At 65.6% G+C, this 225,253-nt stretch carries 218 protein-coding genes, 1 tRNA gene and 5 pseudogenes (2 of these 224 only partly in view); 110 read left to right on the plus strand and 114 right to left on the minus strand.

What is annotated here, in order from left to right:
* Positions 1-249, minus strand: the 5' portion of a protein-coding gene (locus IPG14_RS12630) for a phosphatase PAP2 family protein (RefSeq protein WP_343392060.1). Its footprint begins 537 nt before the window's first position; the window shows 249 of its 786 coding nt (coding positions 1-249); its start codon is at positions 247-249; the stop codon falls past the left edge of the window.
* Positions 250-359: 110 nt separating this feature from the next.
* Between IPG14_RS12630 and IPG14_RS12635 the strand changes: the two genes are divergently transcribed.
* The 5 genes from IPG14_RS12635 to IPG14_RS12655 all read left to right on the plus strand — a co-directional run bounded on the left by IPG14_RS12635 (position 360) and on the right by IPG14_RS12655 (position 6,789).
* On the plus strand, positions 360-1,856 hold the full coding sequence (locus IPG14_RS12635) for a leucyl aminopeptidase (protein ID WP_343392061.1): 1,497 nt from the start codon (positions 360-362) through the stop codon (positions 1,854-1,856).
* A gap of 137 nt (positions 1,857-1,993) precedes the next feature.
* Positions 1,994-3,931, plus strand: a complete 1,938-nt coding sequence (locus IPG14_RS12640) for a S9 family peptidase (RefSeq protein ID WP_343392062.1) — start codon at positions 1,994-1,996, stop codon at positions 3,929-3,931.
* Between the two features lie 100 nt (positions 3,932-4,031).
* Complete coding sequence (locus IPG14_RS12645; protein ID WP_343385907.1) at positions 4,032-4,574, plus strand: GNAT family N-acetyltransferase; 543 nt, start codon at positions 4,032-4,034, stop codon at positions 4,572-4,574.
* Between the two features lie 43 nt (positions 4,575-4,617).
* Complete coding sequence (locus IPG14_RS12650; RefSeq protein WP_343385908.1) at positions 4,618-5,517, plus strand: enoyl-CoA hydratase-related protein; 900 nt, start codon at positions 4,618-4,620, stop codon at positions 5,515-5,517.
* A 24-nt stretch (positions 5,518-5,541) separates the two neighbouring features.
* Positions 5,542-6,789 carry an amidohydrolase family protein gene (locus IPG14_RS12655; protein WP_343385909.1) on the plus strand — a complete coding sequence of 416 codons (1,248 nt, stop codon included), beginning with the start codon at positions 5,542-5,544 and terminating at the stop codon, positions 6,787-6,789.
* Here the strand turns inward: IPG14_RS12655 and IPG14_RS12660 are convergent.
* The 3 genes from IPG14_RS12660 to IPG14_RS12670 are packed head-to-tail and all read right to left on the minus strand — an operon-like array spanning position 6,786 to position 8,509.
* Positions 6,786-7,883, minus strand: coding sequence for a glycerate kinase (locus IPG14_RS12660; RefSeq protein WP_343392063.1), 1,098 nt, complete (start codon positions 7,881-7,883; stop codon positions 6,786-6,788). The genes IPG14_RS12655 and IPG14_RS12660 overlap by 4 nt on opposite strands.
* Positions 7,884-7,887: 4 nt before the next feature.
* Positions 7,888-8,058, minus strand: a complete 171-nt coding sequence (locus IPG14_RS12665; RefSeq protein WP_343385911.1) for a hypothetical protein — start codon at positions 8,056-8,058, stop codon at positions 7,888-7,890.
* Positions 8,059-8,110: 52 nt separating this feature from the next.
* Positions 8,111-8,509, minus strand: a complete 399-nt coding sequence (locus tag IPG14_RS12670) for a nuclear transport factor 2 family protein (protein ID WP_343385912.1) — start codon at positions 8,507-8,509, stop codon at positions 8,111-8,113.
* A 99-nt stretch (positions 8,510-8,608) separates the two neighbouring features.
* On the opposite strand from IPG14_RS12670, the gene IPG14_RS12675 reads away from it, so the two are divergent.
* Entirely contained in the window at positions 8,609-9,262 is a 654-nt protein-coding gene (locus IPG14_RS12675) for a hypothetical protein (RefSeq protein ID WP_343385913.1), read from the plus strand.
* Between the two features lie 37 nt (positions 9,263-9,299).
* Here IPG14_RS12675 and IPG14_RS12680 read toward each other — a convergent pair whose 3' ends face one another.
* Positions 9,300-9,746: a PaaI family thioesterase gene (locus IPG14_RS12680; protein WP_343392064.1), complete on the minus strand. Its 447-nt coding sequence runs from the start codon at positions 9,744-9,746 to the stop codon at positions 9,300-9,302.
* A gap of 102 nt (positions 9,747-9,848) precedes the next feature.
* Between IPG14_RS12680 and IPG14_RS12685 the strand changes: the two genes are divergently transcribed.
* Positions 9,849-10,736 (plus strand): acyl-CoA thioesterase domain-containing protein, encoded by an 888-nt coding sequence (locus tag IPG14_RS12685; protein WP_343385915.1) that lies wholly within the window; start codon positions 9,849-9,851, stop codon positions 10,734-10,736.
* A gap of 7 nt (positions 10,737-10,743) precedes the next feature.
* On the opposite strand, the gene IPG14_RS12690 is transcribed toward IPG14_RS12685, so the two are convergent.
* Complete coding sequence (locus tag IPG14_RS12690; RefSeq protein WP_343392065.1) at positions 10,744-11,130, minus strand: PaaI family thioesterase; 387 nt, start codon at positions 11,128-11,130, stop codon at positions 10,744-10,746.
* 77 nt (positions 11,131-11,207) lie between these two features.
* Between IPG14_RS12690 and IPG14_RS12695 the strand changes: the two genes are divergently transcribed.
* Positions 11,208-12,737, plus strand: a complete 1,530-nt coding sequence (locus IPG14_RS12695) for a sulfatase-like hydrolase/transferase (RefSeq protein ID WP_343392066.1) — start codon at positions 11,208-11,210, stop codon at positions 12,735-12,737.
* Positions 12,738-12,793: 56 nt separating this feature from the next.
* Here IPG14_RS12695 and IPG14_RS12700 read toward each other — a convergent pair whose 3' ends face one another.
* The gene (locus IPG14_RS12700; RefSeq protein WP_343385918.1) at positions 12,794-13,342 is read right to left on the minus strand and encodes a CvpA family protein; all 549 of its coding nucleotides are present in this window, start codon (positions 13,340-13,342) and stop codon (positions 12,794-12,796) included.
* A gap of 78 nt (positions 13,343-13,420) precedes the next feature.
* Between IPG14_RS12700 and IPG14_RS12705 the strand changes: the two genes are divergently transcribed.
* Positions 13,421-13,603 (plus strand): methytransferase partner Trm112, encoded by a 183-nt coding sequence (locus tag IPG14_RS12705; RefSeq protein ID WP_343385919.1) that lies wholly within the window; start codon positions 13,421-13,423, stop codon positions 13,601-13,603.
* Between the two features lie 51 nt (positions 13,604-13,654).
* Positions 13,655-13,954 carry a hypothetical protein gene (locus IPG14_RS12710; protein WP_343385920.1) on the plus strand — a complete coding sequence of 100 codons (300 nt, stop codon included), beginning with the start codon at positions 13,655-13,657 and terminating at the stop codon, positions 13,952-13,954.
* An 87-nt stretch (positions 13,955-14,041) separates the two neighbouring features.
* Here IPG14_RS12710 and IPG14_RS12715 read toward each other — a convergent pair whose 3' ends face one another.
* Positions 14,042-14,530 carry an Hsp20/alpha crystallin family protein gene (locus IPG14_RS12715; protein WP_343387561.1) on the minus strand — a complete coding sequence of 163 codons (489 nt, stop codon included), beginning with the start codon at positions 14,528-14,530 and terminating at the stop codon, positions 14,042-14,044.
* Positions 14,531-14,675: 145 nt separating this feature from the next.
* Between IPG14_RS12715 and IPG14_RS12720 the strand changes: the two genes are divergently transcribed.
* The 4 genes from IPG14_RS12720 to IPG14_RS12735 all read left to right on the plus strand — a co-directional run bounded on the left by IPG14_RS12720 (position 14,676) and on the right by IPG14_RS12735 (position 19,260).
* Entirely contained in the window at positions 14,676-15,662 is a 987-nt protein-coding gene (locus IPG14_RS12720; protein WP_343392067.1) for a J domain-containing protein, read from the plus strand.
* A 13-nt stretch (positions 15,663-15,675) separates the two neighbouring features.
* Positions 15,676-16,044: a helix-turn-helix transcriptional regulator gene (locus IPG14_RS12725; protein ID WP_343385923.1), complete on the plus strand. Its 369-nt coding sequence runs from the start codon at positions 15,676-15,678 to the stop codon at positions 16,042-16,044.
* A 126-nt stretch (positions 16,045-16,170) separates the two neighbouring features.
* Entirely contained in the window at positions 16,171-18,672 is a 2,502-nt protein-coding gene (locus tag IPG14_RS12730; RefSeq protein ID WP_343392068.1) for an AAA family ATPase, read from the plus strand.
* 192 nt (positions 18,673-18,864) lie between these two features.
* Positions 18,865-19,260: a hypothetical protein gene (locus IPG14_RS12735; RefSeq protein WP_343385925.1), complete on the plus strand. Its 396-nt coding sequence runs from the start codon at positions 18,865-18,867 to the stop codon at positions 19,258-19,260.
* Here IPG14_RS12735 and IPG14_RS12740 read toward each other — a convergent pair.
* From IPG14_RS12740 to IPG14_RS12750, 3 genes are read right to left on the minus strand one after another with little or no spacing between them, the layout of a single operon-like run.
* Complete coding sequence (locus IPG14_RS12740; RefSeq protein ID WP_343392069.1) at positions 19,250-20,146, minus strand: ABC transporter permease; 897 nt, start codon at positions 20,144-20,146, stop codon at positions 19,250-19,252. The genes IPG14_RS12735 and IPG14_RS12740 overlap by 11 nt on opposite strands.
* On the minus strand, positions 20,146-21,096 hold the full coding sequence (locus IPG14_RS12745; protein WP_343385927.1) for an ABC transporter permease: 951 nt from the start codon (positions 21,094-21,096) through the stop codon (positions 20,146-20,148). The genes IPG14_RS12740 and IPG14_RS12745 overlap by 1 nt, the downstream gene beginning before the upstream one ends.
* 8 nt (positions 21,097-21,104) lie before the next feature.
* Positions 21,105-22,805 (minus strand): ABC transporter substrate-binding protein, encoded by a 1,701-nt coding sequence (locus tag IPG14_RS12750; protein WP_343392070.1) that lies wholly within the window; start codon positions 22,803-22,805, stop codon positions 21,105-21,107.
* Between the two features lie 488 nt (positions 22,806-23,293).
* Here IPG14_RS12750 and IPG14_RS12755 point away from each other — a divergent pair, with 488 nt between their 5' ends.
* Both IPG14_RS12755 and IPG14_RS12760 read left to right on the plus strand, forming a co-directional pair.
* The gene (locus IPG14_RS12755) at positions 23,294-23,968 is read left to right on the plus strand and encodes a TetR/AcrR family transcriptional regulator (RefSeq protein WP_343385929.1); all 675 of its coding nucleotides are present in this window, start codon (positions 23,294-23,296) and stop codon (positions 23,966-23,968) included.
* A gap of 109 nt (positions 23,969-24,077) precedes the next feature.
* Positions 24,078-25,097 carry an LLM class flavin-dependent oxidoreductase gene (locus IPG14_RS12760; RefSeq protein WP_343392071.1) on the plus strand — a complete coding sequence of 340 codons (1,020 nt, stop codon included), beginning with the start codon at positions 24,078-24,080 and terminating at the stop codon, positions 25,095-25,097.
* Between the two features lie 119 nt (positions 25,098-25,216).
* Here the strand turns inward: IPG14_RS12760 and IPG14_RS12765 are convergent, their stop codons facing one another.
* The 5 genes from IPG14_RS12765 to IPG14_RS12785 form a co-directional block, all read right to left on the minus strand.
* Positions 25,217-26,143, minus strand: coding sequence for an ABC transporter permease (locus IPG14_RS12765; RefSeq protein ID WP_343392072.1), 927 nt, complete (start codon positions 26,141-26,143; stop codon positions 25,217-25,219).
* Between the two features lies 1 nt (position 26,144).
* Positions 26,145-27,104, minus strand: coding sequence for an ABC transporter permease (locus IPG14_RS12770; RefSeq protein ID WP_343387556.1), 960 nt, complete (start codon positions 27,102-27,104; stop codon positions 26,145-26,147).
* Positions 27,105-27,126: 22 nt separating this feature from the next.
* Positions 27,127-28,968, minus strand: a complete 1,842-nt coding sequence (locus IPG14_RS12775) for an ABC transporter substrate-binding protein (RefSeq protein ID WP_343392073.1) — start codon at positions 28,966-28,968, stop codon at positions 27,127-27,129.
* 135 nt (positions 28,969-29,103) lie between these two features.
* Entirely contained in the window at positions 29,104-29,892 is a 789-nt protein-coding gene (gene otsB / locus IPG14_RS12780; RefSeq protein ID WP_343385934.1) for a trehalose-phosphatase, read from the minus strand.
* Positions 29,886-31,352 (minus strand): trehalose-6-phosphate synthase, encoded by a 1,467-nt coding sequence (locus IPG14_RS12785; RefSeq protein WP_343392074.1) that lies wholly within the window; start codon positions 31,350-31,352, stop codon positions 29,886-29,888. Before IPG14_RS12785 ends, otsB begins: the two co-directional genes overlap by 7 nt.
* A gap of 125 nt (positions 31,353-31,477) precedes the next feature.
* Here IPG14_RS12785 and IPG14_RS12790 point away from each other — a divergent pair, with 125 nt between their 5' ends.
* The 3 genes from IPG14_RS12790 to IPG14_RS12800 all read left to right on the plus strand — a co-directional run bounded on the left by IPG14_RS12790 (position 31,478) and on the right by IPG14_RS12800 (position 34,361).
* Entirely contained in the window at positions 31,478-32,362 is an 885-nt protein-coding gene (locus tag IPG14_RS12790; RefSeq protein ID WP_343392075.1) for a crotonase/enoyl-CoA hydratase family protein, read from the plus strand.
* Between the two features lie 78 nt (positions 32,363-32,440).
* A complete protein-coding gene (locus tag IPG14_RS12795; protein ID WP_343392076.1) occupies positions 32,441-33,586 on the plus strand; it encodes an epoxide hydrolase family protein in 1,146 nt (381 codons plus the stop codon).
* A 247-nt stretch (positions 33,587-33,833) separates the two neighbouring features.
* Entirely contained in the window at positions 33,834-34,361 is a 528-nt protein-coding gene (locus IPG14_RS12800; RefSeq protein WP_343392077.1) for a hypothetical protein, read from the plus strand.
* Positions 34,362-34,475: 114 nt separating this feature from the next.
* Here the strand turns inward: IPG14_RS12800 and IPG14_RS12805 are convergent, their stop codons facing one another.
* The 4 genes from IPG14_RS12805 to IPG14_RS12820 all read right to left on the minus strand — a co-directional run bounded on the left by IPG14_RS12805 (position 34,476) and on the right by IPG14_RS12820 (position 38,523).
* Positions 34,476-35,048, minus strand: a complete 573-nt coding sequence (locus IPG14_RS12805) for a hypothetical protein (protein ID WP_343392078.1) — start codon at positions 35,046-35,048, stop codon at positions 34,476-34,478.
* A 63-nt stretch (positions 35,049-35,111) separates the two neighbouring features.
* Positions 35,112-35,279 carry a type II toxin-antitoxin system HicA family toxin gene (locus IPG14_RS12810; RefSeq protein ID WP_343387549.1) on the minus strand — a complete coding sequence of 56 codons (168 nt, stop codon included), beginning with the start codon at positions 35,277-35,279 and terminating at the stop codon, positions 35,112-35,114.
* Positions 35,280-37,982: a valine--tRNA ligase gene (locus IPG14_RS12815; protein WP_343392079.1), complete on the minus strand. Its 2,703-nt coding sequence runs from the start codon at positions 37,980-37,982 to the stop codon at positions 35,280-35,282.
* A gap of 130 nt (positions 37,983-38,112) precedes the next feature.
* Entirely contained in the window at positions 38,113-38,523 is a 411-nt protein-coding gene (locus tag IPG14_RS12820) for a DUF5655 domain-containing protein (protein ID WP_343392080.1), read from the minus strand.
* Positions 38,524-38,651: 128 nt separating this feature from the next.
* Between IPG14_RS12820 and IPG14_RS12825 the strand changes: the two genes are divergently transcribed.
* Positions 38,652-39,074: a protease inhibitor I42 family protein gene (locus tag IPG14_RS12825; protein WP_343392081.1), complete on the plus strand. Its 423-nt coding sequence runs from the start codon at positions 38,652-38,654 to the stop codon at positions 39,072-39,074.
* Positions 39,075-39,149: 75 nt separating this feature from the next.
* A complete protein-coding gene (locus IPG14_RS12830) occupies positions 39,150-39,899 on the plus strand; it encodes an SGNH/GDSL hydrolase family protein (protein WP_343392082.1) in 750 nt (249 codons plus the stop codon).
* Between the two features lie 15 nt (positions 39,900-39,914).
* Here the strand turns inward: IPG14_RS12830 and IPG14_RS12835 are convergent, their stop codons facing one another.
* The 5 genes from IPG14_RS12835 to IPG14_RS12855 all read right to left on the minus strand — a co-directional run bounded on the left by IPG14_RS12835 (position 39,915) and on the right by IPG14_RS12855 (position 44,691).
* Positions 39,915-40,835, minus strand: coding sequence for a hypothetical protein (locus IPG14_RS12835; RefSeq protein ID WP_343392083.1), 921 nt, complete (start codon positions 40,833-40,835; stop codon positions 39,915-39,917).
* A 165-nt stretch (positions 40,836-41,000) separates the two neighbouring features.
* Positions 41,001-41,738 (minus strand): hypothetical protein, encoded by a 738-nt coding sequence (locus IPG14_RS12840; protein ID WP_343385947.1) that lies wholly within the window; start codon positions 41,736-41,738, stop codon positions 41,001-41,003.
* Positions 41,739-41,952: 214 nt separating this feature from the next.
* The gene (locus tag IPG14_RS12845) at positions 41,953-42,477 is read right to left on the minus strand and encodes an FKBP-type peptidyl-prolyl cis-trans isomerase (RefSeq protein ID WP_343392084.1); all 525 of its coding nucleotides are present in this window, start codon (positions 42,475-42,477) and stop codon (positions 41,953-41,955) included.
* 60 nt (positions 42,478-42,537) lie between these two features.
* Complete coding sequence (locus IPG14_RS12850) at positions 42,538-43,695, minus strand: aminotransferase class I/II-fold pyridoxal phosphate-dependent enzyme (RefSeq protein WP_343385949.1); 1,158 nt, start codon at positions 43,693-43,695, stop codon at positions 42,538-42,540.
* Positions 43,696-43,731: 36 nt separating this feature from the next.
* Entirely contained in the window at positions 43,732-44,691 is a 960-nt protein-coding gene (locus IPG14_RS12855; RefSeq protein ID WP_343385950.1) for a PHB depolymerase family esterase, read from the minus strand.
* Between the two features lie 141 nt (positions 44,692-44,832).
* Between IPG14_RS12855 and IPG14_RS12860 the strand changes: the two genes are divergently transcribed.
* The 3 genes from IPG14_RS12860 (at position 44,833) to folE (ending at position 46,473) form a co-directional block, all read left to right on the plus strand.
* A complete protein-coding gene (locus IPG14_RS12860) occupies positions 44,833-45,426 on the plus strand; it encodes a helix-turn-helix domain-containing protein (RefSeq protein ID WP_343392085.1) in 594 nt (197 codons plus the stop codon).
* Between the two features lie 16 nt (positions 45,427-45,442).
* The gene (locus IPG14_RS12865; RefSeq protein WP_343392086.1) at positions 45,443-45,850 is read left to right on the plus strand and encodes a hypothetical protein; all 408 of its coding nucleotides are present in this window, start codon (positions 45,443-45,445) and stop codon (positions 45,848-45,850) included.
* 77 nt (positions 45,851-45,927) lie between these two features.
* Entirely contained in the window at positions 45,928-46,473 is a 546-nt protein-coding gene (folE, locus tag IPG14_RS12870) for a GTP cyclohydrolase I FolE (RefSeq protein ID WP_343386452.1), read from the plus strand.
* 46 nt (positions 46,474-46,519) lie between these two features.
* Here the strand turns inward: folE and IPG14_RS12875 are convergent, their stop codons facing one another.
* A complete protein-coding gene (locus IPG14_RS12875; RefSeq protein ID WP_343392087.1) occupies positions 46,520-47,593 on the minus strand; it encodes a phosphotransferase family protein in 1,074 nt (357 codons plus the stop codon).
* Positions 47,594-47,701: 108 nt separating this feature from the next.
* Here IPG14_RS12875 and cobA point away from each other — a divergent pair, with 108 nt between their 5' ends.
* Genes cobA through hemC form a run of 6 tightly spaced genes read left to right on the plus strand, consistent with a single transcriptional unit; the run spans position 47,702 to position 53,194 of the window.
* Positions 47,702-49,186 (plus strand): uroporphyrinogen-III C-methyltransferase, encoded by a 1,485-nt coding sequence (gene cobA, locus IPG14_RS12880; protein WP_343392088.1) that lies wholly within the window; start codon positions 47,702-47,704, stop codon positions 49,184-49,186.
* Positions 49,183-49,704, plus strand: a complete 522-nt coding sequence (locus IPG14_RS12885; protein ID WP_343385955.1) for a bifunctional precorrin-2 dehydrogenase/sirohydrochlorin ferrochelatase — start codon at positions 49,183-49,185, stop codon at positions 49,702-49,704. The genes cobA and IPG14_RS12885 overlap by 4 nt, the downstream gene beginning before the upstream one ends.
* Complete coding sequence (locus IPG14_RS12890; protein ID WP_343392089.1) at positions 49,701-50,429, plus strand: CbiX/SirB N-terminal domain-containing protein; 729 nt, start codon at positions 49,701-49,703, stop codon at positions 50,427-50,429. Before IPG14_RS12885 ends, IPG14_RS12890 begins: the two co-directional genes overlap by 4 nt.
* Positions 50,426-51,034 carry a DR2241 family protein gene (locus tag IPG14_RS12895; protein WP_343392090.1) on the plus strand — a complete coding sequence of 203 codons (609 nt, stop codon included), beginning with the start codon at positions 50,426-50,428 and terminating at the stop codon, positions 51,032-51,034. Before IPG14_RS12890 ends, IPG14_RS12895 begins: the two co-directional genes overlap by 4 nt.
* Positions 51,027-52,301 (plus strand): glutamate-1-semialdehyde 2,1-aminomutase, encoded by a 1,275-nt coding sequence (locus IPG14_RS12900; RefSeq protein WP_343392091.1) that lies wholly within the window; start codon positions 51,027-51,029, stop codon positions 52,299-52,301. The genes IPG14_RS12895 and IPG14_RS12900 overlap by 8 nt, the downstream gene beginning before the upstream one ends.
* Positions 52,298-53,194: a hydroxymethylbilane synthase gene (hemC, locus tag IPG14_RS12905; protein ID WP_343392092.1), complete on the plus strand. Its 897-nt coding sequence runs from the start codon at positions 52,298-52,300 to the stop codon at positions 53,192-53,194. The genes IPG14_RS12900 and hemC overlap by 4 nt, the downstream gene beginning before the upstream one ends.
* 12 nt (positions 53,195-53,206) lie before the next feature.
* On the opposite strand, the gene IPG14_RS12910 is transcribed toward hemC, so the two are convergent.
* From IPG14_RS12910 to IPG14_RS12935, 6 genes are read right to left on the minus strand one after another with little or no spacing between them, the layout of a single operon-like run.
* Entirely contained in the window at positions 53,207-53,647 is a 441-nt protein-coding gene (locus IPG14_RS12910; protein ID WP_343385960.1) for a phage holin family protein, read from the minus strand.
* Positions 53,648-53,700: 53 nt separating this feature from the next.
* On the minus strand, positions 53,701-54,510 hold the full coding sequence (locus IPG14_RS12915; protein ID WP_343387535.1) for a DUF4388 domain-containing protein: 810 nt from the start codon (positions 54,508-54,510) through the stop codon (positions 53,701-53,703).
* Between the two features lie 14 nt (positions 54,511-54,524).
* Complete coding sequence (locus IPG14_RS12920; RefSeq protein WP_343392093.1) at positions 54,525-54,986, minus strand: hypothetical protein; 462 nt, start codon at positions 54,984-54,986, stop codon at positions 54,525-54,527.
* 15 nt (positions 54,987-55,001) lie between these two features.
* On the minus strand, positions 55,002-56,024 hold the full coding sequence (locus IPG14_RS12925; protein ID WP_343392094.1) for a hypothetical protein: 1,023 nt from the start codon (positions 56,022-56,024) through the stop codon (positions 55,002-55,004).
* Entirely contained in the window at positions 56,021-56,437 is a 417-nt protein-coding gene (locus IPG14_RS12930; RefSeq protein WP_343385964.1) for a hypothetical protein, read from the minus strand. Before IPG14_RS12930 ends, IPG14_RS12925 begins: the two co-directional genes overlap by 4 nt.
* Before the next feature lie 30 nt (positions 56,438-56,467).
* A complete protein-coding gene (locus IPG14_RS12935) occupies positions 56,468-57,697 on the minus strand; it encodes a HAMP domain-containing protein (RefSeq protein WP_343385965.1) in 1,230 nt (409 codons plus the stop codon).
* A 314-nt stretch (positions 57,698-58,011) separates the two neighbouring features.
* Between IPG14_RS12935 and IPG14_RS12940 the strand changes: the two genes are divergently transcribed.
* From IPG14_RS12940 to IPG14_RS12950, 3 genes are all read left to right on the plus strand, one after another.
* Entirely contained in the window at positions 58,012-59,280 is a 1,269-nt protein-coding gene (locus IPG14_RS12940; protein ID WP_343392276.1) for a glutamate-5-semialdehyde dehydrogenase, read from the plus strand.
* Entirely contained in the window at positions 59,277-59,591 is a 315-nt protein-coding gene (locus tag IPG14_RS12945) for a hypothetical protein (protein WP_343385966.1), read from the plus strand. Before IPG14_RS12940 ends, IPG14_RS12945 begins: the two co-directional genes overlap by 4 nt.
* 70 nt (positions 59,592-59,661) lie before the next feature.
* Positions 59,662-59,749 (plus strand) — tRNA-Ser (locus IPG14_RS12950).
* Between the two features lie 84 nt (positions 59,750-59,833).
* Here the strand turns inward: IPG14_RS12950 and IPG14_RS12955 are convergent.
* The 4 genes from IPG14_RS12955 to IPG14_RS12970 form a co-directional block, all read right to left on the minus strand.
* Positions 59,834-60,034, minus strand: a complete 201-nt coding sequence (locus IPG14_RS12955) for a hypothetical protein (RefSeq protein ID WP_343387532.1) — start codon at positions 60,032-60,034, stop codon at positions 59,834-59,836.
* 160 nt (positions 60,035-60,194) lie between these two features.
* Entirely contained in the window at positions 60,195-60,419 is a 225-nt protein-coding gene (locus tag IPG14_RS12960; RefSeq protein ID WP_343392095.1) for a hypothetical protein, read from the minus strand.
* Between the two features lie 164 nt (positions 60,420-60,583).
* Positions 60,584-61,630 carry a metalloregulator ArsR/SmtB family transcription factor gene (locus IPG14_RS12965; protein ID WP_343392096.1) on the minus strand — a complete coding sequence of 349 codons (1,047 nt, stop codon included), beginning with the start codon at positions 61,628-61,630 and terminating at the stop codon, positions 60,584-60,586.
* Between the two features lie 76 nt (positions 61,631-61,706).
* On the minus strand, positions 61,707-63,023 hold the full coding sequence (locus IPG14_RS12970) for an NAD(P)/FAD-dependent oxidoreductase (RefSeq protein ID WP_343392097.1): 1,317 nt from the start codon (positions 63,021-63,023) through the stop codon (positions 61,707-61,709).
* Between the two features lie 181 nt (positions 63,024-63,204).
* Here IPG14_RS12970 and IPG14_RS12975 point away from each other — a divergent pair, with 181 nt between their 5' ends.
* Positions 63,205-63,528, plus strand: a complete 324-nt coding sequence (locus tag IPG14_RS12975) for a hypothetical protein (protein ID WP_343385971.1) — start codon at positions 63,205-63,207, stop codon at positions 63,526-63,528.
* 27 nt (positions 63,529-63,555) lie between these two features.
* Here the strand turns inward: IPG14_RS12975 and cysS are convergent, their stop codons facing one another.
* On the minus strand, positions 63,556-64,929 hold the full coding sequence (cysS, locus tag IPG14_RS12980) for a cysteine--tRNA ligase (protein ID WP_343385972.1): 1,374 nt from the start codon (positions 64,927-64,929) through the stop codon (positions 63,556-63,558).
* Between the two features lie 262 nt (positions 64,930-65,191).
* Here cysS and IPG14_RS12985 point away from each other — a divergent pair, with 262 nt between their 5' ends.
* The 5 genes from IPG14_RS12985 (at position 65,192) to IPG14_RS13005 (ending at position 69,607) form a co-directional block, all read left to right on the plus strand.
* A complete protein-coding gene (locus tag IPG14_RS12985; RefSeq protein ID WP_343392098.1) occupies positions 65,192-66,121 on the plus strand; it encodes a lytic transglycosylase domain-containing protein in 930 nt (309 codons plus the stop codon).
* A gap of 77 nt (positions 66,122-66,198) precedes the next feature.
* Positions 66,199-67,437 carry a mechanosensitive ion channel domain-containing protein gene (locus IPG14_RS12990; protein WP_343385974.1) on the plus strand — a complete coding sequence of 413 codons (1,239 nt, stop codon included), beginning with the start codon at positions 66,199-66,201 and terminating at the stop codon, positions 67,435-67,437.
* Between the two features lie 51 nt (positions 67,438-67,488).
* Positions 67,489-68,175 carry a hypothetical protein gene (locus tag IPG14_RS12995; RefSeq protein ID WP_343392099.1) on the plus strand — a complete coding sequence of 229 codons (687 nt, stop codon included), beginning with the start codon at positions 67,489-67,491 and terminating at the stop codon, positions 68,173-68,175.
* A 77-nt stretch (positions 68,176-68,252) separates the two neighbouring features.
* On the plus strand, positions 68,253-68,471 hold the full coding sequence (locus tag IPG14_RS13000) for a hypothetical protein (RefSeq protein ID WP_343392100.1): 219 nt from the start codon (positions 68,253-68,255) through the stop codon (positions 68,469-68,471).
* Positions 68,472-68,671: 200 nt separating this feature from the next.
* The gene (locus IPG14_RS13005) at positions 68,672-69,607 is read left to right on the plus strand and encodes an MBL fold metallo-hydrolase (protein ID WP_343385977.1); all 936 of its coding nucleotides are present in this window, start codon (positions 68,672-68,674) and stop codon (positions 69,605-69,607) included.
* A 12-nt stretch (positions 69,608-69,619) separates the two neighbouring features.
* Here the strand turns inward: IPG14_RS13005 and IPG14_RS13010 are convergent, their stop codons facing one another.
* The 6 genes from IPG14_RS13010 to IPG14_RS13035 form a co-directional block, all read right to left on the minus strand.
* Positions 69,620-69,943: an HIT family protein gene (locus tag IPG14_RS13010; RefSeq protein WP_343387524.1), complete on the minus strand. Its 324-nt coding sequence runs from the start codon at positions 69,941-69,943 to the stop codon at positions 69,620-69,622.
* On the minus strand, positions 69,940-71,208 hold the full coding sequence (locus IPG14_RS13015) for a pitrilysin family protein (protein WP_343385979.1): 1,269 nt from the start codon (positions 71,206-71,208) through the stop codon (positions 69,940-69,942). The genes IPG14_RS13010 and IPG14_RS13015 overlap by 4 nt, the downstream gene beginning before the upstream one ends.
* A 62-nt stretch (positions 71,209-71,270) precedes the next feature.
* Positions 71,271-72,494, minus strand: coding sequence for a bifunctional phosphopantothenoylcysteine decarboxylase/phosphopantothenate--cysteine ligase CoaBC (coaBC, locus tag IPG14_RS13020; RefSeq protein WP_343392101.1), 1,224 nt, complete (start codon positions 72,492-72,494; stop codon positions 71,271-71,273).
* Positions 72,495-72,498: 4 nt separating this feature from the next.
* Positions 72,499-73,266: a type III pantothenate kinase gene (locus tag IPG14_RS13025; RefSeq protein WP_343386454.1), complete on the minus strand. Its 768-nt coding sequence runs from the start codon at positions 73,264-73,266 to the stop codon at positions 72,499-72,501.
* A 186-nt stretch (positions 73,267-73,452) separates the two neighbouring features.
* The gene (locus IPG14_RS13030; RefSeq protein ID WP_343392102.1) at positions 73,453-75,474 is read right to left on the minus strand and encodes a hypothetical protein; all 2,022 of its coding nucleotides are present in this window, start codon (positions 75,472-75,474) and stop codon (positions 73,453-73,455) included.
* Between the two features lie 155 nt (positions 75,475-75,629).
* Positions 75,630-76,178: a YceI family protein gene (locus IPG14_RS13035; protein ID WP_343392103.1), complete on the minus strand. Its 549-nt coding sequence runs from the start codon at positions 76,176-76,178 to the stop codon at positions 75,630-75,632.
* 117 nt (positions 76,179-76,295) lie between these two features.
* Between IPG14_RS13035 and IPG14_RS13040 the strand changes: the two genes are divergently transcribed.
* The 3 genes from IPG14_RS13040 (at position 76,296) to IPG14_RS13050 (ending at position 77,954) form a co-directional block, all read left to right on the plus strand.
* A complete protein-coding gene (locus IPG14_RS13040) occupies positions 76,296-76,640 on the plus strand; it encodes a helix-turn-helix domain-containing protein (protein ID WP_343385983.1) in 345 nt (114 codons plus the stop codon).
* 87 nt (positions 76,641-76,727) lie between these two features.
* Positions 76,728-77,078 (plus strand): LysM peptidoglycan-binding domain-containing protein, encoded by a 351-nt coding sequence (locus tag IPG14_RS13045; RefSeq protein ID WP_343392104.1) that lies wholly within the window; start codon positions 76,728-76,730, stop codon positions 77,076-77,078.
* Positions 77,079-77,189: 111 nt separating this feature from the next.
* Positions 77,190-77,954 (plus strand): SDR family NAD(P)-dependent oxidoreductase, encoded by a 765-nt coding sequence (locus tag IPG14_RS13050; protein WP_343385985.1) that lies wholly within the window; start codon positions 77,190-77,192, stop codon positions 77,952-77,954.
* 11 nt (positions 77,955-77,965) lie between these two features.
* On the opposite strand, the gene IPG14_RS13055 is transcribed toward IPG14_RS13050, so the two are convergent.
* Both IPG14_RS13055 and IPG14_RS13060 read right to left on the minus strand, forming a co-directional pair.
* Complete coding sequence (locus IPG14_RS13055) at positions 77,966-78,823, minus strand: LLM class F420-dependent oxidoreductase (RefSeq protein ID WP_343392105.1); 858 nt, start codon at positions 78,821-78,823, stop codon at positions 77,966-77,968.
* 88 nt (positions 78,824-78,911) lie between these two features.
* Positions 78,912-79,313 (minus strand): VOC family protein, encoded by a 402-nt coding sequence (locus tag IPG14_RS13060; protein WP_343385987.1) that lies wholly within the window; start codon positions 79,311-79,313, stop codon positions 78,912-78,914.
* 104 nt (positions 79,314-79,417) lie between these two features.
* Between IPG14_RS13060 and IPG14_RS13065 the strand changes: the two genes are divergently transcribed.
* The 4 genes from IPG14_RS13065 (at position 79,418) to IPG14_RS13080 (ending at position 81,099) form a co-directional block, all read left to right on the plus strand.
* Positions 79,418-79,723 (plus strand): nucleotidyltransferase family protein, encoded by a 306-nt coding sequence (locus IPG14_RS13065; protein WP_343392106.1) that lies wholly within the window; start codon positions 79,418-79,420, stop codon positions 79,721-79,723.
* The gene (locus IPG14_RS13070) at positions 79,710-79,946 is read left to right on the plus strand and encodes a hypothetical protein (protein WP_343392107.1); all 237 of its coding nucleotides are present in this window, start codon (positions 79,710-79,712) and stop codon (positions 79,944-79,946) included. Before IPG14_RS13065 ends, IPG14_RS13070 begins: the two co-directional genes overlap by 14 nt.
* Positions 79,931-80,065, plus strand: coding sequence for a hypothetical protein (locus IPG14_RS13075; protein ID WP_343392108.1), 135 nt, complete (start codon positions 79,931-79,933; stop codon positions 80,063-80,065). Before IPG14_RS13070 ends, IPG14_RS13075 begins: the two co-directional genes overlap by 16 nt.
* A gap of 83 nt (positions 80,066-80,148) precedes the next feature.
* A complete protein-coding gene (locus tag IPG14_RS13080) occupies positions 80,149-81,099 on the plus strand; it encodes a prohibitin family protein (protein ID WP_343385990.1) in 951 nt (316 codons plus the stop codon).
* A gap of 79 nt (positions 81,100-81,178) precedes the next feature.
* Here IPG14_RS13080 and IPG14_RS13085 read toward each other — a convergent pair whose 3' ends face one another.
* Positions 81,179-81,838 (minus strand): DUF4389 domain-containing protein, encoded by a 660-nt coding sequence (locus tag IPG14_RS13085; protein WP_343392109.1) that lies wholly within the window; start codon positions 81,836-81,838, stop codon positions 81,179-81,181.
* A 75-nt stretch (positions 81,839-81,913) separates the two neighbouring features.
* Positions 81,914-82,921: an endonuclease/exonuclease/phosphatase family protein gene (locus IPG14_RS13090; protein WP_343392110.1), complete on the minus strand. Its 1,008-nt coding sequence runs from the start codon at positions 82,919-82,921 to the stop codon at positions 81,914-81,916.
* A gap of 426 nt (positions 82,922-83,347) precedes the next feature.
* Between IPG14_RS13090 and ileS the strand changes: the two genes are divergently transcribed.
* Positions 83,348-86,617 (plus strand): isoleucine--tRNA ligase, encoded by a 3,270-nt coding sequence (gene ileS, locus IPG14_RS13095; protein WP_343392111.1) that lies wholly within the window; start codon positions 83,348-83,350, stop codon positions 86,615-86,617.
* 23 nt (positions 86,618-86,640) lie between these two features.
* Here the strand turns inward: ileS and IPG14_RS13100 are convergent, their stop codons facing one another.
* Together IPG14_RS13100 and IPG14_RS13105 are read right to left on the minus strand one after the other, a co-directional pair.
* Positions 86,641-87,003 carry a hypothetical protein gene (locus tag IPG14_RS13100; RefSeq protein ID WP_343387513.1) on the minus strand — a complete coding sequence of 121 codons (363 nt, stop codon included), beginning with the start codon at positions 87,001-87,003 and terminating at the stop codon, positions 86,641-86,643.
* Between the two features lie 18 nt (positions 87,004-87,021).
* Positions 87,022-87,546, minus strand: coding sequence for a hypothetical protein (locus tag IPG14_RS13105; protein ID WP_343385995.1), 525 nt, complete (start codon positions 87,544-87,546; stop codon positions 87,022-87,024).
* A 98-nt stretch (positions 87,547-87,644) separates the two neighbouring features.
* Between IPG14_RS13105 and IPG14_RS13110 the strand changes: the two genes are divergently transcribed.
* Positions 87,645-88,103, plus strand: coding sequence for a GNAT family N-acetyltransferase (locus tag IPG14_RS13110; RefSeq protein WP_343392112.1), 459 nt, complete (start codon positions 87,645-87,647; stop codon positions 88,101-88,103).
* Here IPG14_RS13110 and IPG14_RS13115 read toward each other — a convergent pair.
* Positions 88,093-88,815 carry a gamma-glutamyl-gamma-aminobutyrate hydrolase family protein gene (locus tag IPG14_RS13115; protein WP_343387511.1) on the minus strand — a complete coding sequence of 241 codons (723 nt, stop codon included), beginning with the start codon at positions 88,813-88,815 and terminating at the stop codon, positions 88,093-88,095. The two genes, IPG14_RS13110 and IPG14_RS13115, sit on opposite strands and share 11 nt — an antisense overlap.
* Positions 88,812-89,249: a DUF3052 domain-containing protein gene (locus tag IPG14_RS13120; protein ID WP_343385998.1), complete on the minus strand. Its 438-nt coding sequence runs from the start codon at positions 89,247-89,249 to the stop codon at positions 88,812-88,814. Before IPG14_RS13120 ends, IPG14_RS13115 begins: the two co-directional genes overlap by 4 nt.
* An 83-nt stretch (positions 89,250-89,332) precedes the next feature.
* Between IPG14_RS13120 and IPG14_RS13125 the strand changes: the two genes are divergently transcribed.
* The 3 genes from IPG14_RS13125 to IPG14_RS13135 all read left to right on the plus strand — a co-directional run bounded on the left by IPG14_RS13125 (position 89,333) and on the right by IPG14_RS13135 (position 92,262).
* Entirely contained in the window at positions 89,333-89,869 is a 537-nt protein-coding gene (locus tag IPG14_RS13125) for a ferritin (RefSeq protein WP_343385999.1), read from the plus strand.
* A 124-nt stretch (positions 89,870-89,993) separates the two neighbouring features.
* Positions 89,994-91,034, plus strand: coding sequence for an acyl-CoA desaturase (locus IPG14_RS13130; protein WP_343392113.1), 1,041 nt, complete (start codon positions 89,994-89,996; stop codon positions 91,032-91,034).
* Between the two features lie 34 nt (positions 91,035-91,068).
* The gene (locus IPG14_RS13135; protein ID WP_343392114.1) at positions 91,069-92,262 is read left to right on the plus strand and encodes a cytochrome P450; all 1,194 of its coding nucleotides are present in this window, start codon (positions 91,069-91,071) and stop codon (positions 92,260-92,262) included.
* 39 nt (positions 92,263-92,301) lie between these two features.
* Here IPG14_RS13135 and IPG14_RS13140 read toward each other — a convergent pair whose 3' ends face one another.
* Complete coding sequence (locus IPG14_RS13140) at positions 92,302-92,706, minus strand: hypothetical protein (protein WP_343386002.1); 405 nt, start codon at positions 92,704-92,706, stop codon at positions 92,302-92,304.
* A gap of 107 nt (positions 92,707-92,813) precedes the next feature.
* Here IPG14_RS13140 and IPG14_RS13145 point away from each other — a divergent pair, with 107 nt between their 5' ends.
* Complete coding sequence (locus IPG14_RS13145; protein WP_343392115.1) at positions 92,814-93,380, plus strand: carboxymuconolactone decarboxylase family protein; 567 nt, start codon at positions 92,814-92,816, stop codon at positions 93,378-93,380.
* Here the strand turns inward: IPG14_RS13145 and IPG14_RS13150 are convergent.
* Positions 93,319-93,639: a TfoX/Sxy family protein gene (locus IPG14_RS13150; protein ID WP_343386455.1), complete on the minus strand. Its 321-nt coding sequence runs from the start codon at positions 93,637-93,639 to the stop codon at positions 93,319-93,321. The two genes, IPG14_RS13145 and IPG14_RS13150, sit on opposite strands and share 62 nt — an antisense overlap.
* Positions 93,640-93,710: 71 nt before the next feature.
* Complete coding sequence (locus tag IPG14_RS13155; RefSeq protein ID WP_343392116.1) at positions 93,711-94,217, minus strand: DinB family protein; 507 nt, start codon at positions 94,215-94,217, stop codon at positions 93,711-93,713.
* A gap of 95 nt (positions 94,218-94,312) precedes the next feature.
* Here IPG14_RS13155 and IPG14_RS13160 point away from each other — a divergent pair, with 95 nt between their 5' ends.
* Positions 94,313-94,996, plus strand: coding sequence for a helix-turn-helix domain-containing protein (locus tag IPG14_RS13160; RefSeq protein WP_343392117.1), 684 nt, complete (start codon positions 94,313-94,315; stop codon positions 94,994-94,996).
* On the opposite strand, the gene IPG14_RS13165 is transcribed toward IPG14_RS13160, so the two are convergent.
* The 4 genes from IPG14_RS13165 to IPG14_RS13180 form a co-directional block, all read right to left on the minus strand.
* A complete protein-coding gene (locus IPG14_RS13165) occupies positions 94,962-95,750 on the minus strand; it encodes an enoyl-CoA hydratase-related protein (protein ID WP_343392118.1) in 789 nt (262 codons plus the stop codon). The genes IPG14_RS13160 and IPG14_RS13165 overlap by 35 nt on opposite strands.
* 52 nt (positions 95,751-95,802) lie before the next feature.
* Positions 95,803-96,360 carry a YqgE/AlgH family protein gene (locus IPG14_RS13170; protein WP_343392119.1) on the minus strand — a complete coding sequence of 186 codons (558 nt, stop codon included), beginning with the start codon at positions 96,358-96,360 and terminating at the stop codon, positions 95,803-95,805.
* A 50-nt stretch (positions 96,361-96,410) separates the two neighbouring features.
* On the minus strand, positions 96,411-97,628 hold the full coding sequence (locus IPG14_RS13175; protein ID WP_343386008.1) for a CoA transferase: 1,218 nt from the start codon (positions 97,626-97,628) through the stop codon (positions 96,411-96,413).
* 96 nt (positions 97,629-97,724) lie between these two features.
* Positions 97,725-99,281: a carboxyl transferase domain-containing protein gene (locus IPG14_RS13180; RefSeq protein ID WP_343392120.1), complete on the minus strand. Its 1,557-nt coding sequence runs from the start codon at positions 99,279-99,281 to the stop codon at positions 97,725-97,727.
* Positions 99,282-99,379: 98 nt separating this feature from the next.
* Here IPG14_RS13180 and IPG14_RS13185 point away from each other — a divergent pair, with 98 nt between their 5' ends.
* The 4 genes from IPG14_RS13185 (at position 99,380) to IPG14_RS13200 (ending at position 104,998) form a co-directional block, all read left to right on the plus strand.
* Positions 99,380-101,839 carry an HAD-IC family P-type ATPase gene (locus IPG14_RS13185; protein WP_343386010.1) on the plus strand — a complete coding sequence of 820 codons (2,460 nt, stop codon included), beginning with the start codon at positions 99,380-99,382 and terminating at the stop codon, positions 101,837-101,839.
* A 49-nt stretch (positions 101,840-101,888) separates the two neighbouring features.
* Positions 101,889-102,590: a phosphoribosylformylglycinamidine synthase subunit PurQ gene (purQ, locus tag IPG14_RS13190; RefSeq protein ID WP_343386011.1), complete on the plus strand. Its 702-nt coding sequence runs from the start codon at positions 101,889-101,891 to the stop codon at positions 102,588-102,590.
* A 251-nt stretch (positions 102,591-102,841) separates the two neighbouring features.
* The gene (locus tag IPG14_RS13195; protein WP_343386012.1) at positions 102,842-103,417 is read left to right on the plus strand and encodes a DUF4389 domain-containing protein; all 576 of its coding nucleotides are present in this window, start codon (positions 102,842-102,844) and stop codon (positions 103,415-103,417) included.
* A gap of 57 nt (positions 103,418-103,474) precedes the next feature.
* The gene (locus IPG14_RS13200; protein ID WP_343392121.1) at positions 103,475-104,998 is read left to right on the plus strand and encodes a DUF4389 domain-containing protein; all 1,524 of its coding nucleotides are present in this window, start codon (positions 103,475-103,477) and stop codon (positions 104,996-104,998) included.
* 41 nt (positions 104,999-105,039) lie between these two features.
* Here IPG14_RS13200 and purL read toward each other — a convergent pair whose 3' ends face one another.
* The 3 genes from purL to IPG14_RS13215 form a co-directional block, all read right to left on the minus strand.
* Complete coding sequence (purL, locus tag IPG14_RS13205; protein WP_343392122.1) at positions 105,040-107,244, minus strand: phosphoribosylformylglycinamidine synthase subunit PurL; 2,205 nt, start codon at positions 107,242-107,244, stop codon at positions 105,040-105,042.
* Between the two features lie 91 nt (positions 107,245-107,335).
* Positions 107,336-108,493, minus strand: coding sequence for a site-2 protease family protein (locus IPG14_RS13210; protein WP_343386015.1), 1,158 nt, complete (start codon positions 108,491-108,493; stop codon positions 107,336-107,338).
* A gap of 71 nt (positions 108,494-108,564) precedes the next feature.
* The gene (locus IPG14_RS13215) at positions 108,565-109,746 is read right to left on the minus strand and encodes a hypothetical protein (RefSeq protein ID WP_343392123.1); all 1,182 of its coding nucleotides are present in this window, start codon (positions 109,744-109,746) and stop codon (positions 108,565-108,567) included.
* Here IPG14_RS13215 and IPG14_RS13220 point away from each other — a divergent pair.
* On the plus strand, positions 109,709-111,748 hold the full coding sequence (locus tag IPG14_RS13220) for a penicillin-binding transpeptidase domain-containing protein (RefSeq protein ID WP_343386017.1): 2,040 nt from the start codon (positions 109,709-109,711) through the stop codon (positions 111,746-111,748). The two genes, IPG14_RS13215 and IPG14_RS13220, sit on opposite strands and share 38 nt — an antisense overlap.
* 7 nt (positions 111,749-111,755) lie before the next feature.
* On the opposite strand, the gene IPG14_RS13225 is transcribed toward IPG14_RS13220, so the two are convergent.
* The 12 genes from IPG14_RS13225 to extP all read right to left on the minus strand — a co-directional run bounded on the left by IPG14_RS13225 (position 111,756) and on the right by extP (position 122,461).
* The gene (locus tag IPG14_RS13225) at positions 111,756-112,523 is read right to left on the minus strand and encodes an enoyl-CoA hydratase-related protein (RefSeq protein ID WP_343387497.1); all 768 of its coding nucleotides are present in this window, start codon (positions 112,521-112,523) and stop codon (positions 111,756-111,758) included.
* A 98-nt stretch (positions 112,524-112,621) separates the two neighbouring features.
* Entirely contained in the window at positions 112,622-114,781 is a 2,160-nt protein-coding gene (locus IPG14_RS13230) for an HDIG domain-containing metalloprotein (protein WP_343392124.1), read from the minus strand.
* A 52-nt stretch (positions 114,782-114,833) separates the two neighbouring features.
* Positions 114,834-115,547: an HAD family hydrolase gene (locus tag IPG14_RS13235; protein ID WP_343386020.1), complete on the minus strand. Its 714-nt coding sequence runs from the start codon at positions 115,545-115,547 to the stop codon at positions 114,834-114,836.
* Positions 115,548-116,048, minus strand: a complete 501-nt coding sequence (locus IPG14_RS13240) for a GatB/YqeY domain-containing protein (protein ID WP_343386021.1) — start codon at positions 116,046-116,048, stop codon at positions 115,548-115,550.
* Between the two features lie 77 nt (positions 116,049-116,125).
* Positions 116,126-116,341, minus strand: coding sequence for a 30S ribosomal protein S21 (rpsU, locus tag IPG14_RS13245; RefSeq protein WP_343386022.1), 216 nt, complete (start codon positions 116,339-116,341; stop codon positions 116,126-116,128).
* 103 nt (positions 116,342-116,444) lie between these two features.
* Positions 116,445-116,912: a DUF1992 domain-containing protein gene (locus IPG14_RS13250; protein ID WP_343387495.1), complete on the minus strand. Its 468-nt coding sequence runs from the start codon at positions 116,910-116,912 to the stop codon at positions 116,445-116,447.
* 82 nt (positions 116,913-116,994) lie between these two features.
* Positions 116,995-117,789: a thioesterase family protein gene (locus IPG14_RS13255; RefSeq protein WP_343392125.1), complete on the minus strand. Its 795-nt coding sequence runs from the start codon at positions 117,787-117,789 to the stop codon at positions 116,995-116,997.
* 77 nt (positions 117,790-117,866) lie between these two features.
* A complete protein-coding gene (locus tag IPG14_RS13260) occupies positions 117,867-118,169 on the minus strand; it encodes a hypothetical protein (RefSeq protein WP_343387493.1) in 303 nt (100 codons plus the stop codon).
* A gap of 131 nt (positions 118,170-118,300) precedes the next feature.
* Positions 118,301-120,142, minus strand: coding sequence for a LysM peptidoglycan-binding domain-containing protein (locus tag IPG14_RS13265; RefSeq protein ID WP_343386026.1), 1,842 nt, complete (start codon positions 120,140-120,142; stop codon positions 118,301-118,303).
* Between the two features lie 12 nt (positions 120,143-120,154).
* On the minus strand, positions 120,155-120,763 hold the full coding sequence (locus tag IPG14_RS13270; protein ID WP_343386027.1) for a Rieske 2Fe-2S domain-containing protein: 609 nt from the start codon (positions 120,761-120,763) through the stop codon (positions 120,155-120,157).
* On the minus strand, positions 120,764-121,657 hold the full coding sequence (locus IPG14_RS13275; RefSeq protein ID WP_343386028.1) for a hypothetical protein: 894 nt from the start codon (positions 121,655-121,657) through the stop codon (positions 120,764-120,766).
* Positions 121,658-121,708: 51 nt separating this feature from the next.
* Complete coding sequence (extP, locus tag IPG14_RS13280; RefSeq protein ID WP_343386029.1) at positions 121,709-122,461, minus strand: selenite/tellurite reduction operon b-type cytochrome ExtP; 753 nt, start codon at positions 122,459-122,461, stop codon at positions 121,709-121,711.
* Between the two features lie 403 nt (positions 122,462-122,864).
* Between extP and IPG14_RS13285 the strand changes: the two genes are divergently transcribed.
* Complete coding sequence (locus IPG14_RS13285) at positions 122,865-123,704, plus strand: alpha/beta hydrolase (protein WP_343392126.1); 840 nt, start codon at positions 122,865-122,867, stop codon at positions 123,702-123,704.
* A 64-nt stretch (positions 123,705-123,768) separates the two neighbouring features.
* On the plus strand, positions 123,769-124,371 hold the full coding sequence (locus tag IPG14_RS13290) for a TetR/AcrR family transcriptional regulator (RefSeq protein ID WP_343392127.1): 603 nt from the start codon (positions 123,769-123,771) through the stop codon (positions 124,369-124,371).
* A 36-nt stretch (positions 124,372-124,407) separates the two neighbouring features.
* Here IPG14_RS13290 and IPG14_RS13295 read toward each other — a convergent pair whose 3' ends face one another.
* Positions 124,408-125,154, minus strand: a complete 747-nt coding sequence (locus IPG14_RS13295) for a hypothetical protein (RefSeq protein ID WP_343392128.1) — start codon at positions 125,152-125,154, stop codon at positions 124,408-124,410.
* 175 nt (positions 125,155-125,329) lie between these two features.
* Here IPG14_RS13295 and IPG14_RS13300 point away from each other — a divergent pair, with 175 nt between their 5' ends.
* Positions 125,330-126,379, plus strand: coding sequence for an LLM class F420-dependent oxidoreductase (locus IPG14_RS13300; protein WP_343392129.1), 1,050 nt, complete (start codon positions 125,330-125,332; stop codon positions 126,377-126,379).
* A 163-nt stretch (positions 126,380-126,542) separates the two neighbouring features.
* Here IPG14_RS13300 and IPG14_RS13305 read toward each other — a convergent pair whose 3' ends face one another.
* Positions 126,543-128,372 (minus strand): hypothetical protein, encoded by a 1,830-nt coding sequence (locus tag IPG14_RS13305; protein ID WP_343392130.1) that lies wholly within the window; start codon positions 128,370-128,372, stop codon positions 126,543-126,545.
* Between the two features lie 94 nt (positions 128,373-128,466).
* The gene (locus IPG14_RS13310; protein WP_343392131.1) at positions 128,467-131,232 is read right to left on the minus strand and encodes a glycoside hydrolase family 38 C-terminal domain-containing protein; all 2,766 of its coding nucleotides are present in this window, start codon (positions 131,230-131,232) and stop codon (positions 128,467-128,469) included.
* A 49-nt stretch (positions 131,233-131,281) separates the two neighbouring features.
* Between IPG14_RS13310 and IPG14_RS13315 the strand changes: the two genes are divergently transcribed.
* Complete coding sequence (locus tag IPG14_RS13315) at positions 131,282-132,868, plus strand: GMC family oxidoreductase (protein WP_343392132.1); 1,587 nt, start codon at positions 131,282-131,284, stop codon at positions 132,866-132,868.
* A gap of 23 nt (positions 132,869-132,891) precedes the next feature.
* Here IPG14_RS13315 and IPG14_RS13320 read toward each other — a convergent pair whose 3' ends face one another.
* Positions 132,892-133,740, minus strand: a complete 849-nt coding sequence (locus IPG14_RS13320) for a phosphotransferase (RefSeq protein WP_343392133.1) — start codon at positions 133,738-133,740, stop codon at positions 132,892-132,894.
* A gap of 29 nt (positions 133,741-133,769) precedes the next feature.
* Between IPG14_RS13320 and IPG14_RS13325 the strand changes: the two genes are divergently transcribed.
* From IPG14_RS13325 to IPG14_RS13345, 5 genes are all read left to right on the plus strand, one after another.
* Positions 133,770-134,921: a glycosyltransferase family 1 protein gene (locus IPG14_RS13325; RefSeq protein WP_343392134.1), complete on the plus strand. Its 1,152-nt coding sequence runs from the start codon at positions 133,770-133,772 to the stop codon at positions 134,919-134,921.
* A 332-nt stretch (positions 134,922-135,253) separates the two neighbouring features.
* Positions 135,254-135,868: an MBL fold metallo-hydrolase gene (locus IPG14_RS13330; RefSeq protein WP_343386039.1), complete on the plus strand. Its 615-nt coding sequence runs from the start codon at positions 135,254-135,256 to the stop codon at positions 135,866-135,868.
* A 32-nt stretch (positions 135,869-135,900) separates the two neighbouring features.
* Positions 135,901-136,164, plus strand: coding sequence for an acetyl-CoA carboxylase biotin carboxyl carrier protein subunit (locus IPG14_RS13335; RefSeq protein WP_343392135.1), 264 nt, complete (start codon positions 135,901-135,903; stop codon positions 136,162-136,164).
* Positions 136,165-136,282: 118 nt separating this feature from the next.
* Entirely contained in the window at positions 136,283-137,095 is an 813-nt protein-coding gene (locus IPG14_RS13340) for a class I SAM-dependent methyltransferase (RefSeq protein WP_343392136.1), read from the plus strand.
* 57 nt (positions 137,096-137,152) lie between these two features.
* On the plus strand, positions 137,153-138,607 hold the full coding sequence (locus tag IPG14_RS13345; protein WP_343392137.1) for an SDR family oxidoreductase: 1,455 nt from the start codon (positions 137,153-137,155) through the stop codon (positions 138,605-138,607).
* A gap of 17 nt (positions 138,608-138,624) precedes the next feature.
* Here the strand turns inward: IPG14_RS13345 and IPG14_RS13350 are convergent, their stop codons facing one another.
* Both IPG14_RS13350 and IPG14_RS13355 read right to left on the minus strand, forming a co-directional pair.
* Entirely contained in the window at positions 138,625-139,092 is a 468-nt protein-coding gene (locus tag IPG14_RS13350; protein ID WP_343392138.1) for an AAA family ATPase, read from the minus strand.
* 125 nt (positions 139,093-139,217) lie between these two features.
* Positions 139,218-139,619 (minus strand): class F sortase, encoded by a 402-nt coding sequence (locus IPG14_RS13355; protein ID WP_343392139.1) that lies wholly within the window; start codon positions 139,617-139,619, stop codon positions 139,218-139,220.
* Between the two features lie 626 nt (positions 139,620-140,245).
* Between IPG14_RS13355 and IPG14_RS13360 the strand changes: the two genes are divergently transcribed.
* The 5 genes from IPG14_RS13360 (at position 140,246) to IPG14_RS13380 (ending at position 145,155) form a co-directional block, all read left to right on the plus strand.
* Entirely contained in the window at positions 140,246-141,616 is a 1,371-nt protein-coding gene (locus IPG14_RS13360) for an inositol-3-phosphate synthase (RefSeq protein ID WP_343392277.1), read from the plus strand.
* 247 nt (positions 141,617-141,863) lie between these two features.
* Positions 141,864-142,196 carry a metalloregulator ArsR/SmtB family transcription factor gene (locus tag IPG14_RS13365; protein WP_343392140.1) on the plus strand — a complete coding sequence of 111 codons (333 nt, stop codon included), beginning with the start codon at positions 141,864-141,866 and terminating at the stop codon, positions 142,194-142,196.
* A gap of 61 nt (positions 142,197-142,257) precedes the next feature.
* Positions 142,258-144,339, plus strand: coding sequence for an MMPL family transporter (locus IPG14_RS13370; RefSeq protein WP_343392141.1), 2,082 nt, complete (start codon positions 142,258-142,260; stop codon positions 144,337-144,339).
* 71 nt (positions 144,340-144,410) lie between these two features.
* Positions 144,411-144,671: a YgaP-like transmembrane domain gene (locus IPG14_RS13375; protein WP_343387472.1), complete on the plus strand. Its 261-nt coding sequence runs from the start codon at positions 144,411-144,413 to the stop codon at positions 144,669-144,671.
* Between the two features lie 85 nt (positions 144,672-144,756).
* The gene (locus IPG14_RS13380; protein ID WP_343392142.1) at positions 144,757-145,155 is read left to right on the plus strand and encodes a DUF302 domain-containing protein; all 399 of its coding nucleotides are present in this window, start codon (positions 144,757-144,759) and stop codon (positions 145,153-145,155) included.
* Here IPG14_RS13380 and IPG14_RS13385 read toward each other — a convergent pair.
* The 3 genes from IPG14_RS13385 to IPG14_RS13395 all read right to left on the minus strand — a co-directional run bounded on the left by IPG14_RS13385 (position 145,152) and on the right by IPG14_RS13395 (position 147,719).
* Positions 145,152-145,694 carry a hypothetical protein gene (locus IPG14_RS13385; RefSeq protein WP_343387470.1) on the minus strand — a complete coding sequence of 181 codons (543 nt, stop codon included), beginning with the start codon at positions 145,692-145,694 and terminating at the stop codon, positions 145,152-145,154. The two genes, IPG14_RS13380 and IPG14_RS13385, sit on opposite strands and share 4 nt — an antisense overlap.
* A 40-nt stretch (positions 145,695-145,734) precedes the next feature.
* Positions 145,735-146,511: a hypothetical protein gene (locus IPG14_RS13390; RefSeq protein ID WP_343387469.1), complete on the minus strand. Its 777-nt coding sequence runs from the start codon at positions 146,509-146,511 to the stop codon at positions 145,735-145,737.
* A gap of 422 nt (positions 146,512-146,933) precedes the next feature.
* Positions 146,934-147,719 (minus strand): phosphatase PAP2 family protein, encoded by a 786-nt coding sequence (locus IPG14_RS13395; protein ID WP_343386051.1) that lies wholly within the window; start codon positions 147,717-147,719, stop codon positions 146,934-146,936.
* A gap of 270 nt (positions 147,720-147,989) precedes the next feature.
* On the opposite strand from IPG14_RS13395, the gene IPG14_RS13400 reads away from it, so the two are divergent.
* A complete protein-coding gene (locus tag IPG14_RS13400) occupies positions 147,990-148,283 on the plus strand; it encodes a hypothetical protein (protein WP_343392143.1) in 294 nt (97 codons plus the stop codon).
* A 66-nt stretch (positions 148,284-148,349) separates the two neighbouring features.
* Here the strand turns inward: IPG14_RS13400 and IPG14_RS13405 are convergent, their stop codons facing one another.
* The 3 genes from IPG14_RS13405 to IPG14_RS13415 are packed head-to-tail and all read right to left on the minus strand — an operon-like array spanning position 148,350 to position 150,564.
* A complete protein-coding gene (locus IPG14_RS13405) occupies positions 148,350-148,601 on the minus strand; it encodes a hypothetical protein (protein WP_343392144.1) in 252 nt (83 codons plus the stop codon).
* 21 nt (positions 148,602-148,622) lie between these two features.
* Positions 148,623-149,582: a class I SAM-dependent methyltransferase gene (locus IPG14_RS13410; RefSeq protein ID WP_343392145.1), complete on the minus strand. Its 960-nt coding sequence runs from the start codon at positions 149,580-149,582 to the stop codon at positions 148,623-148,625.
* Positions 149,575-150,564, minus strand: a complete 990-nt coding sequence (locus IPG14_RS13415; RefSeq protein ID WP_343392146.1) for an NAD(P)H-quinone oxidoreductase — start codon at positions 150,562-150,564, stop codon at positions 149,575-149,577. Before IPG14_RS13415 ends, IPG14_RS13410 begins: the two co-directional genes overlap by 8 nt.
* 160 nt (positions 150,565-150,724) lie before the next feature.
* On the opposite strand from IPG14_RS13415, the gene IPG14_RS13420 reads away from it, so the two are divergent.
* Complete coding sequence (locus IPG14_RS13420) at positions 150,725-151,927, plus strand: sensor domain-containing protein (RefSeq protein ID WP_343392147.1); 1,203 nt, start codon at positions 150,725-150,727, stop codon at positions 151,925-151,927.
* Here the strand turns inward: IPG14_RS13420 and IPG14_RS13425 are convergent.
* On the minus strand, positions 151,915-153,180 hold the full coding sequence (locus IPG14_RS13425; RefSeq protein ID WP_343392148.1) for an FAD-dependent oxidoreductase: 1,266 nt from the start codon (positions 153,178-153,180) through the stop codon (positions 151,915-151,917). The two genes, IPG14_RS13420 and IPG14_RS13425, sit on opposite strands and share 13 nt — an antisense overlap.
* Before the next feature lie 80 nt (positions 153,181-153,260).
* Between IPG14_RS13425 and IPG14_RS13430 the strand changes: the two genes are divergently transcribed.
* From IPG14_RS13430 to IPG14_RS13440, 3 genes are all read left to right on the plus strand, one after another.
* Entirely contained in the window at positions 153,261-154,169 is a 909-nt protein-coding gene (locus IPG14_RS13430) for a cyclase family protein (protein WP_343386058.1), read from the plus strand.
* Between the two features lie 65 nt (positions 154,170-154,234).
* Positions 154,235-155,377, plus strand: coding sequence for a hypothetical protein (locus tag IPG14_RS13435; RefSeq protein ID WP_343392149.1), 1,143 nt, complete (start codon positions 154,235-154,237; stop codon positions 155,375-155,377).
* A gap of 50 nt (positions 155,378-155,427) precedes the next feature.
* On the plus strand, positions 155,428-156,639 hold the full coding sequence (locus IPG14_RS13440) for a PQQ-dependent sugar dehydrogenase (protein ID WP_343392150.1): 1,212 nt from the start codon (positions 155,428-155,430) through the stop codon (positions 156,637-156,639).
* An 18-nt stretch (positions 156,640-156,657) separates the two neighbouring features.
* On the opposite strand, the gene scpB is transcribed toward IPG14_RS13440, so the two are convergent.
* Genes scpB through IPG14_RS13455 form a run of 3 tightly spaced genes read right to left on the minus strand, consistent with a single transcriptional unit; the run spans position 156,658 to position 159,217 of the window.
* On the minus strand, positions 156,658-157,221 hold the full coding sequence (scpB, locus tag IPG14_RS13445) for an SMC-Scp complex subunit ScpB (protein ID WP_343386062.1): 564 nt from the start codon (positions 157,219-157,221) through the stop codon (positions 156,658-156,660).
* Complete coding sequence (amaP, locus tag IPG14_RS13450; protein ID WP_343386063.1) at positions 157,218-157,931, minus strand: alkaline shock response membrane anchor protein AmaP; 714 nt, start codon at positions 157,929-157,931, stop codon at positions 157,218-157,220. The genes scpB and amaP overlap by 4 nt, the downstream gene beginning before the upstream one ends.
* Positions 157,928-159,217, minus strand: coding sequence for a MiaB/RimO family radical SAM methylthiotransferase (locus tag IPG14_RS13455; protein WP_343392151.1), 1,290 nt, complete (start codon positions 159,215-159,217; stop codon positions 157,928-157,930). The genes amaP and IPG14_RS13455 overlap by 4 nt, the downstream gene beginning before the upstream one ends.
* 112 nt (positions 159,218-159,329) lie before the next feature.
* Here IPG14_RS13455 and infA point away from each other — a divergent pair, with 112 nt between their 5' ends.
* Complete coding sequence (gene infA, locus IPG14_RS13460) at positions 159,330-159,548, plus strand: translation initiation factor IF-1 (RefSeq protein WP_343386066.1); 219 nt, start codon at positions 159,330-159,332, stop codon at positions 159,546-159,548.
* A 43-nt stretch (positions 159,549-159,591) separates the two neighbouring features.
* Positions 159,592-160,011 carry a spore germination protein GerW family protein gene (locus IPG14_RS13465; protein WP_343392152.1) on the plus strand — a complete coding sequence of 140 codons (420 nt, stop codon included), beginning with the start codon at positions 159,592-159,594 and terminating at the stop codon, positions 160,009-160,011.
* 220 nt (positions 160,012-160,231) lie between these two features.
* Here the strand turns inward: IPG14_RS13465 and IPG14_RS13470 are convergent, their stop codons facing one another.
* From IPG14_RS13470 to IPG14_RS13480, 3 genes are read right to left on the minus strand one after another with little or no spacing between them, the layout of a single operon-like run.
* Positions 160,232-160,969: an ABC transporter permease gene (locus IPG14_RS13470; protein WP_343392153.1), complete on the minus strand. Its 738-nt coding sequence runs from the start codon at positions 160,967-160,969 to the stop codon at positions 160,232-160,234.
* A complete protein-coding gene (locus IPG14_RS13475; RefSeq protein ID WP_343386069.1) occupies positions 160,966-161,910 on the minus strand; it encodes an ABC transporter ATP-binding protein in 945 nt (314 codons plus the stop codon). The genes IPG14_RS13470 and IPG14_RS13475 overlap by 4 nt, the downstream gene beginning before the upstream one ends.
* Positions 161,911-161,914: 4 nt before the next feature.
* Positions 161,915-162,241: a hypothetical protein gene (locus IPG14_RS13480; RefSeq protein ID WP_343392154.1), complete on the minus strand. Its 327-nt coding sequence runs from the start codon at positions 162,239-162,241 to the stop codon at positions 161,915-161,917.
* A gap of 255 nt (positions 162,242-162,496) precedes the next feature.
* Here IPG14_RS13480 and IPG14_RS13485 point away from each other — a divergent pair.
* The 5 genes and pseudogenes from IPG14_RS13485 to IPG14_RS13505 all read left to right on the plus strand — a co-directional run.
* Positions 162,497-162,891, plus strand: a pseudogene (locus tag IPG14_RS13485) (chromate transporter); the annotation flags it as partial.
* Positions 162,892-162,960: 69 nt separating this feature from the next.
* Complete coding sequence (locus IPG14_RS13490) at positions 162,961-163,626, plus strand: chromate transporter (RefSeq protein ID WP_343392278.1); 666 nt, start codon at positions 162,961-162,963, stop codon at positions 163,624-163,626.
* A 70-nt stretch (positions 163,627-163,696) separates the two neighbouring features.
* Positions 163,697-164,182, plus strand: coding sequence for a hypothetical protein (locus tag IPG14_RS13495; RefSeq protein ID WP_343392155.1), 486 nt, complete (start codon positions 163,697-163,699; stop codon positions 164,180-164,182).
* A complete protein-coding gene (locus IPG14_RS13500; RefSeq protein ID WP_343392156.1) occupies positions 164,125-164,784 on the plus strand; it encodes a hypothetical protein in 660 nt (219 codons plus the stop codon). Before IPG14_RS13495 ends, IPG14_RS13500 begins: the two co-directional genes overlap by 58 nt.
* 127 nt (positions 164,785-164,911) lie before the next feature.
* Complete coding sequence (locus IPG14_RS13505) at positions 164,912-165,445, plus strand: DinB family protein (protein WP_343392157.1); 534 nt, start codon at positions 164,912-164,914, stop codon at positions 165,443-165,445.
* Between the two features lie 2 nt (positions 165,446-165,447).
* On the opposite strand, the gene IPG14_RS13510 is transcribed toward IPG14_RS13505, so the two are convergent.
* Together IPG14_RS13510 and IPG14_RS13515 are read right to left on the minus strand one after the other, a co-directional pair.
* A complete protein-coding gene (locus IPG14_RS13510) occupies positions 165,448-165,972 on the minus strand; it encodes a DUF1697 domain-containing protein (RefSeq protein WP_343387455.1) in 525 nt (174 codons plus the stop codon).
* 188 nt (positions 165,973-166,160) lie between these two features.
* Positions 166,161-166,598 carry a hypothetical protein gene (locus IPG14_RS13515; RefSeq protein ID WP_343386075.1) on the minus strand — a complete coding sequence of 146 codons (438 nt, stop codon included), beginning with the start codon at positions 166,596-166,598 and terminating at the stop codon, positions 166,161-166,163.
* A 169-nt stretch (positions 166,599-166,767) separates the two neighbouring features.
* Between IPG14_RS13515 and IPG14_RS13520 the strand changes: the two genes are divergently transcribed.
* The 4 genes and pseudogenes from IPG14_RS13520 (at position 166,768) to IPG14_RS13535 (ending at position 172,990) form a co-directional block, all read left to right on the plus strand.
* The gene (locus tag IPG14_RS13520; protein WP_343392158.1) at positions 166,768-170,799 is read left to right on the plus strand and encodes a LuxR C-terminal-related transcriptional regulator; all 4,032 of its coding nucleotides are present in this window, start codon (positions 166,768-166,770) and stop codon (positions 170,797-170,799) included.
* A gap of 152 nt (positions 170,800-170,951) precedes the next feature.
* Positions 170,952-171,722: a DNA polymerase III subunit beta gene (gene dnaN / locus IPG14_RS13525; protein WP_343392159.1), complete on the plus strand. Its 771-nt coding sequence runs from the start codon at positions 170,952-170,954 to the stop codon at positions 171,720-171,722.
* Positions 171,722-172,006 (plus strand): annotated as a pseudogene (locus tag IPG14_RS13530) (DNA polymerase III subunit beta); the annotation flags it as partial. The gene dnaN and the pseudogene IPG14_RS13530, both read left to right, overlap by 1 nt.
* Positions 172,007-172,498: 492 nt before the next feature.
* Complete coding sequence (locus tag IPG14_RS13535) at positions 172,499-172,990, plus strand: nitroreductase family deazaflavin-dependent oxidoreductase (protein WP_343392160.1); 492 nt, start codon at positions 172,499-172,501, stop codon at positions 172,988-172,990.
* A 128-nt stretch (positions 172,991-173,118) separates the two neighbouring features.
* Here IPG14_RS13535 and IPG14_RS13540 read toward each other — a convergent pair.
* From IPG14_RS13540 to IPG14_RS13555, 4 genes and pseudogenes are all read right to left on the minus strand, one after another.
* Positions 173,119-173,729 (minus strand): annotated as a pseudogene (locus tag IPG14_RS13540) (LysE family translocator).
* A gap of 110 nt (positions 173,730-173,839) precedes the next feature.
* Positions 173,840-174,847, minus strand: a complete 1,008-nt coding sequence (locus IPG14_RS13545) for an electron transfer flavoprotein subunit alpha/FixB family protein (protein WP_343392161.1) — start codon at positions 174,845-174,847, stop codon at positions 173,840-173,842.
* 19 nt (positions 174,848-174,866) lie between these two features.
* A complete protein-coding gene (locus IPG14_RS13550) occupies positions 174,867-175,655 on the minus strand; it encodes an electron transfer flavoprotein subunit beta/FixA family protein (protein WP_343392162.1) in 789 nt (262 codons plus the stop codon).
* 40 nt (positions 175,656-175,695) lie between these two features.
* Complete coding sequence (locus IPG14_RS13555) at positions 175,696-177,735, minus strand: FAD-dependent oxidoreductase (RefSeq protein WP_343392163.1); 2,040 nt, start codon at positions 177,733-177,735, stop codon at positions 175,696-175,698.
* A gap of 387 nt (positions 177,736-178,122) precedes the next feature.
* Between IPG14_RS13555 and IPG14_RS13560 the strand changes: the two genes are divergently transcribed.
* The 5 genes from IPG14_RS13560 to katG all read left to right on the plus strand — a co-directional run bounded on the left by IPG14_RS13560 (position 178,123) and on the right by katG (position 184,428).
* The gene (locus tag IPG14_RS13560) at positions 178,123-179,382 is read left to right on the plus strand and encodes an acyl-CoA dehydrogenase family protein (protein ID WP_343392164.1); all 1,260 of its coding nucleotides are present in this window, start codon (positions 178,123-178,125) and stop codon (positions 179,380-179,382) included.
* Complete coding sequence (locus tag IPG14_RS13565; protein ID WP_343386086.1) at positions 179,383-179,541, plus strand: hypothetical protein; 159 nt, start codon at positions 179,383-179,385, stop codon at positions 179,539-179,541.
* Positions 179,538-180,821, plus strand: a complete 1,284-nt coding sequence (locus IPG14_RS13570; protein WP_343392165.1) for a CoA transferase — start codon at positions 179,538-179,540, stop codon at positions 180,819-180,821. The genes IPG14_RS13565 and IPG14_RS13570 overlap by 4 nt, the downstream gene beginning before the upstream one ends.
* Before the next feature lie 29 nt (positions 180,822-180,850).
* Positions 180,851-182,068 (plus strand): CoA transferase, encoded by a 1,218-nt coding sequence (locus tag IPG14_RS13575; RefSeq protein ID WP_343392166.1) that lies wholly within the window; start codon positions 180,851-180,853, stop codon positions 182,066-182,068.
* Positions 182,069-182,292: 224 nt separating this feature from the next.
* A complete protein-coding gene (katG, locus tag IPG14_RS13580; protein ID WP_343392167.1) occupies positions 182,293-184,428 on the plus strand; it encodes a catalase/peroxidase HPI in 2,136 nt (711 codons plus the stop codon).
* A 90-nt stretch (positions 184,429-184,518) separates the two neighbouring features.
* Here katG and IPG14_RS13585 read toward each other — a convergent pair whose 3' ends face one another.
* The 4 genes from IPG14_RS13585 to IPG14_RS13600 form a co-directional block, all read right to left on the minus strand.
* The gene (locus IPG14_RS13585; RefSeq protein WP_343392168.1) at positions 184,519-184,917 is read right to left on the minus strand and encodes a hypothetical protein; all 399 of its coding nucleotides are present in this window, start codon (positions 184,915-184,917) and stop codon (positions 184,519-184,521) included.
* Between the two features lie 461 nt (positions 184,918-185,378).
* The gene (locus tag IPG14_RS13590; protein ID WP_343392169.1) at positions 185,379-186,632 is read right to left on the minus strand and encodes an MFS transporter; all 1,254 of its coding nucleotides are present in this window, start codon (positions 186,630-186,632) and stop codon (positions 185,379-185,381) included.
* Positions 186,633-186,754: 122 nt separating this feature from the next.
* Complete coding sequence (locus IPG14_RS13595; RefSeq protein WP_343392170.1) at positions 186,755-187,207, minus strand: hypothetical protein; 453 nt, start codon at positions 187,205-187,207, stop codon at positions 186,755-186,757.
* 2 nt (positions 187,208-187,209) lie between these two features.
* Positions 187,210-188,814, minus strand: a complete 1,605-nt coding sequence (locus tag IPG14_RS13600) for a GMC family oxidoreductase (RefSeq protein WP_343392171.1) — start codon at positions 188,812-188,814, stop codon at positions 187,210-187,212.
* A 94-nt stretch (positions 188,815-188,908) separates the two neighbouring features.
* Between IPG14_RS13600 and IPG14_RS13605 the strand changes: the two are divergent.
* The 7 genes and pseudogenes from IPG14_RS13605 to IPG14_RS13635 all read left to right on the plus strand — a co-directional run.
* Positions 188,909-189,829 (plus strand): annotated as a pseudogene (locus IPG14_RS13605) (lysylphosphatidylglycerol synthase transmembrane domain-containing protein); the annotation flags it as partial.
* Positions 189,830-190,097: 268 nt separating this feature from the next.
* On the plus strand, positions 190,098-190,916 hold the full coding sequence (gene fdhD, locus IPG14_RS13610) for a formate dehydrogenase accessory sulfurtransferase FdhD (RefSeq protein ID WP_343392279.1): 819 nt from the start codon (positions 190,098-190,100) through the stop codon (positions 190,914-190,916).
* A complete protein-coding gene (locus IPG14_RS13615; RefSeq protein WP_343392172.1) occupies positions 190,909-191,388 on the plus strand; it encodes an NAD(P)H-dependent oxidoreductase subunit E in 480 nt (159 codons plus the stop codon). The genes fdhD and IPG14_RS13615 overlap by 8 nt, the downstream gene beginning before the upstream one ends.
* On the plus strand, positions 191,385-192,941 hold the full coding sequence (locus tag IPG14_RS13620) for an NADH-ubiquinone oxidoreductase-F iron-sulfur binding region domain-containing protein (protein WP_343392173.1): 1,557 nt from the start codon (positions 191,385-191,387) through the stop codon (positions 192,939-192,941). The genes IPG14_RS13615 and IPG14_RS13620 overlap by 4 nt, the downstream gene beginning before the upstream one ends.
* Positions 192,938-195,787, plus strand: coding sequence for a formate dehydrogenase subunit alpha (gene fdhF / locus IPG14_RS13625; RefSeq protein WP_343392174.1), 2,850 nt, complete (start codon positions 192,938-192,940; stop codon positions 195,785-195,787). Before IPG14_RS13620 ends, fdhF begins: the two co-directional genes overlap by 4 nt.
* Complete coding sequence (locus IPG14_RS13630) at positions 195,788-196,012, plus strand: formate dehydrogenase subunit delta (protein ID WP_343387436.1); 225 nt, start codon at positions 195,788-195,790, stop codon at positions 196,010-196,012.
* Positions 196,013-196,031: 19 nt separating this feature from the next.
* A complete protein-coding gene (locus IPG14_RS13635; protein WP_343392175.1) occupies positions 196,032-198,167 on the plus strand; it encodes an acetate--CoA ligase family protein in 2,136 nt (711 codons plus the stop codon).
* A gap of 13 nt (positions 198,168-198,180) precedes the next feature.
* Here IPG14_RS13635 and IPG14_RS13640 read toward each other — a convergent pair whose 3' ends face one another.
* The 3 genes from IPG14_RS13640 to IPG14_RS13650 all read right to left on the minus strand — a co-directional run bounded on the left by IPG14_RS13640 (position 198,181) and on the right by IPG14_RS13650 (position 200,790).
* The gene (locus IPG14_RS13640; protein ID WP_343392176.1) at positions 198,181-198,984 is read right to left on the minus strand and encodes a PD-(D/E)XK nuclease family protein; all 804 of its coding nucleotides are present in this window, start codon (positions 198,982-198,984) and stop codon (positions 198,181-198,183) included.
* A 78-nt stretch (positions 198,985-199,062) separates the two neighbouring features.
* Positions 199,063-199,257: a hypothetical protein gene (locus IPG14_RS13645; protein WP_343392177.1), complete on the minus strand. Its 195-nt coding sequence runs from the start codon at positions 199,255-199,257 to the stop codon at positions 199,063-199,065.
* A gap of 174 nt (positions 199,258-199,431) precedes the next feature.
* Complete coding sequence (locus IPG14_RS13650) at positions 199,432-200,790, minus strand: hypothetical protein (protein ID WP_343392178.1); 1,359 nt, start codon at positions 200,788-200,790, stop codon at positions 199,432-199,434.
* Positions 200,791-200,859: 69 nt separating this feature from the next.
* Between IPG14_RS13650 and IPG14_RS13655 the strand changes: the two genes are divergently transcribed.
* Positions 200,860-202,062, plus strand: a complete 1,203-nt coding sequence (locus IPG14_RS13655; protein WP_343392179.1) for a CoA transferase — start codon at positions 200,860-200,862, stop codon at positions 202,060-202,062.
* A gap of 44 nt (positions 202,063-202,106) precedes the next feature.
* Here IPG14_RS13655 and IPG14_RS13660 read toward each other — a convergent pair whose 3' ends face one another.
* From IPG14_RS13660 to IPG14_RS13680, 5 genes are all read right to left on the minus strand, one after another.
* The gene (locus IPG14_RS13660; protein WP_343386102.1) at positions 202,107-202,697 is read right to left on the minus strand and encodes a hemerythrin domain-containing protein; all 591 of its coding nucleotides are present in this window, start codon (positions 202,695-202,697) and stop codon (positions 202,107-202,109) included.
* Between the two features lie 167 nt (positions 202,698-202,864).
* Complete coding sequence (locus tag IPG14_RS13665) at positions 202,865-205,150, minus strand: helicase HerA-like domain-containing protein (protein ID WP_343392180.1); 2,286 nt, start codon at positions 205,148-205,150, stop codon at positions 202,865-202,867.
* A gap of 73 nt (positions 205,151-205,223) precedes the next feature.
* Positions 205,224-206,372, minus strand: a complete 1,149-nt coding sequence (locus IPG14_RS13670) for a thiolase family protein (protein ID WP_343392181.1) — start codon at positions 206,370-206,372, stop codon at positions 205,224-205,226.
* The gene (locus IPG14_RS13675; RefSeq protein ID WP_343386105.1) at positions 206,369-206,755 is read right to left on the minus strand and encodes a hypothetical protein; all 387 of its coding nucleotides are present in this window, start codon (positions 206,753-206,755) and stop codon (positions 206,369-206,371) included. The genes IPG14_RS13670 and IPG14_RS13675 overlap by 4 nt, the downstream gene beginning before the upstream one ends.
* A gap of 26 nt (positions 206,756-206,781) precedes the next feature.
* Positions 206,782-207,957 (minus strand): acyl-CoA dehydrogenase family protein, encoded by a 1,176-nt coding sequence (locus IPG14_RS13680; RefSeq protein WP_343387430.1) that lies wholly within the window; start codon positions 207,955-207,957, stop codon positions 206,782-206,784.
* A gap of 368 nt (positions 207,958-208,325) precedes the next feature.
* Between IPG14_RS13680 and IPG14_RS13685 the strand changes: the two genes are divergently transcribed.
* The 4 genes and pseudogenes from IPG14_RS13685 to IPG14_RS13700 form a co-directional block, all read left to right on the plus strand.
* Positions 208,326-210,107: a carbohydrate-binding domain-containing protein gene (locus tag IPG14_RS13685; protein ID WP_343392182.1), complete on the plus strand. Its 1,782-nt coding sequence runs from the start codon at positions 208,326-208,328 to the stop codon at positions 210,105-210,107.
* Positions 210,108-210,245: 138 nt separating this feature from the next.
* Positions 210,246-210,722 carry a YbhB/YbcL family Raf kinase inhibitor-like protein gene (locus IPG14_RS13690; protein ID WP_343392183.1) on the plus strand — a complete coding sequence of 159 codons (477 nt, stop codon included), beginning with the start codon at positions 210,246-210,248 and terminating at the stop codon, positions 210,720-210,722.
* 162 nt (positions 210,723-210,884) lie between these two features.
* Positions 210,885-211,985: an ACR3 family arsenite efflux transporter gene (gene arsB, locus IPG14_RS13695; RefSeq protein ID WP_343392184.1), complete on the plus strand. Its 1,101-nt coding sequence runs from the start codon at positions 210,885-210,887 to the stop codon at positions 211,983-211,985.
* A gap of 253 nt (positions 211,986-212,238) precedes the next feature.
* Positions 212,239-212,655, plus strand: a pseudogene (locus IPG14_RS13700) (arsenate reductase ArsC); the annotation flags it as partial.
* Between the two features lie 74 nt (positions 212,656-212,729).
* On the opposite strand, the gene IPG14_RS13705 reads toward IPG14_RS13700, so the two are convergent.
* The 3 genes from IPG14_RS13705 to rho all read right to left on the minus strand — a co-directional run bounded on the left by IPG14_RS13705 (position 212,730) and on the right by rho (position 217,409).
* Complete coding sequence (locus IPG14_RS13705) at positions 212,730-214,373, minus strand: thiamine pyrophosphate-binding protein (protein ID WP_343386110.1); 1,644 nt, start codon at positions 214,371-214,373, stop codon at positions 212,730-212,732.
* Between the two features lie 386 nt (positions 214,374-214,759).
* Positions 214,760-215,998 (minus strand): peptidoglycan DD-metalloendopeptidase family protein, encoded by a 1,239-nt coding sequence (locus tag IPG14_RS13710; RefSeq protein WP_343386111.1) that lies wholly within the window; start codon positions 215,996-215,998, stop codon positions 214,760-214,762.
* A gap of 136 nt (positions 215,999-216,134) precedes the next feature.
* Complete coding sequence (gene rho, locus IPG14_RS13715; protein ID WP_343386458.1) at positions 216,135-217,409, minus strand: transcription termination factor Rho; 1,275 nt, start codon at positions 217,407-217,409, stop codon at positions 216,135-216,137.
* Positions 217,410-218,253: 844 nt separating this feature from the next.
* Between rho and IPG14_RS13720 the strand changes: the two genes are divergently transcribed.
* From IPG14_RS13720 to IPG14_RS13740, 5 genes are all read left to right on the plus strand, one after another.
* Complete coding sequence (locus IPG14_RS13720) at positions 218,254-218,820, plus strand: nitroreductase family protein (RefSeq protein ID WP_343386112.1); 567 nt, start codon at positions 218,254-218,256, stop codon at positions 218,818-218,820.
* A 135-nt stretch (positions 218,821-218,955) separates the two neighbouring features.
* Positions 218,956-221,373: a CoA transferase gene (locus IPG14_RS13725; RefSeq protein ID WP_343392185.1), complete on the plus strand. Its 2,418-nt coding sequence runs from the start codon at positions 218,956-218,958 to the stop codon at positions 221,371-221,373.
* Between the two features lie 25 nt (positions 221,374-221,398).
* Positions 221,399-222,166, plus strand: coding sequence for an enoyl-CoA hydratase/isomerase family protein (locus IPG14_RS13730; RefSeq protein WP_343386114.1), 768 nt, complete (start codon positions 221,399-221,401; stop codon positions 222,164-222,166).
* Positions 222,167-222,322: 156 nt separating this feature from the next.
* The gene (locus tag IPG14_RS13735; RefSeq protein ID WP_343392186.1) at positions 222,323-224,269 is read left to right on the plus strand and encodes an acyltransferase family protein; all 1,947 of its coding nucleotides are present in this window, start codon (positions 222,323-222,325) and stop codon (positions 224,267-224,269) included.
* 52 nt (positions 224,270-224,321) lie between these two features.
* Positions 224,322-224,573: a hypothetical protein gene (locus tag IPG14_RS13740; RefSeq protein WP_343386116.1), complete on the plus strand. Its 252-nt coding sequence runs from the start codon at positions 224,322-224,324 to the stop codon at positions 224,571-224,573.
* On the opposite strand, the gene IPG14_RS13745 is transcribed toward IPG14_RS13740, so the two are convergent.
* Positions 224,542-225,253 carry the 3' portion of a hypothetical protein gene (locus tag IPG14_RS13745; RefSeq protein ID WP_343392187.1) on the minus strand. 89 nt of this gene lie beyond the right edge of the window, so 712 of the gene's 801 nt are visible here — the last part of the coding sequence; its start codon lies beyond the right edge, outside the window; it ends in the stop codon at positions 224,542-224,544. The two genes, IPG14_RS13740 and IPG14_RS13745, sit on opposite strands and share 32 nt — an antisense overlap.

Consider the following 225,253-nt stretch of genomic DNA (forward strand, 5'->3'; position numbering starts at 1 on the left):
GAGCCAGAAGTGGTCCAGGATCCACGATTGCATTTCGAGCTCGTGGTAGAGGCTGAAGCGCTGTTCAAGCTCGATCAGGCGGATCCCGCGGACCATGGCTTCGCCGGCACGGTCCACGACGGCGCCGCGAATGGCGAAGTAGATAAGAAACGCCACGACCACGACAACGATTTCGTGCAGGCCGACGCGGCCAGTGAGGTCCCAGACCCTCCGAGCCCGGCCGGGTCGCGTGGTCGAGATAGCGGCCATCGCTTCAGCGTACCGCACTCATCGCGGGTGTTCTCTTTGCCCGCCGTTCCGTAAGCCGCCTACACTCTGCACGCTCTATCTACCAACGAAACCATTCCGGAGGGATCCGTTTGAACTTCGAAGTATCCAACGGCGACATCAGCAAGACGGCCGCCGACGCCATCGTTGTGAACCTGTTCGAGGGAGTGACTGCCCCGGGGGGCGCCACCGGCGCGGTCGACAAAGCGCTCGATGGTGCGATCTCGAAGCTCATCGCCCAGGGGGACATCCGCGGCAAGTCCGGCGAAATCACCACCATCCACACGTTCGGCAAGCTGAAATCCCCGCGCGTCGTGGTCGCCGGACTGGGGAAGCAAAAGGACTTCGATGTGGATGCCGTCCGGAACCTCTCGGCGAACCTGGTCCGTGCCCTGCGACGACCCGGGATAAAGACGGTGGCGACGATCGCCCACGGCGCCGGCATCGGTGGGCTGGAGCCGGAGGCCTGCGCCCAGGCCGTCGCAGAGGGCGCGATCCTCGGCAACTACCGTTTCCTGAAGCACAAGAAGGCCGAGGAAGACCGCGCCGAGATCACGACGGTCACCCTGGTCGAACATGATCCCGCCCAGGCAAAGGCGATGAGTACCGCGGCCGCGAAAGGCGTAACCATGGCCGAGGCGACGAACCTCGCCCGGGACCTGGCAAACGAACCATCGAACCACCTCACCCCCACCGGCATCGCCGCCATAGCCGCGGAGGTCGCGAGGAAGTACAAGCTCGAAATCGAAGTTCTTGAGCGGGATGAGATGGAGAAGAAGGGCATGGGGTCGTTCCTCTCCGTCGCGAAGGGAAGCGCCCAACCGCCGAAGATGATCAGGCTGGCGTACAAGGGCGGGAAGGGGAAGGGCTACGACCTCGCGCTGGTCGGCAAGGGCATCACTTTCGACACTGGCGGGATCAGCATCAAGCCGGCGGCGAACATGGAAGCAATGAAGGCCGATATGACGGGCGCGGCCTCCGTCATCGCTGCGATGGGGGCGATCGCCGGGCTCAAGCCGAAGCTCAATGTCGTGGCCATCGCTCCCTGCACCGAGAATATGCCGGGCGGCAATGCCACCAAGCCTGGCGACGTCGTGAGCGCCATGAATGGCCGCACGATCGAGGTGATCAACACGGACGCCGAAGGGCGGTTGGTCCTCGCCGACGGCCTCTGCTGGGCGAAGGAACTCGGCGCCGCCGCCATCGTCGATGTCGCGACACTGACCGGCGCCGTGACGACCGCACTCGGCGATGTCGCCTATGGCTTGATGACGAACAACGACGCTTTTTGTTCGAGGCTCGAAGCGGGGGCCGCAGCGGCCGGCGAGAAGACCTGGCGCCTCCCCATGTGGAAGGAGTACGACGAGTTCATCAAGAGCGACGTCGCCGACTGCAAGAACACCGGGACCCGCGGCGCGGGAACAATCGTCGGGGCGAAATTCCTGGAGCCGTTCGTTGGAGACACCCCCTGGGTCCACATGGACATTGCCGGCGTCGACATCATGTCGGGCGACAAGGGGTGGATAAGCAAGGGCGCGAGCGGCTACAGCGTCCGCGCGATGATCAACCTGGCACTCGCGATGGGGTAGGGCTGTCGGGGCCGCGGCTCTCCAGCGGCACTGCAAACGTGCGGCGCATCGATGCGGACAACCCGGGAAAGCCGGCCACTACTACCGGCGGTCGTGAATCTCCTCCACAATGCCGCATTCCCCAGCGGAGTGATGCCATGCGCCCAATGACCCCCGATGACCTCTACGCCATTCACTGGATGGGCGAAGCGGACATTTCGCCTGACGGCGAACGGGTCGCCTTCGTTGTCACGCGGATGGACCGTGAGACGGACGGCTACCGCTCAGCGATCTGGCTCGTCGACACCGGCGGCGGCGAGCCACGCCAGTTCACTGCGGGCGCAAGGCGCGATACCTCGCCCCGCTGGTCGCCCGATGGCTCGATGCTCGCGTTCGTCTCGGAGAGGGGCGAAGACAAGCCCCAACTCGCCGTCATGCCCGCGACGGGCGGCGAGTCCAGGCTGCTGGCGAAAATGCCGCTCGGCGCCGGTGTGCCGACGTGGTCGCCCGACGGCACACGGATCGCCCTGAGTGCGAAGACGGGCACACCGCCGGACCCGGACCCGAAGAAGGCGAAACCGTACCGGCGCATCGCCTCGATGAAGTACCGCCTGAACGGCCAGGGCTTCACCTACGATCAGCGCCGCCACATCTTCGTGGTGGAGGTAGCGACCGGCGCGGCGAGGCAGGTGACCGAAGGCGACTGGGACGACACCCAGCCGGCATGGTCGCCCGATGGACAGTCGCTTGCCTTCGTGTCTGCCCGGCACGCGGAGCGCGAGTTCGACAGTGCGAGCGACCTCTGGGTGGTCCCTGCAACCGGCGGGGAAGCGCGGCAGGTGACGACGACTTCCGGGGCGCGCGGTGCGCCTTCGTGGTCGCCCGATGGGGCAAAGATCGCGCACATCCACCACCCCGACTGGCCGGCGAACGGAACACTGAGGCTCATCGGGGTCGATGGGACCGGCGAGACGGACGCGTCCGGCGGGATCGATCGGGAGATGGGGGCCGGAGGACTCCCGGGGGCGGTCGCACAACCGAACTGGCTCAGAGGCGGCGCGATCCTCACCGTTGCCGCGGACCGGGGAGAGTCATCGCTCTGGTTGGCCGGGAGCGCCGCCGATGGGCGATGGGTGGCCAGGGAGCCGGCAATGACCGCCTGGTACTCGGTGGACCGGGCAGGCCTCCGGGCAGCCGTAGTCTCGAGCACGCAGCTCTCCCCGGCCGAACTCTCGGTCGTAAACCTGGAAACGGGCGCCAGGCGCCAGCTGACGCACTTCAACGCCGCGTGGCGCGACGAGGTCGGCCTCGCCTCAGCCGAGAAGTTCGTGGTCGGAACGGCGAGCGGGACCGAGGTCGACTGCTGGCTGATGAAGCCGCACGGATTCGAAAGCGGCAAGCAGTACCCGCTAATCCTGAATGTCCACGGCGGCCCGTTCGGCCAGTACGGGGAGACCTTCTTCGACGAGTTCCAGATCTACGCGGCGGCCGGCTACGGTGTCGTCTTTTGCAACCCGCGCGGAAGCTCCGGGCAGGACACCGGGTTCGCGCGCGCCCTGGTCGGCGACATGGGTGGCCCCGATTACCTGGACGTGATGGCGGCGTTCGATGCAGCCCTCGAACGGGCGTCGTGGGCCGACCGCGACCGGCTTGGTGTCATGGGCGGCTCCTACGGCGGGTTCATGACGACCTGGATCATCGGGCACACCACCCGCTTCAAAGCGGCGATCAGCGAACGCGCCGTCAACGATTGGTATTCGATGCAAGGCGCGAGCGACATCGGCGGGACGTTCAACCGGCAGTACCTGGGTCCGGACGCCACCATCCAGGACAACCTGGAGGCGGTGTTGCGCCAATCGCCGCTCACGTACGCGAAGCACATCGAGACGCCTGTCCTCATCCTCCACTCCGAGGTGGACCTGCGCTGCCCGATCTCCCAGGCGGAACAGCTCTTCGTCGTGCTCAAGCAACGGCGAAAGGATGTCGAATTCGTGCGCTTCCCGGATGAGGACCACGAACTGTCTCGCAACGGGCGCCCCAGCCACCGGGTCGACCGTTTCAACGTCATCCTCGACTACTGGAAGCGCAAGCTCTGAGCCTGCGGTGATAGGTGCGGCGGAGGCCGGGCATAGTTATCTGCAATTTGCAGATAGCCGTTCACGCCAAATGCGCGCGGCGTAACGGATACTGAGCGGGATGAGGGCCAAACCGCCCGGGGAGAAGATCGGGATGCTTCGCGATGGGCGCGAGGTGCGCATCCGGCCGATCGCTCCGGAAGACGCCGGTCACCTGATGGAGTTTCACTCGCGGCTCTCGGTGAACACCACCCGTTTGCGGTTCTTCACCCCGCTTCGCCGCCTCTCCCCGGAGTTCGCCCACCACCTGTGCACTGTGGACTTTAAGAAGCGTTGCGCGTTCGTCGTCTGCCTTCCGGGCGAAGACGAGATCCGCGGGGTTGGACGGTTCGAAGCCGAGTCCCGGCGCTCCGCCGAGGTGGCATTCGTTGTCGAAGACGCCATGCAAGGCCTGGGCATGGGCAAGCTGCTCCTCGACCGCCTCGTCGAACAGGCCCGCCGCTGTGGTTACGAACGGCTGACGGCGGTGGTGCTCTGCGAGAACGATTCGATGCTGACACTCTTCCGGGACTCGGCCTTCAGTCCGGAGATCACCGTAGAGGGCGACCAGGCGTTCGTGAAGATGGATATCGGCGGGACCACGCTCGGGGCCGCTGCCCGGTAGTCGTTCGACACGACCCCGTCCGTCGGGCCAGAATCCGGGCGCTATGCCCGACTACCTCGACATCCTGACCAGCAAGAACGACCGCCACGGCGTCATCCAGCTCAACCGGCCGGAGAAGATGAACGCCCTCAGCCACAACCTCCGCGCCGAACTCTTTAATGCTCTCAAGGATTTTGAGCTCGACCCTGAAGTGAAGGTCATCATCATCCGAGGCTCCGGCCGCGCTTTCAGCGCCGGCTACGACTTGAGCGGGATCTCCCAGGCCAACGACGACCGCGACTACGTCGAAAAGCGCAGCGGCCTTCCCAGCGTCGGACCAATTCACCCGGGCCAGGGCCAATGGCCGCAACATCTCCTGAGCGGGTACTGGCAGATCTGGGAGTTGACCAAGCCGGTCATCTCCCAGGTCCATGGCTATTGCCTTGCCGGAGGCACGGAACTGGCGACGATGTGCGACCTGATGTTCGTGGCTGAAGATGCCATCATCGGCTACCCGCCGGTCCGTGCGATGACCCCGGTCGACGTCCTCTATCACCCCTGGCAGATGCACCAGAAGAAGGTGCGCGAACTGCTTTACACGGGCGACAGCGTGACCGGGAAGGAAGCCGTCGAGATCGGTTGGGCGAACCGGGCGGTACCTGTCGACCAGCTGTGCAAGGTCACCGAAGCTTTTGCCGAGCGCATCGCCAACATCGATAGCCCGATGCTCCAGATGACCAAGCGCCAGGTGAACCGGGCATACGAGATCATGGGCATGCGGACTTCGATGCAGGTGGGCGCCGACATCCAGGAGCTTGGCCGGGCCCGGCCCGGGGGAGGTACATTCGGCAGAATGTCCCGCGAAAAAGGGTTGAAAGCCGCGCTCGACTGGCGTGACAGCCCGTTTGAGGACTACGCCAGTGCGCCTGCCGGTTCGCCGAAGCCGAGCGGAGCAACCTGGTAGCAGGACGGCCAATCAGGAGGACGTATGACTCTCGCAATCCAGTGCGGCAGACTCATCGACGGCAGCGGCCGGGACCCCGTCCGCGGGGCCGTGGTCATCATCGAGGGCGACACCATCACCGAAGTGCGCGAGTCCGGTGGCATACCGAACGGCGCCCAGGTGATCGACGCCTCGGGGCTGACGGTGATGCCCGGGATGATCGACTGCCACGTCCACCTGACTTCGAGCCCGCCGAAGACCATGGAGCAACGTCTGGCGACACCGTTCAGTCTCACGGTTGCGGAGGCCCTCGGGAATGCGAGGAAGACCCTCGACTCGGGATTCACGAGCGTCCGGGACGCTGGCGGCACGCCGCGCGGCGTGAAGATGGCTATCGAACAGGGGCTCTTCCCCGGACCCCGGATGCGAATCGCCGTCAGCGCCATCAGCCAGACCGGCGGACACGGCGACGCCACGATGCCGAACGGCGTGCGCATCCGCGTGCCGAACGCCGAGCTGCCCGAGAACCTCGTCGATGGGCCGGAAAGCGCGCGTAAGACAGCTCGCGAGATCCTTCGCGCTGGCGCCGACCAGATCAAGATCATGACCAGCGGGGGCGTGCTTTCTCCCAACGACGAGCCCGGGGCGACCGGCATGACCCGCGAGGAGATCCGGGCCGTCGTTTACGAGGCGCACGCCGCTCACAAGACCGTGATGTCGCACGCCCAGGCGACACAGGGCATCCTCAACGCCGTCCTCGAAGGCGTCGAGTCCATAGAGCACGGGATCTACCTGGACGAGCGCACCATCGCGGAGATGAAAGCGCGAGGGACCTTTCTCGTGGCGACACTGGTCGCGCCCGTCTGGGTGCTCCGTCTGGCCGAGCGGAACCCCGGTTCCATGCCCGCCTACGGCGTCCGAAAATCGAAGGAAGTCCTCGAATCCCACCAGGCGAGCTTCCGTTACGCGGTCGAGCAGGGCGTCCGCATCGCGATGGGCACCGACATGGGGGTGGGTCCGCATGGGCCGAACGCCGAGGAACTCGAATTGATGGTGCAGCACGGGATGACACCCATGCAGGCGATCGTCGCCGCCACTGCGACCGCGGCCGAATGCTCGCGACTGGGGAAAGTGACGGGGACCATCACTCCCGGGTTGCGGGCCGACATCCTGGCCGTGGAGGGGGACCCCCTCGCCGATATCAAAGTCCTCCAGGATGCCGCGAAGTTGCGGGTCATCATGAAGGACGGCGCCGCGCACAAGAACGACCTTGGCCCGGCGGCATCGGCTTAGAGCGTTGCCGCCCAGCCGGCAGCGACCCTCTTGAGCAGCTCCGGAGCTTGTGCCAACGACGCCACGGGGTCGGGTTCGATGTTCGTGATGGTCCTGACCTCCACCCCGCCCGTAGAGAGGCTGGACCCGGCGAAGACGACAACCGGCTTCCCCGCGGTCCGGGCCGCCTCGATGACCCGACCGGTGACCTTTCCCCGGGTGGACTGGCTATCGAACCGGCCTTCGCCGGTGACCACAACGTCGGCCTCTGCGAGGCGGTGGTTGAACCCGGTGGTCGCCGCGACGAGGTCAAACCCGCTTTGCATGCGGGCGCCGAGGAACACGGCCAGCCCGGCCGCCAGCCCGCCGGCGGCGCCCCCGCCCGGGACATTCGCAGCGTCGACTCCGAAGTGACGGCGGAGTACCCGGGCGTACCGAAAGAGCGCCGCTTCGAGCTGGTCGACCTGTGCGGGTGTAGCGCCCTTCTGTGGCCCGTAAACGCGGGCGGCGCCGTCCGGGCCGCAGAGTGGATTCGAAACGTCCGTGGCGACCAGCAACTCGATGCCACGGAGGACGGTCGGCGGCTGCCAGTCGATGCGCTCCAGATCTGCCAGGGCCGCACCCCCACGGGGGAGAACGTTGCCGGCTCCATCGAGGAACCGGGCGCCCATGGCTCGCGCCATCCCGGCGCCGCCATCGGTCGTGGCGCTGCCGCCAACACCGATGATGATCCGCGGCGGCTCGGCCTTCGCGGCATCGAGGATCAATTCGCCAACCCCGAATGTGTCGGCATGCAACGGGTCGAGTTCGCCCGGCTTCACATGGAGGAGTCCGTTCGCCTGGGCTGCCTCGATGACGATCTCGCCGGTCGCCCGAATTCGGACGTAGCGCGCGAGCACCTTGCGGCCGAGGGCGTCCTCGACCACCGCCGCCATCGTGTCGGCCTTCACGGCGCGGCGCATCGCGTCCAGGAGCCCGGGTCCCCCGTCGGACATCGGCAGGCTATCGAGGGTCCAGTCAGGGTGGACAGAGCGGATGCCGGAGGCGATCGCGGCGGCAGCCTCATCGGCGGCGAGACTGCCCTTGAACTCCTGGGGCGCGATCAGTATCCGCATGGCATCACCCGGAGTAGAGACGCCAGGCGGCGAGCAGGACGACAGCGATGACGTAAGCCCAGCCAACTTTTGCGATGAAGCGAAGGCGGCTCTTCGCCCGGCGGTCTCGGAAGACCACGGCCATCACAACGGTGATGACGAAGAACACCACCAGGGCGAGGAGCACGAACTTCATGGCAGGGGGCGCCTAAAGCGGCGCACGAACAGACGACGCGTCATTTGGTGGCTCAGGAGTCGCCGACAGCGGCGCGCTTCGTGAAAAGCCACGCACCATCGGCGCCCCTCGCGAGCTCGTCCTTGTAGATGGCGGTGGTCAGGATCGAAGCGGGCGGCTGCTCGCCCGGCGTGAGCCGGTACAGGACCAGGTAGCAAGAACCCGTGGCTTCGCCGGCGCTGCCTTCGAGCACCAGGTTGTTGGTCCAGTGCCGCAGCTTGAAGCGCCTGGCGAGCGAGTTGCCGAATCCGGTGAGCGCCTCAGTGCCGGTGAACGTGCCGGAGGCTGAAACGAAGGTCGCGTCGGGAGTGAAGGTGGCTGCCCAGGCAACACCGTCGCCGGAGTCGATCGCGTGGTTGTACTTCGCGTAGAGCTGCTGAATCGCCAGCTGGTCTTCAACGCTGAGGGCCATGGGGTGGTTCCTTCCTGGCAGCGGCCGGAGGCCGGTCTCACGCCGTGCTTACCAAGCTTTGGCGTACGATATGGCAATCCAGCCCCAAGGACATCATCGATGGCGTTTCGCGTAATAGCCCTGGCCCTGGTGGGTGCAGTGCTGCTTTCGGCCTGCGACCAGGGAACGGATTACGACTCCAACCGGGGCGATGATGCGTACGACCTCGAGGCCATGGCCCTCCAGGCGAGCGACCTGCCCGCCAACTTCGAGCAGGCGCCGGGCTATTCGTTCGGGCCGGAGGAATGGGCTGAGATCTTCGGCAGCGACGACCCGGAAGCGACCGTGCGCCAGCTTGAAGCCCAGGGGTGGCTGAAGAACTGGGTGACGGAAGCGACCCCGCCACAGTTCGGCGCCGTCCTCAATATCCGCTCGGTCTCAACGCTCTACACGAACGAAGGCTCGGCGAAGGAATCCACCGAACGCTTCGCCTGCGGGCTGCCTCTTTCGCTCAACGTCCAGCTGGACCCCTTCATCGTGCCGGACATCGCCGACCAATCGAACGGCTTCTTCGTCGAAGAAGAGATCGACGGCTCCGGTACAACGCTGGTCTATACGACGGTCTGCTTCCGCACGGGGCGCATCGTCCACGTGGTCCAACAGGCGAGCCTGCCCGGGATCGAGGACATTGGCGCCGCGCTCCGGAGCGCCGACAAGATGCTGAAGCGTGTGGACGCGGCGTTCGCCGACCAAGAGGACGACGGGGCAGGCTAAGCGCCTCGTCCCGACTGCCGTCCAATACGGAAACGTGCTAAGGCGACATCTCAGCCGGCCGCTGCCGGATCACGTAAATCGCGCGACCCTTCGAGCAAAGCCGCCCGGCGTCATCCGTGATGGTCACTTCGGTCACTGCGAGGGTTTTCCCCTTACGCAAGACGGTGGCCTCGGCGATGGCTCTCGTCCCATGCACCGGCCGCATGTAGGTGATATTGAGATCCGCGGTACCGGCGGGTTCATCCGATGGGGCGAGGGCCGGGATGACGGCCTCCAGCATCGCGATATCCACCAGGGCAGCGAGCAGGCCGCCGTGGACGCTCCCGCCTATCCCCCCAAGGGTGACCGGGCCGGTCTCCATCACAACACGGGCGAAGCCGGCCCGGACGTCTTCGAGCGTGAGGCCAAGCTGGCGATAGAGGGGCAGCGCGGCGAAGCGCTCGCGTTGCTGCTCGATGGTCTGTCCGCGAGGGCGAGGGTTCATGCGATGCGGATTCTAGCTTGGGAAAGCGGCAGGGGCGCGGCCAACATAGGCCGTGGGCGGCAGATGGAGGACTGGGCGGCGAGGACTTCGTAACCTAGTGGCATGACAGAACCAACTTCGCAATTCACGCCCCAGGAAGCGATCACCGACTGGGTGCGCCAGATCGACGTGCGGCCTACGGACTATGACAACTTCCGGGGCGATGTCGACCAGCAGGAAGGGCGCCTCTTCGGGGGGCTTGTGCTGGCACAGTCGCTCGTCGCGGCAGGGCGGACCGTCAGCTTCGGGAACGTCCACTCGCTCCACGCCTACTTCCTCCGTGCCGGTCAGTCGAAGGAGCCGATCGACTACTCGGTCGAACGCATCCGGGAGGGGCGCAATTTCCTGACGCGGAGAGTGACGGCGCACCAGGCAGGCCACACGATCTTCGAGACCTCGATCAGCTTCGTCGGGCCTGAGGACGGCGTTTCGCACCAGGCGCCGATGCCCGAGGCGCCAGACCCGGAAACCTGCCAGCCGTGGTGGGTGACCATCGCCGAGCCACGCATGGCTGCGGCAAGCGCCGCCGTGACCAGCCGGATGGCCCGCCGCTGGAACAACCCTGTAGACCTCCGGGCCGCCGCCCAGCCGACGCGCGAAGACGACGGGAGCGGCCGGCTGCCTTCGCGGATGGTCTGGGGCAGGATGATGGCAGCCCTCCCGCCGGACCCGCTTATCCATGCCGCGGCCATGGTATTCCTCAGCGATAGCGGCCTCGTCGCGACGGTCGCGCACCATTACGGGATCTGGATGCCGGGCGGCTCTTCGGCAAGTCTGGACCACACCATGTGGTTCCACCGCCCGCCAAGCTTCGATGACTGGATCCTCTACGTCAGCGAGAGCCCGGCCGCCCATTCGGCCCGCGGCCTCATCATCGCGGGCATGTACAACCGCAAGGGCGAACGGGTGGCGAGCGTCGCCCAGGAAGGGCTCTTCAGGAAGCCGAAGTAGGGCGGCGTTACGCCGGGAAGATGGCGAAGGTGCCCAGCGCCTTCGCGATCAGCCGCTCTCCCGCGCGCACCTCGGATTCGAGGACAGCGATCCGCTTTCCCTTGTGGAGCAGCTTCGTCTCGCACTCGACTGTGCCTTCGCGGACCGACGCCATGTAGACCATCTTCACCTCGATGGTCGCGCAGGACTCGTCTTCGCTGAGGCGCGAATAGAGCGCGCCGCCCATGCTGGTGTCGGCCATCGAGTACAACACACCCCCATGGACGACGCCGTGGGGATTCATGTGGTCTTCCGTGAGCACGATGCGGGCGCGGCTATAGCCATCGCCTCGTTCGTAGATATCGAGGCCGATGAGCAGCTGGTAACCCATCGGGGGCCTGGATTCACGTGCCATCGCGACGCATCGTACAGCGCCATGAACCGTCCGCGAATCCTCATCCCCGGGCTTCCTCACACGAGTAGACTCCTGGCATGGAAGCCGAATCCGCCGCCGCCCCGTCCCGCCCGAAGAACGCCGTCGTCATCCTCCTCGACAGCCTGAACCGGCACATGCTCGGTTCGTACGGCGGGAAGGAGTTTGCGACTCCGAATCTCGACGCCTTCGCGGCCGGGGCTATCCAGTTCGAGAAGCACTATGCAGGCTCCCTGCCCTGCATGCCCGCGCGCCACGACATCCTCTGCGGCGCCCTCGACTTTCTCTGGCGCCCCTGGGGCTCGATCGAGATTTGGGAGGATGCGATCACCCGCCACCTGCACAAGGCCGGGGTCGTTTCCCAGCTGATCTCGGACCATCCGCACCTCTTCGAGATGGGAGGAGAGAACTACCACGCGGACTTCAGCGCGTGGGACTACCAACGCGGACACGAAGGCGATCTCTGGAAGACACGTCCCGACACGACCTGGATGGGGGCGCCGGGCTTCGGGAGGCCCTGGCAGCCATACGACAATTCGCGCGGCTACTTCCGCGAAGAGTCCGACTTCCCTGGCCCAAAGACGATGGCCGCGGCGGCGAAGTGGGTGGACGAAAACGCCGGCTATCACGACCGTTTCTTCCTTTTCATCGACGAGTTCGACCCGCACGAGCCCTTCGATACCCCGGAGCCGTACGCGAAGCTGTACGACGATACGTGGGAAGGCCCCCACCTGATCTGGCCGCCGTACCATGCCGCGGCACAGCGCAAAGGCATCCTCACCGAGCGGCAGGCATTCCAGGTGCGCAGCCAGTACGGCGGCAAACTCACCATGATCGATCACTGGTTCGGCAAGGTGATGGAGTCACTCGAGCGCAACGGTGTCCTCGAAGACACGGCCGTCATCGTCTGCACCGACCACGGCCACTATCTCGGCGAACGCGATATCTGGGGGAAGCCGGCCGTCCCGGTCTACGAGCCACTCGGGCATATCCCGCTCATGATCCGCTGGCCGGGAATCGAGCCTTCGGTGAGCAACGCGCTGACGACCAGCGTCGACATCTTCGCGACGCTATGCGACCTCTTCGGGATAGAGCCCGAGCATCGGACGCACGGCAAGTCGCTCATCCCGCTCGTGACGGGCGCGGCGAAGAGCGTGCGCGAGTGGGCGCTCCTCGGAGTCTGGGGCCGCGAAGTCCACATCGTCGACAACGAGGCGAAGTACGCCCGCGCCCCCGAGAACGGGAACTTCCCAATCTCGATGTGGAGCAACCGCTGGTCGACAATGCCGGTGCATATCCCGAACCCGCCGCCCAACCTCCCGAGACCGGACGAGCGGGCGTTCCTGGACCGAATGCCCGGCACGCGGGTGCCCGTCATCCGGCAGCCGTTCCAACCAGGCGACATGTTGCCCCACTGGGCGAGCACCAGGTTCACCGGCAATTACCTATACCGCCCGGGTCAGGACCCGGACGAAGAAGAGAACCTGGTGGGCCGAAGCCTCGAACGCGAAATGGCCGACAAGCTCCGCCAGGCCCTGCTCTCGATCGAGGCGCCGGACGACACGTTCATTCGGTTTGGCTTGAGCTAGGGTGAACGAGGGGTTCGCCTCTCGGGATTCGATGGATAGGGTTGTCGGCGGCCCGGCTACTGCGCCGGTGTTTCGGTGCCGATGGCGTCGTCGAGCGTCTTTATGTGTTCTTCGAAGAGGTCGATGCCTTCGTCGAACGTGCTCGGCAGGAAAGCGAGCACCGTGGGTGCGCTGTCGAGCAGGCGCTGCGCGACCTGGGACCCATCGATGTCCTCGCGCAGATCGGGGCGCGGGTACGTGACGAGGGCGATGAGCAACACCTGTGCCACGACGACCGCCTTGAAGAAGCCGAAGGCGGCCCCGGCAAGCCGGTCGAGCACGCCGAGATTCAGGATTTCGGCGGTGCGCTTTAGCATGTGGGCCGCGACCTGGCCGCCGATAATGACGCCGATGAGAATCGCGAGGAACGAAACGAGCGCCGCGAAGTCTTCGTTTCGGACGATAGGCTCCACCTTCGGGAACAGGTCGTCGTAGAAGATCCCGGCGAGCGGGATCGCCAGGATAACCGAAGCGATCGAGACGAGTTCCCGGATAAATCCGTTGCTGTAGCCGCGATATGCCGAGAACCCAATTGCGCCGAGAAGGACGATGTCGAGCCAGTTCACGTTGGCGTCAGTTTGGCGGCGGAACGCCAAGGCTCAAGCGACTGTTTCGCGTTTGGCCCGGCGCGGTACCATGCTGACATGCAACAGCAGCTGATGGAGATCCTTGTTTGCCCCATGTGCAAGGGCGACCTGGAGTTGAAGGTCGAAAAGGAAGAGGGCGGCGAAATCGTGACTGGCACGATCGTCTGCAAGGAGTGCCGCGAGCGCTATCCCATCGAGGACGGCATCCCGAACATGCTGCCGCCCGACCAGCGAGGCTGAACCTTTGGACCTCAACCCCCGGGACTTCGCAGGAACGCTGGCCTGCCTCGCATGAGCGAACACGAGCACGAACACGAACTTGGCGAGGGGCACGGCGCGCCGGGAGTCCCCCACGAACCCGCACCGCGGGAACAACGCCGGCTGATCGCCGAACCTCCGTTGCTTGGGCGGGGCCTCGGGCTCGGCCTGGTGGCAGTGGGCGCGGGCTGGCTAGCCGTCTCGATGGTTCGAGCGAACGCCCTGCTCGTCCCCCTCGCGGCTGCCGTGGGCACGGTGAGCGTCCTCGCTGGCTGGGCCGCCGCCGTCCACGTGACCGGCGGTGAGAAGTTCGACGACCACCCGTTCGTTTAGTCACCTCCCACAACGCACTCGCCGCTTCTGACGGAAAGCCAGAAGCCCCTCGCTGAACGAGGGGCTTCGTCTGTTGCGGGACCGCGCCTAGTTTTGGGCGGGCGGGGCGGCGCCTTCGATCACTCCCTGGGGCGTGATCTTGATGGAACGAGCGCGGGCTTCCGGCTTCTTCGGGATAGAGAGCGTAAGCAGGCCATTCTCGAAGGTTGCGGCGGCCTTCTCCGGCTCAACAGTCGGAGGAAGGCGGAGCTGGCGCTGGAAGCTGCCGTAGCGAATCTCGCGCCGGAGGTAGTTCTCTTCGGTCGACTCCTCCTGCTTGCTGAATTCGCCGCGAATGGAGAGGACGTCTTCGTCAACGGAAATCTCGACATCCTTGGGGTCGACGCCGGGGACGGCGGCCTTGATGACGAATGTGTCTCCGTTTTCGATGACGTCGAGACTGAGGGTTGGGTTGCCGAGGTCTTCGCCGGCGCGGAAGGGGAGACGCGTGAACGGCTGCTCGAAGAGCCGATCCATCACGTTTCGCATCGCAGCGAAGTCGGCGGAAGGATCCCAACGGGTGAGTGCGGTTGCCATAGGTGAGTGGACCTCCATGGGGTGTGGTGTTCGGGTTCCATCTTGCCAACACATGCATGGTTGGGCAAGTAGTCTGCTAACATCTTTATCAAGTCTCGTCAGAGTGTGATTGTGAAGAGGCCTGCCGCATCGTATAGTGAAACCGATGGCACGCGATTACTACGAAGCCCTCGGCATTTCGCGCTCGGCCGATGAGAAAGAGATCCGCTCGGCTTACCGCAAGCTGGCTCGCAAGTTCCACCCGGACGTGAACCCAAACGACAAGGCTGCCGAGTCGCGCTTCAAGGAAGTGAACCAGGCCCACGAGGTTCTCTCCGACCCTGAGAAGCGAAAGAAGTACGACAAGTACGGCGACCGCTGGGAAATGGCGGACCAGATTGAAGAAGCAAACCGGCGGGGCGGCGGGGGCTTTCGCGCCGCACCCGGTGCGGAGAGTTTCGGCGACTTCGGAAGCGTCTTCGATACTTTCTTCCGAAGGGAGCGGGGCGGACCGCGCGGAGGCGGAGGCAATCGCCGCGGCCAGGACATTGAAACCCCCGTCGAAGTGAGCCTCGAAGAGGCGTATCACGGCACGAGCCGCACGGTGAACCTCCAATCCCCTGAGCCATGCCGCGTGTGTGGCGGCACGGGCGAGGTCGCCGCGGCGATCTGCCACACGTGCGAGGGGATGGGCACGCTCACGCGCCCCCGGCGGCTCGAAGTCCGCATCCCAGCGGGCGTGAAGACTGGCTCTCGCGTCCGGGTCGCAGGCGAAGGCCGGCCTGGCACCGGTAAGGGTGCCGCCGGCGACCTCTACCTGGTGATCACGACGCTCCCTCACTCTCGCTTCGAGCGGAAGGGCGACGACCTGGTCACTGAGGTCGATGTCCCGCTCCTCGATGCGGTACTCGGTGGCGAAGTTACCGTCCCGCTCGTCGAAGGGCGCGTTGCTCTCCGGATTCCGGAATTGAGCCAGAACGGACGCCAGATCCGTCTCAGCGGCAAAGGCATGCCTGTGCTCGGCAGCGGCGGCAAGCGAGGCGACCTCTTCATCAAGGTCCGCATCCAGTTGCCCGAAACGCTCTCGGCCGAAGAGCGCGGACACTTCGAAGCGATGCGCGAAGCGCGCGCGGCCACCATGGCCCATTCCTAGAAGGAGGTGACGTTTGGCACGAAACCGCCGCGAAAGCAGCGATGACGGCATCGGCGACGACCAGCAGCCGATTTATGTCATCTCGATAGCGGCTCGCCTGGTGGGAATGCACCAGCAGACGCTGCGCTACTACGAACGCGCGGGACTGGTCGAGCCGAAGCGCACCGGTGGAAACATCCGGATGTATTCGAACAGCGACATCGAACGGATCCGCCTCATCCAACGATGGATCGATGACTTTGGTGTCAACCTCGCCGGGGCCGAAATCATGATGCGCATGAGTGCCCAGATCCGGGCGCTGCAAGAAGAACTGGCAGCGACAAAGGCGGAGCTGGACAAGATCCGCTCGACCCGGCTACCGGCCCCATACCGAGGGACATAGGCAGAAGGGTTCCGGGCCGAGGAGGCCCGAGGCCCGGCCACCGATACCACACCCACCCTATCGCCATCCACCCCATCGCCATTCCTTCCGCCGTTCAGTCCCTGCCAAGGAGGCACCCACCCAATGATGCGACAAGACAGATTCACCGAGCAGGCCCAGCAGGTGCTCGCCAATAGCCAGGAGATCGTGCGCCAGAAGCGCAACTCCCAATGGGGCGTCGCCCATGTCCTCGCCGCCCTCGTCACGCTCAACGGCGGGCTTGCCGAGCAGGTGCTCCAGAAGCTCAACGTCGATATGAACCGGCTCCGCCAGCGCGTCGGCAAACAGGTCGCGGACCTGCCGACCCTCGCCTACGACGTCGTCCAGATCTACACGACTCCTGAAGTCGTGCGCATGCTCGAGGTAGCGAACTCCGAGGCCGAACGCCTGAAGGACGAGTACGTCGGCGTCGAACACCTGCTCATCGCCATCGCCGACAACGAGGAGAGCGGGTCTACCCGGCTGCTCGCCGAGTTCGGGGTGAACAAGGAGGCCATCTACCGGGCCCTCCAGGACATCCGGGGGAAGCAACGCGTGACCAGCCAGACTGCCGAGAGCCGCTACCAATCGCTCGAGAAGTACTCCACCGACCTGACTGAGCTGGCGAAGGAAGGCAAGCTCGACCCGGTGATCGGGCGCGACATCGAAGTGCGCCGGGTGATGCAAATCCTCAACCGCCGGACGAAGAACAATCCGGTCATCATTGGTGAGGCAGGCGTGGGCAAGACGGCGATTGTCGAAGGGCTCGCCCAAAAGGTCGCGTCCGGCGATGTCCCCGACAATCTCCAGGACAAGCGCATCCTCGCGCTCGACATGGGCGCCCTCGTCGCCGGATCGAAGTTCCGGGGCGAGTTCGAAGAGCGGCTCAAGGCCGTCATGGACGAGGTGAAGCAATCGGAAGGCGAGGTCATCCTCTTCATCGATGAGCTCCACACGGTGATGGGCGCGGGCGGCGCGGAAGGCGCGATCGATGCATCGAACCTGATGAAACCGGCCCTCGCCCGGGGCGAACTCCACGCCATCGGTGCGACCACCCTCGACGAGTACCGCAAGCACGTCGAGAAGGATCCGGCCATGGAACGGCGATTCGCCCCGGTGTACGTCGAAGAGCCCACCGTTGAGGACACGATCGCGATTCTCAAGGGGCTGAAACCGCGTTACGAAGCGCACCACAAGGTGGAGATCACCGATGACGCTATCGAAGCGGCTGCGCGCCTCTCGAGCCGCTACGTTACCGAGCGTCATCTCCCCGACAAGGCCATCGACCTGATCGACGAAGCCGCGAGCAAGCACGTCATCGATGCCCAGTCGATGCCCGACAACATCCGCGACTTGCAGCAGCGACTGGAAGCTCTTGCCCTCGAGACGGAGGCGGCCGTCCAAAAAGAAGACTACGAGGCCGCCGCGCGCATCAAGCAGGAGATCTTCCAGCTCCAGGATGAGTACAACGATCGCAAGGGCGAATGGGTGAAGGAACACCCCGAGACCAACATGCGTGTCACCGCAGAAGACATCGCGAAGCTCGTCGGACAGATGACGGGAATCCCGGTCTCGCGCCTGGAGGAGACCGAGCAGGACAAGCTGTTGAAGATGGAGGATTACCTCCACGGCCGCGTCATCGGCCAGGACAAGGCTATCGTCGCCGTCTCTGACGCCATCCGCCGGGCCCGCGCAGGGCTGAAGGACCCGACGCGGCCGATCGGATCGTTCATCTTCCTGGGGCCAACCGGAGTCGGGAAGACCGAACTTGCGAAGACACTCGCCGAATACCTCTTCGACGACGAAGACGCGATGGTCCGCATCGACATGTCGGAGTACCAGGAGCGCCACACGGTGAGCCGACTCATCGGTGCGCCGCCCGGCTATGTCGGCTACGACGAAGGCGGGAGCCTGACCGAAGCCGTACGCCGGCGCCCCTACCGCGTCATCCTCTTCGACGAGATCGAGAAGGCCCACCCGGACGTGTTCAACACACTCCTGCAGGTGCTGGACGACGGGCGCCTGACCGATGGCCAGGGCCGCACCGTGGACTTCCGCAACACGGTCATCATCATGACCAGCAACCTCGGGACGGGCGCGCAGGAACGGGCGACTTTCGGGTTCACCCAACGGGCCGATGGCACCGTCGACCAGGACAACCTCCAGTCGTCGATCGAGAAGGCGCTGCGCGAATTCTTCCGTCCGGAGTTCCTCAACCGCATCGACGAAATCGTCATCTTCGAGCCGCTGACCAAGGCCGAACTCGACCGGATCGTCGACCTCCTGATCGCTGAAGTGCGGGAGCGGCTGGCAGAGCGAGGAATCGACTTCGAACTGACCGCGGCGGCGAAAGCCGAGGTCGTACGCGAAGGCTACGACCCGACCTACGGGGCACGCCCGTTGCGCCGGACCCTCCAGCGCCGCATCGAAAACGAACTGGCAAAGCGTGTGCTTGGCGGGGACTTCAAGGACGGTGAGAAGGTCGTCGTGGACTTCGCCGAGAAGCTCTACGTCTTCCGTTCGGAACCCGGCGCCGCTCGCTCCAGGCCCGACGACACTGGCACGGGCGACGACGGGGTAATCGAAGGTGAGGTCGTGAGCGTCGCCTGAGGCCGGTCACATCGATCAGTTGGTAAGGAGGCCCTCCCCTGACCGGGAGGGCCTTTCTTCCGAGCGGAACTTCGACATCGCCGGACACGCCATGCTTCCCGACTTCACCCTGCTTCGCTCCGCGGGATCCCGCGCCGGAGTGTCCCGCGTTCGCTCGCGGCATCGCTGCGGCGCGGCTGCTATCCTCTCGGCATGTTCGCGGCAGCAAAGGGCATCGTCGTCACGTTCATCTTGTTCGCCGGAGCGTTCGCGCTCCACGTCGTTGGCGGCGCCACGGACCAGGGCTGGTTGTTCGCGATCGCCGTCGGCCTCATTTACCTGGTTGCGACCGGGTATTCGGGCTTCGCTTTGCTCATCGCCGGGCTCGCGCGGTCCGGCTCGCGGATCGCCAGCCTGACCGACCTTATCGGCGGGGTCATCGGCTCGGCCCTGACGATCGGCGCGCTCTGGGCGAGCAACGGCCGGGCGTTCGAAGCCTGGCATTTCATCGCCGGGCCGCTCCTCGAATCGGCCGTCAGCGGCCTCGTCGTGTTCATCGCCATCCGGCTGGCGCCGGGTCAGCCCCGCACCCGGCCAGCTACTTCCTGAGACGCGGGTCCCAGATATCGCGGAGCGCGTCGCCAAGCAGGTTCGAGCCCAACACGACCAGGCTGATCGCGATCCCGGGAAACACGACGACGTGCCAGTACCCGGTCCGAGCGATCGAGAGGTTCGTCCCGGACATATCGCGGCCCCAGGAGGCTTCGGTCGGCCCCAGACCGAGGAAAGCCAGTCCCGACTCCGCAAGGATGGCCGCGCCGATAGCGCCGCTCATGATGACAACGACCAGGGGAAGGACGTTCGGGAGGACGTGACGCATGAAGATGCGCCATTCGGAACAACCGACGGCGCGGGCCGCTTCAACGTAGATCTGGTTCCGCTCGATGATGGTCTGGCCGCGCAGGATGCGATTGCCTCCGAAGAGCGCACCGATGCCGATCGAAATGATGATCGTCTTCAAGTTTGGGCCAAAGGCAGTCCGCAACATCAAGAACAGGACGAGTCCCGGGAAGGCGGCGAAGGCCTCGCCGGAGCGCTGGACGATGTAGTCGATCCAGCGGCCGAAGTAGCCACCGAGGATGCCCAGGAACGCTCCCGACCCGGCGCCGAGAAAGACCGCCCAGAACGCGATGATGAACGAGATACGTGCGCCGCTCACGATCCGGCTGAAGACATCCTGCCCGAGCTGGTTGAGTCCGAACGGGTGGCTCAGGCTCGGGCCCTGAAGGGGCGTGCCGGTGCTCAGTTCATCCGCCGGATAGGGAGCCAGCTGTTCTCCGAAGAGGCCGAGAATCACGAAGAGCACGAGCACGATGAGCCCAAAGAGACCGGCGGGATGCTGCCGCGCCAGGCGCGCCATCCGCCGGGGCCAGCCCGGGCGAGCGGGCACGAAGGCCCAATCGAACGCCGCCGTCGAAGCCGTCTTGGTGGCCATCAGCGGTACTTCACCCGGGGGTCGATCACGGCGTACGAGAGGTCGATCAAGAGGTTCATGGTCATGATCGCCACGGCGCTGTAGAGCACGAGGAACTGGACGACCGGGAAGTCCGAAGTGGACGCGGAGACGAGAAAGAACTGGCCGAGCCCGTTGATGGAGAAGACCTGCTCCAGGATGAGCGAGCCAAAGAACAGGGCCGTCACATGTCCGCCGAGCAACGTGACGATGGGGATGAGCGAGTTCCGCAGTCCATGCGCGACGACAACCTGGCGTCCAGACAGCCCCTTCGCCCGTGCCGTCCGCATGTAGTCCTGGCGAAAGACTTCGAGGAGGGTCGAGCGGGTGAGCCGCATCATCCCCGCGGCGCCGCCGACTCCGAGGAGCAGGGTGGGGGGCAGGTAGAGGCGAAGGTTGTCGTACGGGTCCTTGAAGAATGGGACGTGGCCGCCCACCGGCGGTGAGTAGTTCCACCAGATGGAGGGCAGGACGATCAGCAAGATCAGCAGGAAGAAATCCGGGATGGACTGGCCGAACACCGCGAAGATGCGGAAGCCGTAATCGGTGGGCGAGTTCTGCTTCACCGCGGTGATGACGCCGAAGGCGACTCCAAAGACCGTGCTGAACCCCACAGAGAGCAGCAGAATCTCGAAGTTCACCGGCCAGCGGCGCTGGATTTCGGGCCAGACCGGCTGGCCACTCCGGAAGGTCTCACCGAGGTTCCCCTGGAGGACATCGCCAATCCAGATAGCGAACTGCTGAAGCACCGGTTTGTCCAGGCCGAGTTCGGCCCGGATCGCGTCTTCCTGCTCCTGTGTCGTGTTCTGGTTGGTGTACTGCAGCACCGGGTCAGTGGCGAACGGGAGCCGCAACGTGAAGAACGTCAGCACCGAGACCACCGCGACGATGAGCGGCACGTAGGCGAGCCGGCGAAGGGCATACTGGCGCATCCGAAGCGTCAGCCCTTATCGACGTAGAGTTTGCCGTTGAAGAGACCGTAGCTGCCCCTGCCCACGACCCGGCCCTTCACATACGACCAGGTGGCGGCGTTCGTCACCCGGATAATGGTCGGGATGTACGGCACCGCCTTCTCGAAGGCGCGCTTCTGGAGGTTCTGGACGGCCGTGCGGCGTTCCTTGTCGTCCAAGATCTCCTTCTGCTTCTGGACCAGGCCGTCCAGCTCATCGTCGACCAGCGCAGCCCAGTTCGGGCGACCGCCAATGGTCTTGGCGTAACCGCCGATGTACGAACTCGGGTCGTCGTATTCGAGCGTGGGGTAGGTGATGAAGCTGTCGTAGTCCGAACCGTAAAGCGACTGTGAGAGCCATTTGCCGAAGTCCTCGCCGATGAGCTTGATCTTCAGGCCAAGGTTCTTCTCGAGCTGGGACTTCACGATCTGGGCGAACTGCTGGTAGGTGTCGCCCGGCACGATGTACTTGATCGAGTACTCCTTCGATATGTCGAAGGTGGTCGCTGCGAGCAAGCGTTTCGCCTCGGCGACATCGGTCTTCCCCCAGGTCGCCTCAACTTCGGCGGCGGTATTCGCTTCGCCGAAGGCCGGCGGGACGGGCCCGGAAAGCTTGCCTTCGCCGAGGGCGAGCAGCGTGATCATCTCCTTGCGGTCGAGCGCGAGGTAGATGGCGCGGCGGACACGCTCATCGGCGAACGCGCCGTCGGCGCGAGTCTGGACGAGCCAGACGGCGCGCGAGTCAACACTGTCGACAACGATGTCCTTGCCAAGCTGCTTTTCCAGTTGTTCCCGTTCGAGCTTGTTCGTCAGGCCGACGCCGTCGATCTGCTTGGCAGAAAACGCGGCCAGGGCGGCCGCCTGCTCCTGGATGAGCTTGTAGTGCTGGTTGGCGAGATATGGCTCGCCTTTCACCCGCCACTTCTCGTTTCGCTTCAGCTTAAAGTTCGCGCCGTTCTCGTGGCTCACGAACTGGAAACGCCCGCTGCCGACCAGGTCTCTGTCCATGAAGGTGGGATCCTTCGCGATCTCCTCGGGGATGATGGACCCTGCGAGTGGGCTGCCGCCGTTGGTGGACGAGAACGTCCAGGCGTCGACTTTCTTGAGCACGAAGTTGCAGGTCTTCTCGTCCGGAGTGTCGATGCGGTCGAGGACCTGGGTCCACCATGAACTGGCGGAAATCTTCGTCTGCTTGGCAGCACCTTCGAGGCTGGCCTTCACATCCGACGCCTTGACCGCCCGGCCGTTGGCGGGGGCCTTGTCGTGGAAGACCGAGTCCTGCAGCTTCACGGTGAAGTGCGTTGGGTCCTGTTGCTCGATGCTCGACGCGAGGAAGTTCTCGCGGATGCCGGTATCGAGCGGCGTGTACCAGAGGTGGTCAAAGATCGTGAAGCCCCAGAGCAACCCGCTGTCCAGGCCGGAATAGGGGTTGATGGAGGCGAGGATGGCTCCCTGGCGGGCGTTGTAAGTCCCGTCTTTCTTGATGACTTCGCCGGCCGTGGTGGGCGTTGCCGCGGTCTGGGTCCCAGGGTTGACGCCGGCGTTGGTATCCCCCGCGCCACCATCCCCGTCGTCGCTGTCATCGCCGCAACCGGCGAGGGCCCATGCACTCGCACCCAGGGCCACAGTCCCGGCGCCTCCGAGCAGCCGCCGGCGCTCGATGCGCCGAGTCCAGTAGTTTTCCCGTTCCATAGCTGTGCCCCCCTTGGTCCCGAGCAACCCTCGGACTGATGGTGGTGTATACGCCGGAGAACTAAACGGCGTCAATGCTATCTATCGAGATAAACGATACACCGATGGCACTGGATCTCCGGCGCTGAATCCGTGCACAGGAATGGATGCCATGGGTGTTGAAGAGAGAGGAATTCCCTGGGCGAAGCCCCGGCCATAGAGCCACACCATGGCCGGGGACTTTGCCCCATCGCCCAGGTATCGAGACACGCCTGAGAGGTCCCAGGAAGCCTTCGCCGGATGGCGAGGGCTTGCTGGACTCGCGGCGGAATCGACGAGTGGGGTGGCACGCGCACCGGCAGGAAGGAGAGCCGAGGCGCGAACCGCTCCTGGATAACCCGGGCGAATCGCCCTCACGGTCGCTTAAACAACCGTGTTTATACAGGAACGCTGAATTTATGGCGGCGTGCTACGCTTGTCAAGACTTCCGCTCGGGGTAGGCTGCCACCATGGCAGAAGAAGTAGGGCTGCGCGGGTATCGCGTACAGGATCCGGCACGCACGCAAGCGCGCCGCCAGGAAATCATGCTCGCCATGGCGGAAGTCATAATCGACAAGAGCTACGCCGCAGCGACGCTCGAAGACGTCGCCGCCCACATGGGCACCAGTCGCGCGGTCATCTACTACCAGTTCCGGAGCAAGGAAGACCTCTACGCCGAGATCGTCGTCGAGTCTGTCGCTCGGGCAGCTGGGCGCATCGAGAAGATCGTTGAGCGCAGGCTGCCTCCCGAGCAGGCCCTGTATGCCGCGATGGAAGACCTGATCGAGATCGGCATGGAACCGCTCAACCGCAGCACGCTGCTGACGGGCCGTCCGAAGACGCTCTCCCCAGAATCGCGGGCCCGGATCAAGGCCGTGGACCGGGAGTACGACCGCCTCCTCACCGGAATCCTCCGGGAGGGCATCGAGTCGGGCGTGTTCACCGACCGGGACCCTCGCTTCATCCGCTACAACCTCATGTTTGCGGTGAACGGCAACTTCATCTGGCGCCGGCCGGAAGGGCCGCTCAAGGCCGACTACATCCTCAAAGAATCACCGCGGATGCTGCTCAACTCCGTCCTCGCCCACCCCTGCGAGTACCACGCCCACGGCGACACGCCCGCAGCGAAGTCCCTCACGGCCTGATCCGGTCGCTTGCAGGGCGAAGGGCGTTTGCCGCGGGTAGGGCGGTGCGCTAGATTGGCCACCGTCCCTTCAAGCAACGGACGAAATCTGATCATCGCGAGGTGACGCAGTGCCCAGGCGTCTTGCGGTCTCGGTTGGCTTCGCTGGAAGCCCTGAACAAAACAAAGAGGTCATCAGCCGAATCAAAGTCGCGGAAGAAGTCGGTGTCGAAGCTGTCTTCACCGCGGAGACCTGGGGGCGCGACCAGTTCTCGCTGCTCACTCAGATCGCCATGCAGACCAGCAAGATCAAGCTCGGCACGGGGATCGCGCCGGTCTTCGGCCGCTCTCCGGGCGTGCTCGCGATGACGGCCGCGACGCTGGACGAACTCTCCGGCGGCCGCGTCGTCCTCGGTCTTGGCACTTCCGGCGACCGTGTCATCGAGCACTGGCACGGCGAAAAATTCGCCAAGCCCATCCAGCGGACGAAGGAATACATCGAGATCATCAACACGATCGTGAGCGGCGAGAAACTGTTCTACGACGGCCAGATCTTCAAGCTCCAGCGCGGCTTCAAGCTGCTCTTCGAGCCCCCGCGCAAGCACATTCCGATCTACGTGGCGTCGATCTCGCCGAAGAGCATGCAGTCACTGGCGACCGCAGCGGACGGCTGGATGCCCATCTACTGGCCGAAGTCCAAGTTCATGGACGGCAAGAAGATGATCGGCGAAGCCTCGAAGGCGGCGGGCCGGGCGGAAGATTCAGTCGAATGCGTCGCCTCTCTCACGGTGGTGATCAACCCCGATGAACAGAAGGCGAAGATGCAGGCCGCCGGGCCGATCTCGTGGTACGTCACCAACATGGGCGACTTTTACCACGAGATGCTGACGCGAAACGGCTTCGGCGAAGAAGTCGCCGCGATGCGGAAGGTCGCCGAGACGCACAAGCCGCCACCCTTCGGCACGAACCCGGAGCTGATGGCCGCCATGGGCGACCGGATGCTGGAGGAAACGGCTATCTGGGGCGACCTGGAGACGGTGGCTGCCGGTATCGAAGAACGTCGCCAGCTCGGCGTCGATCTGCCCAGCATCAGCATGCCGCAGGGCCCGCTGGACCATGTCGAACGCGTCCTCGGGACGCTCGTTTCCTAGCCCACGCATTCCTCGACAAGAACAACCGGGGGCGCCGCATGGCGCCCCCGGTTTCGTTTCCCGTGACCTTGCGCTCGCACGGGTGAGAGCCTGGATGGTGGCCGGGCCGCGGCCGGGGCTTAGCGCTGGCGAAGGCGCGGGTCCAACGTGTCGCGCAGGGCATCACCGAAGATGTTGAACCCAAAGACAGCGAGCGCGATGCACACACCCGGCCAGATGGCGAGGCCAGGCTGGCGGCGCATATGCTCCCGGCCGTCTATCGAGAGCATCTGGCCCCAGGAGGGCTCGCCTGCCGGACCGAAGCCGAGGAAGCTGAGGCTCGCCTCGGCGAGGATGACGCCACCAAGGCCGACCGTCATGGTGACCAGGATGAGCGGGAAGACGTTCGGCAGGATGCAGTACCAGATGATGCGCACATGGCCAGCGCCCATCGAACGCGCCGCTTCGACATAGGGCTGATGGCGGATGGTGAACACCTGCGCGCGGATGACCCTGGAGGTGCCGGCGATGCTCAACAATCCAATGGCCAGCACCATTGCGAAGACCACGTTCACGTTATCCATGCGCCGGACGATGCCAAGGATGGTGAGGAGGATCACCAGGCCAGGCATGGCCTGCCAGGCCTCGACGACGCGCTGGATGATCTTGTCCGACCAGCCGCCCAGGTACCCGCTGACGATACCAAGCGCCGCGGCCCCGCCGCTGCCGATGAAGACGGCGCCGAAGCCGACCATCATCGATATGCGGGCGCCGTAGATGAGTCGTGAGAACGTGTCGCGTCCCGTGTAGTCGGTGCCCAGCCAGTGCTCCGCCGAAGGCCCTTCCAGGCGGTGGCGGAGGTTCTGCTTATCCGGTGAGTACGGTGCCAACTGTTCGGCGAAAACGGCCGCGACGATGAACGTGAGGACGATGACCAGGCCGACGGTGCCCAGGGGCTGGTGACGCACGAAACGCCATGCCCGAAGCAGGAGCTTCACCGGCGCCGCGTGTTCGGTTACATATCTGCCCTGGCCGAGGTCGAGCGCGCCAGATCGGGTGGCGGTCATCTCAGAGCCTCACCCGGGGGTCGATGAACGTGTACGACACGTCCACCGCCAGGTTCGAAAGCACAATCAACACCGAGAAGATGAAGACGGTCGCCATGATCACCGGGTAATCCAGGTTGCCGACCGATGAGACCAGGTACTGTCCCATACCCGGCAGCGAGAAGATCGACTCGAAGATCGCGGTCCCGGCAACGAGCCCGGGGAGGCTGAGCCCGATAACCGTCACCACGGGAAGGAGGGCGTTCCTGAGCGCGTGGGCGAAGACCACTGTGCGGCCCGTGAGGCCCTTCGCGCGCGCGGTCCGGATGTAGTCCTGGCGCATGACCTCGAGCATCTGGGTGCGGACGAGGCGGATCAACGAGCCACTCGGCGTGAGCCCGATGAGCAGCGCCGGCATCGCCATGATCTTGATATGGGCTATCGGGTCGTCCTGGAGATACTCGAACTTCAAAGGTGGAGCCCAGTTAAACCAGATCGAGCCGAAGGTGATGATCATGATCGCGAGCCAAAAGCCCGGAATGGAGTCCACCAGGATGGCGGAGGTCCTGAGGAAGTAGTCCGGCCAGCGGTTCTGTGCGACGGCTGCCGCCACCCCCATCGGGACGGAGAAGAGCACGCTCGAAATCAGGCCGACGAGGCCCAACTCGAACGAAACGGGCAACCTGTCGGCGACTTCCCCGGTGACCGAACGGCCGTTGAACAGCGATTCGCCGAGGTCGCCCCGCAAGATCGAGCCCGCCCAGCCGAGATACTGCGGGACCAGCGCTTCGCTGAGGCCGTAGTCGTCCTTGAGCTGCTGGACGAGTTCGGGGTCGGTACCGCCGTATTCCGCGGCGATGATGTCCACCGCGTCGCCGTACACGAGTGGCACGACAACGCGGAGGAGCGTGAAGACGATGATCGAGACGAGCACGAGCGTAAGCCCGGCAAGCATGAGCCGTTGGGTGACGTAGCGTCCCATGGGCGGGAATCCTCCGTGGGGGCTAGCCGGTGTACTTGCTCTTGTCGAACCAGAGCTTCGTCTCGGTGGTGTCGCGACCCGATTCGGCGTCCCAGGCGCGGAAGACGCCCGCGTTGCCAATCCACGGCCAGAAGAGCGAGAAGGCCGGCGACTGGCCCGGGTAGGGAATCATGATCATCTTCGTCGCGGCGTACTTCTGCCAGTCCTTGATGATCTGGGCACGCTTGCCGGCATCGAGTTCCTTGCGCTGGGCATCGATCATGTCGTCGGACTTCTGGTCGATGACTGTGCCCTGGAACGAGGTCTTCTGGCGGGCCCCCTTGCTGTGGTAGTAGGAGTTCATGAACTGGTCGACTTCGGGATAGGCCGTGGTCGCGCCGACGGCGATGCCGGTGAAGTCTCCCTTGGCGAAGTAGTACTTGGGCAGGTAGTCCGTCTGGTAGTCGGGGTTCACCTGCTTGAGCTTGAAGAGGCCAGACTCTTCGAGCATGCCCTTGATGACTTCCGCGTTCTTCGGGAATGTCGTCCCGTACTGACCTGTGGCGATCCAGGCGATCTCGGACTCGATGGCCGAGGTGTAGCCGGCCGCTTCGAGTAGCTTCTTCGCCTCCGCGACGTTCTTGGTGAAGTTCACCTTGCCTTCGCCCATGTCGTTGCTCTTGGGGTCCACCCAGAGGCCTTCCCATCCCGCGGAGATGTGGCTGTGGTAGCGGACGTCCGTCGGGTAGCCTTCGGTGCGGAACTGGGAGACGTTGTAGAAGGTGTCGATCCAGAGGTCGCGGTCGATGAGCATCGAGGCCGCGCGGCGCACCCGGTCGTCGGCGAAGGGCGTGCCCGGCTTGAGGCCGAAGTAGGTCATCCATGCCGTTCGGCCGTGCGCGCCCTGGTCCAGGGCGAGTTCCGGCACTTCCTTCTTCACCTGGATGATCTCTTCCTGGCGGACGGCGAAGGCCCAGACCTTCTTCGCCCGGAACTGGGCAAGGCCGGCTGCGTATTCCGGGATGATCGGGATGTCGAAGCCGTTCAGGAGGACGTTGCTGGCATCCCAGTAGTCCGGGTTCTTGCGGTACTGGAAGATCACGCTGCGCTGGTAGTTGTCCAGGATCCAGGGGCCGCCACTGCGGACTTCGTTGCGCGGATCGTACCCCCCGTCGGATTCACGCGGCATCACCTGGAGATAGCGGCTGTAGGCCATCGCGCTGAGGAACGGCGCGTACGGGTACTGCAGCTTGAATTCGACCGTCGTCTTGTCGATCGCCTTCACCGACTCGACCGGCCCGGACGGGTTGTCCGGCAGCTTGGCAAGGTCTTTGCGCGAGGTGTTCTGGGCGGCGAACTTGTTCCACGAGAAGACGACATCTTCCGCGTCGATCGCCCGCTTGTTCAGCGGCGCCTTGTTCTCCCAGACGGCGTTGGGCCGGAGCTTGAAGACGACACGGGTCGGTTCCGGCTGTTCCCAGGTGGCGCCGAGATAGCCCTGGACTTCGCCCTTCGAAGGCACCTTGTAACCCGGCTTGTAGGAAAGGAGCCGCGGGTAATACCACGAACCCGCGGAGTTCGCGGTGAACGACGGCGAGGCCAGGGGGTCAAGGTTCGTGACGTCTGCCGTCGTATAGGCCTGGTAGATCTCGCCCTTGACGGCCTTGGCGGTCGTGTCTTCGCGCGGCCAGAGGATGCTCTTTGCTTCCTGTTGCTTCGTTGCATCGGCTGTAGGGATCGATTCGAGGTCGAGCGGCTCTTCGTCGTCGTCACCGCCGCCGCAGCCGACAAGGGCGAAACCGGCTGTCCCCAGGCCCGCCGTGGCCCCCTTCGCCAGCATTCCCCTGCGGGTGTATTTGCGCTGCCAGTAGTTGGGCCCGGACATATCGCACCTCTGTTCACCGTTGGTATGTTCGCTATGTGGAACGCCCCGGTTTATACACGTATGTATAGACCCAGGGAATAGGGGGACTCTGTGCTCTAAATTGCCGCACGGAGCATGACGGCCGTCATATCCGGGTCAGACTCCCAGCGCCCTCGCCACCGTTTCCAAACCCTCGAGGGCCTCTTCGGTCGACCGGACGACCACATCGGAGAGTTCCGTGATCTCGGGCGGCGTCTCGGCTCCGCCGGAAACGCCGACGAGCATGACATGCACACGTTCGGTCTGGGCGAGCGAAAGGGCCGCCCGGAACATCGCGACATCGGTGGCATCGTCGCCCATCACAAGCAGGGCCCGGGCGCGCAGCTGGCGGGTGAGCGCCGAGAGGGCGATGTCCTTCCCGCCGCGCGCATCGGGCAGGACTTCGAGGACCATGCGCCCTTCACGGAGGCGGAGTCCCTCGGGGAGGGTCGCGAGAGCCTGCCGCAGCCCTGGTTCCAGGTCGGGAGCGGTGCGGAAGTGAAAGGCGGTGGAGATTGCCTTGCGTTCGATGTGCAGGTATGAGCTGGGACAGGCGGAAATCACCCGCTGTTCGATTGCTTCGAGGGCCGCGCTCAGTGCGACCCGGTCGACCCCGGGGATGAGCGGGTCATCAAACGATGCTTCGAGCCCGTGGCTGCCAACGACAACGACGCCTTCGACCGGGACCATGCGGCGGGCAGTGTTCAGGTCCCGGCCGGTGATGACGGCGACCTTCGCGGCCTGGGAAAGCCTATCGAGGACGGCGAGCGTGCCCGGTGGGACGCGGGCCTCGCTCGCATGGGCGACGATTGGCGCGAGCGTGCCGTCGAGGTCAGTCGCCACGAGGAGCGGCCCCCTCGCGGCGGCAAGGCCCCGGAACTGTTCGATGGCGGCGAGATTCAGCATGGTCCCTCCAGTGCTGCGAGGAAGCCGGTCGCCCAGGCGTGGGCATCGCGGCGGCGAATGTCCTGGATGAACCGATCGCTCACCCTTCCGGGGAGGCCCGCGAGGGCCTCGCAAAACGCTTCGGCCATCGCGGGCTCATCGAGCGGGTCGATGGCAACAAGGCCGTCGAAGCCGAATCGCGAGAACGTACTCGCCACTCCCGCATCGCGGCCGGTGAGGATAACGGCCCGCGATTCAGGTGGGCGGAGCGATTGGGCTATCGCCGCCTGCAGCGGGACCAGGTTCTGGCCATCCGAGAGAGACGACGTGAAGACGACATCCGCATCGCGCTGGAGGGCGACGACATCCTCCCAGCCGACGTTCGCGCGGACGTGGGAGAACGTCCCGCCCGCTGAGGCCGCGGCGGCGCGAGCGTGGGTCAAGGCCAGGTCGACCGCTGCTTCCAATGCGTCGTAGGCTCGGACACCCTCCCGGGTCGGAGCCGCGATGCCGAGGTAGGCGAAGCGTGCGCCGCGCCGGAATGCGCGAGTCAGCGCCGCCAGCCGTTCGGGAATGCCCTTGGTGAAGTCCCCGCGTTCGAGGCCAACGACCAGCGGCAGCCCGGCGGCCCGCGCAGCCGTAACCCGTGGAGAAACGGGCGCCTTCCGGGCAACGTCGAGCACATCTTCGATATCGATACCGACGGGAAAAGCCGCCGTCCGCACCCTCCGGCCGTGGTGGAGGACGGCGCCATCCAACGGCGCTGCACCACACATTTCCAGTGCCGCACGGTGGAAGCGGTCGACGTCAGCCGCGGTCTGGAAGCCGATCAGGTCGGCGCCGAGCATGCCCTCCACGACCTTGCGAAACGCCGCCCATCCGGCGGGCTCCAGGTAAGGGCGCGCCGTCTCGATATCGGGGAAGGGGATGTGGAGGAAGAAACCGATGCGGCCAGCGAACCCGCGCTCCCTCAGGAGGTCCGGGACCAGGGAGAGCTGGTAGTCGTGGATCCAGCACCAGGGAGCTTCGCGCTCTTCGGCGGCGGCCTCGGCGAAGGCGGTGTTCACGGCCACGAACGAGCGCCAGTCGGGTCCACCGGGGGTTGAAGGGACCGGGTAGTAGCCGGTGCGCGCTGGCAGGTCGTGGCGGACGAGGTGGAAGAGGGGCCAGAGGAAGCTGTTCGAAACCTCCGCGTAGTGTCCATGCCAGGTGGAGGAGCCGAAGTACAAACGGCGATGGCGGAGCGGGCCGCGCGGCGTCTCGATCAGCTCGAATCCGCGATCGTCCGTCCACTCACGGTCGAAGCGCCCCAGCCCTGCGCCAATCCAGGTTGTCCCGGAACGCCCATCCCAGGGGGCAATCACCGGGCGGACAGCAGCCAGCAGGCCGCCGTTCCCCGCGGAAGAAGGGGAATCGGCCCACCGCGGCGATTCGTGGTCGAGGTAGGCGCGGTTGGCGAGGATCAGGCCAGCCTGCTGCATCCCTTTCAGTAGGCACCAGCAGCGGCGAACGGCGCAAGGCGTGGCCCCGCGCCCGCGAGATGGTTGGGCAGCCGGAATTCGCCGGCGTATCGTGCGGATACCACCAATTCCCCGGGAGATCTCCCTTGGCCGAAGCACCGGTTGTCCTCTACGAAGAACGCGACTCGCTCGGGATTATTACCCTCAATCGCCCCGAGAAGATGAACACGCTGACCGATACCGTGATCCAGGGGATTGCCGACTCGATTGACCGGGCGACGGCCTCCCCCGACGTCTCATCCGTCATCATCCGCGGCGCGGGGCCGACGTTCACGGCGGGTTACGACTTGAACCCCCAGGCCGGAGACCGCGGACGCGGGGCGTTCCAGCCGCGTTTCGGAGCGAAGCAGGTTGATGCCCGCCCCGGGGCGTGGGACCCGGTGCGCGACTACGCCTTCATGGGCAACAACATGCGCCGGTTCATGAAGCTCTGGGAGTGCCCCAAGCCCGTCATCGCCGAACTCCATGGCTACGCTCTGGGCGGCGGGACCGACCTGCTTCTCTGCGCCGACCTCATCTTCATGGCCGAAGACGCGATCCTCGGGTATCCGCCAAGCCGCGTGTACGGGACACCGACAACGATGATGTGGGTGTACCGCGTGGGTCTCGAACACGCGAAGGAGTTCCTGCTCTCTGGAGACCAGATCGACGCCACGACCGCCTATCGAATCGGCCTCGTCTCGAAGGTCTTCCCGAAAGCGCGCCTCTCCGCAGAAACGGAGGCGTATGCGAAGCGCTACGCGAACATTCCGGCGAACCAGCTGGCGCTGAACAAGATGCTCATCAACCAGGCGTTCGAAAACATGGGCCTGCGAACGACACAGATGCTCGGCACGTTCTTCGATGGCGTCACCCGCCATACCGAGGAGGCGCTGCGCTGGCGGGAAAGCTTCTCGGAGGTCGGCTTCCGGGAGACGATCCGGCGCCGGGATGGGCCGTTCGAGGACTACGGGGAACGGCCGCGGGGCTAGGGCAGGGCCGGCGCGGGCCGTTTGCGCCCCTGCCCGGTTTCCGGCATTGTCGCTACCCACATCTCCGGAGGCTGCCCCATGCCCGACGACTCGATCCGCCCCTTCCAGATCCACGCCACCGATGAAGAACTCGACGATCTGCGCCGCCGCCTGCGTGCCACCCGCTGGCCCGACCGCGAGACCGTCGACGACTGGACGCAGGGCATCCCGCTCTCCTACGTCCAGGAGGTCTGTGCCTACTGGGCCGAAAAGTATGACTGGCGTGCGACCGAAGAGCGCCTGAACGCGTTTCCCCAGTTCAAGACCGAAATCGACGGCGTCGACATCCACTTCCTCCACGTCCGCTCGCCCGAACCGAACGCGATGCCGCTGATCGTCACGCACGGCTGGCCCGGTTCCATCGTCGAGTTCCACAAGGTCATCGGGCCGCTGACCGACCCGGCGAAATACGGCGGCAACCCCGCCGATGCGTTTCACGTCGTGGCCCCATCGCTGCCGGGGTACGGGTTTTCCGCGAAGCCGGCCGAAAAGGGCTGGGGTGTCGAGCACATCGGCCACGCCTGGGCCGCGCTGATGGCGCGCCTCGGGTACGGCCGGTACGTCGCCCAGGGTGGCGACTGGGGGGCGGCTGTGACGAGCCGAATCGGGGCACAAGACCCTGACCACTGCGCCGCCATCCACCTGAACATGATGATCGGCGTCCGCCCGGACCCCGGAACCATGAGCGACCTGACCGAACGCGAGAAGAGCGCGATCGCTGGGCTGCAGTACTACCAGGACTGGGATTCGGGCTACTCCAAGGAACAGAGCACCCGGCCCCAAACGGTCGGCTACGGCCTGGTCGATTCGCCCGCCGGGCAGGCCGCCTGGATCCTCGAGAAGTTCTGGGCGTGGACCGACTGCAACGGCCATCCGGAAAACGCGCTCACCCGCGACGAGATGCTGGACAACGTGATGATGTACTGGTTGCCGGGGACCGGCGCGTCATCGGCGCGCCTCTACTGGGAAAGCTTCAACAACCGATCCAGCAACCCCATCAAGGTGCCGGTGGGCGCCAGCATCTTCCCGCGCGAAATCTTCCGGGCCTCACGGCGGTGGGCGGAAAAAGCGATCGCCAACATCATCTACTGGAACGAACTGGATAAAGGCGGTCACTTCGCCGCCTTCGAGCAGCCGGCGCAATACGTGAAGGAAGTCCGGAACTGCTTCAGGCTGGTGCGCTAACGAAAGGCCGGCGACCAGGAGAGCCTTGTACCCCCCCACGCCCGTACTCGTCGACCGTGCCTTCGATCTTGTGCACCTCCGATCCTGCGAGTAGATTCCCGCCCGAATTGGGGGATTCGGCAACATGAAATCGCTGGGCACTATTCGGAACGGCGGCATCGCCGGGATTCTCTATGTAGCGATCTTAGTCGGGTCAGGGTTCATGGCGCCTCCCCCGCCAGCGGCAGACGACCCCGCAAGTACGTTCTTGGAATACCTCACCGATAACCGCACGGTATCGATGATCCAGGCGTCCGTCACGGCGCTCCTCGCCATCCCATTGCTGCCATTTGCGATCACATTCGGACAGAGAATCCGGTTGCTCGAGGGAGAACATCCGATCCTCGGCACCGCGTCAGCGGCCGGGCTCCTCGTCGCCTGGGCGGCGGCGGTGCCCTTTATGATGGTGTTCGGCGGACTGGCCTGGCTTGCAAACGGGTCGTTGGAAGAATCGGATGCTAGGAACCTCTTTTTGCTGGTGAACATCGGCTACGGTGGAATGCTCGCACTGTGGGCCGGAGTGGCGATCTTTTCGGGCCTTGCGCTGATCAGTGCACAGGGTGTCGACCGGTGGCTGGGTTGGTTCGGATTTCTTGCCGCGCTGATGTGCGCGGTCGCTGCTTTTGGCTGGGCCAGCAGCGGACTCCTTTCGCCGGGCATGGCGATCTTCCCTGCCTACCTGGCGGTGTCGGCCTACCTGCTCGCCAACGCCATCCTCATGGTCAGGATGAAGTAGTCGCTGTCCGTCATTCCGGAAGGTCGCACTAAGCCGCCGGTTCGCGGCCCGCGCTATCAGCCCCCTCATCAACGTCGAGGGAATGCGGAACTGCTTCAGGCGAAGAGGCGCTTCCTATGGCAGGGTACAGCGGTTCATCGCGACTGAAATGCCCTGGCCGCCCTGGGTCCGCGTCCCACCCAGGACCGTCCCGTCGGGGGATAAGGACCAGGTGAACGTAACTCCTCCGCCAGATGCGGTGAGGATCCGGGAAGAATCGCCTGCGCCCGGCGTGAGGTTCATTTGCGACGTAACACCCTGGAATACGTAGACGGCCTCCACCTTTGTGGGAGTGACTAATCGCACGACCAGCGCGCTCGTGTTCGCAGCGGCCCCACCCCAGAGCCCTTCCCACGCGCCGGAGTAGGCGGCGAGCGCCGCCGGGACTTCCGCGGCCGCGGGAGTGACGGGGTATGAGCCCGGCGCCGGGCCTGCCGGGAGGTATTTGCAAAGGTTCGAGGCCGGGGTAGCCGTGGCCGTGGGGGTTGGAGATGGCGGGACGGGGGTTGCCGGCGGGTTGGTTGGCACGACTGTCGCAAGGGACGTCTGGCCGGGAGCGTCGTCGCCGGAACCGCAGGCGACGCCAGCACCAGCGACCAGGAGGAGAAGCAACGGAAACGTAGCCCTGACCAAACTCGTCCGGCGCATCAGCAAACGTCCAACTCAGCGTGTCACCAGGCTATCGGGCGCGCACCTGGATGCAGTCCGGGATTATGCGCGCGCGCACTGGGACATGCGAACGGTTCGGTCAGGATGACCGGGAACGGTGACGACGCCCGGTTTGCCCGGATGCACGAACTGCCTGTGACTCCCACGAGTCCGCAGTAGGCGCCAGCCATCGTCCTCGATCATCCGCACTGCGTCTCTGACCTTCGGCATCTACAGACTCGCCAGCCGCTCCCGCAGGCCCGCGGTCTTCTCCCGTGTCTCGGCCAGCGTAGTCTCCATCCCCTGGATGACATGCGCCGGCGCCTTCGAGCGGAACGTCTCGTTCGCGAGCTGCGCTTCGAGGCGTTGAGCGTGCGCCGAGGACTCCGCCAGTTCTTTCTCCAATCGAGCACGCTCGGCAGCTGTGTCGACCTGCGGCAGTGCGACCGCCACCTCCGTATCCGCGACGCGCCCGAACCCCCACTCGCCCTCCGGCACCGCGCCCGAGAGGTCGAGCACATCGAGTTCCACCCGCGACGTGAAGTTCGTCGCAGCGGCAGTCTCACGCAGGGCCGGCCCATAGCCGTCGGCCCGCAGCACTACCTTCGGGCGCGCGCCGGCCTCGAGCTTCTTTTCGGCGCGGATGTTTCGGATGGTCCGGTTTACTTCGATGACGTGCTCGATCGCTGCTTCCGCGCCCGCATCTTTCCAGTTGCCACCACTCCTGGGGAACCAGGCGACAATCAGCTGAGTGGCCATGTCATCGTCAATGCGAACGCGCAGCGCCTGCCACAGTTCCTCGGTGACGAACGGCATGAACGGGTGCAGCATCCGCATCCCGTGGTCCAGCACATGGACGAGGACCTTCAGCGGCCGTTCGTCGCCGTCGTTGAGGCGCGGCTTCACCATCTCGATGTACCAGTCGCAGAACTCGCTGCGGAGGAAATCCTCTATCTGGCGCGCGCATTCACCGAGCTGGTACGCCTTCATCAGCGAGTCGACATCGCTTTCCAGCTGTTCCAGCCGGGAGAGAATCCAGCGGTCCTCAAGCGCGAACGACTCTCGGTCGAGCGGGTGTGGGCGCTTCACCTCGCGGTCGCCCACCTTCATCAGGACGAAGCGCGCTGTGTTCCAGAGCTTGTTGGCGAAGTTGCGGGCGGAAGCGAGCCGGTCATCGCTGTACTTCTGGTCGGCACCGAGGGTGGCGCCGGTCAGCACGGCGAAGCGGAAGGCGTCGGCGCCGAACGTCGAGGCTGCGACCAGAGGGTCGACCACATTCCCGCGCGACTTCGTCATCTTCTCGCCCCTCGCATCGCGGATGAGGCCGTGGAAGAGGACGTTGCGGAACGGCATCGACCGCTCCTCGCCCATGTGCCGCATGTTGTACAGGCCGAACATGATCATCCGGGCACACCAGAAGAACATGATGTCGTAACCCATCTGCATGTCGGCGGTGGGGTAGAAGTAGCGGAGGTCTGCGGTGTCTTCCGGCCACCCGAGGTCGGCATGTGGGGCAAGCCCGGAAGAGAACCAGGTGTCGAGCACGTCTTCATCCTGGCGGAGCGCGCCGCCGCACTCGGGGCAGCGGGCCGGGTCATCCACCTGGCAGACCACGTGCTTGTTTTCGCAGTACCAGACCGGGACCTGGTGACCCCACCAGAGCTGCCGGCTGATGCACCAGTCGCGGATGTTCTCCATCCAGTTCAGGTACACCTTCTCGAACCGCTGGGGAACGATGCCGATGCGGCCCTCGGTCACGGCGCGAATGGCGTCGCCGGCGAGCGAGTGGCCCCGCTCATACTCCTTGTTCACATCCAGCCACCACTGTTCGCTCGGCAGCGGCTGGAGCACCGTCTTACAGCGGCTGCAAACACCAACGCTGTGCGTGTAGTCCTCGATACGGTCGAGGAAGCCCCCGTCTGCGAGGTCGCGGAGGATGGCTTCGCGCGCTTCGTCCGCCGGCATGCCCGCATATGGGCCGGCTTCGTCGTTCATGTTGCCTTTGAGGTCCATCGCGACGATCACCGGGAGGTCGTTCCTCTGGCCGATCTCCCAGTCGTTCGGGTCGTGGCCCGGTGTCACTTTCACCGCGCCGGTCCCGAACTCGGGCTTCACCGTTTCGTCGGCGACGATCGGGATCTCGCGGCCGATGATGGGAAGGAGCAAGCCTCGGCCAATGCGCTCCTCGTAACGGTCGTCGTTCGGATTCACGGCCACGCCGGTGTCGCCCACCATGGTTTCGGGACGCGTCGTCGCTACCGTGATCGACGCCGGGAGGGCCATCCCTCCTTCGCCCACGATCGGGTAGCGAATGAAGTAGAGCTTTGATGGCATCTCCACGTAGTCGACTTCAAGGTCGCTCAAGGCGGTCTCGCAGCGGGGACACCAGTTGATCATGCGCAGGCCGCGATAGATGAGGCCTTGCCGGTAGAGGTTGACGAAGGTTGTGCGCACCGCTTTCACGATGCCCGGGTCCAGTGTGAATGTGTTACGCGACCAGTCGGCGCTCGCCCCGAGCTTGCGATGCTGGTCGGCGATCCGGCTGCGGTACTTCCGCACCCACATCCAGGTGCGTTCCACAAAGGCCTCGCGGCCGATCTCGTGGCGGGAAAGGCCTTCCTTGGCGAGTTCGCGCTCGATCACGTTCTGGGTCGCGATCCCGGCATGGTCTTCGCCGGGCAACCAGAGCGTCGGGTCTCCCTGCATCCGGTGCCAGCGGACGAGGGCATCGGTGATGGTGTCTTCGAGACCGTGCCCGAGATGGAGTTCGCCGGTGACGTTCGGCGGCGGCATGACGATCGTGTACGGCTCGCGGCCGAAGTCGATCTTCGGCTGGAAGTGTCCCGCGTCCTCCCACATCTGGTAGATGCGACCCTCTACGCTGGCCGGCTCGTAGGCTGTCGAAAGGTTCGAGCCAGGCGTTTGCGTCGTCATTTCGGTCCCTCGGGCGGATGGTTCAGCCGAGAAAGGCTGGCCTTCCAGTGTACCAAGCGAAGGTGGACAGGCGATCCGGGCGGCCGACCTGCTCGCGCCCCGGGGAGATCGGACTCGGCATCCCGCCTCGCTACCCAGAGAACTCCAGGTAGCTCTCGGTAATCCACTCCCGGACCTGCTGGTCGATGTCCTCCGGGCCACGGATCCTGATGGTGTGGTAGGTCCTGCCCGAAGTGGACGCGAACGTCCGCGTGATCCTGGGGTCCTCGACGCGGCGAGCGAGCCCGAAACTCAGCGCAAGCCACCTGGTCTTCGGGCGCAACTCCAGGAAGTTCCGCTTCCGCTTGAAGAAGATGCCCACGTTTACCGGCTCAATGATGCACGGCCCCAGGGATTCAACCTGGCCGCGGATGATGTCGAAGATCTCCCGCTCGGATGCCGGGCGGCCGCCGAAGTACGTTTCGACCGAAAGGGCGGGCACGCAAACGTGAGAACGGCGCTGGCCGAATTCCCGGCCGCAGGCGGGGCATGCCCAGATCATTTCCGAATGCTACAGCCTGCCCGATGCTCCGCTTCACAGGATTCGGGACGAACGGCCCGCCGATCCGATCCCTGGCAGCCAGTCAATCCCCGGCGCCCAGGGATCACAATGGGCCCGGGAGGTCTCCAATGCGTATCTCACTCACGATGGCGGTGGTCTTCGCTGCTCTTTCACTGGGATTCGCCGCGGTCGCCTGCGGCGAGGACGACAACGAAGCGCCGGACGAGGTGCAGCTGACTCAGGCCGACAATGGAAAAACGGTGCAGGTGGCGAATGGTGGCACCCTCGTGGTGGCGCTAACGTCGAATCCGAGCACCGGCTATGGATGGGTCATCGTCGGTCCCGAGCCGGCAATCCTCGAACTCGATGGCGAACCGAAGTTCGTCCCGGCAGGCTCAACCACGCAGGTCGTCGGAGCCCCCGGCACGGAGGTGTTCACCTTTAGAGCCGTCGAGAAGGGCGAGTCCACCCTGAAAATGGAATACCGGCGTTCGTTCGAACCCAATCAAGCGCCTGCGGACAGCTTCAGCATCGAGGTCAAGGTCGACTGACGCCTGGCGAATAGGAGGCTACCGCCCGTCGGAGCGCTTCACCGTGGCTGGCGGAGCCACCAGACTGTGCCAGCCGTGCCCAACCTTCTCGTCCTCGGTACAAGCGACTCCGACGGTTCCCAGCTTGCCCGCCGCGAACTCGCGTGGCCGTGGCTCGTCGCGCAGTCGCTCGAAACGGCCGGGTCCGCCTGGGCGTTGACGCACACGCGCTACTACGCCACGGCTCCCGGCGCCTTGGGCTACCTCGAACGCCAGCTTGGAGCTTCGGCGCCCGACGTCGTCATTCTGTCCGTCACCCTCTATGCGTATTCGATGAGGACCGTCGCCAACCGCATCAGGCACGTCGCAGGAAAGAGAGCCGGAGACTGGGCGGAGGCCCGCTTTCGCTGGTTCGACGCGCAGACCGGCAGCGGGCAAGCCGCCGACGCGACAGACAGAGCGTCCAGGTTGAATCGCTCGGCCCACTGGTTCGCACGGCGCGTCCTCGGGACAGCTCCCGAGGCTTCTACCCGGGAGGTCTGGGACGCCTACCGGGCAACGGTCGAACGGCTCGCCCGTGAAGAGAACGCTCGCGTCATCGTGATCGGGTCGTTTCCCTTTACGGGCGCCATCGAACGAGAGAACGCGAAGGCACGGTCGTTCCAACTCACCTTCAACGCCCGGATGCGCGGCCTGTGCCGCGAACGGCGGATCGGCTGGGTGGACCCTGAGTTCATGCGCGATTCGGATGTCGATGCGCTCTACTCAGATGCGCTGCATTTCACTGCCGCCGCCCACCAGCGCGTGGCCGATGCTGTCCATAGCGCACTGGAACACCGCGGCTAGCGAGACTGCGCACGCTCAGCTTGCGCGCAGAAGCCGCCGTTGCACCGGCACCGCCGGAGCGGCCAACTGGTGCATGGTGGCCACCGCCGGCCGCCAGGGCGCAACGCTTACCGACGGTCCGGGCTGTTCCAACGTCACACGCAGGGCGGTCACGCCATCGAGGGCGCCGCCTTCGACGCGCCCTCGCAGCAGGTCGAGCACCTCAGCGATGCGATGGATGGGCTGGGACGTACGAGCGATGAAGGCGCTCCGGCAGGCTCCCCGTTCGACCTCGAAACGGACAGCCCGGAACGACTGCTCGTAGGCATCGAGCGCCGGCTGGAGCGATGCAAGGCCGTTCCAGAGCCGCAAGCGGGCCGCCGCAGCCGTTGCGGGGGTCTCCCAGGTGACCGAAACCGTTACCGGCTCACGTCGCGGAAGCATCGTGCTGGCGGCGGGGCGGTATTCGCGAATTACGGGGAAGCGGCGGGCCGTCCGCGCGGCGCACTCCGCCTCTTCCACTGTCGATGCGACTGCGGCGCGCACATCCAAACCGGACCAAGAGCGCACGAGCACGAGGAGGGCTTGGGCGGCCGCGGCCTCATCGGCGAAGCGCCCTTCCAGTCCGTCCAGGGCAACAGCGACGCTGTTTCGCGACACGATCGCGACATCGGGTGTCGCGCGGGTGCGGAGAATGCTGGCAACGGCCTCAAGCCGTTCCAGGCACTCACGGGCGTTGTCACGTTCAAACGATATGCCGAGACAACGCTGACGGGCCTGTAGCGCGGTCATCCCGGGTTCGACACCATCGGCCGTCGCCTCGACGGAGGCAGCGGCCAGGAGTGCGCCGTCGCCTTCCCCGGCGAGCAGCCCGACCGGGTGCCCGGCAAGTTCGGGCCGCGTGGCGCGGAGTATCTGGACTCCGAGGCGCGGGAAGAAGAGCGAGAGGATGCGCATGGAAGTATTCCTGTTCGGGATGTGACTAGATTAGAACGCATGTTCTAGAAAGTCCATGGCGAATGGAGTCAGCGGCGCGACAAGTAGTGACGAGTTGGGGACGACGAAGGGGTCTCCCCGCGGGAGGGAGACCCCTTCTGTCTGGCGCCCGGCCGGAGGAGGGAGTTACTGGGCCGGGGCTGCTGTACCGGCGCCTTCGGAATGAGCACCATGCTCACCCTTCGCACCCGGCGTGTGGACTTCGTTGATTTCCTCGTCGATCCGCGCCTGGAAATCGGCGAGCTTCTGGTCGGCTTCGGACTGAGTCAGGTCGCCCGAAGCGACCTTCTCTGCGAGGTCGGCCTGCTTCTCGCCCACAAGGAAGGCCTCGAGCTGGTCGGCTGTCTTTCCGTGCTCGCCGGCGATGGTTGCGAGCGACTTGGTCTGGAGTTCGGTGCGGAGCGTGGCCGCATCGAGACCGAGGAAGCTCGCGACTTCAGCGCTGGCGGTAGACATGCCACGGGAGCCTCGCTCCATGCCACCATGGCCGCCTGGTCCACCCTTGCCGCCCATGAAGAAGGAATCGCCGCTGGCCAGCTTCTCGCGCATCGCATCGGCCCGCTCCTGGGACATAGACCCGGCAGCGACCTTCTCATCGAGGGTGGAGACGTTGGCCTTACCGATGGCGTCCTTGAGCTTCGCGAGGTCTACGCCGAGGTTGTCCGCGATCTTCTGGAGGTATGCGTCGCGGTCGGCCTCGGCGGTGTTGGCGACGTTCAGGGCAATCTGTTCGACCTGGCTGTCGCTCAGGCCCAGTGCCGATGCGGTCGAGTCGCTGCCATCGGAGAACACGAGGCTCCCGGCGGCAATCGAGGCAACGGCGACGGCGGCGACGCCGAGCGAAAGCAGTTTCTGGCTCTTCATCTTGTTTGGTATCTCTTTCCTGGCCGGTGTGAGTAGGGGGTTGTGCACCGGACAGACATCACCGTAGGAGCGCTAGATAAGGGGAAGATGTGAAACTCGGGAGAAAGCGCCGTACGCCTTACCCGGCCTTTCCACGCGCCCCAGGACAGCGAAAACGGGAGGCACTTGCGTGCCTCCCGTCTGATTGGTTCCGTGGCGAAGCTTGCCCCCCGTGCTACTGGACCGAGATCAACTCCACTTCGAAGAGCAGTGTGGAGTTGCCCGGGATCGATGCATAATCGCGCGAACCGTACCCGAGCGCCGGCGGGATCTCGAGGTTGCGTTTCCCGCCGACCTTCATGGTCATCACGCCTTCGTCCCAGCCCTTGATCACGTTCCCGTTGCCGATGACAAACGTGAACGGTTGGCCGCGGTCGCGCGAACTATCGAACTTGGTGCCGTTGGTGAACGTGCCGGTGTAGTGCACCGTCACGCGCTGGCCCGTCTGCGGGCTCTTTCCAGTGCCGACAACGACGTCTTCGTACTTGAGGCCGGTGGCCGTGGTGGTGGGATTAGTCAAGGTGATGGCTCCTGAGGTTGTGGACTTCGATGGGGACGAAGTGGGAGTTCGTTCTGTCACGACGGTGTTCGTCGCAGAAGGCGAATCGTCGTCATCGTCACTGCTGCAAGCGCCCGCGATGAGCAACATCGCGGGGAGCGCAGCCACGAGGGCGAGGCGAGTGAGCTTGTTTCGCGTCATGCTCCGAGCGTAAGCGGCGAAATGGAAACGGGGAACCGTGTGTAGTGGTCCACGGCCGCGCTACATCCCACCCAGCCGCCGCGCTGCCTCCAGCAGCGTCTCTTCCGACTTCGAGAACGTGAAGCGGATCATCGTGCTGCCCGCCGTGCCCTTGTAGAAACTCGAGCCCGGGACCGGAGCGACCCCCACCTTCTCGATGAGGTGATGCGCGAATGCCGTATCGTCGCCGCGGAACCCGAGGTCCGAGAAGTCGGCCATGATGTAGTAGGCGCCCTGGGGCTGGTGGCAGTGGAAGCCTGCTTCGCGCAACGCGTTCAGGAGCAGGCCGCGCTTGTGGCCGTACATCGCGCGCAGTTCCGGGTAGTACGAATCCGCCTGTTCGATGGCTATCGCCGCCGCCTCCTGGAGCGGAGCCGGTGCTCCGACAGTGAGGAAGTCGTGCACCTTGCGGAGGGCGTTGCTCAGGTGCGCCGGGGCGATCATGTAGCCGAGCCGCCAACCGGTCACACTGAAGGTCTTCGAAAGTCCGCTGATGGTGATCGTGCGTTCGTACATCCCCGGCAGCGTCGCTATCGAAACGTGCTCGTGGTGGTCGTAGAGGATGTGTTCGTAGATCTCATCGGTGATACAGAGCGTGTCGAACTCCTGGCAGAGCGCGGCGATCTGCTGGAGTTCGTCGTGGGTGAACACCTTGCCGCTCGGGTTGTTCGGCGTATTGACGATGATTGCCTTCGTCTTCGCAGAGAACGCGCGGCGCAGTTCCACAGGGTCGAATAGGAAGTCCTCGCCGCGGAGCGTAACGAACACGAGCTCTGCCCCGCTCATCGCCGCATCGGGGACATAGTTTTCGTAGAACGGCTCGAAGACGATGACCTCGTCGCCAGGCTCGATGATGGCGAGCATCGCGCACATCATCGCCTCGGTCGCTCCGCAGGTGACCGTGATCTCGCGGTCTGGGTCCAGGTCGAGCCCCGAGATGCGCCTGTTCTTATCGGCGATCGCCCGGCGCAGCCGGGGCGACCCCCAGGTGATGGCGTACTGGTTGATGTCCGCATTGATGCAGTCGATCGCAGCCTGCTTGATGAAATCGGGCGCAGGGAAGTCCGGGTAGCCCTGGGCGAGGTTCATGGCGCCATGCAACAGCGCAAGACGGGTCATCTCGCGGATGACCGATTCGTTGAAGACGCTGGTACGGGAGGCGAGGTGCTCTCTGGGCATGGGCGAATTGTCGATTGGCAAACAGCGATTGTCGATTCAGGGGCCGCGGCGGACGTTCCGGAAGAACTCTCCGAGCAAGTCGCTGGCGCGGATTTCGTGGTTCGTCGGTCCTATTCCACCGGTGTCGTCCTCGGCTCCCGGCCAGGTGTGGCCGCCGCCTTCGAGCGTGTAGAACACGACCGGCGCGCCCTCGCAGCCGAAGTACGATTCGCGCACCACGAATTCCCCGGTCCGCTCGGTCTCAGGGGTCTCCGGGCAGCGGTTGTAACGTGCCCACTCGCGCACCGCCTCGGGCGCTGACTCATAGGGCACGTTGTAGTCCTCGGTCCCGTGGAAGGCGATCACCGCCACCGGCGGCCCGTCACAACCCTGGTAGACGATGCCCGCGACCGGTGCGATCCCCGCGAACTGGTACGGCAGCAAGCACCCGACCTGCGCCGCCATCTGCCCTCCGTTCGAAATCCCGGTGGCGAAGACGCGGCCGGGATCAATACAGAACTGGCTCTTCAGATAGTCGAGGATCTCCGAAACCGCGCCGACATCGTCGTTCCCCTCGTCGGCATAGACCCCGAGGATGTCCCATTGGTGATAAGCGCCTTCAGGGCTGACCAGGATGAAGCCCTCGGTGTCCGCAACCGGGATTAGTCCACTGTAGTTGTCCTGGTCCTCGGCGGACCGACCCTGCCCGTGGAAGTTGAAGACCACAGGCACGCCGTGGCTCCCGTCATAGCCCGTGGGGATGTGCAGGCGAAAACTGCGCGCTCCCTCGATGCGCTCGATGGCATCGATGTAATCGCCCGGACCGCGGGTGTAGCAACCGCCGATCCGCGCAGCACGGTCAGGGAGCCACGCGACCGGCGCCGGGGACCACGGAGCGTCGCCGGGACTCTTCGTCGCGGTCGATTGAGGAGTGGACGGGCCGTCGCCTCCAGAACAAGCGCCGGCCACCAGCAGCAGGGCGAGGATGAAAGCAACACGCACGATCCGATTATCCACGGTCGCCTCACGCTATATCGGAATGTCGTTCGACTCCAAATACAAGTCGTCCGGTATACTCCGTTCACTTTCGAGTCAACCGCAGTGATGTTCGAAAGAGAACTCCCCGGATGCCGTATTCGGCCGATGAGGTATGACAGCGTGGTAGCAACCGCACCCGGCCGGCTCGAGCGCCGGAAAGCCAGGACGCGCGCCTCGATCATCACGGCGGCGAGCAAGCTCTTTCACGAACGCGGGTACGAAGAAACCTCTATCCAGCATATCGCGGAGCTGGCCGACACCGGTGTCGGCACGCTGTACGGCTACTTCAGTTCGAAAGACGAGATCCTCCGCGAGGTGCTCCAAACCGAGCGGGACGAAGCGCTGGACCGCTATTTCGCCAGCATCGACCGGACCACGCCGTACATGGAACGCGCATGCATGGCCGTGCTCGCGCTCGCCGCTTACCTGAGGAACAACCGGACGATCCTGACGGCGGCGTTTCAGGTGAGCGCCCGCAACCGGCAGATCGACGAGTCGCAAGCCGAGTGGCTCCACGCCGGGTTCCGCGACATGGTCCAGGCGGGCGTCGCGGCCGGGGAGTTCCGCGACCTGCCGCTCGATGCGACTGTGCGGATGCTGGTCGGCACGATCATGCTGGCGATGCTCGGAATCGGGAATTGGGCAGGCGAAGACGAAAAGCCCGAACTCCCGGAGACGCTGGTTACCCTGACACGCGCGATCCTCGCCCGCTAAGATCGGCGGGACGCCAATGGCAACTCAGGATGAAGTCCGCCGTTTAGCCCTCTCGTTGCCGGGCGTCGCGGAAGACCCCGGACGGTTCGCATTCACGTTGGCAAACGGTGGCCGCAAGAGAGCGTTCGCCTGGGTTTGGATGGAGCGCCAAACGGCAAAGGGCCCGCGCGCGCCACGGCCCGATGTGCTCGCAATTCGCGTGGCGAGCGTCGAAGCCAGCCAGGCACTCATCGGCTCGGCCCCGGACACGTTCTTTACCGAGCCGCACTACCACAGCTTCCCGGCAGTCCTCGCCTGGCTCGACATGATCCCGATTGAACAGCTTGAGGAACTGCTCCTGGCAGGATGGATGTTGCAGGCGCCGAAGGCCCTTGCCACCGCATTCGCACCCAACGGAACCCGGGCCCAATCGCCACGCCCATGACGCGCGACTGATACGATCGGCCGACCGCCGCCTGGAGACCGCACTTGAAGACACCGAACGGCCCTGACCTGGCCCGAATGCAATCCGCAGTGATCGAGATGTTGTCGGCCATTGGCGACGACCCGGCGCGGGAAGGCCTCCAGGACACGCCGCGCCGCATCTCGGAGATGTACGCGGAGATCTTCGAGGGGCTGTGGAACGATCCGCGGGATTACCTGAAAGTCGTCTTTCAGGTCGCCCATGATGAGATGGTGATCCTCCGCAACATCCCGTTCTATTCGATGTGCGAGCACCACTTCCTCCCCTTCCACGGAGAAGCCCACGTGGGCTACATCCCAGATGGCAAGGTCGTCGGGATAAGCAAGCTGGCGCGAGTGGTGGAAGGGTTCGCCCGCCGCCCGCAAATCCAGGAGCAACTCACCAGCCAGATCGCCGAGGCGATCATGGAAGTCCTCACGCCGGATGGCGTCGCCGTCGTCATCGAAGCGGAACACCTGTGCATGACGATGCGGGGCGTCAAGAAACCCGGAAGCCGGATGGTCACGAGCGCGATGCGCGGCAACTTCAAGCAATCAGCCGTGACGCGCGCGGAATTCCTCAGCCTGGTCCACGGCCACCACTAGGCAGCCCCCGCGTGTGAGCCGGAGCCGGCCACGGCCGACCTTGGGTTCAGATCCCTGCGCCCCGAAGTCGCGGGTCGGCGGCGTTGTCGGCAATCTCCAGGGCGAACTTCATCAGGTTCTCGGTGCGCTCGCCGTAACCTTCGAATCCTTCGCCTACCGTCTCGCCCGCGAGGAAGCGCGCGTGGATGCCTTCGGTGATCACGCCGAGTTTGTAGTAAGCCAGCACCTGGTAGTACTCGATCGCCGAGACATCCCGCCCGCTCAACCGCCCGTATTCGTCGACGAGCTGGCGGCGCGTGGCGAACCCGGGCCGGGCCGTGACTGAGCTGGTTGGCCGGGCGTTGATCTGGCTCTCGGAATCCCCCTCTTCGCCCCAGTAGCCGAGCGTGTAGCCGAGGTCCGAAAGCGGGTCGCCTAGCGTGCACATCTCCCAATCGAGCACCGCGACCACGCGCCCAGGTTCGTCGCTGCCGAGCATCATGTTCCCGAGCCGGTAATCGCCGTGGACGATGGCCGGTGGCGGCGAGACGGGGAGGGCGGCCTTGAGTCGCTTGATCAGTTCATTCACTTCGGCGAGGGGGCGGGTCTCAGACCTGCCCCACTGCTCGGCCCAGCGCCGGACCTGGCGCTCGATGTACCCGTCGGGCCGGCCGAAGTCGCCCAACCCCACCGCTTCGTAATCGATGGCGTGCAGCTGCACGAGTGTGGCTACGAGCGCCCGGCTGATGGCCTGCCGTTGGTCCTCCGTCTCGGCGTATCCGGGCGGGAGCTCTTCCGCGATGATGACGCCCTCGCGGTATTCCATGACGTAGAAGGGATAGTCGTTGACGGCGGCGTCCTCGCAGAGGGCGATGGGCTTCGGCGCCGGATACCCCACCTTCGCTACCCCCGTGAGCACGCGGTACTCGCGCGCCATGTCATGGGCTGTCGGGAGGACGTGCCCAAGTGGCGGCCGCCGGAGGACCCAGGTCCCGCCATCGGATTCGACCTTGTAGGTGAGGTTCGAACGGCCGCCGCTAATGAGGGAGAACCGGAGCGGCGCCCTGCCTCCTGGAACGTTTTCGGCGAAGAAGTGGCTGACCGCTTCGTACTTGATCCCGGCGGGCACATCGTTCTGCATCCGCGGAAGTATAGGGGAGCGGGAGCGGCGGCGAGGGGCTGCACCTTTGGGGGCCGTTGTGCGGGCCACGAGCCCACTCCCGCCCCGCGCGTGGCACAATCGTTGCCAATGAGCACCCAAAGGGGACACGTAACCCTTGCCGGCGCGGGCCCGGGCGACCCCGGGCTGATCACCGTCGCCGCCGTCCGAGCACTCGAATCGGCCGATGTGGTCCTTTATGACGCGCTGGCCTCGCCGGATGCACTGGGCCACTGTCGGCCAGACGTGGAGTTGATCCACGTAGGCAAGCGGTCGGGGGCGCACTCCATGTCCCAAGAAGCGATCAACGCGCTCCTCGTCGCCAAAGCGACCGAAGGCAAGTACGTCGTGCGCCTCAAAGGCGGCGACCCCTTCGTTTTCGGGCGCGGCGGCGAAGAAGCGCTCGCCTGCAGAACGGCAGGGGTGCCATTCTCGGTCATCCCGGGGGTCACTTCGGCCGTCGCGGTCCCTGCATATGCGGGCATCCCGGTCACTCACCGCGGCCTGGCTCGCAGCTTCGCGGTCATCACCGGGAGCGAAGCAGGCAACCCCGGAGCGATCGACTGGCAGGCCCTCGCCGCGATCGACACCGTGATTGTCCTGATGGGCGCGGCGGTCCTTCCGGAGGTTGCGCACCGGCTCATCGAAGCGGGGCGGGCACCGGAAACCCCCGCAGCCTCGATCTCGAACGGCACCCTGCCTGCACAGCGGAGCGTCCTGGCAACCCTTGCGAGTCTCGCCGCAGCTGTCGAACATGCCGCTCTGCCGACACCGTTGCTGACGGTCATCGGTGAAGTCGCCCGCTTCCACGACGAACTGGGGTTCGCCCCGAGCGGGCCGCTCGCGGGCAGGACGGTGGTCGTAACCCGCACGCGAAGCCAGGCAAGCGAACTGCGCCGCATGCTCGAAGCGCTCGGCGCCGGCGTTATCGAGGCGCCCGTGCTGGAGATCATCCACGGCGCGCCAGACCTGCGAACGGGTGAGGAAACCAGCACCCGCTGGGATTGGGCCATCTTTTCCAGCCAGAACGCGGTCGAAGCGTTTTTCGCAGTGCTCCGGGCGGACGGGAAGGATGCACGAGCTCTGGGGACCACGAAGGTCGGGGCGATCGGCGCGGCAACCGCGGACGCCCTCGCCGGCAACGGCGTGCTGGCGGACTTCGTCCCTGCCGCCGCCACGAGCGAAGCACTGGCCGGCGAGTTGCCCTCGGTTGACGGCGCTCGCGTCCTGCTGCCTTGCGGGTCGCTCAGCGAGGACCGCCTCGCGGACGGCCTCCGCGCTCGCGGCGCCCAGGTGGAGCAAGTGCGCGTGTACGAAACCCGTCCCGTCCCGCTCGATGGCCTGACCCTGGACCGCATCCTCACAGCAGATGCCATTACGTTCGCGAGCGCCTCGTCGGCCCGGTTCCTCCGACAGGCGCTCGGGGGGACGCCGCTGCCAGGCAGAATCGCCCTCTGCGCCATCGGGCCGCAGGCCGCCGCCGCAACCCGCGAAGCGTTCGGCAGGGTGGACGCCACCGCGGTCAGCCCATCCATCGCAGACCTCGTTGCGGCAGTCGCGGAGGTGCTCCAATGAGCGTGCTCATCGAAGTGCGCCCCGAAGCCGGGCCGGCCCTGATCGTCGGCGGCGGAGCGGTAGCACTGCGGAAGGCGCGCACGCTCGCGGATGGCGAATTCCCGTTCACCGTGATCGCGCCCCAGGTGGTGGAGGCAATTCACCACCTGTCGCTCGCGACGGTAATCGAGCGGCCGTTCGCCCCGGCCGACGTCCCCGGTTGTCCTCGCTGGGGGCTCGTCCTGGCGTGCACCGGCGACCGGGAGGTCAACCAGGAGGTCGGCCGGCTCGCTCGTGCCGCTGGCATCCCCGTGCTCGTCGCCGACCGCCAGGCCGAGAGCACCTTCTTCACACCGGCGACGGTCCGAGATGGCGACCTGACAGTCGGCGTTTCGACCGGCGGAGCCTCCCCGTCGCTGGCGAGGTCCGTCCGCGAACGGATCATCACGGCTCTCGGCCCCGGGTGGGGAAACCTGGTCGAGGTCGCCCGCGTCGAACGCGAAGAGCGGCTGGCGAAGAAGCGGGAGGCGCGGCAGTGACCACGCTGGCCCTCGTGGGACATGGCTCCCACCTGAACGCCAACTCCAGCGCGCCCATCCACGCGCACGCCGCGGCGCTCCGCCGTAGCGGCCGCTTCGAGGACGTGCTCACCGGATTCTGGAAAGAAGAGCCTTCGCTTTCGCGCATGCTCGATGGCTGCGCAAGCGCGGATGTCGTGGTCGTCCCGGTCTTCATCTCCAACGGCTACTTCACGAAGACCGTGATCCCTCGGGAGATGCGCCTGGACGGCCCGCTCACGCAGCGCGACGGCCAGCGGATCCGGTATACCGGACCGGTGGGCGCCGATGAGTCACTCGCCGGCGTCATCATCGAACGAGCACTCGAAGCCGGCGCCCGACCGGAGGATGCCATCGCCGTCCTCGGCCATGGCACACGGCGCGAATCCGAGTCTGAGAGGAACGTCTACGCGATGGCGAAACGCGTCCGGGCGAGCGGCCGTTTCGCCGAAGCCGGGGCCGTTTTTCTCGACCAGGAGCCCGGAATGCTGGACATGCTGGAGATCTTCCGGGCAGGCACAGTCGTGGTCGTGCCGCTGTTCGTCGCCGACGGCTGGCACGCCGGCCAGACAATACCTGCGGACCTTTCTCTCGAAGGCGCGGAGACCCGCAAAGGGGGCCGCATCGTCCGCTATACACGGGCTGTCGGCACGCACCCCTCCCTCGCAGCCGTCATCGAACGGCTCGCCGGGAGTGCGGCGGAGTGACGCGCACTGTTGGTCAACTCCTGATCGAAGACGAAGCGATTGGTGTGCCGGGGACCGCGAATCGAACGATCACGGGGACACCCGAAGCCGTATTTGCCCACGTCCGCCTTGGCGATGACGGGCGCTATCGCCCGCTTTCCGGCGCGGCCACCCTCCCGACTGGCTGGTCCGCCCCGCTCGGGCCGGCTTTCGACGCGGACACAGCAATCGAGACCGTCTACCCCCTCGCCCTCACCCATCAACGCCAATTCGCGGCGGGGACGCTCCGCGTCGTCCCGCTCGAAGATGTGCTCGCCCGGCAGAGCGGAAGGTACGAGTCCTCGGCGGTACTTTCCGAAGAAGGGCGTGCACGAGCGGCAGGGGTCGTCTGTGGAGCTTGCGTCCGCCACCCCGTCTGGAATGGCGCCGCATGTGCTCCCGGCGATATCCCCTGCCCCGAAGCGTGCAGCGTGCTGGTGGCGTTCTGCCGCGAGGCTGCGTCCTGGCAGGAAGCACCGCCCTCCCGCGAAGCGCCGGACCCGCGCATCGCCTGGGCGGCCTTCGAGGAACCAGGGAACGAACTACGAGAGCGATACCTCCAGGAGATGGCAGAAGCGCATGACTAACCAGGACCTCGTCACCGAAGCGCGGACGCTGTTCCCCGGGGGAGTAAACAGCCCGGTGCGCTCGTTTCGCTCGGTTGGGGGCAACCCCGTGCCGATCGCTCGCGGAGAGGGACCCTTTGTCTTCGATACCGAGGGCACGCGCTACATCGACTACATCGGCGCGTTTGGGCCGCTCATCCTCGGCCACGCTCCGGCGGACGTCGTTGAGGCGATACGGCGCTCCGCCGGCGAGGGCACTGCCTTCGGTGCGCTCACGCCCGGCGAGGTCGAACTCGGACGCCGGGTCATTGCAGCGACGGGGCTCGAGCGCGTCCGTTTCGTGAACTCCGGAACCGAGGCAACCATGACTGCCATCCGGCTGGCACGGGCGGCCACGGGCCGGGCCGTGCTGGTGAAGTTCGACGGGGGCTACCACGGGCATAGCGACGGGCTCCTGGTGAAAGCCGGCAGCGGCGTCGCGACACTTGGTTTGAGCGATTCGGCCGGTGTTCCCGAGCCGATCGCTGCGCTTACTGCCGTCTTGCCATACAACGACCCTGCCGCTCTCGCCGGCTGGTTCGCCGGCCATGCTGCCGAGACCGCCGCCGTCATCGTCGAATCGGTCGCAGGCAACATGGGCCTCGTCGAACCTACGGAGGCATTCCTCGAAGCGCTCAACACCGTCCCCAGAGCGCACGGCGCGCTTCTCATCGCCGACGAGGTCATTACCGGCTTCCGCTTCCGCTACGGGTTGAGCGGACTGCTCCCCAGGGCCGACATCGCATGCCTCGGAAAAGTGATCGGCGCCGGGCTGCCCATCGGAGCACTCGGCGGGCGGGCCGAAGTGATGGACCTGCTGGCGCCGCTCGGCCCGGTCTACCAGGCCGGGACGCTCAGCGGGAACCCGCTGGTCACGGCCGCGGGTGCAGCGATGCTGGATGCGCTCGCATCGGGTACGGTTTACTCGCGGCTCGAAGAACTCGGGCGTCATCTCGAAAACGGGCTAAACACTGCCATCCGCCGCGCCGAGATTCCTGCATGCGTCGTCCGCCGCGGCTCGGCGCTCACGCTCTTCTTCCGAGCCGGGGCGCCGGCCAGCTACGCCGAAGCGCGCGAGTCCGATACCGGCGCGTTCTCGCGCTTCCACTCAGGCATGTTGAAGCGTGGCATCCTCCTGCCCCCTTCACAGTTCGAGACCTGGTTCGTTTCGGCGGCACACTCCGAGGACGAAATCGATGCCACCGTACGCGCGGCCCACGAGGCGCTGCGCGAGGCGGCGAACGCATGACCACCATCCGCATCGCCACGCGCGGCAGCAGGCTCGCTCTCATTCAAACCGGTCTCGTCGCCGACCTCTTGCGCGCGCGCAACGCCAGCCTTGATGTAGACGTCGTCACTGTCGTCACTGCCGGCGACCGCGACCAGTCGACGCCGCTCCAGGAAGGCGAGCGGGCTGGCTGGTTTACCTCGGCGATCCAGGACGCGCTGACACGTGGCGAAGCGGACATCGCCGTCCACAGCTACAAGGACCTGCCGACGAAGCGCCCCGACGGACTGACCATTGCCGCCGTACCCCTGCGCGAGGATCCGCGCGACGCGCTCGTCAGCCGTCTGCGCGTCAACCTCAGGTCGTTGCCGGCAGGTGCGATCATCGGGACCAGTTCGCCGCGGCGGACCGCGCAAATCCTCGAGCTCCGGCCCGACCTGGAAGTTCGGGTCATCCGCGGCAACGTCGAGACGCGCGTCGCAAAGGTCGAGTCCGGCGAGTACGACGCAACGGTCCTCGCGCTCGCCGGCCTGCGCAGGCTGGGTCTCGAGGCGCGCGCCGACCATGTTTTTGGCTACGAGGAGATGCTCCCTTCTCCCGCGCAAGGCGCACTCGCGGTGGAATGCCGGAGTAGCGACGGCGCCACGCGCGCCCTCCTCGCGACGATCGACGACGCCACCCTGCGGCAGTCCGCGACCGCGGAGCGGACGTTCCTTGCGGCGATCGATGGGGGCTGCAGCTTCCCGGCAGCCGCACACGCGGAGCACTTCGGGACCACCTTGAAGCTCAGTGCCCTCATCGCCGCGGATGGCCGCATCTTCCGGTCGAAAATGGCTGGTTCCGCCGAAACAGCGGCCGGGCTGGGCAGGCAGCTTGCGGAAGAGCTGATGTCGCTGGCCGGTCTGGAGAAGTAGTCCGCTCCTGGACTACCTTGCCACGGAACGGGCGACCTTCCCCGGCTTCACGATCAGGCTGATGAAGAAACTGACAACACTGATGATGATCGCGCCGAAGAATGCGGCCCAGAAGCCATCGATGGCGAAGTGGATCGAATCGAACTTGCCGGAGATCCAGGCGGTCAGCGCGAGCAGCGCGGTGTTGATGAAGACAAGGAAGACCCCGAGCGTCATGATCAGGGCGGGGAAGGTACCCACGACCAGCAGCGGCTTCAGGTAGGCGTTGAGCAGCCCAAGAATGAGCGCCACGAGGAGGGTGCTCCTCCAACCTTCCAGGTGGATGCCCCCCACCAGCTTCGCCGCAACCCACACGGCTGCAGCCGTGATCAGCCACCGGACGATGAACGCGACGAGCTTGCCTTCGCTGCTTTGCGGACGGCGATCGCCGCCGACTACGACGTAATCGGGCATGGAGCCAGTGTAACGGCCCGCGCATCCGCTCCGCATCAGGTATGGCAGGCGGGCTAAGCGGCCTGTTGCCCGGCTCGGAGCAACTGCAGCATCGTCTGCTGGAAGCGGACGCGCTTCTCTGGCTCGCGGATCTCCCCGCTGATTCTTTCGGCCAGCGCCGCCACAGCGTCACGCGGGAAGGTGGCGCGGTTGAAGCCGAGGTCTTCGACAGCGTCATCGATGATGATCTCAGCGAGCGGGCCCATCGCTTCGGCGATAGCGGATGTCAGCGCCTGGAAGAAACCAGGGCCCGCCAGGGCCCGCTGCTGGGGCGCTGCAGCCTGGACCATCGCCATTTCCACCAGCCCCGCCAGCTTGAGCCGGTACAACGTCTTTGCCATGTCGATGTCTTCGATGCCACGAGCACTGGCCATCTGGGCCGCGGTTGACTCGCCATCAACTGAGGCCAGGAGCTCCCAGTCAGCCCCGTCGATCGTGATCGTGGGGCCAGGGGCTTTCTTCGCCAGGCGGGGCACCACATCCATATTGGGGACGACCCGGCGCAGTGCCTCGCGCTCGCTCGCTGCCCGTGCCGAATCCGCCAGCAGGCGGTCCATTGGCTTCTCGATGCTCCGCCGAGGCGCCTGCACCTGGGGGTCGAAACGGAACTGTCCGCTCGGCCATCCCGCGAGCCTGACGAACGCGGCCTCGCCGGTGATCATGTCGCTTTCCGCGTGCACGAGTTCACCGTGGGCGAGATAGACCGCGCCCTGGTCCAATCCCGAGGTAAGCTCGAGACGCCCGGTTTGCCCTCCGGCGGCCAGCATCTTCAACAGATCGACGAGTGGCAGCTGCGCGAGACTGCCTGTAAGTCCTTCGGCCATTGTATTTCTCCCTCTTAGCCCAACGAGGGCTGTCCCCCTGATGTAAGCACCGTCCATGACGACCAGGAGCCCTGGTCCAGGACCGCGCGGCTGACGAGTGCTGCGCGTTCGGCCTGGTGACGGTGGAGCCGTTTCTGAGCGTTGGCATCCTTGCGCCACCCGGCGATTACAACTTCGACCGTCATCCGCACTATCGCCATATCAACCTCAGGCTGGCAGACGACGAAGAACACGGCAGTGCCCATATCCTGCGCCAGCAGCCGCCACGAGTTGTAGACGAAGTCGATCCGGTCGGCCGGTTGTTTCGCGGTCTCTAGCGCCACGAAGACACGGCCGACTTCGCGACCGATTGTGCTCATCGTCACCGTGGCGAGAACGGCCGGATCGGAACTCACGATGACATCGCCGTTGTTGTCACAAAGGAACGAACCACCCACACCGGGGAGTGCGCCAACCTGCTCGAGTCCCTTTTCCACTGCCATCCTCTCAGATCAGGCGACGAATTCCTGAACGTCGTCGCGGAGCCCGAAGCGGTCGATGATGGCCGCATGTTTCTCGCTGATGCCGTCCAGGCGGGAGCGAACCCGGGTTTCGAGGTCGGCGCGCTTAAACTGGAACGCCAGCTTCGAGACCGCATCGCTCAGGCAATCGCCAAGCGCCTTGTTGAAATCATCGGGCAGCGGATGATCGAAGGAGATATGCCCGCCCGCGTAGGAGAACTCCGCAGCGAACGGATCCAGGAACGGGTAGGTGACAGCTCGGGAAACCAGTACTTCCCGGAACGCCATGAGGAACCGGCCCGGCTTCGCGAAGCCGTCTACGGTCGACTCGGTGATAGAGATAACGTCGTCCCAGAACGCCAGTAACTCGGACCGGAAATCCTCCTGGGGCTTCGCCGGCGGCGCCGCGCCAGCGCCGGCGGCGGCGCCTTCGCCGGCTTCCACAAATACGTTGAACGTGCCGCCGCTCGTGTTCACCGTGCTCACGATCGCGTTCAGCGCTTCCTGCCCATTGGTCATCTGGCCGCCCGAGGAGAACACACTCTCGACCGGTTCCCCGCCCGCGAGGTAGATAATCCCGGCCCCCTCGTTCTCACCGATGTGGACTTCCACGTAGCCCGTGAGCCCATCGGACCGGAGTTTCGAGATCAGGCGATCGAGGCTCGTGAAGGCACTTGTAAGGTCGCGATAGAGCGGGCGAGAGTCCATCAACCTGTGGAGTAGAAGGACCACATCCGGGAAGGCCGAATAGACGTTGATGACGCCGTCCTTCTGGGCGGCTCGTTCCATCACGCCCCGGGCGGCCTCCGGGCCGACGGTTCGCTTGTCGCCGCTCAGCTCCTGGGCGTTCACCACTTCCCCCTCGGAAAGCAGGAGCGTCCCGGTGTAAGCAGGCGCGGTGATCTCGATGTAGCCGGTCAGCTTCCGTTCCTTCAAGTCGGCGATGAGCGCATCGAACGAGGTGAACGAGGTATTCAGGTTTGCGTACAGCGTGCGGTCTTTCGGGAACATCATGGCTGAGGACTCCTCATCGTCGATTCGGGCATGGTGGAGACGCGCCGGGCGAGCGCGGCAAGGGGGCCAGCGGTCATTGCGGACCGGCCGGGTGCGATGCGCACCGAGAGATACGCTCCGGGAGCCAGGTGGTAGAGCGCAGATTCGCCGCTGCTCCCCACGATGCTCATGTGGCTGAAAGTGCTGCCCGCGAGTTGCTTGCCCATCCCGCGGAGGTCGCCATCCACGGGAAGGGCTTCAGCGCGGACTGCGACGAAGCTGGCGAGTGCGGCGTCCTTCGAAGGCTCTTCGGAGCGGGCCGCGCCAAGCACGTCCCCTTCCGCCGAACAGACGACTGCCGAGCGCACCCCTTCGATGCCCGCCGCGGTTGCGGCGATGCGAGAAGCCAACTCACGGGGAATCGCTGCGTCCATCTCGGCTGCTCCGTCCTATCCGCGCCGGGCCTAAGCGGCCACTCGGCGCTGGCGGAGGCGTTCGATGGCGGACCGCAGGCTCGACTGCATTCTCCGCAGTGATTCAGCGAGCTGGCCGATCTCGTTGTCGCCTTCGATGTCGATCTCCACGTCGAGTTCGCCGAGGCTCATGCGGTCAGCAACTTCGGCCAGGTGCGTCATCGGGCGAGTGATTGTTGCGGAGATGAAGATGGCGAGACCAATCGCGATGATGATGCCGATGGCAGCGGCGGAGCCATAGGTGGCGAAGTCCTGGCGGGCAGCGTCCGAGCGGGCGTCAAAGTCCGCCTGCAACGCTTCCTGGGCCGACGTGAGGAGTTCATTCGAGAGGTCGATCGCGCTCCCTCCCAGCATGAAGTACGCCTCCGCGCCGGTTGCCGAAAGCGTCGTCGCGTTCACCACCGAGCTCTCGGTGTTATCCATGAACACACCGCGGGTCGTCTCGGAGCGGCTGACGATCGTGCGAAGGTCCGTTTCGAACCGGGCATTGTGAGCCATCGCCGTCTCGAGCTGGCTCTTCAACTGCTGGGCCTCGAACTCGGCGAGGGCGGATTGCCCGGCGAGGAACTGGCGCGTTTCCTGGGTGGGCGCCATGTTGCGCCGAGCGACGAGCGCGCCGGTACCCTGGATTCGCATCTGCGAAAGCGCCTCGGTCATCCGCGGAAGCGTCTCGGTAAGCGCGATAATTACGCTGCGGTTATCGAGGTCCGGGTCGAGCACCAGCTTCGATTCGGTAGCGATCGTGGTAATCAGGGGGAATACGCCCTGCTGGATCACGGAGTTGTGGAGGGCGCTCGAATCCTGGGTGCTCGTGGCGTTGTCGCGCGCCTTGGGCCACTCGGTGTTGAGAAAGGCGACGAGTTCTTTCGTCTCGAAATCGCTTCCCCAGCGGCTGTCCATCTCATTGATGCTGGCGAGGGCGGCGTCCGCAGCCGCTGCCGTCCGCTGCATGTTCGCGCGGGCCGGCTCATCGCCATTCAGCACGCGCTCCACCAGACCGCGGTGGAGCTGGACCTCACGCATGAAGGGCATCACGGCGGCGACGTAGTCAAGCCCGTTTGATTCGGAGTCTGCCTGGCTTGTTGCCGCCTGCTGGTCCTGGTACTGCACAAACAGGAGTGCGCCAATCGGGATCGCCAGGACGATCACGATGAGACCGAGCTTGGTTGATATCCCGAGGTTGGCCAGTTGGCTGAATCCGGGCAGATGTCGACGTCGCATAATCCCTCCATCCGGCCGCTCAGGGCGCGACCGGTTGCCAGGCAATCGTGGGTGCCCGGCGTCCCTGCTATCTCCAGATTCGACGCCTCACGTCCACGCAAAAGGTGTCAACTCCGTGGCGCAGCGGAGCAAAACTGGGAGCGAGGCGGCCGGCGGAGTGGTAAACCGGTGGGCGGGGGGTTCGAAACGGGGTATCTGGCGGGTCTGTAACCATGGCGAGCCGTTTCAGGGGCAATCCGACCCACCCGACTGCAGACCCTGCGCTACTCAAGCGGCGACACCGCGGACGCATGGATTACACTACGGCAATGACCATGACGACCTCGCTGCTCCGGGAACGCGCCGCGGCCGCGCGGGCAGCTGCGCGCACCCTCGCTCGTGTTTCGACGGCAGACAAAGACGCCGCGCTCGCCCGGATCGCGGAGCTCCTCGAGACCGAACAGGCGCCGATCCTGGAAGCAAACGCTCGAGACCTCGCCGCCGCGCGCCAGGCGGGTCTCGATGACTACTTCATCGAGAGACTGACTCTCAACCCGGATCGATTGCGCGGCATCGCCGCCGATACGCGAAAGGTCATGACCCTCGACGACCCCGTCGGCGAAGTCTTCGATTCGCGTACGCTGCCGAACGGGCTGCTCATCGGGCGAAGGCGCGTGCCGCTCGGAGTGGTTGCCTGCATCTACGAATCTCGTCCCAACGTGACGGTAGACATCGCCGTGCTCTGCTTGAAGAGCGGGAACGCCGCGATCTTGCGCGGTGGCAAGGAGGCGCGGAACAGCAATGCCGCGCTTGGCGAACTCCTCCAGAAGGCACTGACCGGCGCCACGATCCCCGGTGATGCCATCCAGGTGATCTCGGACCCCGACCGCGCCCACGTCGACGAATTGCTGGAGATGAGCGACCTCATCGACCTGGTGGTCCCCCGCGGTGGAGCTCAATTGATCGATCATGTACGCCGGAACGCGACCATGCCGGTGGTGGCGCACGGCGATGCTGTTGTCCAGATTTATGTCGACTCCAGAGTGGACCTCGAGCAGGCCGTGGCGATTGTCGACAACGCCAAGACACGGCGCTACAGCATCTGCAACGCCGTCGACACGCTCCTCGTCCACGAGAACGTCGCCCCGGCCTTTCTCGGCCGGCTGGTTGGCAAGTGGGGGCCGAAGGTAACCTTCATCGGCGACAGCCGGGCCCGCGAAGTTCTCGAGCGAGCAGGCGCCAGCGACATCGAGCCAGCCACCCAGGAAACCTGGAAGACCGAGCACCTCGCCCTGCGGGTGGGAGTGCGTATCGTCGATTCGATGACTGAGGCCATCGAGCACATCGAGCACTACGGCAGCCACCATAGCGATGCCATCCTGAGCGATGACTATTCGAATGCCATGGAGTTCCTGGACGCGGTCGATTCGGCCGCGGTTTATGTCAACGCCAGCACACAGTTCACCGACGGCGCCCAGTTTGGGCTCGGCGCGGAAGTCGGGATTTCGACGCAGAAGATGCACGCGCGGGGGCCGATGGGCCTGCGCGAACTGACCAGCTACAAATGGACCATTGTGGGTCGAGGACAGGTGAGGCCGCTGTGATTAGCTTCGAACGGGAATGCCGGACGCCACATTCGGAGTCGTACACCGTATTAGAAGAGGGCGGCATCGTCGGCCGCATCGACCTCCACTACCAGGGCGCGAACGTTTACGGGACACTCTGCACGACCGCCGACGCGAACGAAGAGCGAATCCAGCAACTGATCGATGCCGCCGATGAGCAGCTGGTGATGACAGCTGACCCATATCGCGAAGATTTCGTCGTGACCGTCTGGCGCGGGTCGCCGGCGGGCGTCTACAGCGACAGTGACGCGGACGACGACGAAGAGGAAGACACCTTCCGGCTGAACTGAGTCCCTCGGCCCGGGACGAAGGCGGGCGATCGATGGCTCGAAGCGGCTGCCGCTTGGTACACTCCTGAGCGGAGAGGTGTCCGAGTGGTTGATGGTGCCGCTCTCGAAAAGCGGTGTGGCGCAAGTCACCGGGAGTTCGAATCTCCCCCTCTCCGCCAGAGAGCACCAACCGGGTAACCCCGAAAAGCAGAAGGCCCGCTGAGTTCAGCGGGCCTTCGTGTTTCGCAGCCTTCCGGGAAGAGTCACGCTGCGTGCTTGACGAGAACGGTCTCGATCCAGGTGGCGTTCCCCTCGCGGCGCCGGACAAAGAGGCGCGCGATGCGGTTTGGGGTTTTCGATTCCGCAGCGGCGCGGAAGCCGGCCGCTTCGCGCTCAAGCTCGGCATGCCGCTGCCGGTAGACCGTCGCGGCTAGCGCTGGATGGAGGAGCGGGTGCAGGGTCATGGTAGATGCTTTCCTTTTCGGTCGGCCGATTCCCGGCCGGTGATCCGAGTAGACGCCACCCCGGCATGCGTGCCCACCGCCGGAGGATGGGGACCGCCTCACTCGTTCGAGGGAGCGCGGACCAGTTGTGTGAAGCTGATCTCCTCCTGCTGCTCGCGCCTCAGGAATCGAGGGCTGGCCGGGGCTGGCCCGGCTCAGTGCCTGCGCTGCGCTGGCGGGCCAGCCGCCGCACGAGGGCATGGGCACTCGCCGCGACGGCGCCGTGGAGTGCGGGAAACTCGGCGGCGCCGAGTCCCAGCGATTCCCGACGCCGAGCCGCACGGGAGATCCGCTCCTCTCGGAGCTCGAGAATGCGTGCGTGGCTGTACGGGTCGAAGAGAGACATGCCGGTTCCTCCTTCTGCATGTGTCAATATAGTGACATAGGCATGTACCTAAGTCAATAGTTTATTGCCTAAGAGTTCGCCGGGATGCGCTTCCTGCCGCAACACCCTGCGACGACTACAAGGACAACGGAGAAGAGGCGGGATAGTAACGCGCGCGAGCCCCGCTAACGGGTATCCGCACCAAGCGAGTCGTCAAGCGCGGCCGCGACGAAGGACCGCACCGTCGCCTCATCGGACGCGTACCGGACCTGGTTGCCATCGCGTTCGGGCCGGGCGAGGCCCGCTTCGCGCAGGATCTTGAGATGAACGCTCACCGTCGGTTGCGAGAGTCCGAACTGGCTGGCAAGTTCCGTCACCGTCGCTGCGTGGTGCGATGGGCGCACCAGTTCCATCAAGATGCCCACCCGTGTCGGGTCGGAGAGCACTTTCATCCGCGCCGCTGTCATCTCGGCGCGTTCCTTGCGGCGGGCCTCCCGGTCCGCGCTCTCGACTCCGACGCCGACAATCACGAGCCCGGGAAAAGCCCAGTAGAACTGTCCACCGCCGGCCAGTCCCAGCGGGACAACAACAAGTTCATTTCTCTCGCGTGCGGCCGCGATGTGGGCCTGGTAGGCGTCCTTGTGGACGAAGCTGTTACCCGGCAGCAGCAACCGAAGATCGGCGCCTGCGCGGGCCCGCGCAGCGATGTCCCGGGCCGAGCGTTCCGCATCCGACTGCCCGAACTTCTGCCAGTAGGGCTCGATGACTGCGAATAGCTCGCGGACAAGGTTCACCAGGGACTCCCGCAGGCGGGCATCGCGGCCGAGCAGTGCGACTCGGCGGGCGATCAGATCGACCACCCCGGGCGGTTCACTCGGCAGCGCCGGCACACCCGGCGCAGCGGCAAGTGTAGGCTCGAGAGCGTCGACGAAAGGTGACACAGAGTTCGCGAAGAGGGTGCCGCTCCGGTACCCGGCAACCAGCAACTCTCCGCATTCGCGGTAGGGCTGACCTTCCAGTTCGTCGAGGCCGGGCGCGACCCAGAATGTCTCGAGGCGACCAACCAGCCCGGGTTGCTCCCGGTGGACGTCCCGCACCCACTCGGGAACCCACTTCTCCGGGTCGATGCAGTGCTTGCGCAGGAGGAACAACCCGAACTGCAGTTCAAGGACGGGGGCGACCGAAACGCGAAGGTCGCCCGCTGTTTCGCCTGGGCCGAATTCGGAAGGCATCGTGCCTTAACTATATACCTAATTGGTCGGCGGTAAAGGCCAACCGGCGTGCCCGGCGCCGACCCCGCACCGTACGCTAATCGACGACCTTCGCGCACGCCCAACGAAAGAGCTCCGAAGCCGTTGGATAGGGATGGACCGTGGAGGCAACCTGCCGCGCCGTGAGTCCATGCTGGATCGCAAGGCAGGCCTCGCCCACGAGGGTGCTCCCGCGGGCGCAGATGAAGTGCGCACCGAGCAAGACTCCGCTCTGTCCGTCGGCGATGACTTTGGCAAAGCCGTCGGTCTGCCCGGTGGTCCGGAACCAGTCGAGTTCAGCAGCGTCCAGGCGGGCAACGCGGATCTCGGCGCGGTCCGCCCGGGCCTGTTCCTCGGTCATCCCGGCATGCCCAATCTCCGGTTCGGTGAAGATCGCCCAGGGGACGGTGGTCTCCGGGATCGGCTCGCAGACACCACTTTCGATGTGTTTGCCGATGTGGTGTGCCTGGTAGCTGGCGAAGTGCGTGAACTGGAATTTCCCGGTGATGTCGCCGGCCGCCCAGAGTCCGTCCAGATTGGTCTTCCCACAGGGGGAGATCGCGACAAAGCCGCGCTTATCGAGTTCAAGGCCCAGTTCAGCGAGGCCTGCCGGCACCTGTGGGAGCCGCCCGGCCGCCACCAGCACTTCATCGAAGATGAACCGTCCGCTCGCGGTCGTGACGGTAACGGCGCCATCGTCAGAGCGGTCCACGCGCTGGATCTGCGCCCCCGCGACGACGCGCATCCCCTCCCGCTCCAGGATGCCGGTGAGTTCCATGGATACCTCGGGGTCCTCGGTCCCGGCAATACGCGGAGCGGCCTCGAACAGCGTCACGCTCGACCCGAGGCGCAGGAAGCTCTGGCCGAGCTCGAGGCCAATGGGGCCACCGCCAATCACAGCAAGGCGCGAAGGCAACTGCGCGAGCGTGAAGATCGTCCGGTTCGTCTGTGGCCGGGCATCGGCCAGTCCTGGAATTGGTGGTAGGCCCGGTCCGGTGCCAGTGGCGATGACCACGTTGGTCGCGCTGATCTCCGATGCGCCGGCACGGACCCGCGTTGGCGCACCGAATACGGCTTCGCCCCAATAGAGGTCGATCCCATCGCCCCGCATCCCGCCATTCGGGTCGCTCCCACGGACACGGAGCTGAGTGCTGTGGATGCTGGCGACCACCTCATCCCACCCCATGCCGCGGCTGTTCGCATCCTTCGAGAGGTGAATCAGTGCCTTGCTCGGGATGCAGCCATCGTTGAGGCACTCCCCACCCAGGTGCTCGCTTTCGACGACAGCGACGCGCTGCCCCTTCCGGCCAAGCGTGCGCGCGATGTTGTCGCCGGCGGAACCGTTGCCGATGACGATGAGGTCGTACGTGCTCATAGGTGGTCGTTCCTTGCGCGATGGGTCTCCCAAGCTTCAGCGGACACGCCGCGCAGATCCAGTGGCCACTCGCCCACCAGTGCCCATTCGCTCCAACTCTTTACCAACATTTCGGGTGTCCCGTCACTCTGCGGCGGGCAGGCGCCATCTCCTCAGTGAGCGGCACAACAGGAGTAGAGCAATGGAAACGAACCTTCGCAGCATCGCTTCACGCGGATACGTCATCGAATCGACGAACATCCCCGCGGGCTTCGGCGCACACCTCGAACGCGAAGGCCTGGCCGGAATGACAGCGCTCACCCTCGACGGGATGTACCTCGAGCCGAGGGAGCCGCTGGCAACTATCTTCCGGGCCTTCGAACGGACTGGCGCCCGCATCGACGGGGTTCGGCGCGCGGGACAGCCTTCGGATTGGCACCTCACTGCCCGCGCGGCGGCCGGCTGGCGGATGCGCCTGGGCAACCAGCGCGCGGCCGAGTGGCTCCCGACGCTGCCGGCGGCGTAAGAAACCGCCCCCAGACCGCGCAAGCCCTTATTTCGCCTGCCAGACGGTCCCTTCCGGGCCGTCTTTCACTTCAACACCGAGTTCCAGGAGCCCGTCGCGGACATGGTCGGCGAGTTGCCACTGCTTCGCCGCTCGCAGTTCGGTGCGAAGCGTGACAAGAAGGTCGATGAAGGGCGCCGCCTGTTGAGTGGAGCTGGAAGTCGCCTGGAGCGAAAGCCCGAGGACGTCGCAGAGCTCCCGCAAGGTGGCGCGGGCATCCGCGGTGTTTCCGCCCGCATCGGTCGCCCGGTTGATGTCGCGCGTCAGGTCGAACAGCGCAGCAAGCGCGCGGGGCGTGTTCAGGTCGTCTTCCATCGCTTCAATAAACGTCGAACGGGTGGCGCCGGGGTCGAGGACCTCTCCGCCCGCGGCGCCGGTGCGAAAAGCCGCGTTGCGGAGGCGTTCGACGCCCGCTTTCGCTGCATCCATGGCCTCGTCGGTGTAGCTCGACGGGCTGCGGTAGTGACTGGTGATGACGAACATCCGGAGCGCGTCGCCTCCGAAACTCTCGAGGGCCTCCGCGATCGTCACCAGGTTGCCCACTGACTTCGACATCTTGTCGCCGCTGAGCTGGAGAAGGGCGTTGTGCATCCAGATACGGGCGAACGGGGGCTTTTCCGTGTACGCCTCGGTCTGGGCGATCTCGTTCGTGTGGTGGGGAAAGATGAGGTCGGCCCCGCCACCGTGGATGTCGATCTGTTCGCCCAGGGCATGGAGAGCCATCGCCGAGCATTCGATGTGCCACCCCGGGCGGCCGTGGCCCCACGGGCTCTCCCAGCTCGGTTCACCGGGCTTGGCCGTCTTCCACAGGGCAAAGTCGAGCGGGTCCGATTTCAGCTCCGTTGGGTCGATGCGCGCGCCCGAGAGGAGGTCGTCGATGTCGCGCCTGGAGAGTGCGCCGTAAGCAGCAGCCCCGAACTTGCGCACTCGGTAGTACACGTCGCCGCCGGATTCGTAGGCGAAGTCCTTGGAGATGAGACCCTGGATGAACTCGATGATCTGCGGGACGACTTCGGTCACCCGCGGGTAAACGTGCGCGGGCTGGACGTTCATTGCCCGGAGCTGGCGGAAGTAGTCCTCGATGTTCTGTGCGGCGAGCTCGGCCATCGGCACGCCCAGGCGGTTTGCCCGGTCGATCAGCTTGTCGTCGATGTCAGTGAAGTTCTGGACATGGCGGACCGGGATGCCACGCCAATCCAGGTAGCGCCGAAGGACGTCGAAGACAATGGCGTGGAGCGCATGACCGACGTGGCTCTCGGAATAGGGAGTGACTCCACAGACGTACATCCGCACCACGCCGTCTTCGGCGAGCGCGGGGAGGAGCTCGCTCCGGGTGTTGCTGAGGGTGTCGTGGAGTTGCATTTCGTATCCTGCAGGGGAGATGAGTGACCATCTTAACGGGTTCCACGCTCAGGCAATCGGGGTATGACGAAGGGGAAGTCGGGGTATTTCTTTGCAGTCGCCAAGCGTGGGGTTGATTGCTCCGGGTGGATTGATATGGCACCCTAACGGCCACCTCTTGGCGGGGTGAACCGGCGCAACCATGTCCGGCCTAGGCCGTTCTGCGTGCATGGCTGCGCCAAAAAGAACTTATGAGTAGTACCTCACGCGAGGAAACCCCCGCGTGACCGCTCGGCTCCCCGAGGAGCCAATGCGCGTCACGAGCTGGCTGGCAGGCTGGTTGGACTACGTGTTCGCCATCATCCTGGTAGCCAGCCGCTGGCTACGCTTGCCCGTCGCCCGGCCCGTCGACGAGCCCGTCATGCTCAGCGCCTTCGCGCCGGCCATGAGCGACCAGTACTCGCCTCGCTGGAATGAGTCAGCCCCCCGGCAACAGAGCGGCGCCTTCATCCGCGTCGCCGAGATTGCGATGCTCTCGATCTCGTTCTTCCTGGCGGCCCACCTGCTGTCTGGTGGCACGCCGACGGTTGCCGCGCCGGACCTCGGCGCATTCGGACTCCTCTCTGAACGCGCCCACGCTGAAACCCTCCCTGTCCCATCCGCGGCGAGCAAGCTGGTCGAAGTCCCGGCCGGCAGCTTCGCGCAGCAGCCTGCGGCGAATTCGACAGAGACGGCTGCGGCGTCGACAAGAGACGAAGAAGCTGCCCTGCTCGCCGAACCCGCTGCCGCCGATACCGCCGCAGCTTCGGTGCAGGAAGCCGCACCGGTTGCCCCGGCCGCGGTGGAGCTGCCGGCTCCGGCTCCGGCGCCTCCAGCACCGGTCGCCACGGTCGCAGCGAACCTTCCCACTCTCCCCGACCGCTACCTCACTGCCGAGGAGATCCGCAGTGCCGCCCTCGCCGCGGGTTGGCCGGCGGCGATCATCCCCCAGCTCGAACGCGTGGCCTGGTGCGAGAGCCGCTACCACACGCACGCGCAGTACCTCGGCGCCCTCGGACTCATGCAGCTCTTGCCCTTCTGGTTCGACGTAGCGGGCCTCGACCGCGCTATGTGGGCCGACCCGGTCGTCAACCTCAAGGCCGCGTACGTTGCCTACATCGAACACGAACGCGCCTTCGGCGACCCGTGGCACGCCTGGACCTGCAAGCCTTAGCGCTTGCCAACGTTCCTCCCTCGCCGCCTGCATCGCCTCGCTTCTTTGTTTCTCTACCGGTGAGTACGCTTTCGCGCGTGCCCTCCTTCCTCTGGTTCGACAATAGCGCGCTGGACCTGACCGCCCGCCAATACGGTGGACTGGCGATCATCGTCGGAGCCGCACTTGCCGCCCAGATCATTTACCTGGCGCTCAGCACCTTCTTCATCCGGACTCACAACTCCCCCGAACGGCGCGCCTTCTGGCGAAAAGAACGCCGCCGCCTCGACGGGGTTGTCTTCGGGACGTTCATCGCCGTCGCCATCCTCACCGGTGTTCGCTTCCTCGACCTTGACGCCGACCTGGAGGACACGGTCAACGTCGCCGCACGGGTGCTTGGCGCGGTCTGCGCGGGGCTGCTCCTGCTTCGTGGAATCGCGATCGTGGGGAACTACCTGCTCGACAAGGCGGCGCTGACCGAGACGCGCCTCGATGACCAGCTCATCCCCCTCGTCCGCCAAACAGCCAACGTTTTCGTCGTGCTCGTGGGCGCGCTCTTTGTGCTTTCAAACCTGGATGTCGATGTTGGCGCACTCATCGCCGGGCTGGGAATTGGCGGCCTCGCCGTCGCGTTGGCCGCACAGGACACGATCAAGAACCTGCTCGGGGGTATCACCGTCCTGGCCGACCGGCCCTTCCAGGTCGGCGATTGGATCGTCGTCGGTGATGTGGAGGGCACCGTCGAAAAAGTCGGGTTCCGCTCGATGCGGGTGCGCACCTTCAAGGACTCCCTCATCACCGTCCCGAACGGGCAGTTGACCGACCACGTCGTTGACAACATGGGCGTCCGCGCCTTCCGGCGGTACGACACCACGCTGCGGCTGCCGCTTTCGAGCACTCCGGACCAGGTCCAGGCGTTCTGCGAAGGCGTGAGGGCGCTGCTCCACGCGAACGAACGTGTCCGCCAGGATTACTTCTTCTGCGAGTTCGAGCGGATTGGCGAATCCACCATCGAGATCCTGCTCTACTGCTTCTTCGCCGCGCCCGACTGGGGCACCGAACTCCGGGCGAAGCACATTCTCAACCTCGATATCCTCCGCCTCGCGGATTCCCTGGGATTGCGGCTTGCCACTCCTGCCTCGACCGTCCAGCTCGATGGCTGGCTCGGCGGCGCGAAACCGGCAACAACCATCCCGCGCGAACGCCTGGCTCGCGCCATCGAGAGCCTCTCCGAGCCCGGCCGGGCAGGCCAGGCGGCTCACTCGTCACTGACCCACGGGTTCGAACCAGACACCGCCGCGGCAGGGTTCAATAAGGGGGACAGCCAGGAAGGCTAACCGGCGGCGAGAGGGGCGCGTTGCGCGCTCCAGGGACACAATGTCCACGTCGTGCGCATCTTCTTGAGCATCGTGGCGGTCCTGTTCATCCTCGGCGGAGGCGCCTGCGCGGTCCCCTCCCTCGTCACGTACCGCGCCCTCGATGGGGAAGGCTACATCAGTGGCAGCGGCGCCATGAGCACCAGTACCGCCGCGTTTGTCACTGGAACTGCCGAGTTCGAGGAAGTCAGCCAGGACGAAGTCGAAGAGAGCAGCCCCGGCGGCAGCGTGCGCATCCGGATCGCGGCCGAACGGACCGACGGAGGCGAGGTCCTCGTGGCCGTCGGCTCCGCTGAAGCCGTGCAGGCCCTCGTCGTCCGCGGAAGCCACGAAATCGTGAACGGCCTTGAGTTCGAACCTTTCGACTTCGATGGCGTTGCGGTTGGCGGGACCCGCCCGCTGGCCGCCCCCGAAGCTGGCCTGTTCGCCGTCTCATCGAGCGGCCCTGGCCGCCAGGAGATCACGTGGACCGTCGCCTCCGGGGAGTGGCGGGCCGTGATCATGAACGCGGACGGCAGGCCGGGCGTGGACGTCGATGTGCGCTTCGGGGTCCGATTCCCCTACCTGCGTGGATTCGCAATCGCGGGCATGGTCATCGGGGTGGTCCTCATCCTGGCTGGAGTGCTCTGGTTGGCCTTCCTCTACCGTCCGGGAAGGCGCCGCGAGCCGGATCCCGGCGCGGCCATGCCACCGGAGTAACGCGCTGGGCCGATGGTGCCCAAGGGTTGTATCGTGCTACTCACGCGACTAGGCTGCACTCGACCAGGAGGCACCCCATGACAATGCCGGCAGCAGAATCCGAACGCATCCGCGGTTACCTCATCGGCCAGGCGGCGAAGCTGACCATTCCGGAACTCGTGGAGAAGGTCCGGACAGACTCGGCGGCATTGAAAGCGGCGGGAGAATCCGTCCCGGGCAACCAGTTTACCTGGCGATACGTGAGCCGCTTTACGAACGCGTGCTGCAAGCGAAGGGCGACGAGCACCTCGACGTGAAGATGACCCATCCGTGGTTCGGCGAGTTCAGCTGGCGAGAGTGGTTCCTCTTCATGCGCGTCCACGACCTGGACCACATGCGCCAACTCCAGGCGATCGCCGCCGCCCTTTCCTGAGTACGGCTGGAAGGCACGCTTGCGGCGCTTGGATCGGCGGCGGCTGCGTGGTTGAATGCGCCGGTCACCCCTGGAGGTTCCGCAATGTCGTCCGCATCCGTGCCGCTCCACGCCGAAATACCGCCCCCGGCCATCGAGGAAGTTAGCAAAGACATCTACGCCTACATCCAGCTCGACGGCAGCTGGTTCCTCAACAACACGGGGTGCATCGTCGGGCAAGACACCGCGACCGCGATCGACTCGACCGGGACGGAAGCGCGGGCCCGTGCCTGGCACGCCGCCCTTCGCACGGTCACTCCCAAGCCGGTCACGACGCTCATCAACACGCACAGTCACGGCGACCACACGCACGGGAACTTCATGTTCGCGGACTCGGCGATCATCGGCAGCGAGCTGTGCCGGAGAGAAGTAATCGCCAGCGGAACACGGGCGCACGCGCTCTTCCCGATGATCGAGTTCGGGGACTGCCCGGTTACGCCGCCGACGGTCACGTTCGAGGACAGACTCTCCGTCTACGTAGACGATCTCCGGGTCGAATTGATCTTCGTCGGCCCCGCCCACACCACAAACGACATCATCGCCTGGATCCCTGAGCGAAAACTGCTCTTCAGCGGCGACGTCATTTTCAACGGCGGCACCCCGTTCGCCCTCGGCGGGTCGGTCGGAGGGTGGCTCGAAGCGCTCGATGTCGTTGAGGGGCTCGGAGCGGAGACGATCGTTCCCGGCCACGGACCGGTCTGCGGCCCGCCGGTCATCCGGGAAGTGCGCGACTACCTCCAGTTCGTCCAGGAGACGGCGAAGCGGGGCATGTCGGCGGGGACTCCCCCACTGGAACTCGCACAGTCCCTGGACCTGGGCAGGTTCGAATCGCTGCACGACAAGGAACGACTGGTCCCGAACCTGCACCGGGCGTACTCGGAACTGCGCGGGGAGCGCTGGGGCCGGCCGCTCGACTTCCAGCAACTCTTCACCGAGATGCTCATTTACAACGGCAACCAGCCGCTCCGCTGCTTCGCGTAAGCCCAGCGCGAATTACGCGGTGGCCCCTTCATCGTCCGCTCCCACGTGCACGTGGAAGTGCTTCGATTCCTGGTACTTGCCGAGGTTCGTGACGATATGGGCACCGCCGTGCTCGGCGGCGAGCTGCCCCGCCACGGCGCGCACCACCTCGAAAACGCTGGCGAGCGTGCCCGCATCGCAATCCAGCAGCGAGTCCACGTGGCGCCTGGGGGTCACGACGACATGGTGCGCGTAGTACGGGCGGGTGTGCCAATACGCGACAACCTCTTCGTCTTCGAACACTTTCTCGACAGGTGTCCGGCCAGAGAGAAGCTCGTCGCAGTACCAGTCGCTCATGCCATGGCCGCTTCGATTTCGCCCTCATCCAGGCCGGGCCCTACCACCGCGCAGTGGAGCTTCTCGCGGACGATGACGCGCTTTGCAACAGCAGTCACTTCGTCCGCGGTCACCGCTTCGATCTGGCTGACAACTTGCTCGACGCTTTCGATTGCGCCTTTCGTGAGGAGCAGCTCGCCGTGGCGCTGGCCGAGCGAGAACGCCGTCTCGAGGGAGAGGCGGAACCGGCCGATGTTGTGGTCCTTCGCTTTGCGAAGCTCTTCCGGGGGCACCGTCTGCGTCAGCAGCTTCTCGGTTTCTTCGAGGCAGACGCTGATGGTCTCGCGCAGCTTGTCGCGATTCACGCCGGCCGAAATCGTGAAGACGCCGGCATCGGCGAGGTAGCCGTAACCCGAGCCGATCGAGTACGCGAGGCCGCGCCGTTCCCGCACTTCACGGAAGAGCCGCGAAGACATCCCGGCGCCAAGCACATCGTTCATGATCCGGATGGCGAAGCGGTCCGGGTCGTCCCGGCCAAAGATCGGGAGCCCGAGGTACATCGTGCACTGGTCAATCGCGCGGGAATCGGTGACGACGCGCTGCCCTGTCACCGACCCGTCGTAGGGGACGATCGACGGCAGGGAGCCATCCTGCATCCCCGAAAAGAGCGGAGTAGCGAGCTGGACGACCTGCTGATGCGTCACGTTGCCCGCCACCGAGAGCACGATGTTCGAGGGCTTGTACCACTCGCCGATGTGCTCGATGAAGTCCGGCCGGCTCCAGGTTGGAATGAGTTCGACGGGACCACCAACATCCCAGCCCGAGGGTTGCTCGCCGTAGACAGCGGTGCCGATGAGCCGGCCGGCCCAGGCGCCGGGGTTGTCGTGATTGCGCTTCAGTTCCTGCTGGACCACCGGGCATTCGCGTTCGATCTCGGACTGTTCCAGCTTCGAGTTGAGGAGCATGTCGGCTGCCACATCGAGCGCGGTCTCGAAACGGTCGTAGGGGACGATGTTCCAGTAGCAGGTGAACTCTTTGTTCGTGTAGGCATTCAGGGTCCCACCGGCGCCCTCGATCTCCTGCGCGATAAGGATGGCATCCGGGCGTCGCTCGGTGCCCTTGAACACCATGTGCTCGAGAAAGTGCGTGATGCCGTTGAGGCGCGCGGGCTCCGAACGGGATCCCACGCCGACGAAGATATTGACGGAGACCGCCTGCGTAGACGGCATCGGCGTGGTCACGATCCGAAGCCCGTTCGCCAGTGTTGAGATTTCCCAGGTTTCCAAGGGCGCCTCCATCCGAGTGGAGGCGAATCATACGTGCCAACGGGGAACGGGGAACCGCTGCGTTAGCGAGAAGCGCCTCGGCTAAGCCGTGCCGCCACCCGGTCGAGGATCGCCAGTCCCACCGCGTACTTCGTCATCATCGGGAGTTCCTCGTGCCGCCCGTCCGAGTGGAAGATCGTCACCTGGTTCGTATCGGTCCCGAACCCAGACCCGGCCGCGCTGACGTCGTTCGCGACGATGAAGTCGAGACGCTTTGCGGGGAGCTTCTGGCGGGCGTACTCCTCCAGATTCCGAGTCTCGGCGGCAAAGCCGACTCGTACCCCTCCGGCCGGCAGCGTCGCGATGATGTCGGGATTCTTCACGAGCTCGATGTCGAGGGCGCCCTCGTCCGAGCTCTTCTTCAGTTTGTGCGCAGAAGGGTTCGCCGGGCGGTAATCCGCCGGAGCCGCCGACATGATGATCGCATCTGAATCGGCGGTTGCCTGTTCGAGCGCGACGAGCATCTCGGCGACGGTGTTCACATCGACCCGGTGGATGCCGTAGGGAGTCTCGAGTGCGACCGGCCCCGTGACCAGGGTGACGTGGGCGCCCCGGTCGCGAGCTGCTTCGGCGATCGCGAAGCCCATCTTCCCGGTGCTGCGATTGCCCACGTAGCGGACCGGATCGAGCGGTTCCTGTGTGCCACCGGCACTGACGACGATGTGGCGGCCGGCCAAGTCGCCCGAACGCTGGCCGATGAGCATCCGGACGGCGCCGACCACCTGGGGGACTTCGGCGAGGCGCCCGAGCCCGCTTCGCCCACTCGCAAGCCGCCCTTCCATGGGACCGACGAATTCCACGCCACGGTTGCGGAGGGTAGTCACGTTCTCCTGCGTCGCGGGATGCTCCCACATCTGGTTGTCCATCGCCGGAGCCAGGAGGATCGGAGCCGTGGTCGCGAGCGCCGTCAGCGTCACCATGTCCGAGGTCATCCCGTGGGCCAACCTGGCGAGGCAGTCCGCGGTCGCGGGCGCGATGACGAACACATCCGCCCGGCGGGCGACTTCGACATGCGCTTCAGCCTCCGCTGCCGCGAACATATCGACGACTACCGGGCGCCCCGTGAGCGACTGGAACGTCAGCGGGGTCACGAATTGCGTAGCCGCGGGAGTCATCACCACTTCGACGGTAGCGCCCGCCTGACGGAGCTTGCTCGCGAGGTCCGCCGCCTTGAACGCCGAGATGGACCCCGTGACGCCGAGTGCCACGTGCTTTCCGGAAAGAGGGAGCGGGCTAGGTGTTTCCATCGATTTACTCGGCATTCATCTCGTAGATGAGCCTGAGCCCGGTGAGTGTCAGGTCGCCGTTGATGACGTCGATGCAATCGGTTTCCTGGGCGATGGTGTTCGCCAGACCGCCGGTCGCGATGACTTTCGGGTTTCCCGTGAGTTCCGCCTTGAACCTCCGCACAAGTCCTTCCACCAGCCCGACGTAGCCAAAGAGGATGCCCGACTGCATTGCGTGGATCGTGTTCTTGCCGATGGCAACAGGGGGACGTTCGAGTTGGACGCGGTAGAGCATGGCCGCCCGGCTGAACAGGGCCTCGCTCGCGATGCCGATTCCGGGAGCTATTGCCCCGCCAAGGTAGTCGCCGTGTTCGTTCACCGCATCGAAGACCGTGGCCGTGCCGAAGTCGACGACAATCACCGGCGCTCCGTAGAGCTTGATTGCCGCGACCGCATCGATGATGCGGTCGGCGCCGAGCTGCTTGGGGTTGTCGTAGAGGATGCGGACGCCGGTCCGGAGCCCGTGCCCGACGACCATCGGCTCGATCTTGAAGTACTTCCGGCAGACCTGCTCAAACGTCGGGATCAGCGGCGGTACGTCACACCCGATGATGCAGGCGCCGATCTGGCTAGCGGCTATTCCACCGGTGTCGAGCAAGTTCATGAGGAGAACGCCGTACTCGTCCGGCAGCTTCTCCTGTTCGACGCCGATGCGCCACGTGTTGGCGATGGTGTCGCCGTCCCAGAGGCCGATGTGGATGCTGGTGTTGCCGATGTCGAGCGCGAGGAGCACTTCGCGTTTACCGTCCTGGCTTCGGGCCATTCAGCTGGTCCCGGTGCCGCGGGTAGGGTACAGGGTTCGGTCAAGCAACGTGAAGCGCGCTGCTGGCGAGCGTCCCGGTTGCACCGGGGGGTTGCGGAAGGAGGCGCCGGCGGCCACAGGGCCGCCGCAACGTGCGAGCGAGGCGTTCACCGCGGCCTACCGGCACACGTACCGCGAAGGCTCCGCACCGTAGTCCTCCTCCCAGAGCTCGGCTACTTCGGGGAGCGTCTTGAAGACCACGCTCCCAGCGGCGACGTCATCGGTGAGACGGTCGAGCATCGCTGCCGCGCGGGCAACGGTGTTCTCATCGAACTGGCCCTGGGGGAGGAAGATCGAAGCGGTGTAGAACCCGCCGGCAGGCGCCGCACCGGATTCGAGGTCGTCGACGAGTGCTTCGACGCCTTCGACTGAGCTGGTGCAGTTGCCGATGTACGCGAGGTCCGAGTTCGGGTCGTCGATGGAGAAGTGGGCAGCATCGAGGGGCCTCCAGACCCCGGAAGCAAGGTCGTCATTGCCCTGGTGGAGCATCGTGGCGGCGCCCCACAGGGTGGTTGGCGTCCATGTCTGTGACGGGAATGCCGTGCTCCGCATCGTGCCATCCTGGAAGCGCTCCCAGTCGGCATCGGCCACTGGTTCGTAGAGGAACCCGCCGACCACGCCCGATGGTTCTACGCCAAGCGAACGGATGATGGCGGCCACATCGGCGTAGGAGTACTTCGACTCATGCGCATGGGGGTCAATCGAAACGCCCTTCGAGGCCATCCACTGGATGATGTTCATTCCCCCGGTGGACGCCATGACGGCGGGCGTGTCGTAGCGGGCCACTGCCTGCAGGAAGTTCCAGTCCGTCTGGAAGTCATAGGCGACGCCCCTGGCCGTGAAGAGTTCGACCAGTTGGCGCAAGATTTCGCGGTTCTCCAGGTAGAACGCCTGGTCACCCAGGTACTCCGGTTGGCGAATGTTCGGTTCTTCGTTGTGGGTCACGAAGCTGAGGTAGACCGTGCCGTCATCCAATGGCGGCGCCACCGTGGAGCCGACACCTCGCTGGTAACCGGCCGGCAACGGGATGGCCGAGGCGGTCACGAAGTCCTTCCCAGCGACACCCGCCAGGTCCTCGACCATCGAACCAAGGTCGACGGTTTCGGTTGCCCCGGGCGTCGAAACGTCCGTCATGAACAGGTGCGTGAAGGTTGGGGTCCCGGACTCGCCGCAGCCGACGCCGTAGACCAGGTGGTCGGAGTCGAGCCATGCGGGGTAGTAGAAAATGATGTTCGAGCACGACGCATAGCGCGGGTCGTAGGACGCGTACGAGGCGGGCGTCCCCGCTCGCAGGATGGTCCTTGGAGCGGCCCAGCCGTCTCCCGAGCGTTCGATGAGGACGATGACTGGCGCCTGGGAAGAACTGGCGGCTATCGCCATGCCGTCCGGCCGCACTGCCGTATGGCCCATGCCGTTATTCGGGGTGATCGGCTGCAGGCCAGAACCGTCGATGTTGATCACCGCCGATTGGGCCGGAGTCGTCTTGCCCGGGTCGATATGGAACGAGAGCGAGCGCCCATCGGGGAAGAAGTCCGGGTCGCCAGACTTGGACCCGCCGGACTCATGAGTCACCAGCGTCCTCGCTCCGAGGGTGAGTTCGCCCTTCGCACAATCCGCTGTCGCGGGAGCGACCAACAAGTCCTGGGCGCCGGGGGCGTTCGACGCCCAGGCGATGCTCGCACCGTCCGGCGCCCAGTCAGGAAATCGGGATGCATCGGCGACTCGGGTCGTCGTGCCCGTCGCCAGGTGGGTCACGGTCGCGGCCGACCGGTTGTTTCCGGAGTCGGCGTTGTGGGCTACCCAGCAGCCATCAGGCGAAAGCGACGGAAACCAGTCACCCACGCCGGCCGTCCCGGCCACCTTGCGCAAGTCGCTGACGTCGCCGGTGGTGGCATCGTAGACAACCGTGTAGATGTCGCAGCCCGAGGCGTCGGCATAGCGGCAACTCGCCCCTGTGGAGTCGGAGAGGTTCGACGCGAAGGCGAGGAGCCAGAGATTGTCAGTGGGCGCCTGTGCCGGCGTGGCATCGCGCGAGACACCGGGCACGGCAACGGCATCCGCGCCGGCATCTTGCGAGCTGGAACAGGCTGCGGCGGCGACCGCCGCCATGGCGAGGACGAACAACAACGTGCGATTCACCTTGCACCTCCCGATTGGTTTCTTATCTGGGAATGGCACAGGGAACGCCGGGAGTGACGCGGGTTCGGGTGGACGGCGAGTGGACAGCGCTGCGGCGAACTGGTCCGGCACCAGGCGATGCCGGACCAGTTCAGGGTTCGCGTCACTCGAAGAGTCTATGCCTGCTTGAGCAGTTCGATCTCGATGGCGAGTTTCACGTCATCCGCCAGCACGAATCCGCCGGCATCGAGGGCCGCGTTCCAGACCATGCCGAACTCTTTGCGGTTCACCTTCCCGGTGAGACTCACGCCGATCCGGCTGCCGCCCCAGGGGTCGGTCACGGGACCGCTGACCTCGCCATCCAGCACCACTTCGCGCGTCACACCGCGGACCGTGAGGTCGCCGGCCACGCGCCAGTCGCCGCCCTTCGGCTCGATTCTGCGCGTGACGAAGGTCAGTTCGGGATGGTTCTCGACATCCAGGAAGTCGGCGGAGCGGAGGTGGGCATCCCGGTCCGCGTGACGCGTATCGATGCTCGCAGCGGCGATGCGGACCGTGGCCGACGAGTTTGCGAAGTTCGCCTCGTCGACTTCGGCAGTCACCTGGAAGTCCTGGAATCGCCCCTTCGTGGTGGCGATGAGCATGTGCTTGATGGCGAATTCGACCGACGAGTGGGCCGGCTCGAGGGCATAGGTGGAAACGGCGGGGCTGGTTGCGGTTGTCATCGTTGATTCCTTACTTTAAGTAGCTTGGCTACGTAGTGAAACCAAGGTACCGTTCGTAACTTCTCTCTGTCAAGCAAGTTACAGAAAATAAGTGCGGAACGTGGTAGAATCGGCCCCATGAATGGTGATGTCGCCGCCCAGCCCATGTTTTCCGCGTATTGCCCGGTGTTTCAGGATGCGGTGGAACTCATCGGCAGGCGTTGGACCGGCGCGATCGTACGAGCCCTCCTGACCGGCTCGAATCGTTTCGGCGAAGTCCTCGCTCGTGTTCCCGGTCTTTCGGACCGCCTCCTTTCAGAGCGGCTCCGAGAGCTGGAGCAAGCCGGTGTCGTGAAGCGGACGGTGTACCCGGAAGTCCCGGTACGCATCGAATACGACCTCACAGAGAAGGGTCGTGAACTCGAGGCGATCGTGGGCGGCATCTCGGCCTGGGCCGAAAAGTGGCTTACCGCGGCCGAGTGAGCCCTCTCCCCGGGCGTCCTTAACCAGAGACCGTTTACAGGGCATCGCGCTATGCCATACGCTCCCGCCTGCGAAAGGGGCCGCGGAGTGCACCGCTTCCTTCCCCTCCTGTTGCTGTTCGCAGCCGCGGCCTGCGGCGGGGGTGGCGCGAGCCCCGAAACCCCCACAAACACGGTCCCTCCCGCGACCAACACGTCCACACAGCAGGTCGCCGGTGATCGCACGGCCACTCCCGCAAGTCCGACGGCGACCGTTTCCGCCGATGGGACGTACACGATCGTCGCGGGTGACACGCTCTCTGAGATAGCCCAGCGATTCGGCACAACCGTCGAAGCACTTGTCTCCCTGAACGGCCTGTCCGATGCGGACGAAATCGCCATCGGCCAGGTGCTGAAGGTCAGTGCCGGCGCCGCAACCACCACTCCAGCCTCGAACTGAGCCTACCTGTCCGACAACGCTCACGGTCATTCCCGCGCGCGAAAGTGAAGCGTTGGCGCGATGGCGCCCAAATCCCCTAGGCTTCCCGCACCAGCTCAAGGGGGTGCCCCAATGCCCGACCTCAACGGACTCGTCTCACTGATCACCGGCGCGGGATCGGGCATCGGCCGGGCATCGGCGCTCCAGATGGCCGCATCGGGGTCGGCGATCATGTGCGCTGACATCGACGGCGACGCCGCCCGGGATACCGCTGCGGCAATCGCCGAGCATGGCGGCGCGGCCGCTGCCGTCACCCTTGACGTGTCCTCGGAGGAGGCTGTCATCGAAGCCCTCCAGAAGACCGTCCGCGACCTCGGCGGGTTGAACGTCGTCGTCAACAACGCCGGTGTCGGAGGCGGAGCCGGCTGGGACCGGACTATCGCCGTCAACCTCAACGGGGTTTACCACGGGCTCTTCCACGGCGCCGAACTCCTGAGCCAGCGCGGCGGCGGAGCGATCATCAACACCGCATCCGTGGCCGGGCTTGTCGGTCTCACCGGGCCGGCGCCGGCCACCGAAATCCCGGTCCAGGCAGGCGCGGGCGCCTATACCGCGGCCAAGCACGGCGTCGTCGGCCTCACCCGCCAGTTCGCCATTACCTACGCGCGCCGGGGAGTGCGCGTCAACGCCGTCGCCCCGGGCTACATCTTCACGCCGATGACCGAGATGATGCGGAGCGAACAGGAATACCAGCGCTACCTTGAGTCAATCCATCCCATGGGCCGGCTCGGCCAGCCGGAAGAAGTCGCCGCCGCCGTGGCGTTCCTCGCCAGCCCGGCGGCTTCGTTCATCACCGGCGTGGTCCTCCCCGTCGACGGCGGATACACCGCCCGTTAGGCGGCTCTTCGTCAGCCGACCTCAGCTTTGTACCTGCGGATGGCGTCAATGTGCTCCTGGGGCGTCTCCAACCCGGCGTTCATTGTCCTTACGCAAACGTAGTTGGCTCCAAGTACTCGCCACGCATCGGCGTGTGACGCCCACTTTTCCGGCCCGGCGCCGAAGTTCACCTGGGCTTCGATGCCGAATTCGGCACGCGAGCGGCCGTGCGAGGCCAGGTAGCCATCGATGCGCTCCAGCGTTGCGCGGCCCGCATCGTTCGGGAGGAACTGCGGAATGAGGCCGTCACCGAGGCGGGCAGCGCGCTTGAACACCTGCTCGTTGTTGCCGCCGAACCAGATGGGGATCCGCCGGTTCGGCAGCGGCTTCAGGCCTGCGCGGTCGATCCGGTGCCACTTCCCGGTGAAATCGACGACTGGCTCGGCCCAGAGCTTGCGGAGCAAGGTGACCTGTTCCTCCTGGCGTTTGCCGCGGTTGTGGAAGTCCTCGTTCAGCGCGTCGTACTCGACGTAGTTCCAGCCAGTGCCGATGCCGAGCCGAAGGCGGCCGCCCGAGAGGATGTCCACCTCCGCGGCCTGCTTCGCGACAAGCGCGGTCTGGCGCTGGGGAAGGATGATGATGCCGGTCACCAGGCCGATCCGCTGCGTGTGTGCGGCAAGGAAACCGAAGAGCACGAACGGCTCGTGGAAACTCGTCTCGTGCGTGTACGGCCCGATCAGGCGCGGCTCCCGGTCCGGGTGTGCGCCGAGGACGTGGTCGTAGGTCAGCAGGTGGGAGTACCCAAGGGCCTCGACCGCCTGGGCGAAGTCCCTGATGACCGCAGGGTCGCTGCCGATCTCGCTCTGGGGAAAGACAACACCGATTTCCATCTCACGTCTCCTGTTCGTCTTCGGCTCGCCTCCGGCCGACCCAGGCCGAGGGCAGGGAGCGGCCGCAGCGGTGGCACTCCAGTGGCCGTCAGCTCGCCTGGAGGAACTCGACCCAGTTCCCGTCCGGGTCTTCAACGATAGCGATGGTCACGCCTGGGCGGATTTCGCGGACACCGACGGCCACCTTGTAGCCGCCCTTCGCGCAGGCTTCGATGACTTCGGCGATGTTCGACACCGAAATCGTCCAGTAGCGGTAGCCGAAGGCCCCCGCGATGCCCCCGGGAGCGGCCTCCGCGGCCGGGTTGGAACCGGAGATCACTTTGATCAGGCTCGTCCCGCACATCAATCGGTGCATCGTGCCGCCGCCTGCCATAGGCGTGTCGGCGACATGTTCGAATCCGAGCGTGTCTCGATAGAAAGCAAGAGCCTTTGGCCCATCGCTGACGACGATGCCGAGATCGATAGAGTCCTTGGTCAATTTGACGCCCATGGCGTGGTCCTCCGGGGCATTCAGGTCTGCGGGAGCATAGCCGGAAACGCGAACAGGCGGGGACCGGGCCCCCGGCATTACTCCCGTCGTGCGATACTTCCGGTATGGACACCGACCACCGGCTCACCATGCCGAAAGAACGGTTGGAAGAGTTCTGCCGCCGGAATTGGATCCGCCGACTCTCGCTCTTCGGATCGGTGCTTCGCGACGATTTCGGCCCCGAGAGCGACGTGGATGTCCTCGTGGAGTTCGAGGTTGGGCACGTGCCCGGCCTCGCATTCGTTTCGATGGCCGACGAACTGGCGACGATCCTGGGCCGGCCCGTGGACTTCGTGACGACCCGGGGGCTGAACAAGTACATTCGCGAACAGGTGCTCGCCGAAGCCGAAGCGCTGTATGTCGCGGCATGACCCCGCCGTCACGCTCCAACAGATGATCGATTATGCGGAAGACGCCGTGCGCTTCGGCATAGGCAAGTCAGTCGATGACCTGGAAGTCGACCGCATCCTGCTTCTCGCTCTCACGAGGCCGGTCGAGGTCATAGGCGAAGCAGCGACACGCCTGCCACAGGCGCTTCGAGACGGCACCCTGAGGTCCCGTGGCGGGAGATCATCGGAATGCGCCACGTCCTGATTCACGGCTATGACGTAGCGAGCGTCGACATTCTTCATCAAGTCGTCGAAACGAACCTTGCCCCGCTGGCGGCCCAGCTACGCGAAGTGCTCGCTGCACAGGCTCCACCAACCGAATAGGCTGCCCTCATCTGCGGGCGTCACACGGGCCCATCGCAACAATCGGCTACCATGCCCGGAGAACCGGTCGGGGAGGTACGCCCATGAGCTGGGTAGTGAGCATGGTTCTGGCGCTGGTAATCTGCGGCGCCGTCTTTTTCGTTGGGCGGGCGGCGCGGTCCGGCGCCAACCCGGGTTCGCCCGAACGCTTCCGCGGGATGATCGCGATGATGGCTGCGGGAGCCTTGTTCGTCCTCTGGGCCGGACTCCACACCGTACTCGCCGCCGTGAAACCGATTGAGGCCGGCCATGTCGGCGTGGTCTACCAGTTCGGCGAAATCGTTGGCCAAAAGGACGAAGGCCTCCAGATCATCGCTCCGTGGCAGTCCCTGCGTATCGAGTCGGTGCGCGTCCAGCGCCAGCGATTTGAGAACATCTCGGCATTCTCGAAGGAGACCCAGGACGTCTTCATGACGGTGGCCGTCAACTTTTCCGTCTCGAAGGATCAGGTCCAGAAATTGTTCCGTGAAGTCGGCCCCAACTGGTTCGATGTCCTGATCGAACCGCGGGTCGCGAACTTCCTGAAGGAAGAGACCGTCAAGTACACCAGTGTCGATGTCGCACCCAACCGCGAGTCCATCCGCGTCGCCGTGCGCGACCGCCTGGCCGCGGACCTCAAGGCACGGTCCATCACCATCAACGACCTGCTGATCGAAAACATCGACTTTTCGCCGGAATTCAAGTCCGCCATCGAGAAGAAACAAATCGCGACCCAGGACGCTCTTCGCGAACAGGAGAAAGTGAAGCAGAAGCAGTTCGAGGCCGAACAGGCCGTCGAGACGGCAAAGGGCGACGCCAACGCCATCCGCGAGCGCGCCAACGGCCAGGCAGACGCGAACAAGGCGCTCGCCGCCTCGCTGACGCCGGAAGTGATCCAGTTCCAGGCGCTGGAAAAACTCGCCGACAACATTCAGATCGCCCTGATCCCGTCCGGCCAGGGCATCATCCTCGACCCGGCGACGCTCCTCGGCGGCCTCACCACTACCGGGCGGTAGGAGGCGTCACAGGGAGGGCTGCGCATTCGAAGCGCAGTCCTCCGTCGGCGCCAGAGGACCCGCGGAGCGTGAACGATGGCTACTCCAGTGAGAAGGGCGGGTACTGGTCGACGAGCAGCAGCATGTACGCCTCGACGCGCATCTGCCAGCGGAAGACGCCCATGCCGAAGTTGTAGAGGCCCTGCGGATACTCGCCTGTGATCAAGATGGCGAACCACGCGACGACGCTGGTCACGAACCAGCCGATACCGAGGAAGAACAGGCAGATGGCGTGCGGGATCACGTAGATGATCCGCAGGCCCACAGAGAGCTTGTCGCGCGGGAATTCAGCCAGGTCGACATGGAGCCGGGAAGGGTATTCGGAATCGCCGAAGGGCGGGTATTCGTCCCGGAAGAGCGCCATGTAGGCCATCGCGCGCACTTTCCACCGCAGGTAGAAGGTGCCCAGGTCTCGCAGGCCCTGGGGATGCTGGTTCGCGAAGAGGATCGCGAACCAGGAAATCACGGCGCAGATGCCGGCGACCGCACCCAGGACGCCGGCGTTCAACGCGCCGCCGAAGTTCCCGAGGTCTGTCTGGTAGAAGACCGCTCCGAAGCTGATGAAACCGCCAACCAGCAACGCATGGGGAATCGAAAGGATGATCCGGAAAGCAACCGTCAACTTGTTCCGAGGGTCGGTCGTCGGGTCGACTTCGATGCTTACGGGATAGGATGAGGCGCTACTCGCCGCAATCGCCATGCACAGTTCCTCCGTTGAGTTCGTGCGCAGCATACGGGGCCGGTCAAGATAAGCGTGTGAACGGACCGCCGAAAGTCAGGGGAGGTAGCTCGCGAGGATGGGAAATGCCGCCCTGATGCCGTTGTGGTCGCTCGCGTAGACCACCGTCCCATCCGGGAGTGTCTTCGGCTGGTCGCCGAAGACGGCGAGTTCGGACGTCCTCCAGCCGGAGCTGAAGATGTAGTCGTGGCGGACAGTCAGTTGGGGTTGTTCGCTCACGACTGACTCCCGGCAGCAGGTCCCGATGGTCGAGTTCGCAAGGAGATCGTGCAGCCCGGCGTCGAGGAGTGCTTTCTCGGTGGCTGAACCCGGAGGGTCTCCCAGGTCGCCGAGGACGATCACGGGCCCCGTCCCACGCTTGGAAGTGATGAACGCTGCCAAATCAGCGGCCTGCTGAGTGCGGACCCGCGCATCAGTGCCGGTGAGGTGCGAAACGAAGACGTCGATGACGCCCACCGGCTCGGGGCCCTTCAGGCGCATCCAGAGTGCAGCCGCGACTTCCCCCTCTGAAGTGCGCGGGTTCAACCACTTCCGCTCACCCTCACTGTTGGGGAACCGGGTCCCGTTCACCAGGATGAGCTCCCCCTCTTCGAAGCCCGCGCTTTTCACGATGGCATCGCTCTGTTCCTGGGTCGTCCCCGCGAACCAGGGCTTGGCGCGGACGTACAGCGGCTCCATCTTCAGTTCCCGGGCCAGCACCGATGCGACCTTGCCGTGTGCCTTGGTGTCGGTCACCTCGCTGAAGGCGAGCAGGTCCGGTTTGAACGCCTTCAACTCCTCGATGACGATCCAGAGCCGCTGTTCGAACGTATCGGAGGGCGTCGTGTTGGTTGCGTCGAGGGCGAGGGGGCTCATGAGGTTGATGTAGGCGACCCGAAGTTCGGTCGGTGCTGCGAGTGGTTCGGCCGTGGCGGTCGCCGCCGGCCGGGCGGTCGGCGAACCGGGCGGAGGGATGAGTTCGATTTCGTCCCCGCCGCCGCAAGCCACTGCGAGGAGCCCGGCCAACCCCAGGATGGACGGCAAGACGCGGCCTCGCAGGAACACCCTCGCGGAATGGTGATGGCGGCTCATCATTGACAGCCAGCCTCGCACACTGATTCACTGGCGGGTAGCAGCAACGACGGAGACGAGTACCGCCGAAACGTCCGTCCAGCGAGCCCCGTTTGGTGCGAGGGGGCACGGCACACCGGCGCGAACATCCCTCCCGAGCCTCCGGCCGAACGGGGTCGACGACTCCAATTAGACCCGGACGGAAGCCCACCGTTAGCAGGGGCAAGGGCGTATTTGCGCCCCACGAGTGTCCTTCTTCGGAAGGAAAGCAGGGTGGTACCGCGGGCCTCGGCGCTCGTCCCTGGTTGAGGGACGGGCGCTTTTTGTTGGCTCTCGTTCTCGCCGGGATGCATCTCACCAGAGGGTACGACCGCCGGCGGTGCCGCGGGCGCATCCATCGCCGCGAAAGCAGGATCTCCCATGTTCAAACCGGTCGAATCGAAAGTCAGTTTCCCGAATCTCGAACAGGAGGTCCTGGCATTCTGGCAACAGAACGCTATTTTTCGCCGGAGCATCGACGAGCGTCCCGAAGACAAGATGTTCATCTTTTACGAGGGCCCCCCGACGGCGAACGCGCGGCCCGGCATCCACCATGTGCTTTCGCGCGTCTTCAAGGATCTCGTCCCCCGTTACAAGACGATGCAGGGCTTCCGCGTGCCCCGAAAGGGCGGCTGGGATACGCACGGCTTGCCCGTCGAGCTCGAAGTTGAGAAGGAACTGGGCCTGAAGTCCAAACCGGAGATCGAGCAGTACGGGATCGCCGCCTTCAACGCGAAATGCAAGGAATCAGTCTCCCGCTACGTCGAGGAGTGGACGCGCCTGAGCGAGCGGATCGCGTTCTGGGCCGACTACGAAAACCCGTACGTGACCTACAGCAACGACTACATCGAGACTTGTTGGTGGATCTTTAAGCAGATGTGGGATCACGGGCTGGTCTACCAGGACTACCGGGTAACGCCCCACTGCCCACGCTGCGGGACCAGCCTGAGCGACCACGAGGTGAGCCTCGGCTACCAGGACGACACCCCGGACCCCAGCGTCTTCGTGAAGTTCCGGGTGCCGGATGAGTCGCTCTTCAAGCGCGGCCACCCAAGAGGCATGGCCTTCGGCAACAAGCTCCACCTCGTCGCCTGGACGACGACTCCGTGGACGCTCCCGGGCAACACTGCCCTCGCGGTGAAGGAAGACGCCGAATACGGCGCCTACCGCGTCGGCGACGAAGTCCTGGTGATGGCGCAGTCGCTTGCCCCGCGTGTCCTCGGCGAGGACGCCACGCCCCTCATGACCCTCCCAGCGGCGATGCTCATCGGCCTCGAATACGAGCCGCTCTACCGGCCCGAGCTGTTGGGCCACGAGTTCGGCTGGTTCGACGGCGACGGCCGTCTCCAGATGACGAAGAGCGGCACGCCCGGCGCCCCCGAGACCGACGGCCGACGGAAGGTCGTCGCCGCGGACTATGTCTCGCTCGAAGACGGCTCCGGCATCGTCCACATTGCTCCTGCGTTCGGCGCCGAGGACTTCGCCGAAGGGAAGCACTTCGGCCTGCTGTTCATGCAGCCGGTGGACCTTCGCGGCATCATGGCCGAAGGTCTCCCGGGCGCCGGCAAGTTCGCCAAACAGGCGGACCGGGACGTCGAACGCGACCTCGAAGAGCGCGGTCTTATGCTCAAGAAGAGCACGATCAAGCACACCTACCCCTTCTGCTGGCGCTGCACGACACCGCTCCTCTACTACGCCAAACCGAGCTGGTACATCCGCACCACGAAGCAGAAGGAGTCGCTGCTCGAGGGCAACAGCCGCATCAACTGGTACCCCGAACACATCAAGTCCGGCCGCTTCGGCAATTGGCTCGAGAACAACATCGACTGGGCCGTCAGCCGGGAGCGCTACTGGGGCACCCCGTTGCCCTTCTGGAAGTGCGCCGACTGTGCTCATCCGATGTGCTGCGGTTCGAAGGCGGAGATCATCGAACACGCGAAGGACCAGGCGAAAGCCGCGGCCATGGACGACTACCATCGCCCCTTCATCGACGAGATAGTGCTGCGCTGCGAGAAGTGCGGCGGGGATGCCCGTCGCGTCCCCGAGGTGGCCGACGCCTGGTACGACAGTGGTGCGATGCCTTACGCCCAGTGGCACTACCCCTTCGAGAACGAAGACGAGTTCCTCAAGCATTTCCCCGCGGACTTCATCTGCGAAGCGATCGACCAGACGCGCGGCTGGTTCTACACGCTCCATGCCGAAGCGACGATGCTCAAGGCGAGCGAAGCGATCCCGGAGAGCATCAGCTACAAGAACGTCATCTGCCTCGGCCACATCAACGACGAAAAAGGCAACAAGATGTCGAAGAGCCGCGGCAATACGGTCGACCCGTTCGCGGTACTCGATGCGCTGGGGGCCGACGCGACTCGCTGGTACATGTATACCGCCAGCCCGGCCGGCTCTTCCCGGCGCTTCAGCCAGGCTCTCGTCGAAGAGGGCCTTCGCCGCTTTCTCCTCACCCTCTGGAACACCTACTCCTTCTTCGTCAGCTACGCCAACATCGACGGCTACAAGCCGGGTACGGAGTTCAAGGGAAAGAGGCCCGAGATCGACCGCTGGCTGCTGAGCGAGCTGAACGCGCTCGTCGTCAAAGTCACGGACGAACTGGAAGGCTTCGATCCGACAGATGCGGCACGGGCAATCGAGACGTTCGTCGACGACCTTTCGAACTGGTATGTGCGGCGCAGCCGCCGGCGTTTCTGGCGGGGTGCCAGCGAAGGCGATGACGACAAACAGAGCGCCTACGACACGCTCTACATGGCCCTCGTTACGGTTTCGAAGCTCATCGCGCCGTTCACGCCGTTCGTCGCGGAAGAGCTCTACCGGAACCTCGTCGTTTCGCAGGACCCGGCTGCGCCAGTAAGCGTCCACCTGGCGATGTGGCCAGGGGCTGACCCGACGCTCATCGATGAATCGCTCAACGCCGAGACCCAGCTCGTGAAGCGCGTTTGTTCGCTCGGCCGTGCCGCGCGGGCGAAAGCGCAGATCAAGGTTCGGCAGCCAGTGGCGGAGGTCCTGGTGAAGCCCCGCTCGCCCGAAGAAGCCGGTGCCCTTCGGAAGAACCTCAACCTCGTGCTCGAAGAGCTGAACGCGAAGTCTGTCCGGCTCGTCGATGACGAAACCGTGGTCGTTTCGTACGACGTCAAGCCGAACCTACCGGTGCTGGGCAAGAAGTACGGCTCCGAGGTCGCTGCTATCCGCGCTGGGCTCGCGGTGTTGCCCCCGGCCGAAGTGGCGGAGGCGGTTCGCCGGGGGTCAAGCATTGCCGTCGCCGGCAAGACTCTCGAACCCGAGGACATCCTTCTCCAGGCGCAAGACTCGCCCGGCTTCGCGGCCGCTCAGGATGCGGGTTACACCGTCGCAGTAACTACGACCATCACTCCCGAACTGGCCGACGAAGGCCTCGCCCGCGAGCTCGTCCGCCGCATCCAGGACATGCGACGTGAAGCGGGCTTCGAACTGGCCGACCGGATAACGACCTGGGTCTCCGGCCCCGGCGATGTCGCGCGAGTCCTTGCCTCCCACGGCGACTACATCCGGGGGGAGACACTCTCGACCGAACTGATCCAGGGCCCAGCACCTGCCGAGGCTTCACAGGCCGAAGCGGACCTGGAAGGAACGAAGGTCGCGCTGGGAGTGCGGAAGAACTAGCCCGGCGGCCGCTGGCGGTGCCGCTATCCCCCGAACTGCGCTTTGCGCGCCGCCTGGCGCGCCTTGCGCTCCTCGCCGGCTTTTCGCAAGTCTTCGAGTGCCGTCTCGTCGACGCGCATGTAGTTCGCCCGCCAGGCGGCGTTCGGCCAAGCAAACGGGGTCTTCACGGTCGACGCGGGGTATCGTGCTGATTCGAGGAGGTCAAGGCCGATCCCAAGGATCGTCCGCTGCATTTCCCGGTCAAATGGGGCGCCGCAGGGGTTCCCGAGGGGGAAGTCGGTGAAGACGAATCGAGGCACTCCGGCCTGTTCGACGATGTCGCGCGCTGCCCCGAAGACCACCGTCGGGATGCCGTTCTCTTCCAGGTGCCGTGCCGTGAGACTCACGGACTGATGGCAGACCGGTCAGAGGCCGGCGAGGAGGGCCACGTCGACTCCATCCTCCCGGCAGAACCGAAGGACCTCCGGCGCGTCGACCGTGTTCGTCTTACGCTGGCTGTACTCGGTCGGGACGCCGTAAAAGCGACTGGAAACGCTTCCCACCCGGCCCTCGGCTTGGAACTCACGAAGCGCGCGGAGCTGGAAGAACGATCCGAGGTCGTCGGTGTTGGTCGCCTCTTTGTCCCATGGCAGGTTCATCGTGAAGAGGCGCTCGGGCATAGGGTCCGATGGGTAGGCGTAGGAGGATTTCGGTGGGCTCGACGCAAAGTCGACGGCCTCCTGACCAACGTCGATAACCGACGTCGTCACCAGTCCCACGCGGCACTCGGCGAGCGGCTTTGCCAACGGCTCGAACGGGACCTGGCTGTTCCAGGCCCAGCGATACGGGTTGCCGTAGCCCTGCGCGAGATAGTACTCCCGCGACTTATCGATGTAGCTGACGAAGACCCGCCGGCCGGGGTCGACTTCGGAACCTTCCTGGAAACTCATGGCAGCACCTCGCCGCGTATCCTGGCGCGAATTGCCTGCTCGATGTACGGCTGGCCGCGACGTCCGGCCGTGCTGCATGAAGCGTACCATCTGCCGCTATGACGCTACGCATACGCCGCGCGGCCGAGGCCGACCTTCCGGGCATCATTGCTCTCATCCACCTCGGAGCACTCGGCGGGCAGGGCGCCGAAGAACTCGGCCCGCCGCTTCCGGAGGCCTACTACCAGGCTTTCCGCGAATTCAGCCGGTATCCGGAGGCCAAGGTGCTTGTCGCCGAGCTCGACGGGCACGTCGTCGGGACGTTCCAATTCCACATACTTCCCAACCTCTCCAACCGCGCGAGACCGACCGCTGAAGTCGAGAGTGTGCACGTGATGGAAGCCGTTCGCGGCCAGGGCATCGGCGGAGCGATGATGGCCTGGGCGACCGAGGACGCAAGGCGCCTCGGCTGCCGGCGGTTGCAGCTCACCAGCAACAAGGCGAGAAGCGACGCCCACCGCTTCTACGAACGTCTTGGGTTCGTGAAGAGCCATGAAGGAATGAAGCTCAACCTCTAACAGAGTTCGCGGCCTCCGCGAACGCTGCGAACAACGCGCGCGCCTGCGCCCGCTCGGGGGTCGCTTCCGGCCCCAGCGCCATGTTCTCCGGGTGCCACTGCACCCCGATGACGAAGCGCTCTCCCGGAGCTTCCACTCCCTCGATGGTGGCATCCAGGGGACTCCGGGCCGTCACGCTGAGCCCCGAGCCGATACGGGACGGGTCTATCGCCTGGTGGTGCCGCGAGTTGACCTCGACGCGGGAAGCGCCGAGCACCCGCGCCAGTCGCGAAGCCGGATCGACTTCGACTGCGTGGAAGGGGCGCCACTTCTCCTCCTGGAGCCGGCCATCACGGTGCAACTGGCCGATGTCCTGGAGCAGGCCGCCGCCGCAGTGCACGGCCAGCATCTGCATGCCCCGGCAGATCGCCAGGATCGGGATTTCACGGGAGTCTGCATGGCGAAGCGCCCTCCGCTCCAACGCATCCCGTTCCGGCTGAACAGTCTCCATTTCAGTCCCTGCGGGATCTCGGCCGTACTCCCGCGGGTGAATATCCACGCCGCCGGTGACAAGGAGCCCACGAGCTGCCGCCATGGCAGCCTCCAACTCGCCCGCCGCCTGTCCCGGGAGCAACAGGGAGACCTCGAGGTCGGCCGCACACACCTTGAGCGCATCCAGGTACGCAGTAACTCCCCGTTCGCTGCTGCCCGTCATGCAGATCCGGATGCTCACGCCGCCCCCCTCCCCGTTTTCGTCTTTTTCGGCCGGTCCGCCAGCCGCCAGACGAACCGCAGCCCGGACCATTGTTCGTCGATCGCGCACACCTTGTTGTCGACGAGTCCCGCCGCCAGCCCGAGCTCACGGATCGTGTTCTCCGAGACTGTGCTGGCGATGCCAGAACCCCGTTTCGGCCAGCCCATCCAGAGGCCGCCTGTCCACGCCAGGCGGGGCTTCATTTCCAGGAATCGCTCCTCCACCTCCTGTGCTTCGGTGACGAAGCACACCACCACATCCAGTGCGACATCGTCCGGCGCGACGAACCGCGCGCCTGGCGGTAGTGCTCCCAGCATGCCGGCGAACCCGTTTCGCTCGCCTACCACCGCGACCCGGCTTCCTTCCTTGATCCCGAGCTTCTTCGCCAGCGGAGTCTCCGAATAACCGGCCATCGGAAGACATTCTATGCACGTCGCGAACACCGGATGCAGGTACACTGGCAGCCAACCTGAGACAACAGCAGGAGCCGGAGCCCATGCAACTCTCGCCCGAACTGACCAGCGCCTACAACGACCAGATCCAGCTCGAATTCGAATCTTCGTTCGCGTACCTCCAGATGGGGGCCGACTTCGAGCTGCGCAGCCTCCCGGGGATGGCGTCATGGATGCGCCTGCAATCGGGTGAAGAACACGGACACGCGATGAAGTTCATCCAGTTCGTCCTTGACCGGGGGGCGAAACTCGAGCTGAAAGCAATCTCCGCCCCCGCACCTACGCCCGACACGGTGGTGGCAAGCTTCGAGGTCGCCCTGCACCACGAGCAACGCGTGACCAAAGCCATCCATGACCTCTACAGCAAGGCGCTCGACAACCACGACTACGCCAGCCTCCCCCTCCTTCAGTGGTTCGTGAACGAGCAGGTGGAAGAAGAGTCCACCGTTTCAACCATCCTGGACCGACTGAAGATGGTGGGCGACGACCGTACAGGCCTGCTCTTCTTGGACCGCGAACTTGGAGCCAGGACCGGCGCCGCCGCTGCGAGCCCGGCCGAGGGAGAGACCGCGTCGGCCTGAGGCGCAATACCGGGTATGTTCCCCTACATGCCCGTGGGGGCCCGGGATGATACGGTGATCCGTACCACAGCGAACTATTCGACTGTTTCATGAGGCACGGCCTCCTGAATGGAGGGTCCGACAGATGTCCGCACTGGCCACAGAAGCGCCCCCGCGCGCCCGCCCATCGGAAACGAACGACTACGCCATCCTCAAGCAGCAGATCAAGGCCGCCGGGCTGCTTGAGTCTCGATCCTCCTATTACTGGCTGAAGACGGCGCTCGCCCTGGCCACGCTGGGCGCCTCGGCCGCCATCGCCGTGCTTTCTTCCGTCTGGTGGGTGCTCCTCCTGGACGCGGCGTTCATGGGCTTCGCGTTCACGCAGATCGCGCTCCTCGCCCACGACATCGGCCACCGCCAGGGATATCGAGGCCGCCGGACGAACCGCATCGCCCGCGCGTTCTTCGGTAATGTCCTCCTCGGAGTCAGCCATTCGTGGTGGAACGACAAGCACAACCAGCACCACGCAACACCCAACCACATTGACCTGGACCCGGACATCCAATTCCCCATGATCGTCTTCTCGTCCGAGCAGATTCAGTCGCGACGCAAGTGGTTGCACCCGGTCATCGCAATTCAGGCCTTCGTCCTGTTGTTCCTGCTCCCTTTCCAGGCAGCGAACATGCGCATCATCAGCTGGCAGCACCTTTTCGACCCGAAGGCCGAAAAGCCGTGGCTCCAGGCCGCCCTGCTCTTCGCCCACTTCGCCGCCTACGGCGTCCTTCTCTACTTCATCGGCTGGCCGATGGCGCTCGTTTTCGCGCTCATCCACCAGGGCACGTTCGGGCTCTATAACAGCTCGGTCTTCGCCTCGAACCACAAGGGGATGCCGTTGACCCATGAGGGCCAGCGCATGGACTTCCTTCGCGAACAGGTGCTCACGTCCCGAAACGTCTCGGGACACCCGCTGACGGACTTCTGGTACGGCGGGCTGAACTACCAGATCGAACACCACCTCTTTCCGACGATGCCTCGCTGCAACCTGAGGAAGGCCCAGCCGCTGATCGAGCGGTTCTGCAAGGAACGAGGCATCAGCTACCATTCCACGGGCCTGTTCACTTCGTATCGCGAGGTGCTCACCCACCTGCACCGCGAGAGTGCCTCGCTCCGTGGCCATACCGCCTGACCAACGCCCGGCCGTCTGATGTACCCTGCGCGCCATGGGGCCCGACCTCGCATGCGACGCAGCCATCCGCGAGCCGGCGGCCTACTTCGGCCGCGCCCTCCAGGACGGTCCGGTGCAGTGGAGCGACTCCCAGCGTGGCTGGCTGATCCTCTCCCACGCCGAAGTCGAGGCCGGGTTCCGCGATAGCGAGCGCCTCTCCGCCGAACGCACGGGCGCCTTTGCGCGGGCGGCAGAGGGCCGCTCCGAAGCCTTTGGCCGGGCGATCGAGTTGCTCAGCGCCTGGATGAACTTCCGCGACCCACCGGCCCATTCCGTCCTGCGCGAACCCGTGAAGGGCGCCTTCACGCCCAGGGCCGTCTCCGCGATGGAGGACCAGGTCCAGGGCATCGTCGACGACGCGATCGACAGGTTCGATGGCCCCGTCGTCGACCTGAACGCAGCATTCGCCCATCCCATCCCGGCCACGGCAATCGCCTCCATTCTTGGGGCCGACCCTGAGGATCGGCATCGCTTCCAGGGCTGGTCCGACGACATTGGGCGGCTGGTCTTCGCGATGGAGCCCGGCAAGATCGCGGAAGGTCCAGTGAACCGGGCCGTGGCGGAGTTCGTCGCTTACTTCGGCCAGCTCATCGAACGCGAGCGCCGTGCACCGACCTCCAGCGTCCTTTCGGCGATCGTCCACTCGCCTATCGGCGGACTCTCGGAGATGGAACTCGTCGGCGCGTGCACCCTCATCCTGTTCGGCGGACACGAGACCACCACGACGCTGCTGACGAACGCTCTCTGCCTCCTTCTCGAACGGCCCGAGCTCGTTGAGTGGATGCGCGCGCACCCGGAGGCAACACCGTCCGCGGTCGAGGAGTTTATGCGCGTTTGCGGGCCTGCCCGGAGCATGCCGCGAAAAGTCGCTCGCGACCATGAGCGAGGCGGGCAGCCGCTGCGGCAAGGGCAGAACGTTTTCCTCGCGATCGTATCCGCCAACCACGATGACACGGTGTTCGCACGGCCCCAGCGGATCGACCTCACGCGCGAACCAAACCCTCACCTCGGGTTCGGATGGGGGCTGCACTTCTGCCTTGGCGCCAACCTGGCCCGGCTCGAGGCGCGGATCGCCCTGAACACCCTCCTCCAGCGGTTCGACCGGTTCGAAGCCGCCGGACCGATCCCTCCGGCAAGGGCGAGCGCGATGGGCTTCGGCCGGAGACCGGTGCTCGCTCGGCTCAGGTAGGGTTTTCGGCGGCGAGGGATCGAGCGGACTGCCTCGACGCTACTTCAGCGCCTCGAGCTCCGTGGCCATCTTCGCGAGGAGCGACACTTTCCCTGCAGCATCAACCCCCAACACGGATGCCCAGTTGTCGCACGTCGGCGTGAACTTCGTGTAGTCGGCGCCGGGATACTGGACGTTTTCGCGGCCCGTCCGCACGTCGCTACAGAGGCGGGTGACAGGATCCTGAAGGAGGTTCGCGCCACAATCGCCCTTCCCGTCCACCTGTCCTTGGTAGCAGTCCCTGATCCTGGTCACTTCCGTGGCGAACGCGGCCGCCATGCCGGCGGTCCCGGCCGCGCTCGTACCGTTGCCGCCGCCTCCACCCCCGCCGGGAGAGGCGGTCCCCCCTCCGCAGGCAGCGAACGTAACGGCGAGGACGGCGGCAAGGACGAGGTGCTTCGGCATGCGGCGGAAGTCTAGGCTAACCTAAATCCAATGCAACACTTAATGTGCCCCTGTCGAACAGTTCGTAGCGGGTACACTTTGCCTTCCCGCAGCACTGGAGATGCAAAATGACTCGTCAGACCCGACGCGACCCCGGCACCTTTACGGCCGAACAGCGGACCGAATATGAAAGCCTCCTCCGCTCGCGCAAACCCCGGCCGGACGGCACCATCGGCGGTCCTTTCGACCCCTGGCTGCTCAACCCCGAGATGTCCCACCGCCTGCGCGGCCTGGGCGGAATGCTGTGGGAACGCACCTCGCTCGACCGGGGCCTGGTGGAGCTCGCGATTTCGATCACGGGACGCGTGTGGGAAGCGAACGTAGAGTGGGCCTCCCATGCCCCCCGCGCGGTCGAGTACGGTGTTCCTCAGGCCGTGATGGACGATGTCTACGCCGGCCGCCGGCCCAACGGCACGCCGGAACAGGTGCTCGTCTACGACGTCTGTATGGCGATGCACATCGACCACCGGCTGTCCCGCCCGCTCTGCGAATCCGCCACGGCGGCCTTCGGCGAACGCGGACTGGCCGAGATCATGGCTGCCATCGGCTACTACGTGCTGGTCTCCATGACGCTCAACGCCTTCGAGGTCGAAGTTGCGCCGGGGACACCCGTACCTTTCGCGCGCGAACCGTAGGCACGCTCCCCCTGGGCGGAAGACTGGCTGCGAAGGCGAGGCCGAGAGCGACCCAGTCCGGAAGCGACGTTTCGCTCAGACCGGCCCCTTCCACGATGACGAAACCCCTCATGACGCGCCCGGTGAAGTCCATGGGGCGGGCGAAGGGCCGTGCCAACGCTTCCTGGTTGGCCGCGGGTCCCGTCCTCACGAGCAAGTCGCCGCCCATCACCCCGCAGGCCATGTGCCCGCCAATCAGAAAGCACAGCCCGCCGAACATCTTCTGCTCAGTGAAAGCGCTGGCGGCCAGCGTCTGACGGATGCGCTCTGCGAGCCGTTCGTCATACACCGCTAGAACGGGAGGCCCTTCAGTCCCTGGGCGCCTTTGAGGGCACTAATCTCGCCGGCGTGTTCTGAGATGTGGACGAGGCCGAAGGAGTTGAGGAAGGCGCCGACTGTGATGTCCTGCCCCATGGGCGAACGGACTGTCCGGTCGAAATCGGCCGCGGTCGCCGACAAGAGGAACGCACCGGTGCGTGCAAACACCGCCTCGCCGTACTGTTTCAGTCCGCCCACGTTCAGTTTGAGCGCCAGCCATTCAGGCGTCATTCCTGGTGAGACGATGGTGATGCCGGTCCGTTCCCGCCAATCACCGCTCTCCAGCAGCATCGGCGCTCCGTTGGCCTGCCCGACCATCATGTCCTCGCCATAGATCGCGTGGGCGAAGATAGCAGCCACCGACGGCACGTTGCCGATGCGATAGGTCGCCGCCTGGTCTTCCAGGTCCGCAACAACGGCGTTGAAGACCATGTGTGCAATATCGAAACCTGACTGGATGATCGCTGCCCGAGGTTCCATGAAATCCTCCCGACTCACTTCGCGGCTGGCCGCGTGGGGTCCGAGTGTGCGACTTCTACTTAAAAAGTACAAGGTCTTTCTGTTAAAGTTTCTTCGTGACCGAGTACGCCCAGTTCTGCGCGCTGGCCCGGGCTGCCGAGATTCTCGGCGAACGCTGGACGCTGCTGATACTCCGGGAACTCTACCTTGGCCCAAAGCGCTTTTCCGACCTTTCGGCGCGGCTGAAACCGGTTGCGCCCGGAATCCTGAACGGGCGGCTCCGGTCGCTCGAACGGCACGGGGTCATTGCCCGGCGGAACGTCGGGCCGCCCACCCCAGCGCGGCTCTACGAACTCACCGAGTCGGGCCGCGCCCTCGAGCCGGCGCTCTTCGAGCTGCTCCGATGGGGAGCGCGCTACCTCTTCCCGCAACGGCCCGGCGAACGCTTCGAGACCGAATGGTTGGTTATGGTGCTGCGAGCGTATCTGCGGGGGGGGCCGACACCGAACCACCTGATCGCTCTCCGGATCGAGGGATTCGCAAGTCCGGTTGCCTGGATCCGTGGCGGGGAAGCCGGCACCGAGGTAGCGCTTTTCGGAGAGGGCGAGGATGCGACCGTGGAGACAAGCGTCGGCGGCGTGCTTGGCCTGATGTCCTCCAGGCTGCCCTTCGAGGACGCGGTCGCTAGCGATACCGCACGAGTAACGGGAAGCATGGAGGCGGCCCGCGCCTTCCCTTCCTACTTCCTGGCCGCTGGCGAGGCACCTACCGCCGGAACACTGGAGTCCGCTTCTCCATGAACGCCGCCACCGCCTCCTTGTGGTCCGGCTCCGCCCGGGCGTAAGCGTTCTGGGCGTTTTCGCGGAGCATCACCGATTGGACGTCGGAATTGGTTGCGTTCAGCTCCAGCACCTTCTTCACCCGGGCGACGGCCGCGGGAGCGTGCTGGCCGATCATCTCACCGAGTTCGCAGGCCCGCGCGATGAGCCGCTCATGCGGGACTACCTCACTGACCAGGCCGGCGCGAAGCGCTTCCTCCCCTTCGACCATGCGGGCCGTCAGGCACCACTCCTGAGCCCGTCCGAGGCCGACAAGCTGTGGCAGGAAGTACGAACTGGCAAGTTCCGGCACGAGTGCCATCTTCACGAACGAGAAGCCGAAGCGGGCGTTTTCGCTGGCGATCCGGATGTCCATCGGGAGGATGTGGGTTACCCCGACACCGACGGCCACGCCGTTTACGGCGGCGATCGTCGGCTTGGGCATGCGCCGGAGGAACGCCAGCCAGTTGTCCTCGCCGGCAGTGGCCGAGCCCCTCGGCGCCTCGCCGCCCTGGATCTGTTGCGCCCAGCCCCCGATGTCCGCGCCGGAACAATAGGCGCGGCCCGCGCCCGTGAACACGATTGCCGAGACCGCCGCGTCGGCGTTGGCGCGCTCCACCACGTCGCGCATCTCGTACATCATGTCGTTGTTCCAGGCGTTCAGCCGCTCGGGACGATTCAGCGTCAGGACGGTAACCGTCCCCCTCTGGTCGACGATGACATTCTGGTAGTCCATGGCGATTCCCCCGATGCGAAAGCGAGGGCGAGTCTACCGCAACCGCCGCCCTTCAGTTCACTCCGGGGTCGTTCGGCGCATACGCGAACATCGCCAGTCTTCCCGGCTGCCGCTGGAGGACATCCCTCCAGAGGGTCTCCGGCCGCGCGCTGAAGATATCGTCCTCCATGGCATCGACGACGAACCACGACTCCTGCTCAAGCTCGGCTTCCAGCTGTCCGCCTGTCCAGCCGGCGTAACCGGCGTAGAGGCGGACTTCCGCGAGACTGCCCGAAAGCTCTTCGATCGGCCTGGAGAGGTCGAGCAAGCCGGTCCTGCCAACGATCAGGTTCGGCGTCGGTATGTCGAGGATTGGTTTCCAACGGCCAAGCACGAGGGCTGCAGCCGTTTCGACCGGCCCGCCGGAGAAGAGTACCGCCGGTTCGCTCGCGAACGGTTCGAACCTGGGCAGGTGGCGGGCGACTGCCTCCCCCTTCAGAGGCCGGTTGATGACCACCCCGAGCGCACCTTCGGCGTCATGCGCACACACGAAGACAACCGTGCGAAAGAACGTTGGTTCCGTGATGCGGAGACTCGCAAGGAGCAGTTTGCCGGCAAGTGAATCGGCCACGGGGCGATCATCGCAAAGCCGCGCCCTATCCGCAGGTGGGGGAGCGGAGGTCAGCGAGTCGCGGCGAACACCGGCGGTTCGAGCCCGACGATTCCAGCGGCTTCGAGGCCCTTAATCTCGCTTTCCGAAAGCCCGAGCACACCCGCGAGGACACTGGCGGTGTGCTCACCGAGGAGGGGCGCAGGGATCACGTCGACCTCGGAATCGGTCATGTGCACGGGAGGTGCAAGCAGTTGAAAGTCGCCGACGGTGGGGTGGTGGATGGTCCGGATCATGTTTCGCGCCTTCAGGTGCCGGTCATCCAGGATGTCGGCCGTGTCGTAGATGGCGCTGCAGGGCACTCCGGCGGCGGCGAGCGTCTCCATCGCTTCGAACTTCGTCCGCTGGCGAGTCCATTCGGCGATGATCTCCCAGAGGGCATCGCCGTTGGCGTGGCGGTCGCGGGTCGTGAGGAAACGGGGGTCCGTGCCCAGTTCGGGCAGCCCGATGGCGATCGTCAGCGCGTCCCACATCCGGCTCGTCGCCGTGAAGATATAGAGATAGTCGTTCGGGCCGCCGCCGCCACACGGGTAAAGGTCAGTGGGCACGACCGTTCGGTTGCCGCGGCGGGTGATGGGGTTACCTCGCCACTCCCGTTGCGACATCGGCTCGCGCATGAAGTTGGCGATGATCTCCTGCATGGCGATCTCGACCATCTGGCCCTTCCCCGTGCTGAGGCGTTGGATGTACGCGGCGAGGATGCCGAGCGCACAGTGCACGCCGGACCCCGTATCGCCGAAAGTCGCACCTGGCCGCATCGGCGTGCCATCCGGCAATCCTGTCACGCTGAACGATCCACCTGCGGCCTGGGCGACCATGTCGAAGCACTTGAATTCGCTGTACGGCCCAGTCGTCCCGAACCCCTTGATCGTCGCGTAGATGATCGCCGGGTTGACTTCCTTCAGGACGTCGTAACCGATGCCGAGCTTCTCCATCGTGCCGAGGGTGAAGTTCTCGACGACGACGTCCACCTTCGGGACCAGCTTCAAGAAAAGGTCGCGGCCCTGGGGGGTGTCGAGCGCGATCGCCACGCTCTTCTTGTTGTTGTTGAAGCTGAGGAAGTAGAACGAGTCCTTGCCGCTTCCGGAAACATGCCGACCCGGGTCGCCCACGCCGGGGCGTTCCACCTTGTAAACATCGGCGCCAAACCAGGCAAGGTACTGCGTGGACGACGTCCCCGCCTCGTACTGGGTGAGGTCGAGCACTTTGACACCATCAAGGGCGGGCATGGGAGCCTCCAGCGGCGTTGGATGGGCGATTCTAGCGAGTTTGAGCGGGAATTTCGCGGCGCAGTTCCCGGCCGGCGCCTGTCGAGACGGTCGCGTTCACGGCCGGAAGCCGCGGGACTTCTTGCCCAGGCTGTGCGCAGCGATCGCATACGCCTGGTGCACCCATTCGCACAGGATCGGCCGCGTCTCACGCGGGTCGATCATGTGCTCGATGCCGAAGGCATGAGCGGTGCGGATCGGCGCCCGGACGGCGCCCAGCCGTTCCATCAACTCGGCGCGAAGGGCATCGGGGTCGGGAGAATTGGCGAGGTCGCGCTTGAACGCCGCTTCGATGCCGCCTTCGAGCGGAAGGCTGCCCCAGTCGGCGCTCGGCCAGGCATACCGGAGGTTCAACTTCGCAGTGTTGGCATGGGCCGCCCCGGCAACGCCATACGCCCGGCGGACGACGATCGTGACCCACGGGACGGTCGCCTGGAATACCGCCGTCATCGCGCTCGCACCTTTGCGAATCGTTGCCGCCTTTTCGCCCCAGGTCCCGATGACAAAGCCGGGCTGGTCCAGGAAATTCACACAGGGCAGGTGGAACGTGTCGCAGAGGTCGATGAAGCGGGCCATCTTCTCGCTCCCGTCGGCTGTGAGGCCGCCGCCGTAGAAGTACGGGTCGTTGGCGATGACTCCGACCGGGAAGCCATCGAGGCGGCCGAAGCCCGCGACGAGCGACTGCCCCCAGCCCGCTCCGATCTCGAAGAATGAGTCAGTATCCAGGACGGCCCCAAGGATCTGGCGGACCTTGTAGGGGCGCCGGCGGTTCTTCGGGACAGCCGAAAGGAGAGACTCCTCCCTCCGGTTCGGGTCATCCGTGGGCGCGGCCCGCGCGGGCTGCTCCCAGACATTGCTGGGGAGGTAGGAGAGGAATTGTCGGATCTGCCGGAAGGCATCCTCCTCGGTTTCTGCGAGGTTATCGACGACCCCGTTGCGGTAGTGGATTTCCCAGCCGCCGAGGTCTTCCTTGGTGACTGTTTCGTTCATCCCGGCGGCCACGACGGGAGGGCCGGCTACGAAAACCTGGGAGGTATCCTTCACCATGATCGACCAGTGGGCGGTGACCACCCGGGCGGCGCCCAGCCCAGCCACGCTGCCCATGGCGGCGGCGATCACCGGGACCTCGCTCATCATCTCGACGATAGTGTCCCATCCGGGGTTGGCCGGAATGTAGGTGTGCCCCTGGTTCCCCTGGGTCCGGACCGAGCCACCGCCGCCGGTGCCATCCACAAGCCGGATAATCGGCATCCGTAGCTCGCGCGCCATCTTCTCCGCATAGACCTGCTTGCCGCCGATCGAAGCGTCGGCAGCCCCACCACGGACGGTGAAGTCGTCACCCCCGACCACGACTCGGCGGCCGTCGATCTTCGCGAATCCGGCGACAAAGTTCGCGGGGCGGAACGCAGCCAGGTTCCCCTGTTCGTCGTACTCTGCCTTCCCCGCGAGGGCGCCGGTCTCGGCGAATGTGCCGGGATCGACAAGGCCGGCTATCCGCTCTCGGACGGTCAGCTTGCCGCCATCGTGCTGCCGCACGACGTTGTCGGCGCCGCCCATCTCCTTCGCGAGTTCGATGCGGCGTTGGATTTCGAGGACTTCAGGTTCCCAGGTCATGGCGCGGAGTTAAACACAAAGCACCATGATTGGCGAAGATGTCCCGCTCCTTCACCGGTTCTCTTTCGCCTTCGGACTCGGGACGGCACGCTAGTGCGGTGAGTCAGGTTGCCCAGGAGTCACTGCCCGGGATTCTCGAACGGCCCCCCCAGCGTGGTCTTTCCAGCTCGGATGCCATCGCTCGTGCTGCCGCCGGGCTTTCCAACCAGGATGGTTCAGCCATCCGGACGGACGGCGACGTCGTCCGTTCGAACGTCGTCACCTTCTTCAACCTCGTTCTGGCGTTGCTGATTGTCGCCCTCCTGGCGGTGGGCGAGTTCAAAGACGGTGCGTTCGTCGGTCTCGTCGTGATGGCGAACGTCGCCGTCTCGACGCTCCAGGAGCTGAAAGCGACGCGCACGCTCCGGGAACTGCGGGCGTTGACCGCACCGCGGGCGACGGTCGTGCGCGATGGCCACGAAGATGCGATCGCAGCAGAGGACGTCGTCCAGGGAGACCTCCTCCACCTGCGAAAGGGCGACCAGGTGGTCGCCGATGGCCACATCGTGGACCGAACCGCCGAGATCGACGAATCGCTGCTGACCGGCGAGTCGGACTCAGTCAGCCGCGGCCCGGGCGACCTGCTCCGTTCGGGCAGCTTCTGCACCGCCGGAGACTGCTACTACACTGCGGAGCAGGTCGGCGCCGAAGCCTATGCGGTGAAGCTGACGGCACACGCTCGAGAACTCGTGAAACGCTCGACGCCGCTTCAGATTCGCTTTCGGCGCATCCTCCGGGTGCTGCTCACGGCCACGGGGCTACTCGCGGTCGCCTTAATGATTTCCTACATGATGGAAGACAAGGGCATCGCCGAGACGGTCAAAGCGACGACCGCAACCGTCACGACGGTGGTGCCCACCGGGCTGCTGCTGGGCATGACCGTCGCCTTCGCGGTCGGTGCCGTGCGCGTTTCGCGTTCGGGCGCAATTGTCCAGGACATCAACGCCGTTGAGGCGCTGAACTACGTCGACGTCATCTGTCTGGACAAGACAGGCACGATCACGGCGAACGAAATGACGCTCGCCGAAATCCGCTGGATGCCGGGCGAGGACTGGAACGCCGGGTGGCTCGCTGCCTTTGCGGCGGCTACTGCGCACGAAAGCAAGACCGCCGCCGCGCTCGGCGAGGGGCTTGTTCGCCAGTCGAACGGCGCGGGCGCTTCCGGTTCGGTACCTTTCAATTCCGAGCGGCGCTGGAGTGCGCTCCAGCTCATCCTCGGCAACCAGCGGCGCAGCTTCGTGCTCGGTGCACCGGAGACCGTCCTCCCCCTGTGCGACGGTGGGCTTGAACTTCGCGACGCCTATGAGGCGGCCGCAACGAGCGGCCTGCGCGGCGTGGTGTTCGCAGAATCGCCCTCGGGCTTGCCTTCCATCGAGAGCCCCCCGCACGACCTTCAGCCGCTCGCTCTGGTGCTGCTCGGGGACCGGTTGCGAGGCGAGGTTCGAGGCGCGTTCGACACGATGGACCGCCTCGGCATCGAACCGAAGATCATCAGCGGAGACAATCCCGCGACGATCCGGGCGCTCCTCGCCCAGCTCGGTATCACCCTTGCCGGCGGCATCGTCTCCGGCGCCGAGATCGAGCCACTCGAGGGCGAAGCCTTCCGGGCAGCGGTCGAGGCCAACAGCGTCTTTGGCCGGGTCACGCCGGCGCTCAAGGCGCGGATCGTCGTGGCACTGCGGGAGCGCGGCCACTTCGTCGCGATGGTGGGCGACGGAGCGAACGATGTGCAGGCGCTCCGCGCGTCCGATGTCGCCGTCTCGATGGCATCCGGGACGGCCACCACGCGCGCGGTCGCCGGGATCGTCCTCCTGAACGACTCCTTCGAAGCCCTCATCCGGGGAACGAAGGAGGCCACCGCGGTCCTCGGCAACGCGGCCCGCCTGAGCAAGCTCTTCCTGGCCAAGAGCATGTACGCCTACCTGATCATCGTGGCGACGAACATGCTCGGCCTCGACTTCCCGTTCCTGCCGCGGCACGGGTCGCTGACAGCGTTGCTCACCCTCGGCATTCCCGCGATCTTCATCTCGATCAGCATCCCTCCGCCAGGCAGCGGGAGGGACTTCACCCGCAACGTCCTGCAGTGGGCGCTCCCCGCTTCGCTCGCCCTGGCGGCCGCGGCGATTATCGTCCACCTCCTTACGGAGGGCCTGCTGGACCGTTCGATCGAAGAGGCGAGGACCCTGGTTTCACTCACCATGGGTATCACCGGGCTGTTCTTCATGGTCGAGGTGCTGGGCTTCCACGGAGCGTCGTGGAGAAGCCTAACCCGTCCCGTCATGACGACTTTGCTCGGCGGTCTCCTCGTGGCCGGATTCCTCCTGACGGTCTACACACCGGCCCTGCGCCGATTCTTCGATTTCACCGAGGTGCACACCGGCGACTGGGTCATCGTCTCGTTCGCGGTCGCTGGAGCTCTCGCCGGCCAATACCTGCTCAGCCGATACTGGCAGGAGTTCCTGGACCTCGTGACGGCTGCCCCAAAGAAGTCCGAAGCTCTCCGCGGCCGGGCAATCTGAGTGTCCCGCGCCCTAACTGGTAGGAGACTCGCCAGTTAGAATGGTCAGCATGAAGTTCGCGATCATCCGCTTCCCCGGGACCTGGAGCGACAGGGACTGCTATCACGTCCTCCACAACGTTCTCGAACAGCAAGCCGAGATTCTCTGGCACCGCGAAACGGACCTCTCACGGTTCGATGCGGTGGTGCTGCCCGGCGGCTTCTCCTACGGGGATTACCTCCGGACGGGCGCAATCGCCCGCTTTTCGCCGGTAATGGAAGCGGTCGCCAGCTTCGCCGAGGCCGGCAAACCCGTGATCGGCATCTGCAACGGCTTCCAGGTACTCTGCGAAAGCCACCTGCTTCCCGGCGCGCTCATGCGGAACCAGAGCCTGGAGTTCCGTTGCGAGTGGGTCCACCTCCGCCGCGAGGGCGGGGCTACACCATGGGCGGATGGCATCGCGGATGGGGAAGTCATCCGCGTGCCCATCTCCCACGGAGAAGGCAACTACTACGCCGATGCAAAGACGCTCGATGAACTGGAACTGAAGGGCCGGGTGGTCTTCCGCTACTGCGACGCCGCAGGCGAGGTGACGCCGGCGGCGAACCCCAACGGGAGCGCGCGCAACATTGCCGGGATCATCAACGCCCGTGGGAACGTCCTCGGCATGATGCCCCACCCCGAGCGTGCCGGAGAGGCCCTGGTGGGCGGCAGCGACGGCAATCGGATGTGGGAATCGCTGATTGGCCAGGCTGTGGCACTCGTCGGCTAACCGCCCGAACCCGCGACTCCATCTCTGGTGACCGCCAGGACGGACCCTACCCGCGCCGCCTCATGTCCCGCAGCGCCCCGCCGCGCGGCGGCCATCCCCTAGGGGCGAACCACGATTCTCGCCACGAACCTGTCGCAAAATCTTTACACAGCCGTGTAAGCGGGCGTACAACGGTGTCAGATACCGGCATCGCCGGGAAATTCGGTGCAGGCTGGATCCACGCGGCCGGCCGAAGGGACACCCTCGTGAGTATGGCCCCCGCCTACCCGATCGGCCTGGAAGTCGATGATGCGACCCCGCAAAGCCGCCTGACCGTCCTCTTCCGCATGATCATGATCATCCCCCACGTCATCATCCTCGAGTTCATCGGTGTCGCGGTCTCCGTCGTCACCCTGCTCGCATGGTTCGCCATCCTCTTCACCGGCAAGTACCCGGCCGGCCTGATGAATTTTGCTATCAACGCGATGCACTGGCAGACGAGGTACTCCGGGTACGCATTCCTCCTCACCGGGGCCTATCCGCCGTTTGCAATGGGCGTCGACGCGGCCTATCCCGTCCGGCTCATTGCTGAAGGACAGATCGAGGGCCGCAACCGCCTGACCGTGTTCTTCCGCTACTTCATGCTGATCCCCCAGATCCTCGTCCTGTACTTCGTACTCATCGCAGCTGGTGTGGTGCTGATGATCTCCTGGCTGGTGGCGCTCTTCACCGGCTCGGTGCCTGCCGGCATGCACAACTTCCTGGCGGGAACGCTGCGCTGGCAGACGCGAGTGGGCGCCTACGGTTCGCTTCTCACGGACCAGTACCCTCCGTTCAGCCTGAGTTAGAATCGCACTCGGCCCAGTCGCCAGCAGGCGGACGCGCCGCAGGAGCGATGACTAGCGATGACGACACCGCCATCTTCGAACGACCCGGCGGAGGAGCCGGACGCTTCCGCCGGCGAACCGCCTGCACAGCAACCGTGGTCATGGGAACCGGCGCTTGGAGACCCGGCGCCGCCCCCGCCTCCTGAGCCGCCGCCGGTCGAATCCGGCGCGGAGATGCTGGCTCGCCTGCGTGAACGCGGGCTGATCTCGCAAGAGGAATACGAAGAGCGCCGCGGAGGCGGGCCATCGGCAACACCGCCGCTGCTACCTCCGGCGGCGCCCGACTCGCCACCACCGCCACTCCAGACCGCTCTTCCGCCTTCCTGGGCGCCTCCACCTCCCCCCAACACGGCGCCGGCCAATGGTCCACAGCCTTCGACACCGAAGTGGGTCCCGCCGCCTCGCGAACGCTACCCCATGGAGTTCGAGGTGGAGTACCCGGAACACCTCAGTCGCTGGACGACGCTTATCCGCGGGATCACGGTCATCCCCCTCCTGGTACTCCTCCCACTCTTCCAGTACTTCGCGCAGTTCGCCTTGTTGATCGGCTTCACCGCGGTCTTCTGGCGGCGAAAGTACCCCGGTTGGTTGTTCTCCGGGCTTTCAGGCTCGTTCGCCTATGCCGCGCGCAGCCATTCCTACTGGCTCCTCCTCACCGACAGGTTCCCGAGCTTCTCGAAGGAAGAGAGCCCGGTCTCGCTGAATTTCGACGAGCCCCCGTCGGGACACCTGAGCCGCTGGCGAGTCTTGCTCTGGAAGTCGATCCTGCTGATCCCTCACTGGATCGTGCTCTCGTTCCTTGGCATCGCGGTGGTCGCCGTCACCGTCATCGCCTGGTTCGCCATCCTGTTTACCGGCCGCTACCCGCGCGGCCTTTTCCAGTTCACAGTCGGCGTTCAGCGATGGTACTGGCGGACCATGGGTTACTTCGCCTCGTTCAACGACCGTTTCCCGCCGTACGGACTCTCCGCCGAAGACGGACCGGCAAGCAACGGTGCGACCGTGGCGAACGGGATCATTGGCGGCCTGGTTGCAGCCGGATACGCCGCCATTTTCGTCGCTGCCGCCGCCGTCGGCGACAACTACGTCACTGCCGACAACCTGGACTACGACCGGGTGGTCTCCGGGCAACAACAGCCGTCGCACCGCTTCCGTGAGGACTTCGGCACCGAGGAAGTTCTCCTCCGTCTGACGCGTGCTGTGGACCCCGGCGAAAGCCTCGCTGAGATCATTCGGCCCGCGCCCGGAGAGCGGATGATCGTCTTCCAATGGACCGTCGTGAACGGCACGGGCAGCGGCGCCCTCGTCGAACGCGACGCGGCGCGGGTCAAGGTCGCATACGCAGAGGACGGCGATCGGAAAACGAGTACGTTCAGCGCCGCCGTGATCGGCGTGAACAACGTGACCGCACCGGCAAACGTCTCCGCGTTTGGCACCGCGACCGTTCAGGCGGTTTTCGTCGTGCCGGAAGACGCGGAAGTCCTGGAACTGCGCTTCAGCGGGGGATTCTCGGGCGGCGGCGTGAAGTACGTCTTCGACTGAACCAGGGAACTCCCGCCCTCAGGGCGTATGGCGGGCCAGAACTACACCAGCGACTCGTAGGCTTCGCGAATCGCCGCCAGGTTGGACGAGATGGGGCCGAGGGTGAAGCCATCACCCGCGACGGTCGACCCGAGACGGGAGACCGTCACTCCGGACTCCTGCGCGAGGTCTGCCAGGCGTGCCTCGGCGCCGCCGTTGAGGCTGACCACGATCCGTCCCTGGCCCTCACCGAAGAGCGCGGCATCGAGACGCCCCGCGAACGTGGCCGAGCCTTCGAAGCCCTGGTTCCCCAGGACGGCGCTCTCCGCGACCGCGACGGCGAGGCCGCCATCGGAACAGTCGTGGGCAGAGGCCAAGAGCCCTTCGGCATGGGCGCGGAGGATGAGCTGGTGCAGGCGGCGCTCGGCCTCGAGGTTCAGGCGGGGCAGCCCGGCGACTCTTCCATGCACGGCTTCGAGGTACTCGCTTCCGGCAAGCGTTTCCGGGCTCTGCTCCAGCGCCGCACCGACGAGGAACACGGGCCGGCCAGCGCCTTCGAACGCCGAGCGGAGCGCCTTCGAGGCATCGTCGAGGATGCCGAGCATCCCGATCACCGGCGTGGGATAGACCGGCCGCCCGGCGGTTTCGTTGAAGAGGCTGACGTTGCCGCTGACAACTGGAGTCCCGAAGACGAGGCACGCCTCGGAGATACCTCGGACCGCCTGCTCGAGCGTGTAGTAGACGTCGAGTTTCTCCGGGTTGCCGAAGTTCAGGCAGTCGGTGACAGCAACCGGGGTCGCACCGGTGCAGACGACGTTCCGGGCCGATTCGGCCACGGCGATGGCCCCTCCGGCGTACGGATCGAGGTAGCAGAGCCGGCCGTTGCAGTCCGTCGAGACAGCGATGGCCTTGTTCGTCCCCGGTACGCGGATGACGGCCGCATCGCCACCGGGCGGGACGACGGTGTTGTTCAACACCTGGTGGTCGTAGCGGCGAAACACCCCGCGCTTCGAGGCGATGTTGGGGCGAGCGAGGAGCCTGAGAAGCGTGTCTGTAGCGTCGGCGGGCGCGGTATCCGCGACGGACCCGAGGTCGAACGTGTTGAGTTCCGTGAGTTCCTGCGGACGGACGCCGTTCCGGCGGTACTGCGGCGGCTCTGTGGCGATATCGAACGGGACGCGGGCGACTTCCTCGCCACCGGACTGGATCACCACGTCGCGGCCAGCCGTGACGACGCCGATGGGCTCGCAGTGAAGCTCCCAATGGTGGAAGAGCGAACGCACGTCGTCGACATGCTCCTTCTTCGCAATGATGAGCATGCGCTCCTGGCTCTCGCTGAGCATGACCTCGTAGGGCGTCATGCCCGCTTCGCGGCGGGGGACGTTGTCGAGGTCCAGAATGGCGCCGGCGCCGCCCTTCGCGCAGCACTCAACCACGGAGCTCGTAAGGCCCGCCGCACCGAGGTCCTGGAGCCCGACGATCCAATCGCCGTGCTCGGAAGCAAGCTCGTAGCAGGCCTCCATCAGGAGCTTCTCCATGAACGGGTTGCCGACTTGCACCGCCGGCCGCATCTCTTCGAAGCGCGCTTCCGGGTCGGTGCGGCTGGCGAGACCACTCGCGCCATGGATTCCATCCCGGCCGGTATCCGACCCAGCCAGCAGGAGGACGCTGCCCTCTCCCTGCGCCTTCGCGCTCAAGAGCTTCTTCGTTTCCGCGACGCCCACACACATCGCGTTTACCAGCGGGTTGCCGTTGTAGGCCTCGGCGAAAACCACTTCGCCCCCGACCGTGGGGATCCCGAGGCAGTTGCCATACCCGCCGATACCCCCGACGACGCCATCGAACAGGTACCGATTCTGCGGGTCATCCGGCGGACCAAAGCGGAGCGAATCGAGGATCGCGATGGGATAGGCGCCCATCGCGAAGATGTCGCGGACAATGCCGCCGACGCCCGTCGCCGCGCCCTGATAGGGCTCAATCGCCGAGGGGTGATTGTGGGATTCGACCTTCATCACCACGCAGAGCCCGTCGCCGATGTCGATTGCGCCGGCATTTTCCGCGCCGACTTTCGTCAAGATGTGGTCCCCACCCGAAGGGAAGAGCTTGAGCAGCGGCTTGCTGTTCTTGTAGCCGCAATGCTCGCTCCAGAGCGAGCCGAACATGCCGAGTTCGACCTCGTTGGGTTCGCGGCCCAACTGCTGAACCAGGAGGTCGTATTCGGCGCGGGAAAGCGCAACGGCGTCGAGGGCGGACTGGTCTACTGGCATGTGGCTATGGTAGCGGGCAGGAGGGTTAGGAGGGGGAGATTTCCACCCTTCACCGGGACGCCCATCCTCGTTGGGGAACTCCAGCGACAGCCTAGCCGCGCGGCGCCGCGGATGGCTCCTGGGCTCCATCATCGGGACGGAGTGTCTCGGCGAGCTGGACGCGCTCGAGGATTTCGCGACGCGTGACGAGGCCGACCATGCGGCCGTCGTCGAGCACTGGCACCTGGTTCAGGCCTTTCTCGCCGATCAGCATCAGGACTTCGAGCGCGGGCCGGTTGGCTTCGACCGTGAGGACGTTTGCGCGCGGGGTCATGACTGCCTGGGCCGGAGTGTTCGTCCATGCTTCCCGCGGGACGGCCCGGATGTCGTTTACGGTGATGATGCCAAGGACACCACCGTCGTTCGCGACGATCACCGCGCGCTCGCCGTGGCCGACCATCAGGTCGTCAACGATCTCCTGCAGGGGAGTCCCGGGGGTGACGCTGCGGAAGTCCTCGCGCATCACCTGGCGGGCCGTCAGGCGGCTGAGGACGCCTTCGAGCTGGGTGCCGGCTGCTTCGTTCCGGGCAGCGCCGAGGAGAAACCAGCCGATGAAGGCAAGCCACAGCCCGTCGAGCAGGCCGCCTGTGAGCAGGATGATGAAGCCGAGGATGATGAGCCCGTAGCCGAACATCTCTCCCACCGAGGAAGCGATGCGCGTGGCCTTGCGGAAGCTGCCCGTGCGCTTCCAGGCGATGGAGCGAAGGACTCGGCCGCCGTCGAGCGGGAATCCCGGGAGGATATTGAAGACCGCGAGTGCCACGTTCACGAAGGCGAGGTAGAAGCAGATGGCCTCGAGTTGTTCGACCGTCCCCCGGATGAGCAGCCCGCCGAGGCCGGTGATGGCGGCGATGACCAGGCTCGTGGCAGGCCCCGCGGCCGCTATCTGGAACTCCTCGCCCGCAGACGACGGCTGGCGTTCGAGGTGCGAGACGCCACCGAAGATGAAGAGCGTGATGCGCGGCACATCGAGCCCGCGGCGCTTCGCGACAAGTGCGTGGGCAAGCTCGTGGATGAGGACCGTCGCGAAGAGCAGGACTGCGGCGGTGATCCCGGTCGCCCAATAGGCGGCAGTGCTCCACGACTTGTACTGGTCCGGAAAGAGGCCGTCACTCAACGACCACGAGAGAAAAGCGAGGATGAGCAACCATGACGGATGGATCTCGATGACGATCCCGAAGACCCGCCCGACTTTAAACGCGCTTCCCACAGCCATACGCTACGGGAGCCGGGCGCGCCCGCCAAGTAGCCACGAGCCGGCAGATCGGCGCTGCAGGGCGCTCAGTCGCCCAGGGGGCGTCGCGACCACTCTTCCCACGTCGCCCAGGCGAGCTTGTTCGACCCGTCGCTCTTGCGCAGACCGATGTCCTTGAACACCACCGTCGCGCCCGAACTGGCGAACGCCGGGTCGAGCGCCGCGAACCAAACGACCATCGCGAATCCGAGCTCGTTGGCTTCGCGGAGCAGGCGCTCCACATATGCCTGCTGGTCAGTCTCGGTGCCGACTGTCACCCGGCCCTCGACCGGAGCCGAGGCGTAGCCGGTTTCCGAGATAATGATCTCCCCGTCCCAATGGGTCTTCAGCTGCGAGTAGTAGTCGCCGCGGACGTCGGCCGCGCTGCGGGCCTCCCCAAGGAATGGGTATGTGCTGATGGCAAGGACGTCCATGCGTCCCCGGAAACGATCGAAGATCTCCCACCGCGGGGGATGCACGATCCCGAACGCCCCTTCCAGGTCTTCGAGCTGGAAGGTTGGGAAAACCTTCGTCTTCGGGCTGTTCCCCTTCACCACTTCGTAGGCTTCAGCGTAGAGGGTGACGAAGGCCTCGAACTGCTCCGGCGCGCGTTCGAAGGTCATGTTCACCTCAACCCCCAGGGCGAGGTATTCCGGCTGGTAGTTCTTGGCGACGTAGGCGGCGTAAGCGATGAATGCATCACGCACACGCGAATCCGTGAACCCGGCGGCGGGGTCGATGGATGGGGGAAGGTTCGCGGTGCGGCTGCGCTGGACGACGCCGTCCGTCGGGTCGATGGAGTAGAAGAGTTTCAGGTTGCCGTACTGGTCGAGCAGGCTCGTTTCGAGGCGCGTGGTGTCGGCGGTCTGCCTGGAGACCTGGCCGCCTGCCATGAAGTCTTCCCACGGCGGCGTGCGCTGCACCAGGACCACATCCGCATACTGGGCAGCCGTGGCGAAGGCCTGGATGTAGGACTCGTTCGTGCGCTCGGGTGGAAGAGAACTGAAACCGAGGAGCATGCCCCGCGGTTCGCCCGTGGGCTCCGGGCGGACGACTGTCGGCCCGGGGCCTGACGTGCCTTCTGTCCCGGCCGGCGTTTCCTCGTCGTTTCTACAGGCGAGGGAAAGCATCGCCGCGCAGACTGCTGCCGCTGCTACAATCAGCAGCACGGGGTGGCTGAAGCGGTGGACCATGGGCGTTCGGGCCGTCTTTCTCTCTGCGGTGTTCATCGGGCTGCTGGTCGGCGGCGCGTTTGCCGGCGCGAAGTGCGTGCTTTCGCGCGATGGCGACGATCAGGCTGCCGCCTCCATCGTCGATGACACTCCGGGTTCTCCGGGATCCACGGCTTCGGCGTTCGCCAAAGCCTGGACGCTCGATGATCCGGACGCGCTCTACCTGCTCCTTTCGCCCGCCGCCCAACGCCGGTATCCGCCCGAGGTCTTCGCCGAGACATACCGCCTGTTCGCCAACGAACTGACCCAGACGTCGCTGAAAGCCACGGTCCAGTCGGCTTCAGCAGGCGGCTCGACGCTTGCTGTGCACCTGGCTACAGCCTATTTCGGCGAGATCGAATACACCACACCGCTTAACCTCTCCCAGACCCCGTCGGGTTGGGCCGTGGAATGGACGCCCGAGTCCATCCACCCGGACATGCAGGGCGGGCGCGAGTTCAAGAGCGTCATCCAGCGCCCAATTCGCGGCCGGATCCTGGACCGTAACGACGAGGTCCTCGCCGCCACCGTCGACCTCCGCTTCGTCGGGCTCAACCGCAGCCTTGTGAAGGACACGGCTGCCCTGAAGACCGCGCTGGTGGAATTCGGTTTCAGCCAAGAGCAGGTCGATGCCGCCTTCTCGAGCGGCGCCGGGCCAAGCCAGCGGGTTCGCGTGGGCGCGATCCCGGCGGACAAGAACGAGGCGTCCTCCGTGCTGCGCGCCATCCCTGGAGTGGTGCTGTACTTCGAATCTCAGCGCGTGCACCCGCTCGGGGCTGCAGCAGCACATGTCGTGGGCTACACCAGCGAACTGACCGCGGAGGAGCTGGCGGCGAAGCGGGGCACCGGCCTGCGCGCCGGCGACCGCGAGGGCGCAACCGGTATCGAGGCGTCGCAGGAGCGGGTGCTTGCCGGTTCCATCGGTGCCGAACTGCGCCTTGTCGAGGCTTCGGGCGAGATCGCGAAGGTGGTTTCGAGCCGGCCCTTCGTCCAGGGGAAAGACGTCCAGACGACGCTCGACGCCGGAGCCCTGCGGACAGCCTATGCCCGCCTCGGCTCCCGCGCGGGCGCGGCCGTCGTCATCGATCCCTCGACGAACGGGATCCTTGCCCTCAACAGCTCCCCCTCTTTCGACCCTGACGCCTTCGAGCGAAACGACGCGGCGGCCCTGGCGGCCATCACCGGCGCGACGAACGGCCCGCTCGCGAACCGCGCGACGACTGGCCTCTACTCCGCTGGTTCAACCTTCAAACTCATCACCGGAGCGGCCGGTCTTCTTTACGGTGGATACAAGGTCACCGATCGACTCGAATGCGGTTCAATCTGGACCGGCGTCGACCCTCCGAGGCGGAACTGGGAAGGGGGCCAGGGGGCTCTCACGATCGCCGAGGGGCTCATGCGCTCGTGCAACCCCGTGTTCTACGAAATCGCGCTGACGCTCTACAACAATACGGACGGGGCGCTCTCCCGGACTGCCCGGATGTTCGGCTTCGGCGCCACCACCGGCCTCGTCGGCCTCAGCGAAGAGGCCGGCCTGGTCCCCGACGCCCAGCAGAAGCGCGCCAAGACGGGCCAGCCGTGGTATCCCGGCGATGAGGTGAACCTCGGGATCGGTCAGGGTGACCTGCTCATTACCCCTCTCCAGCTCGCCAACGCCTACTCTGCATTCGTGGCGCGGGAGCTTCGCACTCCACGATTGTTGACCAGCGAGCCGAACACGAAGAAGGGGGAGATCCCGCTGGACGATGCCCAGTGGAGCCACCTGATGAACGGCCTCAAGCTGGTCACCAGCGCGCGAGGTACTGCTTCCGCAGCGTTCGCATTCGCCGGGTACACCGACTTCGCGGGCAAGTCGGGTACCGCCGAAGACGTGGGCACGCAGCAGCACGTCCTCTTCGTGGCGATGTCCCCCGCGGCATCGCCGGGGGCCGTGGCGGCCGTGGTCCTGGATGAGGGCCAATCAGGCTCGATCGAGGCTGGCCCCATCGCGCGGGACATTGTGCTGGCGGCCTTGCGCTGAACCTTCGCTAACGGGCCTGCCAGTTCGGGTCGCGCTTCTCGCGCGCTGCCGAGCCGCCTTCCCGGGCATCGTCCGTCGCCCCGGCGACCCGGCGCATCGTCTCGCCGAAGCGGATGGCATCCACCCACGGCATTTGCTGGCCGCGCCATGCAACCTCTTTCGTCGCCCGGACGGCAAGTGGCGCGGACTTGCAGAGGCGTTCCGCCAGGGCGCGGGCTTCGTCCATCAGGGTGTCGTGGGGGACAACCTTCCAGGCGAGTCCCATCTCCTTCGCCCGCTGGGCATTCACCCGTTCGCCGATCAGGAGCAACTCCATCGCGTTCTGCCAGCCAACCTTCTGAGGCATCCGGATGGATCCCTGGATGGTCGGGACACCGATGCGGACCTCCGGGAACCCGAACTCGGCGCGCTCACTTGCGATCACGAAGTCGCAGGCCGCGACAAGGGTGCACGCGAAGCCGAGGCAGTAGCCGTTTACCGCGGCAATCGTCGGCTTCCAGATCTCGATGCCGTTTTCGAGGGATGTCAGGCTGGGAGTCTCCCAGTGAGTCGTGCCACGCGGCCGGGCTGAATCGCGAAGGTCGGCGCCAGCGCTAAACGCCCGACCCGCACCGGTCACAATCGCAACCCAGGCATCGTCATCGTCTCGGAACTGAGCCCAGCAGGCATCGAGGTCCGTGCGCAGTTCACCATTGATGGCGTTCAGCGCTTCGGGGCGGTTGTAGGTAATCGTGGCAATGCGCCCGCTGCGTTCGTACAGGACAGTCCCGGCCATGGTCAGAAGCCTCCGCGTTGTGGTTCGGGGAGTGTAACGAAGGCGGGCAGATTGCGGGCACCTGTTTCGCGCCCGGACTCAGGAACACGCGCGGTGGTCTACGGCGCGACCGGTGTTTCGCCGCGGGCGAGCGTCGCGATCTCCTCCGGCGTCGGAGAGGGATAGGCGACCCGCGGATGATAGACCGCGCGGAGAGTCGCCTTGAAGCTGGCGGCGACAGCCTGCAGGTCGCGAAGAGTAATGTCGCACTGATCCAGCTGACCCTCGGCGAGCCGCTCGGCGAACACCGCATCGACCATCTGGTCGAGCGATGGCGCGCCCTCATCCTGGCGGGCCCGCGCCACCGCCTCGCAGGAGTCGGCGAGCATGACGATGGCGGCCTCCCGCGCCTGCGGGCGAGGACCTTCGTAACGGTAGTCCGCGACGACCAACGGCTCGCCGCTGGAGGCCGCCCGGCGGTAGAAGTACGTCACGAGGCGCGTGCCGTGATGTTGCGGGATGAAGTCGCGCACGAGGCCCGGCAAGCGGTACTTCTTCCCGAGCTCCAGCCCGTTCGTAACATGGGCTCGTATGATCCTGGCGCTCTCCGCCGGTTCCATCTGTTCGTGGGGGCTTGGGGCGCCGTCGAGCATGTTCTCCACGTAGTACTGAGGCATGACCAACTTTCCGATGTCGTGGTAATACGCCCCGACCCGGACGAGGAGTGGGTCCGCACCCACCTGGATCGCGGCCCGTTCGGCGAGGGCGCCGACCAGCATGCTGTGGTGGTACGTGCCCGGTGCTTCTTCCTGGAGCCGGCGAAGGAGCGGGTGTTCGGCCTGGGCGAGTTCCATCAGTTGGAGCCTCGTCGTAATGCCGAAGACCATCGCCAGGACGACGAAGACGCCTACGGAGAGCACCGCCGCTCCAAGACCGTGCAAACCCGCGGCAAGAGCGATCCAGGCGAGGTCGACGTTCGCCCGCTGAGAGGAGACGAGCCAGAAAACGCACATCACGGCGCCCGTGGCAGCGGTAACTGCCAGGGCGGCGACGGCGAACCGGCTGAGCCTGCTCGCGCGGTGGACGGCTGCGGCGCCGGCCAGCCCCGCAGCTGTATATGCCATCCCCAGCTCGAGCGATTGGAGCGACCCCACGTAGGAGGTGCCCGCTATTTGCGGCGCCGTGCCTCCGATGAAGGCGGCCATGAGCCCCGCGAGACAGGCGATGAGCACGGCAAACGAGAGGTCACCGAAGCACGAGGCGATAATCGCCGCTGTCGCAACCGGGAGCGCGAACGCCAGGTAACGATGGTCGGAATCCGGTGTTACCAGCGGGAGTGCCACGCGGGCGGAGACGAGTACCGCCCCGAAGCTCACCGCGACGAGCGCCATGCGACGGCTTGCCGGGCTCGGGAACGGCTGGAACAGGTAAACGTAACACCCGGCAAGGATGCCCGCGACGAGCGCGATGATCGCGCCACCGGCAGCCGCGAAGAGGTCTACCCCGTCATCGATCACCCCGGTGGCCTTCAAGGCCTCGATGTCCTGGGCGGAGATCTCCTGACCCTCGGTGACGATCACCTGCCGGGCGGCGAAGGTGCGAAACACGGGCGCGACCTGCTGGCGGGCCTCCGCCCGCTTCTGCTCGGTTGCCATCACGTCGATCCGAAACGTTTCCACGGCAAACACCCGCAGCATCGCCGCCAGCGCTTCGCCTTCCTCTGCGGTAGCCACGGGCTGCGGCGCCGTAGCCACGTGTTCACGGATCGCGGCGTCGATCTGTTCGGTCTTCAGCGGCGAACCCATGATGTCGCTGAGGCCGGTTGTCACCTTTCGGGAGAGGCTCTGCAAGGCCGCGGCATCGAACGACTGGAAGATCGCGCGTTCACGGTTGGTGAACGGTTGTGGAGAGCTGAGCCTGGAGATCGCCTCCTGCTTCAGCTGGGCGCTGAGGTCCGTCCGGACAACGATGGCTCGCACCAGGTCGAGGTAGCGAGTCGCCTTCTCGATCGACTGGTCACGCAGGGCGGTGTCTACGGGCAGCGCCTGCTCGGGTACCGACTGGGCGGCCTCGTTGCGCGCGGCTTCGGTCAGTGTGGCCGATTCGAAGCTCGCCTCATGCGCAGCCGAGAACGTGCTCGAGGCGACATCCCCCTCCTGCAGCCCGCCATCGAAGCGGAAGAGCGGGACCACGAGGGGCAGTATGACCGCGGTGATGACGAGCCCGAAGAGCCCGGCCGTGGTCCTCGAGACGGGCCTGCGAGACGGTCGCCAGTCCATGTGGACGCAGGATACCAGAGGGCTCCCGCTCGCAATGGGCAACATCTTCCTCTTAGACGACGGTGCCTTCTCCGAGAAATTCGTTGAGGGCCGTCAGTCGTTCGATGACCAGGAATCCCGAACGGTCCCGCGCGCGGTCACTGCGTTCGAGCAGGACGGCCCGCATGCCGGCCGCCCGCGCACCAACGATGTCGGTTTCCACGGTATCGCCAACGAAGATGCTCTCCTGGGCGTCTATTCCCAGTTCGTCGAGTGCCTTGAGGTAGGGACTCGGATTCGGTTTCCCAAGGCCGACATCAGCTGAAGAAACGAATGCGTCCAGGTAACCCGCGAGCCCAAGTTCGTTCACCTTTGGCCCGAACAGCGATGCCGGGAAGATGGAGTTGGTAACCACACCGGTGCGATACCCGCGGTAGCGCAGCGAGGCAAGCAGGGCGCGGGCGTCATCGTAGACGGCGAGGCCCTGCATCGAATCACTGAAGAACACGCGCGCGCAGGCGTCGATGTCTCCCCCGCCAAGGGCGAGACCGAGCCATGTGAACGCCGCTCCGAGGAGCCTGCTGACGTGGGCAGCGGTTTCCGTCGAACCGGGACGGTACTCCGGAAGGACAGCCTGGAAGGCGCGCTCCAACGCGGCGCCGTCCACATCGACTTCGAGCCGCCGCCGGGCAAATGAAGCAACGGCGGCGATAGGCGCCGCGGCCGCTGCTGAGTCACGCCGGACGATCGTGCCATCCCAGTCGAAGAGCACCCCGCGGATGGCCACTCAGGCCCCCAGCAGCCTGCGTACGGTCTCATTGATGAGGCGGCCGTCGGCCCGCCCGGCGAACTGTTTCGTCAGCACAGGCATCACCTTCCCCATGTCTCGAGGGCCGACTGCACCCGTCTCCGAGATGACCTTTGCGGCCGCCGCTTCGAGCTCCTCGGCGCTCGCCTGCTGAGGGAGGAAGACCTCGAGGATCGCTGCTTCGGCGCGTTCCTTGTCCGCGAGGTCGGTCCGCTTTGCCTTTTCGAACTGGTCGATGCTGTCCCGGCGCTGTTTGAGCTGCTTCTGGATGAGCGAGAGCACGTCGTCGTCGCCGAGCGAAAGCGGCGGCAGCTTTGCCATTTCGGCAAGCTGCTCGTCCGTCGCTCCAGGCGGCGGCGTGCGGATCTCTGCATTACGGATAGCCGCGATGAGCATCCGCAGGGCGGACTTCCGCGTCTCTTCCTTCTTGCGCATGGCGTCCACGAGATCGGCCTGAATGCGTTCCTTGAGCGAGGTCATCAGTTGTGACTCCCGGAAATGGAGCGGGCCCGGCGGAAGTGCCGGGCCCACGAGGGTTCGAGTTCGAAGGGCCGGGATTAGCGCCTGCTGGCTGCGCGGGCTTCACTCCGGAGCTGCTTCTTGCGGAGCTTCCGCAGGCGGGCTGCTTCCTTCTTCTTGCGCTTGACGCTCGGCTTTTCATAGTGCTCGCGACGCCGCGCCTCGGCCAGGATTCCATCCTGTTGAACGCGCTTGTTGAAGCGCTTGAGAGCAGACTCGAAAGGTTCACCATCGCCGACGATGACTTCTGCCAAGAGGGGAGATCACCTCGCCTTCGTGCGCACGGAATTGCCCCGTTCGGGGCCGCAGGAAAGTTACCGTAACAGAGGAACCGCCAAAGCGAAAAGAGGAGGCTCCCTAATCCGGCCGGTGAGCTGCCCGTTCGCGGCCGATGAGCCGCTCGATGTGATGTTCAACCCAGATCCCCGGACGCTGCGTGCGCACGCCCGGCGCATCGTGGTTGAAACGGTCCTGCTTCTTGCGGATCTCCCGCGCTCTCTTCTCGTAGCTCACGCGCAGCCGGTCCACGGCCGACCCGATGCGCACCCATGCGTCCGCGCTATCCGCGCTTTCACAGTAGTCCTGGTGGTTCCGGTCGATGACCGCCAGGGCTTCGAGGTCTATCTCGATCTCCCTGCCCAGGTTGAGCCACTCGGGCAGGTAACCCCCGTCCCGTAGCAGCTTGAATCCGAGCCAGTTATCTCCCGCCGCCGATTCGGCTTCGTTGTTCCAGACGAAAGGCTTGCCCCTGCCCGGGAGGTTATCGAAGGCTCCGGCCGCCATCGCCTCCTGGATCTGGCCTTCAATTGCTTTCTCCAGGCTCACGAAACGAGTTTAGCGCGGCGAGGCGTGCCCGCGCGACGCTGCTGGAAGTGAGCGCCCTGGCGATAATGCGGGGCCCGGGGGATCAGGCCTTCCGCCGCTGCGCGATGGCACAGACGGTGCTGCTCCCGATCGCGCCCTCCTCGTCGTACATCGTGCATTCGCCCACCGCAATGCCATCGGCCGAGTGGTGCGATGCCACGTGGAAACCGACCCATTCGCCCCGCGGGTACCGATGGAGGTACAGCGTTATGTCTGCGTTGATGAACTCGAGGCCATTGCTGCCCCAGTTCGCGGCCGGGTTCGTCCAATCCGCCGCCGAAGCCGCGCGGACAAAAGGCGTCAGATCAACGCCTTCGACCAATTGCCGAGTTTCACGCAGCCAGGCCGCGCCCTGAACGACGTTCTGGGGATCACGGGAAGTCACAGCCCGGGTTTCCCACATCGGCTCCCAGTTCACGCTCGCGATGCCCGCGCCCATCCGTTGCTCAGGCAGCTCTCCCGGCTTCGGCGCCGTCCAATCCGGCGGGGCCCAGACGGTGCCCGTCGGGTTTTCGGCGCGCTTCAGGAGCACCGCCGTCCCCCGCGCGTAGGAAACGCCCTGCGACAAGTATTCAACCTCGACCACGCGGATCCGGTTCCCCTCGCGGACATAGCGGCTGGCGATCTCACATGGCGCGAGTGTCGGCAGCCGGTAGAGATCGATCGTGAGCCGCGCCACATGGAAGTCGTCGCCGCCGTAGCCGATCTCGACTTCGTGGCCAAAGAGCCCGGCAAGCACACGCGCGTGCAACGAATTCGGGTCCCACGGGCCGCGCGATATCCGGTTGACGACGTAGTGCCCGGGGCCATCGGCTCGGGTAAAGGCTTCTGCGGCCATGGGGCCTCCTCTGATGCCGGACGCGGAACCGGGGCCTGGCGGCCCCGGTAGTCAGCTGCAGACGCGAACCTTGCGGCTCAGTCGGCGGAAGGAAGGACCTTGGGCTGGAGAAGCTCCATCGCCCGGCCATCCACGTTCAGAGCGCATGGACCCGGCTTGACCACGAGGACTTCGATGCCGGTCTCTTCGTCCTTGTAGCGCTTCCCGAGCTGAACGGCGTCCATGCCGGCGGTATCGACTTTGACCGAGGCATCCTCGGCGCCGCGCATCTGCATAGCCGCATCACCGCACCGGAGCTCGCCTGCCCCACCCTTGGTGACGATGAACTCCGCGACGCCGCCCGGGACGACGTAACGCTTGCCTGTTTGTGCTGCTGCCATAGCAAACCTCTTTCAGTTTTCCGGCGCGGGGCCGGGGCCAAATGTACGCTGGATGCTACCGACGCCAGATTCGATGGTCAAACAAAGAGGGGCCCAAAGGCCCCTCTTTCCTGTCTCGAGAGGCAGTCTCTCTACTCGACGTAGAACGTTGCCCACATGTCAGGATGGTAGCTGCACTCGATGAGGAATTCGCCCGGGTCGTTGAAAGTGAGCGTCCGCTTGTCGCCCTCTTTCAGGTCCGCACCCTCGACCGTGCCGTTCAGCTTGATGTTGTGAAGACCGACGATTGACGAGAACACGACCTGCGTGCCCTTGGCAATCAAAGCGACACCCTTGTTCGGCGCCTGCGCCGTACCGTCTGCGGTCACCGTCCAGTCATTCGCGTGAGCTTCCACCTTCACCTCGGTCGAGGCTGTCGGCGGCTTGGTCACCTCGGCGACGTTCCCGAGCACCTTGTCGAACCCGCTGGCCGAGACCGCGTACTGGACGCACGCCGTGCCCGTGTTCTTCGCATCGCCCGGGGCACTGCCGTAGGCGGTTTCGGGGAGGTGAAGCGAGGTGCCGACGGCGAGGACGCTGTTCTCCTCCACTCCGTTCTTTTCGGCGAGGCTCGCCGCGGTCACGTTCACGAACGCCTGCGCGGCATCCGCGAGGGAGTCTCCCTGGACGACGTAGGCGGTGATGTCCGGCATCCGGAGGATGACTTCAGGAGAGAGCGCATCACCGGGGGTCTGGCCGTTTTTGCCGGCCAGGTCTGCCGAGGTGGTACCGTGGAGGGTAGCCACGAGCGCCCATGTGTCGCCGGGCTGGACGACGTAGTTGGCGTCCGCCGGCAGGGTGAGCTGGGCGCCGGGCGCAACAATAGCGTCTTCGGAGAGCGCGTTTGCGGCGGCCAGGTCGCCGAGCAGTACACCGTGCAGCTGGGCGATGGTGCCGAGTGTCTGGCCAGCCTGCACGATGGCGATCTGTTTCGGCAGCGCCAGGGTGCGCTCAGTCGGGATGTCGTCACTCGTCTCGAGGCCCGCGAGAATGCCCTTGTTCAGGTCGACAATCGAGGCAGTACTCAGGCCATGCGTCTCCGCAATCGAATCGACCGTGTCACCTGCCTGGACGGTGTAGGTCGACCCGGTCGGGAAGGCCAGCCTGGTCACGCCCGGGAAGAGCCCGGCAACATCGACCCCGCTGGCCGTCTTGAGCTGCATCGTGGCTGTCCCGCGCTTCTCACTGAACGCATACGAGATGCTGTTCAGCTCAGCCAGGATGCGGGCCCCGAAGAACTGGGACTCGGAGATCTTGGTGAAGGTTTCATTGTCCTTGTAGACGGTGTAGATGTAGCCGTCCTTGCCGTTGATCGCCGGGATCTTGACCTCGGTTCCCTTCTTGATGAAGCCATCCACGGGCAGCTGGTTGTAGTCAGCGAGGATCTTCGGGCCGATGCCGTGGGACTTCGCGAGGCCGACGAGCGTATCGCCGCCGATGAGGACGGCGACTTCGCCGTTCAGGTTGTGCGCGAACTCCTCGGCTTCGTCCCACCAGTCCGAAGTCGCATCGCCCTCGGGGGTGATCACGATCGGAGAGGTCAGGAAGTCAACGATGTGCTCGATCTGGATAGCGTTGAGCGAGCCGCCGTTGGCCGTCAGCCATGCAGGCATGAGCGTACCCGCGCGACCGCAGCTCAACGTGCGCCGAAGGAGAGTCCGGTTCGCAGCCAGCTTCAGCGGGTCCTGGTCCTGGAATTGTGTGGTCTCGTTGTTCAGCAGTTGCGGCCCGATGCTGCCGTCACCGCGGTTTCCATGGCAGGTCCGGCAGTTGTTCGCGAAAAGAAGAGCCCCGCGTTCGAGCGACTGGTCGCGCGTCCAGTCAGCCTGGTCCGGCGCCCGTACGGGGAGTTCGATAGCGGTGTAGGCCGCGCACCCTCCGACGAGGAGGAACATGAGGGCGACCATCAGGACGATTTGTTTCTGGGTGTTCAATCGACCCTCCGCCTACCCGTTGTACGAAACCGCGCGAAGCGGGTTGTCGGAGGCGCCACTGGTGATGACGCCGGTGTTCAGACTGATTGAGCCATCGCCGTTGACGGTGATAGCCATCGTGTCCATCGGTCGGGGCGCGGGGCCGAAAACGCGAATACCGGCCCGTGAGTAGGTCGAACCGTGGCACGGGCAACGGAACCACCCGACGACTCCGGGGAAGTTCACCGCGGCCCCGTTGAAACCCGGGTTCCACGGCACGCTGCATCCCAGGTGCGGGCACTTCCAGTAGAGCGCCATGATTCCCCCGGTCCCGCCAACCCCAAGGACATCGCCTTCCGGACCCGAGAGGTTCACCACCCAGGCCTTGGCCTCGGAGATCCTGACCGGTTCCGCGCCTGGCGCCGGGACGCGGCTGGCCGCAACGGTGACGACGCCGCCGAAGCCCACCGGCTTCAGGCGGTTAAAGAAGCCGAGGAACCCGGCCGTCATTGAACCGACGAAGAGGGAGAGGCCGGCGAAAGCACTGACCCGGAGGAAAGACCGCCGGGCGAGCTTTCGAGACTCGATCTGGCGGGCGCGTTCGATGCGCCCGCCGCGAGGTGCGGTAGGTTCTGCAGCCATTTAGTGACCCGCCTCCTGGCCAGGAATGCCTTCGCTCACCTTGAGTTCCCAGGGGAACACCAGCTCCTGGCCCTGGCCGCGGAACGCAGTCCCGCAGAGCGTGAGTACGCCATATGAAGCGACGAAGCCGCTGAAGAGCGCCAGGAGAGCGTCGCGGCGGTTGACCACCCAGCCCATCCGCCACAGCGTGTAGATCATCAGCGACGGAAGACCGACGAGCAGGGCGGTCGGGATGCCCTGTTCGACGAGCCAGCCCGGGAAGTCGAGGTGCTGGAACGTCGTCGGTCCGCCCGAGCCCGTGCCATCGAGCAACTTCAGGTTGAACGGCAGGTAGGTAATCTTGCTCGCCCACTCGGGCCAGGGGAGCTGGGACTGCATCGACCGGACGTTTTCGAGGAAGCGCATGGTGTCGCCACCGGAAAGCCCGAACCAGTCGTTGAGGAAGAATGCGACCTTGCCCGAGTCCCAGAGGATGAGAGCCCAGGTGCCGACGAAGCCGACGATGCCGCTTACGACGGTAAGCCGCACGGCTCCTTCGGTGCCGAACCAGGCTCCCTGGCCGTCCGTGTCGCGGTCGAAGTAGGGGAATGCACCGAGGATGATGAGCCAGACCGTCGGCACGATGATGCCGGCCATGGCGGCATTCATGTGGAGGAGGAGTTCCTGGAGGTTCAGGAGATACCAGGGCGCCTTGGAGGGGTTCGGCGTCACATCGGCGTTCGCCTGATCCAGCAGTGGAGCATTGATCACGACCGAAAGGATGAAGAGCGTGATCGTGAAAAGCAGCGCCGCGATGAATTCCACGAACACCAGATCCGGCCAGACGAGGACTTCCTCGTCTCGCGCGCGCGCCTGTGGGCGGGCGACGGGCCGGGCTACGACTGCGGTTGCCATGCGTTCCCCTCTTCTCTCGGAAATTGGGCCACGGGGCCCGGTACGCCCGCCCTAGAGCGGGCGGGCAAGGCCACCATCGCGGCGGATTCGCCAGAAATGGACAGCCATGAAGATTGCGGCCAGGAGCGGCAGGCCGATGACGTGGAGCGTGTAGAACCGAATCAACGAATCCGCGCCGACTTCGAACCCGCCAAGCAGCCAGAATCGCGTCTTCGGCCCGAGCACGGGCGCCGAACCGGCGATGTTGGTACCGACAGTGATCGCCCAGAACGCAAGCTGATCCCAGGGCAGCAGGTACCCCGTGAAGCTCAGGAGGAAGGTGAGCACGAGCAGGATGACGCCGACTACCCAGTTGAATTCACGCGGCGGCTTGTAAGCGCCCGTATAGAACACCCGCATCATGTGCATGAACACGAGGATGACCATTGCGTGGGCCATCCAGCGGTGCATGTTCCGCATCAGCTGCCCGAACTGCACCGTCGTCGTGATGTTCTGCATGTCCAGGTAGGCGCGTTCGACACTGGGCACGTAGTAGAACATCAGAAGGATGCCCGTCACCGTGAGGCCGAGGAACATGAAGAACGAGAGCCCGCCCAGGCAGTAGGTGTGCGTGATCTTCACGTGCGTGCGATGGATACGCGTCGGATGCAGGTGGAGGAAGACGTTCGTCGCCACGACCAGCATCTGGTTTCGAGGCGTGTTCGGGTAACCCGTGCGGAAGATGGACTTCCACACGTAGTTATGGAACATCTTGTCGTAGATCTTATCGGCGAGGGTTGGTTTGGCTGGTGCTTCGACGGCCATCTGCGATTACCTCTGCCACCAGGCGCCGAAGGCAACCATGATGGCGAGTGAAACGATGATGGTGATCCCGACGAAGACAAGCTCCAACGTCTCGGCGAAGTCGTGCGGCAGATTTGCGAATTCCATCCAGCCGGCCTCCCCATGACGCGGCCCGGGCGCAAAGCGGCCCGGGCTACTTTGTGAATCGTGTAGCAAAGCGAGTTATACCATCGGCCCTAGAGGCGATCAAACGAGGACAGCCCGCCTTACCGGGCCGCCGTAGAGCCCACAACACTCCCGAAAACCCCACGTCTGCGTACTGCCAGATACCCGCCGGACAACCCCGAAGCGGCCCCGTGCCTACCGGACCAGCTTCAACCCCGGCGATTCCCCGCCTGCGGGCAACCCCTTATACAATGGCTGCATGGCCGAGTTCAGCCGCGACGGCTTCACGATCTTCTATGAGCAGGCCGGTGATCTTGAATCGCCGGCCGTCGTCCTCCTGCACGGCTTCACGAGCGACAACCGGATGTGGCTCCCCATCGCCGGCGAACTCAGCCAGGACTATCACGTGATCGCGCCTGACCTGCGTGGCCACGGCGCTACCTCGGCACCGGACGACCTTGATTCGTACACGATCGAGCAGTACGCCGACGACCTGAAGGCCTTGCTAGACCACCTGGAAGTCGACATCTGCGCCCTCGCAGGCTGCAGCTTCGGTGGGATGGTTGCCCTCCAGTTCGCCGTAACCTGGCCCGAACGGATCGCCGGGCTTGTGCTGAGCGACACTTCAGCGGCGTTCGAGCACCCCGATTACGACGACAAATACCGGCAGCGAGAAGAACGCATCACCGCACAGACCGAGATCGTGGATCGCTTCGGCACTGCCGAACTGGGCAAGCGCGCGGCGAAGGACGTGGCCGATCCGTTCCTCGCCGAAGGCATCCGCAAGCGGTACTCCCGCCTATCCCGCGAAGGCTTCCTCGGCGCCGCCCGAGTACGGCAAGAGCGCCCGGGCCTCGTTTCCATCGTCGGTGAGCGGCTGACGATGCCTGTGCTCGTGTGCATCGGCGAAGACGACCCCGTCCGCAGCGCCTCCGAAGTCATGGCGCGCCAGCTACCCGCGGCTCGCCAGCTCATGTTCAAAGCGACCGGACACGGCATCCCTTCGCTCCGCCCTGAGGCATACGCCCGGGAAGTCCTGAATTTCTTCGATGACCTTGAAGGCGACACCCCGATCGCTGGGAAGCGCACCGTCGCTTAGGCTGAAGGCGGACGGTACCTTGCCCCGGCCCGTACCCTTTGAGTTTGTTTGAGGCCAAGCCGACATGGCGCGCACCAACATCACCGCCGTACGTCGGCGGGAGATCATCGACGCCACCGTGAGGGTGATGGCCTCCCGGGGCTGGAACGAAACCTCGATCGACGAAATTACTCGCGAAGCCGGCGTCAGCCGTGGCCTCGTTTCTTACCACTTCCGCGACAAGAACGAATTGCTTTGCGGCGTGCTGGAACGCAGCCGCGAACTCTTCACCGAATCGGTTGCCGAAGCGACGGCGGCCAGTGCCGACCCACGGGAGCGCATGCGCCTATCGACCAGGGCGGCGATCCTCCAGGCGCGCGACGAGCCGGTCGCCTACGAGGTGTTCCTCTATTTCTCGGCAAACGGGAGGAGTGAGCCCGAAATCGGCGACCAGGTCCGCGAGATGTGGGGCTATTTCCGCAACGTGACCGCGCGGGCGATCCGCGAAGGGCAGGCCCGAGGCTACTATCGCTGTGACATCGACGCGGCAGCCGCGGCCACTCGCCACCAGGGCACGATCATGGGCATCGCGCTCCAGTGGCTGCTGGATCCGGGCGCGTTCGACCTGGAAGCGAGCGGGGACCTTGCTGTCGAGATGCTGATGAGGTCGCTCGAACCTTGCGCCTGAGCCTCGTCGCGGGATCGCCGCCGTCGGCTCAAGCTGCTACCGCCCTGGCTTGAGCGCCCTCGCCAACTCGTCTCGGTGCGCGGCGCGGCCAGCCAGGGCCTCGGTCTTCGCATCGTGCTCGGCAGTGCGCCTTCGGAGTTGTTCCTCCGCGGCCATCCGCCGGTCACCGGCCTCTCGCCACTCCTTGGCCGCTTTCACCACGAGTTCCTGCGAGGGGAGGAGGGCGAGCTCGGTTTCGAGGCGTGCAAGCTCCGACTCCCTTGATTGCTTCAGCATGGCCACAGAGCGAGCGAATTCGGCCGCGCCAAGGACAACGGCGGAATCCATCTCCTTGATCGCCTCCTCCTTCGCCTTGAGGGCCGCCCGGCGCCGCGCGATGACGTCCTTCAGCGTGCCAAGGAGGTCGCGTTCAGCCTGCTCCCGGCCGGACTCCGGGGAAACCGCCACAGCTTCCAGGCGGACGCGGAGGGCCTCCTCGGCGAGCGCGAGTTCGTCGGTGGCCTTCACATGTCGCGCGTCTTTCTCGTCGGCCGCACGCGTCGCCGAATGCAGGAGGGAGTCGGCGACTTCTCGCTTCCGGTTCACCAGCCAGTCTTCCTGGCGGACGAAGGTCACCTGGATCTTCGTCTTCGGCGGGGCGCCGATCATCGGCTCGTCCTCGTCCTCGGACGCCTGAAGCGTCCAGCCGCGCTTCGTCGCGGCATCAAGGTCCCATCGAAACTGCTTCTCGTTGGCGTAAGTCCCGACGAAGGTGGTCTTCGACGGGTCGTCGTACCAGGCCATGCAACCATCCCCCCGCGATTCCGGCGCCCATGGCAGTCTACGCCTCGTCAATGGTACCGCCGAAACATGCTGCTCCCGCAGGACGACCCGGGAGGAGAGCCCGAACGGGTTGTTGCGACGGGAACGGTGGCGTGGCAACGTTGGCGTCCGCGAACAGCAGGACAGGGGGCATCGAATGAAACTCGGGATTGGCGTTGGATATTCAGGCGCAGACATGCGCTTGCCGATCGAGAAGGTCCTCCGCGCCGAAGAACTCGGCTACGACTCGGTTTGGACCGCCGAGGCATACGGGTCGGATGCGATCACGCCCCTCGCCTACATCGCGGCGCTCACGAAGCGCATCCGCCTCGGCACGGGAATCATGCAGCTCGCCGGACGCGCCCCCGCAATGTGCGCGATGCAAGTCGCGACGGTGGACGCCCTTGCCGGCGGCGGCCGGATGATCGCGGGCCTCGGCGTTTCCGGCCCCCAGATCGTCGAAGGCTGGTATGGCCAGCCCTGGGGCCGCCCGTATTACCGCCTCAAGGACTACGTCCAGATCATGAAGAAAGTCTTTGCGCGCGATGAGCCGGTCACGCACAACGGCAAGGAGTTCCAACTCCCTTACCACGGCCCCGGATCGATGGGAATCGGGAAGCCGCTCAAGTCCATCCTCCACATGAACCCAAACATCCCGGTGTGGCTCGGCAGCGGAACCGAGACGAACGTCCGGATGGCCGCCGAAGTGGCCGATGGCATCCTCCCGCTCGGATTCGTGCCGCAGACCGCCCCTATGTACCGGAAGTGGGTGGAAGAAGGCTTCGCGCGGGCCGGCAACGGCAAGGGATGGAAGGACTTCGAGATGCAGTCCAGCGTGACCGTCATCATCACCGACGACCTGCGCGAGGCTTTTCGCCAGATGAAGCCGCGGATCGCCCTCTACGTCGGCGGCATGGGCCACCAGGACAAGAACTTCCACAACGACATGATGGTCCGGCGCGGTTACGGCGATGCGGCGAAGACCATCCAGGAGATGTATCTCGCCCACCGCAAGGGCGAGGCGATGGAGGCCGTGCCGGACGAGTTCTGCGACGACGGCGCCCTCGTCGGGCCGCCCGCTCGCATTCGCGAACGCTTCAAAGCCTGGCAGGACAGCGGCCTCACCGGCATCACCGTTGCCGGCGACGACCGGGCGATCGAGCTGATGGCCGAAATCACCGGTGCGGCCAGGGGGAACCGGGGGTAGGGTGGGCGGCTGGTGGCGGGCTCGATCCATCCCGGAGGGAGTGCTCTGAAGCCGAGGCGCTCGCCTATGCGGAGCGGATCTCGGTCGACAACCGCTCACACATGCAGGAGCGCCAGGCGTTCGTCTACCGGGACTAGCCTTCCGGTGGTCCCGTCGCCCACGCTCACCCGGCCGATCCTGTCGGCCACCTGATCAGCAAGAGGTCCAGAAGGGCCAGCGTTGCAAGCAAAATCACCGTGCTCCCTCCGAACCAGAGCCACCGCGCCCTGGCCGTGGCACGCGTGGCGGTGAATAGCCAGAGCCAGCGAAACAGCCGCGCGTATTCGAGGGCGATCAACGCCACGAAGGCGATGACAGCGGCGCCGATGATGCGGTCCCGGTAGGCCTCGACCTTGAACGAGGCGAGCTTCTTCGCGGCCACGTTCTCGAGTTGGTGTCCGCCGGGGGCCCAGGGGTCCAGCCCGAGCACCGAGCCCGTCCCGAGCGCCCACTGTCCAACGTCGTCCGCCCAGGTCACCACAACGGCCGCAAAAACCGCCATGCTCGCCACCAGTGCCGCCATGTTCCGGGCCACCTTCACGCGCCGCGCCTGCATGCCACCGTGCACAGCGGCATGCAGCGCAGCTTCGATGGCCGCCAGGTTTTTCGGCCGCACGGCCGTGTCCTCGGGGATCAGCGGGCTGCCTGAAAGCGCTGCATCCGTGATGACATGGACGATGCGCGACATCGCCTCCGGGTGGTTGCCCCAGTAGCCGCCATGGTCGGCCCACGGGCTGTCGCTGTTCACCGTGCGGACGCTGACGAAGGGTGGCCGGGCACCTGGCGGAGACGAGTCCTCGACGGCGCCGGGAGGGCCCATCTCCGGGTCCCGCCCCAGCAATTCTTCGAGCATCCCCACCGGCGCGGGCCCCTGCGGAACCGGGTCGTAGCGGGAATAGATGTTCAGCCAGTTCACACCATCGAGGCCGCGTTCCCAAAGCGCACGGTCGGCCGCGGAGTCGTTCAAGCGGACGTTCCACGCCAGGTTCAGCCCACTCCCGGCAGTCACCAGGTTCACTCGCGCCGGCCGGGTGTAGGGCTTGGTCAGCGTCTCCGCCCGGAAGCGCCGGAAGTCGCTGCTGTTGAGCGCCGCCATCGAGACGACACAGCCGCCCGAGTGGGCGACGACCGTCACGGTCTCGAACCCGGTGAACTCGGCATCATCCTTCCGGCGTGTTCGCAGGCCACCGAGCGAGAGCATATTCCAGAGCCCTGCGTTCACCTCGTTCGCAGAGGCCGCCAGTGCGACCTGCCTTGTCGTCATCGCCTCCTGGTCTCCGAGGGTGAAGACGATGGCATGCATCGTCGCTTTTACCAGCCAGTTCGCGAGTGCCGGAAGTACGTAGCTCAAGGGCAGGACGAGGACCAGGTAGACGAGTCCGATCGCGAGCAGGCCAACCACCCCGGCCAACAAAAACAGGACCGTCAGGACCGCCCAAACGCATCCGTCCACCAGCGACTTGAGCCGGCCCGCGCCCGGCTGAAGCCAGATTCCCTGACCGGATTCGGGCCGCAACTGGTGCGTCGCGCGGTCGACCGGGCGGCCCGCACGCTCGGTCGGCCACTTCGCCAATCGGCCAGGAGCGAACGTCGCGAGCAGGCCGCGCGCGAGCTGTTGGACACAGGCGGCCCAGAACAAAGCGAGCCCTGCCAGGATCGCCCAGAGATAGACGCGCCCGGGCTGGCTCGGCTCGAACGTGCGCGTCCACCACGCCTCACGGATGTGCCACTCTTCGTCCGGGCGGGTTCCGTCCGGATTGGTGATATGGATCGTCGCCCAGCTCGTGTCTGTGCGGTCGCTGCGGTTCCGGGCGGTCAGCTCGACAGCGCCTTCGAGGCCAGGTACGTGCCGCAAGTAGGCGGCAAGCTGCTCCACAAACCCGCTGACGGGTGTGCCCTTCCTGTGCTCGCCGACTCCGTGGACGACGACAATACCGCGGTAGATCCTTGCCATGGCGGCCTCCCGGCAATGGATGTCCGGGAGCGTCACCCCGCCGGGCCCCCGTTGTCAAGATAACAACCGTGTGCAATGAGCGGCCGAAATCCGGTCAGCTGCGACCGAAGCGGACGCTGGCGATCTCCCAGGGACGGAGCGGGAATCGCCACGGACCGGCGGGCGTGAGCGTTTCGACATGTTCCTCCATCAGGTCGCAGAGGCCCGCACCGGGGCCTGCCCAGGGAACCGAGACGCTCGTTTCAGCCGGTTCGCCCGTGGCGTTGTAGACACGGATGACCGGTGCTCCGTCGACGTCGCTGCGCGTCATCGCCGTCGGTACGACGCCGGGCGTGATGGTCGCGAGCGGCACATCGAGGCCGAGCGAACCGTCGTGTTCGTTCGTCGCCCAGGCGAGCGGCGGGTAGGCGAAGCTGTGCGCCATCGCCTGGATGTTGGCCGAGCGCCAATCGCCGCGGTAGGTGGTCAGCGAGAACTCGAAGGTGTGGGTGCCCTGCATCTGGCTGTCTTCCGTCGAGATCGTCGGCCCTGCGCCGCCACGGCGGGAGACGAGGTCCGGGCGGGAGAGCCAGCCGACGCAGCGGAGGAGCGTGAGCGCGTAAGCCTGGCGGCCCTTCTTGTCGCGGACGACTTCGCCTTCCTGGAGGCCCTTGTTGAAGACGGCGACTCCGACGTCTTCGCCTTCGAATGCCGCGAACGTCTTCTGCGGGAAGGTGGTCGGCGGCTGTTCGGGGCTGGTGCCGTTCCACGGCGGCGGCGTGAGTGAGCGTTCGGCCACGTGGAACTGGTTTTCGGTGATGGCCGTTTCGGTGGCAAAGGGCAGGGGGAAGAGGACGCGCAGGCGGTGGTCTCGGGCGTTGTTTTCGATGGTGAGTTTGAAGTCGATGCGGGGGACGCCCTTGTACAGGGTGACTTCCATGATCGCGCCGACGACCGTGTCGCGCTTCTCGCGGCGGGCCGTGCGCTTCTTGTTCAGTCCGCCGGGAACTTCGAGGGCCGCGGCAAGCACAAGCGCCTGGTGGGTCTTGCCGTAGTCCGCGCTCACGACGGTCCATCCGCCGACGAGACCGTCCGGGAGGATGTCGGCGTTGTACTCGTCGCCGCGGTCCCCTTCCGAGACGAGAGCGGCGGCGTTCACGATTTCGACGTCGTGGTGCCAGTCGCGGATGAAGAGCTTGCCGCCCTTCTTGAGGGTGATTTCGTAGAACTCGTTCTGAAGGTCGGGAACCTGGTCCGCCGGCTGATTGGGGTCGTCCCCTTCGCCGCTGTCATGAGGGATGAGGACCTGGGCGCCCACGCAGTCGGTCGGCGGGAGCACCGCGACGATCTCGGCACGTCCGGACTTGCGGACCATGATTTCCGCAGTGTCCGCAAGGTCGTTGGCCGCAATCTGGCGCACTTCGTGGCGGACAACTTCCTCGTCTACGACGGTGAGGTCGGGGCCGACGGTCGTGGTGACCTTCAGGTGGCGGCCGTCGAGCTCCCACTCCATCGCCTCGATGTTGTGGTTGTCGTAGCGCTGCTCGCGCAGGAAGTCGAGGTGACGCATGGCCTGCCAGGGCGAGAGGTCCTTCTGGTGGACGAGGACCTCGCCCCGTTCCTCCCGCTCGACCGCAAACGGCACTCGCTGGCCGTCAGGCATCTCCAGCTCGGCGTTCCCCGTCCAGTCTTGCGGGACGTTCGCTCGCAGCACCGCCGTGGTGTTCGCAACGGGCCGGAACACCGCGAGCCCCCCGGGCGCGGGCACTGAGGTCCGCCCCGCGATGTGCCACATCGATTCCTTCGCGACCTGCCGGGCGAGCTGCTCGGCGCGGTCGTAGCGGGGGAACATCTCCTTGTGAGTCTGGTCGACGCTGCAGCCGCAGATGGAGTCGTGCGGCGAATTCTCCAGCAGCGTCCGCCAGGCGTGACGGAGGGCGGGGGTGCCGTCCGGGCCGTGGTGGAGGTAGTTCAGGAGCTCGAGCGGCTCGGCGTACTTCTCCAGCCAGCCCGAGACTTCGAAGTCGCGCTGCTTGATATTCATGCGCGCGGAAAGCACGCCAACGAGGACGTTCGAGCGGTCGGGTGAGCGCATCTCGCCGTGGTGGACGACTTCGTCGATGCCGGCGACGAACACAGCCGCTTCGTATTCGCCGAGCGTCGCGAGCTTGAAGTCGTAGCCCCGATCCTTCGCGGCGGCAAGGGCGGCGGGGACGTGCGGCTCCATGCGCGAATGGTCAGTGCCATTCATGAAGACGGCGGGGAGTCCCTCGGCGAGGTCCCGTTCCTGGCGGTGGACACGTTCGAGCAGGTCTTCCGGCTCCTTCGGAAGGCGCCAGCCGCTGCTGTAGCTGTTGCGCAGGTAGAGCACTGGCAGTCGCGTGCCGTCGGGGGCTTCCCACCAGAAACTCCAGCCGGGGATAGCGTCGGAAACGCCGCGCCACAGGCAGGCACTCGTGAGCCCGAGCTGCTTCATGAGCTGGGGCATCTGGGCGATGTGCCCGAACTGGTCGGCGCAGTGCCCGACGCGGAGCGAGCCGCCGAGGCGTTCCGCGAAGCGGATGCCCTTCTGAAAGCTGCGGATATGGGATTCGCCGCTGGGCAGGAACTCGTCGGGCTGCACCCACCAGGGCCCAATGACGATGCGGCCAGACTCGATCAGCGCCCGCAGGCGGCCTTCATTTTCCGGCCGAAGGTCCAGGTAGTCATCGATGACGATGGACTGGCCATCGAGGTTGAAGCAGCGGTACTCGGGATGCTGCTCCATGTGGTCCAGCAGCTCATCGATCATCTGCACGAGCCGCCAGCGGAAGAGCTCGTGCGGCTGGTACCACTCGCGGTCCCAGTGGCAGTGCGGTACGACGTAGACGGTTCGGGACACGCGGGCGCTCCATGTGTGACGTGAGCCGTGAGTTTATCCTGAGCCGGCAATGAAGCGAGATGCCAGCACCGTAGCCAGCGGAACCACACTCAAGTTCGATGTGTGCCTCGTCGGCGCCGGGCCCGCAGGCCTCGCTATCGCCGAGGTGCTCGCCGCCGATGGCTGGAAGGTCGGGCTGCTGGAAGCCGGAGGCGAGAAGCCGGAACCTGAGGTCCAGAAGTCGGCCGAGGCGGTTCGCCGCGGCCTGCCCTACTTCCGCCTGGACCGGGCGCGCACGCGGGCTATCGGCGGCTCTTCCTGGATGTGGCTGGACGAGGGCGCTCGTTGGCCGCTGGATGGCGGCCTCCGCAGCCGTCCCCTCGACCGGATCGACTTCGAGGAGCGTCCACACGTCCCCTTCAGCGGATGGCCCATCACCTACGAAGATCTCGAACCCTGGTTCAGGAAGGCCGAGGAGCGGATGGGCCTTGATTCGCTCGCCTACGGGGGCGCAGCGGACGGCGAACTGCCTTTCGATCGGTCAGTGGTCGAAACGTGCGTCTCGCAGTTTGCGGAACGCGACGTGTTTCGGCGCGACACGGCGGCGCTGCTTGCCCGCGAGAACGTCGATGTCCTTCTCCATGCGGCAGTGATCGGCGTCGAGTTGAATGCCGAGGGAACTGCCGCGACGCGCCTCCGGGTGGCGTCAGCATCGGGCTGGTTCCAGGTGGAGGCACGGCAGTTCGTGCTCGCCGGCGGGGGCATCGAAAACGCCCGGATCCTGCTCGCCTCCGAAGCTGGGCGTCCCGGCGGACCGGCGAATCCCTTTGACCAGCTTGGCCGCTACTTCATGGAGCACGTTCATGTGGACTCGGGCTTCTTCGTCCCGGCCCCGGGCGCCCGGGTCGAAGACCTACTCGCCCTGTACCGCCGGCACATGGCCGGGGAACACAAGCAGATTCGCACACTTCGCCTGACCGGCGAGGCGCAACAGCGCGAGGGCCTGCTCAACACCGTCACTGAATTCCTTCCCCGCAGGAAGCTGTTCACCTCGGCCGGGGTACGTTCGTTCGCCGAGCTGGCCTGGGGAATCGACGCGCGTTCGGCGCCCGAACACGTCGTCCGCCACTTCCTCAACATCGCGGCCCAACCGCATCGCGTCGCCGCCGCCGCATGGCTGAAGAAGCGCCGCGTCCACGAGGAGCAGCCTTCCGGGGCGACGCTGGTGATGACAGCCGAACAGGCTCCGAACCCCGCCAGCCGGATCACCCTCGGTCGCCGAGTCGACCGTTTCGGTGTGCCCGTGGCCCGGCTGGAGTGGCGGCTCACCCCGCTGGACGAACTCAGCATCCGGCGGACCCAGGACATCCTGGACGCCGAGTTCCGGGCGGCGGGCCTCGGTCAGATCAAACTGAAATGGGGAGAGACTCATCCGAATCCACGCATCCACGGGTGCTGGCACCACATCGGCACAACCCGGATGTCCAGCGACCCGCGGACCGGAGTCGTCGATGGCGATTGCTTCTTGCATGGGTTGTCCAACCTCTCGTTCGCGGGGAGTTCGGTGATGCCGACGGCGGGGGCGGTAACGGTGACACTCTCGATCACTGCGCTCGCCCTGCGCCTGGCGGGTGAAGTCGGGAGAAGGCTGGGATGAGCGACGGCTGAGCCTCTCCAGGCTCAGGGGATCGCCCTCGCTGCTGCCCTGCGGATGCGACGCTTTAGCCACCACAGTGCCGGGCGGCCGGCGACCAGGGCGGTCACGCGGTCGCGGGGCCACTGGCTCTCACGCAGGTCGTTCATGTGTCGATCAGCGACCTCAAGCACCTGCGCCGGATCCGCTCCGGCCTCGCGGCAGCCGCACGCCGCAACATCGACCGCAAGAGAGAGCATGCGAAGCGCTCCGCGGGGTCCACGGACCACGTAGGTAACCACGTTCGAAGCGATAGCGTGCACCCAGAGGCCGAGGTCAGTCACCATCGGCGGCTCCCGTTCGACCCGGCCATGCTGGTCCGGGAAGCCGGGGTCGAGAAGGCTGACGCCATTCCTCCGGACGGTGACGTTCTCGGGGTGGAAGTCGCCAAACGCACAGCCCAGCGCGGTGTGGTAGGCCTGCAGGGCGGCCACGATATCGGCTGCGAGGCCCGCGCGGGCCGACCGCCTGCGGAGGTAGACCGCCGGGCTGAGCCCGGGGATGTACTCCACAAGGCAGGCCGCGTCTGATGCGAATGCGCCGACGATGGCGGGAACGACCCCCGCGGGCGCGAGGGTGGCGGCTCGGCGCAGTGCCTCGATGTCATCGCGGAGCGAATGCCCGGTTCGGGCGACCTTGAGGACCAGGCGAGGAGTGCCAGGCTCGAGCGCGAGCAAGTAGGCATCGGCGGTGTTGCCGAACCAGTGGCGGAGGACGCGAAACGGGCGCCCTCCGAGTGCATCGCGAATCGCCCCCGCGAGGGACTCCGGCAACTCCAGGAGGATGGTCTCTCCCGGGATATCCACATGCCTGGGGCGCGCCATCGCTTTCGACATGGCGATAGAATGCCCGCGGAAAGACATCTGTGACACCGCGCCCCACGATCATGATGGTCGGCCCGCGACCCGCGGGCGGATGGATGAGCATCAAGAACTACACGGAAGCGACCGCCGCGACGGCAGGTACGTTCGCGGACGTCGAAACACGGGTGGCTTCGTGGTGGGCGCCGCGGCCAATCGAGACGTACCTGGACCGGCGACGCGGCCGGCAGCGCCTGCAGCTCGACGACGCGGACGACTTCGACATCGTTCACTTCGCGGACCTCGGCCTCGGCCACCTCGTGAACCAGGTCCGTGGCGCGCGGACCGTGGTTACCTGTCATGACCTGATGCCGTTCTTTGTTGACGGGTTCTACGCCGGAAGGCGAGATCGGCTGTTCGGGCGGGCCCTACTGCGCGCCCCGATGCGAGGCTCACTGAAAGGGGATCGGTTGTTGACAGTCTCGGAGTGTTCGGCCCGGGATATCTGCCGGCTGCTCGAAGTGGGGCGAGAACGGATCTCAGTCGTCGGGGTGCCGATTTCTCACACCTACGCACCGCGTCTGAACGCGGAAGCCGCTCTCCGGGCGGAGGGGATCGAACTGCCGTCCGGACCGAAGGTGATGAGCATCGGCGATTGCGCGCGATACAAGAACCTGGAGTTGCTGGTCCGTGCGATGGCGACCCCGGCCCTCTCCGGAGCGCACCTGGTCCGCGTCGGCGCGCGGCTCTCTTCGGGACTGGTGCGACTGGCCGAGACGCTGGGCGTGGCCGGGCGGGTCGTTGAGCTCGGTCCCGTCAGTCGGGAGGCCGTGGTCTGTCTCTATTCGGCCTGCGACGTGGTTGCACAACCGAGCAGCTACGAGGGTTTCGGGATGCCGGTCGCGGAAGCGATGGCCTGCGGGACGCCTGTTGTCTGCAGCGACCGCGGAGCTCTTCCGGAAGTGGCAGGGGGCGCTGCCATGGTCATCCCGCTCGACCCAGCGGCGCCGGGCAAGAACCCGGAGGTCGCGCGCGCCTTCGGCCATGCCCTGGAGCGTGCGATCGACGACGAGCTGTTCGCTGCAGAACTCCGGGAGAAGGGGCTTCGCCGGGCGGTGGCGTTCCGCCCTGAAACGCTCGCACCGCTGCTCGAGGCCGCGTACGCACTGGCGATGGGGAGGGCGGGCACCCCGGCGTTCGAGTCAGCCGCCGGCTGAGCGGGCTGGGCCCCGCACCAGCGCATCCAAGCCGGGTTGGCCGGCGCCGACCATCGCCGTATGGGTGGTCTCGCACGTATACTTCACGGACTGACCGCGAAGTCGGCTTCCTGGAGGTTCGAATGAAGAAGTTTCTGGGCGTTTTCGCCTTGATGGGAGCGTTCATCGGCGCGGTGATGTTCTGGCGAAAGCAACAGGACGACGACGAATTCCTCGACGAGGAACTCGAGTAGTCTCGCGTGCTCGCAAGGCCACACGCCGCACCGGTGTTAATTGCTAAGACCATCTAGCCATATCTCGCCCGTTGGGATCGGCGGCGGTACGATGTCCCTGTGCCAGTCGAGATAACGTACCTCGGTCGTAATTGCTTCCGGCTGAAAGGCCGCGACGGGATTGTGATCACCGATCCGTGCCCGCCAGAAAGCGGTTTCACCCTCGGCAAACAAACGGCTGAAGTGGTCACGATGAGCCGCCGGGTCGATCCCGGGTACTCGTGGAGTGAGGGAATCGGCGGCAATCCTGTCGTGCTCGATGCGCCGGGGGAGTACGAGATCGGTGGCATCCTCGTGACGGGCATCGCAACCAGGGCCATCGATGGCTCCCGCAACGTGGTCTTCATCAGCGAGATCGACGGCATCCGCGTCGGGCATCTCGGGCTCACGGCGACGGCCGCCATCGACGACCTGAAAGACGTCGATGTGCTCCTCCTCCCAGTTGGCGGTTCGAACGCCCTCGCCCCGAACCTGGCGGCGGACCTGATGACCAAGATCGAACCGCGAATCGCTATCCCGATGAATTACAAGGCGGGCGGCGAGACCCTGCCGCTGGAACCGCTCGAGAGCTTCCTCAAGGAAACCGGCAATCGCCCCGAGCCGCTGCCCAGGATCAGCGTCAGCCGTTCCGGCCTGCCGAGCGACCTGACCGTCATGATTCTCGAACCGAAATGATCGGGTCGCGGTGAACTGGCGAGGGCGGTAGAGTGCGCCGCACACCGAGCGGGACAATCAGACCCGGAGCACATCGTGGCCATTCAAGACCTCCCGGCGCCAATGACTGGCACAGTCAGGAACTCCTGGTCGGCGTAGGCGACCAGGTGAGCGTGGGTGACGAGTTGGTCATCATCGAATCGATGAAGATGGAGATCCCGGTTGAGAGCCCAGTGTCCGGCACTGTCGTGGAGTTCGTGGTGGAACCACCTGGCAAGGTCGAAGAAGGGGACTTGCTGCTTCGCCTGGAAGTGTGAGCGGACGCTCCGCCGCACCGGACCGTGGTGTGTTGCCGACGGCTTGGGGCAGGTTGACAGGGGATTCTAGAATCCGCATCTGGGCGGGAAAACTGGATTCACCGGGAGCCGCAAACCGATGGTCAATGAAGCAGAACGGAACCGCTGGAACGACGAAATAACCGTGGCCAACTGGCCCAAGCGCGAGCGCTTCACCGACATGGTGCTGCCTCGCGTACTCGCTGCGCTGCAACCCGCACCCGGAGAAGTCGTGCTGGACATCGGCGCGGGCGGTGGGAAGCTCAGCCTTGCCATCGGCCACCACGTGAGCCCGGGAGGCAAAGTCGTCGGCGCCGACATCTCCACAGGTATGGTGAAGCTGGCCACCGAGCGGAGCACAGAAGCGAAGGCGAAAAACGTACGCTTCCTCGTTTCGGACGTGCAGGTCGAAAGTGTCCCTGGTGGGCCGTTCGACGCGGCCAGCAGTCAGTTCGGCGTGATGTTCTTCGACGAGCCTGTGACCGCCTTCACCAATATCCGAAAGCAACTGAAGAAGGGTGGCCGTTTGGCGTTCGCCTGCTGGCAGAGCCCACAGAAGAACACCTGGTTCCCCGGACCTTCCCTCGCTGCGTTCGCGTCCACGCCACAAGCGCCAGCCCCCGGGAAGGCGCCGACCGGGCCGTTCGCGTTGGCCGATGCCCGCCGGACGCGCGGCATCCTCGAGCAGGCCGGCTTCGTCCACATCAAACGCGTGCCGAAGCGCCTCGCCCTCTGGGCGCCGACCGACGCGATCGCCGATCGATTCATGTTCGTGCTGATGGGGATTCCCCAGAGCAAAGAGGAGGAAGCAACAGCGGCCATGAACAGGCACTTCGACAAGTTCGAGCGGCGCGCGGACGGCTCCTGCAAGTTCGAGCTGAACTTCCAGTTGTTCACGGCGCGCAATCCGTAGCCGATTACCCTGGCGCGCTGACCGGCGGCACAGCGCCGGAACTGGCATCATATCGGCGTGAACATCCTGGTCCTCGGCGCGAGCGGCTACATCGGCAGCCATCTCGTCCCCCGGCTGGCGGCAGCGGGCCACGCCGTCCGCGCGGCGGCACGCCGGGCCGACGTGCTCGAAGCGCGTGGGTGGCAGGGCGTCGATTGCGTCTCAGCCGACGCCTTCGACCCGCCGACGCTGGATACGGCGCTCGCAGGGATCGACGTTGCGTACTACCTGGTCCATTCCATGGGCGGCGGTGGAGGTTTCGCCGAGCGGGACAAGCGAGCGGCGGAGAACTTCCGCGACGCGGCCGCGCGCGCCGGCGTCCGCCGCATCGTCTACCTGGGCGGCATTCGCCCGTCAGGGGAAGCCTCCATGCACCTCGCTTCGCGCCTGGAGACCGGCGACGTCCTCCGCGCCGGACCTGTGCCCGTCACGGAACTGCGGGCCGGCCTGATCGTCGGAGCCGGTTCAGTGGGCTTCGAAGTGATCCGCGACCTGGTGAACCACCTCCCGGTGATGGTCACGCCGCGCTGGGTCCAGAGCCGCACCCAGGCGATCGCCCTTGACGACCTGCTGGCCTACCTCCAGGGCGTACTGGATCAGCCGGAGACGGCCGGCGGCACTTACGACGTTTGCGGCCCGGACAACCTGGTCTACCGCGACCTCCTTGCCATCTACGCGAAGGTGGCGGGCCGCCCGTTTCGCCCTCTCAGGGTGCCCTTCCTGACTCCGCGCCTGTCCTCCCTCTGGTTGGGGCTCGTCACCAGCGTGCCAATCTCCGTTGCGAGACCTTTGGTCGATGGCCTCAAGACAGACCTCGTGGGAGATGACAACGCGATCCGCAAGTCCCTCCCGATCCCGCTCCACACCTACGAAGAGGCGATCCGCGCGGCTCTCGCTCGGGAGCGGGCCGAGCCGATCCCGGCGCGCTGGGCCGAAGGCGCCCTCGCGTTTCGCGGCTACAACCCGGACGTTTCCTTCTATTCGAAGGGAGAGAGTGCCGAGTTCGACACGGCGGCACCGGCCGCGGCAGTCTGGGATGTCGTGCGCGGCATCGGCGGGAAGAACGGCTACTACTACGCCGACACGCTCTGGTGGATCCGCGGCGCGTTCGACCGCCTCATCGGTGGGGTCGGCCTCCGGCGCGGGCGGCGCGACCCCAGGGACGTGCGCATCGGCGACGCTATCGATTTCTGGCGCGTCGTCGGCCTGGAGCTGGGGAGCCGGCTCACCCTGCTGGCGGAGATGAAGCTCCCCGGGGCGGCAGTCCTCGAATTCACCGTCATACCGCAAGAGAGCGGCGGTTCAACCCTGAAGATGGAAGCGCGGTTCCATCCCAGCGGCGTGTGGGGGCTGCTCTACTGGTATTCGCTTGTGCCGGCCCACAACTTCATCTTCCGGCGCATGCCAAGGAACATCGTGCGCGCGGCCGAACGAAACTTCCGGCGCGCGAATAGGACGCGAGCGTCCGCCTGAGCGCGGGCTGCCGGCACTCAACCAGCCAGGGCGGCGATTGCCGAGACGACGCACTCCAGCGGCGCGGCGGCGTCCAGTTCGAGCGTGGCAGTGCGGCGGAGAAGCGGCTCCACGTGAGTGATGTCATCGAGGATGCGGACTCGCTCGGCAGGGTCCTTGCCGAAGCCGTTCGTGGTGCGCGAGAGGAGCCGTTCGAGGATCACGGCGACTGGCGCGCTGAGCAGTACCACATGGTCGAAGCACGCGGCGAACTTCCCCTGGTTGGAAGCGCAGCCGCTGACGAAGAGGTCCCCTCGCGACGTTGAATCGAGCAAGAAGGCGATTCGGTCTTCCCGCCAGACCCACTCTGCTGCGCCGTCGACGTCCCGGTACTCAGACCAGTCCGGCGAATCGAGGTCGACAGCGTTGTACCCGCGGGCAGCGAGCTCACGGACGACTGTTGACTTGCCCGTCGCAGACATTCCGGTGATGAAGACCCGCGTCACGAGGGTAGTTTCCGGGGCGCCAACGCGGTAGGCGCTACTCAGTGCGCTTCGCGATAACCACGTCGCGTTCGAGGTAATGCCCCAGCCCGTTGGATTGAGTCACCTCGAACCGGCCCCGCACGTTATCAAAGTGATCCACTCTTCCCCTGGGGCGGTTGGGGCGCACCGATGAGTTCTCCCATCGGGATCGAATCAACTGGATAGCGCTGATAGAAGATCACTTCGTACGTGTAGGTCGGTCCGCCACTCATTGCGATGGTGATTCGGTCACCTGGTGCGAACTGGTCGAGTTTGCTAAATGGTCCCGCATGAAAATCGAAGTTCTTGTGCGCGGCGAATACCGCGTTCTGGCCGTAACCGGGCTTCGGGTAGATGTAATACCAACCGACACTCCCGATGGCGTCTTTCGGAGTGTCGAGTTGGTTGTTGGTTATCCCAATTTCCTCCACCGGGTGGTCGAGTCCGATGGAGCCCGCCCGAATCCGGCCGACAGCGCCGCCGAAAGCCGCTGTGGTAGGAGGGCACAAGTGGCGATGGCTGCGAACCCACCGGCGTGACCGTCGCCAACGCAGCGGGGCTTTGCCGTAAGTCGAATCCCGACGCGACAATCCCTTCTGCTCCGTCGCCGTGGGAACGGAAGGCCACGCCGAGCGTGAGCAACGCGAGGCCCGAAACAAATGAGAAGGCAGCCACGTAAGAGAGTGTTTGCATTTCCGGCTAGCCGACCTCGGCAGCAACAAACGACTCCTCGCATGGTGAGCCGACTTCATAACCCAGGCAACAACTCAAATGGCAGGATGCCCAGAAACCCGAGAGCCATGCGTCGTGGTGGAGGATGCCTAATGGGACCAGCACAGCTCTCACCGGGCGGGCACTCATAACCATCTCAACGCCATCGGTATTGTTTTCGCAGATTATGCACTTTATTGAGTGCGTGAATACACTTTTTACGTTTTCCGAGGCGTCTTGCTCCCCAAACGAAAAAACCGTTAAGGTGGCAGCTGTGGACGGGGATCTTCGTAACGCTGCCGAACGGATCATCCGCCGCTTCGGCGGCCAGAGCGCGCTTGCCGCGCTTCTCGGCAGGCGCCAGAGCACCGTCCAACACTGGGCAACTACCGGCCGCATCCCATCGCAGTGGCATGGGGCGCTGATGTCGCTGGCCCGCCAACGAGGTGTCATTTTGGAACCCAAAGATTTCGTCGCTACCGAACCCCGCCCGGTTAAGCCCGCCGCCGGCAAACTCGGTGTCCTCCTCGTCGGCCTCGGCGCCGTCGCTACCACGTTCATCGCCGGCGTCGAGAACACGCGCCGCGGCCTCGGCAAGCCCATCGGCTCCGTCACCCAGATGGGCACCATCCGGCTCGGCAAACGCACGGAGAACCGCTCTCCCCTGATCAAGGACTTCGTGCCTCTGGCGAACCTCGAAGACCTCGTCTTCGGCGCCTGGGACCCAATCGCCGATAACGCTTACGAGTCGGCGCTGAACGCCGGCGTGCTCGACAAGCACGAGCACCTCATCCCCATCAAGGACTTCCTCGAGACGATCAAGCCGATGCCGGCCGTCTTCGACCAGTACTACGTGAAGCGCCTCAACGGCACGAACGTGAAGACCGGCAAGACGAAGTTCGAACTGGCCGAGATGATCCGCAAGGACATCCGGGACTTCAAGGCCAGGAACAACTGCGATCGCCTCGTGATGGTCTGGGCCGCATCCACAGAGATCTTCCTCGAAGAATCCGCGGCCCACATGAACCTCGAAGCGTTCGAGGCTGCAATGGAAGGCAACGACCGCACGATCGCGCCGTCGATGCTCTACGGCTACGCGGCCCTCATGGAAGGCGTCCCCTTCGCCAACGGCGCCCCCAACCTCACGGTGGACATCCCCGCGCTGGTGAAGCTCGCCAACGACCGGGGTGTGCCGATCGGCGGCAAGGACTTCAAGACGGGCCAGACGCTCCTGAAGACCGTCATCTCACCGATGCTGAAGGCCCGCATGCTCGGCGTCGCCGGCTGGTACTCCACGAACATCCTGGGCAACCGCGACGGCGAAGTCCTCGATGACCCGGAGAGCTTCAAGACCAAGGAAGAATCGAAGCTCGGCGTGCTGGAGCACATCCTCCAGCCTGAGCTGTACCCCGACCTCTACGGCGAGATCTACCACAAGGTCCGCATCAACTACTACCCGCCCCGCGGCGACAACAAAGAGGGCTGGGACAACATCGACATCTTCGGGTGGCTCGGCTACCCGATGCAGATCAAGGTCGACTTCCTCTGCCGCGACTCGATCCTGGCGGCGCCGCTCGTCCTGGATCTCGCGCTGTTCTTCGACCTGGCCAGTCGCGCCGGGATGAAGGGCATCCAGGAGTGGCTCTCGTTCTACTTCAAAAGCCCACAGGCGGCCCCCGGGCTCAACCCCGAGCACGACCTCTTCATCCAGCAGACGAAGCTGAAGAACACGCTTCGCTACATGATGGGCGAAGAGCAGATCACGCACCTCGGGATCGAGTACTACGAGGAATAGACGCTTGGAGGATGGCCCACAGTGAACCGTGGGCCATCCTCTCCATGCCGGGGTGATCGCATGCACGCCGAACTGAGCGGGAAGGCGGCGAGCGCCGGGCGAGACAGGCGAGGCCCTGCTCGATCGCCGATGGCCCGCGCGCTCCCCGGCAACCCGCTTCTCTTGTCAACTCTTGGCTGCCACGCCAGCGAGATCTGTCACCAATGCTGCTTGACATTAATAACTTGATAGTTATACAGTCACGCTTATGGCCGAGCTCGTCCCTCCTCAGCTCCTCGAACACGTCGCCGAACGCTTCCGTGTCCTCGGCGACGCCACCCGCCTGGGTATCCTCCGGGCCCTCCTCGAAAATGGCGACCTGAACGTCGGCGAGATCGTCGCCCGACTCGAAACGACGCAGGCGAACGTCAGCAAGCACCTCGGTGTCCTCCTCCGCGCCGGCATCGTCAGCCGCCGAGCGGTGGGCACAACTGCCTACTACGCCATCGCGGACCCCTCGCTGGGGCGGCTCTGCGACATCGTCTGTGACCGTTTGCGCGAGCAAAACGCCGAGGAGGCGCGCATCTTCGCCGCCACCTAACCGCCTGGTCACCGCTTCCGCATCGCCATAACACAACTACATGACCATGGAGTCACAGGAAATGCACAACCCACCACTCGCCTCGCTCGGCTCCTGGGCCCACGCAAACCGCCTGGCAGTCATCGCCACCTGGGCCGTCTTCGCGATTGGTCTTGGCTTCTTCGCGCCGAAGCTGGAGCACGCACTCTCCGGCGCCATGTGGGAAGTCAACGGAAGCGACTCGCTCGCTGCCCGGGAAGTCATCGACCGCGAGTTCGGCGGGCTCTCCTCACAATCAGCGGCGGTCGTCGTCTGGAGCGATTCGCTCCCGGCGGATGACCCCGCCTTCCAGCAACGCATCTCCGAGGCAACGGCGGCAATCGCCGAGGAGCCGGCCTTCGGTCCCGTCGTGGCCCAGCCCGGCCCGGATGGTAAGACGGTGATGCTCCAGGCCGGAGCGCTCGTCGATCCAACTGAGGCCGTCCGCGCCGCCGAGCGGCTCAACGAGTCGATCGGTGAACTGGGAGATGACCGGATCAGTGTCGTACTCACCGGCTCGCCGGCCTTCTGGGGCGACTTCAACGCCGTCAACAAGGACGGCATGATGAAGGCCGAACTGCTCACCTGGCCGGTGACGGCTGTGATCCTGGTCATCGCCTTCGGGACGCTGGCCGCCGCCGGACTTCCGTTGCTACTCGCCGGTGCGGGGCTCGTCTCCGCGATGGGCGTGCTCTATGGCATCACCCAGTTCACCGACCTCAGCATCTGGACCTTGAACTTCGCGATGATGTTCTCAATCGCGCTCGGCATCGACTACGCGCTCTTCATCGTCACGCGCTACCGGGGAGCTCTCCACGCAACTCCCAACGACCCCGGCGGAGCAGCGGGCGTGGCCATGGACACCGCAGGCAAGGCGGTGCTCTTCAGCGGGCTGACCGTCCTCATCAGTCTTTCGGCGGTCCTCCTGGTGCCCATCCCGGCGTTCCGCTCGATGGCCGCGGGGATGATGCTGGCGGTCGCTTTCGTCCTGTTAGCCGCGATGACCCTCCTGCCAGCCCTCCTCGGCAGCTGGATCAACCGGCTCGCACTCCCCTGGCATAGCGCTGGGGAACACCGCAGCCCCGCATGGGAACGGTTCGCCTCACGCATCCAACCGCGGGCGCTTCTCTACGCGATCGGCGTCACAGCCGGCCTCCTGGTCCTCTCGGCGCCGCTCCTGAACCTCGAGACGGGCATGCCGGGCATCAACGTACTGCCGGAATCCAAGCAGGCTCGCCAGGGGTACGAACAGCTTGCAACGAGCTTCGGGCCTGGCGGCCCGGGCCCGATTCAAGTCGTCGTCCCCGCCGCTGCCGATGCGAACGCCATCGCCGCCATCATTTCCGGGACGCCTGGCATCGCCATGGCATTCCCGCCGCAGCTGGGCGCCGAGGGATCGAGTCTCATCCAGGCGATCGCCACCACTGATCCATCGAGCAAAGAGTCCATTGCCCTCATCGGCACGCTCCGGGATGCACTCCCCTCCAGCGTCCTGGTTGGCGGCCCCGTGGCCGAGAACCACGACCTGGACCAAACCCTCCGGACAAGGGCGCCGCTGGTGATCGGCGTCGTCCTCCTCCTCGGTTTCCTGCTCCTGCTCTTCGCGCTCCAGGCCGTCTTCATCGCGGCCGCAGGGGTGGTCTTCAACCTCCTCTCAGTGGGCGCCGCCTTCGGCGTGGGTGCACTCGCGTTCCAGCATGGCTGGCTCGCCGGGCCGATGAACTTCGAAAGCCAGGGGTACCTCACCTCGTGGGCGCCGCTCTTCTTCTTCACCCTCGTGTTCGCCATCTCGATGGACTACACGGTCTTCCTGCTCGCCTCCGCTCGTGAACACTACGAACACTCCCACGACGGCGCCGAAGCCGTCCGCGGTTCCATCGCCCACACCGGCCGGCCAATCGTGGCCGCGGCAGCCGTGATGATCGCGGTGTTCTACACCTTCGCCATCGCCGGGCCGCTCCCAATGAAGGAGATGGGCATCATCCTCGGAACCGCTGTCCTCATCGATGCCTTCCTGGTCCGCCTGGTGCTCGTCCCGGCCGTGCTCTACCTGGCCGGCGACAAAGCCTGGTGGCTACCCCGCTGGGCCGACCGAATGCTCCCGGACGTGCGTTTCGCGCACTAAGCCGGCAACCCCACGACCAAGCCGCTCCCTCCGGGGAGAGGCGCCACGACAACCGCAAAGGAAGCAACCCAGTGACTGAAACAACGACTCTTGAAGGCAACGCATTCTCCCGGTTCATGGCCTCGGGATGGGGCCGCCTGATCCGCGCCGGGATGGGCGTAACCATCATCCTCTGCGGGCTCTTCGCTATCGGCGGCGGCATCGGTCTGGCCGTAGCGGCCTTCGGGCTCCTGCCGATCGCTTCGGGCGTCTTCAACCTCTGCCCCATCGCCCCCGCCTGGGGTGGCCACTTCTTCGGCGCACGGTATTGCCCGTCGCGCCGGGCGAAGTAGGTCCGCCCGGCCCACTCCTCGCGTCCGGCCGGGCACTCCTGCCCCGGCCCGGGCGGCCTACCATGTTCCCAAGGGAGTCATTTTGATGGAACCAGTGCTCTGTTACCGACTCAACTCTCCGCTCACTGAGGCCGAAGCAACGGTTCGCGCGGCTCTCCAGAAGGAAGGTTTCGGCATCCTCACCGAAGTCGATGTGACTGCCGTGCTCCGCGCCAAACTGGGGGTCGAGACGAAGCCGTACAAGATCCTCGGGGCGTGCAATCCCGCGATCGCGCACCGGGCGATGGAGGCAGACCCGAGGGTTGGGGCCTTCCTGCCCTGCGGCCTCGCGCTCTACGAGGACGCCGAGGGCCACACGACGGTTTGCCTCCAGAACCCGGACCTCATTTCCGCTACGTTCCACACGCACGGGCTCGAAGAAGCGGGAAACGAAGCCCGCGAACGCCTGGACTCGGCCCTCCGCAGCGTCGCGAAGCCGGTTTAGTCTGGGGGGCTCGCCTGCCGCTCCCGTTTCGCCAGCCACTCGCCCCAAAGGGCGTCCCGTTTTCGGGCGCCCTTTTTGTATCCCCACTGGGCGAACAGGAACGGCCCGAAGAACTGGGCGAGAAAATAGCCGCCGAGCAAGAGTTCCGCGAACGCAAGCGCCGGGTGGCCCAGGAACCCCGGACCCCACATCACCATCAGGATGAAGACCGCCGAAGCAACGATGAGGCCGGTGAACGCGCCAGTGTGGACCCAACGCGCTTCAGTGGAGGCCTTCGCCTTGTACGCGTGGAGCACTTCCTGCGGGATCGCGTTGACCGTGGGGCACTTTGCCGTCTTGGTCGCACAGAACGGGCATGCTTCGTCTTCGTTCCGGAGGCGGGCGTAGCAGAAGCCGCAGAACCGTCCGGCCGCCGGAACCCGGTGGGCGAGCCGTTCCTCCATCTTCTCCTGGAGTCGATCGAGGTACGGATACGGAGTCTCGTAACCGGCGATGCCCTTAAGTTCCGGGGGCGAGCTGGCGCCGGTGGTTTCGGACATCGCCTGCCAGTGTATCGCGTGGGTCCGAACGGGCGCGGCCTCAAGAATCGGAAACGTACCGCTCCGCGAAGTCGGCCTCGTTCAGGCGCGCCCCGTGGCGGCGCTCGCTCACCTGCAACTCCATTAACGTGAGCTGAGCGAGGCCCTTGCGCGTGTCGCTGGCGACCCTCGCCTTGTCCTGGCGCTTCAATCGGTACTTGAACAGCCAGTAGGTGAACGCCTTCCAGTCGGCGAACGAGACATCGTGGTGGAGCAACTTGCCAGTGTCTTCGTAGTGGGCGGCAAAGAGATCATCACGGTTGAGCCCATAGACCCGCTGGAACATTGTCTCGTCGACCCGAAGGTCGGCGCCCCAGGCGCGGGAGCGGCCTTCTTTGTGGATCTCCTCTTCGACCGAAAGCTGCAGAGCTTCCTCGACGAGGACACCGTAAAGGAAGTTCAAATGCGCGCTGTGCTTCACTTTGCCCAGGCGCGCCGCGAACTCGTGATCATCGATGTCGAGGGGCCAGCGGTTCTCCCAGAGCAGGGCGTCGCGCTCACCCTGTGGTACGAGGTCCGGGACCTCGTCGATCAGCCGTTCGGCAAGGAGCAGCCAGTCGAAAGCCTCGCCGCGTATGAGATAGGTGAACGTGCGGGAGCCGATCTGTTCATCTGGCGTGCGCCACCGGGCAACGGCGTCGAGCAATGCCTCGAACCAGTGATCGCCGTCGAGGATCGCCTGGCGCATCCGGAAGACGACTTCGTCTGGCGCCGGGAGCATCGGCTCGGCGTCGATTTCGGCTTCGAACAGCGGCGGTGGTTCGGTTTGAGCACCCACGTGATTGCCCATGGTAGCAAACTCGGCCGGAGCCTCCAGAGGGCAACGACCGGCAGTCCAAGACGATTATCGTCAAGCTTTCGAGATACGTTTACACAGCCGTTACACCCTCTCAGGGGTTCCCCTGATAGGCACTCGCCGGCGCAGGCTCGACGATCGATTTGCGCCTCGAAAGCCCTATTCGTGGAGGAAGCTCGGATGCGTGTCGTATGTGCGTGGTGTGGTGATGTGACAGTGGATGGGACCGGCCCGGTTTCGCACGGGATCTGTCCCGGATGCTCCTTCACGGTCGAGCGCGCCTACCATCACTCGCTCCTCAACAAGAAGCAGCGTGCCCACCGAATGGCGCGCCCGCGCAGGGCTTCCACTCTGCCGTTCCCGGGCTTTCTCGCTCCCGGGGCATCCCGGTAGCCCAAACTTGTCTACGGTTCCCGGCGGGCGCGGAACAACGGGCCGCAAGGCAGGTCGCGCAGGTGGACATCGCCCAGTGCCCTGACGAACATCCACGACAGGACGACGACCACCCCGCCCATAACCATATCGAAGAAGTAGTGGTTGCCGGTCACGGTGACGGCCCACCACATCACCACGGACATCGTCGCCGCTGCTCCGCGCGTCCAGGGGCTGGACGCGTTCGTCCAGACGGCCATAGACGACAGCAAGATCCACCCGAAGTGAAAGCTCGGGAGCGCGGCATAGTCGTTCACGAACGGGCCCGGCTGGAAGTAATTCACGTCGCTCGTCGCTCCGTGGACGGTATCGATGAAGCCGAAATCGTAACCGTAGCTCTCCATGAGCCTCGGTGGCGCCGCCGGCCAAACCCAGTAGGTGACGATCCCGACCATGGCCGAGACCAGCAGCACATTGCGGACGAAGCGGAACCGGATAGGGTCCTTGAGCACGAGCCAGACAGCAATGACAAACATCACCGGATAGTGCCCCCAGGCGTAGACCAGGTTGGCGACGTCCATGGCCAGGGGGAATCGCATGAAAGCCGCCTGCCAGCGGACCTCCTGGAAGACGCCAAGCTGCTCTTCGAAACGGATCAGCGTGAGACTGCGCCCGACCGAACTTTCTACATCGTCCGGGCGGATACCGCGGAGGAAGAAGTACACGACCATGATCGCCGTCGTCAGCCCGACTTCGACCGCAGCGACCCGGAGCCTCGGTGCGGTCCCACGGGAATCTGCCTGCCGCCTGCGTGCCACTAACGCCACGTTCGTTCGCTTTCATGCCCGAGCGCTCGCCGGGCAGGTGGATGACGCTTCGCCATCACCCTAGCAACGAGGCGATCCGTCGGCAAGATCCAATTTCGCCGCTGGAGCGGCCCGACTCGGTGCCTGGACCGCCGTGCGCTGACCGCCCCTCGCCGCGGCGCCGGCATCGAGCCGATTGTATGAACGATGTAGGAAACCCGCGGTCTCGCGCACGTTGCCTGCAAATGCGCAATACTGGCAAGGAGTGAGGTTTCATCAAGCATGAACGGCACAGAAGACCGCGAAGAGCCGATCCAGGTTTCGCTGCCCAGGCGCGAAGGCGATCCGGTGTCGATGCCTCGCTGCAAGCGCTGCAACCTCCTCTACACGGTGAACAAGTCCACAAGCGCCCTGAAGTTGACCTACTGCAGCTTCCTCTGCGAACTCGGTGACCTCGGCTTCAGCATGCAGGGACTCGAGCAGATGGAGCGAGCCGCGAAGGCTGCACCCGTGACTGAAGGCGAGCCTGCTCCCGACCAGGAACCGGAGCTCACCGGCACAGCAGCGATCATCTAGTCCCGCAGTCCGCGAACTCAGTTACAGCCCGGCACCCGCCGGGCTGTTTTTGCGTTCGGATCGGCGCTAGTCGAAATCGAAGTCCTGGGCTTCTTCGATGGCGATGTCGCCGGCATCATCGACCGCGGCGCTGTGAAGTCCGAGCGTGCCGCCATCGAGGAGCAGGCGGTCGGCTGGGAGGAGCGTACTGGCACCCTCGTCATCGAATTCGAAGAACGCCCCCGGATGGGGGCAGGCGGGGCACCCGTGGGCGCAATCCCGGCTGAGGTCCGGCGCGGCGAGTTCGCTGGGGGAAGACCGGGAAAAGAAGCGGCGCATTCGAGGCTCCTGGCGGCAGGTTCAGCGCTTTCGAAGGAGACGGCCGTGCACCCGGTAGAGGTGATGCAGGCGCGGCGTGTCTCGCAAGCGCCACTCAAGATCATCGATCCGCCGGAGCGTTTCAAGCCCCTCCCGGGCGAACACCCGGTCCCAGCCGGCTCCGGTCGTCGCCAGCCAACGCTTCGGCGGGGTCGTCCCACCGTTCCAGGAGTCGGGCGAGGCGAACAGGACCTGGCCGCCGGGCTTGAGCAGCGCGACGGCCTGGCGAAGCGCAACGGCCGGGAATGGCACCGCGTCGAGGACGTTCACGAGGGTCACGAGGTCGAAGCTGCCGGGCCCGAACGGGGGATCGAGGACGTTGGCCGCGGCAAAGGCGAGGCGCGACGCCGGCAGGCCCGGCCGAACGCGCATGGGCGAGGCAGCGAACCTGCCAGCGTCGATGCGCACGGGGGCCTCGAACTCCACTCCCTCGGCGGCACGCTCCGCCCAGCGGAGCAGGTGGGCATCGAGGTCGATGCCTGCAACGGTCGCCGGCGCGCGCCGCGCTATCTCGAAGGCGAGATTCCCGGCGCCGCAACCGAGGTCGGCGACAGCGGCGGCTGGCCCCAAGTCCGGGAGAAGGGCTTCGCAGAGTTCGCCGTAGAACGGTTCTTCGCCATCCGCGCTCAGCGCACGCAGGAAGATGGCGGCGCGGGCGAGCGGCCCGAAGGCCGGGGACGCGGGCGCGACGGCAGCGAGCATCGGCTGCAAGCCTCCCGGCGGCGGGAGCGGCCCGGGCGCATCGGACTCCGCAAGGCGTTCGCGAACGCTCTGCGCGACGACGGCGGGGATGCCGGGTGTCAGCCACGCGTGCCGGGCGCCGCAGGCCGGGTTCGCGCAAAGGAGGTCTGGCCCCAGCCGCCACGACTGACCCTCGCGCCGGCAGCAGGGGCAGACCAGCGGCGGCCCCGGCCAACCCGTGGGCGACCCTGGATCACTCACCGACGCGGAGGACGACTTTGCCGAAGTTCTGGTTTGCCGCCATGTACTCCTGGGCTGCTGCCGCATCGGCAAGCGGGTAGACCCGGTCGACGACGACCTTGATCCGGCCGCTGGCAATGTGGGGCAGGACACTCTTCTCGAACGCGCGCGTCGCCATACCCTTCTCCTCGATCGGCCGGGCCCGGAGAGTGGTGCCCCTCACCGATGCACGCTTCTGGAGCAGAACGCCGATGTTCGCGTTGGTGGAGTTCCCCCCCATGAGACCGACCAGGATCATCCGGCCCTTCTGCGCGAGCGCTTTCATGTTCCGGTCCCAGTAGTCGGCGCCTATCACGTCGAGGATGACGTCGACACCGCGTCCTCCGGTCGCCTTGAGGACCTCTTCGGCGAAGTCCTGCTCGCGGTAGTTGACGCCAGCATCGAGGCCGAGCGCGGCGGCCCGGACGAGCTTGTCGGCGCTCCCGGCCGTCCCGATGACCAGGGAGGCGCCCAGGACCTTCGCGATCTGGACCGCGGCCACCCCGACGCCCGAACCGGCGGCATGGATGAGCACGCGTTCTCCCGCCACCAGCCCGCACTGCAGCAGCGCATCGTGGGCGGTGATGTAGACCTCCGGGGTGGCGCCCGCCTCCTCCCAGGAAAGGTTTGTGGGCGCCTTCATAGCGAGCCGGTAGTGGGTGACCACCTGCTCGGCGTAGCCGCCGCCCGCCAGCAAGCCCATCACCCGGTCACCAGGCACGAAGCCTTCGACTCGCGCGCCGATCGCCAGGACTTCCCCGGCATACTCCATGCCGGGGATATCGTGGGCAGGTTTCGGCCCGGGCTGCGGATACCCGCCCATGCGCTGCAGGATGTCCGCGCGGTTCAGCGCCGTCGCCCGGACGCGGACGAGCAGGTCGTCCGGGCCTGGGACCGGATCGGGCACGTCCTGGAGCTGCAGGACCTCGGGGCCACCGGGCCGGGTTATCACTACTGCTTTCATTCGTCGTGGTCCTTCGCCTCTCGTGTGTGAGCCAGATCATGCCCCAACGACCCTCGATTGTGACACCCTGTCGCGGGCCGAAACGCGACGGCGGGACACGGCCGAGCGTGCGAGAATGTCCGCCAGCGCGACCGGTCCCCGGCCCGCCTGGAGGATCAGAGTGAGCGAAGCGGTCCCATCCGGACGAAACCCGCTTCGGCGCACCTTCGGTATCGCCACCGAATGGTCGACCTACGCGGCGCTCCTCTATCTCCTCCTCGGGCTGCCGATCGGTATCGCCTCGTGGACGGCGCTCGTCACGCTTCTCGCGGTCGGTGGTGGCCTGGCCGTCACCGTCGTCGGTATTCCCCTGCTCCTCCTCACGATGTACGCCTGGTGCTTCGCCGCCGATGCGGAGCGGTTACTTTCGAACACCCTTCTCGGCACCCGGATTCGGCCCTTGCCATTCGGAAACGAACACGGGACCCGCTGGCGCTGGCCCCGCCTGAAGGCGCGACTGCGCAACGCGCACACGTGGCGTGCCCTGGTCTTCCTCCTGGTCGTGCGCTTTCCCCTTGGGATCGCCGGCTTTGCCGTGCTTTCCAGTACGGCGCTGTTCGCGCTTCGCCTCGTGTTCGAGCCGCTCGCCGTCGCCCTGGGTGTCCACGAACAGGTCTTTGGCTGGACCATCGATACCGGGCCTGAAGCGATTCTCGCTGCCGGTTGTGGGGTGCTCTTGCTCGTCCCCTCGCTCTACGTGGTGCGGGTCACCGCCTGGGCGACCGGGCTGGTCAACACCTTCCTCCTCCAGTCGCCGGAGACCAGCACTCCCCAACCTCAGGGCGAAGCCCTCGACCGCGCGCTCACGGCGGCCGTGCGCTGGCCCGGCACATTCGCCCGCCGCACCGGAGATGCCGCCCGTCGAGAGCGCTCTCTGCAGGTGCGGATCTGGGCATTTCATATGGCCCTCTACGGGGCGGTAATGGCAGTCCTCGCCCTCATCGATGCAGCCTTCAGCAACGGCCAGTGGTGGGTCGTCTGGCCGGCCTGGGGATGGGGCATCGCCCTCGCCCTCCACACCGGCTACCTGCTGGGCGGCCACCTCGGTGGGCACGCCTTCGCCTTCGTTGTGACAAACATCGGGCTGTTCGTGATCGATGTGCGCTTCGCCGAAAGCACGTGGTTCTTCTGGCCGCTCGTTGCCTGGGCGATCGCCGTCGCGGCGCATGCCTACGCCTACTTCGTCTTCGCTCCGGTCGAAGCGGAACCGCGCCTGGAGGCGTTCGTTACGGACCCGCCTCTGTCCGCCGCCTCGCGCGCAACCGGCTCCCGCACGCTGGAAGGCGACCCCGACAATGAGTCCCCCACTCCCTACGGCAGGTAGGCGCCGGCCGCGCGGAGCTTGCCGCGCAACGACTCGACATCGAGCCCCTGGTGGGCCACGCCATGCTGCAGCGCAAGGGCGGCCCCCAGCCCTGCCGCTTCGCCCGTCGCGAAGCACGACGGGATCTCCTTCGTCGCGTGGTGCGCCCTGTGGTCGGCCGAGATGCAACGCCCCGCAACGGCAAGGTTCGTCGTCCCCTGGGGGATGAGCGAGGCCCAGGGGATCTCGTACGTCGAGCCGTACTTCGTCCAGTTCCCCGTAATGGCTACTGCATCCGGGCGCGGCTGATCCATCTCCTCCCGCGTAAGCATGTGCTTGCCAACCAGCCGGCGCGTCTCGGTGATACCCAGAGTGGCAGCGAAGCCTGCCAGGTAGGCGCGCTCGAACCCCGGCGCCTTTCCTCGCAGCCGATCTACTTCGGCCCGTACAAGCCGCCTGCATTCGACTTCGGCGTACGTCAGGTCGTCCGGGTTGGCGGCATCGATGTCGTGTTCAATGCGCTCGGCGGCGCCCCACGGATGGAGATAGCCGTGCTCGCCAGTGGTCTTGTAGTACCCGGGCCGCAGCTTGGAAGTCTCCGCCGCATCCTCATCGACGTTGGCCGTCCGGAACCAGAGCCACGGATGCACCCGCTCCGATTCGACCGGCTCACCGGCGAGGACGGCGATGTCGGCGTCACCCGTGCAGTCGATAACAGCGCTGCAGGCGATCGCTTCCCGTCCGGCCTTCGATTCGAAGACGACGTGGGTGATACGGTCCCCGTCTTTCACAACCCCGGTCGCCCAACGATGAAACCGCAGGTCCACACCCGCCTCCGTGACCATCAGGTCGGCTTCGCACTTGAACTCCTCCGGGTCGTAGGCAACCGAGTAGCGGACGACATGGGGGCCGCTGCCCCAGACGAGTCCAAGCCGCTGGTACTTCTCCACGAGCACTGCATCCGGCGAGCCCCACTCCTCTTTCGGGGGAAAGAGGCATGCTTTCCGCGCCGAGAGCCGGTCCACCATCTCCTGGCAGAGCCCGGCGATGACCTGCTTGCCCCGGCCGTCGTCGAGCGTCAGGAGCAGGATGATGAGGCCGTTCGTCGCCAGGCCCCCGAGGGAACCGTAGCGCTCAACGAGCATCGCCCGTGCCCCGGCGCGGGACGCCGCTACAGCCGCAGCCAATCCGGCCGAGCCGCCGCCAATGACCAGGATGTCGGTCTCGGCGATGACTGGCGTTCGGCGTTCGGGTTCGGTGATGAAGGTGCGCATGGCGCGATTCTAAGAGGGCCCGGGCAGCTCCGGGCGAGTGCGGTAGAGTTCGCTGGCAAATTCGACCGGAGGAAGACCCCATGCCCGAAGAGCCGCTGCCCACCGAAGAACAGGTCCGAGGCTATCTCGAAGCCTGCAGCAACTGGGGCCGCTGGGGCCCGGACGACAGCGCGGGGACGGTGAACCATGTCACGCCCGAGAAGCGCCGGGAGGCCGCCGCCCTGGTGAAGACGGGACGCGCCGTCTCGATCTCGTATCCCCTGAACACCGTCGGTGGACCGGGGAACTGGAACCCCGCCCAGCACTTCGTTCGATCGCTGCCGGACTTCTCGGTCGACTACATCGGGCTCCTCTTCCACGGCTATGCGACGACCCATGTTGATGCGCTCTGCCACATCTTCTGGGAAGGGAAGATGTACAACGGCAAGCCCGCGACGGATGTCACACCCCTCGGCGCCCGCTCGGGTTCAGTCGATGCATGGAAGACCGGGATCACCACCCGTGGTGTCCTCATCGACATCCCGCGCTTCCGCGGGGAACCGTACGTCACGCTGGAACGGCCAGTGCGTGCCTGGGAAATCGAGGACGCAGCGCTCGCCCAGGGCACGCCTCTCCGGCCGGGAGATGCGGTCCTTGTCTATTCAGGGCGGCCGGCGTACTTCGCCGCGAACCCGGCGGCGGTCCCTGGCGTCGCGCCCTCGCCCGGGCTCCACGCCGACACGGCCCCCTACCTCAAGGGAAAGGATGCCGCCATCCTCGGGTGGGACCAGATGGACGCCGCACCCTCGGGCTACCGGATATTCCCCGGGCTCTCAGTTCACGTCCTGACGATCGTTTTCATGGGGATGCCACTGCTCGACAACGCCTTCCTCGAGCCGCTCGCCCAGGCCTGCGAGGAAGAAGGCCGATGGGAGTTCCTCTTGACCATCAACCCGCTGCATGTCCGGGGAGGGACCGGGTCGCCGGTAAACCCGGTGGCCATCTTCTGACCTGGTCACTCGCAGGCGGGGATGCGGCGGGTTAGCATCGTCCCTACGGGTGAATGGAGGGGACGATGCGAAACCGGGCACTCGCAGGCTCCGCCGGGGGCGTCGCCGGCGCCGCAGTCGGCCTGCCGGCGTTCTACCTCGCCCGCCGCCTGCGCTATGAAGGCTTCGATCCGGGAAAGGACCGCAAGCCTCCCCCTCTGGACCTCCAGGTGACTGCCGTGAGCGACGAGACCGTGACGCTCCGCCGAGCCACGCGGACGCCCGACCTCGCCGCCAGCGAACCCGGCCATTTCCTCCTCCAGGGAGCCCGCGGCTGGGGCTATGCCGGCCGCGTGATCGATTCGAACGGGCTCATCGCGATCCGCGAATTCCGTCACGGCGGCGGGGACCTCCGAGCAGGCGACTACCTTCGGCTCGATAGCTTCGCCCACCCATCTGACCCCCGCGAGGCGCTCGGGCTCGCCTTCGAGCATGTGCGCGTCAATTCCCCGCTCGGCAGTTTTCCCGCCTGGTACATCCCGGGTTCGTCCAGCACCTGGGCGATCATGACCCACGGCAAGGGCGCCGATCGCCGCGAGGCCTTACGCATGATCCCGGCCCTGGCGGAGTCTGGCCTCCACTGCCTGGCTATCACGTACCGAAACGACCTCGGTGTCCCGGCTTCGCCGAACGGACTGTACAGCTACGGCCGTGACGAGTGGGAGGAACTCGATGGGGCTGTCGCTTTCGCCCGCGCCCGCGGTGCCTCCGATATCGTCCTCGCCGGCTACAGCATGGGTGGGGCGATCACCCTCAGCTTCATGGCAAAGTCCGCGAACTCGCCTGCTGTTTCAGCCCTCATTCTTGATGCACCGATGTCGAATCTCGCCCCAACGGTCGAGCATGGCGCTCGGCGGGCAGGCCTGCCCATCTGGTTCCTCGGAATCTCCAACCGTCTCGCGGCACTCCGCTACGGGTTCAACTGGACGGATTTCGACTACCTGAAGACACTTCCGAACTTGCAGGTCCCGGTCCTCCTCTTCCATGGCGACGCCGACGCGACGGTCCCGGTCGAGTTGAGCGACGCATTCGCTGCGCGGCGACCGGACCTGGTCCGCTACGTGCGAGTCCCCGGGACGGGCCACGTGCGGGCCTGGAATACCGACCCGGCCGGATATGAACTCGCCGTGCGCGAGTTCGTCCGGACCAGGCGCTCAGTGCGCACTTGACGGTGATTCCTTACCGACCGTAACAGCTGTTTCAGAGACCATATCGCCTGATGCGAAACTGGATTATCCCGACACTGGTCGCCGCGGGCATCTTCCTGGCCTCATGCGACGACACTGAGCCTGACCTCGCTGAGCCATCACCAACGCTCGCTCCTGACTCCACAGCAACGAGCACCGGCGCCAACCCGTCGCCCGTGTCCGTTGCCAGCCAACGGTTCGCCACCGGCTACAACCGCCCCGTGTTCATCGCCAATGCCGCCGACGGGAGCAACCGGCTCTTTGTCGTTGAAAAGTCCGGCATCATCCGCATCCTCAAGGAAGGCCAACAACTCGCCACGCCGTTCCTGGATATCTCTGCGATCGTCCGTTCGAGCAGCAACGAGCAGGGCCTTCTTGGGCTCGCGTTCCACCCGGAGTACGAGAAGAACGGTCGGTTTTTCGTCGCCTACACCGCCCGAAGCGGCGAGAACGCCATCGCCGAGTACCGGACCGTCCCGCCTGGCAGCGACACGGCGGACCCGGATTCCGGCAACCTCCTGATCGCCGTCTCCGATCCTTACCCCAACCACAACGGGGGGATGCTCGCCTTCGGACCGGATGGCTACCTGTACATGTCGATGGGCGACGGCGGGAGCGCCGGCGACCCCAATGGGAACGGGCAGAACATCAATGCCATGCTCGGCAAGATCCTCCGGATCGACATCAATGGCGGAGGCGACTACACAATCCCTCCCGGCAATCCCTTCGCTGCCCACCCAACGGCCAGGAAGGAGATCTGGGCCTACGGCCTGCGCAACCCATGGCGCTTCTCGTTCGACCGGAAGACGGGCGACCTCTGGATCGCGGACGTCGGACAGGGGAAGTGGGAAGAAGTCGACTTCCAGGCCGCTGGCGCCGAGGGTGGCCTGAACTACGGCTGGAACATCATGGAGGGGGACCACTGCTACCAGCCTGCCGCCGGATGCGCTGAAACGGGGCTCACGAAGCCCGTCTTCGAGTACGACCACGGCCGCGGCTGCTCGATCACCGGGGGTTACGTCTACCGCGGCACCGCGATCCCGTCGCTCGCCGGACGCTACCTGTTCACCGACTACTGCAGTGCCACCCTCTGGGCGCTCAGCCGCGGGGCCGATGGCAAGATCACTTCCAGCGAACTCGGAAAACTCCCCGGTGGCGTGACAACGTTCGGCGAAGACGAAGCCGGGGAGCTGTACTTTGCCGTCGATAGCGAAGGCACCATCTATCGGCTCATCGCGAAGTAGCGCTCCGGACCCAGCCGTTCAGATATCGGCTTCGACCAGAGGCTCTTCCGGCGCGCTCGGTAGCGGCGGCAGCTCGCGTGGGCTGCGGATGCCGAAGTGCTCGAGGAAACGCATCGTCGTCCGGTATAGCTTCGGGCGGCCGGGACCCTCAGCTGTGCCCGTGTTCTCGATCAGACCGCGTTGTTCGAGGATCGCAACAAGCCGGTCGCTGTTCACGCCCCGGATGGCCTCGATTTCGCCACGGGTGCAGGGCTGCTTGTAGGCCACGATCGTCAGCGTTTCAAGGGCCGCCCGCGTGAGCCGCTGCCCCGGCCCGGTGCCGAGCATATTCTCCACGTACCGGGCGTAGGCCGGAGCCGCGCCGAGTTGGTATTTCTGGCCGTCTTCCAGGAGCCGAAGGCCGCGCGCCTCGTAGTCCGCGCTCAGCTGGTTCAGCGCTTTGCGAGCGGCCCCATCGCTCACCCCCGCGGCGCGGGCTAACGCGGTAAGCGGCTGCGGCTCTTCGGCGACAAAGAGGAGCGCCTCCATCACCCACGGCAGTTCGCCCGGCGGGGGCGCGGATATTGCGTCAGCTTCGGTCATGCCTTCGGCGATTCCTCATCATTCGGGGATACGAAACGCGGCGCCTCGGGCGGCCGGGCAGCCTCGTCCGTGGCCGGCGCCTCCGACTGGCTGGCGGGCGCGTGCTGGGGGCGGAGGTCCGGGGCCGGCGTGCGCGGCCGCTTCACCGGGACCGGACGGGCGGCCATTTCGTCGTAGCTGATGCGGATCACTGGCCGGCGAACGGCAGTCACACCCACCTGGTCGCGCAGGGTCTCTTCTACCGTCGCGCCGATCAGCTTTGTCACATGGGCGATGCTGGCACTCGGTTCTATCTGGACATCGAGGAAAGTGTCGACCGCGCCACCCGCGAGGGAGACCCGCGGTTTCGCGGTCTGGATCTCCGGGAGCGATTCGAGCTCGTCTTTCAAGAGCGACTCTACTGCTGCCGAAGTCACCTCGACGGTCCCTCCGTCGGTCTGGCGGATGCGAAGCGCTCCCCGCGACGGCCGACGGCGGGGCCAGATCGCGATCAATAGCGTGATCAGGGCAAACAGCCCGATACCAGCGATGATCCCGGTGAGGACCCACTTCTCGGCGTTATCCGCTTCGATGAACGCCTGGATGTTGAGGTCCTCCACATCCAGGTCGAGTTGCTGGTCCTGGTTCCACGCCAGCGCACCGATGCCGCCGAGAGCGGCGAGCAGCACGAGACTGTAGAAAACGAGAAGGATGCGCCGAAGTGCGTTCACACGGCCTCCCCGGGGATACTTCCCCGAACCCCGTCATGGTACACCCCGCCCAGTCGCACGGGCGCAATCCGGTTGGTGCGGCCCGCCGCCGCGTACACGGGGATGTAGTTGTCCGTGTAGCCAAACGCCAGCGCCGGCTCCTTCGCGAAGACCCGCTCCGATTCCCATAGCACCGGCCGGATCAAGCCTTCGCATTCCCGCCGAAATGCCGCGGCGAGCTCGCCGTTGAGTTCGAGGAGGCGCCGCATCCGTTCCTTCTTCGTCTCCGGCGGAAGATGGCCTGGCATGAGAGCAGCGCTCGTGCGGCTGCGCTGCGAATAGGGAAAGCAATGCATCTGCGCGAACCGGGCTTCCCTGCACAGGTCGATCGTGGCACCGAAGTCCGCCGCTGATTCACCAGGGAAACCGGCGATCACATCCGTCGTTACTGCCGCAGCCGGCACGGCCGCCCTGATCCGGTCGACCGCCAGGAGGAACTCGCGTGCGGTGTAACGCCGCCTCATCGCGGCCAGCGTGAGCTCGCTCCCAGATTGCAGGGCGAGATGGAAGTGCGGCATGAGCCGCGGGTCGCCCCACAGCGCAAGCAGCTCCGGTGTCATGTCCTGGGGTTGAAGCGAACTGAAACGCAGGCGCGCGACTTCCGTGCGTTCGAGGATCCCGGAGATCAGGTGGTGTGGCTTCATGGGGATGAGCAGGTCGCGACCCCAGGCGCCGAGTTGCGTCCCCGTTACGACGACTTCCCACGCGCCCGCATCAACGGCTTGCTGGACTTCGGCAGCGACTCGGTCGATGGTGCGCGATTCCTCCCTGCCACGGGTGCGCGGGACAATGCAGAAGCTGCACACATCGTTGCAACCCTCCTGTGCTTTCACGAAGGCACGGGCGGGGCCCCTGATCGGGGTTCGAAGCTCTCTCCCCGGTGCAGTTGGAGCCTTCGCATAGGGCAACAGGAACTCGATGAGTGCCACCTTATCGCTGTCGCGCGTGCCCGCCACGTAGTCGACGCCGAGAGACCGGATGGCCTGGGCGCCGGCCGCTTGCGCGAAGCAGCCCGTGACGGTTACGGCGGCGTGCGGCGCAAGCCGACGCACCGAACGGATGAGCTTGCGGGACTTCGCATCGGCAACGTGCGTCACCGAGCAAGTGTTGATGACGAACGCATCCGCTTCGCAGACCGAGTCGACGACATCGAAACCGACCTGGTGCAGCGACCTGGCGATCTCCTCGCTGTCGGCGGTGTTGAGCTTGCACCCGAGGGTGATAACAGCTGCGAGAGGGCGGGGCATCGGCCACAGCGTATCGCGATCCGTGACGCGGGACACACTCGCCGGTGCTTCGAAAGAGCGCCGATTGTGGTAGGGTTAGGGCAATCACATTTCGGTTTGGGAGTGTCTCTGTTTGGCAAAGAAAGAAGCGATTGAAGTCGAGGGTATCGTGACGCAGCCTCTACCGGATGCCCAGTTCCGGGTTGAGCTCGCGAACGGCCACGTGGTTCTCGCGCATATCAGCGGAAAGATCCGCAAGAACTACATCAAGATCCTCACCGGCGACCGGGTTCTTGTCGAACTCTCGCCATACGACCTGACCAAGGGCCGGATCACCTACCGGTTCAAGTAGGCGCAGGCTGCCCCTTCAGGCGCCGCGCACGGAGGGTAGAACAATGACTGATGACCTGAGCCGCGTGTTGCGAGAAGCCGAAGAAGCCGCAAGAGGCCGTGGCATTGACCTCGCCCAGGCCCTCGCCGACCGCGTCGGCCTCAAGGCGGGTGCGCACGCCGTTTTCGGCCAGCCGGTCGAGCGCGAAGGCATCACCGTGATCCCTGTCGCGAAGGTGCGCTGGGGCTTCGGCGGGGGCGGCGGCCGCGGGATCGAAGAGGGCAACGAGTCTGGCGAAATCGGTGAAGGCTCCGGTGGTGGCGGCGGCGTGATGGCCTCGCCCCTGGGCTTCATTCAGATCAGTGATGGCCGCGCCGAATTCAAGCGGACGCACGACCCTGCCTCCGCTGTCCCGGTCATCATCGCCAGCGGAATCACCGCGTGGCTCTGCTTGAGGGCGCTGAAACGCATCATCCGGGGCTAGCACCAGAGCCCGTCCATCCAACGCAAGAAGAGCACGAGAGGCCTCCCGATGGGGGGCCTCTCGTGCGTTGGTGAACTCACGAATGGGGAGAATCCCTGAGAATCCGCGGCGAGGACCAGCTACTGGCAATCGGAAGCCCTCGCCCGGGAAATGGCGATGCCGCCGCGGCGTTGGGGGCGCCGTGGCGGCATCGCGAGAGGGGTGCGCGGCCCGGAACGGGCTACCCGCGCCTGCGAATTGCGAACGCGCTGAGCGCGATGGATCCAACCGCAAATCCGCCCATCACCGCTATGTCCTTCGTCAGCGATGTGTTCGGCAGGTCGGTGATCGTCGCCCGTACGGCGTCCGCGGCATAGGTCGGTGGTGCGGCCTTCGCCGTCTGCTGCAGCAACTCGGGCAGCTGTGACGAAGGGAGGATCACGGGCGAAAAGAAGAGGACGTAGAAGATAATGAGTTGTGTGGCGGCGTTCGTCGCCTGCTGGTGAGGGATATAGACGGCCATTGCGACCCCTACTCCCGCCAACGAGAACACCGCCAGTACCATCACCACGAGAAACATCGGGTCGTAAGAGAGCGAGAACCCATAGTGCCACGCGCCGAAAGCGAGCGAGAAGGCGACACCAGGCAACGCCATCACGGCCACCACCGTCACCAGCGAGAGGAGATAAGCCTCGCGGCTGATTGGCAACGTGAGGAAGTACTCCATCCGCCCCTGTGCCCGCGCCTGGGAGAGGTTCTGCGGCAGCATTACCAGGCCGACCGTGACGAAGGCCTGCGTCGCCGTGCCGGTTACCAGGTACATCGCCGTCACTTCGGAAACGTCCGGGATCAGGTAACCCATGCCCAGCACGAGCCCAAGGGAGAGTGCGAGCTGGAGGATAGCGACGAACCAGAGCTCGTCGCGCATGGAGCGGAGCTGCACCGAAAGCAGATCGACATACTGGCGGATCGGAGTCACGAGGCAGCCTCCAATTCCCGCGGGGGCGCGACGACCGCGGCATAAATGTCATCGAGCGTCGGCGGCCCGATCCGAAAGTCCGCGAGCAGGCCAGCCTCTCGGGCCGCGCTGAGCCAGGCGCTGACGGCGGAGAGGTCGCGCTGTTCGAACAGGTATCGTCCGGGCGCCATCGACTCGGCGATGAGTGCCGGATGGAGCGAAACATCTCCCCGAAACGCCGTCTCCAGCCGCAGCTTGTCTGTCACCAGCGACCGCAGCGAACCCGGCGTCCCCTCCCGCACGATCTTGCCCCCATCGATGATCGCCAGCCGATCGATGAACCTTTCGGCCTCGGCCAGGTTGTGCGTCACAAGAAGCACGGTCGCACCTTGCTCACCGAGTTCGCCCATGGAGTTCCAGAGCAACTGGCGGCGGATCGGGTCAACGTCGTTCGTTGGCTCATCGAGCACGAGCAGGCGCGCCGGAGCCGCGATTGCCGCAGCGAATCCTGCCAGTCGCCGTACCCCGCCGGATGCCGCGTGCATCGATGTGGAAGCGAACTGGCCGAGGTCCAGTTGCCCGATCAGTTCATCCCGGCGGACCCGCGCGCTACGGGGGTCCATCCCTCGCAGCCGGGCTGAGAACTCGATCAGTTCTCCCACGCGAAGTGTCAGCAAGTCGAACTGACCCTGAGGCAGGAAGCCCACGTTCTTGCGCGCGAAGCCCGGGTCTGCGACGACATCCCGACCGGCGAGGGTGATCGTCCCCGCAGTCGGCCGGAGGACGCCGAGGACCTGGCGGACGAGTGTCGTTTTCCCGGCGCCGTTCGGTCCCAGGAGCCCGTAGATCTCCCCCGGGTGGAGCGAAAAGCTGATCCCATCGTTGGCGACCGTACCGGTGCGGTAACGCTTGACAAGATCGGAAACGGAAAGCACCGGCGGCGCACCAGTGTTGAGCACCACCGGGCTAAACCCGCACCGGCGCAGTGCGCCGAAGGAGGTCTTCGAAGGCGTAAAGCGCGTCTTCGAGCTTGTAAAGCCCGGGCTCCGCGGCCTGGATAACCTTCAGCCCCGCGACTGTGGCCGAACCCAGGAGGGCGACCGCTTCGAGGCTCAGGTCGTCAGCAATTTCGCGGTATCCCGTCGCGACGAGCAGACCGCCGGCGAAGCTTTCGACCGTCTCAGAGAAGGAGGATGCCTTCTGTGGGTCGAAGGGCCCGGGACCGCGAGCGCCAACAGCTTCGAGGCCTCTCTGGATGAGGGCGCCAAGCGGAGATTGCGAGCGTGGGGTCATGAGGGTCCCTCCTGAGTGATGGGATACTAACACAACGTTTAAGAAAATCAATATGTGTCTTGATTTTCCAAATCTTCGACTGAACCACCGTCGAATCGAGGCGAGAGTACGACGTGGGCAGACCCTTCGCCCGGACGGCCGCCAGGCCCGCCGCCGCAGTCGTCCCAACCTCACAAGAGGAGCTAAGGTTGCGGCGTGACGACAACAGTCCGCGGCTCGGTCGCCGAAGTCTCGTGGTATTTCCTCCGCCTGGGAGTGATCGCGTTCGGCGGTCCGGCTGCCCACATCGCGATCATGCGGCGCGAACTCGCTCGTGAACGGCACTGGACAACGGACCAGGAACTCGTCGACATGCTCGGCGTAACGAACCTGATCCCGGGCCCGAACTCGACCGAGATGGCCATGCACCTGGGGCGACGCGCGCAGGGTGGCGCGGCCTCTGGGCGGCCGGCTTCTGTTTCATCCTGCCCGCGACGGCGCTGACCATCGCCCTCGCCTGGGCATACGTGCGCTACGGCGCCACTCCGGCCGGAGCGGGCATCATCCTGGGGGTCCAACCCTTCATGCTGGCCATCATCGCGCAGGCGGTCTGGGGGCTTAGACCGGCGGCCCTCAAGGGCGTCGAAACCTTCGTCCTGGTGTTCGTCGTTGCATTCGCCGCAGCGGCAGGCGTTGGCGAAGTGCCTCTGATCTTCGGCGCCGGTTTCGCCATGCTCGCCATGCACACCGCCGTGCGCCTCCTCACGGCCCAGAGCCGGAAGAACCTGCAGCCGCTCCCGAATCCACGAAAAGGCGGGAAGAAGGGGCCATTCCGGCGGAACTTCGCCGTCGCCCCGGTGGCGCTGGCGGCAAGCGGGACACCCGGCGTTTCGGCGTGGGAGCTTTTCCTCGTCTTTCTCAAGATCGGCGCCCTCCTTTATGGCAGCGGTTACGTGCTCCTCTCCTTCATGCAGACAGAGTTCGTCGACCACCGTGGCTGGCTGACGCAGGCCCAACTCGTCGACGCGATCTCCGCCGGGCAGTTCCCCCGGACCGGTGTTCAGCACGGCGGCTTCGCCGGCTACGTGATCGACGGCTGGCGCGGCGCCGTCGTGGCGACGCTCGGCATCTTCCTTCCCTCCTTCGTGTTCGTCACCGCAACTCACCCGCTGGTCCCGCGGCTACGCCGCTCTCCCTGGGCGGCGCCCTTCCTCGATGGCGTCAACGCGGCGGCCCTGGCGCTCATGGCCGTCGTCACGCTGCGCCTCGCGTTCGAAGTCCTGGACGGGTGGTATACAGGGCTCTTCGCAGCCGCCGTCGCCGTCCTCCTCCGCCTCAACCCGAACAGTGCATGGCTGGTGATCGCCGGCGTTGGCGCAGGACTGCTTCATGCCGTCTTTGCCTGAGCGTGACACTGGCACTTTTAGGTTTTTGATACTTGGTGCACAATCCCTCGCCGGAGGAATGTGACCACACATGGCTAAAGTGAATGTCCTTGTCGGCACGCGGAAAGGCGTGTTCTCGCTAACCAGTGACCAGGCCCGCGACAAGTGGGCTATTGCCGGCCCGTTCGTCGGCGGACTCGATGTGAACCACGCCGTTATGGACCCTCGCACCGGCGCCATCTTCGCAACAGCGAACGACCCGTGGTTCGGGCCCACCATCCGTTTCTCCCGGGACATGGGAGAAACCTGGACCGATGCGAAAGCCAGCCCGCGCTTCGCGGGCGACCCCAAACCGGCACCAGGTGACTCCACACCCTGGTTCTTCCAGGAGTCGGTCATCATGGAACGTTGCTGGCACATCCAGCCCGGGCGCGCTTCGGAGCCCAACGTGATGTACTGCGGCGTCGGCCCGGCAGCCTCTTCCGCTCCGAAGACAACGGCGATACCTGGGTCGAGAACATGGCCCTCAGCGCCCATCCCACGAGGGAACGATGGAACCCGGGCGCCGGCGGACTGATCCTCCACTCCGTCGTCCTCGACCCGAAGGACAAGTCCCGGATGTGGACCGCCATCTCAGCAGGCGGCGTCTTCCGCACAGAAGACGCCGGAGCCAGCTGGCAGGCGGTGAATGACAACCTACGCGACCCCGGCGCCGCCTTCGACCCGAACCTTCCCCTCTACCCGGAAGCCGGCCAGTGCGTCCACCAGATCGCCCACGCCGCGGGCGACAACGACCGGCTCTACCTCCAGAGCCACGCCGGCACCTACCGCAGCGACGATGGCGGCAGCCACTGGACCGAAATAACCGCCGGACTGCCGTCGGACTTCGGGATGTCCATGGCGGCCCATCCGCACAACCCCGATACCGCCTACGTCGTCCCGCTCCAGGGCGGCGAACTGCGCTGCCCGCCCGAGTTCAAGCTGCGGGTCTTCCGCACGAGTGACGCCGGCGCCACCTGGCAGCCCATGACCGCCGGACTCCCCAGGAGCAGGCCTTCATGGGCGTCTACCGGGACTCACTCTGCACCGACACGCTCCCAAGCGCGGGCCTCTACATGGGCACCAACACCGGGCAGCTCTGGGTCAGCGCCAACGACGGCGACAGTTGGAAGCTCGTGACCCAGAATCTGCCGCCCATCTGCTCGGTCGAAGCGGCCGTCCTCGATTAGTCGCAAGTCAAGGCATGAACACAGCGGTGTAGCGCGCGGTATAGTCCGCGCGCTACACCCTCGCCGACGGAGTGCCCATGTCATCGATCGACTTCATGAAGCAGACCCTGGACTTCATCCACCGGGGGTTCAAGGGCGCGCCCGATGGCCTCACGGACGCGCAGCTCCACTTCGTCCCTGACGGACAGTCCCACTCGATTGCCTGGTGCATGTGGCACGGCGTCCGCATCGAGGACCTTTTCTTCCAGCAGCTCTTCCAGGGCAAACCGGCCGAATGGGACACCGGTGGCTGGGCAGCGAAGACCGGCCTCCCCGAAAAGGGCTTCGGCACGGGCCAATCCAACGACGACGCGCGAGCCATTCACATCGCCTCGCTTGATGCCTTCCGAAGCTACCAGGAGAAGGTCGCCGAACTCTCCACCGCCTTCCTCGATTCCATAAGCGAAGCGGACCTCGCCTCCCGCCAGGTCCAGATGCGCGACAAGACCGAAACGCTCGGCGAATCCATCAACCTGCACCTGGTCATTCACCTGAATGGCCACCGCGGCGAGGTCAACCTTCTTCGCGGCATGCAGGGCTTCGACCCCGTCCTCCTGAACCAGGGCGGCTGAGCCTATCCCCGCAGGAGCCTCGCAACTTCCTCGACCACATGGAAGTACCGTGTCGTCCCCTCACTCCTGACCTGCTTCGAAAGCCAGCCGTTGATATCCAGCCCCTGCGGCCGCTCCAACGGCGCGGCCGTGAGGATCTCTCGTTGTTGCACCGCGACGACGTGGAACTGCCGGTTCGCCCCCGCAACCACATCCGGAGGCAACGTCTCCCGGAACAGCGTCACATACCTTGAGTGTGTCTCGGCCGGAAACGCGGCGAACGGGTTGCCGGCGATGGTGGCTTCGAGGTGCTCCAGCGAACGCACAACGGCCGGCGCGTTCCTCAGCCCGCGTTGCACCAGCGCATCCTCGATGGCCGTGGCGGCATCTTCGGCGGCGAGCCCGGATTCGAACAGGACGTTCCCGGTCTGGAGATAGGTCGAGACATCGGCAAGGCCGGCCTCAGCGCAGAGAGCGCGCAGTTCGGCCATCGTGATCCGGTTGTGTTTCCCAACGTTGATGGCGCGGAGGAACGCGGCGTAGCGCATCCGCGGAAGTCTAGCGCAGCGGGGCCGACGGCCGCGTGCCGGCGCTGGGTGTGAACGGGTGGAGGGGGAGGACAGGGTGTGGTGGCTCGCTTCCTCGAGACGACCACACCCTGTCCCCACAGCAGGGGTGAGAGCGCCGATGGCTGGGACGCGGGGCCTCTACCCCACGCCGCGGCGCCCTGCATCGATCAGGTGGCGAGGTTTATCACCCGGTCTACGGTGTTGAACGAGGCAAGGATGCGGTTCCCCTCTTCCAGGCACTCGGCGACAAACAGCGCCTCCTCGGCATCGGCGACCACGATGACCTCATCGCGCATTGGCGAAAGACCGACTGAATACCGCACGTTGTTCCCCAACGCGAGCGCGAGCCGGAGGTCAGACGCCGTCTCTTCCGAATCGACGATGTAGTAGTTGATTGCCAGCGGTAGCTGCGTATTCGGGCCAAGGCGGACGACGGACACCTCGGACGGTTCGTTCGCTGCGGCTTCAGGACGAGATCGTCCCGTCGTCGCGACAAGCAGTATGCCGGCCACGACGAGGCCGGCGAGCACCGACCCTTCGGCAACCGCGGCAATTTGCCATGCGCGCCTTTGCCATGGATGGACTTCGTTTGGGTGGTCGGCCATCAGAAACCTCGGCAGCGGCGTGAGCGCTGGTCTCCCGAGAGTGTTTCCGAGCCCATTGGGGCCGGCATCGCCGGTTTCGTGGGTTGGAACTGTGTATTTCGGCGCGGAGATACACGGAATCGTGGATCTCTTCGCTTGCGGTGGGCGCCCATAATGGCGCTCATCCTCTATGGCGATTGAACGAACTTCCGGCGCGCGAGGCGAAGCTTCCCTGGACTTGCGGGGCCTGACGGCACGCGAGCGAGAAGTGCTGACACTCATCGGCGCGGGCCGGACGAACCGACAGATCGCCGAGCGACTGACCATCAGCCTTCCAACGGCCGAACGGCATGTCCACAACATCCTGACCAAACTGGGCGTCTCGAACCGGACGGAGGCTGCAGCGAGGGCGCGCCTCACTTTGAGGGTGGATGCGGCCAGTCAGCTCGAAGACGGGGAGGAACACGCCGGCTCGCTTCGCGAGGGTTCGCCGTTCCCGGGCCTCCGCGCCTACACCGCCGACGATGCGGACGTTTACTTCGGGCGCCAGGAGGCGATCGCCCGGGCGCTCGACCGCGTCGCGTCATCGGGCACCGCCACGATCGTCGGCTCCTCCGGGAGCGGGAAGTCTTCCCTCATCCGCGCCGGGCTGTTTCCCGCACTGCGCGCAGGCGCCATCCCCGGAAGCGAAAAGTGGCAGTACATCGTGATGTCTCCCGGGGCCGACCCCCTCGCCGAGCTCGCATCGCGGCTAGCTGCGATCGAGCATGTCTCCGCAATCGCCATCCTCAACGACCTGGAAGCGGACCCTCGAGCCCTGGACCTCGCGGGCCGCTACGCCGGCCGCGGCGAGGACGACGACTCTCTCCGCCTCGTCCTGGCAGTCGACCAGATGGAAGAACTCTTCACGATGTGCCACGACCGTGGCCAACAGCGCCAATTTGCCGCGCTGCTGGCCCATGCGATGGCAGCGGACCCCCAGCGTGTGATCCCCGTGTTCGCGGTGCGGGCCGACCTTTACGGCGAACTCGGCAGCCTCCCAGGCATCGCGCAGATGCTCGAACGGGGGCACATGTTGCTGGGCCCGCCCGCTCCGGCCGACCTGCGCGATGCTATCGAAGGTCCGGTCCGGGCCGCGGGGTTGGCAATCGAGCCGGAGCTGACCGAACGCATCCTCACCGACCTCGGCGACGCGCCCGGTGCACTTCCGTTGCTCTCGCACGCGCTCCACGAAACGTGGAAGATCCGCGCCGGGCGGACGCTCGCACTCGCAGGTTACCTCCGCTCGGGAGGCATCCGCGGCGCTATCGCGCAAACTGCAGAGCGCGTGTTTGCAGAGCTACAGCCCGGCGAGCGGGCCGCCTGTCAGGAGTTGATGCTTCGCCTCACGGTCCTCGGTGAGGGGGCGGAACCGACACGTCGCCGGGTCGCATTCATCGAGCTCTCTTCGCCCTCGGAGGGGCGAGCCGACCCGTACCAACTGGCACAGAAGTTCGCAGAGGCCCGCCTGCTGACGATGTCGGCGGACTCGGTGGAAGTCGCCCATGAAGCACTCATCCGCGAGTGGCCTCGCCTCCGCGAATGGCTGGAAGAGGGCCGCGAAAGCCATCGCATCCTCCGCCACCTCACGCAGTCGGCGGAATCGTGGGACCGGCTGGGACGAGACCGGGACGAGTTGTACCGGGGAGCGCGGCTCGCGGCGGCGTCAGAATGGGCGCAACGTGCCGGCGCCGGTTTGAGCACACAAGAACGCGAGTTCCTCGGCGCCTCATTGAAGGCACAGGACGAGGAGCGCCTGCGAGACGCCACCCGGTTCCGGCGGCTGCGCCTGCTGGCTTCAGGGCTCGCGGGGCTCGTCGTGATTGCCGCGCTGGTCAGCGGCATCGCCCTCTGGCAATGGAACCGTGCGAACGACCACCGTGCGCGCGCCGAAGCGGCTTCGGTCGACGCGAACGCGCAGCGCGACGCCGCCCAAGCGTCTGCCCTCGAAGCGACTCTGGCCCGGTTGGAGACCGAGATCCCGCTCCTCCTCGAACCCGACCGCAGCCTGGCTTTCTTGCTCGCGCGGCAGGCCTACGACCTCGCCCCGGGACCGCGAACCAGTAGCCTTATGAACCGCGTCCTTGGCGACGATCCCCGGTGGCTCGGCGCCATCCACCCAAGCGAATCGCTGGTCGCCCTGTACTTTCCCAGTCTCGATGGAAAGTACGTCGCCCTCTCGACGCAGTCCGGATTGCTGGAACTGCGTGATCCATCGACGCACGCGGTGGTCTCCAGCGTGCGCAGCTTCCCCGGCCTGACCACGAACACCGCGCTCTGGTTCCCTTCCAGTGGGCTCGTTCCCCATGCCGCGAAAGCGCCCGCCGGCGAAACGGGCGTAAACATCTACACGGTGCCCGAGCTGGAACTCGTGAGGACCATCTCCTGGGACAAGGATACTGAACAACTCGGCGGGTTCGGGACAGGGCACCCGGAGGTGGCGATCCTCCGGAAGGCAGCCTCACATCGGTTGCTGCCAAAGCCTACGCCTTGTGGATGCGGCCTCGGGGCGGAACGCAGAGTCACGCTTCCGGCCCTGCAGTTCACGCCGAACTTCTACTTCGACGCCACCGGCACGCACGTCGCCGATCTCGTGGCTGGGCCGGATGCGGGAAAGATCGCGCTGCTGGACTCCAGTACTTTCGAACTCCTCGCGATGATCAGGCCCACGGGAGACTCGCTCCGTTGGTACGACGTGTCCCAGGACGGGAGCGTCCTGCTCACTGGTTACAGCTTCGGGAACCTGCAGGCATGGGACCCGGCGACCGGAGAGCTGCTGGGAACAGGGAAGGTGGACCTCTTCAGTCCCGGGCAATTCAGCTTAAATCCCAACGGCACCCTAGCCGCCATCGCCCTGGCGACAGACAAGTACGCGGTCATGTCGGTGCCGGAACTCACTCCGGTCGGTCCGCCGTTCCTGGTGGGGCCGGGCGGCGTGTTTACCGCCTTCGGCGCAAACGACGAGACCTACTTTAGCTTCACGGCCACGCACAACGAAGTCGATCACTGGGCCATAAACGGTGATGGCCTCGTGAACGCGCAAAGCCTGTCCACCGGCGTCGGGCGGTCCGAGTTCGCCCCGGACGGCTCGTGGATGGTGAAGCAATCGCCGGATGGGTCGTGGTCCCGGTGGTCGCTGCCCGGGCTCACGTTGCTCAATCGGTCTGGCGTCAACGTTGGCACAGCGGCGAACAACCGCTTCAGCCTGACCGCGATTAGCCCGATCGTGAGCGCGGACGGCAAGTACATCGCGACAGCGAACACTGACTGCCCGCGTGGCAACCAGGCCGGGTGTTCGGGCAAGGTGGTCCTCTGGAACGCGGAAACCGGGATGCCCGTCGGCCAGCCGATTCCCGTTGCGAACGCTGATAGGGCTGGCGGACCTGGCATCGTTGTGGCTTTCCACCCGAACCTTCCGCTCCTCGCGCTGGGCGGGCCACCCCCCGGAAGTGGCCAGCAAACCACGATCGAAATCTGGAGCTTCGAAGCCGGCGACCTGAAACGGCAGAGCAGCTTCCTCGTGCCCACCAGCGGTCAGGGGTTCGGCGCGATGACATTCTCCACCTTCGCGGCCGGCGGCGGCCCCGCGCTCACCATCGCCTCGGAGCTTGGTCGTGTTGCGTTGTGGGAGACTTCAGGGAGCACCCCAAGGCTTCTCACGACCCGACAGTTCGGGCGCCAGTCGTTTCTCGACGGCAGTCAGCAGGGCTGGATCGTTGAGGGCGACGGCACGGACATCAAGATCTTCACCGCTGACCAATTCGCTCTCGGCGATGGGGCTGAGCCGACGCGCGTACTGAAGGGCGCGATGCCCAAGAACGACGGCGCCTTCGCCCGCGTTTCATTTACGGATGACGGTAGGTTGATGGCGCTCGCCCAGTTCGGCGCGACCGCCCGCGTTTCGCTTTGGGATCTCCAGACCGGCGAATCGATCGCATCCAGCTTCAACTGGCTCCCGAGCGGGACGGCTGGCAGGCCCGACGGCGTCTTCCTCGCGCCCGATGGCTCGTACCTGGTTGTCTCCAACGACAACGCGACAGTGGTCTGGGACCTCGACATCGCGCATTGGGCGGAAAAGACCTGCGAAGCCGCCGGCCGCAACTTCACCCAGGCCGAGTGGACGAAATACTTCCCCGGCCGGGAATACGCCACAACCTGCCCGCGCTGGCCCGTCCGGCAGTAGCCCGCACCCCCAATCGACCGACTCTCACGAGATCCTGTCGACTTCTTCGATCATTATGTACTGTGATTGATTCGGGATAATTGCTTAAGCGGATGATCACTCTCCTTGTCCCGCTACCTTCGCAATTCCTATACTACGAACCAATCCCTGAAATGGATCAGGCGGGTGAACACATGAAAGTCCAGGTCCTCCAGGAAAACCTCCAGCGCGGCCTCACCATCGTCGGCCGCGCCGTCGCCGCGCGTTCGACTCTTCCCATCACCGCGAACGTCCTCCTCCAGACCGACCGCGGCCGGCTCAAGCTCGCCGCCACCGACCTGGATATCTCGATCTGCGCCTGGATTGGCGCCAAGATCGATGAAGAAGGCGCTACCACGGTCCCGTCTCGCCTGATCGGTGACTTCGTCTCGCAGCTCCCACCGGCGACCGTTTCGATCGAAGTCCCCGGCAATGGCCGCCAGCTTCGCCTCGAATGCGCCCGCAACGACTCGACCATCAACGCCATGGACTCCGAGGATTTCCCCCGCATCCCCGAGCTGCGCGACGGCGTCACCCTCGCTTTCGACCCCAAGGCCCTCCGCCGGGCCATCGAACGCGTCGAGTTCGCCGCCGCCACCGACGACTCACGCCCCGTCCTCACCGGCGTCCACGTCAAGACCGATGGCGTCCGCCTCACCCTGGCCGCCGCCGATGGCTTCCGCCTGGCCGTCGCCGATATCACGCTCGCCGAATCCCCGAGCGAATCGGTCGAAGTGATCATCCCCAGCCGCGCCCTCCGCGAACTATCCCGCCTCGTCGGCGAATCCAACGAACAGGTCGAGATGCGCATCAACCCGCAGCGCACGCAGGTCCTGTTCGCGATGACCGACGTCGAAATGGTCGCCCAGCTCATCCAGGGACATTCCCGAACTACAACCAGCTGATCCCGGCCGAATACACCACCAAGGCCACCGTCAGCGTCGACGAGTTCAAGCGCGAGACGCGCATCGCCGCCATCTTCGCTCGCGACGGGAGCGGCATCATCCGACTCCAGCTTGCACCTGGCGAAGGCGGCCAGCCCGGCCAGCTCACGATCAGCGCCCGCGCCGACGAAATTGGGGACAACGAAGGCAAGGTCGATGCCCGCGTCGAAGGGGACGCCTCGAAGATCGCCTTCAACTCGCGCTACCTCCAGGACGTCCTGAACGTCCTCAGCGGCTCCGTCGCCCTCGAAATGACCTCTCCGTCATCCCAGGGCGTCTTCCGCCCCGTGGACGAAAACGGCATCAGCGAACCGGGCTACGTCCACGTGGTCATGCCGATGTTCGTCCAGTGGTAACTAAGCTCACTCCGGTGTACCTGGAGACACCTGTAAGACCGAGCGAAGACTCGCAGACGACCGGCGGCTCACGCTAAGCCCTTCGGAGGAAGTTTGAGAGCGCGAGCTCTTTTCGAGACTCCCCGGGCTCCGTCGGGGTCGTTCGAATCCTTCGCCATCAAAGGCGACGCGGTTCGGGCCGCGTCTGGCTCAGCACCTGGCCCTCGCGCAGGCACCGTTGTGTGTAACGGGTCAACATGACGTCGTTGAGCAGCGCTGGTCGGGTTCGAAGGCAAACGAGACAGCCCCGGAGACCGGTGCTATCCTCTCCGCCCCGGGAGCCAGAGCGTTCGCTGCCTCGGCGCCGGGTTCCCGAGGCAACGGCATGGAAGAGGTAGACCGGTGGCAGATGCAACTCCTGATGACGGGACCGCCAAAGCCAGGTCGCGTGACATCACCCCCGAAACGGTCGCTCGGATCGCCATCGACGCCGACTACAACCGGAAGATCATCGAGGAGTTTCGTGCCAACGAGGGGAAGACCTTCGGACTCTTCAAGGGCCAACCTCTCCTCCTGCTTACCACGACCGGCGCAAAGAGCGGCGAGCCCCGAACGACGCCCGTTGTCTACACCCGGGATGGCGACCATCTCATCATCATTGCTTCGAAGGGCGGTGCGAGTGCGCACCCGGCTTGGTTCTTGAACCTCCTGGCTCACCCCGAAGTCACCGTCGAAGTCGGCATCGAACAGTTCCAAATGCGGGCAGTGGTTCCCGAGGGCGAAGAGCGCGACCGCCTCTACGCCCAGCAGGCGGCGGCAATGCCGGCGTTCACTGCGTACCAGGCGAAAACGCAACGTCGGATCCCGGTCGTCGTCCTCGAGAGGGTGAGGTAAGGGCGGCAGAGGGCTGGAAGCTTGCCCGCGCGGAATACTCGTTCGACCGTTTCGGGCGCGTGCTGTCCTGCTGCCTTACTTCTCACGGGCCCCCCTTACCTGAACCCCCGCTCCGCTCGCCCCATCGACTACCGCGTGGCGAAGGCCAGGCGAACACCGAGAGCGGCGAACGCACCCCCGAACGACCTGCGCAGCCAGGTCATCACTCGCGGCCTTGAAGTCACGTGCTGCCGGACAGACGCAGCGAAGGCGCCGTAGAAGGCGAAGATGAGGAGCGTCAGCAGCATGAAGACGGCACTGAGCTGGAGCATTCTCAACAATGCGTTTGGCTCATCCGGCCCGACAAACTGGGGCAGGAACGCGAAAAAGAAGATCGTGAGCTTCGGGTTCAGCAGGTTCACCAGCACGCCCGAAGCAATGACGCGACGCGCCGAGGGCGCGGCCGTCGAGTGCTCCACGGAGAGCGAACCGGTCTCGCGGAACGTTCGCCACGCCATGTAGAGCAGGTAACCCACGCCGAGGAATTTGAGCGTTTCGAAGGCGACCGCGCTCGTGTGCAATACGGCCGCCAGCCCCGTTAAGGCCGCGACGGCATGCGGCACGATGCCGAGGGTGCAGCCTAACGCCGCCACGAGGCTCGCTCGTGCCCCGCGGGAGAGTCCGGCCACAGTGTGAACAACACGCCTGTGCCCGGCGTGGCGACGATGATGAGGGAAGTGATCAGGAACTCGGGGCTCATCCGGGGCACCCTCCACGTGGTTGTAGCCGACCGCACTAGCTTGCGGCGGCGCACGGTTCCTGGCGTGTCACGGGGAGTCGCCGGGCCGCCTTGCTAAGAACATGTTGGCCTCACAGAGCCTTCGCGGCCAACTTCTTCAGGCGCTGCGTCAGGGAGGGGATCACACGGCGATAGTCGCCGACCACGCCGTAGTGCGCGTAGCCGAAGATCGGCGCCTGGGGGTCGGTGTTAACAGCGACGATGGTGCCCGCGCCGGAGCAGCCAGCCATGTGTTGTGGCGAGCCCGACAGGCCGACCGCGATGTAAAGCCGGGGGCTCACCACGCGCCCGGTGAGCCCGATCTGGAGTTCGGGAGAGATGATGCCCATGTCAACGGCGCCGCGAGAGCCCCCACAGGCGGCCCCCAGCGCGCTCGCCAGGCCTTCCACGAAGTGCTCTCGGAAGGCCTCCTCGCTCCCAACGCCCCGCCCCACTGCGACCACCACTCCCGCGTCCTCCAGCTTGACCTGTCCGGGAGGCGGCACAACCTCCTCGATCAACTTCTCGCGAAGCGGAGGCCGGAGCGCCAGCGAAATCGTCTCGACGTTCCCGGCTTGCATCGGGTCCTCGCCCAGGTCTGAAATCGGCTGGCGCCGGAGCGTCGCGATCGTCAGTCGGGGCCCGGCCACGGTCCACTCGGAGACGGCCTTACCGCTGAAGCACGGGCGGCTGGCAATGAACTCTCCGGTATTCGGGTCCGCTCCCAGCGAGGTGCATTCGGTGACGAGCCCGGCGCCCAGGCGCGCTGCAAGGCGGGGGGCGACTTCGCGGCCGACGGCGTCGTGGGCAAGCAAGAGGATGTCCGGATCGAGCCGGGCGCACGCCTCCGCCAGCGCCGCCACATATGCGTCGGACTGGTAGTGACTCAGCCAGGGAGCACAAATGCGGACCACCTCGTCGGCACCAGGGTCGATGATCCACTGGCTGCCGGCCGCCTCCTCGGCTTCGAGCGTCAGGGCCGTGAGACGTCCAGCAATCGCCGACGCCAACCGGCGACCAGCCCCGATGAGCTGTGCATTCGCGCCGTCTCGGCCGGTGTTGCGGTTCAGCACGGTGATCACGCGTCGCACGTTGCTCACGCCACGGTCCTTTCCTGTTTCAAACCAGTCCTCTCGCCTCGAGCAGGTCGGCGAGCAGTTCGCCGGCCTCCTCCTGCGTCGAGCCTTCCACCAACTCGCACGCCCTCGACAAGTCTCGCCCGATGAGTCGCACCATCGAGACTCCCGGACCGTTCACGTCTTCCAGGCCCAGGTCGGTAGCCGTCCAGGTGGCAACTGGTTTGCGTTGCGCGTCCAGGACGGAACGCATCGTGGGATAGCGTGGTTCGTTGATTTCGTTGCTGACGGCGAGGAGGCAGGGGAGAGGGAGCTCAATGACCTGGTGGCCGTCATCGGTGAGCCGTTTCACCACGACTCGTCCGTCGCCGGGCACGAGTCCAACGACCGGGTTGGCGTTGGCCACCCCGAGAAGTTCGGCCAGCATCATCGGTACATGTCCCATGTCCCAGTCGACGGCGATGCGCCCCGCAAGCACCAGGTCGACCGGGCCAAGCTTGCGGACGGCAGCCGCGAGCGCGCGGGCAACGGCGAGCCTGTCGCCATCGGGGGCAGCATCGGTGTCCAGGCGGATCGCGGCATCACCCCCGGCCGCCAGCGCTCGCCGAAGGGCGACCTCGACATCGGGCGGCCCCAAAGAGATGACGGTGACCGTGGCGCCGTGTTCGTCCTTGATCTGGGCTGCCGCCTCGAGGGCATGGAGGTCGAAGGTGCTGATCAGGTTCTCCGCCGGGGGAGACCAGCGGGGCTCATTGGCCGCTTCATCAACGTAAAACGAGCCCGCGGGAGCCTGGGGATCGGGCACTTGCTTGATGCAAACGACGATGTGCATCAGTTGCCATTTTCCATGGCCATCTCCTCGAAGCCAGACACTAGATCTGGCGGGCCAGGTAGGCCGCCTCATGGATGGCGTTGCCGTAGGAGCGGGGCTTCCTGGCATCCCCAAGGACCTGCACCTGGGCGACCTTGTCCTCGAGAATCCCTTTGAGACCGTTCTCCGGCTCACGGCCAAGACACACGATCACGCGGTCGCAGAGTATCTCGTCCGGTTCCGCTTCGGGTTGCCGGGGATCGGCGTTTCTACTCACCAGAAGGCCCACCGGCCCAATGCCCCGGACGGTGACGCCGGTCTCGATGGCAACTCCCGCCTCGGCGAGCCAGCGCAGGACGTGTCCCGCGCGCGACAGCAGATACGGTGGTAGAGCAAGCGCCGGGCTCGAGTCGATCAGGCGCGGCTTGCGTCCCTTTCGCGACAACTCCACTGCAAGTTCCAATCCTTCGCCGGCGCCCCAGATGACAGGGCTGCCGCCTGGATCGGTCGGGTTATCCCGGGACAGTACCTCGTCGATGGTCAGGATGCGACCTGCGCGCCGGGCTTCCTCCATCCCTGGCAGTGGCGGGAGTTTGGCTCGCGCCCCGGTGGCGATCACCACCACATCCGGCTTCTCGGCGAGGATGAGTTCGGGTGTCGCGTCGCAGCCGAGCCGGCAGTCGATTCCCAGCAACTCCATCTGGTAGGCGTGGTACTCCGGCTGATAGCGAATGGACTCCACGTTGGGCAGGTGGGGGTAGTTGCCGCACCAATCCATCACACCGCCGAGCCGCATCGACTTCTCGAAGAGCACGACCTCGTGTCCAATCTGCTTCGCCACGCGAGCGTACTCCATACCCCCGCTGCCCCCGCCCACGATGACGACCTTCTTCGGGTGGCCGGTTGGAACCAGGCGGTATTCACGCTCGCGACCAAACTCGGGGTTCTGCGGCGAGCCCGCGTAGCCTTTCCCGAAAATGTTTCCGTGGAGTAGCGAGGCCCCGGTCCGCGTCGACTTCCGGATTTCGCGCTCCCGCCCCGAACGCATCTTGTTCGGGAACTCCGGGTCGTCGAGCGAGAAACGGGATACACCCGCGAAGTCTGCCCCGCCTTCCACGACCATCGCGCGCACCTGCTCTGGCGTGCCCAGATTGCAGGAGCCGATGACCGGGGTGTCGATGCCGCGCTCCTTGAAGAGGCGCTTGACCGTCTGGATGTTTTCCAGGTTCACCAGGTTTGGGGTGTAGAACCCGCCACCGATGAACTCGCCAGAAGTAACGTCCTGCCGTCGGCTCGCCGCCCGGATCATGGACCCGAACGTGCAGTCGATGACGGCGACACCCAGGCGCTGAAGCCGGGTTGCATAGTGTTCGACGAAGTACGCGATATCGAAGCCGCCCACCAGGTTCTCATCGCAACAAATTCGAGGCATGAGAGGAAAGTCGGGGCCGCACAGTTGCTGGGTTCGCTTGATGATTTCCTCTATGAACAGGAAGCGGTCCGCATACTTGTCCGTCCTGTCCACATTGGAGAGCAGGGAAAGGTTGGTATGCGGGAGCGAGCCGTGACAGAAGTGGTATCCGACGTAGTCGAATCCTGCCTCGCGAGCGCGCCTGGCCCCCTGGGCGTAACACTCGACAAGCTCCTCATAGCCTTCCGTGCTGACGATCCCGGGTTGGGGGTTGCCGATGATGGCTTTGTCGCTGGCGCCCCAAGACACCGTACCCGGGATCCAGCCTTTCCCGGGCTCTAGCGGCGTCGTGGAGGCGAGACCCGGGATGAGGCCGCCGTAGAAAAGCTGGACTCCCGCGAGGGCGTCATTGTTGTGTATGACCTCCACGACGTCGCGAAAACCGATGACGTAGGTGTCGTCATAGATGCCGAGCATGCGCTCGTTGATGAGGCCGTCTCGGCGGACGCAGGTCGCACCGACCTGCACGGAGGAGAAGCCGCCCTTGGCCAGGGATTCGTAGGCGCCGACCGTCCTCTCCGTAACGTGACCGTCGGGGTCGGACATGTTCATAGTCGTAGGCGCGTGGACGATACGGTTCTTGAACTCAAGACCCATGATCGTGATGGGTTCGAACAGCTGATCCTTCATCAGATTTCCCCTCTCCGTTCCGCACACTCTGTCACCGCGTAATGCCGGCCGCTAGCGTGCATCGGTGCCCTTGACGATGTGCCTTTTGACCTGTGCGGAGCTCAATAACGAGCGGATTCCGGCGCGCGGCTGAACTCGGCACGGATAGCACGGCGGCTCCTCCCCGGCGCGCCACCACAGTCCTGAACACCCGGCCAGTCGCCCGATGCGGCGGCAGCGCAGGGTTCCAAATGGGGTTGCTGCTGGTCGCCGAACGATCCGTGTGAACCGGGTCGCCGCGGTTATGATGGCGGTCATACCGAGAGGCTGCGCGGTTCGCTCTTGCTGTGGCCCAAGGGCCTCGCTGTGCTGCAAGCAGTTGTCAATCCGTCTTAGAGGAGGACCGCCGTGGCCATCGACTTCAGTCTGACACCAGAACAGGAAGCGATCAGGAAGCTCGCGCATGAGTTCGCGGACAAGGAGGTAAAACCGCGAGCGCAGGAGTTGGACCGCCTGACGGACGCGACGGCCATCTTCCCCTGGGACATCTACGAAAAGGGGAATCGGCTGGGGTTCAACAAGACGCTGATCCCGGCGAAGTACGGCGGCCTCGGCCTGGGAGAAGTGGAGACCTGCCTCGTTGTGGAGGAGCTCTCCTGGGCAGACGGCGGCATCGGGAGCACGTACTTCGTCCATAACATGCAACTCCTTACCCTCGGTGAGTCCGGTTCCGAGGAGCAAAAGGAAAAGTGGTTCCGGGCATGCGTGAACGACCCGGAAGAACGCTTCTTCATGAGCCTCCCCTGGACGGAGCACGGTGTCGCCGGCAACCTTTCGCCGCGCGACTTCGCTGCCGGGCGGGCGAACAATGGGCCGATTCTCCCGGCCGAGTGGGCCATGCAGAGCACAGTTCCGCAGTTGGAGCAGCGGGAGATGACAACGGTGGCGGTGGAGGACGGTGACGATTGGATCATCAACGGCACCAAGCGCTTCATCACTTCGGCCGGCCGGAGCAAGCTGATGCTCACCTCCGCGCGAAAGGGACAGGCCAGCCCTGACGTCGGGATGGGACTCTTCCTCATCCCGGCGGACGCCCCGGGGGTCTCATACGGCCACATCGAGGACAAGATGGGCCAGCGGCTCATGCAGAACGGCGAAGTCATCTTCCAGGACTGCCGTGTTCCCAAGTCGGATGAACTGAAGGACTACATGACCAGACCGCGGGTCCGGGGCGGAGATGTCGAAGTGGCGGCGGTCTTCAACGGAATCGCCCGGCGTGCCTACGAAGAGGCGCTCGCCTACGCCCGCATCCGCTATAAGGGGGGCGCCCGCATCATCTTCCACCAGGCCGTGCAGATGGCAATCTGCGACATGGCGATCAAAATCCTCACGTCCCGTTTGTTGATGCTGAAGGCGGCCTGGGAGAACGATCAGGAGACGGGCTTCAACAACTACAACGGAATGGCGAAGATCTACAGCTCGGATGTCGCTGTCAGTGTGACGAACCAGGCGATGCAGGTCTTCGGCGGCTACGGCTACATGCGGGACTTTCCCATGGAGAAGCTCTACCGCGATGCCCGCCTTGGGCCTATCTACCACGCAACCAACGAGATGATCATGGTCGGCCAGCTCGTTCGCTGGCTCGCATCCATGGACACGATCTACTAGATGGTCTGGCGAGAAGAATCCTCGGCCAGCGATGAGAGCGCGCTGATGACCGTCGCCGCCTGCGACCTGGTCAACATCTCTCCAAAATCGCATGGAGTCCTCCCGGGAACCCGGGAAGAAGACATGCAGATCGAACTCCCTGGGGACTGCTGTCCATGACCGAGGAGCGAATCGGCCAGCGCCTGCTCACGCCATACCGGGTCCTCGATCTCACCGATGAGAAGGGCTTTCTGTGCGGGAAGATCCTCGCCGACATGGGCGCCGACGTCATCAAGATAGAACGCCCCGGTGGCGATCCCGGGCGGCGTCTCGGCCCTTACTACCATGACCAGCCCGAGGCGGAGAAGAGCCTCTACTGGGCGGCCTACAACACCAACAAGCGCGGCATCACGCTCGATATCGAGACCACCACCGGGAGGACGCTGTTCAAGCGCCTGGCCGAAGGCGCGGATATCGTCATCGAGTCCTTCGAGCCGGGGTACTTGGACCGCCTGGGGCTTGGCTATCCCGAGTTGGAGAAGCTGAACGGCGGCCTCATCCTGGTGTCGATCACACCTTTCGGCCAGACGGGGCCGTACGTGGATGAAGGTTACAGGTCCAGCGACCTGGTCCTTTGGGCGATGAGCGGCTTCATGTTTCCGAACGGAGATCCCGACCGGGCGCCCAATCAACTCACCTTCCCACAGGCATACCTCCACGGGGGAGCCGAGGCGGCAGTCGCCGCGTTGACGGCTCTCTATGCCCGGGCCGGCACTGGCGAGGGGCAGCTCGTTGACGTCTCGATCCTGGAGTCCCTTCACACATCCACCCAGCTCATGATGCCCACCTGGGACATGTACGGGGATGTGATCCCTCGCGGGAGCGCAAAGCGGGGCATCCGAAGGCCCGACGGCTCCGTCATCCACATCCAGTCGACGTACGAATGCGCCGATGGTTTGTTCCTGGTGACCATCGGGGGCGGTTCGCTCAAGTCCTTCGCCCTGTCTTCCGCAGCCCTGGTCGACTGGATCGACGAGGAAGGGATGGCAGGCGACCTGAAAGGCTACGATTGGAGCCAGTTCAACTACCAGTCGCTCACCCAGGCCGAGCTCGACCACATGCAGCAAGACATCATTGGCCCGTTCATCAAGAAGCACACGAAGGCTGAGCTTTACGAGGGTTGCATCGCGCGCAAGATTCTCGGCTGCCCTTACCAGGACTCCAGGGATGTTGCTGAGAGCCCACAGTTGGCGGCGAGAGACTTCTTCGTCCGGGTGGAGCATCCCGAGTTGAACGACACGCTCACCTACTGTGGTCCGTTCATCCAGTTGAGCGAGACGCCGCTCAGCGAGTGGCGACGCGCTCCGCTCATCGGCGAACACAACGTCGCAATCTATGAAGAAGAGCTCGGCCTCAACCGGGAGCAACTCTCCAGCCTCAGGCGGGCGGGTGTCATTTGAACGCGGGACAGGGAGGCGGGACCGGCAAGATGCAGAAGCAGTGGCCTTTCGAAGGGCTAAAGGTTCTTGACTTCACGAGTGGCGCCGTTGGGCCTCTGACCGTGAGGTACCTGGCCGACCACGGAGCCACGGCAGTCCACGTGGAGTCGCGCCTGAGGCCAGACGTCTGCCGGACGGCTGGCCCGTTCAAGGACCGGATTCCGGATCTCGACCGCAGCGCCTGGCAACCCAATTACAACGCCAGCAAGTTCGGCCTCACCCTGAACATGGAGCTGCCCAGGGCCAGGGCGATCGCCTGGAAGCTCATCGAATGGTGCGACGTGCTGGCCGAAGGCTACACCCCCGGAGTGATGGCGCGCTGGGGGATGGACTACGAGAGCGTCCGCCAAGTGAAGCCGGAGATCATCTATTTCAGCACCTGTCAGCAGGGGCAGTACGGGCCACACGCCGACTTTCGCGGATACGGGAACCACGCCGCTGCAGTGGCCGGAATGAACCACCTGATGGGGTGGCCAGACCGCGAGCCGGCAGCGGTGTTCGGCGCTTACACCGACTTCATCTCCCCCCGCTTCAGCGCCGCCGCGGTGATCGCCGCTCTGGACTTTCGCCGGAGAACCGGCAAGGGCCAGTACATCGACCTCTCGCAGTTCGAGGCGGGAGTCACCTTTCTCGCACCGGTCATCATGGACTACACCGTCAACGGACGCGTTCAAACGCGAGATGGAAACCGGGTCCCCGATGCGGCCCCGCACAACGCCTACCGGTGCCAGGGCGCGGACCGCTGGGTGGCGATCGCCGTCCACCGGGACGACGAGTGGGAGGCGTTTTGCGCCGCCGTGGGCGATCCGTCGCTTTCGAACGATGCGAAGTTCCAGACGCTGCTGGAGAGAAAGCAGAACGAAGAGGAACTTGACCGTCTCGTGGAGGCGTGGACCTCGACCCGCTCACCGGAAGACGTCGTGCGGGTGATGCAAAGCGCAGGCATCGCCGCGGGGCTCGTTGCGAACGAGCACGATGTCTGGGAAGACCCGCAGATGAAGCACCGCGAGCACTTCAAGACGCTGGAACACAACGTGATAGGGCCCCACACGTACGACGGAGTCGCGTTCAAGCTCTCGAAGAGCCCCCAGGGTCCTCGCTGGGCGGGACCTACCCTGGGTCAGCACATCGGGGAGGTCTGCTCGGAATTCCTGGGCATGTCGGAGGACGAGATAGCCGAGTGTCTCGTTGAGGGTGTGTTCGAGTAGGTCCTGACGAGGTGTGCTCCCCCAATCGTCCAAAGCGGCGGCGAACCCAGGCCCCCTGCAACCCGTCCGATCTCGGCGCCGCACACCTGGCGACGCCTTCGCGATAGGCCCGCCAAGCATCAGCTAACGTGACACGGCACAATGGTATTCACTCTTGGCAGGAGCGCCGGGCATTCGCCTGCGGGCGGCGGCGTCTTCAGCAGATTGCCAGAAGGAGGAACGAGTTGACCGCATCGAACCGTACCTGGTGGCCGAACCAGTTGAACCTGTCCGTTCTCCACCAGAACTCCCCGCTCGCAGATCCGTTGGGCGAGAATTTCAACTACGCCGAGGAGTTCAAGACCCTCGACCTGGATGCCCTCAAGCAGGACATCTTCCAGCTGATGACCACATCGCAGGACTGGTGGCCCGCCGACTACGGTCACTATGGGCCGCTCTTCATCCGGATGGCGTGGCACAGCGCGGGAACGTACCGCATCAGCGACGGACGCGGTGGCGCCGGGCGCGGAATGCAACGCTTCGCCCCCCTCAACAGCTGGCCCGATAACGCGAACCTCGATAAGGCGCGCAGACTTCTCTGGCCGATCAAGCAGAAGTATGGCCAGAAGATCTCCTGGGCGGACCTCATGGTCTTCGCGGGCAACTGCGCGCTGGAGTCGATGGGATTCAAGACGTTCGGATTCGCCGGAGGGCGAGAGGACGTGTGGGAGCCTGAAGACGTTGACTGGGGCCCCGAAAGCGAATGGCTCGGAGATGAGCGCTACAGCGGCGACCGGGAACTCCAGAATCCCCTCGGCGCCGTCCAGATGGGCCTCATCTACGTGAACCCGGAAGGCCCGAACGGCATGCCCAGCGCGCTCGCCGCGGCGAAGGACATTCGCGAGACGTTCCGGCGCATGGCGATGAACGACGAAGAGACGGTTGCGCTCATCGCCGGCGGCCACACGTTCGGCAAGACTCATGGCGCGGCTGCCGCAAGCCATGTCGGCCGCGAACCGGAAGCGGCACCTCTCCAGGAGATGGGCCTCGGCTGGAAGAGCGACTACGGCTCCGGCAGTGGTGGCGACACGATAACCAGCGGGCTCGAGGGCGCCTGGACACCGACGCCGGCGCAGTGGGACAACAGCTTCTTCGAGACACTGTTCGGCTACGACTGGGACCTGGTGAAGAGCCCTGCCGGCGCATGGCAGTGGATTCCAACCGACCCGTCCGCGGCGACCACCGTGCCCGATGCCCACGACCCGGCGAAGAGGCACGCCCCGGTGATGCTGACCACCGACCTGGCGCTGAGGATGGACCCGGTCTACGGCCCCATCTCGAGGCGCTTCTACGAGCACCCCACCGAGTTCGCCGACGCCTTCGCCCGGGCCTGGTTCAAGCTCACCCACCGCGACATGGGCCCGATTTCGCGATACCTCGGCTCCTTCGTCCCTGCCGCACCGCAGTTGTGGCAGGACCCGGTCCCACCGGTCACGCACGAGTTGATCGGCGCGCAGGACATCGCCGCGCTTAAGGAGAAGATCCTCGGCTCCGGACTGTCGGTCTCCCAGCTCGCCACCACCGCCTGGGCCTCGGCCGCGACCTTCCGGGGCACCGATAGGCGCGGCGGGGCGAACGGCGCGCGTATTCGCCTCGCGCCGCAAAAGGACTGGGACGTCAACAACCCATCCGAACTGGCGAAGGTGTTGCAGCGGCTGGCGCAGGTACAGGAAGAATTCAACAGCTCCCAGGCGACCGGGAAGCGCGTCTCGCTTGCGGACCTCATCGTCTTGGGCGGATGCGCCGCGATCGAGAAGGCCGCGAAGGACGCCGGACACGATGTCCAGGTGCCTTTCGCGCCGGGGCGCACCGACGCATCGCAGGAACAGACCGACCCTGAATCGTTCGCCGTGCTCGAACCAACCGCGGACGGCTTCCGCAACTACCTCCGTGCCGGACGCAACAAACCGGCGGAACAGCTGCTGGTGGAACGGGCCAACCTCCTGACGTTGACCGCCCCCGAGATGACTGTCCTTGTTGGCGGCATGCGTGCCCTGGGCACGGACTACGACGGGTCAGCGCTCGGCATACTCACAAAGCGGCCGGGAGTCCTGACCAACGATTTCTTCGTCAACCTGCTCGACATCGGGACAACGTGGCAGGCAGCCTCCGAAGCCGAAGAGACCTTCGAAGGCCGCGATCGCAAGACTGGCGAGATCAAGTGGACCGGCAGCCGAGTCGACCTCGTCTTCGGGTCCAACTCCCAGCTGCGTGCGCTCGCGGAAGTCTACGCGACCGATGACGCGCAGCCGAAGTTCGTGCGTGACTTCGTGGCTGCGTGGGACAAAGTTATGAGTCTCGACCGCTTCGACCTCGCCTGATCTCAGCGAGGCAGTCGTGACCGAGAGCGAGGGGGTTGCCGGACAGGAAGCCCCCCTCGCCGTGTCTCCGCCCAAGGCGGCGCCCGAGACTCAGGCGGGGCGCGCTGGGGTTGGGCCGGAGTGGCGCCCCGCCTCGACCAGGTTGCGGACTGTCCTTCCCAGCCAGACGGGTAGGAGGACACCCATCGCCATCCACGCGAACGCTTCGACCGTCAAACTGAACGGTGTCTCGCCTTCCGGGTCGGCGTACTTCCCGAGCGCAGCCATCGCGAGCCATTGAATGACCACGGCGCAGAGCCAGATGAACCACACATGACGCGGCCTCAGCACGAACCCAATCGCGAAGGCTGAAGCGGGTAGGATAAGGACAAACAGCAGCCCCTCCCACTCTGACGCCCAGACAACCAACCCGATGGGGGGAATCAGCAACACCAGCGCACGCCAGTGTTGCTCGAAGGCGGTCTTCAACCATCTCCCGAGACTGGCCATGTCTTCTTCCTCCTGGTACCCGGGGACACGCCGCGCCCGCCATCCAGCATCGCACTGCCCGGCACGCCAATCCGTGGCCGAAAGGAGCTAAAGCGGCAGCCCGTTCGACCCCTTTTTGGAGCTATGGCGCCGGGATCTCCAGCGTGGCGGCCGGCTGGCGAGCCTAGGGGATCTACTCCGATTTTTGCCTGCGGACCGTCACCAGTCCGTCCAAGTCCTCGGCGCCGCGAGGCTGTCGGAACCTCACCGCGTGTCCGCTGCTCCGATCGGCTCCCCGGCTTCGTCGCCGGGAAGGGAGACAAGTGCAACCCCCGGGGTATGGCAGACAAGGAGGGACAGGGCAGCACTGTCGAAGTGCAAGCGCTCGGTCTGTCCAGGCCGGGGAAGCAAGAAGCACAACGCCAGTACGGGCGCCAGGGTGAGCGGGCCAAGGATGTATCCCCATCGCATCGGCGAGCCTCTCAGTCTCCGCCGGCCACGGGAACCGGTACGGGAGCCCGGGGTCTGTTGCGCTGGACCCGGGGCATCGGCGGCAGCCCGTGCTCAGAGGCGAAGGCCACGATGAAGATGCCCATGTGCACGAACGGCACCACCAGGAATGCGGTCCGCAGGGACCCGGTCGCCTGCTGGACCGCGCCAGCGAGCAGCGGACCGACGACGAGACCGAAGGTGAAGAGGGTGAACAGGAACGACGACACCACTGCGACTTCGCGCGGCTTGATGCCCGGGAGCTCGTAGGGCAGCGTCATGATCGTCGGAAAGACCTGCATGCAGGCCCACCCAAGCGCGAACGCCCCGACCGGGACCAGCCACGACACTGGAGCAAGGGCCATCGTCATCATCCCGGCGCTGCAGAGGACACCCGTGATATACATCTGCTGGCGGCGGACGGTCACGGTATTGCGCACCCAGCCAGCGTGCATCGCCCCGACCACGTTGCCGAGCGGGATAGCCGCCGTAATCAGGCCGGCCATGCCCAGCGAGAGGCCGCGTTCATCGTGCAGGTAACTGGGCAAGAAGGTCGTGAAGGCCGACACCCCGACGAGACAGAACGCCGTGCTGACGCCCCAGTACCAGATGACCTTGTAGCGCAGGATGGCCGACATGGGGGTCCGCTCCTTCTCGAGCGTAGGCGGCGGCGCCTCTTTCTCCGTCTCGCGGTCACGGCTCACTAGCAGCCAGACCAGCGCGGTCGCACCCAGGAGGCTGGCCAGGGCGAAGTAGGTGTTTCGCCACCCATCTAGCCAGACGAGCAGCCACGGGAGCACGGCGAAGGCTGCGATCTGCACCGAACTGGTGATTACCTGCGTGACCGATTGGACCCGTGCCACTTCTCCGGCAACGAACCACTGGTGGATGAGCATGGCCATGCTCGCCTGGCGGCCGACCAGTCCGATCATGAAGATGAAGCGGAAGATCAGCGTGAGTTCATAGCTCGGCGCCCACGCCATCAGCAACCCGAACACCGCCATGTGCACCGCGCCGGCGAAGATCATCAACCGCGGGTTGAATCGGCTTATCAGCGCCGCGAGCGGGACGCTCAGGAGGATCGTTGCAAGCGGGCTCACCGACCCGAGAGCGCCGGCCTGGGCCGGGTTCAGGGTGAACTCTTCCTTGATGTCCGGCAGCATGATTCCCACCGAGAGGCTCACCAGCATCGCGGCCGAGTTGACCGCCGAAACGAGGCCGATGATGACTGCCCACCGATACGACACTGGGTGCCTACGCTTTCCGAACGTTCCCCGTAGTTCACTCCGTCGGGCAGCGAGCCGGATATGACGCAGGTCAGGCAATGCCCGCTTGGTCGACTCGCGTGCCCGGGCCAAACACCAGGGACCTAGCGGCGCGCTCGGGCCTGCAACAACTCCAGCAGCCGAGGATCCGTCGGTTCTACCTCGAACCCTTCCGGGAACGGTGGCCGCGCAGGCTCGCCCAGGGCCTCGAGGACGCGCGGATGCTGGTAATACGCGGTGTACAGGTGCCGGGCGATCGCGAACATCAGCATCCCGTCCTTCGCGCCGAGGCCGTTGATCACCGCCAGCCGTTCGCTGCCCGAAAGCGCCACAAACCCGCCGGGGTTGCGAGCGAGTGCGGCGTCCCGCACCGACTCAAGGCCTCGTGCCACAACCGGGCCGAGGCGATCATCTGCCTCGATGTCGGCCGCCACCGTGGCCTCCAGCCGGAGGCTCCCGGCGCCGGGCATCCTCCCGTCCCTCCCCGGTGGGATCACCAGGTCGAGGAGAGCCTGCATGAATGATGGGTCGCGAAGGGGCGTCTGCGTGTCCGTCATGGCTACTCGAAGAGGACCTCGATGTTCTGCTTTATCCGATCAGCGATGTAGAGCGCGAGCGCCTGGATGGTCGACGTGGGGTTCACGGCGCCTGCCGTCACGAAGATGCTCCCGTCGATGATGAAGAGGTTCTTCACATCGTGGGCGCGGCCCCATTCGTTCACGACCGAGGTCTTCGGATCCGTCCCCATCCGGGCCGTGCCGAGCAGGTGCCACCCGGCGCCGCGCATGAGCGGGTCGGCCATCGTCTCCACCGCTCCCGCCGCCTTCAGAGCCTCCGACGCCCGCTCGATGCCGTGGTCGAGCATCTTCCGGCTGTTGGCGCTCAGCCGGTAGTTGAGCTTCGGCGCCGGGATGCCGTGACTGTCGGTCAGCTCGGGGTCCAGCGTGACCGTGTTCGTCTCCTCCGGCAGGTCCTCGCCGATGACGATCAGGCCGGCATTGTGGTCGTAGAGCCGGTCGTAGGCCTCGTGGTGCCCTTCACCCCAGGGGATGGACCCGCGCGACATGCCCCAGAGCGCCGTTTGAGCGGGACCGAGGCCCCGCCGGGCCTGGAGCGAATACCCTCGCACGAAGCCACGCTCCAGGTCTGTCCGGTAGAACTCGTGGCTCCAGAACGAGCATCCGATGGGCCCGCGGCGGCCCTGCAACGGTTCGTCGAAGACGCCCGTGACCATCGCACAGGGGTGAAACATCAGGTTCTTGCCGACCAGCCCGCTGCTGTTCGCCAGCCCGTACGGGTGCTGTGGGCTCTTCGAGTTCAGGAGGAGACGAGGTGTTCCGATGCCGTTGCAGGCCAGCACCACGATCTCCGCCTTCTGCTCCTGCAGGACACCCTCCGCGTCGTAATAGAGGACACCGTCGGCAAGCCCATCCGGCCGGACAGTGACCTCCTTCACCCGGCAGCCCGTCCTAACCTCCACGCCCTTGCGCCGGGCAACCGGCCAGTACGTGATGTCCGTGCTCGCCCGGGCGCCCTGGGAGCAGCCGCTCGTACACGGCCCGAGGTTGATGCAGGGTGCGCGGCCCTCGTACTCGCGCGTGATGATCGCGCTCTCCGACGGCCACCAGTGCCAGCCCAGCTTTTCGAAACCCTCCGCCATAAGGTTGCCGCCGCGGCCGAGGGGCAGCGGGGGGAGTGGGGGCTCGTGGTACGGATAGTTTGGGTCCCCTGCCAGTCCCGCGATCCCCATCATCCGGTCGTTCACGGCGAAGTACGGTTCGAGTGCCGCGTAATCGACCGGCCAGTCGGCGGCGACACCGTCGTCGCTCTTCACCCGGAAGTCGCACGGCTGGAGGCGCGGGAAGTGGGCGGCCCAGAGGATCGTGCTGCCGCCCACGGCGTTGTACATCAAGGGCGAAATGTCGGACTGCTCCTCGTTCACCGGGTAGTCGTACGGCAGGTTCCGGACGTTCGGGCTGGTCGCGAACGGCCCCATGGCGCGCGATTCCCAGTCCAGGTGGTTCGTGGGGTAGTCCTTCTGGTGCATCCAGGGGCCCTGCTCAAGGCAGAGGATGCTCGTGCCGGTTTCCGCCATGCTCCAGGCGAAGGCCGCGCCCGAGGCACCGGCGCCGACGATCAGGACTCCGACCGGCTCGTTCGACATTGCGGCGAATCCTAAGCGGCCGGGGCGGGAGATGCACATCGCCCGGCCGGCGCCCGGCTCACCCCCGCGAGCCCGAAGCCGTCATACTTCGCGAATGGATGGATTGCGGACATTCGCGCTGCGGGGCGTCCGGCCGCGTATCCGCCAGATCGTCTCGCTCGCCCTTCTTTTACTGGTCGCCCTGGTCTTCATCGCGACCGGCCCGCGGCTCGACGAAGTTTTCGGGACACTGGCGGGCGTGGACTGGCGCTGGGCGACACTCGCCGTCGGCGCCAACGCCGGGTCCCTCCTGGTACGTGGGTTCGGCTGGCAGGTGTTGCTCTCAGGGGCCCTGGGCAGGCGGGAAGCCGGCGCCCACGCGGCAGAACGCGCCTACCTGCTGGGACAACTCGTGAACGCGGTCCTCCCCGGTCGAACCGGAGAACTCACGAAGATCGGGGTTTACTCGGCTCGGCTCGCAGACCCGGAGAAGGACTGGGGTGTCGTCGCGGGGGCCGTCGCCGCACACCGGCTCATCGATGTCGTCCCTCTTGGCGTCCTGATCTTGCTCCTCGCCCTCTCGGTCGGCATCCCCCCGGCCGCAGAGACCGAGGTTTTCACCGTCTTCGGCGTGAGCATCGCGCTGCTTGTGGTCGCCGTTGTGCTCGCTCGCCGCAACGACCCAGTCGCGCCCGGCGGGACGCTGGGCCGGGGTATCGCGGCGATTCGCGCCGGGCTCTCGCCTCTCCACTCGCCACGGACAACCGGCCGGGCGCTCGCCTTCCAGTCGGCCGGCTGGACTATCGAGGTTGCTGGCGTCTGGGTCGCCTTCCAGGCATTCGGCATCGAGCTATCGATAGCCCCGGCCGGCCTCGTCGTGGTCGCAACGAACGCCATCACGCTTTTCCCCTTCTGGCCCAGCAACATCGGGGCCTTCCAGATTGCTGTCGCGACGATGCTCCAGGGTGCGGGCATCCCCTGGGCGGTCGGGATCGGTTTCGGCCTTGGCCTCCAGGGCGTCGAAACGCTCGCAACGGCGGCCCTCGGTCTGCCCGCTGCCGCCATGGAGGGCACCCGTCTGGGCTCCCTTGCCCGGATCCGCAACGGCCCGCCACCAGACGCCGGCCCGCGCACCGGGGGAGTGACCCCGGGTTGGCCGGGCCCGGCCAAATGTCCGCCTCGGAAGGGCAGGGACGCCCGATCGGCGGTGTCCTCGCATACCGGAAACGCCCGGCCGGGCGTGCTAAACTCGCGAGCCGGAGGAACCGCACCTGAACCGGTACGCCAGCCAGCTGGATCACGACATCCATCGCTTTCACGACGGCTCCTGGCAGCGCGTCTCCGACCAACTCGCGATCGAAGAACCGCTGGAGATCCGCATCAGCCACGTCGAAGGCGGCCGGCGAAAGAAGACTCCCCTCTCCATCACGATGCGGACGCCCGGCCAGGATTTCGCCCTGGCCGCGGGATTCCTCTTCGGCGAGGGCCTCGTTTCGCGACGGGATGACATCGAAGAGATCGACTACTGCCGTGATGTGCCATCCGATGCAGAGCGGTGCAACACCGTACTCGTCACGCTCCGTCCCGGCCTTGAGGTCAACCTCGAGAACCAGAAACGCAACTTCACCACGACGAGCGCCTGCGGAGTCTGCGGCAAGGCATCTCTCGCGGCCCTGGCGATGGACGGGTGCCAGGCTCTTCCAGTCTCAACGAAGATTTCCGCGGCCACGGTAATGGGCCTCCCGGGGGCCCTGCGGGCGGCCCAGCGCGGCTTCGATTCCACCGGCGGCGTCCACGCCGCAGGGCTCTTCACGCCGGGAGGCGACCTCCTCGCGCTCGGCGAGGATGTTGGCCGCCACAATGCGTTCGACAAGCTCGTGGGCGAACGGTTCCTGGCCGGCGAAGCTCCGGCCTTCGAGCGCACAGCCATCCTTCTAAGCGGTCGTGCCAGCTACGAGCTCCTCCAGAAGGCTGTCCGGGCGCGAATCCCGATCGTCGCCTCGGTTGGCGCCCCCTCGAGCCTCGCAGTCCACATCGCGCAGGCATTCAGCATCACGCTCGCCGGGTTCCTGAAGCCGGGCGGATTCAACGTTTACTCCGGCCGGAGCCGCATTCGTGACTGACCGCAGCGCCTTCTCCCCCTGGGACGAGGCCCGGGCGCGAGCCGTCATCGGCGCGCTCCAGGACCTTCCCGGCGCCTGCTTGCCGGTCTTGCACGCGCTCCAGGCGGAGTTTGGCTACATTCACGCGGAAGCCATCCCGCTCGTTGCGGAAGCCCTGGTGCTCTCCACGGCCGAAGTTGTTGGCGTCGTGGAGTTCTACAGCGACTTCCGGCGCGAACCCCCCGCCGGCTCCGTCATCAAGATCTGCCTGGCCGACGCCTGCCGATCCATGGGCAGTGAAGCGCTCGTCGCACACATCGAGCACCTTGCGGGAGCGCGAATGGGCGAAACCGCGGCCGGTGCGGCTATCGCAATCGAGCCGGTCTACTGCCTCGGTAACTGTGCTCTTTCGCCGGCGATATCGGTTGGTGGACGGCTTCACGGCCGGGTCACTCCCGAAAAGGCGTCGCGGCTCGTGGCGGGGCAGCCTTGATCGTCTACGTACCACTCGATTCCGCTGCGTGCTCTGTCGGTGCGGACGATGTCGCCGAGGAGATAGTCGGCGAGGCCCGTCGTCGCGGGCTTGAAGTCGAACTGCGGCGCAATGGCTCGCGGGGGGCATTGTGGGCTGAACCGCTGGTCGAAGCCGTCACCCCGTCGGGGCGGGTGGCCTACGGCCCGGTGGAGCCTGGCGACGTCCCCGGGCTCTTCGACGCCGGTCTCTTCGACGGCGCCCCACACCATCTCCGGCTCGGGCCGGTCGACCAGATCTCGTATCTCGCGCGCCAGCAGCGAGTGACCTTTCAACGCTGCGGCATCATCGAACCGCACTCGGTCTCGGACTTCGCCGCCCACGGCGGGTTCGTCGGGCTGAAACGTGCGCTCACCATGGACCCGGCGGCCATCGTCGCCGCCGTCACGGCCTCCGGGCTGCGCGGGCGCGGAGGGGCCGGGTTCCCGACCGGCATCAAATGGAAGACCGTGCTCGACGAGCCGGAGGGGCAGAAGTACATCGTCTGCAACGCCGACGAAGGTGACGGCGGTACCTATGCCGACCGCATGCTCATGGAAGGCGACCCCTTTTCGCTGATTGAAGGGATGGCCATCGCCGGGCTGGCGGTTGGCGCCACCCGCGGCTACGTCTACGTGCGGTCGGAGTACCCGGCCGCGTTCGCGTCCATGGTCCGCGCAGTCTCCATCGCGCGGGAGAATGGCTACCTCGGGGAGCAAGTAGCGGGAAGTGGCCACGCCTTCGATATCGACGTCCGCCTGGGCGCCGGCGCATACATCTGCGGCGAGGAGACTGCCCTCCTCGAGAGCCTCGAGGGGAAGCGGGGCATCATCCGGCCGCGTCCGCCGCTCCCCGCCGTCAGCGGGCTGTTCGGCAGGCCTACCGTTGTCAACAACGTGCTCACACTCGCCACGGTACCGATGATCCTCGCCGACGGCCCGGAGAAGCACGCCGAACTGGGCTCGGGCCGTTCACGCGGTACGGCGGTCATTCAGCTCGCGGGAAACGTGCGCCGAGCCGGGCTGGTCGAAGTGCCCTTCGGCATTACTCTCGGCCAGTTGATCGAAGACTTCGGCGGCGGTACCGCCTCGGGCCGGCCGCTGCGCGCGGTGCAGGTCGGCGGCCCTCTGGGCGCCTACTTCCCGGAATCGCTGCTCGATACCGCCATCGACTACGAAGCTTTCGCGGAACGCGGCGGGCTACTCGGCCACGGCGGTGTCGTCGTCTTCGATGACACCGTAGACATGGCGAGTCAGGCGCGTTTTGCCATGGAGTTCTGCGCCGTCGAAAGCTGTGGCAAATGCACCCCGTGCCGTATCGGTTCCACCCGCGGCGTCGAAGTCATCGACCGAATCGTCGCGGGCGAGGACCGCGCCGCCAACCTGGAACTGCTGGACGATCTGCTCGAAGTCATGCGCGATGGATCCCTCTGCGGGCTGGGGGGCCTGACCCCGTATCCTGTGGGGAGCGCCCTTCGGCACTTCCCGGAGGACTTCGACCGCCCGCCGCGGGTGCGCGAGGAGACCACACCATGACGCTCGTCAAAGAGACTGACTACGGGACCCCCGCTCACGACCCGGCGCCCAGCGTAACCCTCGAAATCGACGGAAAGCCGGTCGCGGTCGCCGCCGGTACGTCGGTCATGCGCGCCGCGATGGAGTCCGGGGTGCGCGTGCCGCGCCTCTGTGCCACCGACAGCCTGGAACCATTCGGCTCGTGCCGCCTCTGCCTCGTTGAAATCGAAGGCCGCAAGGGCACGCCGGCTTCCTGCACGACGCCCGTCGAAGCGGGCATGAAGGTCACCACTCAATCGGCGAAGCTCGCTCGCTTGCGCCGCGGCGTGATGGAGCTCTACATCTCCGACCACCCATTGGACTGCCTCACGTGCCCAGCCAACGGCGACTGTGAGCTCCAGGACATGGCCGGAGCGGTCGGCCTGCGGGAAGTGCGCTACGGCTACAAAGGCGCGAACCACCTCGACGCCGCGAAGGATGAATCGAACCCCTATTTCACCTTCGACCCGGCAAAATGCATCGTCTGCTCACGCTGCGTGCGCGCCTGCGAGGAGACCCAGGGCACCTTCGCCTTGACCGTGAAGGGCCGCGGCTTCGCTTCGAAGATCTCCCCTGGGGACATGCTCTTCCTCGATTCGGAGTGTGTTTCGTGCGGAGCCTGCGTCCAGGCGTGCCCGACCGCGACACTGACCGAAAAGAGCGTGATCGAGATGGGGCAGCCGCAGGACAGCATCGTGACGACCTGCGCCTACTGTGGCGTCGGCTGCGCCTTCAAGGCGGAGCTCCAGGGGAACGATGTCGTGCGGATGGTCCCGTTCAAGGATGGCAAGGCCAACCACGGCCACTCCTGTGTGAAAGGACGGTTCGCCTGGGGTTACACCACACATCGCGACCGCATCCTCAGCCCGATGATCCGCGAGAAGATCACCGATCCCTGGCGCGAAGTGAGCTGGGAGGAAGCAGTCGGGCGCGCGGCCAGCGAGTTCAAACGAATCCAGGCCCGGTACGGCAACGATTCGATCGGTGGGATAACGTCGTCGCGTTGCACGAACGAGGAGACCTTTCTGGTCCAGAAGTTGGTCAGGGCGGGCTTCGGGAACAACAACGTCGATACCTGCGCCCGGGTCTGCCATTCGCCGACTGGCTACGGGCTGAAGACAACCTTTGGCACTTCCGCCGGCACCCAGGACTTTGACTCCATCGACCAGGCGGATGTCGTCGTTGTGATCGGCGCCAACCCGACCGACGCCCACCCGGTCTTCGCTTCGCGAATGAAGCGACGGCTTCGTGACGGGGCGGATCTGATCGTGATCGATCCCCGCCGCATCGACCTCGTCCAACAACCGCATATCAAGGCGAAGTACCACCTTGGCCTGCGCCCGGGCACGAACGTCGCCGTCATCAACGCGCTCGCCCACGTCGTCGTGACCGAGGGCCTCGTCGATGAGGCATTCGTGGCGGAACGGTGCGATCCCGCCGCCTTCAACAGCTGGCGCGCGTTCATCGCCGAAGAACGCCACGCTCCAGAAGCGGTCGAAACGCTCACCGGCGTTCCGGCGGAAGCCGTACGCGGCGCCGCGCGCCTCTACGCGACCGCAGCCAACGCCGCCATCTACTACGGCCTCGGTGTCACCGAACACAGCCAGGGCTCGACGATGGTGATGGGCATGGCCAACCTGGCGATGGCCACCGGGAACCTCGGGCGCGCCGGCGTCGGGATCAACCCCCTGAGGGGCCAGAACAACGTCCAGGGCTCGTGCGATATGGGCTCCTTCCCGCACGAGTTCTCCGGCTACCGCCACGTCTCTGATGACAGCGTGCGCGCGGTTTTTGAAGAGGTCTGGGGCGTCCGCCTCGGCGGCGAACCCGGCCTGCGCATACCGAACATGCTCGATGCCGCCGTCGATGGGACGTTCAAGGGCCTCTACATCCAGGGCGAAGACATCGTCCAATCGGACCCGAACACCCGCCACGTCACCGCCGGGCTCGAAGCAATGGAATGCGTCGTCATCCAGGACCTCTTCCTCAACGAAACCGCGAGCTACGCCCACGTCTTCCTCCCGGGATCCTCGTTCCTGGAAAAGGACGGCACCTTCACGAACGCCGAACGCCGGATCAGCCGCGTCCGCAAGGCGATCCCCCCGAGAGCCGGCCTGGCCGACTGGGAGATCACAATGGCGCTGGCCAACGCCCTGGGCTACGAGATGGCTTACTCCCATCCTTCCGAAGTCATGGCGGAGATCGCTCGCCTCACTCCGACGTTCGCCGGCGTGACCTACGAGAAGTTGGACCGCCTCGGCAGCATCCAGTGGCCCTGCAACGAAAGGGCCCCCGAAGGCACACCCGTGATGCACGCCGACGGGTTCGTCCGTGGCAAGGGCCAGTTCATGATCACGGAATTCGTCGCCACCGATGAGCGCACGACCGACCGCTTCCCCCTCCTCCTCACGACCGGGCGCATCCTGAGCCAGTACAACGTCGGCGCCCAGACGCGCCGGACCGCGAACGTCGCCTGGTTCGACGAAGACGTACTCGAAATCCACCCCTGGGACGCCGAGAATCGCGGGGTCAATGAAGGAGACCTCGTCGAGCTCGCCAGCCGTGCCGGCGCGACGACGCTCCACGCCCGTATCTCCGATCGGATGCAGCCGGGCGTCGTCTACACCACCTTCCACTTCCCGGGTTCCGCGGTGAACGTCGTGACGACGGAGTTCGCCGACTGGGCAACGGAGTGCCCCGAGTACAAGGTCACCGCCGTCCAGGTACGCAAGACCAGCCGGCCCTCTGAGTGGCAGGAGCACTATGAAGAGACCCGGCGCGACACGACGCGCCGCAAGGGCCGCTCCGCAGAGGTCACCGGAGGCTGAGTGGAAACCGAGAAGATGGTCCACCGCGCCAACGAGATCGCGCGGTTCTGGCAGGCGTATCCCCACGAGGAAGCGGTCGCCGCCGTGGCCGGGCACATCCGCAGCTTCTGGGAACCACGCTTTCGCCGTCAGTTGGTAGAGTACGCCGAAACCAGTGGCGCGGACCTGCACCCTCTCGTCGAAGAGGCGGTGCAGTTGCTTCGCCCGCGCACCGAACCAAACTGACCTAAGGAACCCTTCCATAGTGACTGCCGAAGCCTCGACCGCCGTCCGCCAGATCATCGACTCCGCCCGCTCGTCGGGAAGAACGCTCCTCTCCGCCGCCGATGCCCGCACGATTTGCGAGGCCTACGGCATCCCCATCCCCGGTGACGGCATCGCCGCCTCCGCGGAAGAAGCGGCCAGGCTGGCGAACTCCTTCGGATACCCGGTGGTGTTGAAGATCGCTTCCCAGGACATCGCCCACAAAACGGATGCCGGCGGAGTGCTTGTCGGCGTCGCCAACGAGGACGCCGTCCGTGCCGGCTACGAGTCGATCGTCGCAAACGCCAGGAGCTACCGGGCGGACGCCCGTATCGACGGGGTCCAGGTCCAACAGATGGCTCCCGCCGGCCTCGAAGTCCTGGTTGGGGCAGTCACCGACCCGAGCTTCGGCAAGATCGTCGCTTTCGGTATCGGCGGTGTCCTCGTCGAGGTGCTGAGCGACGTTACCTTCCGGTTGGCCCCCGCGACCAGCGAAGAAGCCCATTCCATGCTCGCGTCCATCCGAGCGGCCAGGTTGCTGGACGGCGTGCGAGGCAGTGAAGCCGTGGATCGGGCCGCCCTCGCCGGCATCGTCGAAAAGGTCAGCCGGATCGTGACGGACTTCCCCGAGATCAGCGAGCTGGATCTCAATCCGGTCCTGGCCACTGCAGCAGGAGCGATGGCCGTCGATGCCCGCATCGCCCTCGACTTCGCGCCACGGCCGGCTCACCGGCGCCCACCGCATGACGAAATCGTCCGCGCCATGAACCGCATCATGAAGCCCGACGCCGTCGCGGTTATTGGCGCCTCGGCCGAGTCCGGCAAGATCGGCAACTCGGTGATGAAGAACCTGATCAACGGCGGTTACGCCGGGAAGATCTACCCGATTCACCCCAAGGCAGATGAGATCGAAGGCATCCGCGTCTACCGGTCGGTGAAGGATATCCCGGGAGATGTGGACATGGCCGTCTTCGCCATTCCTGCCGCACTCGTCCCCGGGGCGTTGATCGAATGCGGCGAGAAGGGCATCCCCGGCGCCGTCCTCATCCCCTCCGGTTTCGCTGAAACGGGGAATGTGGAAGCGCAGGAAGAGATCAAGCGGATTGGCGAACAGTACAACGTCCGCCTCATGGGCCCGAACATCTACGGCTTTTACTACACACACAAGAACCTCTGTGCGACCTTCTGCACCGCCTACGACGTGAAGGGCCAGGTCGCTCTCTCCTCCCAGTCGGGCGGGATCGGCATGGCCATCGTCGGTTTCAGCCGCTCGGCGGGGATGGGGGTCTCGGCAATCGTCGGCCTTGGCAACAAGTCCGATATCGACGAAGACGACCTCCTCACGTTCTTCGAACAGGACGACAACACCCAGGTCATCGCCCAGCACTTCGAGGACCTAAAGGATGGCCGCGCCTTCGCCGAGGTCGCCCGCAGAGTCTCGAGGAAGAAGCCCATCATCGCGCTCAAGGCCGGCCGCACCAGCGCCGGGGCGAAGGCCGCGAGTTCCCACACGGGCGCACTCGCTGGCAACGACCGCGTCTACGACGACATACTCCGCAACGCGGGAGTCATCCGGGCGTACGCCCTTCGGGACCTGCTCGAATATGCCCGCGCCCTCCCCGCGTTGCCGACACCGAAGGGAGAGAACGTCGTCATCATCACCGGCGCCGGCGGCTCTGGCGTGCTTCTCTCGGACGCCTGCGTGGACAACGGCCTGGAGCTGATGAAGATGCCGGACGACCTCGATGCCGCCTTCCGCAAATTCATCCCACCGTTCGGGGCGGCAGGTAACCCGGTCGATATCACCGGCGGCGAGCCACCCACCACCTACCGCAATACCGTCGCCCTCGCGCTCGAAGATGAGCGCATCCACTCCATCATCCTCGGCTACTGGCACACCATCATCACGCCGCCCATGGTCTTCGCGAATCTCGTGGTCGATGTCGTGGAGGAGATGAAGGCGAAGGGGATCCACAAGCCCGTCGTCGCGTCGCTGGCCGGCGATGTGGAAGTTGAGGAAGCGGCGGCGTTCCTCTATCGCCACAACATCCCGGCCTTCGCCTACACCACCGAGACGCCGGTCCAGGTCCTCGGTGCGAAGTATCGCTGGGCCCGCTCAGCCGGGCTCATGGGATAGCCCGCCCGGCAGCCTAAAACGGGTTGGCCTCGCGCTCCCAATCCATATCCAGCCAGTCGGCCCCAAGTTCTTCCACCTGCTTCGCCTCGTCGCAGCGATCGCGCCAGTCGCAGAAGGTGCAGGTCGGCCCGGGCGTCGCCGGGAACTCGCTCAGCGACCCGAGCCGCTGCGCGAGGCCGCCAAGGTAGTCCGCGGTTTTCAAGGCATCATCGCGGGTGAGTTCACGGACGCGCTGCTGGCCGGAACGAAGATTCCAGCCCACGGCCCGCACGCTCGCCTCCCGTGGCAGACGGAGCATCGTCCGCAGGACCAGGTGGGCGATGTCCAGCTGCGCATCGACCGTGTCGTCAAGGTCGAATCGGCCAGTCTTCCAATCGATGAGCTGCCAACGGCCCGCCGCCAAACGGTCCGCCCGGTCGACCTTCGCCCGGACCGTGATGCCTCGCGATTTCGACGGCACCCAGGTGTCGAGTTCGGCCCAGCGCGCTTCGCTCCCGATCGACTCGTGCGCCGCGATCCCGTTGCGGTACATCTCCATCGCAAGCCCGTAATGCTCCGTCTCCGGCCCGGCGACAGCGTGTTTCGGCATCCGCAGATACAGGTCGAGTTCGTGCTCCCCGTCCTCGGCGTTCCCGGTCTCGCAGAGCTTCTGCATCGCCCGGTGTACCCCGTTGCCGACAAGCGAAGCCGCCGAATCACGGTTCGGCGGCCATTCCAGCCCGCTCACATAGGAGAACCAGTACTTCTTCCAGCACCGCTGGAATGCCTGGATCTTCGTGTGCGTCAGCCGGAACAGGGGGTTCTCGGGGCTCGCCATCGACGGTCATCCTACGGAACGGAGGCTCGATCACCAATGCGCACTGGCGTGCCCACCGGCCCAGGGTCCCGGTTACCCTCAGCGGCCGTCATCTGTCGAGACCGGGCACTTCGGCAGCAGGATGTCGGCGGTCGAGGTCGTCGGCACACTGAGGTTGGCGAAGCTCTTGGAGGCGTTCTCGAATGGCGCCAGCGCGGACTCCCAGAAAAGAATGAATTGCGTTTCGTAACGCTCCCGGCACTGACGTTCTACTGCAAAGTTCCCCGCCGGCACACCGGCGATGGAGAAGGTCCCGCTGCTGGAAGTGGTCGTCGTCCACGTGCCGCCGATACCCGTGATGCGGAGCTGGCGTCCTTATCGGGCTGGTGTCGCGGTGGGAGAGGCCGCGCCGCGAGCTCCAGACGTGCACCCGCCGGCACAACGGTCCCCACGGAGTACGTGGAGGAGTCACACCGGTTGACTCAAGCGTGCAGCGAGCCTTTGCTCGGCCGCAACCCTCACGTCGCTGCGTTCCAGCGGGTCAGCTCCCATCTCACCGAGGCGCTCCGCGGCCCCTTCGACATCGAGGGCGACGTGTCCGACCCCCACGAGCCGGACGTCGGCCTGGCAGTCCCACAGCGAGGTAAAGGCCCGTGTTCGCGAAAACGAAGGCTCGGTCGCCGCCAGAGCCTCCGCAAGGAACCGGCGGCCGAAGCTGTAGGTGAACGCATCGAAGCGGCGCCCCAATAAGGGGAAGTGGTGGCCCGGGAACCTGTCGCGGGCGATCTCCGCAGCCTCGGTGAGGACGAACCGTTGGTCAGCCCGCGATGCCGACGTTCTTCGGATCAAACCTTCGAGCCAACCGAGATCCTCCTCGGTGGCGTGCCTTGCGAGGATCTCGAGTGCTGTGTTTCGACGCGCCCAAACACGAGACGACCGCCAGCTGCGGGCGAGCGGCAGCAGCGTCTCTGCCGGGGCGCCGAGGAGAGCCTGGCGCGCGATTCTAGATGCATACGGCGGGTGCTGGCCGGTCGTCGCCATCTGCGCCATTTGCTCTACATACTCGAAGCTGCCGCGCTTCGAAAGGGCCGCGAGCCCGAGGGCGCGCGTCATCGCTGAACGAGAACGTAGCGAGGCAAGCAGTGCGGCATCGTCCTCCTTCGAGTCCCGGCGAGCCAACTCCTCGACAATGGGAGTCGCCGGCCCGCGAAACGGGGCATCGAGGAGGTCGGAGGTCGCGCGACGAGAAAGCGCGGGCGCTTCCGAGCGACCCGGAGGTCGCTGGCGACTCACCAAGGCTGCGATCGCTGGCTCAACCGTGGCCCAGGTGGTGTAGGGCTCGTCATCCAGAAGGTGCAAGTAGTCCGCGTCGCTGGCGCGCCCTGCCAACACACCCGCCAGCGAAGTCCATGCTGCAGACGTGGCCGCCACGCCCATGTCTCCGACGACGGATTGCCAGTGGGGGCCCCACGTGACGTATCCCCGCAGGATCTTGTCAGCTGCGTCCGCACCACGCTGCGCGAGGTGCACGAGCACCCAGAGTGCTGTCAGCGTCATTTCCTCAACATCCGACGCTTCGTCAACCAGATACTCCTCGATCGGGCCGACGGGCAGCCCGGACCGGAAAGCCAATTCGCCGTAGAACCATTCCCGGTCGTCCAGGTGACAGTCGAGCCGAGGATCGTTCGTGATGCACGCCACTAACAGCGGGTGCAGCGTGACAGGCGGCGTTGCCAGGGCTTCCAGGAAGCCAGATCCCAGCCCACGCTGCAGCTTCCCCATCAGCGTGCGGGCAGGTGCGTATGCGAAGGCCTGGCGATCTCCCATCCCACTATTCTACTTCTCACTCCTCCCCTGCATTGCTCATTGCTCATCACTCGTTGCTCAATACACCCCATGCCCGCGCCGCTCTCCGGGATCACCGTCATCGAAGCCGCGAACTACGTGGCCGCACCTTCCGCCGGCGCACTCATGGCCGATCTCGGCGCCACCGTGATCAAGATCGAACCACCCGGCGGCGAGGTCATGCGCGGCGTTATCCCAACCGGCGCCCCCGGCAACATGCCGTTCAACTTCCTCTTCGAACTCGAGAACCGGGGCAAGAAGTCCGTCACCATCGCTCTCGACTCCGAAGGCGGCCCTGAACTGCTTCTCCGCCTGCTCGAAACGGCGGACGTCTTCCTCACCAACCTGATGATGCCCCGTCTTCAGCGGTTCGGCCTTACGCCTGAGTCGTGTCTCGCACGCAATCCGCGGCTCGTCTTCGTCGCCGTCACGGGGTACGGTCTCGAAGGCCCCGACGCCACCCGGCCAGGCTTCGATTTCTCAGCCTTCTGGACCCGCTCGGGGATCATGTCGCTGGTGGGACACCCTGGCGCGCCCCCTGTCCTCAGCCGCATCGCCCAGGGCGACCATACGACCGGCATCAACGCCGTCGCCGCCACGCTCGCGGCCCTGCGCCTGCGCGACCTCACGGGCGAGGGCCAGGTCGTCGACATCTCCCTCCAGCAGACCGGCGTCTACACCATCGCCACCGACTTCTCCCGCACCCTCGTCGACGGCGCGCAGCCGAAGACCTTCGACCGGACCGCGCCGGATAACCCGCTCTTCAACACGTACCCTACCCGGGACGGGCAGTGGCTCCTGCTCGTCCACATGACGCCGGACCCATACTGGCCGAAGCTCTGCGCGGCGCTTGGGTGCGATGCGATGGCAAGGGATCCGGCCTACCTCACGATGGCGGCCCGGCGGGCGCGCGGCGCCGAACTCTCCTCGTTCATCGAAGCCGCGTTCTTGAAGCAGGACCTCGAATACTGGCGGCCTCTTCTCGATGCCAACGGAGTCATCTGGGCGCCGCTCACCGAACTGCCCGATGTCGTGAACGACCCGGCCCTGCGCCTGCGCGACGCCTTTCAGCCTCTCACTTTACCGAACGGCACATACGAAACCGTCGGCGCCCCCTGGGTCATCCGCGGGGCTGGGATCTCGGCGCGCGGGCCGGCTTCGGCCGCCGGAGCGGACACGGCGGACATCCTTGCCAATGCCGGTGTGAGCGAGGACGAGGTGGCCGAATACGCCGCGCGGGGCGTATTCGGCTGATCCACCCGCCGGGTCGTTGGATGCCCTGGAAGCAAGGCCCGAAACTACTCCTCGAGCGCCTTCGCCTGGCGCGCCAGCTCAGCGAAGACCTCTGGCGTCAGCAGCTCGAGCGCTGGCGGGAACAGGTCGTCCTCTTCATCGCCGAAGTGCCCCTGGAGGATCCAGTCGAGCCGCTTCACGCCGTCGAGCAATTCGATCAGTGCCTCCACCGAAGGCGCATGGCCCGCACGTGCTAGCGCCGCCGAAATCCCGGCGGCTTCGACTTGGACTTCGTCATGCGTCCCGTCCACATGGGCAAGCGCACGCTCGATGATCGCCTTCCGCAGGCGGACCTCGTCATGTTGTTCCACCATTTCAGCGACGACCTTGTCGATTTCCGCCGCGAACCCGCGCAGGGCCGGGAAGAGCACGTCCTCCTCCTTCGCGATGTGGATCACGAGGTCCACTTCCAGGTACGCAACGAGGTCGCGAAGGTTCTCCATCGCCGCCAGAGCGAGTTCGGCCTGCCCGGGACGCTCGATCGCCAGATCCACGGCCTCACGCGCTGCCGTAACGAGGCCGTGCACTTCAATGTGTTCGCGCATCAGGCCGGCGAGCGGCTCGACGTCCGTCTCGAGGTTCCCGAACGTTGCCATTACTTCCGCGTGCCCCGGGCTCGGCCGGGAGTCTCACAGTGGAGAACGAACTCCGGTTCGCACGCCAGACCGCGGTCTCTCCCCAGACGACTCAACATGGCCCCCGTTCCGCCGAGCCGTTCGACACCCCATTTCCCGGGGCCAGGGCGGTTCCCCCTTCCCAACGGCTAATACACCCAGGCGATGTCGTAGCGGATGATCGAGACGTCGGTCTTCGTGGGCTTGATGGTCCGCCGCTCGAAGCGGCTGGTTTCCGGCGCATCCAGCTCCTCGCGCTGGGCCCTAAGCTCCTTGAGCTGCGCCTCGAGGGCTTCTCTCCGGTTCTCAGCCGTGTTCTCCATCCGGTTCTTCGTCAGCACGCTGCCCATGCCGGTCGTCTTCACCCTTTTCGAGCTACCGGTGAAGACGTTCAGATTCGAAAGGATCGCCGTCAGGACCGACAGCCATTTCTCGAACTTCCGGCCCTTCACTTCCTCGCGCTTGGTGGCGATATCGCGCTCCAGCTTCGCGATCTTCGTATCCAGGGCTGTGCGCTTTGCAGAGACGCCGGCCGAGCCTCCAAGGCGTGCCGCGAAAGCCGCCTCGTCCTCGCCGAGGTTTGAAAACTTCTTGGTCACCGGGTCGAAGATGAGCTCAGCCGCTAGGCGGTCGTCCAGCCGGTCGCGAAGAGCCCGTTCGATCACTTTCGCTCCGTCGCTGGCTGCAGCGAAGCCGGGCAAATCGCCGAACATCAGGCCAGCGGGCAGGTCGCCTGAAAGCCGGTCATCATCAACCTCGATGGGTTCCTGGTCGAGTAGCTCGCCAAGTGCCATGTCCGGCGCAAGCCGGAACGCGAGCGTGCGCTTCACTTCGTCCGAGGCCACCCCGCCGGCTTTGTAGCGGGCGGCCGTCTTCACGACGACGTAGGCTTCGGCCATATTTCCGCCACGCAGATCCAGGTACTTCGCTCTCAGCGGCGAAGGGAGGGCGGGCGACATGGCGGGCGCCGGCGTCGAAGTGCGCGCTGTGCCCCCCGCGTGCGCGGCCGGGCTCGCTGCGGAAGTGAGAGCCTGCTTCTCGGCCGCCGTCCCCGAGATTTCCTCGCCCAGGCCGCGGATCTCGTCCCGCGTCAGCGGCCCGCGGAGGTACGACATCGCGAAGCGCGAGTTCACCAGTTCCGGCTTCTTCCGGTGGATGTCGTGCACCAGGAAGACGCGCTTCTGCACCCCGCCAATGAGCGTCTCGAACGAGATGTCGCTCGCGGCATCAGCCAATGCCGCCTCGATGCCCTGCTTCACCCGGTTCTGGTCCTGCGTCGTCTGCAGGCGGCCGATTGCCCAGAACCCCATGTTGCCCAGGCCCTTGTAATCCAGGTCGACGGGGTTCTGAGTCGAAAGCAGGATCCCTACGCCATACGCGCGCGCCTGTTTCAGCAGCGTCAGCAGCGGCTTTTTCGTCGGGGGGTTCGCGGACGGCGGGAAGTACCCGAAGATCTCGTCCATGTAGAACAACAGCCGCAGCTCGCTGGTCCCCGGCTGCTTTCGCATCCACGTCTTCAGCTTGTTCAGGATGAGCGCAGTCACGAAGATCCGCTGCTCGTCCTCAAGATGGGCCGTGTACACGATCGAGAGCTGCGGCCGCCCGTCCGCACTCCGTACCCACGACTCGATGTCGATCGGTTGGCCCTGCCGCCATACCTCGAACGGGGGCGAGGCCACCAGATTGTTCAGCGCGAACATCAGGCCATCCCGGTCCTTCTGGGGGTAGAAGGCGTCCACCGCCAGTGCGCCGACTTTCTGGATCGGGGGATTCGCCACCTGGGCGATGAGCGAATGCAGGTCGAGGTCCTGGTTGTTCCGCCACGCGTTCTCGATCAGGCTGAAGAGGTAGATATATTCCCGGCTGCTTACCGGGTCGGCCGCGATCTTGACGAGGCCGAGGAGCGCCGTAACGATCGAGTCGATCTCATCGCGCAACTCCTCTTCGTTCTGTTCGAAGTCCATTCCGGGGGCGGCCAGGGAGTCGATCAGGTTGATCGGGATCCCGGCCGTCGCTCCGGGCGTGTACATCCGTATTCGACGCCCCGCGGCATAGGCGGCGACATCGGGAGCCTCGATGCCCCAATCGTGGAGGCCTTTTGCCCATGTTTCCGCGGCTGCTTTCGCCATGTCGCCGACGCTCTTCCCCTCGCGGGCGGCCTCATCCCTGTCGATCCACGGCTCGAATTGCTCGGGCGCCAGCCGATCGAAGGCCAGCGCGAGGTTCCCCATGTCTCCCTTGGGGTCGATCACAATGACCGGCACCTTCGCCTTCAGCAATTCTTCGATGATCCCGATGGAGAATCCGGTCTTGCCGGAGCCGGTCATGCCGATGACGATTCCATGCGTCGTCAGGTCCCCCGAATCGAGGAAGAACCGGTCGCCAAGCGACTTGTCGGCCGCGTTGAACTTCTTGCCAATGTAAAGGTCGGCCATGCGAGGGCCTCCGTCCGGTGGTTACCGGGAAGGGTAACGCAGGCGCGCCGAAGGCCACACGCGGCTGGGTCGTTCAGGCCGTCGCGGCGCGCAGAATGTGGACCAGGCACACCGGCCCGATGCCCACCATGTGGGTCAGACCCATGCGCGCGTTCGGCTGCTGGCGGACGCCCGCCTCGCCGCGCAGCTGGCGGACGACCTCGGCAACCTGTCCCACGCCGGTCGGCCCCAGCGGGTGCCCCATGGCGATAAGCCCGCCGGACGGGCTTACAGCATGCCGGCCGCCGATATCGAAGGCTCCGGCCTCGAGCTCCGCGGCCGCTTCGCCTGGCTTACAGAAGCCCATCGCCTCGACGTAGAGCAATTCCTCAATGCTGAAGGCGTCGTGCACCTCGACGACATCGATATCGCATGGTTCGACACTCGCCTGGGCGTAGGCCTCGAGCGTCGTCGCCCTGGTCAGGGCAACGTCGCCATTCTCGCGGCCGAAGGGCTGTTCCGAACGGGAAGCCGAAGCGAGCACCTGGACGGCCCGGCTGCGGGGAATTCCGTGCCGGGTGAGACCCTCCTCGGACATCACGATGACCGCTGCTGCTCCTTCGCCCACCGGTGTGCACTGCAGCCTGGTGAGCACGCCTGAGATGAGCGGAGGCGCGAGGACTTCTTCGAGCGTCCTCACCTGCTGCCGCTGAGCGTAGGGGTTGAACGCGCCGTTGCGGTGGTTCTTCACCGCGACCTTCGCGATCTGCTCCGGGGTGGCGCCGGTCTCATCCATGTACTTCTGGGTCAGCATCGCAAAGTGGGTGAACGGCGCGGAGAGGTGATCCGCGAGTCCCCGAACGCCCGCCTTCGCCGGCCCAGACCGCCACTGGTCGACCGTGTCAACTCCCATCGCCAGGGAGACGTCGGTATACCCCGCCGCAACTTCGTGGGCAGCGTGACGGAACGCCGTCGAACCCGAAGCCGAAGCGTTCTCCACCTGGGCGAACGGGATCCCGGTCGCCCCGAGGTAGCGAAGCATCGCCGCACCGGCCGCCATCCCAATCAGCGCATTGCCGACATAGGCGCTCTCGACGTCCGGCCAGGTGATCGCCGCGTCGGCCAACGCCTCGCGGACGGCCCGAAGGCCGAGCGTCACATACGAGGTTTGCGAACGGTTCTGATACGGGTGAAGCCCAATCCCGACGACGTACACGGGCCGCATGTCTGAAAGCGTCTTCATGATTGAGCCTCCCCGGCAAGCGCGAACTCCAGCCGCGCGTCTCCTTCGTCGGCGACGATTAGTCCGCGCGCCCGTTGTCCAATGCGGGGCCGGCTCCCAGGTGCGAGGGCTGCGCGCACGATTGGTCCTGCATCCAGTTCGATCTCAGCCAGCGTGAATGGGACAGGGTGGCTCTGATGTACGTGGACCTCCGCGAACGAGAGCACCGTGCCCACCGCCGGGAGGTCGCGCTCGCGCAAGCGGTCGCCATAGGCCCCGCAGCGGATGCAGCCGTATTCCTGCGGAGGAAACAGGTCCGCGCCGCAGCCGGAACAGTGCATCCCGCGCAGGAGCGGCGCGCCCGCCTCATCCGTAATCCACAACGGTGGTCGAACTGTCTCCATCTTCGTGCTCCTTCCTCTCCCGTTCGTCAGTGAATCGCCGAAATACCGGTCAACTGCCGGCCGACGACGAGCTTCTGGATCTCCGTCGTACCATCCGGGATCGTCAGCGCTCGGGCATCCCGGAAGTACCGCTCAATGGGGTATCCCTCCATGAGGCCAAGGGCTCCGTGGATCTCGATCGCCTTCGAGGTTACCCTCCCGGCCATCTCCGTCGAAAAGCCCTTGGCCAGGGCAGCTTGCCAGGTCGAATCCTGGGCCTTGTCTTGCATGTCCATCGCGCGCAGCGTCAGGAAGCGGGCCGCTTCGGTCTCCGCGACCATCTCGTACAGCATCCCCTGGATGAGTTGGAAGCTCCCGATCGGCCTCCCGAACTGGCGCCTCTCACGCATGTAGGCGATCGACGCGTCGATGGCGGCCTGCCCAAGCCCCACGCCCATGATCGCAAGCATCGTCCGCGGTTCCTGGAAGTTCCAGACCTGCGTGCTCGCCGCCGGCGTTTCACCCTCGGCCGGGCGGTTGCCGCCCATCCCGCGCATATTCACCCGGGGCACCCGGACGTCGTCGAATCGCAGCTCGCCGTTCGGCCACGCCTTCAATCCGAAGAGGTTGTTGCTTCGCGCCGCGTCCCAGGGAGAGACATCCTTCCTCACGTGGAGGCTGCGGATGCCGGCACGCCCCTTCTCCGGGTCGACATTGACCATCAAGTTCACGTGATCGGCAATGGGCGCGCACGAGATCCAGTTCTTGGTGCCGTTCACCACCCATTCGTCGCCATCAAGTGTCGCCCGCGTCTGCAGGTAGGACGAATCGGACCCGTGATCGGGCTCTGTAATGCCACCACAGCCGATGCTCTCGCCCGAGCGCATCCTCGCCTTCGCCTCTCGCCTCTCAGCGTCGTCGCCTCCGGAAGGCAGCATCCCGGCGATAAACAACGTCCCGCAAAGACCGGCCCAGACCCGCGCCAGTTCCTCGTTGATAACCCCATACGTCTTCGCGTCCAGGTTCGACCCGCCCCATTCTTCATCGTGCCGGCCGTTGTAGAACCCGAAGGGCATGAGCTGCTTGATGAAACGGATCGCGTCTTCGCGCGAGAGCTGCCCCTTCGCCTCATACTCGTTGACCTGAGGCGCGATCTCCTTCTCGAGGTATTCACGCACGGTCGCCTTCAGGAGCCGCTGCTCCTCGGTCAGGTCGAAGTCCATGGACTGCTCCTCTTCGTGGAAAGCGGTTCCGGCGAGCGTCTACGGGGCGGCGTCCCGGGCTCGGGCCCGTGAAAGCATTGTCTCGCCCCGTGCCGGCGTCAAACACGGGCAGCGCCAGCCAATGCCAGTCTCACGCCTTTCTCATCTTCGCGCCCTACTGTCACTTTCGATATCGAGCCGCTTCACCGATGAAGTCCCTCCCATGAAGAAGCTGTTACCCGTGGCATTCTTGTCCGCCAGGATCGAAACCCGTCGCTGCCGGCGCCTTCACCACATCCTGACCCGTGGGGAGCGTTCTCATCGCGCTCTCACCTACCGCCTCCAGAGTTCAACCAGAGAACCCCATGCATTTCCGAAAGAGCACCTCCATGCGCAGACTTCTTTCCCTTGCCCTCGCAGCCGCCGTCGCGGCGGCTGCCCTGTCCTCGTGCACGTCCTCGAACGAAAGCGGAGCGGCAACGACCGCAGGCGCCACGTCCTCGCCGGCCGCCGCCAACACGAAGGCCACCGGCATTACGCCAACCGCGTCCACCACCAGCGATGGCTCGACCCACGATGACCCCGCCGATTACACCTGGGACGAGTCGACGGTCGTTGCCATCGAACTCAAGGGCACGACCGCCACGTCTGCCCGCAGTTCGGTGAAAGTCTCCGGCTCAACAGTGACCATTACCGAGGCTGGTTCCTACCGGCTTAGCGGCACACTCAGCGACGGCCAGGTCGTCGTCGATACCGACGACAAGGACACCGTCCGCCTCATTCTCAACGGCGTCACCATCACCAATGGCGACCAGGCGGCCCTCACGGTGACCGATGCGAAGAAGGTCGTCGTCATCCTCGGCGACGGTTCGAAGAACACCCTTACCGACGGCGCGAAATACACCTTCGCCGACTCTTCCACCGATGAGCCAAATGCCGCGCTCTACAGCACTGCCGACCTCACCATCGCGGGCAACGGTTCGCTTACAGTGACGGGTAAGTACAACGACGGCATCACCGGCAAGGATGGCCTGGTCATCGCTGGCGGCACGATCGTGGTTGAGGCCGCGGATGACGCGGTCCGCGGCAAGGACTACCTCGTGGTCAAGGGAGGCTCACTGACGGTGAAGGCCGGCGGCGATGGCCTCAAAGCCGACAACGCCGAGGACACCGCTCTCGGCTTCGTAACCATCCTTGATGGGACTCTCGCCATCACGGCGGCCGGCGATGGCATCCAGGCGGAGTCGACCGTCACGGTCGCAGGCGGCAAGCTCGCGATCACCACCGGCGGTGGCGCGGCGGCGAAGGTCGCTGCCGATGCTTCGGCCAAGGCGATCAAGGGGGCGGCCAGCGTCGCCATCAAGGGCGGGACCTTCACGATCGACTCAGCCGATGACGCCCTGCACTCCAACGTCGCCGTCACGATCGATGGCGGCAACCTCACCATCGCCACCGGGGACGATGCCATCCACGGCGACAAGTCCGTCACCGTCAATGGCGGGACGGTGAACATCACGAAGTCCTACGAGGGGCTCGAAAGCATCGCCCTCGTCATCAATGGCGGCGAGATCACCGTCGTCGCCAGCGACGATGGCCTGAATGCCGCCGACGGCACGGGAGGCGGCGTGCCCGGCGCTCGGCCCGGAGGCGCCGTAGCCGGAAACAACACCCTCACCATCAACGGCGGCACCATCCTGGTGAGCGCCAACGGCGATGGCATCGACATCAACGGGTCCGTCACGATGACCGGGGGCACCCTCATCGTCCAGGGGCCAACCGCCAACAACAACGGCGCACTCGACTACGACGGCACGTTCAACATGACTGGCGGGTTCATCGTCGCTGCAGGCAGCGCCGGCATGGCGCAGTCACCAGGTGCATCCTCGACCATCAAGTCGATCGCCCTCCGCTTCAGCGCCGTGCAGCCGGCCGGTGCCATCGTCCACATCCAGACGGCCGGCGGGGAAGAGATCGTCACGTTCAAATCCGAGAAGAGCTTCCAATCGCTCGTCGTGTCTTCTCCGAAACTCCAGTCCGGCGTCACCTATGACGTGTACACCGGTGGTACCGCCACCGGCGCGAACCAGATGGGTCTCTATCCGGCCGGCGCCTATAGCGGCGGGACGAAGTCCACTACCACCACCGTCTCCACCGGCGCGACCGGCCGCTGACCCGGCGTCGTCGAAACTACCGCGGGTCTCCCGAAAAGGGGAGGCACGCTCCACGTTCGGCCGCGGGATCGTGGCGGAACCGGCCTCGCTGTGCCAACATCTCCGCTTGCCGCAACTCGTTCCCGTCCGGAGGTTGCCATGAAGTTCGCTCTCTCCACCATGCAGCTGAAGAGCCCCGCATTCGAACATCTCGCCCGCATACCCAGGAAGCACACCGGTGAAGGGGAGGATGTATCGCCCGCCCTGGAGTGGTCGAATGTGCCAGAAGGGACGCGCTCCTTCGTCATCGCCTGCCACGATCCTGATGCCCCGCTCATCGCAGGAGGCACGTACGGCTTTGTCCACTGGGTGCTCTACAACATCCCGGGCTCGGTCCGCAGCCTGCCGGAAGCCGCCAGAGGCCACACCGAGGGCCAGACCGGATTCGGCAAGCAGAGCTACGGCGGCCCCATGCCCCCACCAGGACATGGGACCCACCTCTACTACTTCTGGGTGTTCGCCCTCGATGCTGAACTCGACCTTGCTCCGGGCCTATCTCTCTGGCAGGTGCTTGAGAAGATCGAGGCGCATACGCTCGGGATGAATCGGCTCGTCGGTTCGTACTCCCGCGAGTAGAAGTATCCAGGCCCCGGCACTCCCGCAGGTCTGTCGCCAGCCCGTCTCCATCCCGCTTCGTGCCTACGGCACGACCGATGTGGAATGAAGGAGAGTGCTAACGGGCCGTTAACGGCTGCGTGGCAACGTCGAATCGGACCACCCCCGGAGGATCCTTCAACCTTGCAGAAGTCCGCGGCGCCCGCCGAACACCCCGATAGCTCCGTGCTTGCCCAGCTCTCCACGCTCGACCGCTTCCTGCCTGTCTGGATCGGCATCGCGATGGCACTCGGCCTTCTCCTCGGACGCGCCTTTCCGGACCTGAACGACCAGCTCGACCGCGTCAAGATCGACCAGACCTCATTGCCGATCGCCATCGGATTGCTCGGCATGATGTACCCCGTCCTCGCGAAGGTCCGGTACGACCGGCTTGGCGATGCGACGACGGACAAGCCACTCGTGGGTTCGTCCGTGATGTTCGCGTGGCTCATCGGCCCGGCACTCATGTTCACGCTCGCATGGGTCTTCCTTCGCGACCTGCCGGAATACCGCACTGGCGTCATCCTTGTCGGACTCGCGCCATGCATCGCGATGGTCCTCATCTGGAACTCCCTTGCACACGGCGACATCGAGGCAGGGGCGGTCCTCGTCGTACTCAACTCGTTCATCCAGGTGGCCGCCTACGCGGTGATGGGCTATTTCTACCTCGAAACGCTTCCCGGATGGCTTGGGCTCCAGGAGACCGCCGTCGACTTCGTCTTCTGGGACATCGCGAAGTCCGTCCTCATCTTCCTCGGAGTGCCGCTCGTACTCGGGCTCCTGACGAGTGTCATCGGCCGGCGCAGGAAGGGCGACGTGTGGTACGAGCAGCGGTTCCTTCCTCGCATCGGGCCGTGGGCGCTCTACAGCCTCCTCTTCACGATCACCGTCCTCTTCGCCATCCAGGGCGACGCGATCACCTCGCAACCGCTCGACGTCGCCCGCATCGCCGTCCCGTTCCTCCTCTACTTCGCCCTCATGTGGACGGCCGCGTTCGCCTGGGGTCGCGGGCGGGGCCTGCCCTACCCGAAGACGGCGACGCTCGCCTTCACTGCGGCGGGCAACAATTTCGAACTGGCCATCGCGGTCGCCATCGGCGCCTTCGGGGTGACCTCCGGTCAGGCGCTCGCGGGTGTCGTCGGCCCGCTCATCGAAGTGCCGGTCCTGGTAGCTCTGGTGTACGTCTCGCTCTGGGGGCGGCGGTTCTTCGAGCGTCCCACGGACCAGGGCAGCCGGCTTCGCTAACGCCGCGTTAACGCCCGCACGGGAGAGTAGGGGGAAGCGCCAGAACCGGGAAACACCGGGCGCCGGGGCCCCGGGCGCGCGGGGCGCGGCGGGGGGCGGCGGCGCCGGCGGGGGGGCGGGGGCGCCCGCCGGCCCCGGGCGCGCGCCCGCGGCCCGGCCCCGCCCGGGCGGGCGGGGGGGGGGGGGGGCCGCCCGGCCCCCCCGCGCGGGGGGGGGGGGGGAGGCGAGAGTCCGGGGAGCGAGTACGAACCACATGCCTGAAGTCCTCTTCGTCTGTGTCCACAATGCCGGTCGCTCGCAGATGGCCGCGGCACTCACGGCATCGCTCAGTTCGGGAAGCGTCCACGTCCGCTCCGCCGGGTCTGCCCCCACCGGGTCGATCAACGCCCACGTGGTTGAAGCCATGGCGGAGATCGGGATCGACCTATCCGCGGAGTTTCCGAAACCCCTCACCGATGACGTCGTCGAGTCGTCCGATGTGGTCATCACGATGGGCTGCGGCGATGCCTGCCCTGTCTACCCCGGCAAGCGCTACCTCGACTGGGCGGTCGACGACCCGGCTGGTCAGCCGATCGAAGTCGTGCGCCGCATCCGCGACGACATCGCGGCACGCGTTCGGACGTTACTGGAAGAGCTGGGGGTAGGGGAGCCAACGCCCCGAGTCCACTGACGCCTCGCCCTTGAGCGAGCCCGGGCACAACCCACTTCCTGACCCCCGCCGGCGCCCCCATCGGCTGTCACCTGTCAGCCCAGGTACATCGACCCGCGGCTGCCGCCCTTCGGGTCGGTGATGACGTTGATGACGGCGACCTTGCCCGCGTTCAGCGCCCTTTCCAGGGTCGGGCGGATCTCTGCCGGGTCGGTAACGCGCGCCGAGAACCCCCCGACCATCTCGCCCATGCGCTCGTAATCCACCGGCAGCAGTGCGGCGATGGGCGGCGAATCCGGCGCGAACATCCGGTCCTGGATCGAATGGCCCGCGATGCCCCCGTTGTTCGAAATCACGAACACCACGTTCGCACCGATCCGCGCCGCGGTCTCGACTTCCATCGCTGCCGCCCCGAATGCGTAATCGCCGATGACCGCCACCGCCGGACGCTCGGGCATCGCCAGCTTGGCGCCGAGCGCGTAGGGAACGCCCGTCCCCATGCAGCCCGTTGTTCCGGAATTGAGGAGGGAGCGCGGGTTGTAGCTCGGTAGCACTGCCCGCGAAACCGCCATCGTCAGCTCTGCATCGACACTGATGTTGACGTCCCGGGGGACGGCATCACGTACTTCGCGAAGCAGGCGGAAGTGGTTGATCGGCTCCCGGTCGGAAGCCATCTGTTCTCCGATCGCGGCTTCATTCTTCGCCGCGTCAGTGCGGAGCGCTTCCGCCCAGCCCGTCCCCGTCGTCGCCAGCGCCCGGCCCGTGAGCGCATCGGAGATGGCTTCGCTCGCGGCAGCGCAATCCGCCACGAGGCCGAACTCGAGGTCGGCGGCGTTCGTCATCTCTTCCGGCACGATGTCGATCTGGGCCAAGCGGACGTCGGTCGCGAAGCGCGGAGCCCGTCCGAACTGGAAGATCCAGTTGAACCGCCCGCCCACCATCAGGACTGCGTCCGCGCCGGCGAGCGCCGCCGAACGGGCAGCGTTCATACACATAGGGTTGTCATCGGCGATGACGCCGCGCCCCATCGGCGACGCCACGTACGGGATCCCGAGCCCCACCAGCCGCGTCAGCCCGGATGTCGCGTCCGCCCAGGCCGCGCCCTTGCCCACAAGCACGAGTGGCCGCTTCGCTGACGCCAGCATCGAGGCGATCGACTCGACCATCCGCGGGTCCGGGTGCGGCGCAGAGACCTGCGGGCCTCCCGTCCGCAGCGGGACTGCCTCGTCGTCCACACGACGGCGAACGAACTGGCCCGGGAAGTCGAGGTAGACGCCTCCGGGCCGCCCGCTGACTGCCTTCCCCAGGGCAAGGTGCACCAGCTCCGGGATGCGTTCGGTGCTGTCGACCTGTGCGGTCCACTTGCAGCCGGGCTTCGCGAACGCGACCTGGTCGGCTTCCTGGAACCCGCCAAGCCCACGCGTCCGTCCGTCTACCGATCCGCCGAGGACGACGAGCGGCATGCAGGACTCGGTCGCGACGTGAAGCCCGGTGACCGTGTTGATCATGCCCGGTCCCGAACCCGCCACGACCACGCCGGGCTTCTTCTTCAGGTAACCCCACGCAGAGGCGGCGAAACAGGCGGACTCCTCGTGGCGGCAGTTCACTACCTGGATGCCCTCGGCCTGCATGCCGGCCATCACTTCGATCATCGGCCCCGCGACAACGCCGAAGGCTGTATCGATCCCCGCTTGTTTGAGTTGCCTGGCGGCCAGGCGGCCCCCGTTGATCTCGGTCATTGCCCTACCTCTTCGTCGAACGCACGCTCGTGCCGGGAAGTATGGCTGCAGATCCGGCCGGTGTCAGACTCCGCGCACGTTCCGACCGCCACCGTTGGGGGTGTAACATCGCAACGACAGGAGGCGGTCAATGACCCCGTTCGAATCGAAAGCCGTCCGTATCCACGGCGTTGAGTACGTCGCCGAAGCCTCGCTGAACAACTGAAACAGCCTCTGGACCGCCGTGGTGCGGTCCGGGAACAAGCCGGTCGCGTCCGGCGCCGGCAATTCGCCCGAAGGGGCGCTGGCCACGGCCATCGAACGCGCGGAGCAGGCTCTGTCAGGGGTCGCCGGGAGTTGAACACCGCCGGCTCGGAATCCTTCGCGTCCGCACTGTTTCAGTTCGGCTAGAAGTTCAGGTAGAGCGCGGGGTTCACATAGCCGCCGTTGTAGCGGATTTCGAAGTGCAGGTGATGACCGGTGGTGAAGCCGGTGAGACCGGTGAGACCGAGCGTGGCGCCTGCGCTGACGCGCTGGCCGGGAGTCACGTTGATCTGGCTCATGTGGGCGTAGAGGGTCGTCCAGCCATCCCCACAGTCGACAATGACGTGGTAGCCGTAGCTGTAGGTGAGGTACTCGGTGGTCGTCACCACTCCATCGCAGACAGAAAAGATCGGCGAGAAGGCGAAGCTGTACATGTCGAGGTCGATGCCCGTGTGGTAGGAGCCAGCGCCACGCGGAGTGCCGAATGCGTCGCTGACCGAGCGCCAACCACCGAGGGGGAAGTTCTTGAACTTGCCGCCGGAAGGCAGTGCGGTGCCGCTGCCCTGGTTGGTTCCGACGCCCGGACCGCTGCCGGGGTTACCGGTGCTGCTGGCGGGCGGTGGCGGGGGCGGCGGCGGCGGGGGTTTAATCGTCGCGCCGGGGAGGAGGAGGTACTGGCCCTGTTCGAGCTGGTTCGGGTTGGCGATGTTGTTGGGCTTATAGGAGACGACCGTGTCGGCATCGATGTTGTCGTACTGGCCAACGATCTTCGCTACGGTATCGCCGTAGCCGACCTTGTAGAGGATGCCGTCCTTGCGCGGGACGATGATGATTTGGTCCCGCTGGATGAGGTTCGGGTTGTCGGCATGCAACGTCGGGTTGTTGGCAAGGATGGTCGCCATCGAGACGCCGTAGCGGGAGGCGATACCGCTGATCGAATCGCCGCCCTGGGTGCGGTATTCAACGATGGGGCTACGCGGATCGATGATATCGGCCAGGGGCTTCACTCCCGCACCGACTTCACCAAGTGAGGCGGCCGCGGCCGAAACGCCGGATGAGAGTGAAGTCGTCGGCGAGACGGCGCCAACTGCGCGGACGCTCAGCACTTCCGTCCGGAGGTTCGTTGTCGCGACTGAATCCATGGTCTGGATGCTGGCGGAGGGGCGGAAAGCGGTGAGCGAACGGGCCTGGGTGGTGCCCGCCATGCCGGAGAGGCTGAAGGTAGGGAGAGTTGTGGAGGCAGAAGCGTTAGAGGCGCTCGGGAACTGGCTCGCGAAGACGACAGCGCCCACGGCAAGACTCACGACGAGGCCATGGACGGTGAACCGGCCGGGGCGCTTCGAGTGTGCGTGGCTACGCGCGCGAGACAGTTGGAATGCCATAACGCGAATCCGGTCAGGGTGGCGGGCGGGTACACGCACCACAGGCTGAGCCTGGCCTAACCTTGCTCGCCTCCTCCTTTCGAAGCTATTCCGGCGATTGCTGATTGCCGGATCACAGGGCCCTTAGGGGAGTGCCCTAGAGCTCTGTTTTCAACGTTCCGAGGAACTCCTCATTCGTCGAAGTCCGCGCGATCCGTTCGAGGAGCCGCTCGGTCGCCTCGATCTGGTTCGGCGAGTTCTGCGAAATCATAGCCGTCATCCGGCGCACGAGCCAGACTCCGCGGAGGGTCTTCTCATCGAGCAGGAGCTCCTCGCGCCGGGTGCTGCTGCCCTGGAGGTCGATCGCCGGGTAGAAGCGGCGTTCCGCCAGCTTGCGGTCCAGGCGCAATTCCAGGTTGCCGGTGCCCTTGAACTCCTCGAAAACGACTTCATCCATGCGGGAGCCGGTGTCGACGAGACAGGTGGCGAGAATGGTGAGCGATCCACCCTCGTCGGCCTTCCGGGCGGCGCCGAAGAGCCGCTTGGGCGGGTAGAGCGCAACCGGGTCGACGCCGCCGGAAAGGGTGCGGCCGCTCGATGGCAGGGCGACGTTGTAGGCGCGCGTCAGGCGCGTGATCGAGTCCATGAGGATGACGACGTCCTTGCCGCCTTCAACGAGACGCTTGGCGCGCTCAAGCGCCAGTTCGGCGACGCGCGTCTGGTCTTCGACCGGCTCATCGAACGTGCTGCTGACGACTTCTCCGCGCACGCTCCGCTTCATGTCGGTGACTTCTTCGGGCCGTTCGCCAATGAGGACGACCATGAGGTGGACGTCCGGGTAGTTGGTGGAGATGCCGTTGGCGATGTTCTTCAACAGCATCGTCTTGCCGGCTTTCGGCGGCGAGACGATGAGGCCGCGCTGGCCGCGCCCGATGGGGGCGATCAGGTCAATGATGCGGTGGGTGAGGTTGTCCGGGGTGGTTTCGAGCTTGAGTTGTTCGCGTGGGAAAATCGCCGTGAGGTTCTCGAAGTAGGGGCGCCGCTTCGCCACTTCCGGATCCATGCCGTTGACCGCTTCGACCTTCAGGAGGCCGTAGTACTTCTCGTTGTCCTTCGGGTGGCGCACCTGGCCGGTGACGTAGTCGCCGGGGCGGAGACCGAACTTGCGAAGCTGGGACTGCGACACGTAGATGTCGTGAGGGCCGCCGAGCATGGACTCGCCACGCAGGAACCCGTAGTTTCCGTCGTCGCTGACTTCCAGGAAGCCGCCGGAGAAGACGTTTCCCCGTACCTCCGCCTGCGCCTGGAGCAATCGGAAGATGAGGTCGGTCTTACGCAGGGTGGCGGCTTCATCGAGACCCATCGCGATGGCGAGTTCGGCGAGTTGCTCGCGCGACTTCTGTTCCATCTCGGCGATGTTGAGGGGCGCCATCTGGCTGCGAGTCTGACGCTCTTCCTGGTCCTGGGAGTCACGGTCGCGCGGGGCCTCACGCTCGCCCCAGCGCCGTTCTCCACGGTCGCCCCGGTTGTCGCGATCTCTCCAGCGGCGTTCCCCACGGGGCTGCTGTTCCTGGCGCTGTTCGACGCCTTCGCGGTTCTCGTTCCGGCCGTGGCGGGTGAACGTGCGTTCCTGGGGTGCGCCAGCGGGCGGCGAATCCGTGACCGGGGAGTCGGCGGAGGGCGCATCGACAGGGGAAGGGGGAGCTTCAGCGGAGTCCGCGGTCTCGCGGCGGAAGGGGCGCTGCCGGCGCGGCTTTTCCCCGACCTCGGCATCGGCCGGCGGGGACGCGTTATTGCCTATCGTGGCAGCGACATCCACCACATCTTCCGGCGCAGGCGCCGCCTTTGGGCGGGTTGTCCGCCGGCGAGGGGCCGGGGCGAGAGCGTGCCCGTCTTCCGAAGTGGCTTCGGGGCTTGTGGTCGGTTCCTGGGTTTCAGTTTCTTCCAATGCGACTACCGTGTAGAGGGGTGTGCGTGCCTGGAGGGCGGTGAGGGGTGCGATGAAAACGTAAGGTGTTTCCGCGTCCAACGCTCGGACTGTATGGACGCACGGACAAAGTGGGGAGCTGGCAGCACCTTCAGCGGCACGCTATCCAATCCAGCTACAGACACATTACGACGCCACCGATTGGCATGCAAGGCAGATACCGGGCCAATCGTCCGGGGAGGCTCGCGCCGTCGTGCGGCGGATGTGAAGCGTATGACCTACATCGGCGTTTAAACACGCCTGCAGACCGGCTAGACTCGGTGTCACTTTCCGCCCCAAGGATGACACCATGACCGAAATCGCCAGCCTGGATTCCCTGACCGAGTTGATGGCCCGGCAACGTGCCGTTCGCGAGTTCACCAGCGACCCCATCGACGACGTCCTCATCGAGAAGATTCTCCGGGCCGCAACCCGGGCGCCGAGCGCCAAGAACGTGCAGGTCCTGCGGTTCATCGTCGTAACCGATCCGGCGGCAAAGAAGAAGCTCGCCGAACTCGTAGATGAAGCCCCCGCTCCCGGACGGACACCGTGGGACGAAGTCCCGGTGATCATTTTCGTGTGCGCCGAGAACCCGTTTGGAATGTCGGCGACCGGCTCCGCCGCCTGGGGTGGATCGGTGTATCCGGGAATCCAGAACCTGCTCCTCGCGGCTCACGCGGCGGGGCTCGGGACGGTCCTGACGACATCGCGCGGGAAGCTGAAGGAGCAGGAACTCAAGGACTTCCTCGGGGTGCCAGAAGGCACGCACATCGACGCGGTGATCCCGATGGGCTGGCCCGCGGTGAAGCTGGGGAAGAACAAGCGGCGGCCGGTTTCAGAGGTGGCGTACCGGGAGAAGTTCGGGACCGCCTGGTAGGCGGGCGGCCGGTGGCGGCTACCTGGCCCCCGAGTCCAGGGGCCCCCAGGGGGACACGCCAGCTAACGACTGTGATGCAGCGGCGGGTGGTGGGTAGAATCGCAGCGCCGCGGGTTTCCCGGCAGGAGTTCCGAATTGGCGGGAGCGCTGGCGGGTATCCGCGTCCTCGAATTGGCCGAAGGTGTGAGCGGGCCGTACTGCGGCAAGCTGTTGGCGGGCCTCGGCGCGGATGTCATCAAGGTCGAACCACTCAACGGCGACCGGACCCGGCGGGACGGGCCGTTCCCTGGGGACGCGCCGAACGCCGAGTGCTCGGGCCTCTTCCTTCACCTGAACACCGGGAAACGGAGCACGATCGCGGACCTCGCGACGGGGGAGGGGACGGCCGTGACCAGGCTCCTCCGCGGCGCCGACGTGGTCATCACCAGCCTCCGGCCGGCGGAACTGGCGGCGGCGAAGATCGACCTTGACGCGTGGCGTGCCGAGTACCCCGCGCTGGTGATCGCGAGCGTGACTGGATTCGGACTAAACGGGCCATACGCGGACTATCGGGGCGGCGAACTCATCACGTACTCCCTCGGCGGCTACGCGATGCTGACGGGCTCTCCCGACCGGGAGCCGCTGAAGGCGTATGGCTCGCTCGTGGAGTACCAGGCCGGTGCACAGCTGGCGTTGGGCGTGATGGCCGCGCTACTCGCCCGCGAAGTGACCGGCACAGGCCAGGTGGTCGATTGCGCCGCGATGCAGGCGGCGACGTTCCTCCTGGGGGCAGTCGAACAGGGCGCCCACTTCTACGGCCGGATCCATCGGCGAAACGGCACCCGGCTGCTTGGATTTCCGCCCGAGCATTCCTATCCGTCGACGATCCGGCCATGCGCCGATGGCTACGTGCATTGTCACTCGAACAACCGCTTCCTCGACCTGCTGGGGGTGCTTATCCCACACCCACGCCTAGCGGCGCCGGACCTCTTGTCTTCGATGATGGGCCACGCCGACGAGGTCGACGCGATCATGGACGAATGGCTGGCAGACAAGACACGCGAAGCGATCGTGTCGAGCGCGCAGGAGCTGCGGCTGCCCTTCACTGAGGTGCGCGAACCCGGCGAGGTGATGTCGGAGCCTCATCATCGGGAGCGCGGCAGCTTCGTCACCATCGAGCATCCGGGCGCCGGACCCGTCCTGCAGCCGGGAGCACCATTTCGGATGAGTGCGACGCCCTGGACGTGCGCTCCCGCGCCGATGCTGGGCCAACACTCCGACGCGAGCTGGACCGGCAACGAAACGGCCCCGACCCGGCCGGAGACGCAGAGGAGGGGCCTGAAGCCACTTTCGGGCCTCCGCGTGATCGACTTCACGAACGCTGTGGCAGGACCGATCGCCTCATTCATCCTTGCCGACCTCGGCGCCGAGGTGATCAAGGTGGAAGCGCCGGGGAGCCGACCGAAGGTTGCCGCCGGCGTTGCGCCCCTCCTCGAAGGCGCCGACGCCCCTTCGTACAACCGGATCATGACTTTCAACGAACTCAACCACGGCAAGCGCAGTCTCGCGCTCGATGTCGCGACGGCGGAGGGACGCGAGTTGTTCCTTGCACTGGCGGCGAAGAGCGACGTCGTGGTGCAGAACTTCTCGCCGCGCGTGATGGGGAACCTTGGGATCGACTTCGAAACGCTCCGGGAACTGAACCCCCGCATTGTCCTCGCTTCGATGCCCGCGTTCGGTCTTTCGGGGCCACTGCGCGACCGGATTTCCTACGGGCCAGGGATCGACGCGATGAGCGGCCTGAGCCACCTGACCGGATACGCGGACGGCCCACCGATGAAACCCGGGAACTTCTTCTGCGACCAGCAAGCAGGCGTTTTGACGGCGTTCGCTGTCTGCGCAGCGCTGCGGCATGTGGAGCGCACCGGCGAGGGCCAGCACCTGGAACTCGCGATGATCGAAGGCGAATTCCAGGTGCTCGGCGATGCCTACATCGACTACGCGATGAACGGGCGAGAACGCCGGCGCACGGGCAACGACCACCCGGCCATGGAGCCACACGGGATGTTCCGCTGCCGGGGCGAGGATGCATGGGTAGCCATCGCTGTTGAGGACGAGCGCGAATGGATGGCGCTGTGCAACCTCATCGGACGGACGGAAATGGCCGCACGGTATGCGGGAGCGGCCGCGAGAAGAGCCGCTCGCGGGGACATTGCCGCTGCAATCACGGCATGGACGGAGGGACGGACGCACTACGAAGCGCAGGCGGAATTGCAGGCCGCAGGAATCGCCGCCGGTGCTGTGCTCAATGCAGCCGAACTGCTGACCGACCCGCACGTTCGGGCGTACTCCGGCTTCGAATACGTGGAAACGCCCGGCGTGGGCCGGACGCCGTATCCGCGCGTGGCGTTCCGGCTTTCGGAGACGCCGGTCCCCGTGTCGGGACCGGCGCCCGGGTTCGGCGAAGCGAACGACTACATCCTCCGCGAGCTGTTGGGCATCCCCACGGCGGAGGTTGACGAACTCCGCCGCTGCGGAGTTGTGGCCGACGAGCCCACAGGGGTCGGGCACTAGGAAATCGGGATTCAAAATGGAGGGGATGAAATTGGGACGAGTGATTGTCGAAGCGGCAGGAGCCGTGCGGAGCGTGACCCTGGACCGGGCGGAGAAGCGCAACGCCATGGACGCACAGATGCTGGACGAGTTGGCCGCCGCATTCAACGTGACGCCGCCCCCCGAAGAGCGCGTGACCGTCATCCGCGCCAACGGCACGGTGTTCTGCGCGGGGCTCGACCTCAAGGAGCGAGGCGAAGGTGGACCGATGCGCGGCGCGAGCCCCATCGAGCATGTGCTGGACCTCATCGAGCACTACCCGCTGCCCGTTGTGGGTGTGGTCCAGGGCGACGCTATCGCGGGCGGGAACGAACTGGCGCTGCACTGCGACCTTGTGGTTGCTTCGACTGCCGCCCGGTTCGGAATGTCGCTCGCACAGATCGGCCTGGCGCCGACATGGTTCCTGGCGAAGAAGTTGCTCGAAGTCGGCGGCCCGGTGGCAGCGCGCGAGGTTCTCTTGCTCGGTGACCCGATCCCCGCGGAGCGGATGTATGCCCTGGGGCTCATAGCACGCGTCGCGCCGCCTGAGGGACTGGAAGCGGCGGCCGATGCCGTGATTGGGCGCCTCGCCGCGAATGCGCCTCTCTCGCTGCGGGCGATGAAAGCGCTGCTGGTGCGCGAGATGGCTTTCCGCGACGGCATCCCACACGCTGATGTCGATGCGCTGGTCGATGCCGCCCGGACATCAGGTGACGCCCGGGAAGGCATGGCAGCCCGGCTGGAGAAGCGGGCCCCGCGCTTCGAGGGAAGGTAACACCTCGGCCGGCACGGCTTGGGGCACCGGCCGAGGCGGTTGCCGCCCGGACCTCCTTGCCCGGAACGCCGCAAAGATCGAGCGTAGTGACTTGACGGCGCCTCTTCGCCGGCAACGGCGTTGAGTGTTGCCGCGCACCTCGCAGGAGCGTGACGCGTGCGGCTGACGCGAACCCCTGGCCACAGCGGAGGACCCGGTTACCTGCCGGGAATCGACGGTTTGCGCGCGATCGCCGTACTGGCCGTCCTCCTCTTTCACGGTGATGTGACGGCGGTGAGCGGTGGTTTCCTCGGAGTCGAGGTGTTCTTCGTCGTGAGCGGCTACCTGATCACGCTGCTCCTGCTGCGCGAGTTCGAGCGAGACGGGAGGTTCCGGCTGCGCGCCTTCTGGGGACGGCGGCTGCGGAGGCTGTTGCCCGCCGCCGGTGTGGTTGTGCTTGCGAGCCTGGCGTACGCCCTGGCGTTCCTTCCGGAGGAAGTCTCGGGCCTGCGAGGAGATGCGCTCTCGGCCGCTGGCTACGCGACCAACTGGTGGCTGGTCTTCGGAAACCAGCCGTACTTCGAAACGCTGGGCCGTCCGTCGCTGCTCCAGCACCTCTGGTCGCTGGCCGTGGAGGAGCAGTTCTACCTGGTGTGGCCGATCGTGTTCCTCGCACTTCTGAAGCTGCTGGGCAGGCGAGGAGCGCTGCTGGTGACAGTCCTCGCGATGGCGGGCTCATACGCGCTGATGGCCGCGCTGCATGACCCCGCAGTCGACCCGGCGCGCCTCTATTACGGCACGGACACGCGGGCCGGCGGCCTCCTGGCCGGGGCCGCCCTGGCGATGGCCTGGGACCCGGGAAAGGCGCGGGCTGGCGGCACGGGCACGCGGCTCGCGGTCACAGCGGCAGGGTGCGCGGCACTCCTCGCCATCGGATGGGCGTTCCTCACCATCGACGCCTCCACCGGTTGGCTTTACCCCTGGGGCTTCGTCATCATCGCCGCCGGCGCCAGCACCTCCATCGTCGCTGCAACTCACCCCGGATCGAAGGGGCTACCCCGGCTGCTGGGCAGTGGATCGATGCGCTGGGCAGGGACGCGCTCCTACGGCCTCTACCTCTGGCACTGGCCGCTGTTTGTGCTCACCCGCCCCGGGGTCGACGTGCCCTTCGACGGGCTGGACCTGCTTGCGGGGCGACTGGCGCTGGCAGCACTCGCGGCCGAAGTGTCGTACCGGTTCGTCGAACGGCCCTTCCGGACCGGCGCGGTTTCCCGAACGTTCCGTTCCGCATTCGGGCGGGCGCCCATCCGGGCACGGCTACTCGCGGCGAGCGGCGGCCTGTCGGCGTTCGCCCTGGTATTCACGGCGTTCCACGCGCCCGATGCGACCGTGCCGTATTACCTCGCCGAAGGCGGATTCCACGGAGTTGTCGGTGCTCCTCTCGTAGGGGTGGAGCCGGCGAGCTCCCTGGTCCCGTTTGTGGAGGTTCCGCCGGACGCCGAGTCAAGCGCGACGCCGGAAGTTCCGGCCGCGGCCTCAGCGTCGGCAGGCGACGAGGCAACGCCGGAGGCGACGGCCGTTCCAGCGCAGGAACCCGCTACTCCAACCGTCCCGGCGCCGACAACGGCTCCCACTCCACCGCCACCACCGCCGCCCACGAGCGCACCGATCTTCGCCGTCGGCGATTCGGTCCTGATGGGGGCGGCGCCGTACCTCGGCGTCTGCGGTACCGTCGAAGTCGACGCTCAGGTCGGGCGCCACGTTGGCGAGGTGGTCCGCATCCTCCAGGGGCGCCGGGCATCCGGCCGTACCGAAGACGTGGTCATCATTCACACGGGGAACAACGGCCCACTCTCCATCGACCAGGTGGATGCGATGGTGGAAGCGGCGGCCGGTGCGAAGGTGGTGCTGGTCACGGTGCGCGTCGGCAGGCCGTGGGAAGCCGGGAACAACGAGATCATCCGGTCGGCTGCAGCTCGATGGGGCAACGTCCGGGTTGCCGATTGGTACGAGGCGACTGAAGGCCACGGCGAACTCTTCCACAGCGACGGCATCCACGTCGGCGCGGCCGGCGGCCAGTTGTACGCGACAGTTGTCGCCTGGGCGATGAACACGGGCGGTTGACGGGGGCCGCGCGAGTCATCACAGTTCGGGCCAAATCCAGGAGGACGCATACATGAGTGGCTTTCGCAGCTTCGCAGCCCGAGTTCACAGCAGCGAGGAGGGGCATTCACTGCCGGCCGTCGCATCACTTCTCGGCGGTGCCGGAGTCGTGGTCCTCGGCATCGGCGCTGCGGGCGACAACGATGCCCTGACACTGGTTGGCGGCATCGTCGGCGGACTGGGTGTGATCGCGGCATCGACGCTGGATCACATCAAGGTTGAGTGGGAATTGTTCACTCGCCTCGACAAGCTGGAGAAGAAGTAGGGCGCCCTGCTTGGCCTGAGGGCATCCGTGTTTCCACCTGTGCTGCCTGCCAGGCTGCAACCATCAGGCGGCCCTGGAGCTCCCCGCAGCGGCGGTGCATCTCCGGGCCGAAGTGAAGGCGGTCACGGGTGCGGACCGCTTTCGCGAACGCGTCCGCATCGTGAGGCGGCAGGTCGTATGGGATATGGAGCGAATCGCAGACGGGCGCAAGCCTGCCGAAGAGTTCGGCCCGGCGGCGCATCGCGCGCCGGCGGGCGGCAGCCCCGCCTTCGAGGGCGGCCGAGTACGGACTCCCGGCGAGGACGACCGCCACGTGTTCGTGGCGAAGGACCCGGCGGAGGCTGGCTTCGATCGCTGTAGCGGCTTCCGCTGGTGTAAACGGGGGCCGCCCGCCCACAACCCGCGTGGCAACGCTTCGCGAGAGCCTGACGAGCGGACTGGCATTGAAGTCGTAACTCCTCGTGGCGCTGTTGAGCCTGCGGCTCAGGAAGCGGCCGGCCGGGCCCAGTCGCTGCAGGCGAAGTGCGATCAGTTCGGCCTCGCACCAATGAGAGCTGATGTTGAAACAGACGATCTCCGGCTTTAGCTCGGCAACCCAGCCCTCGACGATCTCCGGCATCCTCTCGTTCGGGCGGGGCATCCGCAGGATCGTCTCCACCTGCTCTCCGGAAGCGCTGGCC

It is taken from the genome of Candidatus Amarobacter glycogenicus (genome assembly GCF_016704105.1).
In the GTDB taxonomy this organism is placed as follows: Bacteria; Chloroflexota; Dehalococcoidia; order Tepidiformales; family Tepidiformaceae; genus Amarobacter; species Amarobacter glycogenicus.

Excerpts from the sequence above, each read along its gene's own strand:
- IPG14_RS12640 (WP_343392062.1), top strand. The coding sequence starts at position 1,994 with ATGCGCCCAATGACCCCCGATGACCTCTACGCCATTCACTGGATGGGC.
- IPG14_RS12645 (WP_343385907.1), top strand. The coding sequence starts at position 4,032 with ATGAGGGCCAAACCGCCCGGGGAGAAGATCGGGATGCTTCGCGATGGG.
- IPG14_RS12650 (WP_343385908.1), top strand. The coding sequence starts at position 4,618 with ATGCCCGACTACCTCGACATCCTGACCAGCAAGAACGACCGCCACGGC.
- IPG14_RS12655 (WP_343385909.1), top strand. The coding sequence starts at position 5,542 with ATGACTCTCGCAATCCAGTGCGGCAGACTCATCGACGGCAGCGGCCGG.
- IPG14_RS12660 (WP_343392063.1), bottom strand. The coding sequence starts at position 7,883 with ATGCGGATACTGATCGCGCCCCAGGAGTTCAAGGGCAGTCTCGCCGCC.
- IPG14_RS12665 (WP_343385911.1), bottom strand. The coding sequence starts at position 8,058 with ATGAAGTTCGTGCTCCTCGCCCTGGTGGTGTTCTTCGTCATCACCGTT.
- IPG14_RS12670 (WP_343385912.1), bottom strand. The coding sequence starts at position 8,509 with ATGGCCCTCAGCGTTGAAGACCAGCTGGCGATTCAGCAGCTCTACGCG.
- IPG14_RS12675 (WP_343385913.1), top strand. The coding sequence starts at position 8,609 with ATGGCGTTTCGCGTAATAGCCCTGGCCCTGGTGGGTGCAGTGCTGCTT.
- IPG14_RS12680 (WP_343392064.1), bottom strand. The coding sequence starts at position 9,746 with ATGAACCCTCGCCCTCGCGGACAGACCATCGAGCAGCAACGCGAGCGC.
- IPG14_RS12685 (WP_343385915.1), top strand. The coding sequence starts at position 9,849 with ATGACAGAACCAACTTCGCAATTCACGCCCCAGGAAGCGATCACCGAC.
- IPG14_RS12690 (WP_343392065.1), bottom strand. The coding sequence starts at position 11,130 with ATGGCACGTGAATCCAGGCCCCCGATGGGTTACCAGCTGCTCATCGGC.
- IPG14_RS12695 (WP_343392066.1), top strand. The coding sequence starts at position 11,208 with ATGGAAGCCGAATCCGCCGCCGCCCCGTCCCGCCCGAAGAACGCCGTC.
- IPG14_RS12705 (WP_343385919.1), top strand. The coding sequence starts at position 13,421 with ATGCAACAGCAGCTGATGGAGATCCTTGTTTGCCCCATGTGCAAGGGC.
- IPG14_RS12710 (WP_343385920.1), top strand. The coding sequence starts at position 13,655 with ATGAGCGAACACGAGCACGAACACGAACTTGGCGAGGGGCACGGCGCG.
- IPG14_RS12715 (WP_343387561.1), bottom strand. The coding sequence starts at position 14,530 with ATGGCAACCGCACTCACCCGTTGGGATCCTTCCGCCGACTTCGCTGCG.
- IPG14_RS12720 (WP_343392067.1), top strand. The coding sequence starts at position 14,676 with ATGGCACGCGATTACTACGAAGCCCTCGGCATTTCGCGCTCGGCCGAT.
- IPG14_RS12730 (WP_343392068.1), top strand. The coding sequence starts at position 16,171 with ATGCGACAAGACAGATTCACCGAGCAGGCCCAGCAGGTGCTCGCCAAT.
- IPG14_RS12735 (WP_343385925.1), top strand. The coding sequence starts at position 18,865 with ATGTTCGCGGCAGCAAAGGGCATCGTCGTCACGTTCATCTTGTTCGCC.
- IPG14_RS12740 (WP_343392069.1), bottom strand. The coding sequence starts at position 20,146 with ATGGCCACCAAGACGGCTTCGACGGCGGCGTTCGATTGGGCCTTCGTG.
- IPG14_RS12745 (WP_343385927.1), bottom strand. The coding sequence starts at position 21,096 with ATGCGCCAGTATGCCCTTCGCCGGCTCGCCTACGTGCCGCTCATCGTC.
- IPG14_RS12750 (WP_343392070.1), bottom strand. The coding sequence starts at position 22,805 with ATGGAACGGGAAAACTACTGGACTCGGCGCATCGAGCGCCGGCGGCTG.
- IPG14_RS12755 (WP_343385929.1), top strand. The coding sequence starts at position 23,294 with ATGGCAGAAGAAGTAGGGCTGCGCGGGTATCGCGTACAGGATCCGGCA.
- IPG14_RS12765 (WP_343392072.1), bottom strand. The coding sequence starts at position 26,143 with ATGACCGCCACCCGATCTGGCGCGCTCGACCTCGGCCAGGGCAGATAT.
- IPG14_RS12770 (WP_343387556.1), bottom strand. The coding sequence starts at position 27,104 with ATGGGACGCTACGTCACCCAACGGCTCATGCTTGCCGGGCTTACGCTC.
- IPG14_RS12775 (WP_343392073.1), bottom strand. The coding sequence starts at position 28,968 with ATGTCCGGGCCCAACTACTGGCAGCGCAAATACACCCGCAGGGGAATG.
- otsB (WP_343385934.1), bottom strand. The coding sequence starts at position 29,892 with ATGCTGAATCTCGCCGCCATCGAACAGTTCCGGGGCCTTGCCGCCGCG.
- IPG14_RS12785 (WP_343392074.1), bottom strand. The coding sequence starts at position 31,352 with ATGCAGCAGGCTGGCCTGATCCTCGCCAACCGCGCCTACCTCGACCAC.
- IPG14_RS12795 (WP_343392076.1), top strand. The coding sequence starts at position 32,441 with ATGCCCGACGACTCGATCCGCCCCTTCCAGATCCACGCCACCGATGAA.
- IPG14_RS12805 (WP_343392078.1), bottom strand. The coding sequence starts at position 35,048 with ATGCGCCGGACGAGTTTGGTCAGGGCTACGTTTCCGTTGCTTCTCCTC.
- IPG14_RS12810 (WP_343387549.1), bottom strand. The coding sequence starts at position 35,279 with ATGCCGAAGGTCAGAGACGCAGTGCGGATGATCGAGGACGATGGCTGG.
- IPG14_RS12815 (WP_343392079.1), bottom strand. The coding sequence starts at position 37,982 with ATGACGACGCAAACGCCTGGCTCGAACCTTTCGACAGCCTACGAGCCG.
- IPG14_RS12820 (WP_343392080.1), bottom strand. The coding sequence starts at position 38,523 with ATGATCTGGGCATGCCCCGCCTGCGGCCGGGAATTCGGCCAGCGCCGT.
- IPG14_RS12825 (WP_343392081.1), top strand. The coding sequence starts at position 38,652 with ATGCGTATCTCACTCACGATGGCGGTGGTCTTCGCTGCTCTTTCACTG.
- IPG14_RS12835 (WP_343392083.1), bottom strand. The coding sequence starts at position 40,835 with ATGCGCATCCTCTCGCTCTTCTTCCCGCGCCTCGGAGTCCAGATACTC.
- IPG14_RS12840 (WP_343385947.1), bottom strand. The coding sequence starts at position 41,738 with ATGAAGAGCCAGAAACTGCTTTCGCTCGGCGTCGCCGCCGTCGCCGTT.
- IPG14_RS12845 (WP_343392084.1), bottom strand. The coding sequence starts at position 42,477 with ATGACGCGAAACAAGCTCACTCGCCTCGCCCTCGTGGCTGCGCTCCCC.
- IPG14_RS12850 (WP_343385949.1), bottom strand. The coding sequence starts at position 43,695 with ATGCCCAGAGAGCACCTCGCCTCCCGTACCAGCGTCTTCAACGAATCG.
- IPG14_RS12865 (WP_343392086.1), top strand. The coding sequence starts at position 45,443 with ATGGCAACTCAGGATGAAGTCCGCCGTTTAGCCCTCTCGTTGCCGGGC.
- folE (WP_343386452.1), top strand. The coding sequence starts at position 45,928 with ATGCAATCCGCAGTGATCGAGATGTTGTCGGCCATTGGCGACGACCCG.
- IPG14_RS12875 (WP_343392087.1), bottom strand. The coding sequence starts at position 47,593 with ATGCAGAACGATGTGCCCGCCGGGATCAAGTACGAAGCGGTCAGCCAC.
- cobA (WP_343392088.1), top strand. The coding sequence starts at position 47,702 with ATGAGCACCCAAAGGGGACACGTAACCCTTGCCGGCGCGGGCCCGGGC.
- IPG14_RS12885 (WP_343385955.1), top strand. The coding sequence starts at position 49,183 with ATGAGCGTGCTCATCGAAGTGCGCCCCGAAGCCGGGCCGGCCCTGATC.
- IPG14_RS12900 (WP_343392091.1), top strand. The coding sequence starts at position 51,027 with ATGACTAACCAGGACCTCGTCACCGAAGCGCGGACGCTGTTCCCCGGG.
- hemC (WP_343392092.1), top strand. The coding sequence starts at position 52,298 with ATGACCACCATCCGCATCGCCACGCGCGGCAGCAGGCTCGCTCTCATT.
- IPG14_RS12910 (WP_343385960.1), bottom strand. The coding sequence starts at position 53,647 with ATGCCCGATTACGTCGTAGTCGGCGGCGATCGCCGTCCGCAAAGCAGC.
- IPG14_RS12915 (WP_343387535.1), bottom strand. The coding sequence starts at position 54,510 with ATGGCCGAAGGACTTACAGGCAGTCTCGCGCAGCTGCCACTCGTCGAT.
- IPG14_RS12925 (WP_343392094.1), bottom strand. The coding sequence starts at position 56,024 with ATGATGTTCCCGAAAGACCGCACGCTGTACGCAAACCTGAATACCTCG.
- IPG14_RS12930 (WP_343385964.1), bottom strand. The coding sequence starts at position 56,437 with ATGGACGCAGCGATTCCCCGTGAGTTGGCTTCTCGCATCGCCGCAACC.
- IPG14_RS12935 (WP_343385965.1), bottom strand. The coding sequence starts at position 57,697 with ATGCGACGTCGACATCTGCCCGGATTCAGCCAACTGGCCAACCTCGGG.
- IPG14_RS12940 (WP_343392276.1), top strand. The coding sequence starts at position 58,012 with ATGACGACCTCGCTGCTCCGGGAACGCGCCGCGGCCGCGCGGGCAGCT.
- IPG14_RS12955 (WP_343387532.1), bottom strand. The coding sequence starts at position 60,034 with ATGACCCTGCACCCGCTCCTCCATCCAGCGCTAGCCGCGACGGTCTAC.
- IPG14_RS12960 (WP_343392095.1), bottom strand. The coding sequence starts at position 60,419 with ATGTCTCTCTTCGACCCGTACAGCCACGCACGCATTCTCGAGCTCCGA.
- IPG14_RS12965 (WP_343392096.1), bottom strand. The coding sequence starts at position 61,630 with ATGCCTTCCGAATTCGGCCCAGGCGAAACAGCGGGCGACCTTCGCGTT.
- IPG14_RS12970 (WP_343392097.1), bottom strand. The coding sequence starts at position 63,023 with ATGAGCACGTACGACCTCATCGTCATCGGCAACGGTTCCGCCGGCGAC.
- IPG14_RS12975 (WP_343385971.1), top strand. The coding sequence starts at position 63,205 with ATGGAAACGAACCTTCGCAGCATCGCTTCACGCGGATACGTCATCGAA.
- cysS (WP_343385972.1), bottom strand. The coding sequence starts at position 64,929 with ATGCAACTCCACGACACCCTCAGCAACACCCGGAGCGAGCTCCTCCCC.
- IPG14_RS13000 (WP_343392100.1), top strand. The coding sequence starts at position 68,253 with ATGACAATGCCGGCAGCAGAATCCGAACGCATCCGCGGTTACCTCATC.
- IPG14_RS13005 (WP_343385977.1), top strand. The coding sequence starts at position 68,672 with ATGTCGTCCGCATCCGTGCCGCTCCACGCCGAAATACCGCCCCCGGCC.
- IPG14_RS13010 (WP_343387524.1), bottom strand. The coding sequence starts at position 69,943 with ATGAGCGACTGGTACTGCGACGAGCTTCTCTCTGGCCGGACACCTGTC.
- coaBC (WP_343392101.1), bottom strand. The coding sequence starts at position 72,494 with ATGGAAACACCTAGCCCGCTCCCTCTTTCCGGAAAGCACGTGGCACTC.
- IPG14_RS13035 (WP_343392103.1), bottom strand. The coding sequence starts at position 76,178 with ATGACAACCGCAACCAGCCCCGCCGTTTCCACCTATGCCCTCGAGCCG.
- IPG14_RS13040 (WP_343385983.1), top strand. The coding sequence starts at position 76,296 with ATGAATGGTGATGTCGCCGCCCAGCCCATGTTTTCCGCGTATTGCCCG.
- IPG14_RS13050 (WP_343385985.1), top strand. The coding sequence starts at position 77,190 with ATGCCCGACCTCAACGGACTCGTCTCACTGATCACCGGCGCGGGATCG.
- IPG14_RS13055 (WP_343392105.1), bottom strand. The coding sequence starts at position 78,823 with ATGGAAATCGGTGTTGTCTTTCCCCAGAGCGAGATCGGCAGCGACCCT.
- IPG14_RS13060 (WP_343385987.1), bottom strand. The coding sequence starts at position 79,313 with ATGGGCGTCAAATTGACCAAGGACTCTATCGATCTCGGCATCGTCGTC.
- IPG14_RS13065 (WP_343392106.1), top strand. The coding sequence starts at position 79,418 with ATGGACACCGACCACCGGCTCACCATGCCGAAAGAACGGTTGGAAGAG.
- IPG14_RS13070 (WP_343392107.1), top strand. The coding sequence starts at position 79,710 with ATGTCGCGGCATGACCCCGCCGTCACGCTCCAACAGATGATCGATTAT.
- IPG14_RS13075 (WP_343392108.1), top strand. The coding sequence starts at position 79,931 with ATGCGCCACGTCCTGATTCACGGCTATGACGTAGCGAGCGTCGACATT.
- IPG14_RS13080 (WP_343385990.1), top strand. The coding sequence starts at position 80,149 with ATGAGCTGGGTAGTGAGCATGGTTCTGGCGCTGGTAATCTGCGGCGCC.
- IPG14_RS13085 (WP_343392109.1), bottom strand. The coding sequence starts at position 81,838 with ATGGCGATTGCGGCGAGTAGCGCCTCATCCTATCCCGTAAGCATCGAA.
- ileS (WP_343392111.1), top strand. The coding sequence starts at position 83,348 with ATGTTCAAACCGGTCGAATCGAAAGTCAGTTTCCCGAATCTCGAACAG.
- IPG14_RS13105 (WP_343385995.1), bottom strand. The coding sequence starts at position 87,546 with ATGAGTTTCCAGGAAGGTTCCGAAGTCGACCCCGGCCGGCGGGTCTTC.
- IPG14_RS13110 (WP_343392112.1), top strand. The coding sequence starts at position 87,645 with ATGACGCTACGCATACGCCGCGCGGCCGAGGCCGACCTTCCGGGCATC.
- IPG14_RS13120 (WP_343385998.1), bottom strand. The coding sequence starts at position 89,249 with ATGGCCGGTTATTCGGAGACTCCGCTGGCGAAGAAGCTCGGGATCAAG.
- IPG14_RS13125 (WP_343385999.1), top strand. The coding sequence starts at position 89,333 with ATGCAACTCTCGCCCGAACTGACCAGCGCCTACAACGACCAGATCCAG.
- IPG14_RS13130 (WP_343392113.1), top strand. The coding sequence starts at position 89,994 with ATGTCCGCACTGGCCACAGAAGCGCCCCCGCGCGCCCGCCCATCGGAA.
- IPG14_RS13135 (WP_343392114.1), top strand. The coding sequence starts at position 91,069 with ATGGGGCCCGACCTCGCATGCGACGCAGCCATCCGCGAGCCGGCGGCC.
- IPG14_RS13140 (WP_343386002.1), bottom strand. The coding sequence starts at position 92,706 with ATGCCGAAGCACCTCGTCCTTGCCGCCGTCCTCGCCGTTACGTTCGCT.
- IPG14_RS13145 (WP_343392115.1), top strand. The coding sequence starts at position 92,814 with ATGACTCGTCAGACCCGACGCGACCCCGGCACCTTTACGGCCGAACAG.
- IPG14_RS13150 (WP_343386455.1), bottom strand. The coding sequence starts at position 93,639 with ATGTTCGGCGGGCTGTGCTTTCTGATTGGCGGGCACATGGCCTGCGGG.
- IPG14_RS13155 (WP_343392116.1), bottom strand. The coding sequence starts at position 94,217 with ATGGAACCTCGGGCAGCGATCATCCAGTCAGGTTTCGATATTGCACAC.
- IPG14_RS13165 (WP_343392118.1), bottom strand. The coding sequence starts at position 95,750 with ATGGACTACCAGAATGTCATCGTCGACCAGAGGGGGACGGTTACCGTC.
- IPG14_RS13175 (WP_343386008.1), bottom strand. The coding sequence starts at position 97,628 with ATGCCCGCCCTTGATGGTGTCAAAGTGCTCGACCTCACCCAGTACGAG.
- IPG14_RS13180 (WP_343392120.1), bottom strand. The coding sequence starts at position 99,281 with ATGACCTGGGAACCTGAAGTCCTCGAAATCCAACGCCGCATCGAACTC.
- purQ (WP_343386011.1), top strand. The coding sequence starts at position 101,889 with ATGAAGTTCGCGATCATCCGCTTCCCCGGGACCTGGAGCGACAGGGAC.
- IPG14_RS13195 (WP_343386012.1), top strand. The coding sequence starts at position 102,842 with ATGGCCCCCGCCTACCCGATCGGCCTGGAAGTCGATGATGCGACCCCG.
- IPG14_RS13200 (WP_343392121.1), top strand. The coding sequence starts at position 103,475 with ATGACGACACCGCCATCTTCGAACGACCCGGCGGAGGAGCCGGACGCT.
- purL (WP_343392122.1), bottom strand. The coding sequence starts at position 107,244 with ATGCCAGTAGACCAGTCCGCCCTCGACGCCGTTGCGCTTTCCCGCGCC.
- IPG14_RS13220 (WP_343386017.1), top strand. The coding sequence starts at position 109,709 with ATGGGCGTTCGGGCCGTCTTTCTCTCTGCGGTGTTCATCGGGCTGCTG.
- IPG14_RS13215 (WP_343392123.1), bottom strand. The coding sequence starts at position 109,746 with ATGAACACCGCAGAGAGAAAGACGGCCCGAACGCCCATGGTCCACCGC.
- IPG14_RS13225 (WP_343387497.1), bottom strand. The coding sequence starts at position 112,523 with ATGGCCGGGACTGTCCTGTACGAACGCAGCGGGCGCATTGCCACGATT.
- IPG14_RS13230 (WP_343392124.1), bottom strand. The coding sequence starts at position 114,781 with ATGGACTGGCGACCGTCTCGCAGGCCCGTCTCGAGGACCACGGCCGGG.
- IPG14_RS13240 (WP_343386021.1), bottom strand. The coding sequence starts at position 116,048 with ATGACCTCGCTCAAGGAACGCATTCAGGCCGATCTCGTGGACGCCATG.
- IPG14_RS13255 (WP_343392125.1), bottom strand. The coding sequence starts at position 117,789 with ATGGCCGCAGAAGCCTTTACCCGAGCCGATGGCCCCGGGCACTACGTC.
- IPG14_RS13260 (WP_343387493.1), bottom strand. The coding sequence starts at position 118,169 with ATGGCAGCAGCACAAACAGGCAAGCGTTACGTCGTCCCGGGCGGCGTC.
- IPG14_RS13270 (WP_343386027.1), bottom strand. The coding sequence starts at position 120,763 with ATGGCTGCAGAACCTACCGCACCTCGCGGCGGGCGCATCGAACGCGCC.
- IPG14_RS13275 (WP_343386028.1), bottom strand. The coding sequence starts at position 121,657 with ATGGCAACCGCAGTCGTAGCCCGGCCCGTCGCCCGCCCACAGGCGCGC.
- extP (WP_343386029.1), bottom strand. The coding sequence starts at position 122,461 with ATGGCCGTCGAAGCACCAGCCAAACCAACCCTCGCCGATAAGATCTAC.
- IPG14_RS13285 (WP_343392126.1), top strand. The coding sequence starts at position 122,865 with ATGGCCGAGTTCAGCCGCGACGGCTTCACGATCTTCTATGAGCAGGCC.
- IPG14_RS13290 (WP_343392127.1), top strand. The coding sequence starts at position 123,769 with ATGGCGCGCACCAACATCACCGCCGTACGTCGGCGGGAGATCATCGAC.
- IPG14_RS13295 (WP_343392128.1), bottom strand. The coding sequence starts at position 125,154 with ATGGCCTGGTACGACGACCCGTCGAAGACCACCTTCGTCGGGACTTAC.
- IPG14_RS13300 (WP_343392129.1), top strand. The coding sequence starts at position 125,330 with ATGAAACTCGGGATTGGCGTTGGATATTCAGGCGCAGACATGCGCTTG.
- IPG14_RS13305 (WP_343392130.1), bottom strand. The coding sequence starts at position 128,372 with ATGGCAAGGATCTACCGCGGTATTGTCGTCGTCCACGGAGTCGGCGAG.
- IPG14_RS13315 (WP_343392132.1), top strand. The coding sequence starts at position 131,282 with ATGAAGCGAGATGCCAGCACCGTAGCCAGCGGAACCACACTCAAGTTC.
- IPG14_RS13320 (WP_343392133.1), bottom strand. The coding sequence starts at position 133,740 with ATGTCGAAAGCGATGGCGCGCCCCAGGCATGTGGATATCCCGGGAGAG.
- IPG14_RS13340 (WP_343392136.1), top strand. The coding sequence starts at position 136,283 with ATGGTCAATGAAGCAGAACGGAACCGCTGGAACGACGAAATAACCGTG.
- IPG14_RS13360 (WP_343392277.1), top strand. The coding sequence starts at position 140,246 with ATGTCGCTGGCCCGCCAACGAGGTGTCATTTTGGAACCCAAAGATTTC.
- IPG14_RS13365 (WP_343392140.1), top strand. The coding sequence starts at position 141,864 with ATGGCCGAGCTCGTCCCTCCTCAGCTCCTCGAACACGTCGCCGAACGC.
- IPG14_RS13370 (WP_343392141.1), top strand. The coding sequence starts at position 142,258 with ATGCACAACCCACCACTCGCCTCGCTCGGCTCCTGGGCCCACGCAAAC.
- IPG14_RS13380 (WP_343392142.1), top strand. The coding sequence starts at position 144,757 with ATGGAACCAGTGCTCTGTTACCGACTCAACTCTCCGCTCACTGAGGCC.
- IPG14_RS13385 (WP_343387470.1), bottom strand. The coding sequence starts at position 145,694 with ATGTCCGAAACCACCGGCGCCAGCTCGCCCCCGGAACTTAAGGGCATC.
- IPG14_RS13400 (WP_343392143.1), top strand. The coding sequence starts at position 147,990 with ATGAACGGCACAGAAGACCGCGAAGAGCCGATCCAGGTTTCGCTGCCC.
- IPG14_RS13405 (WP_343392144.1), bottom strand. The coding sequence starts at position 148,601 with ATGCGCCGCTTCTTTTCCCGGTCTTCCCCCAGCGAACTCGCCGCGCCG.
- IPG14_RS13415 (WP_343392146.1), bottom strand. The coding sequence starts at position 150,564 with ATGAAAGCAGTAGTGATAACCCGGCCCGGTGGCCCCGAGGTCCTGCAG.
- IPG14_RS13425 (WP_343392148.1), bottom strand. The coding sequence starts at position 153,180 with ATGCGCACCTTCATCACCGAACCCGAACGCCGAACGCCAGTCATCGCC.
- IPG14_RS13430 (WP_343386058.1), top strand. The coding sequence starts at position 153,261 with ATGCCCGAAGAGCCGCTGCCCACCGAAGAACAGGTCCGAGGCTATCTC.
- IPG14_RS13435 (WP_343392149.1), top strand. The coding sequence starts at position 154,235 with ATGCGAAACCGGGCACTCGCAGGCTCCGCCGGGGGCGTCGCCGGCGCC.
- IPG14_RS13440 (WP_343392150.1), top strand. The coding sequence starts at position 155,428 with ATGCGAAACTGGATTATCCCGACACTGGTCGCCGCGGGCATCTTCCTG.
- scpB (WP_343386062.1), bottom strand. The coding sequence starts at position 157,221 with ATGACCGAAGCTGACGCAATATCCGCGCCCCCGCCGGGCGAACTGCCG.
- IPG14_RS13455 (WP_343392151.1), bottom strand. The coding sequence starts at position 159,217 with ATGCCCCGCCCTCTCGCAGCTGTTATCACCCTCGGGTGCAAGCTCAAC.
- IPG14_RS13465 (WP_343392152.1), top strand. The coding sequence starts at position 159,592 with ATGACTGATGACCTGAGCCGCGTGTTGCGAGAAGCCGAAGAAGCCGCA.
- IPG14_RS13480 (WP_343392154.1), bottom strand. The coding sequence starts at position 162,241 with ATGACCCCACGCTCGCAATCTCCGCTTGGCGCCCTCATCCAGAGAGGC.
- IPG14_RS13490 (WP_343392278.1), top strand. The coding sequence starts at position 162,961 with ATGCACACCGCCGTGCGCCTCCTCACGGCCCAGAGCCGGAAGAACCTG.
- IPG14_RS13495 (WP_343392155.1), top strand. The coding sequence starts at position 163,697 with ATGGCTAAAGTGAATGTCCTTGTCGGCACGCGGAAAGGCGTGTTCTCG.
- IPG14_RS13500 (WP_343392156.1), top strand. The coding sequence starts at position 164,125 with ATGGCCCTCAGCGCCCATCCCACGAGGGAACGATGGAACCCGGGCGCC.
- IPG14_RS13505 (WP_343392157.1), top strand. The coding sequence starts at position 164,912 with ATGTCATCGATCGACTTCATGAAGCAGACCCTGGACTTCATCCACCGG.
- IPG14_RS13510 (WP_343387455.1), bottom strand. The coding sequence starts at position 165,972 with ATGCGCTACGCCGCGTTCCTCCGCGCCATCAACGTTGGGAAACACAAC.
- IPG14_RS13515 (WP_343386075.1), bottom strand. The coding sequence starts at position 166,598 with ATGGCCGACCACCCAAACGAAGTCCATCCATGGCAAAGGCGCGCATGG.
- IPG14_RS13520 (WP_343392158.1), top strand. The coding sequence starts at position 166,768 with ATGGCGATTGAACGAACTTCCGGCGCGCGAGGCGAAGCTTCCCTGGAC.
- dnaN (WP_343392159.1), top strand. The coding sequence starts at position 170,952 with ATGGATCAGGCGGGTGAACACATGAAAGTCCAGGTCCTCCAGGAAAAC.
- IPG14_RS13550 (WP_343392162.1), bottom strand. The coding sequence starts at position 175,655 with ATGCACATCGTCGTTTGCATCAAGCAAGTGCCCGATCCCCAGGCTCCC.
- IPG14_RS13555 (WP_343392163.1), bottom strand. The coding sequence starts at position 177,735 with ATGAAGGATCAGCTGTTCGAACCCATCACGATCATGGGTCTTGAGTTC.
- IPG14_RS13565 (WP_343386086.1), top strand. The coding sequence starts at position 179,383 with ATGGTCTGGCGAGAAGAATCCTCGGCCAGCGATGAGAGCGCGCTGATG.
- IPG14_RS13570 (WP_343392165.1), top strand. The coding sequence starts at position 179,538 with ATGACCGAGGAGCGAATCGGCCAGCGCCTGCTCACGCCATACCGGGTC.
- IPG14_RS13575 (WP_343392166.1), top strand. The coding sequence starts at position 180,851 with ATGCAGAAGCAGTGGCCTTTCGAAGGGCTAAAGGTTCTTGACTTCACG.
- IPG14_RS13585 (WP_343392168.1), bottom strand. The coding sequence starts at position 184,917 with ATGGCCAGTCTCGGGAGATGGTTGAAGACCGCCTTCGAGCAACACTGG.
- IPG14_RS13595 (WP_343392170.1), bottom strand. The coding sequence starts at position 187,207 with ATGACGGACACGCAGACGCCCCTTCGCGACCCATCATTCATGCAGGCT.
- IPG14_RS13600 (WP_343392171.1), bottom strand. The coding sequence starts at position 188,814 with ATGTCGAACGAGCCGGTCGGAGTCCTGATCGTCGGCGCCGGTGCCTCG.
- fdhF (WP_343392174.1), top strand. The coding sequence starts at position 192,938 with ATGACGCTCGTCAAAGAGACTGACTACGGGACCCCCGCTCACGACCCG.
- IPG14_RS13640 (WP_343392176.1), bottom strand. The coding sequence starts at position 198,984 with ATGGCGAGCCCCGAGAACCCCCTGTTCCGGCTGACGCACACGAAGATC.
- IPG14_RS13650 (WP_343392178.1), bottom strand. The coding sequence starts at position 200,790 with ATGGGAGATCGCCAGGCCTTCGCATACGCACCTGCCCGCACGCTGATG.
- IPG14_RS13655 (WP_343392179.1), top strand. The coding sequence starts at position 200,860 with ATGCCCGCGCCGCTCTCCGGGATCACCGTCATCGAAGCCGCGAACTAC.
- IPG14_RS13660 (WP_343386102.1), bottom strand. The coding sequence starts at position 202,697 with ATGGCAACGTTCGGGAACCTCGAGACGGACGTCGAGCCGCTCGCCGGC.
- IPG14_RS13665 (WP_343392180.1), bottom strand. The coding sequence starts at position 205,150 with ATGGCCGACCTTTACATTGGCAAGAAGTTCAACGCGGCCGACAAGTCG.
- IPG14_RS13670 (WP_343392181.1), bottom strand. The coding sequence starts at position 206,372 with ATGAAGACGCTTTCAGACATGCGGCCCGTGTACGTCGTCGGGATTGGG.
- IPG14_RS13675 (WP_343386105.1), bottom strand. The coding sequence starts at position 206,755 with ATGGAGACAGTTCGACCACCGTTGTGGATTACGGATGAGGCGGGCGCG.
- IPG14_RS13680 (WP_343387430.1), bottom strand. The coding sequence starts at position 207,957 with ATGGACTTCGACCTGACCGAGGAGCAGCGGCTCCTGAAGGCGACCGTG.
- IPG14_RS13685 (WP_343392182.1), top strand. The coding sequence starts at position 208,326 with ATGCGCAGACTTCTTTCCCTTGCCCTCGCAGCCGCCGTCGCGGCGGCT.
- IPG14_RS13690 (WP_343392183.1), top strand. The coding sequence starts at position 210,246 with ATGAAGTTCGCTCTCTCCACCATGCAGCTGAAGAGCCCCGCATTCGAA.
- IPG14_RS13705 (WP_343386110.1), bottom strand. The coding sequence starts at position 214,373 with ATGACCGAGATCAACGGGGGCCGCCTGGCCGCCAGGCAACTCAAACAA.
- IPG14_RS13710 (WP_343386111.1), bottom strand. The coding sequence starts at position 215,998 with ATGGCATTCCAACTGTCTCGCGCGCGTAGCCACGCACACTCGAAGCGC.
- rho (WP_343386458.1), bottom strand. The coding sequence starts at position 217,409 with ATGGCGCCCCTCAACATCGCCGAGATGGAACAGAAGTCGCGCGAGCAA.
- IPG14_RS13720 (WP_343386112.1), top strand. The coding sequence starts at position 218,254 with ATGACCGAAATCGCCAGCCTGGATTCCCTGACCGAGTTGATGGCCCGG.
- IPG14_RS13730 (WP_343386114.1), top strand. The coding sequence starts at position 221,399 with ATGAAATTGGGACGAGTGATTGTCGAAGCGGCAGGAGCCGTGCGGAGC.
- IPG14_RS13740 (WP_343386116.1), top strand. The coding sequence starts at position 224,322 with ATGAGTGGCTTTCGCAGCTTCGCAGCCCGAGTTCACAGCAGCGAGGAG.